This is a genomic window from Ottowia sp., assembly GCF_016703145.1.
Taxonomy (GTDB): domain Bacteria; phylum Pseudomonadota; class Gammaproteobacteria; order Burkholderiales; family Burkholderiaceae_C; genus Ottowia.
The window spans coordinates 55,819-286,504 of the sequence record NZ_JADJCO010000003.1 but is presented as its reverse complement, the minus strand read 5'-3'; the positions used below and the strand labels follow the sequence as shown (position 1 = coordinate 286,504).

Below are 230,686 nucleotides of genomic sequence, written 5' to 3'. Positions count from 1 at the left end.
AACCTCAACCCGATGACGACCAGCTACTTCCTGTCGCGCGACATCGTCACGCCCACCCTGCGCTCCGGCCTGGCGCCGTGGCGTGAGAAGCTGTTCGCCCACATGCACCACAGCGCCACGGCCGCGGCGGAGTTCCTCAACCTGCCCAGCAACGCCGTGGTGGAGCTGGGGTCGAAGGTGGAGATCTGAGCCAAATTCAAAGAAAAATCACTTCCAGCCGGCGTGGATATTGCGCAGACAGCTATAAATTTAATAGCAATCGATCATTCCGCCTCGATCTTGGAAGCCTTCACCACCTCGGCCCAGTTCGCGTAGTCGGCCTTGACCATTGCGCCGAGTTGCGCTGGCGACTGGTAGTCGGCCGTCGCGCCTTGCTCCAGAGCTTTTTGCCTGAACGCCGGATCGTTCACCACCTTCTGGATGTCGCCACTCAGGCGTGCCGCGATCTCCCTGGGCAACGCGGCGGGGGCGAACACGGCGAACCACGAGGTCGGCGTGAGCTTGGGGTAGCCGCCCTGCGCCGTGGTCGGCACGTCCGGCAGGCTGGGCAGGCGCTCATTGCCGGTGACGGCCAGCACGCGCAGCTTGCCGCCCTGGATGTGCGGCATGAAGGGCGGCGCGGTGCCGAAGGTCAGGTCCACCTGGCCGGCCAGCAGATCCTGCAGCGCGGGGCCGGTGCCCTTGTAGGGCACGTGGACCATCTTGATGCCGGCCTGCTGCTCCAGCATGGCGCCGGTGGCATGCTGCAGCGAACCGTTGCCGGACGAGGCGTAGTTGAGCTTGCCCGGGTTGGCCTTGGCATAGGCGACCAGATCGGCCAGCGTCTTGACCGGTAGATCGTGGCGCACCACGATGATCTGCGGCGCCGACAGCACGTTGGCGATGGGCTGGAAGTCGGCCAGCTCCCACTGCTTCTGCCGGGTCAGGTGCGGCGAGATCACATGGAAGCCCGAGTACTGCATCAGCAGCGTGTAGCCGTCGGCCGGCGCGCGCTTGACGATCGACGCCGCGATGGCGCCGTTGCCGCCGGCCTTGTTGTCCACCACCACCGACTGCCCGACCACCGGGCCCAGCGTCTGCGCCAGCATGCGCGCGGCCAGATCGGTGGTGCCGCCCGCGGCGGCGGGCACCACCATGGTGATGGGCCTGCTGGGGTAGCCCTGCGCCACGGCGTGGCCGGCCAGCAGGGCCCCGGCGGCGAGGGCGATGAAATGCTTGCGACGGATGAACATGTTTCTGGGCTCCTTTCGGTCTGGAATTCTTGATGGAGAAGGGTCAAGGCGCCCGTGCCAGCGCGCGCTCGCGGATGATGTCGAAGTCGTCCGGCACCGGGTGCAGGTCCAGCCGGCGGCCGGCCTTGACGATTTGGCTGGGCGTGTCGTGGCCGATCAGCGCGGGCAGGCGGTTCGAGGCCTCGATCAGGCGTGCCAGGTCCACGCCGGTGTCGTAGCCCATAAGAGCCAGCGCGTGCGCGATCTCCTCGCTGCACACATTGCCGGTGGCGCCTGGGGCGTAGGGGCAGCCGCCAATGCCACCGAGCGAGGCATCGAAGCGGTCGGCGCCGGCATCGATCGCCGCCAGCACGTTGGCCAAGCCCATGCCGCGGGTGTTGTGGAAGTGCAGCGTGAGCTCGATGTCGGGCCAGCGCTCGCGGAAAGCGCGCGTCAGCTTCGCCACCTGGGTAGGGTAGGCCATGCCGGTGGTGTCGCACAGCGTCACGGCGTGGGCGCCCAGTTCGCCGACGTAGCGCCCGCACCAGTCAAGCACGGTCTGAAAGGGCACGTCGCCTTCCATCGGACAGCCGAAGCTGCACGACAGCGACACGTTCACCGCCACGCCGGCCTGGCGGGCGATGGCGTTGACCTGCGACAGCGCCGCGAACGATTGGTCGCGCGTCATGCGCAGGTTGGACAGGTTGTGCGACTCGGAGGCCGACATCACCAGATTCATCTCGTCCGCGCGGGCGTCGATGGCGCGCTCGGCGCCGCGCACGTTGGGCACCAGCGCGCTGTAGATCACGCCGGGCGCTCGCTCGATCTCGCGCAGCACGATCTCGCCGTCGGCAAGCTGCGGGATCGCCTTGGGCGAGACGAAGGAGGTCACCTCGATCTTGGCCATGCCGGCCTTCGACAAGGCATCGACCAGCGCGATCTTCTGCGGCGTCGGCACGAACCGCGCCTCCACCTGCAAGCCGTCGCGCGTGCCCACCTCCTGCATGTGGATGCGCCGGCCGGCGCCGTCCCAAGCGCCGTTCGTGGTGCTGCCCGCGTTCATGCCACCACCTTCGTGTCGCGCAGCGCGGCGATGTCCCGCGCGGAAAAGCCGATCTCCGCCAGCACCGCGTCGGTGTCGTCGCCCAGCCTGGGCGCCGAACTGCGCACCGTGCCCGGCGTGCCCATCAGCTTGGGCACCACGCCGGGCACCTCGACCTCATGGCCGTCGCGCGTGGCCTGGCGCAGGATCATGTCGCGCGCGCGGTAATGTGGATCGTCGGCGATGTCCTTGGCGGTGTAGACCCGGCCAGCCGGCACCCGCGCCTCGCCCAGCGCGGCCAGCACCGCGTCGACGGTGCGCGCCTCGGTCCATGCTTCGATGGCGGCGTCCAACTCGGCCGCGCGCGCGGCGCGGCCGGCATTGTTGGTCAGATCCGGGTCACGGCCCAGGTCGTCACGGCCGATGGACTGCATCAGCCGCTTGAAAATCGAATCGCCGTTGCCCGCGATCAGCACATAGCCGTCGCGGCAGCGGTAGGCGTTGGAGGGGGCGATGCCCGGCAGCGCGCTGCCGGCGGCCTCGCGGATCGCGCCGAAGGCGCTGTACTCGGGGATCAGGCTTTCCATCACATTGAACACCGCCTCATGCAGTGCCACGTCGATCACCTGCCCCTGGCCACCGTTCACCTTGCGGTGGTACAGCGCCGTCAGGATGCCGATGGTGCCATGCAGCGCGGCCAGCGTGTCGCCGATGGAGATGCCGCAGCGTACCGGCACGCGGCCGGGTTCGCCGGTCAGGTGGCGCAGCCCGCCCATGGCCTCGCCGATGGCGCCGAAGCCCGGCAGGTCGCGGTAGGGGCCAGTCTGGCCATAGCCCGAGATGCGCAGCATCACCAGGCCCGGGTTGTCCCTGGACAGCGTCTCGTAGTCCATGCCCCAGCCTTCCAGCGTGCCGGGGCGGAAGTTCTCGACCAGCACATCGGCCTCGGCGATCAGCCGGCGAGCGATCGCCTGCCCTTGCGGGTTGCGCAAATCCAGCGCGATGGAGCGCTTGTTGCGCGACTGCACCTGCCACCAGACCGAGGTACCGTCCTGGATCAGGCGCCAGTTGCGCAGCGGGTCGCCCGCGCCGGGCGGCTCGATCTTGATCACGTCGGCGCCGAACTCGCCCAGGGTCTTCCCGCAGAACGGGCCAGCGATCAACTGGCCCATCTCGATCACGCGCACGCCGGCCAGCGCGGCAGCGGTCGTCGTTGGGGTGTTCATGGCTGCTGTGTCTCCGTTGTGGTGTTCGGCCGTCGTCGGGCGGCATGGCCAAGCCAGGGCCGCATCTTCTACCCTGGGGAGGAAGTCGCAAAACGCCTATGCGCGAGGTTGCCATCGCATTTCGGCATGGCTGGCGCTACCATCGGCGGCATGAAGCTCGACCCCGTGTCGCTGCGCCTGTTCGTCGCCGTGGTGGAAACCGGTGCCATCGCCCGCGCGGCCGAGCGCGAGCACATCGCACCCTCGGCCGCCAGCCGGCGCCTGGCCGAGTTGGAGGCGCGCCTGCGCGTACCCCTGTTCGCGCGCAGCAACCGCGGCATCGAGCCCACGCAGGCCGCGTTCGCCCTGCTGCACCTGGCGCGCGGCGTGCTGAACGACCTGGACGGCATCGCAACTCAGATGCACGACTACGGCGCCGGCCTGCGCGGGCTGGTGCGCGTGGCGGCCAACATCTCGGCCATCACTCAGTTCCTGCCGGCCGAGTTGCATGGCTTCATGACCCGCCACCCGCTGATCGACGTGCGCTTGCAGGAGCAGATCAGCAGCGCCGTGGCGCGCTCGGTCGCCGAGAACGCGGCCGACGTCGGCGTTCTGAGCGAGAGCCACTTCGGCGAGCACGGTATGCGCTTGACGCTGCTGCCCTACCGCCAGGACGAGCTGGTGTTGGTGGTGCCCGGGGGCCACGCGCTGGCGCGCCGCCGCAGCGTGCGCCTGGCCGAGGCGCTGGACCACGACCTGATCGGCATGCATCCCGGCAGTGCGATCCACCAGCTGCTGCAGCGCGGCGCCGCCGAAGCCGGCCGGCCGCTGCGCCTGCGCATGCAGGTGACCGGCTACGACGCGCTGTGCCTGATGGTGTCGGCTGGCCTGGGCGTGGGCGTGATGCCTCGCGTCAGCGCGCGGCTGTACGTGCGCGAGCTGGGCGTTCGCGTCGCGACGCTCGACGAGCCCTGGGCCGCGCGCAGGCTCGCGCTGTGCGTGCGCTCCATGGAGGCGCTGCCTGCCGTCGCGCGGCAACTGGTGCAGCATCTGCAGGCCAGCACCGCCGATTCATAAGAAAAGTGGCTTCGGCCCATATGGAATAAGCGCTAGACGCTATTGAAACAGCAGCGAGTACCAGTGCTGGTGCCGGCGGTCGCGCCGGCGCGTTTGTGCAACAGTACGCCCTGATCTCGCATCCGAACGCCATGAACCTGCTCTTCGCCGCCGACTTGCTGGAAGCTTTCAAGACCGCCAAGGACACCACCTTTTCGACCTCGCCCGACATCGTCACGCCCACCCTGCGCTCCGGCCTGGCGCCGTGGCGCGAGAAGCTGTTCGCCCACATGCACCACAGCGCCACGGCCGCGGCGGAGTTCCTCAACCTGCCCAGCAACGCCGTGGTGGAGCTGGGGTCGAAGGTGGAAATCTGATCGACTGGTTTCGAGTGTTTTTGGCCTCTAGCTCTTGATGGATATGCGCTGATAGCTATCAAATTAATAGTTCTGGCAATGCCAGAATCCTCCCCATGCCATTCTTCAAAGACTTGAGCCTCTCGGCCTTCACGGCCGGGTTCGTCGCGGTGCTGGTGGGTTTCACCAGCTCGGTGGCCATCGTGTTCCAGGCCGCGCAGGCCTTTGGCGCCACGCCGGCGCAGATCACCTCGTGGATGTGGGCGCTGGGCCTGGGCATGGGGCTGTGCTCGCTGGTGCCCTCGCTGATCCTGCGCAAGCCCGTGATGGTGGCCTGGTCCACCCCCGGCGCCGCCGTGCTGGCCACGGCGGGCTTGGCGGGCAGCTTCACCATGGGCGAGGCCGTCGGCGCCTTCATGGTCAGCGCCGTGCTCATCACGCTGGCGGGGGTGACGGGCTGGTTCGAGCGGGTGATGAACCGCATCCCCATGGAGATCGCCGCGGCGCTGCTCGCGGGCGTGCTGGCGCGGTTCGGCCTGCAGGCGTTCGCGGCCGCGCAGACGGCGCTGCCGCTGGTGCTGGCCATGCTGGTCGTCTATCTGTTCTCGCGCAAGTTCGCGGCGCGCTATGCCGTGGTCATCACGCTGGCGGTGGCCGTGGCCTTCGTGGCGCTGCAAGGGCGGATGGCCTGGTCGGCCGTGCAACTGGAGCTGGCCCTGCCGGTCTTCACGCCGCCCACGTTCAGCCTGGCGGCCGCCATCAGCCTGGCCATTCCGCTGTTCGTGGTGACCATGGCGTCGCAGAACCTGCCGGGCGTGGCGGTGATCCGCGCCTCGGGCTACGACCTGCCCATCTCCCGCCTCATCACCATGACGGGGTTGGCAACGCTGGTCCTGGCCCCCTTCGGCGCCTTCGCGCTGAACTTCAGCGCCATCACCGCCGCGATATGCATGGGCCCCGAGGCGCACGAGGACCGCCGCCGGCGCTACACGGCGGCGGTGTCGTGCGGTGCGCTGTACGTGGCCATCGGCCTCTTCGGCGCGGTCATCACGGGGCTGCTGACCGCGTTCCCCAAGGAGCTGGTGGTGGCCATCGCCGGGCTGGCCCTGCTGGGCACCATCGGCAACGGGCTGGCGGTCGCCTTGCAGGGCGAAGCGCACCGCGAGGCCGCGCTCATCACCTTCCTGGTCACCTTGAGCGGCGTGGTGATCGCCGGCGTGGGCTCGGCTTTCTGGGGCGTGGTCGCCGGCAGCTTCGCGCTATTTGTGCAACAGTACGCGCGATCTCCTGACCGCAAGACACCATGAAACTGCTCTTCATCGCCGACCCGCTGCACCACTTCAAGATCACCAAGGACACGACCTTCGCCATGATGCGCGAGGCCCAGCGGCGCGGGCATACCCTGGCGGCGGGCGAGCCGCGGCACGTCACCTGGCAGCGCGGCGGCAAGGTCGCGGCGCGGGTGCGGGATATCACGCTCACCGGCCATCCTTCCGATTGGTTCGCCGCGGGCGAGCCCCGCGAAACCGCGCTGGCCGATTTCGACGCCGTGCTCATGCGCAGGACCCGCCGTTCGACAGCGAATACTTCTACGCCACGCACCTGCTGGAGCAGGCCGAGCGCGAGGGCGCGCGGGTTTTCAACAAACCCAGGGCCTTGCGCGATCACCCGGAGAAACTGGCCATCATGGAGTTCCCGCAGTTCATCGGCCCGACCCTGGTCACGCGCGAGGCCGAGGCCGTGCGTGCCTTCCACGCCGAACACGGCGACATCATCCTCAAGCCGCTGGACGGCATGGGCGGCACGGGCATCTTCCGCGTCAAGGCCGACGGGCTGAACCTGGGCAGCATCGTCGAGACGCTCAACCAGGGCGGCGCCACCAGCGTGATGGTGCAGAAGTTCCTGCCCGAGATCGCAGCCGGCGACAAGCGCATCCTCATCATCGGCGGCGAGCCCGTGCCCTTCTGCCTGGCGCGCATCCCGCAGGGCAGCGAGGTGCGCGGTAACCTGGCCGCCGGCGGCAAGGGCGTGGCGCAACCTCTGACTGAAGCCGACCGGGCCACCGCCGCCGCCATCGGCGCCGTGCTCAGCGCCCGCGGGCTGCTGCTGATCGGGCTGGACATCATCGGCACGCGCGTGACCGAGATCAACGTCACCAGCCCCACGTGCTTCCAGGAAATCCGCGACCAGACCGGCTGCGACGTGCCGGCGCTGTTCGTCGATGCGCTGGAGCGGGCGGTGGCGTTGGCATGAATGCGTCGCCAAAGCCCAAGCCGTTCTCGATGATCCGCGAGTTCCATCTCGCGGACTGGTTCACCCTGGCCAACGCCGTGTGCGGCGTCGGCTCGATGTTCGCCATCATCAGCTTCATCCAGACGCAGCAGGTGCGTCACGTGCACTACGCCTGCGCGCTGGTGCTGGCGGCGCTGGTGTTCGACGTGTTCGACGGCCGCGTGGCGCGCTGGCGGCAGAAGTCCTCGCTGCTCGGGCGCGAGCTGGATTCACTGGCCGACGTCATCTCCTTCGGCGTCGCCCCGGCGCTGATCGCCTACGGCTGCGGCATGCAGGGGCTGTGGGACCGCGCGGTGCTGGTTTTCTTCGTCGCCTGCGGGGTGTCGCGGCTGGCGCGCTTCAACGTCACGGCCGATGCGCTCTCGGCCGGCAGCGGCAAGGTCAGCCACTTCGAGGGCACGCCGATCCCGACCTCGATCCTGCTGGTGCTGCTGCTGTGGGCGGCCGCGGCGGTGGGCGCGGTCGGTCCGCAGCTGTGGGGCGGCGCCTGGCGCGTGGGCGGCTTCACGCTGCACCCGCTGGTGCTGCTGTACGCGCTGTCGGGCTCGCTCATGATCAGCCGCATCCGCATCCCGAAACTCTGATGCCCGATTCGCGTCCCGAAGCCGATCCGGCGCCGCTTCCACACCCCGACGACGAACTGGGCGCGCTGGCGCCGTTCCGCCACCGCGTGTTCACCATGCTGTGGAGCACTTGGCTGGTCGCCAACCTGTGCATGTGGATGAACGACGTGGCCTCGGCTTGGCTGATGACCACGCTCACGTCCAAGCCGATCTGGGTGGCCCTGGTGCAGACGGCGGCCACGCTGCCGGTGTTCCTGCTCGGCCTGCCCTCCGGCGCGCTGGCCGACATCCTGGACCGCAAGCGCTTCCTGTTCTTCACCCAGGTCTGGGTGGCGGTGGTGGGCACGCTGCTGTCGCTGGCGATCTTCGCCGGCGTGGTGGGGCCGCCGCTGCTGCTGATGCTGGTGTTCCTCAACGGCGTCGGGCTGGCGCTGCGCTGGCCGGTGTTCGCCGCCATCGTGCCGGAGCTGGTGCCGCGCGCCAAGCTGCCGGCGGCGCTGGCGCTCAACGGCGTGTCGATGAACGCCTCGCGCATCCTCGGCCCGCTGGTGGCCGGCAGCATCATCGCCAGCCTGGGCAGCGCCTGGGTGTTCCTGCTCAACGCCGTGCTCTCCGCCGGCGCGGCGGTGGTCATCACGCGCTGGCGGCGCGAGCCCAAGCCCAACCCGCTGGGCCGCGAGCCGCTGGCCGGCGCCATCCGCGTGGGGCTGCAGTACGTGGCGCAGTCCTACCACCTGAAGGGGGTGCTGCTGCGCATCGCCGTGTTCTTCTTCCACGGCACGGCGATGATGGCGCTGCTGCCGCTGGTGGCGCGCGGCATGGTCGGGGGCGACGCGGGCACCTTCACGCTGTTGCTGGCGGCCATGGGCGCGGGGGCGATCGGCTCGGCCTTCGCGCTGCCGCGCCTGCGCCAGCGCTTCGCGCGCGACCGCCTGGTGCTGCTGGGCACGGGGCTGCAGGCGCTGGCGATGGCCGTGGTGGCGGCCACCTCGCAGGTGTGGGTGGGCGTGCTGGCCATGGTGGTGGGCGGCGGGGCGTGGATCACCACCGCCAACTCGCTCAGCGTGTCGGCGCAGGTGAGCCTGCCCGACTGGGTGCGCGCGCGCGGCATGTCGATGTACCAGATGGCCATCATGGGCGCCACCGCGGCGGGCGCCGCCGCGTGGGGCCAGGTGGCGACCTGGACCACCGTGCCCACGGCCCTGGCGCTGAGCGCCGCCACCGGCATCCTGGTGATGGCGCTGGTGTGCTGGCGCTGGCCCGACCGCGGCATGATCGACGACCCCACGCCCGCCGGCCCGCTGCCGCATCCCACGGCCAACCCGCCGCCGGGAAGCGGCCGCGTGGTGGTGACCATCGAATACCGCATCGACCCGGCCCGCGCGCCGGCCTTCCTGGCGCTGATGGAAGACAGCCGCCGCTCGCGCCTGCGCCAGGGCGCGGTGGACTGGGAACTGCTGACGGACATCAACGACCCGGCGCGCTTCGTCGAGGTGATCGAGGACAGCTCGTGGACCGAGCACCTGCGCCGCTTCGACCGCGCCAGCGCCGCCGACGTGGCGCTGCGCGAGCGCAAGCTGGCCTTCCACGTGGGCGACGATCCGCCCGTCGTGCGCCGCATGCTGCGGCAGTCCACGGTGAAGCGAGCGACTGGCGGCACGTTCCCCATAAACAACAGCAACCATCTTGAATGACTAACTCAAGCTATCCCTGCGATCTCGTTGCGCCAAGGCGACTTGGTGCGAGCGATGGCGTTCAGGATGATCAGCAGTTTGTGCATGCAGGCCACGAGGGCGACCTTCTTGGGTTTGCCCGCCACCAGCAGCTTTGCGTAGAAGGCTTGAGCACTGGATTGAAGCGTGTACCGACGAGCGCGGCCACGTAGAGCACGCGACGCACGTCGGAGCGCCCGCCGAAGATATGACGCTGCCCGCGCAAGGTGCCCGAGTCGCGGTTCATCGGGGCCAAGCCCACCAGCGAGGTGATCTGCCTGCGGTTGAGGTGACCGAGTTCAGGCAGCTGCGCCAGGAGCGTGCTGGCTGTCGTGGGGCCAACGCCTTTGACGGAGGTCAGCAGTTTGGCCAGGTCGGCGTGGTGAGCCCGCACGTGTTCGCGCAGCTGCCCGTCCACGTCGTGGAGCTGGGCGGCGATCGCATCCATGATCGCCAGGATGCTGGCCTTGGCCTTCGGATGGGCCAGCGCCAGGCGCTGGCGCTCGGCCACCAGCATGGCGACCAACTGACGTCGGCGCGTCACCAGCGCGGTGAGTTCGCGCTGCTGCGCATCGAGCAGCGCACGCGGCTCGCGACCCTGCGCGTCCAGCAAGGCGGCGAAGCCGCGCAACACCTGCGCGTCGATGCGATCGGTCTGGCCAGCTTGCCCGTGCAGCGGCGGAAGTCGCGTGCCTGGCGCGGGTTGATGACCGAAACGCGCAGGCCCGCCGCAGCCAGCGCAAGCGCCAGCAGTCGCTCATGGCCGCCCGTGGCCTCCAGCAGGATCAGGCGCGGTGCCAGCGGTACCAGCACCTGGCGCAACTCGGCGTGGCCCGCCTCGTCGTTGCCCAGACTCAAGGTTTGCGCCTCGCCGCTGGCAGCCACCTCGAAGCTGGCCTTGGCGACATCGATACCCACGTAGACAGGTTCACTCATAGCAGTTCTCCGGCTCCCAGCCTTATGAATACGAAATGTGTTCGATCAACCATTCAGGATGCAGCAGAACAAAAGACCACCACCGCGCGCCCTGTGCTGTGGTTCGAGCTCGGGCTCGCAGGAGACCCAGGCTGCGCAATGGCGAGTCAACCCGTTCACTGATCGACGTGCTTGCCTGCACTTCGACCACTGAAGTTTGAATTATTTGAAAGATATAAGGAGACGACCCATGAAGGAAGACACGCTGGCCTTCGCCTCGCGCGACGGCCTCCAGATCCAGACCTGGCGCTGGGCGCCCGAGGGCGCGCCGCGCGCCGTGGTTCAGGTGCAGCATGGCCTGGGCGAGCACGGCGGCCGCTACCGCCGCTTCGCCGAGGCGCTGACCGCCGCGGGCTACCTGGTCTACGCGCCCGACGGCCGCGGTTCGGGCCGCACCGCCGCCGGCCGCTACGGGCATTGGGGGCAAGGTGGCTGGCCGGGCTGGGTCGATGACCTGAATCAGCTCAACCAGCGCATCCGCGCCGACCACCCGGGGGCGCGGCTGGCGATCGTGGGCCACAGCATGGGCTCCTTCGCCACGCAGCAGTACCTGCTGGACCACTCGGCCGACGTGGACGCCGCCGTGCTGATCGGCTCCAGCGAGGTGTCGGGCATCGTGGATGTGCTGACCGCGCCGGGCCCGGTGGACCTGAGCGTGTTCAACCAGGCCTTCGAGCACCGCACGGGCTACGAGTGGCTGAGCCGCGACCCGGCGGAGGTCGACAAGTACTGCGCCGACCCGGCCTGCGGCTTCGTGCCCGAGCCCTTCGAGGGCATCGAGACACTGCGGCGCGCCGCCGACCCCGCGCAGCTGGCGCGGCTCCGCGCCGACCTGCCGATCCTGATCGTCTCGGGCGATGCCGACCCCCTGGCCGGCGGTGGCGCGGCACTGGAGACTGTCGCCCAGCGCTACCGCGACGCCGGCCTGCGCGACGTCGATCTGGCGCTGTACCGCGACGCGCGCCACGAACTGCTGAACGAGACCAACCGCGACGAAGTCACGGCGCGAATCGTCGGCTTCCTGGACCGTACCGTCGGCGCCTGATCCGGGTAAAAACAGCTGCTTTCCCGCGCCGGCATTGCACAGGCAGCTCTATTTATTGTAGCAATCGGGCGCATGCGGCGCGTCCGCCATGGGCGCGCCGTCCACGAACACCTTCAGCTCGCCCGGCGCGAAGGGCGTCCACTGCTCGTCGCAGGTCAACGGCGTGGTGGCCACCACCGCCACGCGGTCGTCGGGCGTGGTGTGCTCGGCGAAGTTGACCGACAGGTCCTCGTCGGCCAGCCGGGCGGTGGCGAAGGGGTGCTGGCGCACCACGTAGCACAGCTTGGTGCTGCCGTGCGCCCACAGCGCCTCGCCGTTGGACAGCAGCATGTTGAAGGTGCCGAAGCGCGCCACGCACGGCACCAGCTCGCGCAGCGTGCGCGTCAGCTCGGCCACGCTGGGCACGCTGGCGTGCGCCTTGGCGATCTCCTGCATCAGCCAGCAGAAGGCGCGCTCGCTGTCGGTGCCGCCGACGGGGCGGAAGTGGCCGTGCAGGTGGGGCGCGTAGTCCTTCAGGTCGCCGTTGTGGGCGAATACCCAGTAGCGGCCCCACAGCTCGCGCACGAAGGGGTGGCAATTCTCCAGCGCCACCTCGCCCACCGTGGCCTTGCGGATGTGGGAGATGACGTTGCGGCTCTTGATCGGGTAGCGCCGGATCAGCTCGGCCACCGGCGAGCCGGCCGCCGCGCCCGAGTCCACGAACAGCCGCGCGCCGCGCCCCTCGAAGAAGGCGATGCCCCAGCCGTCGGCGTGGTGGTCGGTGCGCCCGCCGCGCTGGGCGAAGCCGGCGAAGCTGAAAGTCACGTCCGTCGGCGTGTTGCCGTTCATCCCGAGCAGTTGGCACATGGCGGGAGTATCGCGCGGAGCGAGTGTCAGGAATCTATTTTCTCGGTGCGCCGAGCCGCCGCTCGGCCGCCCGAAGGCGGCGAGCGCCCCCTCGGGGGGCAGCGGACCACGCGCAGCGGGGGAGCGTGGGGGCCCACCTCGAGCCGCCGCACGGCCGCCCGAAGGCGCGAGCGCCCCCTCGGGGGGCAGCGAACCACGCGCAGCGGGGAGCGTGGGGGCCACCGCGAGCCGCAGCCCGGCCGCCCGAAGGCGGCGAGCGCCCCCTCGGGGGGGCAGCGGACCACGCGCAGCGGGGGAGCGTGGGGGCTATTTCCCGAGTCGCGATTCGGTGCCCAGCCCGTGCCGCCAGCATGGCCAGCGCGCAGATGGCCGCCAGCATCAGGAACACCTCGTCGAAGGCCGCCAGCCGCGCCGGGTTGGGCGGCCCGTCGGTGAGCGAGGCGCCGTGCGCGCTCAGGCGCCATTCCAGCGCGATGCCGCACAGGCTGACCCCGGCGGCGCCGCCCAGCGTGCGCACGAAGCTGATGACGCTGGAGCCCTGCGAGATCAGCTCCTGGTGCAGTCCGCGCATGGCGCCCAGGTTGAGCGAGGGCAGGATGAAGCCCAGGCCGATGCGGCCGACGATGGCCCAGCTCGTCAGAAGCCACAGCACGCTGGACGCCAGGCCGATGCTCACTATTCCGGCGAACGACAGCGTCAGCAGCGCCAGCCCCATCGACACCAGCCATTTCGCCGGCATCCGGTCGGCCCAGCGCGACGCCAGCGCGATGGCGCCGCCCAGCGCCAGGCTGGCCGGCAGCAGCACCGTGCCCACGTGCGCCGCCGACAGGCCCAGCCCCATCTGCATGTACACCGGCAGCACGTAGGTGGAGCCGAACAGCGCCGTGCCGTAGATCAGCGCCACCAGGCTGCCCATGGCGAAGGGCCGCCAGGCGAACACGGCCAGGTTCATCAGCGGCGGCTGGCCCGCGCGCTCGCGCCGGCGCTGCCAGGCGATGAAGGCCAGCAGGCAGGCCGCCGCGGCCGCCAGCAGCACCGGCGCCTGCCAGCCCGGCCCGCCGCCGCGCAGCATGACCAGGCCGTTGAGCAGGCAGAGCGTGCCCACCGTGCCCAGGCCCAGGCCGACCCAGTCCAGCGCCGCGTCGCGGCTGGCGTTGGCGCCGCCGGGCGCCGAGGTTGGCACGTAGCGCTGCCCGAGCCACAGCGAGGCGAGGCAGAACGGGATCACCATGTAGAAGATCGAGCGCCAGCCGAACCACTCGACCAGCAGCCCGCCGATGCTGGGCCCCAGTGCCGGCGCCAGCACCACGCCCATGCCGAACACGCCGCTGGCGCGCCCCTGCTCGTGCGGCTGGAAGGCGCGCATGATGATGATGGCGGGGATGGGCTGCACCACGCCGGCGGCCAGCCCCTCGATCACGCGCGCGGCCAGCACCAGCGGAAAGTTCTGCGCCAGCCCGCCCAGCACGCCGCCGGCCATCAGCAGCCACATGCAGCCGGCGTAGGTGGCACGGTAGCCGTAGCGCGCCAGCAGCCAGGGCGTGACCAGCATCGACACCGTCATCGCCACCATGAAGCCGCTGGTGACCCACTGCGCGCGCGCCTGCCCCAGCCCGAACTGGTGCGACAGCCCGGGGATGGCCACGTTGACCACGGTGGACGACATGATCGAGGCGATGGTGCCGACCATCACCGACATCAGCAGCAGCCAGCGGTAGCGCTCGCCGTGGCGCAGGTACAGGGCTTCGGTCGAGCCGGGCGTGGGAGGGGTCGGGGAGGTGGAGGTCATGGCGGCGGCCGGGGGCGAAGCGGCAAGCATAGCGACTGGCGGCCAGGTCCGCCCTGGGATGCAGCGTCAGCGTTCGGCCGCGCGGCGGGCGCAGGCGGCGCAGATGCAGGCGCGGCCGCGCGTCGGGGCGGGCACGGCGTCCAGCAGCGCCGGCGGGAATGACGCCTGCGTGCACCAGCACGGCGGCTGCGGCTGGCCGGTGGCGCGTTCAGTCTCCAGCGCGCAGCGGTTGGGCTGGCCGCACAGCGGGCAGCACGCGGGGTTGGGCGGGGCGGGCCGGAGCGTCATCGGGGGCATTCTTGCATTTCATGATGGAAATGGCCTATAGCCCGTATGGAACAATCGCCAAAAGCTATTGATTCGGTAGCATTCATGGCGCCGGATCGACCGCCGGAAAGCGCACCGTGAAGCATGCCCCCGGCGGCTCGTGGCCGGGGTGGGCGTCGTCCACGCCGACCTCGGCGCCATGCCGGTGGGCGATTTCCTGCACGATCGGCAGGCCCAGCCCGGAGCCGTCCACCTTGGTGCCCAGGACGCGGTAGAAGGGCTGGAACACCCGCGCGCGCTCGGACAAGGGCAGGCCGGGCCCGTTGTCCTCCACCTGCAGCGCCAGCGCCCGGCTGAAGGGGTCGCCGCGCACCCGCACCGTCACCACGCCGGGCCGGCCGGGGCGCGAGGGCGCGTAGTTGAGGGCGTTGTCCACCAGGTTGCGCACCATTTCCTTGATCAGCGTCGGGTTGGCGGGTCGCGTCAGCTCGGGCGCGCCGGGCTCGGGGCCTTCGTAGCCGAGGTCGATGCGGCGCTCCAGCGCGCGCGGTACGGCCTCGCGCACCACTTCCAGGGTGAGCTGCACCAGGTCGCAGGGCTGGCGCGCCATCTGGACGCCGCCGGCCTCGGCCCGCGCCAGCGCCAGCAACTGGTTGACGGTGTGCGTGGCGCGCACGCTGGCCAGGCCGATCTGCTGCAGCGACTGCTTCAGATCCTCGGCGCTGGAGCCCTCGCGCTGCGCCAGGTCGGCCTGCATGCGCAGCCCCGCCAGCGGCGTCTTGAGCTGGTGCGCCGCGTCGGCCAGGAAGCGCTTCTGCATGGCGATGGAGTCCTCCAGCCGCTCCAGCAGGTCGTTGACCGAGGCCACCAGCGGCGCCACCTCCTGCGGCACGGCGTGCTCGTCCAGCGGGCTCAGGTCGTCCGGACGGCGGGCGCGGATGCGCTCTTCCAGTTCCGACAGCGGCTTGATGCCGCGCAGCAGCGCCAGCCACACCAGCAGTACCGCCAGCGGCAGGATGGCGAACTGCGGCAGCATCACGCCCTTGATGATCTCGGCCGCCAGCACGCTGCGCTTCTCGCGCGTCTCGGCCACCTGCACCAGCGCCGGCCGGGGCGCGCCGTCGATGCGCACCCACAGGTGCGCCACGCGCACCGGCAGGCCGCGGAACTCGGCGTCGCGCAATTGCGGCTCGCCGTCGTATGGCGGCTCGCCCTCGGCGTCCGGCGCGGGCAGCTCGCGCTCGCCGGACAAGAACTCGCCACTGGCGCCCAGCACCTGGTAGTACACGTTGTCCGAATCGTCGGCGCGCAGCAGCTCGCTGGCCGGCTGCGGCAGCGAGAAGCGAGCGCGCGGGCCGGGCATCACCTGGATGAACTGCGCCAGCGCCTGCACGTTGTAGACCAGCGCGCGGTCGAACGGCTTGTTGGCCAGGTTCTGCGCCACCAGCCAGGTCAGCGCCAGGCTCAGCGGCCACAGCAGCAGCAGCGGCGTCAGCATCCAGTCCAGGATCTCGCCGAACAGCGAGCGCTGCGTGCGCTGGGGGATCTTGATCAAAATGCTATATTAATAATAGCTAATAGCGTATGATCCGTAAGGGCTGGAGGCATATTCAACCCGGAATCTTCTCCAGACAGTAGCCCAGCCCGCGCACCGTGGCGATGCGGATGGGGCCCTTCTCGATCTTCTTGCGCAGGCGGTGGATGTAGACCTCGATGGCGTTGTTGCTCACCTCCTCGCCCCACTCGCACAGGCGCTCGACGAGCTGATCCTTGCTCACCAGCCGGCCCGAGCGCTGGAGCAGCACCTCCAGCAGGCCCAGCTCGCGCGCCGACAGCTCGACCATCCGGCCGTCGATGCTGGCCACGCGGCCGGTCTGGTCGTATTCCAGCGGGCCGTGCCGGATGGTGCTGCTGGCCGCGCCCATGCCGCGGCGCGTCAGCGCGCGCACGCGCGCCTCCAGCTCGGGCAGCGCGAAGGGCTTGGCCATGTAGTCGTCGGCGCCCAGGTCCAGCCCCTTCACGCGCTCCTCCACGCCGTCGGCGGCGGTGAGGATCAGCACCGGCAGCGTTTGCCCGCGCGCGCGCAGCTTCTTGAGCACCTCCAGGCCGTGCATGCGCGACAGGCCCAGGTCGAGGATCAGCAGGTCGAACTCGGTGTTGGTGCGCAGCGCCGTGTCGGCCTCGGTGCCGCTGGCCACGTGGTCCACCGCAGCGCCGGCGTTGCGTAGGCTGCGCAGGAGGCCGTCGGCCAGCACTTGGTCGTCTTCGGCGATGAGGATGCGCATGGTGTGTCTCCAGCGGCGCTCTGAAGGTGGCGCCTGCGGGAAATTCTAGGCCGGCGCGCCCGATGCGCGCCAGACCGGCCGCCGGCCATGCCAGTCCGGGCAGTGGGATATGTGATGTAATCACATTACAATCACGCGCCATCCCGTTCCGTCCCCCGAGGAGTTGCATGCCCCGCACCCGATCCTTCCTGCGGCGTCCGCGCAGGACAGCCGCCCGCCCGCCCCGTGCCGCGCGCCTGGCGGCCCTCGGCCTGGCGCTGGCCGCCGCCGGCGCCCCCGCGCAGACCGCCAGCGCGCCGCCCGAAGCCGTGCCGGCGGCCGGCACGCCCTTCTTCGCGCCGCGCGTCGGCCTGGTGCTGGACGTGGGCTACGGCTCGCGCGAACTCGCGCTGGGCGACCGCGGCAAGGGCTTTCGCCTCGGCGGGGCCGAGCTGGCGCTCGACACCCCGATCGGCCCCTGGCTGGAAGGGCGCCTGACGGCCGCCGCGCACAGCCACGACAAGAAGGTCGAGAAGCACTTCGAGGAAGCCTGGCTGGGCACCACCGCCCTGCCCGGCGGCCTGCAGGCGCGCGCCGGGCGCTTCCTGTCGCAGGTGGGCTACCTGAACGAGCAGCACCCGCACGCGGACGACTTCGCCAGCCGCCCGCTGCTGCACCGCGCGTTCCTCGGCGGGCACTACTTCGACGACGGCCTGCGGCTGAACTGGACCGCGCCGACCGCGCTGTACTGGCGCACCGGCCTGGAGGTCTTCCGCGGCCGCAAGCTCACCGCCGAGGCTGGGCGTCGGCCGCGCCCGGGCGTGTGGACGCTCAGCACCCGCCTGGGCGGCGACGCGGGCCGCGAGCACAGCTGGCAACTGGGCCTGTCCTACCTGGGCAACCGCCGCGCCGCCTTCATCCCTCACGACGACGAGCATGAGCACGGCCATGAGGAGGGGCACGGCGGCCACGCCCACGGCGCGCAACTGGCCGGCCGCCACCTGTGGGTCATCGACGGCGTGTGGAAGTGGGCGCCCGAGGGCAACAACCGCGACCGGCAGCTGCGCCTGTCGTTCGAACTGGCCCGCCAGACCGGCTTGGGCGAAGGCGCCGCGCAACCGGGCGCCAACCGCTCGGCCTACCTGGCGGCGGTGTGGCGCTTCGGCGGGCAGTGGGAAGTGGGCGCGCGCGCCGACTGGCTGAGCGCCAAACTGCCGCACGGCGATCACTTCCATGCCGGCCGGCTGCGCGAAGTCAGCCTCATGGCCGCATGGAAGCCCTCGCACCAGCAGACCCTGCGCCTGCAAGTCACGCGGCAGGGCCGCGCCCAGGGCTTCGATAACCCCGGCACGGCGGTTTACGTCCAGTACATCCACAGCTTTGGAGCCCATGGTGCGCACTCTTTCTAGATATTCCCGTCTCTTCGCGCTGGCGCTGGCGCTGGCGCTGGCCGCCGCCCTGCCCGCCGCGGCGCGGGCCGAGGCGCTGCAGGTGTTCGCCTGCGAGCCCGAATGGGCCGCCTTGGTCAAGGCCCTGGCCCCCGGCGCGCAGGTGACCGCCGCCACCCACGCCCGGCAGGACCCGCACTACATCGAGGCACGCCCCGCCCTCATCAGCGCGCTGCGCCGCGCCCGGCTCGCGGTGTGCACCGGCGCGTCGCTGGAGGCCGGCTGGCTGCCCATGCTGCAGCAGCGCGCCGGCAACGCCGCCGTGCGCGACGGCCAGCCCGGCATGTTCTACGCGGCCCGGCAGGTCGAGCTGATCGACCAGCGCGACCGCATTGGCTTCAACGAGGGTGACGTCCACCCCGAGGGCAACCCGCACCTGCACCTGGACCCGGACCGCCTGGCCCAGGTGGCGCGGGCGCTGAGCCAGCGGCTGGCGCAGGTGGATCCCGCCGGCGCCGCCGGCTACCAGGAGCGCCACACCGCCTGGCAGGCCGAGTGGGCGCGCCGCGGCGCCGACTGGCGCCAGCGCGCCGCGCCGCTCAAGGGCCAGCGCGTGGTGGCCCAGCACAGCACCTTCGCCTACCTGTGGCGCTGGCTGGGCGTGCGGCAGGTGGCCGACCTGGAGCCCAAGCCTGGCGTGCCGCCCACGCCCGCGCACCTGCAGGCGGTGCTGGCGCAGGTTCTGGCCCAGCCGCCCATCGCCACCGTCCACGCGCTCTACCAGGACGGCCGGCCCAGCGCATGGCTGGCCCAGCAACTGTGCGAGGGCCGCGCGCCCGCGCTGGCGCTGCCCAGCACCGTCACCGACGACGGACCGGCCAGCACGCTGGAGGGCCTGTTCGAGCAGGACATCGCCGCGCTGCTGAAAGCCGCCGCCCCGCGATGAACGACCTGGCACTGCTGCTGCCCCCGCTGGCCGCCGGGCTGCTGGCGCTGGCGAGCCACCTGCCGCTGGGGCGGCAGGTGCTGCGGCGCGGCATCGTCTTCATCGACCTGGCCATCGCCCAGGTGGCCGGCCTGGGCGTGCTGGCGGCGGCCCTGGCGCTGCACGACGCGCCGCCGCTGGCGACAGCCCTGGCGGCGGCCGGGGCCGCCCTGGCCGGCGCCGGCGCCGTGGCCCTGCTGGGACGCTGGTGGCCGGCGCGGCACGAGGCGCTGATCGGCCTGCTGTACGTCGGTGCCGCCTCGCTGGCCGTGCTGCTGGTCAGCCACGACCCGCACGGCGCGCACAAGCTGGCCGCGCTGCTGTCGGGCGACGTGCTGTGGGCCACCTGGCCCGCGCTGCTGCCGCTGCTGGCGGCCACCGTCCTGTTCCTGCTGGCCTGGCGCGCGCGTCCGGCGCTGCTGGAGGGCGCGGCGTTCTACCCTGCCTTCGCGCTGCTGGTGAGCCTGACGCTGCCGCTGCTGGGCCTGTACCTCGTCTTCGCCACCCTCATCGTGCCGGCGCTGGTGGCGGCGCAGGCTTGCGCGCGTGGCCTGCGCGCGGGCGCGGCGGCCGGGCTGGCGGGTTACGTGCTGGGCCTGCTGGCGTCCTGGCGCTGGGATCTGCCCAGCGGTCCGGCCGTGGTGCTGGCGCTGGTCGCTTGCGGCGCGGCGGCGCTGCTCCTGGCGGCGCGCGGGCGGGCGGCGGGGTCGCCGGATAATGGGCCATGACCTCCGACCGATCGGCGCCCGCGCCCACCGTGGCCGTGCAGCGCAAGCTGCGCGCCGCGCGCACCCACTGCGCCACGCGCGGCGCGCAGTTCACCGCCCAGCGCGCCGAGGTGCTGGAATTGCTGCTGCTGCGCGGCGGCCAAGCCAAGGCCTACGATCTGCAGGACGACATGCAGGCGCGCCACGGCCGCATCGCGCCCACCACCGTGTACCGCGCGCTGGAGTTCCTGCAGGCGCACCATCTGGTGCACAAGGTGGACGCGGCCAACACCTTCGTCGTTTGCGACCACGCCGAGCACGACCACCCCGCGCTGCTGCTGATCTGCCCGCGCTGCGGCGCCGTCGAGGAGCGGCACGACACCGGGCCGGCCGAGCCCTTCCTGGCGCATCTGCGCGGCCAGGGCTACGCGCCGCAGGCCATCGAGGTCAAGGCCCTGTGCGCCGGCTGCCGCGCGGGGTGAGTTGCTTTCGATTTACTATCTTATCAATAGCTGTTGACGCAGTATCTGTGCGGTCTGAAGCCCGATTCTTCTTGAAATAGGGGTGGCACAGGGCGGACCCTGATGGAGTCCGATACACGTGGATACGGCGGCGGCGGCCGGCTCCGCTACAACGCGAGAGAGCTCGCGGTCATTCCAGGCCGCGAACCGTCACCCAACCCTCTTCCTGCCTCGCGGAGCGTGCCTCATGAAACACCTGCCGACCCCTATCCGCTGCAGGGCGACCAGGCGCGCGGCATCGCGGGCACCGACGCCGTCAACGGCGTCCTGCGTGCGGGGCAGGTGAGCGCATCCGAGCGCGCGCCGCGCCGGGCACGTCGAGCAGGCCGCGCGCTGCCGCCAGCAGGCGCGCCAGCGCGCCGGCGCCGCGTGGGAGGCCTTCGGCCAGGCGGATCGCTGATCTCCCTGCGATCAGGGCGCATCCGCATCCATTCCCGGGGCGGCAGACCTTAAAATAAGCGCCGTCACGCGGGGCGAGTTGCTTCAGCAGCCGTCAGACCGCCGTGATCCACCTGAGGGAGTGAGCATGGGGACGAGGAATCGATGGGCGATGCTGGTCTGCATCGTCGGCCTGCACGCCACGGCGTTGGCGGCGCCTTTCACCAACGGCAGTTTCGAGGGCGGCACCTGGGATACCGCGGCGGCGGCGGCGTCGGGCACGGATGGCGGGTACGGCGACTGGCTCAACGTCAACGCGGGTGTGCCGGCCAGCGTCGGCCTGGTGGCCGGCTGGGCGCCGGTGGCGGGCCAGGACTTCAGTTGGCATGTGCTGCCAGACACCTTGACGGCGGACGGCGGCACCCGGGTCGTCGATCTCAACGGCGACGTGCCCGGCGGCATCGAGCAAACCTTCGACACCGTGGCGGGCCGCACCTACCGGGTGGACTTCGCGGCGTCGCGGCACTTCTTGTCGGAGGATGCCATGACCTTCACGGCGACGGCGCTGGAAGGCGGCGGCGGGGCCGATCTCAACAGCCTGGGCGTCACCGTGCCGGACACGGTGGGCACCAGCACCGCGCTGTCCACGCATTGGCAGGACGAAAGCTTCACCTTCGTCGCCAGCGGCGCATCGACCACGCTGCGCTTCGTTTCCTCCAGTGCAACGGACGGGCTGGGCCCCATGATCGACAACGTGCGCGTGACCGACGTCACGCCGGTGGTGGCCGCTCCCGCCCCGGTTCCCGCGCTGGGCCTGTGGGGCCTGCTGGGCTTGTCGGGGCTGTTGGGCGGGCTGGCGCTGCGGCGTTCTCGCCGCGCCTGAGGCGCTTCGCTTCAGGGCGGCCCCTGGCCGTCCGCGTACACCTCCAGCCCCAGCGCCACCACCGTCGCCACCTCGACGCACACGGCGGCGCGGAACTCGTCCTCGGCCTGCGCCACGGCGGCCCGGAAGGCCGCCAGCCAGTCCAGCCCCGTGGGCGTGAACACGATGCGCCGCGCGCGGGCGTCGCGCGGGTCGGCTTGGCGCGCGACCAGGCCCCAGGCCGCGCACTGGTCCACCAGGTCGCCCATGGCCTGCTTGGTCATCCCGGCCCATTGCGCCAGCTCGGTCAGGCGCGCGCCCTCCAGCGGCAGGTGGCGGGTGATGTGGACGTGCGCGGCGCCCACCTTGTCGCGCGCCGCCAGGTGGGCCAGCGCCAGCGGCGCGTGCTCGCTGGCGGCCATGAGCTGCAGCACGCGCTCGTCGAAGTGCCGCAGCGCATGGCCCAGCAGGCGACCCAGGTGCGTCTGGCGCCAGCGGTCGTCAGGGGTGTCATCCACCATCAGATCGTAAGGCAAACTGACTTAAAAATCAGTTTACGCCAATAAATGGATTGATATACAGTCCTGTTCAGGCATCCAGATTTCCGTTGCCGCATCCGGCAACCCATTGACTCATAAGGAGAATTTCCATGGACATGGCCGTCAAGAACAAAGCCGACCAAGGCGAGAAGGCCAAGGCCCTGCAGGCCGCGCTGGCGCAGATCGAGAAGCAGTTCGGCAAGGGCACCATCATGCGCCTGGGCGAGGGCGAGGCCATCGCGGACATCCAGGTCGTCTCCACCGGCTCGCTGGGCCTGGACATCGCCCTCGGCGTGGGCGGCCTGCCGCGCGGCCGGGTGGTCGAGATCTACGGCCCCGAATCGTCGGGCAAGACCACGCTCACGCTGCAGGTCATCGCCGAGATGCAGAAGCAGGGCGGCACCTGCGCCTTCATCGACGCCGAGCACGCGCTGGACACCGGCTACGCCGAAAAGCTGGGCGTGAACCTGCACGACATGCTCATCAGCCAGCCCGACACCGGCGAGCAGGCGCTGGAGATCGTCGATTCGCTGGTGCGCTCGGGTGCGGTGGACCTGGTGGTGATCGACTCGGTCGCCGCGCTCACGCCCAAGGCCGAGATCGAGGGCGAGATGGGCGACAGCCTGCCCGGCCTGCAGGCGCGCCTGATGAGCCAGGCGCTGCGCAAGCTCACCGCCACCATCAAGAAGACCAACTGCATGGTCATCTTCATCAACCAGATCCGCATGAAGATCGGCGTCATGTTCGGCAGCCCCGAGACCACCACCGGCGGCAACGCGCTGAAGTTCTACGCCTCGGTGCGGCTGGACATCCGGCGCATCGGCACCATCAAGAAGGGCGACGTGGCCATCGGCAACGAGACCAAGGTGAAGGTGGTCAAGAACAAGGTCAGCCCGCCCTTCAAGACGGCCGAGTTCGACATCCTCTTCGGCGAGGGCATCTCGCGCGAGGGCGAGATCATCGACATGGGCGTGGCCGCCCGCATCGTCGAGAAGAGCGGCGCCTGGTATGCCTACGGCGGCGAGAAGATCGGCCAGGGCCGCGACAACGCGCGCGAGTTCCTGCGCGAGAACCCCGACCTGGCGCGCGAGATCGAGAACAAGGTGCGCGACTCGCTGGGCATCGCCGCGCTGCCGCCGGCCATGGCGGCGCCCGCAGCCGGGGACGGCGAGGCGGGGTGAGCGGTGGCCGGGCGGCAATATTTTGATGAAATATGCCAACATCTCGCATGGAATATGCGTCATAAACTATTGAATTAGTAGCATTTTGGGGTGAAGCCGTGGCCACCCAGCCCCTGTCATTGAAGGGCCGCGCGCTGCGTCATCTGGCGGCGCGGGAGCACTCGCGCGCCGAACTGCTGGCCAAGCTCGCGCCCCATGTGATCCCGCCCGACGACGACGCCACGCTGGCGCGTGTGCTGGACGAGCTGACCGCCAAGGGCTTCATCAGCGAGGCGCGCGTGGCGCAATCCGTGCTGCACCGCCGCGCCGGCCGCCTGGGCGCGGCGCGCGTGCTGCAGGAGCTGCGCGCCAAGGGCCTGTCCGGCGAGGTGCTGGAAGACGCCGCCGAGCAGTTGCGCGGTACCGAGCTGGCGCGCGCGCGCGAAGTCTGGCGCCGCAAGTTCGGCGTGCCGCCGCAGGAGGCCGCCGAACGCGCGCGCCAGATGCGCTTTCTGGCCGGGCGCGGGTTCTCGGGCGACGTGGTGCGGCGCGTGGTGAGCGGCGCGGACGACGGGATCGACTGAAGCGGCTACACGCCCAGCATCAGCCGCAGGTTCTGCACCGCGGCGCCGCTGGCGCCCTTGCCCAGGTTGTCCAGGCGCGCCACGGCCACGGCGTGGCCGGCGTCCTCGTTGCCGAAGACGCGGATTTCCAGCCGGTTGGTGTCCTTCAGCGCCACCGCGTCCAGCTTGCCCGACTCGGGTGCGTCCTCCACCGTCACCCATTCGGCGCCGGCGTAGTGGGCGCGGTACGCCTGCAGCAGCCGATCCAGCGTGGGGCGGCCCGGCAGGGTGTCCAGGTGCAGCGGCAGCTCGACCAGCATGCCCTGGTCGAAGTTGCCCACGGCCGGGATGAAGATGGGGCGGCGCGCGAGGCGGGCGTACTTCATGATCTCCGGCAGGTGCTTGTGCTTGAGCCCCAGCGCGTACAGCTCGTAGGGCGGCGCGCCGCCGGCCTCGTAGGCTTCGATCATCTGCCGCCCGCCGCCCGTGTAGCCGCTCACCGAGGGCAGCGCCAGCGGGTGGTCGGGCGGCAGCACGCCGGCATCGACCAGCGGGCGCAGCAGCGCGATGGCGCCGGTGGCGTAGCAGCCGGGGTTGGATACGCGCTCGGCCTGCTGCACGGCGGCGCGCTGGCCGGGGCACAGCTCGGGAAAGCCGAAGGTCCAGCCCTCGGCCACGCGGTGGGCGGTGCTGGCGTCGATGATGCGGGGCCGGCGGCCGTGCAACTGGTCGATCATGGCCACGGACTCGCGCGCCGCGTCGTCGTGCAGGCACAGGATGACCAGGTCGACGCCGGCCATGATCTCGCGCTTGGCCTCGGGGTCCTTGCGGCGCGCCGGATCGATGCTGACCAGTTCGACGCCGGCCATATTCTGGAGCCGGTCGCGGATCTGCAGGCCGGTGGTGCCGGCCTCGCCGTCGATGAAGATTTGGGCCATGGCGGTGGTGTTTCTCGAAGGGTTTCCAGGGGCTGCTGGTCAGGCCGGCGGGGCCCCGATGCGCCGCATCTGGTGCATCGCAGCATGATACATTCGTGACCCGCTATGCGGGCCAAGCGGGTGCCGGCCACCGCGGCCGGGCTTGCCCGCCCATTCCTATTCCACTCCAGAGGGGCCTCATGAAAATCCACGAGTACCAGGGCAAGGAGATCCTGCGTCAATTCGGCGTGCCCGTCCCGCGCGGCATTCCGGCGTTCACCGTTCAAGAAGCCGTCGAGGCGGCGCAAAAACTCGGCGGCCCCGTGTGGGTGGTCAAGGCCCAGATCCACGCCGGCGGCCGCGGCAAGGGCGGCGGCGTCAAGGTGGCCAAGAGCGTCGAGCAGGTCAGGGAACTGGCCGGCCAGATCCTGGGCATGCGGCTGGTCACCCACCAGACCGGTCCCGAAGGCCAGAAAGTCCGGCGTCTGTACATCGAGGACGGCGCCGACATCCAGAAAGAGTACTACCTCTCCCTCGTGACCGACCGCGCCACGCAGAAGGTGGCCTTCATCGCCTCCAGCGAAGGCGGCATGGACATCGAGGAAGTGGCCCACAGCACGCCCGAGAAGATCGTCAAGGTCTTCGTCGACCCGCTGCAGGGCATGACGACCGCCGAAGGGCAGGAACTGGCCCAGGGCGTGGGCATGCCCGCCGACTCGGTGGCGCAGTTCATCGACGTGTGCCGCAAGCTCTACAAGTGCTACATGGACACCGACGCCTCGCTGGTCGAGATCAACCCCCTCAACCGCGACGGCAAGGGCAACATCATTGCCCTGGACGCCAAGTTCAACTTCGACAGCAACGCGCTGTTCCGCCACCCCGACATCGTGGCCCTGCGCGACCTGGACGAGGAAGACCCGGCCGAGGTCGAGGCCAGCAAGTTCGACCTGGCCTACATCAGCCTGGACGGCAACATCGGCTGCCTGGTCAACGGCGCCGGCCTGGCCATGGCCACCATGGACACCATCAAGCTGTTCGGCGCCGAGCCGGCCAACTTCCTCGACGTGGGCGGCGGCGCCACCCCCGAGAAGGTGACCGAGGCCTTCAAGATCATGCTCAAGAACCCGAAGGTCAAGGCCATCCTGGTCAACATCTTCGGCGGCATCATGAAGTGCGACACCATCGCCACCGGCGTCATCACCGCCAGCCGCGCGGTCGATCTGAAGGTGCCGCTGGTGGTGCGCATGAAGGGCACCAACGAGGAGCTGGGCAAGAAGATGCTGGCCGAGTCGGGCCTGCCCATCATCAGCGCCGACACCATGGCCGAGGCGGCGCAAAAAGTCGTCGCCGCCGTCAAGTAAGGAGCCCTTCCATGTCCATCTACATCAACAAAGACACCAAGGTCATCACCCAGGGCATCACGGGCAAGACGGGCCAGTTCCACACCGAGAAGTGCCAGGAATACGCCAACGGCAAGCACTGCTTCGTGGCCGGCGTGAACCCCAAGAAGGCCGGCGAGAAGATCTTCGACATCCCCATCTTCGCCAGCGTCAAGGAAGCCGCCCAGAACACCGGCGCCACCGTCAGCGTGATCTACGTGCCGCCCGCCGGCGCCGCCGCCGCCATCTGGGAAGCCGTCGAGGCCGACTTGGACCTGGCCATCTGCATCACCGAGGGCATCCCCGTGCGCGACATGCTCGAAGTGCGCAACAAGATGCGGGCCAAGGAAGCCGCCGGCGGCAAGAAGACGCTGCTGCTGGGCCCCAACTGCCCCGGCCTGATCACCCCCGACGAGATCAAGATCGGCATCATGCCCGGCCACATCCACAAGAAGGGCCGCATCGGCGTGGTCAGCCGCTCCGGCACGCTGACCTATGAAGCCGTGGCGCAGCTCACCGAGCTGGGCATCGGCCAGTCCACCGCCGTGGGCATCGGCGGCGACCCGATCAACGGCCTGAAGCACATCGACGTGATGAAGGCCTTCAATGACGATCCCGATACCGACGCCGTCATCATGATCGGGGAGATCGGCGGTCCGGACGAGGCCGACGCCGCCCGCTGGTGCAAGGCCCATATGAGAAAGCCCATCGTCGGCTTCATCGCCGGCGTCACCGCCCCGCCCGGCAAGCGCATGGGCCACGCCGGTGCGCTGATCAGCGGCGGCGCCGACACGGCCGATGCCAAGCTGGCCATCATGGAGGAGTGCGGCTTCACCGTCACGCGCAATCCGTCCGAGATGGGCAAGCTGCTCAAGGGCCTGCTGTAGGCCGACGGCGCCCCGCACGCCGCGCGGCGCCGCATTTGCTCAGCCGGACCCCTTGCGCGGGTGATCCGGCTGTATTATTTGCGGCGCTCCCCAATCGCTAGAAAAAGAGACGAACGTGGAAGAACTCCTCACAGCCCATTTTTGGGTGGCCGTCGGCCAGATCATCATGATCGACATCCTGCTCGGCGGCGACAACGCGGTGGTGATCGCGCTGGCCTGCCGGCGGCTGCCGCCGGCGCAGCGCACCAAGGGCATCATCTGGGGCACGGTGGGCGCCATCATCCTGCGGGTGATCCTGATCGCCTTTGCTCTTGCGCTGCTGCAGGTTCCGTATCTCAAGCTCGTCGGCGCGCTGCTGCTGATCTGGATCGGCGTCAAGCTGATCGCGCCCGAGGACGAGGGCGGGCATGGCGACATCCAGTCCAGCGACAGGCTTTGGGCCGCGGTCAAGACCGTCATCGTCGCCGACCTGGTGATGAGCGTGGACAACGTCATCGCCATCGCCGGGGCCGCGCAGGGCGCGGGCGAGCAGCACCAGATGGCGCTGGTGATCTTCGGCCTGCTGGTCAGCATCCCGATCATCGTCTGGGGCAGCCAGCTGGTGCTCAAGCTGATGGACCGCTTCCCGATCATCATCACCGCCGGCGGCATGCTGCTGGGCTGGATCGCCGGCACCATGGCCCACTCCGATCCGGCGCTGGTGCCTTACCTCCCGCAGGACAAGGGGTGGCACTACGCCCTGGGCATTGCCGGCGCGTTGCTGGTGCTGGCCATCGGCAAGGTGGTCCAGAACCGGCGTTCGCCGCCCCCTGCCAGCGCGGCGTGACTTGGCGCCGGGCCCGCCGCCCATGCAATTGGAGCACTGCGCGCTGACCGACGTCGGGCGCCTGCGGGCCAACAACGAGGATGACGTCAGGGTTGATGCCGTCCATGGCGTGGCCGTACTGGCCGATGGCATGGGGGGCTGCAACGCCGGCGAGGTGGCCAACGCGCTGGCGGTGGACCTGATCGCGGGCGATGGAGATCTGCGTGGACAACGCCAACCGCGCCATCTTCGAGGCCGCCAACACCCACGAAGCCTACGCCGGCATGGGCATCACCCCGGTGACGGGCCACGTGGGCGATTAGCGTGGCCTGATCACGCCGCAGGAGGCCGCGCTTTCCGGCTTCGCAGCTTGGTGACGCGCGCCCTGTGCGTGGAAGACACGGTGCTGCTGGACATGCAGTCGGCGATATCCTCCGGCTGTGTTCCGAAGGCCTGACCGACATGGTGCCCGACGAGGACATCGGCGCGGTGCTGGCGGGCGCCGCGCCGCCGCAGGCCAAGGGCCAGCGGTTGATCGACCTGGCCAACGCCCATGGCGGGCGCGACAACGTATCGGTGGTGCTCATGCGTGGCGGCGAAACGTCAAAAAAGTCCGGGGTCATGGCGAAATCGTGGACAAAATAAGCACGGGATGCGCCGCTGACGCGTTATCTTCCGGGGCCTCATCCAGAACTACAAGCCAGCGCACCAGCAGAGTCAGGGAGCTCGTGCGTGCCCAAGTTGATCGTCTCGATCGAATTCACGGATCGCTAGCTCTCCGGCGGCGGCCGGCACGCTGACCCCCGCTTTTAGCGCCGCAACCATGTCCTGGCTCGCAGCCCTCCGGCGCCACCGCTTGCGTGTGCTGGCCACGGCCGCGCTGTCGCTACTGGCGATGCTTCACGCCGCCGGGGCGTGGAGCCTGCCCGCGCTGCACCGCCTGGACGAAGCGCTGTACGACCTGCGCCTGCGCCTGACCATGCCGCGCACGCTGGACGAACGCGTCGTGATCATCGACATCGACGAACGCAGCCTGTCCCAGCTGGGCCAGTGGCCCTGGAACCGCCAGCGCGTGGCCGCCCTGGTGCGCGAGCTGACCGAGCGCCAGCAGGTGGCTGTGCTGGGCCTGGACACGGTCTTCGCCGAGCCGGACCGCAGCTCCGGGCTCCAGCAACTGCGGCACCTGGCGCGCACCGAGCTGAAGGACGACCCCGAACTCGGCCGCTGGCTGGAGCGCCACGGCGGCGCGCTGGATGAAGACAGCGCCCTGGCCCGTGCTGTGTCGCAGCGCCCGGTGGTGCTGGGCTACTACTTCACCGGCGACCGGCAGGGGCGGCGCTCCGGCGTGCTGCCGCCGCCGGCAGCGGGCCTGGAGCCTCCCCCCGGCATGCTGCACTGGGATGGCTATGGCGCCACCATCGCTCCGCTCGCGGCGGCAGCCGGCGCTGGCTTCATCAACGCGCTGATCGACCCCGACGGACGCGTGCGCGCGGTGCCCTTGCTGGCCGCGTTCGATGACGGCCTCTACGAGTCGCTCGCCCTGGCCATGCTGCGTCAGGGCCTGGGCCGCTCGCCGCTGCAGCTGCAGCTTCAGCAACCGGATGGCCAATCGTCCGGCGCCTTGAGCGCGGTGACGGTGGCGGACGGTTCGCGCCGGCTGAGCATTCCCGTGGACGCCCGGGGTACCGCCCTGGTGCCTTACCGGGGGCCGGGCGGGCCGCGGGGCGGCTCGTTCCGCTACATCCCGGCGGTGGACGTGCTGCAGGGCCAGCTTCCCCCCGGCAGCCTGAAAGGCCGCTACGCGCTGCTGGGCTTCACGGCCCCTGGGCTCATGGATTTGCGCGCCACGCCGATCGGCGAAACCTATCCCGGCGTCGAGGTGCATGCCAACCTCATCTCCGGCATGCTGGATGGGCGCGTGCTCAGCCGGCCGCACGACAGCTCCGGCCACGAAGCCCTGCTGCTGCTGGCCTTGGGCACGCTGCTCACCCTCGTGCTGCCGCTGCGGCGCCTGGGCGGTGCGCTGGCGCTGGGGCTGGCGCTGGCCGCCGCCCTGGCCGCGCTCGACGCCGGGCTGTATTTCGGCGCCGGCCTGATGCTGCCGCTGGCGACGGCGCTGGTGCTCACCGCGTCGGCGTTGGTCGTCAACCTGGCGCTGGGCTACTTCATTGAAAACCGCGCCAGGCGTGAACTGGCCCAGCAGTTCGCCACCTACGTTCCGCCCGAGCTTGTGCGCCAGATGCTGCGCCACCCCGAGCGCTATGGCATGCAGGCGCGCGCGCAGGAACTCACCGTGATGTTTTGCGACCTGCGCGGCTTCACCGGCCTGTCGGAAACCATGGAACCGCTGGCGCTGCAGGCCCTGCTGGGCGACGTGCTCAGCCGCCTTAGCCACGTCATCCGCGCGCACCAGGGCACCATCGACAAGTACATGGGCGACTGCATCATGGCCTTCTGGGGTGCGCCCGTGGCCACCGGCGAACACGCCCGCCGCGCCGTCGATGCCGCGCTGGCCATGAGCGACGCCCTGCGCGCCTTCAACCTCGAGCGCGCAGCCACCGGGCAGGCGCCGGTGGCCGCCGGCATCGGCCTCAACACCGGGCTCATGTCCGTCGGCAACATGGGCTCCGACCTGCGGCGCGCCTACACCGTCATCGGCGACGCCGTCAACCTGGCTTCCCGGCTGGAGGGCCTGTCCAGCGTCTACGGCGTCGATCTCGTCGCCAGCGATGCCACCAGGGCACAGGCCGCGCCGGCAGGCCACGTCTGGCAGGAACTCGACCGCGTGCGCGTCAAGGGCAGACAACAGGCGGTTACCATCCACACCGTGCGCGCATCCGCTGGCGGACTCACGTTCGTGCTGAAGGCCGAACTGGATCTCTGGCAGCAGGCGCTGGTTGACTGGCGCGGGGGAGTTCCTTCGCTGCCGTGCAAAAGTTCACGACTTGCACCAGCAAAATGCCAACTTTGCCCTTTACCAACTGTATGGCGAGAGGGTAGCCTTCTGCCTCGCATCGCCACCCGGCCTCGACTGGGACGCCACGGCGGTGTTCGACGCCAAGTAGCGCAAGATGTAAGGCAAAGAGGGCTTCACTCATGAAGGTGCGCGTACTGGGCTGTTCCGGCGCCATCGCCCGCGACTGCAGAACCACTGCGTTCCTGATCGATCAGGACACGCTGATCGACGCCGGCACCGGCGTCGGCGACCTCACGCGCGAGGAGATGCTGCGCATCGACGACGTGTTTCTCACCCACGCGCACCTCGACCACATCGCCTGCCTGCCGCTGATGGTGGACACCATCGCCTCGGGCCGCGCCGGCCGGCCCCTGCGCGTGCACGCGCTGCCCCATACCCTCGCCGCGCTGCGCCAGCACGTCTTCAATGACCTCATCTGGCCAGACTTCACTCGCCTGCCCTGTCCCGATGCCCCGCTGCTCACCTTCCACCCCATTGACATCGGCGCCACCCGCCAGGTGCACGGCCGTGACATCGAGGTGCTGCCTGCCATCCACACCGTGCCCGCCGTCGGCTACGCCGTGCGCGAGGCGCGCCATCAGGCGCCTTGGTGGATCTTCAGCGGCGACACCGAGCGCAACCCCGACTTCTGGCGCCGCGTCAACCAGCTCGACGTCGGCGTCCTCGTCATCGAGACCGCCTTCAGCAACCGCGAGAGCGAACTGGCCCGCCTGGCCCTGCACCTGTCCCCCGCCGCCCTTGCGGACGAACTGGCGCACATCGACTCCGCCCGTCGCTATCCCATCTTCATCACCCACACCAAGCCTGCCGAGACCGAGGCCATCATGCGGGAGATCGGGCAGCTCGACCACGCGCACGACATCCGCTGGCTGAGTGCTGGGCATGTGTTCGAGTTGTAGCGCGGTGCTTCAATCCCCGTCCGACTGACCTACCCTCTCGGCGTGCGCGTGGAGGGCTGGCACCTCAAACCCCACATCATGACCACGGCTCGCACGTTGCTCGGCAGGTCTGCCAGGCAGGCCAGCGCGCCGCACGGCCTTGCGCCAAGTTCCAGCGCTACGGACTGCGTTGGGGGGCGGTGCTGACCATGCTCGACTGGAAGTGGGCGCCTCAGCTAATTGCCGCTACTCTGCGGCCAGCTCGAGCGCCACTTGTCCCACGAAACCATCTACACCGCCATCCACGCGCAGCCACGGTGAGCTGCGCCGCCAACTCATCGCCTGCGTGCGCCAGGGCCGCGGCACGCGCTGCCGGCCAAGATGTAGGACGTCGCGGCGACCTCGGCGTTGGCGGGCGTCATATCCAAGCTCAATTCGATTGCTGGGTCGATGCCTGACCTATGACCAAGGGAAGGAGATGAGCAACCACCGGTAACTGGCGCTGAACACGGGCGTGGAGGCCTATTTCTGCGATCCGCACAGCCCTGGCAGCGCGGTACCTGCGCGAACACCAACGAGAGCAAATGAGCGTTCTGATCGAACAAGAAAGGCGATGCGCTATCAAGCCATCGCCCTTCCTCGTGCATGCCGAAGTTCGGGGGCTTCGGAGTGATTTTCAGCAGTTCGAACTACTTAGTTGCCGCGGCAGGAGGCAGGTAGATATTTTATATCCATCGGATCCGTGGCACCAGGACCACACACCCATTTGAAAATAGTTGCGCCCACATCGGTGTTGGCAAGCGCTGTGGTGTCATTCGCATAGGGCGTGAGCAAAATGGATTTTCCCGCCGCAGCCTTCAAATCAGGTGCGTTCGCAGCGGCGCGCGTCCTAACCGTCACTTTGCCATCGTTCGCCGTTGTGACGTTGAGAACGTATTTGGTAGGGGCGCTGGAATCCGCACCAGCCGCATCACCAGCCTCACAGCCCCATTTGTTGGCATCTGGCAGGGTGGTGCCCTTGACACTTTGAACAGTTTCAGTGACGCTGGTACGGCACTGCGAAGCGGCCAGGATCACTTCAGACACCTTGGCGCGAATCGCGTAATCTTGATAAGCTGGCAGCGCTACTGCAGCCAAGATACCGATGATCGCCACGACGATCATCAGTTCGATCAGTGTAAAACCTTTTTGAATCGCTTCCATTTCTCAATTCCTTCCATGAAGAGTGAGCAGTTCAGACTCGGAGATTTTGCCTGCGTTTCTGGTGCGTCGCCGCACGCCCAGTCTGCTAGCAGGCCGCATGCCAGTCGGCGATACAGGTTCCATGGCAGCAAAAGCGTGAAAAATTGCACACACCCAGAACAGCAAGTGACAATTTGCGTCAGCCGGAATCGGGCAGAGGTGGCGACAAAATGTGTCAAATTTGATGCAAAGACGGCGTTTTGACAAAAATTCTCGCGAGCGGCATGATGGCAATTGAAGGTCTCGACCAGCCGCAGTGCGAGGTAGAGATATAGCACAGCCTTATCCAACAGACTTCTCGAACAGGCACTCACATCGCCCGGGGTATCGCTCGACGAGGCGAATCAGCACGCGGCTTGAGCGCTTGGTGATGAGCAGGTAGCAGGTGTTCACGCAGCGCCATCAATTCCTTGGCCGTGATTTCCGGCGCCAAGTCCATTTCTACCTCATGCGTGTATAAGCTTTGCTGGTCAGCGCGCGCATTCGACACGGCATTGAAACCATCGGCAATTTTTGAAAACAGATTCCACATTTTCCTTCGGCGAAAGAGGCAATTGGGTGGAGGAGAATTTCCCTGCTCATTCTCTCCATGCATGCCGCACGCTTGCCAGTGAGGCCGTCTCAAACCGCGCTCAGCAAAAACCGCACACCGCCGATCATCACCGCGTTGCCATCGCAGCGGCAGCCGCCCGACAGCGCGGCCGATTGGATGGTGCCCATATCCACGACCTCCAGATCGATCTCGGCCAGCCCTTCGCCACGGCCATCCCGCGGCGGGATGAAGCGCAGCACGGCGTTGTCCACGTCCACGCGCCAGTTCCCCGGGCCGTCGCCGTGGACGGGCCGGTCCAGAATCTCGCCCCAGCGCCGCGCGAGCCGTTCGGGGTCGTCGCTCTGCAGCGCCGCTCCGGCTACACGCTTCACGCGCGCCGTGCTCACGTGGTCCTGCCAGTGCGACCCCGCCGGCGCATAGGGGCCGTGCGGGTCGGCGCCGCCGCGCATGGTGTTGATCTCCAGCAGCGCGCCGCCGACGTCGCGCGGGTGCAGTTGCAGGCCCGCGTAGTCGCCGTGGGCGAGGTCCGCCGCGATGCGCACGCCCGCACCGGCGACGCGGGTGCGCCAACGCGACAGCTCGTCGGTGTCGAGGATCACCATGTAGCCCCCGTCGCCGGCCCGGCGTTCCAGGCGGCGGCCTGCGGCGGTGCCCTCGGTCAGAGGAGCCACGACTTCCAGAAAGCCCGTGCCGATGGGCAGTACAGCGTTGCGGAGGCCGAAGTGCCCGACCAGTGGGTCGCGGTGGCAGACCTGCAGGGCGAACACGGCCGCCAGGTCGTCCACGACCGGCTCCAGGTCACGGGCGACGAGGCAGAGTTGGCGCAGGCGAAGGAACATGCGTGTTTTCTTCGGGTGCATTCAGTTTGGCATGCGGCGGTTTCGGCATCACGGGCACTGGCGGCCTCCATTCAGTTGTGAAGCGCGGGTAAAGCCTGTCCTCCGCGCCGCCGCTGCGTTCGTTGGGGGCAGGTGCGCGCCGGTAAAGAGTCCATCCGCCGTGGCGCGCACAGAAAGCCAGGTCCCTATGAACCCCATGAACATTCTCGCTGCTGTCACGCCCCGCGCCCTGGGGCTCGCCATGCTCGCGCTGGCGGCCCCAGGGGTTTTTGCGCAATCGATGGTGAATGCCCGGGTGCTCTCGGCCATGCCGGTCCATGAGGCCGTGCCGGTGGGCGGCTGCGCGCCGGGCACGGGGGCGGCGCCTTCAGGCGTGGGGACGGCCGTGGGCGCGCTGGTGGGCGGGCTGATCGGTAGCCAGCTCGGCAAGGGCAGCGGCCACATCGCGGGTGCCATCCTGGGCACGGTGGGCGGTGCGGCGCTGGGCAACACGGCCGAGGCGCAGCAGCGCTACTACGGCGGCGGCTGCGCCACCCAGTACCAGAACCGCGTGACCGGCTACGACGTGGCCTACGAATGGGGCGGCCGGCAGTACCACACCCGCATGGCGTACAACCCCGGCCCGTGGCTGCAGGTGCCGGCGCCCGCCGACTACCACGGCGAGCCGGGGCCTGACGCGTATGGAATGGACGGCGGCTACGGCGCCACGCCGTACCCGCAGGTGCAGGCCTACCCCGTGACGCCGCCGCCGAGGGCGGGCTACCCGCTGCCGGCCTATCCCGCTGCGGGCGAGTCGTCGGGCGTGGTGACGGCGCCGCCCGGTGCGGTGTATGGCGGGACGTATCCGTATCCGTACCCGCAGCCGGCGTACCCCGCGCCGGGCTACCCGCAGGCGTATCCGCAAGGCTATCCCCCGCCGGTCCACGCGCGCCCGGCGCCGGTCTACGTGACGCCGGTGGGCATCAGCCTGTCGGTCGGCGGCGGGTTCGGCCATCACGGCCGGGGTGGCTGGAGCGTGGGTGTCGGCAGCGGGTGGTGACGGCTGCTCGAATAGCTTCTGTTTTGATAGCTGTTCAAGCAATACGGGCGCTGGCTGAGGCCTGATTCAGCTTCAAATCTCCTGCAGGCGCCGCCGCAGCCGCGCGACTTCTTCCATCAGGTCGGTGGCCAGTGCGGCCAGTTGCGGGTCGGCGTCGTAGATGTGCTCCAGCTGCGCGATGCGGCGCGCGCGCACCAGCGCGGCGCCCGTGAAGCGCCACTCGGTGGCGGCCTGTCCGCGCTGCGGCTGCAGCACGCCGGCTTCCACGTGTGTCAGCACCCACTCGGTGGTGACGCGGCTGCCGCGCGCCAACTCGTGCAGGCTGAGGGCGTCGTCGTCGAGCAGTTCCACCAGTTCGGCGGGGATGGTGATGGGCGTCGGGGCCATGGTCGAAGCTCTCCTTGCTGTCAGGCGCGGCGCGGGTCGAAGCCGGGGTAGGCGGCGGCCAGCGCGCTCCAGGCCGCCTTCTGCGCGTCGGTGACGGCGCCGGGCACGGCGATGTCCAGCGCCAGGTACAGGTCCCCCGGCGCGCTGGCCGACGGGATGCCGCGCCCCTTCAGGCGCAGCTTGCGCCCGCCGCCGGAGCCGGCGGGCACCGTCACCTCGACCTCGCCGCCGTCGGGGGTGGTCACGGGAACGCCGGCGCCCAGGGCCGCCTCCCACGGCGTCACGCGCAGGCGCTGGGTGACGTCGCGGCCGTCGATCTGCCACCGAGGATCGGGGCGGAAACGCACCTCCAGCAGCAGGTCGCCGGCCGGACCGCCGCCCGCGCCGGGGCTGCCCTGGCCGGCCAAGCGGATCAACTGGCCTTCCTTCACGCCCCGCGGAATCTTGACCTGCAGCGTGCGCTCCTCGGGCACCACGCGCCCGCCCTCGTCCAGCCGCGCGCCGCGCAGGGTGATGTGGCGCTCGGCGCCCTTGTAGGCGTCGATCAGCTCCAGCTCGATGCGGGCGTGGTGATCTTCGCCGCGCATCTGCGCCTGCGCGCCGCCGCCTGCGGCGTGGGTGCGGCGGCCGGCCTGCGCGCGGCCAAACATCTGCTCGAAGAACTCGCTGAAGTCGCCGCTGTCGCCGCCGAACTGAGCGCGGAAGGCGTCGGCGTCCCCGTGGCCGGCGCCGTCCGAGAACTCATAGCCCGTGTTCCAGCCCGGCGGCGGGCGCACGTCGTCGCCCGAGCGCGCGCCGCGCGCCCAGGCCTGCGCGCCCACGGTGTCGTAGGCGGCGCGCTTCTCGGCATCGCCCAGCACGGCGTAGGCCTCGTTGACCTCGGCCATGCGCTGGTCGGCTTCCGGCTCCTTGCTCACGTCGGGGTGGTAGCGGCGCGCGAGCTTGCGGTACGCCTTCTTCACGTCGTCCTGGCTGGCCGACTTGTCAACGCCGAGGATCTGGTAGTAGTCCTTGAATTCCATGGAGGAGTTGCCTTCCTGGCGCCAAAGTCACACCCTGCGTGCGCGGCGCCGCTGTTCCCAGGATGGGGCCGCCGCGCCCGATTTGCAACCGGCCACGTCAGCCTTTCGGTGCCGCCGGCCGGCGGTTGACCAGCACGATGCCCGCCGCCACCAGTGCCAGCGCCGCCACCAGGCCGGGGGTGACGGGCTCTTTCAGCCACAGCGCGCCAGCGGCCAGCGCGAAGATCGGCGTGAGGAAGACGAAGGCCGCCACCTTGGTCGCCGGGTAGCGCACCACCAGCCACGTCCACGCCAGGTAGCTGGCGAAGGCGCCGACCACCGTTTGCAGCGCCACCGAGGTGGCGGCGAAGGCGCTCCAGTGCCCGTCCCAGCGCTCGCCCAGCGCCAGCGACAGCAGCGGCAGCGCCACGGCGCTCACCGCCACCGAATAGAACAGCGCCTTCTCGGCGGACACGCGCGCCAGGGCGGTGGCGCGGATGACCACCGTGGTCAGGCCCCACAGCAGGCCGGCGACCAGCCCCAGCAGGTCGCCCTGCCACGAGGCGCCGGCGCCCGGGTGGGTGAAGCCCTCGCGCAGCGTGAACACCACCGCCGCGAAGGCGCAGGCCAGCCCGCCCCACTGCACCGAGCGCAGCCGCTCGACGGGCACGAACAGCGGCAGCAGCAGCGCCACCCAGAACGGCGAGGTGTACAAAAAGACCGTCAGCCGCGACGCCGTGGTGCGCTGCAGCCCCAGGTAGATGGCGGCGAACTCCGTCGCGAACAGCGCGCCGGCCAGCAAGCCCGAGCTCAGCGAGCCATCGCGTTCGAACAGCGCCACCCCGCGCCAGCGGCACCACAGCCACAGCAGCGCGACCGCGCCGGCAAAGCGCACGCCGGCCTGGAACACCGGCGGCAGTTCGGGCAGCGTGGCCTTGACCAGCACCTGCTGCACGCCCCAGAACAGGCAGCACGCCAGCAGCAGCGCCACGGCGCGGCCGTCCAGGTGGTCCTTGCGCGCCGGCGGATTCAATGCCGCCGCCTCACTGCGCGTCCCGCGACCCGCAGCGCACGAAGCCGAACGAATCCGAAGGCCGCGGAGCAGGCCAGGCCAGCGACCGCCGTGGCCGGGCTTGGCCTGGCCAGTGGCGGTGCCCCCTTGCGCAGGGAGGAGGAACAACGCGCAGCGTGTGGAGCCTGGGGGTGGTCACAGCTCATGTTCGGTGTAGAAGCGCCCGCCGTGGAACAGCAGCGGCGCCGCGCCGCGCTGGTGGTCGCAGTGCTCCACCTGGCCGACGAAGATCACGTGGTCGCCCTCGGCGTAGCGGCTCTTGTTGAAGCACTCGAAGTGCGCCACCGCGCCCTCGATCAGCGGCGCGCCGGCCACGCCGGGGCGCCAGGCCACGCCGTCCCAGCGGTCGCCCGCCGGCGCGGCGAAGCGCAGCGCCAGCTCCTGCTGCCCGGCGCCCAGCACGTTGATGGCGTAGTGCGTGCCGGCGCGGAACGCCGGCATCGACAGCGAGCGGGTGCTCAGGCTCCACAGCACCAGCGGCGGATCGAGCGAGACCGAGTTGAAGGAGTTGGCCGTCAGCCCCATCAGCTCGCCCCCGGCGGTGCGCAGGGTAATGATGGTCACGCCGGTGGCGAACATGCCCAACGCGGCACGGAACTCGGTGGGCGAAAACGGGGCGGTCTGGCGGGGCAGGGTCATGGGGCGCGGCCATGATAGCAAGCAGGCCCCGCCCCGCCCCCGCGCGGGCGTACCATGGGCGCATGCCGCCGCTGCCCACCTTCACCACGCTCGGCCACGGGCCGGTGGTGCTGATGCTGCACGGCTCGGGCGGCGGCTTCCGCTCCTTCGCGCCGCAGGTCGAGACCCTGGCCAGCCTGGGCTTTCGCGCCGTGGCCTGGGACATGCCGGGCTACGGGCACAGCGCGCCGGTCGAGCCCTACGGCTTCAAGGGGCTGGCCGAGCGCTGCGTGGCGCTGATCGAGGCGCTGGCGCCGCCCGGCGGCCAGGTGGCATTGGTCGGGCAGGGCATGGGCGGCATGGTGGCGCAGGAAGTGGCTCTGCGCCGCCCCGACCTGGTGCGCCAACTGGTGCTGGCCGCCACCGCGGCGGCGGTGGCCGAGGGCGACGCCTACGACCGCCACGCCGCCCGGTGCCTGAACTGGCTGCAGGCCGGTCCGGACCTGGAGGCGATCGCGCAGACCCTGCTGCCGCGCCTGGTCGGCCCCGGCGCGCTGCCGGAAGGGGTGCGGCTGGCCACGTTCTGCCAGGCCCGGGTGCACGCCGCCACCTGGCGCCGCGCGCTGGCGGCCCTGCGCGGCTTCGACCGCCGCGCCGCGCTGGGCCACATCCACGCCCCGACGCTGCTGGTGGCGGGCGCGCACGACCGCGTCACGCCGCCGGCCACCCTGCGCGTGATGGCCGACGCCATCGGCGGCAGCCGCTGTGTGGCGCTGCATGGCGCGGGCCACTTGCCGCACCTGGAGCAGCCGGAGGATTTCGACGCGCTACTGCTGGACTTCCTGCGGCACGCCCAGCCGGCGCCGTTGCATTGAGGCGGTGGGTTGAGAATGCTATTTGATTGATAGCTTCCAACGCAGGTTGGACGCTGGCTGAGGCCGGATTTGGCTTGAAATCTCGCCCCTGGCCCGGCCGGCCCCCGGCCGGGGGCGCTAAGGAGGTTCAGCGGATCAGCATCACCGGCACGGTGCAGTGGGCCAGCACCTTGGTGGCGACCGAGCCCATCACCAGGTTGGTCAGCGAGCCGTGGCCGTGCGAGCCCATCACCACCAGGTCGAACCTGCCGGCCTCGGCGAACTTGGCGATGGTCTCGCCGGCGGGGCCGATCTTCGAGGCGGTCTTGAGCCTGACGTCGTGGCGCAGGAGGAACTTGCTCACCGGGTCCAGCACCTTGGCCGCTTCTTCGGCGTAGTAGGCGTCCACCGTCTCCTTGCCGAGGGCGGAGCGGGCGCGCGGCGGCAGGGCGCCGTGCACGGTGAGGGCGGTGAACTCGTTGTGGCCGGCCAGGATCTCCAGGTGGGTGGCCAGGTAGGCCAGCATCTTCTTGGTGTAGCGGCTGCCGTCGACGGCCAGAAGGATCTTCATGGGGCTTCCTCGCAAAAGGTCGGGTTGAGCGCCGACTGTATCGCTCCGACGCGGGGGGCGCGCGTGACGTGCGTCAAATTTCCAGCGCCAGCGCCGGCACGAAAGCGGCCTGCTCGCCCTTGCGGGCGTAGCCCAGCGGGTTGGCGACCACGCGGCAGCGGCCGGCGCGGTAGTCGATGGCGCAGTGCAGGTGCCCGTGCAGCCACAGGTCGGCTTGCGGCAGCAGCTCGTCCAGCGCGTTGCAGAAGCCCGCCGTGCCGGGCGTGAGGCCGTAGCGCGGGTCGGCGCTGCGCAGGCTGGGCGCGAAGTGGGTGACGACGACGGTGCGGCCGTCGAAGGGCTCGGCCAGCGCGGCGCGCAGCCAGTCCTGGCAGGCCAGCGCCTGCTCGCGCACCTGCTCGGCCAGCCAGGGCTGGCCGCCGCGCGTGGTGGCGGCCTGGCGCAGGTAGTGGTTGGCGGCGCGGAAGGCCTTGCCGCGCGCCGCCAACTGATCGCCCAGCGTGGCCGTGGGGCCGCGCGGGACCAGGGCGTCGAAGTCGCTCCACAGCGTGGTGCCGATCAGGCGCACGCCCTGCATCACCAGGGTCTCGCGCTCCAGCCAGACGATGCCCAGCCGGTCGCAGGTGGCGCGCAGGCGCGCGTGCGTGGCGTCGAAGTCGAGGCTGTCGTATTCGTGGTTGCCGGGCACGTAGACCACCGGCACGGGCCAGCCGGCCTGGGTGGGCAGGGGCGAGAAGCGCGCCAGCCCGAAGTCGGCGTCGCCCAGCGCCGGCAGCCGGGAGCCGCGCTGGTACGAGCCGATGTCGCCCGCCAGCACCAGCAGGTCGGCGCCGGGCGCGGGCTGGGGGACGAAGCCGGGGTTCTGTTCCAGGTGCAGGTCGGACAGGAGCTGGATGTTCATGGGACGCGGGGCAAGAGCCGGGGCGCCAGTTTGTCACGCTGGCGCCGTGGGCTGGCTCGATTGGAGTGCAGACTCTAGGGGTAAACCCTATGTTTGATCTAGAATGTCGTCATCGGCCTTGCGCCATTTCAAGAGGGCGCCGACCCGGCAACGGCGGCGCGATGCACATGATGAATCTGTTGACGATCTACCTGTCGGTCTTCGCGCGCGAGTGCGCCGACGTGGCCAGGCAGCGCGTGAGCGTGGCCTCCAGCCTGATGGAGCGTGCCGACGCCTGCGCCGGGCGCGACCCCACGCGCGCCGCCGACCTGCGCAGCGCCGCCATGGCCTACCTGGGCGTGGTGCGCTGAGCCCGATAAGCTGAGAATACTCCTGTTTTAATAGCTATAAGAGAAATCCCCATGCGGGCTTGAGGCCAAAATGGCATAAAAAGACGGCTCCGCGCAACGCGGAGCCGTTTTTGCGTTTCGAGCACGGCGAAACCGGCACGGGGCCGGTGCGGCGTCAGGCCGTGGCCGCCAGGCGCTGCTCCATGGCCGACTTGGTGTCGGCCAACCGCCGCGGCAGGCCGTGGGCGAGCTGGGTGAACAGCTCCTCGTGCAGCTTGAACTCCTGCGCCCACGCGTCCTTGTCCACGCTGGTGACGGTGGTGAACTGCTCGGGCGTGAAAGCCAGGCCGGTCCAGTTGATCTCGCCATATTGCGGCGTGACGCCGAACATGGTCTGCTGGCCGGCGACGCGGTTCTCGGCGCGGTCGATGATCCACTTGAGCACGCGCATGTTCTCGCCGTAGCCGGGCCAGACGAACTTGCCACCCTCGTCCTTGCGGAACCAGTTGACGCAGTAGATGCGCGGCAGCTTGGCGCCCGCGTCCTTCAGCCGGTCGCCCAGCGCCAGCCAGTGGCCGAAGTAGTCGGCCATGTTGTAGCCGCAGAAGGGCAGCATGGCGAAGGGGTCGCGCCGCACCACGCCCTGCTGGCCGAAGGCGGCGGCGGTGGTTTCGCTGCCCATGGTGGCGGCCATGTAGACGCCCTCGGTCCAGTCGCGCGCCTCGGTCACCAGCGGCACCGTGGTGGAGCGGCGGCCGCCGAAGATGAAGGCGTCGATCGGCACACCCGCCGGGTCGTCCCAGGCCGGGTCGAGCGCCGGGTTGTTGGTGGCGGCGACGGTGAAGCGCGCGTTGGGGTGCGCGGCCTTGCGGCCGGCCTTGGCGTCCTCGGGCGTCCAGTCCTGGCCCTGCCAGTCGATCAGGTGCGCGGGCAGGCCGCCGGTGTCCTTCTCGATGCCTTCCCACCACACGTCGCCGTCGTCGGTGAGGGCGACGTTGGTGAAGATCACGTTCTCATGCAGGCTGGCCATGCAGTTGGGGTTGGTCAGCGTGTTGGTGCCGGGCGCGACGCCGAAGTAGCCCGCCTCGGGGTTGATGGCGTACAGCCGGCCGTCGGCGCCGGGCTTGATCCAGGCAATGTCGTCGCCGATGGTGGTGACCTGCCAGCCGTCGAAGCATGCCGGTGGCACCAGCATGGAGAAGTTGGTCTTGCCGCAGGCGCTGGGGAAGGCGGCGGCGACGTGGTACTTCTTGCCTTCGGGTGAAGTGACGCCCAGGATCAGCATGTGCTCGGCCAGCCAGCCCTGGTCCTGCCCCATGCGCGAGGCGATGCGCAGGGCGAAGCACTTCTTGCCCAGCAGGGCGTTGCCGCCGTAGCCGGAGCCGTAGGACCAGATCTCGCGCGTCTCGGGGTAGTGGACGATGTACTTGACGCCGGGGTTGCAGGGCCAGCTCGTGGCGTCCTTCTGGCCGGGCTGCAGCGGCGCGCCCACCGTGTGCACGCAGGGCACGAACTCGCCGTTCTCTCCCAGCACCTCGATGGCGCCCTGGCCCATGCGGGTCATCAGCTTCATGTTGACGGCCACGTAGGCGCTGTCGGACAGCTCCACCCCGATGTGGGCGATGGGGCTGCCCAGCGGGCCCATGCTGAAGGGGATGACGTACATGGTGCGCCCGCGCATGCAGCCGTCGAACAGCGGCTCCAGCTTGGCGCGCATCTCGGCCGGTGGCGTCCAGTTGTTGGTGGGGCCGGCGTCTTCCTGGCGCTCGGAGCAGATGAAGGTGCGGTCCTCCACGCGCGCCACGTCCGACGGGTCGGAGCAGGCCAGGAACGAGCCCGGGCGCCGGGCCGGGTTGAGCTTCTTGAAGGTGCCGGCATCGACGAGCTGCTGGCACAGCCGGTCGTACTCGGCCGCGCTGCCGTCGCACCAGTGCACGTGGTCGGGCTTGCACAGGGCCACCATGTCGCCGACCCAGGCGATCAGCCGGGCGTTCTTGACGTAGTCGGGCGTGTTCAGATCCTGGATCTGCCCGGGGGTGAGGGGTGCGTTCATCGAAAAGCTCCTAGTTTGAAAATCGTCTTTCCGAAGGCGGCACCGGCCTTGGGAAAGAGGACTTCGCGTCGGGCCCGTTCGATCGGCGCGGCCAGGGCGTCGCCAGGGAGGCGGCCGGCCGGCCGCCGGTGCCTGGCGGAACGGCTGTTTTGCTATTTATTTGGTAGCTTTTGGCGTAGACGGGATGCGGGCCGCGTCCGGATTTCGCTTGAAAACCGCGGCCTTCAGGCCAGGTTCACGGCGATGAAGGCCAGCAGGAAGATCATGATGGCCCCGGCCACCGGGATGACCACGGGGATGTGCTTGGTCACGGCTTCGACCGGGTCTTCGGGCAGGTGGTCGTCGTGGGCGGGCGCGGACATGGCAGGGACCTCTCGGAACGGTTTCTTGGACGGATGAAGGGCTAATTTTACCGGCTGGGCGGCGGGTCACAGCAGGGCATAGGTGGTGCTGGCGCGGCACACGCTCTTGCCGTTCTGGGCGCCGCGCAGCTCGATCTCGCCGAAGGCCAGGCTCTTGCCGGCGCGTAGCACCCGGGCGTCCACCAGCGCGTCCTGGCCGGCGAGCGGGCGCAGGAAGCTGGTGCTGAGCTGCACCGTGGTGCAAGGACGGAACTGGCCGAAGTGCCGCATCAGCGCCAGCACCATGGCGGTGTCCGCGGCGGCCATCATGGCCTGGCCGCACAGCACGCCGCCTTCGCGCACCAGGGCGGGCGTGAGCGGCAGGCGCAGCAGGGCGCTGCCGGGGCCGGCGTCTTCCACGCGCAGGCCCAGTGCCTGCACCCAGGGGGCGAACAGCCCGGCCAGCGCCGCTTGCAGGGCGGCGGCATCCGGGGCGGCGGGCGCGGCCATCAGGGCTGATCGTCGGCGGAAGGCGGCGTGCCGGACGCGGGCGGCGCGCCGCAGTTCGCGCCCTTGTCGCGGCACAGGCAGTCGGCCCAGCGCGAGGCCAGGCGGCCAGCCGCCTCGCGCCCGCCCAGGCCAAAGGCCAGCGCCACGGCGACGGCCACGGCGCCCAGGGTCAGCCCGAAGGCCAGGTTGACGATGTCGTCGGCGATGCCCATGGCGCGCAGGCCCATGGCCAGCACGATGCCCAGGATGGCGAAGCGCGCCACCTTGGCCAGCACGGTGCTGCTGCCGCTGGCGCGGGCGATGGCCTCGTGCGCCACGTTGGCCAGCATGAAGCCGATGATCAGGATGGCCGAGCCCAGCAGCACGTCGCCGGCGAACTCGACGAAGGTGCCGATCATGTCGCTGAAGCGGTGGAAGCCGAGCTGGTTGCCCGCCTCGACGGTGGCGAACAGCATGGCGAACAGCAGCGCGATGCGGCCGACCAGGGTGGATGGCGCCACCGTGCGGAAGGCCTCCTGCATGCCCAGCTTGGCCGGCACCGTGTCCAGCCCCACGTTGGCCAGCAGGCTGGCCAGCAGGCGCGAGGCGAAGGTGGCGACCATCCAGGTCACCACCAGGATCAGGCCGGCGGCGACGATGCGCGGCACCGCCTCCAGCAGCATCGCCAGCATGTCGGTGGCGGGCTGCGAGATGGCGGCGATCTTGAGCGCGTCCAGCGCCGCGATCAGCGCCGGCACGAACACCACGATGAACACCAGCAGGCCCGCCAGGCTGGAGATCTGCACCGTGTCGGCCAGGCCCGCCTTGTGGCCCACCTGGTCGGCGCCGGCCGAGCGCAGCAGATTGGTCGTCAGGTTGCGCAGCACCGTGGCCACGATCCAGCCCACGCCGCCGATCACCAGCGCCGCCACCGCGTTGGGCAGGATGTCCAGCGCCTTGGTGGTCATCTCGCGCAGCGGCGACAGCAGCCCCTCCATCTGCAGCGCGCCCAGTACCGCCGGCACGAACAGCAGGATCACCAGCCAGAACAGCGCGTTGGACAGGCTGTCGCTGATGGGCGACATGTTGGCGTGCTCCGACAGCTTCTCGTCCAGCGTGGTGCGGTCCAGCAGCTTCTGCGTCAGGCCCCGCACCAGGGTGGCCGCCAGCCAGGCCAGCAGCGCCAGCAGCAGCGCGCCCAGCAGGCGCGGGGCGTATTCGAAGAGCTGGGTGGTCAGCGCGGCGAAGGAGCCCGACACCATGGACAGGTTCAGCGCGTTGAACATCGCCGCCAGGGTGAGCAGCAGCACGATCCAGAACAGCGCCAGCCCCACCACGCCCTCGATGTCCGCCTTCTGCCCCGTGGCGCCGGAGAAGCGCTCATTGAGCCGCAGCGCCCCCAGGCCCTTGCGCGCGCCGGCCTTGACCAGCGCGGCCACGAACCAGCCCACGATGAAGATCGCCAGCGCGCCCAGCACCTGGGGGATGTGGGTGCCCAGGGAACCCTGCAGTGAATCCCATAGCGTGGTCAAGCCATTCATCTTTAGTCACTCCTCGCACAAAAATCAACAAGTCCAGCCGATGATCGCCCGTGAGCCCGTCCGAGTCAACCGCCGGACCGTCATCCGCGTTGACGGCATTTTCGCGTCGGAGCGTGCATTTTGGGCATGGCGCGCCCCGGCCGCGGGCCGGCGCCCGGCGAAGTGGTCTTCCCCCGCCGCGGCGCTTGCGTTATGGTGAAACGCGTGGTGCCCGCTGGGCGCCCGCGCTTTGTACAGGAGGCTGGCATGGTGAAGCGGTCGATTCAGGTGCATGACAAGGCGGGCTTGCTGGCCTCGCCGGGGCTGGCCGGCGCGCCCGTGCTGGACCTGATGTGCTCGCACTTCGTGCTGACCCTGGCCGCGCAGCAGGGCAGCAAGTTCAACGTGCGGCGCGACATCAACGGCCTGATGGCCCTGGCCGGGCGCCACCTGATCTGGCCCGAGCCGGTGCTGCTGCGCCTGCGCGAGTTCCTGGCCCGCCGCTGCAAGGACAACGAGTTCTGGCGCGGCCACGAGCAGTTGCCCCCCGCCGAGTTCCTGGAGCGCCACGGCGTCTGGCGCGGCCCCTACGAGGAAGGCACGCTGTTCTTCTACCTGGACGAGTACGCCAAGGACGCGCCCAAGGACCTGCTGGCGCTGCTGGCCAGCACCGGCCAGTGGCTGCGGCTGGCGCTCAAGAAGCAGTCCACGCTGGTCGAGAAGAACATCGACGCGCTGGCCAACCTGCTGCAGCTCAACAAGGCCGAGCGCGCGCTGCTGCTCTACGGCACCCTGGCGCGCTACCAGCGCGATCTGCGCAGCCTGCTGGTGGAGTTCAAGGTCAACAACGCGCCCGAGGCCCATGCCGCCATCGCCGACTTGGCCGGCGTGACCGCCGCCGAGGTGGGCGAGGCGCTGCGCGCCGGCGGCCGGCTCGAGCGCATCGGCCTGGTCGAGAACCTGATCTCCGAGCACAGCATCACCGACCTGGCCGACCTGATGAAAGTCAGCGAGAAGCTGCCGCCCGTGCTGATGCGCGAGTACCGCGACCGCGCCGAGCTGATGGCCGTGTTCACCCGTCCCGCCGCCAAGAGCGATCTCCAGGCCGAGGACTTCGCCTTCGTCGGCGACGACGTACAGGTGCTGATCCAGTTGCTGCGCCGGGCGCAGGCCACGCAGGCCGTGGGCGTCAACGTGCTGCTCTACGGCCCGCCCGGCACCGGCAAGACCGAACTGGCCAAGGTGGTGGCGCGCCAGGCCGGGCTGGCCCTGTTCGAGGTCGAGTACGCCGACCGCGACGGCAACAGCCTCTCGGGCCGCGACCGCTACCGCTCGCTGCAGATCGCGCAGGTGTTCCTCAAGGGCTCGCAGGAGGCGGCGCTGCTGTTCGACGAGGTGGAGGACGTGTTCCCGCCCCTCAGCATGGACGCCGCCGGCCTGATGGCGCGCCAGGAGCAGATGCTGCCGGCCGCCGCCGGCCACAGCGTCAGCGGCAAGGCCTGGGTCAACCAGATCCTGGAGAGCAACCCCGTGCCCACCCTCTGGGTCACCAACCGCATCGAGCAGATCGACCCAGCCTTCCGCCGCCGCTTCGCCTACCACCTGGAGCTGACCTCGCCCCCGCCCGGCGCGCGCGAGCAACTGGTGCGCCGCGCCCTGGACGGCGTGGCCGTGAGCGACCCCTTCGTCGCCAAGCTGACCGAGCGCAAGGGCCTGACGCCGGCGCAGATCCGCACCGCCGTGCGCTTCGCCGGCCTGGCGCACCCGGACGACGCGCCCGGCGGCGAAGCCTTCGAGGCGCTGATCGAGCGCCAGTTGAAGAACTCCGACGCCGCCCTCGGCCGCAAGCCCGACAGCGCCGCCCAGGGCCGGCGCCCGGTCACCACCTACGACCTGGACATGCTCAACGTCGAAAGCCGCTTCGAGATCCCGCGCATCGTCGAGGCTTTGAAGGCGCGCGGCCACGGCGCCCTGTGCTTCTACGGCGCGCCCGGCACCGGCAAGACCGCGCTGGGCGAGTACATCGCCGCGCAGATGGGCCAGCCGCTCATCGTCAAGCAGGCCAGCGACCTGGTGAGCAAGTTCGTCGGCGAGACCGAGCAGAACATGGCCGCCATGTTCAAGGAAGCCGCCGCCGAGAAGGCCGTGCTGCTGCTGGACGAGGCCGACAGCTTTTTGCTGGACCGCCGCGGCGCCCAGCGCAGCTACGAGGTGACCGAGGTCAACGAGATGCTGCAGCAGATGGAGCGCCACCACGGCGTCTTCATCTGCACCACCAACCTGCTCGACCGCATCGACCAGGCGGCGCTGCGGCGCTTCACCTTCAAGATCAAATTCAAGCCGCTCACCGCCGCGCAGCGCGAGAAGATGTTCGTCACCGAGGCCCTGGGCGGCGACGCCGCGCGGCTGACCGATGACGCGCGCCGCCGGCTGGCCCGGCTGGAACAGCTCTGCCCCGGCGACTTCGCCGCCGTGAAGCGCCAGTGCGACATCCTGGCGGCCGAGTTCTCGGTGGAAGAATTCCTGGAGCAGCTCGAAGCCGAGCACCGCATCAAGCCCGAGGTGCGCGAGCAGCGCTCGATGGGCTTCGTGCCGTGACCCTGGCCAGCCAAGGATGCACTTCACGATTCGCGCGCCGCGTGCATCTGCGGACTCGGGCGGTCTGCGGCGTTGAAAATGCTCGCAATAGCTGTGGCTATTGCTGCGCTTTTCGCCTTGCATCCCATCCCGATCCGCAGCGCCCGCTTTCCGCTCGACTCGTGAAGAGCATCCCTAACGGCTTTTTTGCAGCGGAAGGTACAAGGTGAGCGGCTGGCCTGCAAAGGCCCTGAACCCGTGGTGCTGGTAGAAGGCTTTGGCGACGTCGTTCTTGGCATCGACGAGCAGCGCAGAGGCGGCCACCTGTTCGCTGGCCTTCAGGCCGCGGTCCACCGCGCAGCCCAGCAGAAGCCGCCCCAACCCCAGGCCGCGCTGGTCGCCGCGGCAGGCCAGGCGTCCCATGCGAAAGCAGGGCACGGGGTAGCGCGGCAGCTTCTTGCGGTCGGCCTCGCCCAGGCCCGCGGCATCGACTTCAGCGGCACTGAGGGTGTAGTAACCCAGGATGCGGGACGGCTCGCCCGGCGGCGTGAGCACGAACACCGACGTGATGCCGCGCCTGCGGTGCTGGTCGGCGTAGCGCTGCAGGTCGTCATTGAGTTCAGGAACCCCGCAGTCGAACCCGGCCCGGTCGTGCAGCGTGGGGTCGAGCGGCGCTTCCTCGCACTCAAACACGCCGAACCTGCTGTCGGGCCTGCGCCAGGGCTTTTTGCAGGGCGGCGTTGGGGCTGAATGCCGTGTCCAGCGCGGCCGTGAAGGCGGCGAAATCGCGCTGCGACAGCGTGATGCGGGATTCGCGCTCCAGCAACTGCTGCGCCTTTTCCTTGGCCGCCGCGCGCACGAACCCGGCCATGGTCGTGCCCATGAGGGCGGCGGCCTTGGCGATGACGTCCTTTTCCTCGGCGTCCATCTTGAGATCGAAACGGGCGGTGGTGGTCATGCGGGTTCCTGTCTGAATACGGAATTTTACCGTATCAAAGCGCCGATATGGCAACGGCGCTCACTGCCGCACTTTCGCTCGATCACCGCCACGCGCACCGGGTCGGGCACCGCCTCGCCCGGTGCCACGGTGGCGCTGTTGTCGTGCACCTGCACCTGCGCCAGGTGCGGCAGCAGCGCGATCAGGTTGGCGACGGCGGCGGGCCAGCGCGCGCGGATCGTGGCCTCCGGGATGTCGTGCCCGCCCCGGGCCACCCGGGCGCGCACGCGCGCGATGTGCAACTCGGGCGAGGCCAGGCCGCAGAACCACACCAGCACGTCGTGCGTGCGCGCGGCGGCCACCAGCCTGGCGGGCACGGTGCGGCCGCCCAGCGTGTCTCGAAGGCGTGGCTGCGGCCCCGCGCCAGCGCGTCATCGAGCCGGCGCATGCCCTCCGCCCAGGCGGCGGCGTTGGCGGCGGCCGGGTCCCCAAGCCGGTGGCGGCGCGCGGCTCACGCGCGAAGCTGTCGGGGTTGAACCAGGCCAGGCCGGCGCGCGTGAGCAGGTGGCCGCCGACGGAGCTTTTGCCGGCGTCGTTGACGCTGGCCAGCACGCAGAGAACAGGGCGGGTGGGGCGGGTGCTCATTTCAAGCGAAATCGGTTTGTGGCCGGCGTTCGGGGTGCATTGGAGGCTATTAAATTAATAGCTGTCGACATAGTATTCACGCTGGCTCAATGCCTATTTGACCTGAAAAATCCATCGCCGTCGTGCCCCCTGCCGGGCAGGGTGAGCGGATCTGAATCCGACCCATTTCTCCCACTTCCTGACCGCCGGACACCGCCCCGTGCTGCCAGTCCATGCAGCCCGGCGATGCGCCATGGCGAGGCCGAGATCACGGCGGCGATGAGCGATTCGCAGCCCTGCATGGCCATTGCATATCACTGGATAGCGTGAGCGCGTGACGAAAACAACGCATCGAATGATCCTGCATCAAGAAAATGCCGCGCCGTCATGTCTCACCGCGCTCCCGAATAATTAAGTCAAAAGCACACAGTTTCTTAAAAACCGAACGCCGAGATCGCGCGGCGTACGCAAGGGCCGCGCTGATCTTGGGGGCCGTGGCCGGCGACGTGAACGCCCGGGCCACGCACTTCTCCACCCTCTGGCGACCGCCTTCGCCGACACGCTGGGGAGCACGACCCCATCGGCATGGAAGCGGTGCCACCGGGCATGGCAACGGCAGGCCGCGTGAACCCGTGCAAACGTCACGCTCGGCGGCCATTGGTCCACGGCTCCTGTTGCCATGTGTTTCGAATCCATGATAATGCCGTGAATTTTGACAATCTTCTTGTAATAATGACCGCGAAAAGGGGATAACTGTGTTTTTATTCAGTAAGTTTGATAAAATCGGCCATCGGCCATCGGCCATCGGCCATCGGCCATCGGCCATCGGCCATCGGCCATCGGCCATCGGCCATCGGCCATCGGCCATCTAAGTCCTAGTCCCAGGCTCCGCGCCAGTCTCGCTCTCCTGCTCGGCGCCTTGCTGGGCACCGCCCCCGCCTTCGCGGGGGTCATCCAGTTCAACTACGGCATGCTGGCCTCGGGCTCGGCGCCCTTCAGCGGCGTCCCCTTCGTGGCGGGCCAAGACCCTGGCGAGGGCGATCAGTACGTCCGCACCTTCGATACCGTCGATTACCGCGTTGGCTATTCGCTCGCGCCCGCGGCGGCCAACCGGGTGCTCACGGTGTCGATGGGCACCGCCACCTTGCCGGGCGGCTACGCCGGACCGGCCCTGACGCCGGCCCAGATCGCGTTCTTCCGCGTCACCGATCTGCCGGTCGACGCCAACGGCTGCAAGAACATCAGCGCCACGCCCGTGCCGGCGCCCACCCCAGGCACCACGCCCACGCAGTCCGGCATCACCGCCGACGGCCAGACCATCGTCTGCGTGCAGCCCGACTCGGGCAGCGCCAGCACGCTCAGCTTCCGCGCCACCGTGGGCGGCGCGGTGCCGGGCGGCACCACCATCGCGCCGCCCACCATCACGCTGTGGTCCGCCCGGGAATGCGCCGCAGTCCAGCCCCACGGTGCTGACCGACGCCAACGCCCAGCCGCCGCGGTACGGTAGTCCCACACTCACCGTGTCGGCCGCGCCGCGCTGGGTGGTGGACAAGCGGCCTTCCCCGATAGGCGCCCGCTTCATTCCCGGCTCAGGCCCGAACCAGGAGGATGGCTACGTCGTCGGCTTTGCCATCGGGGTCAAGGCGGTCGGCTCGCGCAAGGGCCTGGAGCCGTTGCAACCGGACTGGAGTTTCGACGACGACTTCAGCAACGGTACCAGCTACCCCGGCTCCCAACTGGTGACCTGGAACATCGTCAACGACTACGCCACCATCCGCATGGCGGCGGGCACCGAGCCGACCCAGCAGAATGCCTGCGGCGACGTTCGCAGTCAGTTCAGCGCTGGCGACGCCCCATTCGACTGGAACTATTCTTTGACGAACGACCTGGGCGCCACGGCCAGCACGTCGGGCGTCACCGTGGCGCGCGGCGGTGTGTGCACCGTCGACAGCGGCAGCGTGAACAACACCGCCAAGACCGCCAGCTTCAACGTCACCAACACCAATTTCTCGCTCGCCCACTTTCCCACGCGGAGCGGCAGCGGCGGCGCGATCCTGGTCACCAGCGACCTGGACGCCGCCTCCAACGAATGGTGGGTGGCCAACAAGACCGTGCTGGTGTGGATCCCGTTGGACGGCCTCACGCCCGGCCAGGCTTACGAAGTCGACAACAAGGCCACCTTGAAAGGCAAGACTTTGACCGGGCAGGACTACACCAGCCCGCAAGCCGAGGCCAAGGCGCGGCTTGATCACCAGGTTGCTGGCGGCTTCCGCAAGATCTACACGACCTTGGACACCTGGAGTGCCAATGCCTTGACCGGCGCCAACATCGACATCCTGCCGCGAGATCCCAACATGACGAGCGACACATTCGTCAACCAGGCAGCGCCAGGCCAGATGTTGGCCGCGCGGCTTCACATGAGAGCGAATGCAGCAGGTTTCGACGCGGGCTATGCGTGCGAGAAGATCGACAACGCCCGCCTGAGCTTTGCCGACCTGCGCACGATTGCGACGGCCTCCGCGAGCTATCGAAAGGATGCGGGCACAGGCATCCTGACAAGAACCCTCGCAGGGGATCCCGCTTTCACCCTGAATTGGCAGTTGGGCGTGGGCGGCACGGGCACGACGAACAACGGCTGGGACAGCCACAGCAGCGTCACCGGTGAGTACGAAATCACGGGTGTGGGCAATCCGCTTCAGTCGGGGGCCAACGCTGGCACCCAGGCCACTGCCGGGTGCGCCGATGGCGATGCCACGTGGTTTGACTCCATCGCCGCGCTGGAAGCCGCGGGCCATACCCTGGCCGACGTGACGCGCGTGCGCGGCAGCTACGACGAATTTCCCGCCAGCACCCAGTTGCTCTTGTACTTTCCCCTGCAGGTCAGAAGCAACTACCGCCACGACACGACCGACCTGGTGCGGCAAAACTCCAACGCCAACCCACCCATCACCACGGTGACGCATGCGGTCGGCGATGACACACTGGAGTCGATCAGCCCCAACCAGGCGTTCTGGCAGGGTGAAACCGGCGTCGGCGACCCGCTCCGCTCTTCCGACGCGCTGCGCATCACCCGCACCGAGTACGTGGGCATCACCAAGACCGCGCTGGCCCCCTACCAGCCCGGCGGCCCGGTCAGCCGCGCCTCGGCCGTCACCTACCGCCTGGTGGTCAACGCGACCAGCAGCACCGACGCGCATCCGGCCGACATCGTCGTCTGGGACGTGCTGCCCCAGCACGTGGCGTACCGGCCCGGCAGCTCCAGCTTCGGCGGCACGCCGATCGCCGACCCGGTGTGCGCGGCGCCCGGCGTGACGCCCAGCGGCCCGTTCGCCTCCGGCTCGGTGGCCCCGGGCTTCCAGGCGTGCAGGTGGACGCTTGCAAACCGCACCTTCGTCAAGGCGCCCATCGGCGACGCCAGCGGCGACCAGCCGCCGCTGCAGTTCACGGCCGTGGTCTCGCCCACGGCGCCGACCAATATCACCCTGCTCAACACCTCGGTGGCCGACTCGCCATTGAACCGGCGCCTCGACGCCATCTACAACGGGGCTACCCAAGGCTTTCAATGCGCGCCGCGTCCCGGCCTCGGTGCGGGGTCGGGCAGCTCGTGCAGCATCGGCAACTACAGCCTGCGCATCTCCAGCGATTCAGGCCTGGTGATCGACAAAGCCGTGAGCGCGGGCGCGGTGCCGGCCAACACGGGCTTCGAGTACGTGCTCAGCTACACGGCCGTGGGCAACCCGCTGAACGACGTGCGCCTGCTCGACGTGCTGCCTTACGCCAGCGGCGATGCGCGCGGCAGCGCTTACGCGGGCACCTTGCGCCTGGCTGGCCCCATCGCCGCGCCCGTGGCTGAACCTGGCGCCGTGGCGGATGCCGCCATGGCGGTGCGCTACACCAGCAATGCGCCGGGCGACATCCACCGCGATCCTTACCACGCCGGGCACAACCTGGTGGGCACGGGCACCAACTCTGCCCTCGGCACCAACTGGTGTACCTCGGCGCAGTTCGGGGAGGCCAACTGTCCGGTCGATGCGGGCGCGGCCACCGCCATCCTGGCGCGGCCCCTGGGCAGCGCCCAGATGCCGGCCGGGGGCAGCTATCGCCTGCACGTGCCGGTGCTGGCGGCGGGCAATGCCCAGGGCAACGTGTACTGGAACGACTTCATCGCCGATTCGTCCAGCCTGCAGGCGCGCCGGCCCAGCTCGAACCTGGTGCAAACGCGCGTGGTGATGCCCGACCTGGTGCTGGGCAAGACGGCCGCGCCGGGGGAGCTGAAGCACGGGGAGACGGCGGTGTTCACCATCCGCGTGGCCAACAACACGGGTGAGGACATGGGTGCCATCCTGGCCAACCCCGCGCCGACCATCGTGATGACCGATCCGATGCCGGCTGGCCTGCTGGCGCAACTGCCGGCGACGGGCACCGACTGGAACTGCGGCGCCTCGACGCCGGCCGAGGTGCGCTGCCAGTACACCGGCGCGCTGCCGATCCTGCCGGGCGCCCAAGTGGGGGGCGACATCACCGTCACCGCCCTGGCCACGCCCGCGGCCGCCACTGGCGTGCGGCTGGACAACTGCGCCGGCGTGGGTCTGTCGGGACAGGCCGAGGCGAGCACCGGCAACAACGGCGGCTGCGCGGGGGTGACGGTGAGCGCGGTGGAGGGGCTGGCGGTGTCGGGCCGGGTGTATGAGGAGAAGAGCGGCAACACGACCGATGATGGCAACGCCACCGACCCCGGCATCGCGGGCACGAGCGTGCGGCTGGTGTGCACCAACCCTGCGTTCGACCAGAGCACCACCACGGACGCCGAGGGCGGCTACAGCTTCACCGGGCTGCAGTCGGGCGCGCAATGCACGCTGACGGAGACGCAGCCCAGCGGCTACACCAACGCCTACAACACGCCGGGGGTGGGCGGCACCGGCCAGACGGGGGACAGCGGCACGGGCGACAGCACCATCACCCTGACGATGGGGACGGTGGATTCCACCGGCAACAACTTCGCCGAGAAGCGCACGGCTGCGGCGCCGACGCCGGTGCCGGTGATGGGCTGGCCGGGGCTGGCGCTGCTGGCGCTGCTGCTGGGCGGCCTGGGCCTGAGCCGCCGCAGGGCGGGCTGAGCACTGGCGGCCTTTGAGGCCGCTTGCTGACACGAGAAGGAGCGCATTTAGCGCTCCTTTTTCATGGTTTGCCGGATCGCGAATGCCTGCCGTGAGGCCCATCGGGCGCGCATTCGCCTGGATCGAGTGGGGGGCCTGAAGGCATCCCGGTTGGGCGTAGGATGGGCGCCCCCTTACCCAACCGGGACCCTCAAGGAATGGCATGCAGATTTTCGTCAAGACACTGACCGGCAATACCATTGCGCTCGAAGTCGAGTCGAGCGACACGATTGAGAACGTCAAGCAGAAAATCCAGGACCAACTGAATATCCCGCCCGATCAGCAACGGCTGATCTTCGCCGGCAAGCTACTGGAAGACGGCCGCACGCTCGCGGACTACAACATCCAGAAGGAATCCACGCTGCACCTGGTTCTGCGCCAGCAGCCCCGGATCGCGGCCGTGCCCACGCTGTCACCGATCGGCCGGGGTGCCATGGCCCTCGCGCTGGGCCTGGGTGCCGTGCTGCGCCGCCGTCGACGCTTGTCCCGCGCCATCGCGCCAGGTCATTGACCCTAGAAACGGCAGTTGACCGCTTGTCACCCTCGGGAAAGCCGCGTGAGCATTGACCTCGACGGCTTCGATGACCTTCACCTTTCGGGTGAGAGCGCTACGCACCCGCCAGCACCGCGCTCGCCGCGCCATGCGGCGTTGCTCCTCCTTGCGGGGAAATGGGGGGAAATGGGGTCAGATTAAAATTTTCACCCGGCATGCCGCGCCAGCAGCGCACCCACGGCGGGCTTGGCGCAGCGCTGCAGCGTCTGCAGCAGCGCATGCGAGGGCTCGGCCACGCGCCAGCGCGTGCGCAGGTCGTGCTGCATGCGGGCCAGCAGCGCGGCGGCCATCTCGGCGTCGGCCAGCGCCCGGTGCGCCTGGCCCGTGCGGGGCAGGCGGTGGTAGTCCACCAGCGTGCCCAGCTTGTGGCTGGGCGCCTGCGGGTACAGGCGGCGCGACAGCAGCACCGTGCAGGCGAAGGGCTGCGGCGCGGCCAGCCCGGCGCGGGCCAGCTCGGCCTGCCAGAACTTGCTGTCGAACGCGGCGTTGTGCGCCACCATGGGCGCATCGCCCACGAAGCGCGCCGCGTCCCGCATCACCCCGACCGCCTCGGGCGCGGCGCTCACCATGGCGTTGGTGATGCCGGTGAGCTGGGTGATGAAGGGTGGAATCCACGCGCCGGTCTTCATGAGGCTCTGGAACCGGTCCACCACCTGGCCGCGCTCCAGCAGCACGATGGCCACCTCGGTCGCCCGCGCGCCCTGGCCGGGCGAGATGCCGGTGGTCTCGAAGTCGATGACGGCGATGGGGGGCATGCGGCGGTGGCGTCCAGTGTGAGCCCGGAGCTACCCTGCGTCAGCCCAGTTCTCCAACGCCAACGCGTCGATGCGCTGGAACTCACGCAGGTTGTTGGTCACCAGCACGCAGCTCAAGGCCAGCGCATGGCAGGCGATCCACAAGTCGTTGCCGCCGATGGGCGTGCCGGCTTCCTTCAGGCGCGTGGCGTGGCGGGCGTAATGCGCGCACAGCGCAGCGTCTGCCTGGTAGCGCACGGGCACCTGCCGCACCAGCGCGGCAAGCTGGCGCCGCACCTCTTCAGGGCGGGTGCTGCGCTCGGCGCCCTTGAGCAGTTCCGCGTAGGTGATGAACGACATGCACAGGCTGTCATCGGGCGCCAGGCGGTCCACGCGCTCGGCCACGCTGGCGGGGCGGTGCTTGATCAGGTAGATCAAGGTGTTGGTGTCCAGCATGTAGATCACAGCGGCTCGCGCTCCTGCGGCGCGTCGGGGTCGCGGCGGTCTGCCTCCAGTGCCTGCACGAAATCGGCATCGAACCCGGCCAGCGCCTGCAGCAGGTTGTCGCCCCGGCTGCCGATGGCGTTCAGCGGGTGCAGCACCAGATCGCCGTCGGCGTTGCGGCTGATCTCCACCTGCTTGCAGTCCAGACGGAATTCCTGCGGGATGCGCACGGCCTGGCTGTTGCCGTTCATGAACACCCGGGTGCTGGTGGCGTGCAGGCGGGTGGACGCATGCGGTGTGGACATCATGACGGCCTCAATTGTGTGCACTTTGATGTGTGTATTCTAATCGAGTCGCCGCTGCGGGTGAAGCGCGTTGCATTGAGGAAGCGCGGAGGGGGCCAGGTTTTGCCGCTTGCCTACACCGCCGTCGGTCAAGGGGCGTCTGCCGTGGCGGCCAGCGGTGCCGTCAAGGGTGGTCCGGGCTGCCGGGCGCGGAAACCCCCGCGCATGGTCCGCACCCAACGCCCGCGCGTTCCAGCTCCGTTTGCGTGGCGGCGCGGGCCCGCGGGTCGTCCAGCAGCTCATGGAACTGCCAGTAGATGAGCAGGGCGGTGCCCGCATCGCATTCGGGGTGGCGCAGCACGGCGCGCAGCGGCCCGAAGCCGTCATCGGCGTTGTAGCGGTGGCTGAAGTGGTCGAGTTCGCCAGCGGTGACGAACCGTGCGATGGGGGCGCCGGCCGCGTCGTGTTCGCTGGCCAGGGTCGCCTCGCGCCCCTATCGGCACACCCGCACCACCTCCGCGCCATAACGCTCCAGCTTGGTCGCGCCGATGCCGCTGATGCCCTCCAGCTCGTGCAGCGCGCGGGGGGCGCGCGCGGCGATGGCGGCCAGGGTGGCGTCGTGGAAGATCACGTAGGCGGGCAGGTTGTGCTCGCGCGCGACTTCGGCGCGCCAGGCTTTCAGCGCGGCGAAGCGGGCCTGCGCGGCGGCGTCCAGGTCGGCGGCGGCGGGCGGCGGCGCGGCGGCGCGGGCCTTGCGCTGGCGCTCGCGCGGCGCGGATGCAGGGCTGGAGGCGGTGGTCGCGCGCAGGCGCACGGGCTGCTCGCCCTTCAGGATGGGGCGCGCGGCGTCTTCCAGGCGCAGGGTGTTGAAGCGCTCGGCATCAACGCTGACGGCGCTCAGCGCGATCAACTGGCGCAGCACGCCGCGCAACTGCGCCTCGCTGAATTCGGCGCCCAGGCCGAAGGTGCTGACGCGCTCGTGGCCGAATTGCTTGACCTTGTCGGTCGCCTTGCCGCGCACGATGTCCATCAGGTGCCCGGCGCCAAAGCCGATGCCGCTCATCTGCTGCACGCGGTAGATGGTGGACAGCAGCTTGCGCGCGCAGTCGGTGGCGTCCCACACCTCGGGCGGCCGCAGGCAGTTGTCGCAGTTGCCGCAGCCGTGGGTGCTGTAGCGGGAATATGAGTCAGATTGGCCTTCAGCCAGCGTGGAATCTAAGCCATCAGCTCTTGAATCAATAGCATTCAACTGCTCGCCGAAGTAGCCCAGCAGCCGCGCGCGCCGGCAGTCGGTGGCCTCGGCCAGGGCCAGCAGCGCGTCCAGCTTGCCGCGCATGACCTGCTTGAAGTCCTCGCCGGCCGGGCTCTCGTCGATCATGCGGCGCTGGTTGACCACGTCCTGCAGGCCGTAGGCCATCCAGGCGTCGGCGGGCGCGCCGTCGCGGCCGGCGCGGCCGGTCTCCTGGTAGTAGCCCTCGATGTTCTTGGGCATGTCCACGTGGGCGACGAAGCGCACATCGGGCTTGTCGATGCCCATGCCGAAGGCGATGGTGGCGCACATCACCACGCCCTCCTGGCGCAAAAAGCGGTCCTGGTTCTGCTGCCGCACCTCGGCGGGCAGGCCAGCGTGGTAGGGCAGGGCGTCCAGGCCGTGCTCGCACAGCGTCTGCGCCAGTTCCTCGACGCGCTTGCGCGACTGGCAGTAGACGACGCCGGCCTCGCCCGCGTGCTCGCGCTCGATGAACTGCAGCAGCTGGCGCGTGGGGTCCTTCTTCTCGACGATCGCGTAGCGGATGTTGGGCCGGTCGAAGCTGCTGACGAACCGCGCCGCGTCTTGCAGTTGCAGCCGCTCGACGATGTCGGCGCGCGTGGTGGCGTCGGCGGTGGCGGTGAGGGCGATGCGCGGCACGCCGGGCCAGCGCTCGTGCAGCACGGTGAGCTGGCGGTATTCGGGGCGGAAGTCGTGGCCCCACTGGCTCACGCAGTGCGCCTCGTCGATGGCGAACAGGCTCAGGTGGCCGTGCGCGTGCAGCGTGTCCAGCAGGCCCAGGAAGCGCGGCGTGGCCACGCGCTCGGGCGCGGCGTACAGCAGCGTGATCTGGCCGGCCAGCAGGCGGCGCTCGATGTCCTCGGCCTGCGTCCAGTCCAGCGTGGAGTTGAGAAACGCCGCCGGCACGCCCAGCTCGTGCAGCGCACCCACCTGGTCGTGCATCAGCGCGATGAGCGGCGACACCACGATGGCCACGCCCCGGCCCGCCGCGTGGCGCACGATGGCCGGCACCTGGTAGCACAGGCTCTTGCCGCCGCCGGTGGGCATCAGCACCAACGCGTCGCCGCCGCCGATCACGTGTTCGACGATGGCCTCCTGCGGGCCGCGGAACTGTGGGTAGCCGAAGACGTCGTGCAGGACGGAAAGCGCGGAAGACACGGGCGGAAACTCTTCTTTTGATAGCTGTTCGCGATTTGCTGGCGCTGGCTGGATGCCGATTTGGCTCTGAATGGACGGCGAGCGGGGGGTGGCGACCGGCGTCAAGCGCCTATTGTGCGTCGCAGCGGGTGCCGGCGTACTAGCCTCGTCCAACGATTTGCGAATCCTATCGATCGGTCCAGCGATTGAATTGGACTTGAATCGCCGCCCCGCCCAAGATCGCGCCCAGGCCCTGCGCATGGGGCCTGCCATTCCACAGCACAGGAGACGAACCATGAAGACCATCCTCCGCGCCGCGCTCGCCGCGTGCGCCCTGGCCACCGGCGCCACGGCGGCGCTGGCGCAGCCGGCCTACCCCGGTGGCCCCGTCACCCTCGTCGTGCCCTTCGCGGCGGGCAGCGGCACCGATTCGGTGGCGCGCGCCGTGGCCTCGGGGCTGGCCGCGCGGCTCAAGCAGCCGGTGATCGTGGACAACAAGCCGGGCGCCAACGCCCAGGTGGCCGCGCAGTTCGTCGCCAAGGCCAAGCCCGACGGCTACACGCTGTTCATGACGACCAACACCTCGCACTCGGCCAACCCCGCGCTGTACAAGAGCCTGAAGTACGACCCGATCAAGGACTTCACGCCCGTGGCGCGCGTGGGCGAGCTGCCGTTCGCGCTGGCCGTGCATCCCTCGCTGCCCGCCAGGACGCTGGCCGAGTTGCTCGACTACGCGCGCGCCAATCCCGGCAAGCTGAGCTACGCCACGCCCAACAGCACCTCGCTGGTGGCGATGGAGAGCATCAAGCACATCGCCAAGGTGGACATCGTCGGCATTCCCTACAAGTCGAGCCCGCAGGCCATGACCGACCTCGTGGGCGGCCAGGTGCAGGTGTACGTGGCCGACCTGGGTTCGGGCATGGGCATGCTCAAGACCGACAAGGTGCGCACGCTGGGCATCACCACCGCCCAGCCCACGGCGTTGCTGCCGGGCGCGCCGCCCATCGGCCAGACGGTGAAGGGGTTCGACCTGACGTCGTGGAACGGCATCTTCGGCCCCGCCGGCCTGCCGCCCGCCGTGGTGCAGCGCCTGAACACCGAGCTGCAGGCCGTGCTGGCCGACAAGGACCTGCAGGACAAGCTGGCGCAGATCGGCTTCCAGGTCTGGCCCAGCAAGACCCCCGAGGAGTTCGCGCAATACGTGGCCGGCCAGCTCACGCACTGGCGCACGCTGATCCAGCAGGCCGGCATCCAGCCCGAGTGACAGCCATGAATACCGCTCCCGCCGGCCCCCTCGCGGGCGTGCGCATCCTCGACCTCACCACGGTCATCCTCGGGCCGTTCGCCACGCAGATCCTGGCGCAGCTCGGCGCCGAGGTCATCAAGGTGGAGACGCCCGAGGGCGACAACATGCGCCACGTGGGCCCCATGCGCCACGCGGGCATGGGCCACATCTTCTTGCACGCCAACGCGGGCAAGCAGAGCATCGTGCTCGACCTCAAGCACCCCGACGGGCGCGAGGCGGCGCTCAAACTCGCCGAGGGCTGCGACGTGCTCATCAGCAACGTGCGCCCGCAGGCCATGGCGCGGCTGGGGCTGGACTACGAAGCCGTGCGCGCGCGCAACCCGCGCCTCATCCACGTGAGCTGCTGCGGCTTTGACCAGGAGGGCCCCGACGCCGCGCGCCCCGCCTACGACGACCTGATCCAGGGCGCCACCGGCATCCCCTGGCTGATGCAGCAGTACGGCGCGCCCGAGCCCGCCTACGCGCCCACCACGCTGTCGGACCGCGTGACGGGCCTGCACGCCGTGTACGCCGTCACCGCCGCGCTCTACGCCCGCGAGAAAACGGGCCAGGGCCAGGCCATCGTGGTGCCCATGTTCGAGGCCATGGCGCAGTTCGTGCTGGGCGACCACATGGCGGGCCTGACCTTCGAGCCGCCGCTGGGCGAGCCCGGCTACGCGCGCCTGCTGACCACGCACCGCAAGCCCTATGCCACGGCGGACGGCATGCTGTGCGTGCTGATCTACAACGACAAGCACTGGCGCAGCTTCTTCGCCGCCATCGGCGAAAGCGAGGGCCTGGCGCGCGACGAGCGCTTCGCCACGCACGGCGCGCGCGCCGCCCACATCGACGCCGTGTATGCCGAGGTGGCGCGCATCCTGCGCACGCGCACCACGGCCGAGTGGCAGGCGCTGCTGGATGCGGCCGACGTGCCCCACATGCCGATGAACTCGCCCGCCGAGCTGCTGGCCAACCCGCAGTTGCGCGCCACCGGCTTCGTGAGCGACACCGTGCACCCCACCGAGGGGCCGATGCACGCCCTGGCCCACCCCACGCGCTGGAGTGCCACGCCGCCCGCGCGCGAACCGGCACACGCCCCGCGCCTGGGCCAGCACACGCGCGCGCTGCTGGCCCAGGCCGGCTATTCCCACGAACAGATCGACGCGCTGCTGGCCAGCGGCGCCTGCCTTGCTCCAGATTCAACCGGAGAACCCACATGACCACTCCCTCCCGCTACCTGGTGCGCGCCGCCAACGTGCCCAGCTACCAGCCCGCCAACCACCACCACACGCACAACCAGCGCCTGATCGGACCCGAGACCGTGGGGGCGCAACACATGGAGGTGCTGCTGGGCACGCTGCACAAGGGCGGCGGCGCGCTGCCGCACGCCCACCCCGGCATCGAGCAGGCCTGCTACCTGCTGGAAGGCACGGCCCGCGCCGAGGTGGCGGGCGAGGCCTTCGACATGGTGCCCGGCGACATGTGCTTCTTCCCGGCCGAGCAGATGCACGTCTTCACCGTCACCAGCGACACGCCCGTCAAGCTGCTGGTGATCTACAGCCCGCCCTACGGCGAATCCCCCGACAAAGTGATCCGGCCATGAACTTCGCCCCCACCCCCGAGCAGGAGCAGATCAAGGCCGCCATCGAGCGCGTCTGCGCGCCGTTCGACGCCGACTACTGGCTCACGAAAGACCGCGAGGGCGGCTTTCCGCATGACTTCCACCAGGCGCTGGCCGAATCGGGCTGGCTCGGCATCGCCATGCCCGAGGCCTACGGCGGCGCCGGCCTGGGCATCAGCGAGGCCGCGCTGATGATGCACACCATCTCGGCCACCGGCGCCGGCCTGTCGGGCGCGTCGGCCGTGCACATGAACATCTTCGGCCTGCACCCGGTGGTGGTGTTCGGCACCGACGCGCAGAAGGCGCGTTGGCTGCCGCCGCTGATCCAGGGCCGGGACAAGGCCTGCTTCGGCGTGACCGAGCCCAACGCGGGCCTCAACACCCTCAAGCTGCAAACCCGCGCGGTACGTGATGGGGACCATTACGTGGTGCACGGCCAGAAGGTCTTCATCTCCACCGCGCAGGTGGCCAACAAGATCCTGCTGCTCACGCGCACCAAGCCCGTGGAGGAATGCAAGGGCACCGAGGGCCTGACGCTGTTCTACACCGACATGGACCGCGGCAGGATCGAGGTGCACGAGATCGAGAAGCTGGGCCGCAAGTGCGTGGATACCAACCAGCTCTTCATCGACGGCCTGCGCATCCCCGTGGAAGACCGCGTGGGCGAGGAAGGCAAGGGCTTCAGCTACATCCTGCACGGCATGAACCCCGAGCGCATCCTGATCGCCGCCGAGGCCGTGGGCCTGGGCCGCGCGGCCCTGGCGCGCGCGGCGGGCTATGCGGCCGAGCGCGAGGTGTTCGCCCGCCCCATCGGCCAGAACCAGGGCATCCAGCACCCGCTGGCCGAGGCGTGGATGGACCTGGAGGCCGCGCACCTCATGGTGCAGAAGGCCGCGTGGCTCTACGACCAGCACCTGCCCTGCGCGGCCGAGGCCAACGCGGCCAAGTTCCTGGGGGCCGAGGCCGGCTACCGCGCCTGCGAGCGCGCCATCTTCACCCACGGCGGCATGGGCTACGCCAAGGAATACCACGTGGAACGCTACCTGCGCGAATCGTGGATCCCGCGCCTGGCGCCAGTGAGCCCGCAGCTCATCCTGTGCTTCATCGCCGAGAAGGTGCTGGGCCTGCCCAAGTCCTATTGACCGGGGCGCTGGGGCATCATGGCCCCATGAAACTGCACCTGCTGCGCTACTTCGCCGTGCTGGCCGAGGAGCTGCACTTCGGCCGCGCGGCCGAGCGCCTGTCCATCACGCAGCCGCCGCTGTCGTCGGGCATCAAGGCGCTGGAGGCGGAGCTGGGCGTCAAGCTGTTCGAGCGCACCAGCAAGCACGTGGCCCTGACCCCGGCTGGCCACGCCTACCTGGCCGAAGTGCGCGTGGTGCTCGACCGCGTCGCGCGCGCGGGCGAGACGGCGCGCGCCGTGGCCGAGGGGCTGCGGGGGCGGCTGGACATCGGCTTCACCGGCTCCATGGTCTACCGCGACATGCCGCGCATCGTGCGCGCCTTCGGCGAACGCGCGCCGGGCATCGAGGTGCATCTTTGCGAAATGTCCTCCAGCGAGCAGATTGAGGCGCTGCTGCACCGCCAGTTGCACGCCGGCTTCGCCAACGTGAGCGCGGTGCCGCCGCGCCTGCGGCAGTTGCCGCTGGCGGCCGACCATTTCGTCTGCTGTCTGCCCGACGACCACCCGCTGGCGCGCGCGCGCGCCGTGCCGCTGCCCGCGCTCGCGCAGGAGAGCTTCGTGATGTTCGCGCGCGACGTGGCGCCGGCCAACCACGACAACGTGATCGCGCTGTTCCACCGCGCCGGCATCCACCCGCACACGCGCCACGCGGCGCGCCAATGGCTCACGGTGGTGTCGCTGGTGGCGCTGCGCATGGGCGTGGCGCTGGTGCCCGCGTCGCTGGCGCAGGCCGCGGTGCAGGGCGTGCGCTTCGTGCCCATCGCCGGGCTGCGCCACCCCACCGTGGGCGTGCTGGCGTGGCACGAGGAAGCGGATGTGCCGGCGCTGCGGGTCTTTCTCGCCTGCGCGGCCGGCGCGGAGCGGACGTCCTTTCTACAATCGGCGCCATGAGCCTCCCCTCCTACACCCGCGCCCGCGAGCTGCCGGCCCTGCTGGCCGGACGCATCGTCATCCTCGACGGCGCCATGGGCACCATGATCCAGCGCTTCAGGCTGACCGAGGCGCAGTACCGGGGCGAGCGCTTCGCCGACTTCCACCGCGACGTCAAGGGCAACAACGAACTGCTCAGCCTGACGCGGCCCGACGTCATCGCCGACATCCACGAGAAGTACCTGGCGGCCGGCGCCGACCTCATCGAGACCAACACCTTCGGCGCCACCACCGTCGCCCAGGCCGACTACGACATGGCCCCCCTGGCGCGCGAGATGAACGTCGCCTCCGCCCGGCTGGCGCGCGCGGCCTGCGACAAGTTCAGCACGCCCGGCAAGCCGCGCTTCGTCGCCGGCGCGCTCGGCCCCACGCCCAAGACCGCCAGCATCAGCCCGGACGTCAACGACCCCGGCGCGCGCAACGTCGATTTCGAGACCCTGCGCGCCGCCTATCTGGAGCAAGTGGAGGGCCTGGTCGAGGGCGGCGCCGACGTGCTGCTGGTCGAGACCATCTTCGACACCCTCAACGCCAAGGCCGCGCTGTTCGCCATCGACGAGTTCTTTGAAAGCAGCGGCGAGCGCCTGCCCCTGCTCATCAGCGGCACCGTCACCGACGCCTCGGGCCGCGTGCTCTCGGGCCAGACCGTCACCGCCTTCTGGTACAGCGTGCGCCATGCGCAGCCGCTGGCCATCGGCCTGAACTGCGCCCTGGGCGCCGCGCTGATGCGCCCCTACATCCAGGAGCTGAACCGGGTGGCGCCCGACACCTTCATCAGCTGCTACCCCAACGCCGGCCTGCCCAACCCGATGAGCGACACCGGCTTCGACGAGACGCCCGAGGTCACCAGCCGCCTGATCCACGAGTTCGCCGCCGAGGGGCTGGTCAACATCGTCGGCGGCTGCTGCGGCACCACGCCCGACCACATCGGCGCCATCGCCCGCGCCGTCGGGCCGCTGAAGACGCGCGGCGTGCAGCCGGCGGGGTTCTACAAAGAGGCGGCCTGAAGCGGCCGCCGCGCTGCCGTTACTTCACGGCAACGTAGATGAATCCGTCCGTCCTGGCGTTGTTCAAGGCGAGCACCAGCAGACGGCGCTGGGCGGTGTCGTAGTACGCGACGCCTCGGGCCGTGGTGCCATGGCCCAGCGCGCAACCGTTGCCCTGGAAGGTGACCGAGACGTCGAAGACGTTCTTGCCCGTGGCGCGCGGCCGCGCCGTGCCGGCCGCGCTGCAGCCTTGCGATGCCGGCATCGTGATCACGCCCGCGGCCGAGACGGTGATTGAAACGGCCTGCGGTGCCGTCAGACCGGTGACGGCCTCGCCTGTGAAGCTGCCGGCCAAGTTCGTCGCCGATGCCGGCTGGTCATAGGCAGCGTTGTAGCTGCCTGTGAAGGTGGCACCGGCCGAAAGCTGCACGTTGATGCTGCTGCGGGCAGTGAAGCTGCCCGTGTAGCTGCCAGGCTGCACGGTTCGTGACAGCAGGTTGAAGTCCACGCCCGAGCCGGACAACTGGTTGCCGCGGGCCGTGGTGTCGCCGAACAGGGCGCCCACGATGTAGCCGCCGGAGGCGTAGACGCCCCAGGTTTCGCCGTTTTCCAGCACCGTCAGTGCGACGTCCACGCCAGTGGAGGCGCGGCCTTCCCAGAGCCCTTCCGGTGTGGGTGCAAGCGCAGGCGCAGGCGCAGGCGCAGGCGCAGGCGCAGGCGTCGGAGCCGGTGCTGGCCCCGGGGCGGGAGAAGGTGCAGGGGTTGGCGCTGGTGCGGGCGCAGGCGCATCGCCACCGTCGCCGCCGCACGCGGTCACCAGCGCACACAGCAACCCGATGGTTGCAAGTTTCTTGTTCATGGATTCCTCACTCGTTGTGGTTGATTCTGGTCTGGCATGAGCCGCGCGCATCGTATCGGGGTACTGTAATAAGTCGTAAATGGACTGTGGCGGATTGGAATTGAGTATCGCCGGGTGCCCGTCACCGTCCACCACCCGCGCTACCACGCCCTCCGGTCGGCGATGGTGGCCTGGCGCAAGGCGGTGGGCTTGTCGCAGGTGCAACTGGCTCAGCAACTGGAGGTGGGCCAGTCCTACGTCTCCAAGATCGAACGCGGCGAAGCCTACGTCGATGTCATGCTCTTCATCGACTGGTGCCGCGCCTGCGGCATCGAGCCGGGCACGGCGCTGGACCGGATGCTGGCGGCGCAGCCGGGATCGGTGCGATAGCGTCAGGCGGGCGCCGGCCGCCAGGCCACCGCACCAACCCACGGCGCCGGCAGCGCCACGCGCCGCGCCATGCATCCGTCCAGCCGCGACTGCAGCGCGGGCGACCATTCCTGCAGCGGCTCGCCCAGGCATTTCAGCCGCGCTTCGTGTTGGGTCCAAGCGGTCATGAATGCTATTGATTGTGTAGCTTCCAGCGCTTTATCCACAACGGATTCAGCCTGATTTGGCCATGAATCCGGCCCCAGGTAGAGGGCGGCGACGCGCCGCCATTCGTCCGGGTCGCCGGCCGGCCCGGCGCTCACCGCCTGCACGTCCACGCCCACGGCGCCGCCGCCGCACCAGGTCAGCAGCGAGCAGCCCGCTTCGTGGCTGATGGACAGTTGCAGCCTGGCCAGGCGCGCGTCCGGGGTGCCGTCGCTGCGGCGTACCCGCGGGGACTGGCCGCGCTGGTCGGTGATGGTCAGTTGCGCGGGGCGGAGGCACAGGGCGGCGGCGAGCAGCGCGCGCAAAGCAGCGCGGGCCTGTGCCCGCGCGGCCTGTCGCAAGGAGCCTGGCGCGGCGCCGGCAGGGGCGGTGCGCAGCGCCCACACCTGCGGCGCACCCGGCGCCGCGTCACCGACGAAATGGCAGCGCTGGGCGGCCAGTGCAGGGTGGACGGCGCAAGGCGCTTGCCACGAAGGCCCGGCACGCGTGCCTCCCAAAGGTTCAAGAGGCCGCGGAGCAAGCCCCACCAGTGCACTCCTGGCCGGGGTCTCCCCGGCCAGCGGGTGCGCCCCCTGGGGGGGAGGCGCAACATCGCGCAGCGAGGGGAGCCACGGGGGGGTCATGTTCTCCAGGGCGCCGCCGGCAGGCCGTGCCAGCGCGTGCCGGCGGGAATGGCCTCGCCCTTCATCACCAGGGTGAGCGGCCCCAGCTGCGCGCCGTCGCCGACCTGCGCGCCGTACAGCACGGTGCAGCGCGCGCCCAGGGTGACGCGGCTGCCGATGCGCACGTGGTCGATCTTCATCACGCGGTCCTCGAACAGGTGCGTCTGCGGGCAGCACAGCGCGTTCAGCTCGCTGTGGGCGCCGATGTGCACGCAGTCGAACTCGGTGATGTCGGTGGTGTCCAGGTACACGCCGCGCCCGATGCGCGCGCCCAGCAGGCCCAGCGCCGGCGGCAGCCAGGGCGTGCCGCGCAGGTAGCGCAGGAACCAGGGCACGGCGATGCCCTCGTACAGGTTGGTGGCGGCCTCGGACAGCCACACGAAGGGCGTCCACATGGGCACGGCGCGCCGGCCGTAGCGGCGCACGGCCAGCCACTTGAACAGCGCCACGCAGGCGAAGGCGGCCAGGCCGAACAGCACGCCGCCGGCGGCCAGGTCCAGCGCCACCGCGCCCCAGCGCCCGGCCTCGGCCAGGGGCATGGCGTCCAGCACCAGGGCGTAGCCGGCGGCGATGACCAGCGCGTGCGGCGCGGTGATGCGCAGCGCCTCGACCGCGCCGCGCGCCAGCTTGCGCCAGCGCGAGGGGGCGAAGGTCAGGTGCTCCGGGAAGCCCGACACCACCTCGCGCGCCGGCAGGTGCAGCGGCGGCGAGCCCAGCCAGGTGTCGCCTTCTTTCATCGCCGGGCCGTCCCAAGATGAAAGAAGCCCCCCTGGGGGGCAGCGGACCTCGCGAAGCGGGGAAGCGTGGGGGCCAACTTTCATCGCCGGGCCGTCCCAAGATGAAAGAAGCCCCCCTGGGGGGCAGCGGACCTCGCGAAGCGGGGAAGCGTGGGGGCCAACTTTCATCGCCGCCTGGCGCGGCACGGCGCTCATGACGCCGATGAGCACGTTCTCGGGCACGGTGGTGCCGTCGGGCACGTAGGCGCCGTTGCCGATGAAGCCGCGGCGCGACACCACCGTGGGCTGGACGGTCATCCAGCCGCCGTCGATGTGCTCGTCGCCCAGCATCACGGCGTCGGCGATGAAGCACTCGTCGCCCAGGGTCAGCATGTCGGGCACCACGCCGAGGGCGGTGGACAGCTCGGTCTCCCGGCCCACCTTGGCGCCCAGCAGCCGGTACCAGGCGGCGGAGTAGACCGTGGCGTACACGCCGTGCAGCACGGCCAGGCTGGACTCCTGGATCTGGTTGACCAGCCACTTGGCCAGGTAGCGGCCGCTGTGCACCGGCCAGGCGCCGGCCCGCATGCGCGGCAGGAAGACCCAGCGGATCAGCGCCGCCACCAGCGCCGTGCACAGGATGAACACGGCGCTGGCCGGCAGCGCCAGCACGAAGAACTTGAGCAGCCGCAGCCCGAACGCCTGCCAGTCGGTGAGGGTGCCCGCGTCCTGCAGCGGCCGGACGGCGATGGCGTCCACGTCCAGCGCGTCGATCAGCAGGAAGGCGGGAAACACCGGCATGAAGAACAGCACCGCCACGCCGAAGGCGCCCAGCACGAAGAACGCCGCCTCCCACGCCCGCCGCGCGCGGCCCGCCGCCGGGCGCGGCGGCAGGCTGGCGGGATCGAAGTCGCCGCGCGCGCGCGCCGGCGAGCCGTGCCAGGCCTGGCGCGGCGGGATGCGCTGGCCGGCGCCCAGGGCCGACTGACCGTCGAGGTGGCCGTGCTCGCCGATGGCGGTGTCGCCCTCCAGCACCACGTAGGAGCCGATGCAGGCCTCGGCGCCGATGTCGATGCGTCCCAGGTGCGGCAGGCCGCCTTCGACGCGGGCGTTCTCCAGGTTCACGGCGTTGCCGATGCTGGTGCCGGGGCCGATCGACACCAGATCGGGCACGCGCACGGTGGCCGAGCCCAGGGTGACCTCGGCGTCCACGCGCGCGCCCAGCGCGCGCAGCCACAGCGCGTACAGCGGCGAGCCGTTGATCATGTAGGTGGGCACGGCCTCGGTCAGCCGGTCGGCCAGCCACCAGCGGTAGTAGGTGCGGCCCCACAGCGGGTAGCGGCCGGGTTTCAGCCGCCCGGCGATGAGCCACTTGCCGGCCCAGGCGAGGGTGAACTCGGCCACCGTCGTGGCCAGGAAGGCGAGCAGCGACAGGGCGATGGCCCGCGGCACCGAGTCGTCCGCGTCGCCGGTGTGGAAGTGGTAAGTGAAGAAGGGCGCCAGCCACTGCGCCATCTTCAGCAGCACCAGCGGCGGGATCGCCAGCGCCTGCGCGACACCGCAGCGCCAGCGCCGCCATGCGCCGTGCAGCACGAAGGGCCGCGCGGCCGCGCCGGCGCCGGGGGCCCGCATGCCCGCCCGCAGCGCCTCGGCGATGCGGCCGACCTGGCGGTTCTGGTAGACGTCGGCCACGGTGGCCTGGGCGAAGCGCGCATCCTGCCGCAGGGCCGAGGTCAGGCGCGCGGCGAGCAGCGAATGCCCGCCCAGGTCGCTGAAGAAGTCCAGCGCGCGCCGGACGGGCTGGCCGGGGAACAGCTTGTGCAGCGCGGCGAACAGCGCTTCCTCGGCCGGCGTGTCGGGCTTGTCGCCGCCTTCGGCCGGCGCGGCGGCGGCCAGCGGCAGGCTCTTGAGCGCCTTGCGGTCGATCTTGCCGCTGGGCAGGCGCGGCATGGCGGGCAGCGGTTCGAAGCGCGCAGGGACCATGTAGGGCGGCAGCTTGTCCGCCAGGCCGCTTCGCAGCACGGCGGTGGAAAGCCGGTCGGCGGTGGGCACGTAGAAGGCCACCAACTGGTCGATGTCCTCGTCCTTGCGCAGCAGCACGGCCGTGGTGCCCACGCCGGGCCGCGCGGCCAGCACGGCCTCGATTTCGCCCAGCTCGACGCGAAAGCCGCGGATCTTCACCTGGTCGTCCACGCGGCCCAGGCACTGCATGCGCGGCGTGCCGTCGGGCGCCGTCTCCACGCGCGCCAGGTCGCCGGTGCGGTACAGGCGCGCTTCGTGCGCGTTGCGCGCCCACGGGTTGGGCAGGAACTTCTCGGCCGTCAGCTCGGGCCGGCCCAGGTAGCCGGCGGCCACGCCGGGGCCGGTGATGCACAGCTCGCCCGTCGCGCCGAAGGGCAGGAGCCTGAGCGGCGGCGGCTCGCCAGCGTGGAGGCGGTCGGAGTCGATCGCCTCGATGACCAGCAGGCCGTAGTTGGGCAGCGCCTCGCCGATGGTCACCGGCTCGCCGGCGCGCAACTCGGCCAGGCTGGCCGACACCGTGGCCTCGGTCGGGCCGTAGGTGTTGAAAAGCCGACGGCCCGGCGCCCAGCGGTCCACCAGGGCCTGCGGGCACATCTCGCCGCCCAGGTTGATCAGGCGCAGGCCGGGCACGTCCTGCGCGAACAGCGCCAGCAGCGTGGGCACGGCGTGCAGCACGGTCACGCCGTGCTCGGTCAGCGCGCGCGGCAGCGCCTCGGGGTCGCCGGCCAGCGCCTTGGGCGCGATCCACAGCGTGGCGCCCACCAGGTAGCTGATCCAGATCTCCTCGAAGCTCATGTCGAAGGCGGCCGAGAAGCCCTGGTACACGCGGTCGTCCTCGCGCACGCCCAGGCGCGCGTTCTCGCTGCGCAGGAAGTGGCAGATGCCGGCCTGCGTGACGGCGATGCCCTTGGGCTTGCCGGTGGAGCCGCTGGTGTAGATGACGTAGGCCGCGTGCGTGGGCAGTGCGCCTTCGCGGCGGCGCAGCGGCGTGCCGGCGGGCACGGGGGCGAGCAGTTCGCTGGCAGCCAGGATTGGGGTTGAAATACCTTCCAGCCAATGTGGATATTGCGCTGGATGCTCATCAATCAATAGCAACCGAGCGCCCGCGTCCTCCAGGCAGACGGCGACGCGCTCGGCGGGCACGTCGGCGTCGAAGGGCAGCCACGCCGCACCGGCCTTGGCGATGGCGAGCTGCAGCGCGAGCAGGTCGATGCCGCGCGCCAGCCACAGGCCCACCCGGTCGCCGGCGCGCACGCCGGCCTCGATCAGGCGGTGCGCCGCGCGGTCGGCGGCGGCGTCCAGCTCGGCGTAGGACAGGCGCCGCTCGCCGAAGATCAGCGCCGTCCTGCCGGGCACGCGCGCGGCGGTGGCCTCGAACAGGTCGGCCAGGGTTTCGTCGCGCAGCAGGTCGGGGCGGTCGGGGCCGTGCAGGAGGGAGGGTCGGGGCGGGTGCATGGGAAGCGGGAGCGCGGCGGGAAAGCCGGCGGGCAATGCCTGTTAACGGCGCAGACGCCTTGCGCGCCGACCGGTGCCGGCAGAATGGGCCACCATGCTCGAATTCGCCGCCATCCAGCAAGCCGCCGAGCGCCTTCGCGGGCAGGTGCTGGAGACGCCCTGCCTCGAATCGCGCACGCTGTCGCGGATCACTGGCGCCGAGCTGGTGCTGAAGTTCGAGAACCTGCAGTTCACCGCCTCGTTCAAGGAGCGCGGCGCCTGCAACAAGCTGGCGCAACTCACGCCGGCCGAGCGCGCGCGCGGCGTGATCGCCATGAGCGCCGGCAACCACGCCCAGGGCGTGGCCTACCACGCGCAGCGGCTGGGGCTGCGCGCGGTGATCGTGATGCCGCGCTTCACGCCCGGCGTGAAGGTGGAGCGCACGCGCGGCTTCGGCGCCGAGGTGGTGCTGGAGGGCGACACGCTGGAGGCCGCGCGCGCCCACGCCCTGGCGCTGGCCGAGGCGCAGGGGCTGCTGTTCGTCCACCCCTACGACGACGAGGCCATCATGGCCGGCCAGGGCACGCTGGCGCTGGAGATGCTGCGCGCCCAGCCGGGACTGGAGGTGCTGGTGGTGCCGGTGGGCGGCGGCGGGCTGATCGCCGGCGTGGCGACGGCGGCCAAGGCCCTCCAGCCGGGCATCGAGGTCATCGGCGTGCAGACCCGCCGCTTCCCGGCCATGGTCAACCTGGTGCAGGGCGCCCGGCACCCGCAGGGCGCCAGCACCATCGCCGAGGGCATCGCCGTGGGCGCGCCGGGCGCCTTGTGCGCCGAGGTCGTCCGCCAGAGGGTGGACGACCTGCTGTTGGTGGACGAGGGCGACATCGAGCAGGCCATCGTGCTGCTGCTGGAGGTCGAGAAGACCCTGGTCGAGGGCGCCGGCGCGGCGGCGCTGGCGGCGTTGCTGCGGCACCCGCGGCGCTTTGCCGGCAAGAAGGTGGGCCTGGTGCTGTCGGGCGGCAACATCGACCCGCAGTTGCTGGCGCAGATCATCGGCCGGGGGCTGGTGCGCTCGGGCCGGCTGGCGCGCATCGTGGTCAGCGCGCGCGACGTGCCGGGCTCGCTGGCGCGCATCACCGCCCTGGTGGCCGAGGCCGGCGCCAATGTGGACGAGGTGCACCACCAGCGCGCCTTCACCCTGCTGGCGGCGCAGAACGTGGAGGTCGAGATGGTGCTGCAGACGCGCGGCCACGAGCACGTGGCCGAGCTGATCGAACGGCTGCGCGCGGCGGGGCTGGACGTGCGGCTGGTGCATTGACCCCCGCCCGGCGCGGCGCGGGCGGCGCTGCGTAAAATCGCCCGTTCGGCAGCCAAGGAGCGTTGCAGCGGGCCCCCATCCACAGCGGTTTCGGGCGGCTCGTCAGGCTTGGCCGCCATCCCACGGACCTGAAACGACGCTCACCTGCACAAGCCCCCAGGTGAGACCATGAACCGCCCCGCGACCCCCGTTCCCCCCATGAAGCTCGCCGGCCTGGAGCCGGTGACCCTCGGCGAGGGCACGCTGTTCGTCAACATCGGCGAGCGCACCAACGTCACCGGCTCCAAGGCGTTCGCGCGCATGATCCTGAACGGCCAGTTCGAAGAGGCGCTGTCGGTGGCGCGCCAGCAGGTGGAGAACGGCGCGCAGGTGGTGGACGTGAACATGGACGAGGCCATGCTGGACAGCCAGGCCGCCATGGTGAAGTTCCTCAACCTGATGGCCAGCGAGCCCGACATCGCCCGCGTGCCGGTGATGGTGGACAGCTCCAAGTGGAGCGTGATCGAGGCCGGCCTGCGCTGCCTGCAGGGCAAGGGCATCGTCAACTCCATCTCGATGAAAGAAGGGGTGGAGGAGTTCAAGCGCCAGGCGCGGCTGGTGCGCCGCTACGGCGCCGCCGCGGTGGTGATGGCCTTCGACGAGCAGGGGCAGGCCGACACCTTCGCGCGCAAGACCGAGATCTGCCAGCGCGCCTACCGCATCCTGGTGGACGAGGTGGGCTTTCCGCCCGAGGACATCATCTTCGACCCCAACATCTTCGCCGTGGCCACGGGCATCGAGGAGCACGGCAACTACGCGGTGGAGTTCATCGAGGCCACGCGCTGGATCAAGCAGCACCTGCCGGGCGCCAAGGTGTCGGGCGGCGTCAGCAACGTGTCTTTCAGCTTCCGCGGCAACGACCCGGTGCGCGAGGCGATCCACACCGTGTTCCTCTACCACGCCATCCAGGCCGGCATGGACATGGGCATCGTCAACGCCGGCATGGTCGGCGTGTACGACGATCTGGAGCCCGAGCTGCGCGAGCGCGTGGAGGACGTGGTGCTCAACCGCCGCCCCGACGCCGCCGAGCGCCTGCTGGAGATCGCCGAGGCGGCCAAGGGCGCCGCCAAGGACGACAGCAAGCGGCTGGAGTGGCGCGGCGGCAGCGTGGGCGAGCGCCTGAGCCACGCGCTGGTGCACGGCATCACCGACTTCGTGGTCGAGGACACCGAGGAGGCCTACCAGGCCATCATCGCCGCCGGCGGCCGCCCGCTGGGCGTGATCGAAGGGCCGCTGATGGACGGCATGAACGTGGTGGGCGACCTGTTCGGCGCCGGCAAGATGTTTTTGCCGCAGGTGGTCAAGTCGGCGCGCGTGATGAAGCAGGCCGTGGCCCACCTGCTGCCCTACATCGAGGCCGAGAAGCTGCGCGACGAGGCGGCCGGGCGCGACGTGCGCAGCAAGGGCAAGATCGTCATCGCCACCGTCAAGGGCGACGTGCACGACATCGGCAAGAACATCGTCACCGTCGTCCTGCAGTGCAACAACTTCGAGGTGGTCAACATGGGCGTGATGGTGCCGTGCCACGAGATCCTGGCCAAGGCCAAGGTCGAGGGCGCCGACATCGTCGGCCTGTCGGGCCTCATCACCCCCAGCCTGGAGGAAATGCAGTACGTGGCCGGCGAGATGCAGAAGGACGAGCACTTCCGCATCCGCAAGATCCCGCTGCTGATCGGCGGCGCCACCACCAGCCGCGTGCACACGGCCGTCAAGATCGCGCCGCACTACGAGGGGCCGGTCGTGTACGTGCCCGATGCCTCCCGCAGCGTGGGCGTGGCGCAGAACCTGCTGGGCGAGCAGGCCGAGCAGTTCCTGGCCGACACCCGCGCCGACTATGAGAAGGTGCGCCAGCTGCACGCCAGCAAGAAGCAGCAGCCGCTGTGGCCCATCGGCAAGGCGCGCGCCAACAAGACCCGCATCGACTGGGCGGGCTACCAGCCGCCCGTGCCCAAGTTCATCGGCCGGCGCGTCATCCAGCGCATCGACCTGGCCGAGCTGGTGCCCTTCATCGACTGGACGCCCTTCTTCCAGACCTGGGACTTGGCCGGCAAGTACCCCGCCATCCTGACCGACGAGGTGGTGGGCGAGGAGGCGACGCGCGCGTTCGCCGACGCGCAGGCCATGCTCAAGAAGATCGTCGAAGGCCGCTGGCTCACCGCCCACGCCGTGGTCGGCTTCTGGCCCGCCCACGCCGTGCGCGATGACGACATCGCGCTGTACGCCGACGAGGCGCGGCAAGACGTCGTGCTGACCTGGCACGGCCTGCGCCAGCAGGCCGAGAAGCAGGAGGACGCCGAGGGCCGGGTGCGCCCCAGCCGCTGCCTGGCCGACTTCATCGCGCCGCGCGGCGCCACGCGGGATGCTGCAGAATCAATAGCTGATGGCGCAATACCCACGCTGGCTGACGGCCTGAATGGTTCAAAACCCGACTACATCGGCGCCTTCGCCGTCACCGCCGGCCTGGGCGTGGAAGAGAAGGTGGCGCGGTTCATGGCCGCGCACGACGACTACAGCGCCATCACCCTCAAGGCCCTGGCCGACCGCCTGGCCGAGGCCGGCGCCGAGTGGCTGCACCGGCGCGTGCGCACCGACTGGTGGGGCTACGCCGCCGACGAGGCGCTGGGCAACGACGAACTGATCGCCGAGAAGTACCAAGGCATCCGCCCCGCGCCCGGCTACCCCGCCTGCCCCGACCACCGCGTCAAGCGGCCGCTGTTCGACCTGCTGGGCGCGCACGACATCGGCATGTCCGTCACCGAGAGCCTCGCCATGGTGCCCGCCGCCAGCGTCAGCGGCTTCTACTTCAGCCACCCCGACAGCACCTACTTCAACGTCGGCCGCATCGACCAGGACCAGGCCATCGACATGGCCAAGCGCAGCGGCGCCGAGCTGAGCGAGGTGGAGCGAGCGCTGGCGCCGAATCTGGGGCTGTAGAGGCCGTTGCGCCAAAGGCCGAAAACCGGATACACGCGGTTTCTCGCTGGGGTAGGACTTCTCGCCGAGATCTATTCCGGTTCACGCGAGGCAACCGTGGCCTCCGTCTCCTTCATCGCGCCATGGTGGGTCTTTCTCTTGCCTGTTCGTCATGGCGGCGGGCGGCGATACAGCAGCACGCCCTGAGGACGCTTGTTGAGATACTTCACGGTGCCCGGGTGGAAGAGGGTGACACCTGTCCAGCCGTCGGCGCCGCGCTCGAACACCGCCAGGGCAGCGGTGTCCTTATCGTTCACCTCGAAGCGCCTATCCCCGCTCACATGGGGCAATCGGCGCACAGGGCCACGGTCAGGTACTGCTCATGGGCCTATCCCCGGTCACGCGGGGTAACCCGCAACGTGGACGACTGGCGCGTGGGAGCGCGGCTGTACAAGCGCGAGCCATGAAAAAGGCCAGCACGTTGCGCCATGCTGGCCGCCGGGGCAACCTGGAGCCAGGTCCGGGGCTACAGCGTGGCCGCGGGCCTATCCCCGCTCACGCGGGGCAACCGAAGTGCGCCGAGGCCCAGGCGCTACGCAAGGGGGCCTATCCCCGCTCACGCGGGGCAACCGCTTCGGTCCCCAGTCCGAGCCGGCGCCGCTGGGGCCTATCCCCGCTCACGCGGGGCAACCAGGTTGGCGCCCGCGAGGTAGGCGTCCGCGAGGGGCCTATCCCCGCTCACGCGGGGCAACCGGCAGCGCCTGCGGCGGTTCGGCCTGGAGCGGGGGCCTATCCCCGCTCACGCGGGGCAACCCGGGCCAAGCTGCGCCGGCTGGGCGGCTCTAAGGGCCTATCCCCGCTCACGCGGGGCAACCTTCTTCGGCACGACCGAAGGTGCGCAGGCGTGGGGCCTATCCCCGCTCACGCGGGGCAACCGACCTGCCCACGCGCCAGGAGCAGGCACTGCTGGGCCTATCCCCGCTCACGCGGGGCAACCACGCGCGCATACCTCTGTTTCTCGCGCGCCTTGGGCCTATCCCCGCTCACGCGGGGCAACCGCTGGTGGAGAGGTTGTCCAAGCCGCCGGTGAGGGCCTATCCCCGCTCACGCGGGGCAACCCGCTCGTCGTGCTCATCGTGTCTGTGCTCATCGGGCCTATCCCCGCTCACGCGGGGCAACCCTGTTCCTGGCGCGTAGGCAGGTCGCCGCCCACGGCCTATCCCCGCTCACGCGGGGCAACCTCCACCAGTTTATGCGCCGCGTCCTGCGTCAGGGGCCTATCCCCGCTCACGCGGGGCAACCTTCGTGCCGTGGAGCGAGCACAACACCGAAGCGGGCCTATCCCCGCTCACGCGGGGCAACCCCTCCTCCCCGAAGCCGAGGTCGCCGTGCCAGGGGCCTATCCCCGCTCACGCGGGGCAACCACCGCAGGCATTCGGCTTGGCCTACGCTGGTGGGGCCTATCCCCGCTCACGCGGGGCAACCCTTCGCGTCGTTCAGCCGCAGCATGAATTCGCGGGCCTATCCCCGCCCACGCGGGGCAACCGGCGGTCCAGCCATGGGCCAGTAGCGCGTCATGGGCCTATCCCCGCTCACGCGGGGCAACCCGCCACCAGGGCGACCAGAATCCAGCGGGCCAGGGCCTATCCCCGCTCACGCGGGGCAACCCGGCCTGGTTGAGCCCGGCGGCGGACATGGCGGGGCCTATCCCCGCTCACGCGGGGCAACCGCAGTGCCCAGCCCGTTCCACGCCAAGAACTTGGGCCTATCCCCGCTCACGCGGGGCAACCCGACCCGTCTACCTGGTCTACCTCAACGACGAGGGCCTATCCCCGCTCACGCGGGGCAACCATCTGCGCCAGCGGGCCGGCGTATTCAATCCAGGGCCTATCCCCGCTCACGCGGGGCAACCGACACGGAGATTCGTGGCGCCAATGGCTCGCTGGGCCTATCCCCGCTCACGCGGGGCAACCGGTTCGCGGGGTACGGTAACGCTGCTCTCCATGGGCCTATCCCCGCTCACGCGGGGCAACCTCCTTTTGCCGCGGTTCCCATGCCGCGCCCCAGGGCCTATCCCCGCTCACGCGGGGCAACCACCTTGTTGGTGTCAGAGCTGCGGTACAGGTGGGGCCTATCCCCGCTCACGCGGGGCAACCTTCAGCTCGACCCACACCGTGCGGCCCTTTGGGGGCCTATCCCCGCTCACGCGGGGCAACCAAAAGAAAAGCCACCCGAAGGTGGCCTTGAAAGGGCCTATCCCCGCTCACGCGGGGCAACCTGCGGCGGCACCCGGCTCATGTCTGGCGCGATGGGCCTATCCCCGCTCACGCGGGGCAACCCCTGTCGATAGTCATCCGTCCGCCCTGGCGACGGGCCTATCCCCGCTCACGCGGGGCAACCGCCTGGACCTGCAACTTCTACCTCGGCTTCCAGGGCCTATCCCCGCTCACGCGGGGCAACCCCGCTTGCTGCGCGCCGGGCTGATCGACGAAGGGGCCTATCCCCGCTCACGCGGGGCAACCACAGCAACCCCAAGTCCTGGCAGGCCTGTGCTGGGCCTATCCCCGCTCACGCGGGGCAACCGGCTCGGTCCATGAGAGGTCTTCCGGCCGGATGGGCCTATCCCCGCTCACGCGGGGCAACCTCCATGTCTTTGAGGTCAGGGCGGAAGGTCGAGGGCCTATCCCCGCTCACGCGGGGCAACCGAAATCGGCCGCCGCATCGTCACCGCCCCTCGGGGCCTATCCCCGCTCACGCGGGGCAACCCCGATCCGCTGGCGCAGATGTTCTGCTTTTCGGGGCCTATCCCCGCTCACGCGGGGCAACCTCGAGGCGGCGGGCGCGCACGAGAAGGGAAAAGGGCCTATCCCCGCTCACGCGGGGCAACCGCCCGCCGCCGACGCGCATGCCGCCGGCAACAGGGCCTATCCCCGCTCACGCGGGGCAACCGCTTTCTCCTTGTCGCTGTAGCCTTGCCAGGTGGGCCTATCCCCGCTCACGCGGGGCAACCTAGACCTGCGCGCCGTTGCGGTACAGCTTTGCGGGCCTATCCCCGCTCACGCGGGGCAACCAGGCCGGCCGCATCGGCCTGCCAGGCGGAAAGGGGCCTATCCCCGCTCACGCGGGGCAACCACCGACAAGCGAGACATCATGGCCGTCGTCGCCGGCCTATCCCCGCTCACGCGGGGCAACCCTTCTCGCGGATCGCCCCAAGACGCTCGACCAGGGCCTATCCCCGCTCACGCGGGGCAACCAATTTCCCCGTTTCAATCGCACTCGTCGATCAGGGCCTATCCCCGCTCACGCGGGGCAACCGTCGTGGCGCTCGGCTGATGAGCGGCTTCCTTGGGCCTATCCCCGCTCACGCGGGGCAACCGGCTTCAGCGTCGCCGGCCCGTCGAACATCCGGGGCCTATCCCCGCTCACGCGGGGCAACCTGTCGCTGAACCAGGGCGGCGCGCTCTTGCACGGGCCTATCCCCGCTCACGCGGGGCAACCGTGGCCGCGTCGTAGCACAAGTCGGCTGCCTGGGGCCTATCCCCGCTCACGCGGGGCAACCCGCGCAAAAAGCCGCTTTGCGTTCGGGTGTTAGGGCCTATCCCCGCTCACGCGGGGCAACCTCTTGCATGCAACTCCAAGCCACGCAACAGAAAACAAGAAAACTGATCCGAAATTTTAAAGAGCGTTTCCAGACTCAGACGGCGCACCCCGCCGGACCAGCCACATGCCATCGGCCTCGAACAATTCCCGTGGCGGATTGCCCAGATTGGCGAGGCCCACGCCGCCCACGGCGTTCAGGTCGCGCCAAACCATTACCAGGCTGCCCCGGCTTTCGTGGCGATACCAATCGCTCATCACGTCCCAGACGCGCGTGCGCACACCAGGGTTCATGCGGGGCGAAACGAAAACGTTGGGCGCCACCTCCAACATCACCGACGACAAGAACCCATGAAATCGGTCGGCCACATCACGAATCACGATCATCACCAGTGCCATTTCCCACCTCGTCCATGCGCAAGACCTGCTTGATGCGGTCGATCATCGCGCCAATGACCTGCTGCTTGCGGAATACCGCCGCCGCCTCGCGCCGCACCAGCCGGTCGATGGTGTCGTCCACCTGCTCGGTGCGCCTGGCTGCGGTGAAGGCGATCTGCAATGTCACCGTGTCGCGAAAAAGATCTGCGATGTCCAGCACGAAGGACTGCCCCGAGTCTTCGTGAATGAACCCCAGCGGCGGCAACGCCGCCAGCGATTGCACCGCAATGGCCGCAGCCGCTTGCACGGCTGTGGCCGCATGATTGATGGCCTGGTTGGGTAGGTCAGTGGCGTTCGGGTTCGCACGGTCGTAGATGCGTCCTTTCCACTGAATGCCGTGCTTCTCGGCCATCAACTTATAGAAGTTCTTGACGCGTGATCCTTCGATGCCGCGCAACGTGTCCAAGTCGCGATGCGGCAGGATTTCGCCCAGGCGCAGCGCGTACATATGCCGGGCCACGCTGATGCGACGGCGCGGATTGCCCCACAGCTCAGCCTGGCGTCGCGCCACGTCGGATCGATCGGGCAAAAGCGGCGGCGCGGTGTAGCTGCGCACGCCGTCCTCGCCCACTGCCGCCAGCAGCGTGCCGTGGCGTGCCAGCAGGCGAAGTGCATCGTGTGTCACGCTGCTGCCCGGCCCCAGGAGGATCATCGACACTGCCTGGTGCGGAATCTGGTCCATGGCAGGCGTCAGGCTATCCCGGCCGCGCATGAAGTGGAGGCAGCCGTCAATCACGCACAGTTCGCCGCGTGACAGCCACAATAAGCCGTGGCGGTCCACGTGCGGGATGCGCGCGGTTTCCAGCCCCAGCCGGCCTTTGAGCATGAGGGGCCTTTCAGCTCGCCCGGCTCGGCAGCAGCATGCCGAAGCCAAAGGCACGATGCCGCCCAATGCCCCGCGCCAGCAAGTGGGCAAACGACACGGGGTCCACTACGCGCAGATGGCCCTTGAGCAGCGCGTCTGGTCCGTCGCTCACGCGGCCACGTCGGGCTTCGCCACCTGCGGCCTGGGTGCGCCGTACCACCTGCTGGCGTTGATAGCCGACCAGGTGCACGTCGTTCAGCAGGTCGACAGCCCCCTGCCAGGCTTCGCGCGCAGCGCCTTCGCGCGGCGCCAGGTGCTCGCGCAGCCACTGCACGTACACCGCCTCGCGCTGTAGGCGCGCGCCCTGCGCCCGTTCCACGGCATGCAGGAAAGCATCGCGCTCGCCCTTGGCGGCACGCACCGTGGGACGCAGCCGCACTTCGAAGCCCAGCACCTGACCTTGCGGCCACTGCGTGGGAAAGGGCCGCAGGTGGTAGCCGTCGTGCTGCCCGTTCGCACCCAAGCCCAGGGTTCGCGCGACCACCGGATCGGCCAACGCTACCTGCGTGCGCATCGCGTTGGCATCCATTGCGGTGTAGGCCAGCAGGCCCTGGCGCTCGTCCAGATAGCGGAAGGGCTGGGGCGCAGTGTCGCCGAAGGCTGCGCGCAGCAAGCCGTGCAAGGCATCGCCCAGGTCCGAGGGTTGGCGTTCGTGCCGCGCGTGGTGGCGCGCCACCCAGGCGGCCAGCAGACGCGCATCGGGCTGCGTGTGCAGCAGATGCAGGGACGGTCCGCTCATGCTGTCTCCCCCGCCGGCAGCAGCCCTTCACGCACGGGCCGCCAGCCGCCGTGCAGGCCGCTGGTCCAATTGCGCTCGTCGCACAGATCGCTGCGGCGATCAAGCGGCAGGCTGCCCTGGCCGTCCGGCCACTGCGCACGCCAGCCCGCCGGCCTGCCCGATGGGGCCGGCAGCTGCTGCGTCCAGGCCTGCAGCGCGCCCAGCACATGCTCGGCCTCCTGCCAGCCGGCCACCAGGCGCCCGGTCGGCAGGCAAGGCTTGCGGCCGATGAACAGCGGGCGCGCCGGCCGGTCCAGCGCCGCGGCGACGTGCTCCAGCGTCGGCGCTTCGTCGGCCGGCTCCAGATGCAGTGCGACCCAGGCCGTGAGTTCCGCGTGATAGTGCCGGTAGCGCAGGTGCGGCCCGGCATAGGAGCCGGCACCGCCACGCCGCTCTTCCGGTTGGCCCCAGGTGGTCCAGCCTTTGTCGGCGGCGCCCAGTTCGGCCGTCTGGAAGTCCACGAGCCGCTGCGCTTGCGCCGTGCCGCCACGCAAGGCCATGGGCTCCAGCACCGTGCCCATGCGCAGGCGCTGCTGCAAGCGGTTGTGCAGCACATCCTGCCCACGGTCCCAGCCCAGCGCGTTGGCGATCAGCCCGGTCAGCATCGACAGCGCCGGGAAGTCGCGGATGACGCCCTGGTTGTCGATGGTCTCGCCCCCGAAGGCGATCAGCGGCGATGCCAGGCGCAACACCAGATGGCGCGCCACGTTCAGGCCTCCGCGCGCGTCACGGCGGACTGCGCCCACTCGGCCAGCGCCATCAAAGGCAGCCGCTCGGCACCCGGCACCTGCACGTCGTCCACGGCCAGGTAACGGCGCGACAGCGGCGCGCCATAGGCAGCGTCCATCTGCGCGATCTCGTCGGCCAGGCGCTGCACGGCGGCCTTGCGCAAGCTCGGTTGGTCGGACGGCAGCGCATTCTGGAACGCGCCCGCCAGGCTGCGGGGCTGCCAGTCACCGGCCTCCACCAGCATGAACTTGGCCCATGCAAAGGGCGCCGTGGAGCCACGCTTGGCACCGGGGCTCACGGTGGCCACCAAGTGCAGCAGGTGCTGCACCACGCGGCCGGCCAGGGCGCGCTGCTCCGGTGTGGCCTTGCTCCAGTCCTGGATGGCCACCCCTTCGAGGTTGGCCACGAGCTGCGGCACGTCGACAACCACGTAGCCGTAGTACAGGCCGCTGGCCAGTTCGGTGTCGAAGATGCCAGCGGAGCCGGTCTCGCCCGCTTCCTGGAGAAGATCGTCCACCACGGTGAAGTAGTCATTCTCCACCTGAGCTTCGTGCACGGTGAAAGCATGGGCCACATAGACCGAGGCGTCGCGGCTGGCCAGCACGTCGGAGGTGACCATGCGGCCGAACAGCGCGGCCTCCAGACCGCTTCCGAGGCGCAAGGCTTCTATGTTCTTTTTTTCCTTCTTGAGGAAGTCCGCGATCGCTGCCTTGAGCGCCTTCTCTTCGCCGTGTTCGGCAGCCAGCGCGGCGCAGCGCTGCACCAGGTACGCGATCTCGGCATGGCCCAGCAGCACGGCTTGGCCGGTCTCCAGCGCGTCCTTGCCCTTGAGGTCCTTGGCCTTGTCGACCAGACCCGCCGCGCGCAGGCCTTCCACGGCCAACTGCGCCAGCGGTTCGGCCACGCCAGCCGCGACCAGCTTGTCGCGGATCAGGCGCGGCGTCTCGCGCGAACGCACGGCCATCGGCACGTCCAGCCGGCTCAGCGCGAAGGCATCGTCGGCCACGCGCCAGTGGCGCTTGAGGCATTGCGAGGAGATGCGCGTGCGCACCTTGTCGCCGTACGGCAGGCGCTTGGCCAAGCCGGCGTCGTCGCGGTTGAGCAGCGCCGCGGGGTAGTTGTGCAGCGTGTGGATCTGCAGGAAGCGGGGCAATGTCATGGTTTCTCCTGGATATGCTGGGTTGTCTTCAAGCCTTGGTCGCCATGGCCGAGAAGTAGGAGCCGGCGATGCGCATGCGCAGTTGCTCGGCACGCTGGATGTCGTCGTGCGCGCGGCTGTCTTCCTTGAGCACGAGTTCGCCGAGTTCGAACCAGTTGGGCTGCACGCCCTTGGAAGCCAGCAGCCGCAGCACGCGCGGCAGCAGTTGCCGGAACGCCTCGCCCCGGGCCGTCAACAACTTTGTGACGCGCGATTCGGCCACGCCGGCCAGGGCCAGTTGCCGGCCGAGCCGGCCGGCGCCGTCGTGCCCCGCCAGCGCCATGCCGTGGGCGATGAGCGCCCAGCGCGGCCAGGTTTCGGGACGCCAGGTCTCGGGCTGCAAGCCGGCCGTCAGCAGCGCACGCGAGAGCGCCGCGATCTCGTGCGGGCGCAACGCATCGGGGTCCATGCGCGCCAGCGCCGCGCGGTCGCCCGGGCCGGCGTTGCGCACATGCGCGGCCAATGCACCATGGGGGCTGCCGGGCGCAGGCGCGGTGTCGGTCGCGTCGGCCGTTGCAGGGGAATCGACGGTGGGCTCAGGCATGGTGGTGTCCTTGCGGTTCGGTCGCCGCGTCGCGGCGTTGTTGGGCGTGGTGGTGCGCCAGGTCCTTCAGCACGGCGTCCTTCGGGTTGCGCCAACCACCATGGAAGCGGCTCAGCGCCGCAGCGCGGGCCTTGTAGCGCTGCATGGCACTGCGCGGGCCGGCCTCGAAGGCCTGGGTCAGCACGCGTTCGGCGCGCTCCACCAGCCCTTCCATCCATTGCATGCGCAGCGCATGGCGTTCTGCATCCTCTGCTTCAGCTTCCAGCGCCAGGTCGTCGAAGAAGCGTGCGTCCTCGCCCTGCTCGAAGGGGCGCTCGAAGCGGCCCGCCTTGTCGCTAATGCTGCCGTTGCGCTCGTCGCCATCGCCATTGGCGAACAGCAGCACCAGCGCGCTCCACAGCAGCTTGCGCAGGGCCGCGATGGCGGCGATGCGTTGCGTGGCCATCTCGGCCACGGCCACGCGCTGCAGCCCAGCGAGGCGGCTGCGCAGCTTGGGCGAGATGGGAACGCGCCGCTCGTGGTAGCCCTCCGTCTTGCCCTGGCCGCGCACGGCGGCCTGCGCGATGAGCTGCAGGCTGGCGTCGCGCGGCCAGCCATCCAGGCGCCAGGCCGCGCCCTGGGTGAAGCGCCCGCCGGTGAGCAACTCGGCCATGAGCTTGTATTCGAAGCCCGCGCCCGAGACCGTGAGCGCCTTATCGTCGGCCGCATCGACGGGCGTCCACGGATCGCCCGTAATGCCATTGCGGTCCTTGGCGGCGATGCGCGCCGCCTTGCTGCCCGTGACGCGCGCCATCAGCCGCTCACCGTCGGCGGCCAGGCGTACCCGCCGGCAGATCTCGATGTACAGCGGGTCGAGCGACGCCATGCCCAGCGACTCGGTGCCCGCCCAGGGCAGCAGCCACAGCAAGGCGTGGCCGTCGTCGTCGGCGTAACCCTGCTGGTCGGCGATGGCGTTGCGCTGTGCCAGCAGCGTCTGCACGTCCGCGATCCAGCGTGCGCCCCAGGCGCCCAGCGGCGCCACGCCCACACCAGGGCGGCTGGCGAAGCCGCCGTTCATGCGGGAGACGCCGTAGTTGCCGGCGCCCAGGAACCCCTCCTGCGTCTGCAGGCTGACCAGCGCGAACAACCAGTCGTCCGGCTCGGCGCGGTAGGCGCGGGCGGCCTTGAGGTCGTGGTTCTTGGACGTGATCAGCATGTCCAGTTCGTCGGCCGCGCGCAGCACGTTCTTCCAGTCGTCTACACGCTCACCCGGCACGGGCGGCTGCAACAGCGCCGGTCGCTCGGGCGGGGCGACCAGGCACCACGCAGCGCCATCGGCGTCGTCCGGCGTCAGCGCCAGCAGGGCGGCGCGCCAGTCGGACGCTTCGGTCCAGGGCTCGTCCTGGCCAGCTCGGTGCAAGGCGATGGCGGCCAACTGCGCGAGGAAGGCGTGCCACGGATGGCGTTGGTGCGGGCGCAAGGCGGGGAAATCGCGCACCTTGTTAGCCACCATGGCAGCCAACAGTTCGGACAGGCTGCTGCGGTACAGCTCACCGTGCGCCACGCAGCGCCATCGAATCAACGGCTCGTCCAGCAGGTTGAAGTGCAGCATGGCAGGCAAAGAAGTGGATGGCATGGTCGTTCTGTGGCTTGGCAGAGCCGAACTGTATCAAATATTTACAAATAACTTCTTGTTATCTGTTATAAATTTTTCTCTGATATCTTTCCCTGCCCCGCGCGAGTGGGGATAGACCGAGATAACAAGAGGCATTCACTCGGATATTTGCCCCGCGCAAGCGGGGATTGAGAGATATGCCTTCACGTTGGCACGACCTCCAACCCGAGCCGGGTGTAGCGGTACTGCGCCGCACCCAGTTCGAACGTGAAGCCAGCGGCATCGGGCAGGGGCTGCACGTTCCTCGCCTCGGCGTCGGGTGCCAGGCCATGTGGCAGCAGGTGGTGCCGGATGGCCAGTTGCTCCACCAGCCTGCCGAAGGGGCCTTGCGGCGGTGGATCGAAGACCACGAGCCGGTCGGCCGCGCCCAGCCGGCTGCCGATGCGGCCTTTGTCGTCGCCGAATTGCGCTTCGTCGAAAGGCTTGTCGAAGGGCAGCGCGTGATAGGTGGCAAACACCTTGCGGGCGCTGACCGCCCCTTCGTAATCGGTGCCGAAACGCACCCAGGCTGCGCCCAGCTCGTGTGCGATGGCATCCAACGCCTCGGGGTGCGTAGCCTGCTCCACCAGCATGCGGTTGTCCGTCGGAATGCGGCGCGTGGGCTGGGCCGCGATCAGACGCCGCGTGGCTTCGAGCACGCGCAGATCCACATAGACGCCGGCCATGGGCTCGCGCTGGATGCGGATCGGACCCAGGCCATGGCGTTGGCGCTGGAGCAGCGGCGCCAAATCATGCGCAGGCGGCGTGAGCACCCAGGCACGAGCCTCCTCAAAACCGAGCGGGCGACAGTCGTCCGGCGATTCGGCGTTTGGCCGTGCATGGCGATGCAAGCGGCCCAGGCGCTGCAGCAGCACATCCATCGGGCACAGGTCGGTGATCAGGAGGTCGGCATCGATGTCCAGGCTTTGCTCCAGCGTTTGCGTGCCGATGACGACGAGGCCACCACGCGGAGCGCGGTGCTTGCCGATCTGGGCCTGCACCTCGGCGTCGAGCATGGGCCGGTCTTGCCGACTGAAGCGGCTGTGATGCAGTGTGCTGATGCCGCCCACCTTGAACAGGCAATCCAAGCCTTGCGCATCGGCCAGTGCCTCTACGGCCTGCAAGGTAGCGATGGCGGCCGGCACGGTGTTGCGCACCACCAGCACGCGGGCGCCGGCCGCAGCAGCCCGCACGGCGAGCTCGGCGATACGCTCGGGTTCGTCGATGATGTCCAGCGCCTGCCAATGCACGGTCTTGTGACGAGGGTTGCCCTGTACCGGCAACAAAGTCGGCCCATCGCTTGCCCGATGGCCAATGGCCGGATAGGGCATTGCCTGTGCCGCAGCCAAGACCGGCACCCCATCGGCGCGCCGGCCACCAATGGCCAGATAGCGCGTGCGTGCCACTGCGCCCAGCGTGGCCGACAGCAGTAGTGCCTGGCCACCGCAGGCCACGTGCGCACGCAGCAGGTGTTCCGACAAACGGGTCATGTAGGCGTCGGACGCATGCACCTCATCCACCACCAGCAGGCTGCGCGACAACATGGCTTGGCGCAGGTGTGCGTGCTTGATCTGCAAGGCGCCCAGCAGGGCCTGGTCTACCGTGCCCACCGCGATGGTGGCAGCAAGATAGCGTTTGGGCGACTCGGCCGCCCAGCGGCGCTCGGCCGCATCGTCGCCCGGTTCGTCATGCCACAGCACTTGAAAGCCCGGCAGTGGCTCATAGCCATGGCCATCGGCGGCGGTGTAACCTGGCAGCGCGCGGACCACCACGGGTGCGACATCAGCCGGCCACACGCGTTGCACGAATGCCTGCACCCGCTCGTACAACTGCGTGGCGGCTACGCGCGTGGGTAGTGCGAAGTACAACGCATCAACCTGACCGGTGCGCCACAAATGTAGAAAGCGCCACAGCGCGGCCTCGGTCTTGCCGCTGCCGGTTTCGGCCTCCAATACCACGATGGGACCCAGACCGTCGTCGGCCATCGCAGCCTGGATCGGGCGCGGCGATGGCACGCCGAAGGCCTGCGCGAAATCGCACGCCGTCGTTGTCCGGCGCACCGCTGCGTCACCGACATCCAGCCCCACCGCACGCACGGCATGCCGCGCGCGCTGCGGTGCGGTGGTGGCGCGATCCTCGCCTGGTTGGGTGTAGGGGAAGAAGCCCTGGCGTGTGTCCGACCCGAGCCAGTCGGCCAATTGCACCAGGCCGGCGAACAGGTGCGCGAACGCCGACGCGTTGGGTAGTTCAGCCGCGCTGTCCGTGAAGGCCAGCGGGTAAAGCGTCTGGATGCGATACCCCATCTCGGCGACCGCATCGGCCGAGTCGTAGACCAGCGTCGCACCATCGAGTACAGGCTGCCAAATTGCTTCGCTCGCCTCCGCGGCAACCGGGCGCCCGTGGTGGCTGATGCTGGCATGCAGGAGGGGTAAGACTGCCTCACCCCAGTTGTTCATGCGCTCGATCGGCAAGCCAGCCAGGATGCGACGCGCCCCATGCAGGCGGCCACTGAACAACGCCCAACCTGGCGGACCATGGCCACATTCCGACACAAGCCAGTGGAGAGGCCGCTCGGCGCGCTCGCGCCAGAAGCGCACCTGGAAGCCAGCATTGGCCTTTCCGATATCGTGCAAAAAGGTCAGCGCGGCCAAGCGCGCGCGGTCAACGTCGGTCAAGGGCCGTCCGGCTGCCTGGTTCAGCGCGCGCTGAATGGCTGGTAACAGCAGCAAGGCCTCCAGCACCGCAGCCACGTCGATCATGTGGTCCAGCAATGGATGGGTGAGAACGCGCCCCCCAGGTAGACGATTTAATTTGCCCCACGCCTTCCACTTCTCTATTTGCATCGCAATTGCCCACGAGAACTTCGGTGTAACTCGCATGAAGATATAAATTCAAATTGTATCTTTCGATGGATCGTTTGCATGCATCGCTGCATCGCTATGTTTGAGCGATTCCTTCAACCGCTATTGGTCTCGAGTGCTGGCATGACAACGTTTGCGGGTGCAGATCATCCTAAGATGGCCATTTTTTCCCGCATCCTTGCAGCGCGGCTTCGCATACGTAGGCAATCAACTGATGAGCGGTTCCCTTTTCGACTACATCGTCGTCGGCGCCGGCACCGCCGGTTGCCTGCTGGCCAACCGCCTGTCGCGCGACGCGGGCAAGCGCGTGCTGCTGATCGAGGCCGGCCGCCAGGACGACTACCACTGGATCCACATTCCCGTCGGCTACCTGTACTGCATCGGCAATCCCCGCACCGACTGGCTCTACCAGACCGAGCCGGCCGCCGGCCTGAACGGGCGCCAACTGCGTTATCCGCGCGGCAAGGTGCTGGGTGGCTGCAGCAGCATCAACGGCATGATCTACATGCGTGGCCAGTCGCGCGATTACGACCAGTGGGCCGAGCTGACGGGCGAGGACGAGTGGCGCTGGGCGCAGTGCCTGCCCGACTTCATGGCGCATGAAAATCACTATCGATTAGATAGCGATCAACGAAACACCGGTGCGGGTAACAGGCCGATTTCATCTGAAATCGCCAGCCACCACGGCCACGGCGGCGAGTGGCGCGTGGAGCGCCAGCGCCTGCGCTGGGACGTGCTGGACGCCTTCGCCGCCGCTGCGGCGCAGGCGGGCGTTCCGGCCAGCGACGACTTCAACCGCGGCAACAACGAGGGCGTGGGCTATTTCGAGGTCAACCAGAAGGCCGGTTGGCGCTGGAACGCGGCCAAGGCCTTCCTGCGTCCCACCTGCCTGGGCCGGCCCAACTTCGAGCTGTGGACCACGTCGCAGGTCGCGCGCCTGCTGATCGAGCGCGATGCCACGGGCCCGCGCTGCGCCGGCGCGCAGGTGTGGAGGGGCGGCGAGCTGGTGCCCGCGCGCCTGGCGCCGGGCGGCGAGCTGGTGCTCAGCGCCGGCAGCATCGGCTCGCCGCAGATCCTGCAGCTGTCGGGCATCGGGCCGGCCGATCTGCTGCGCCGGCACGGCATCGATGTCGTGGCCGACCTGCCCGGCGTCGGCGCCAACCTGCAGGACCACCTGCAGATCCGCAGCGTCTACAAGGTGCGCGGCGCGCGCACGCTCAACCAGTTGGCCAGCACGCCCTGGGGCAAGGCGGCGATCGGGCTCGAATACCTGCTGCGCCGCACCGGCCCCATGAGCATGGCGCCCAGCCAGCTCGGCGCCTTCACCCGCTCGTCGCCCGAGCGCATCTGGCCCAACATCCAGTACCACGTGCAGCCCCTCAGCCTGGACGCCTTCGGCGAGCCGCTGCACCGCTTCCCGGCCATCACCGCCAGCGTGTGCAACCTCAACCCCACCAGCCGGGGCACCGTGCACATCCGGAGCGCGCGCTTCGAGGACGCGCCGGCCATCGCGCCCAACTACCTCGCCACCGACGAGGACCGCCAGGTGGCCGCCGACAGCCTGCGCGTCACCCGCCGCATCATGGCGCAGCCGGCCATGGCGCCCTTCGCGCCGGAGGAATTCAAGCCCGGCGCGCAATACCAGAGCGACGAGGACCTGGCGCGCCTGGCCGGCGACATCGCCAGCACCATCTTCCACCCCGTTGGCACCACCCGGATGGGGCGCGACGGCGACCCCATGGCGGCGTTGACGCCGCGCCTGCAGGTGCGCGACGGCCGGGGCGGCACCATCGCCGGGCTGCGCGTGGTCGATGCCGGCGCCATGCCCGTCATCACCAGCGGCAACACCAACAGCCCGACGCTGATGATCGCGGAGAAGGCCGCGCGCTGGATCGCGGCCGGCCGCTGATTGCCGTCACAATAGCCGCTTTGCCCACCCTTCCCGGCCCTCGGCCGCCGCTGGCGGCCACGGGCCAGCGCTTTTTTCACCCATGTCCACCATCCTGCAATCCCTGCCCGCCGGCCAGAAGGTCGGCATCGCCTTCTCCGGCGGCCTGGACACCAGCGCCGCGCTGCTCTGGATGCGCCAGAAGGGCGCCGTGCCCTACGCCTACACCGCCAACCTGGGCCAGCCCGACGAGTCGGACTACGAGGCCATCCCGCGCAAGGCGCGTGAGTACGGCGCCGAGGTCGCCCGCCTGGTCGATTGCCGCACCCAGTTGGCGCACGAGGGCATCGCCGCGCTGCAGTGCGGCGCCTTCCACATCCACACCGGCGGCATCACCTACTTCAATACCACGCCGCTGGGGCGGGCCGTGACCGGCACCATGCTGGTCAACGCGATGAAGGAAGATGACGTCAACATCTGGGGCGATGGCAGCACGTTCAAGGGCAATGACATCGAGCGCTTTTACCGCTACGGCCTGCTGGCCAACCCGTCGCTGAAGATCTACAAGCCCTGGCTGGACCAGGCCTTCATCGACGAGCTGGGCGGCCGCAAGGAGATGTCCGAATTCATGCAGAAGGCGGGCTTTGACTACAAGATGTCCGCTGAAAAGGCCTATTCGACCGATTCCAACATGCTGGGCGCGACCCACGAGGCGAAGGACCTGGAATCGCTGTCCAGCGGCATCCGCATCGTGAACCCGATCATGGGCGTGGCCTTCTGGAAGCCCGGGGTCGACGTGCAGGCCGAGGAAGTGCGCGTGCGCTTCGAGGAAGGTCAGCCGGTGGCGCTGAACGGCCGCGAGATCGGCGACCCGGTGGAGCTGTTCCTGGAGGCCAACCGCATCGGCGGCCGCCACGGCCTGGGCATGTGCGACCAGATCGAGAACCGCATCATCGAGGCCAAGAGCCGCGGCATCTACGAGGCGCCCGGCATGGCGCTGCTGCACATCGCCTACGAGCGGCTGGTGACCGGCATCCACAACGAGGACACCATCGAGCAGTACCGCATCAACGGCCTGCGCCTGGGCCGCCTGCTGTACCAAGGCCGCTGGTTCGACCCCCAGGCCCTGATGCTGCGCGAGACCGCCCAGCGCTGGGTGGCGCGCGCCGTCACCGGCGAGGTGACGCTGGAGCTGCGCCGGGGCAACGACTACAGCCTGCTCGACACCGAGTCGCCCAACTTGACCTACGCGCCGGAGCGCCTGTCCATGGAAAAGGTGGAGAACGCCCCCTTCTCCCCGCTGGACCGCATCGGCCAGCTCACCATGCGCAACCTCGACATCACCGACACGCGCGGCAAGCTGGCGGTGTACGCCGAGGCGGGCCTGCTCAAGCTGGGGCAGGGTTCGATCCTGCCGCAGCTCGGGCACGAGCGCGCGGGCGAGTGAATGGGTATCCAGCGGTGGCTGGTGCGGTTCATGGTGCGGTGCACCATTTTTGTTCGGGGAACCCCCGATGACGGGCGGGGGCACGGTGGTTACAGTAGCCCCCGTCAGCGCTGCGGGTCGATCCCTGCGGCGCCCGAAGGGCCGAGGAGACATCACGGACCACCGACGACCTACACAACCACAACAAAAATCCCCAATAAAGCAATTTCAACGTTCCATGACCCAATGGATTGCAGGGCGCCTTACCAGGCGCCCTTTTTCTTTGCCTGGCGTTGGTGAGGTTTCAGGCATCGAATTGGCTTCAAGCCGGCATCTGGATTGCGCCATTAGCTATCATTAACGTAGCTATCTCATGCCTGCCTGCCGCCTTTCCCCATGGACCTGCTGATCGTCTCGCTGGCCTCGCTGCTGGCCGGGCTGGTGGATTCGATCGTCGGCGGCGGCGGGCTGATCCTGGTGCCGGCGCTGTTCGCCACCTTTCCCGGCGCGGCGCCGGCCACGCTGCTGGGCACCAACAAGAGCGCCTCGGTCTGGGGCACGGCCATGGCCACCGTGCAGTACGGCCGGCGCGTGCGCATGCGCTGGGCGGTGGTGTTGCCGGCGGCGTTGGCGGCGCTGGCGGGCTCGTTCGCCGGCGCCTGGGTGGTCACGCGCATCGACCCGGGCTTCCTGCGCCGCCTGCTGCCCTTCGTCCTGCTGGCGGTGCTGCTCTACACGCTGGCGCGCAAGGACCTGGGCCGCACGCACGCGCCGCGCCACGCGGGCGCGCGCGAGACGTGGCTGGCCTGCGCGATCGGCCTGGTGATCGGCGCGTACGACGGCTTCTTCGGCCCCGGCACGGGCAGCTTCTTCATCTTCCTGTTCGTGCGCCTGCTGGGCTACGACTTCCTCAACGCCTCGGCCGCCGCCAAGCTGCTGAACGTGGCCACCAACGTGGCGGCGATCGCGCTGTTCGCGGCCAAGGGCCACGTGTGGTGGCACGTCGGCCTGGTGATGGCGGTCGCCAACGTGGCGGGCAGCCTGGTCGGCACGCGGCTGGCGCTCCGGCACGGCGCTGGCTTCGTGCGCGGGGTGTTCATCGTGGTGGTGGGCGCGCTGATCCTGAAGACGGGCTACGACGCGTTCCTGAGATAGCCGGGCTGTCTCGAAGATCGCTATTTTTGTAATAGCGCACAGCGAAACAGGGGTGCGGGCCGAAGGCCCATTTGGTGCTGAATCCGGCCTATCCGGCCCGCACCGGCACGCGCGGCGCCAGCGCGCACATCAGCTCGTAGCCCACGGTGCCGGCGGCGTGCGCCACCTCGTCGATGGGCAGCACGGCGCCGCCGCCGGCCACGCCCCACAGCGTGGCCTCGCTGCCCGGCCGCGCCTGCGGCACGGGGTCGAGATCGACCGCGATCATGTCCATGCTCACGCGTCCCAGGGTGCGCGTGCGCACGCCATCGACGAGCACCGGCGTGCCGGTGGGCGCGTGGCGCGGGTAGCCGTCGGCGTAGCCACAGGCGGCGACGCCCACGCGCATCGGGCGCTCGGCGGTGAATGTGGAGCCATAACCGATGCTGGCCCCCGCCGGTAGGGCGCTGACAGCGATCAGTTTTGCAGCCAGCGTCATGGCTGGGCGCAGATCCCACTGCGCCGCGTCGTGCAGCGGATGGTCGGGCGAGCCGCCGTAGGCCGCGATGCCGGGGCGTACCCAGTCGCCGCGCACCTCGGCCTGCTGGCCGTGGCGCAGCGTGGCGGCGCTGTTGCACACGCTGCGCTCGCCGGCCAGGCCCTCGGTGGCGCGCTGGAAGGCGGCCCACTGCGCGCCGATGCCCTGGTCGCCGTCGGCGTCGCTGAAGTGGGTCATCAGCGAGATCTCGTCCACCTGCGGCAGCGCCTGCAGGCGCGTGTAGGCGGCGCGGTAGCGCCTGGGCGCGAAGCCCAGGCGGTTCATGCCCGAGTTCATCTTCAGGAACACGCGGTGCGGCGCCTGCGTCTTGTGCATGGCCAGCCAGTCGATCTGCTCGTCGCAGTGCACGGTGTGCCACAGGCCCAGGCGCGAGCACAGCTCCAGGTCGCGCGGTTCGAACACGCCCTCCAGCAGCAGGATGGGGCCGCGCCAGCCGAGAGCGCGCACGCGCTCGGCCTCGTGCAGGTCCAGCAGCGCGAAGCCGTCGGCGCCGCGCAGGCCCTCGAATGCGCGCTCGATGCCGTGGCCGTAGGCGTTGGCCTTGACCACCGCCCACAGCCGCGCCCCCGGGGCGGCGGCGCGCAGGCGCCCCAGGTTGTGGCGCAGCGCGGCGGTGTGGATGGTGGCCTGGATGGGGCGCGGCATGGGGCGTGGCAAGCGGATGTGCCCTGGATTCTGGCACCGCGCACCTGTGGCAAACCCGCGAAGGGGCGCCGGGGCCTGCGTGCTATAACCCCGCCACCCTCAGGACTGCGGTTTGCCCCACCTCCCAGTTTTCTTCCATGGTGCTCCCACGCGCCAGCGACTCATGACTTCCCGGCCATGCCGTCGTCCATTCGTGGCGCATCGCGTCACCGGCGGCGCATGAATCCCAGGAGCCCGAAGGCCGCGGAGCAGGGCGCCATGGCCGGGCTTGGCCCGGCCACTGGCGCCGTCCCGCCGAGGGGAAGGCGCGCAGCGCCTCGGGGGAGGCCTTGAAACGCGGCTTCTACACCATCATGGCCGCGCAGTTCTTCAGCTCGCTGGCCGACAACGCGCTGTTCGTCGCGGCGGTGGAGTTGCTGCGCACCGGCGGCGGGGGCGAGTGGCAGCGCGCCGCGCTGGTGCCCATGTTCGCGCTGTTCTACGTGGTGCTGGCGCCGTGGGTGGGGGCCTTCGCCGACGCGCGGCCCAAGGGGCAGGTCATGTTCATGAGCAACGCGATCAAGATCGCGGGCTGCCTGATGATGCTGTTCGGCAGCCACCCGCTGCTGGCCTACGCCGTGGTGGGGCTGGGCGCGGCGGCCTATTCGCCGGCCAAGTACGGCATCCTGACCGAGCTGCTGCCGCCTTCGCAGCTGGTCAAGGCCAACGGCTGGATCGAGGGGCTGACCATCGGCTCCATCATCCTCGGCGTGCTGCTGGGCGGGCAGCTGGTGGGGCCGCGGCTGTCGGGCTGGCTGCTGGGGTTCGACCTGCCGGGCATCGACACCCCCATCGACACGCCGCCCGAGGCCGCCATCGCCAGCCTGGTGCTGGTGTACGCCGTGGCGGCCGTGTTCAACCTGCGCATCCCGCACACCGGGGTGGAGATGCGGCCGCTGCCGGCCAACAAGCTGTCGCTGCTGGCCGACTTCCGGCGCTGCAATTCGCGCCTGTGGCGCGACCGGCTGGGCCAGATCTCGCTGGCCACCACCACGCTGTTCTGGGGCGTGTCGGGCAACATGCGCTACATCGTGCTGGCCTGGGCGGCGGTGGCGCTGGGCTACGGCACGACGCAGGCGGCCGGCCTGGTCGGCGTGGTGGCGATCGGCACCGCCGTCGGGGCGGTGGCGGCGTCGATGCGCGTGCGGCTGGATCGCGCCACCGCCGTCATGCCGCTGGGCATGCTGATGGGCGCGCTGGTGATCTGCATGGTCTTCGTGCAGCACCTGTGGGTGGCGGTGCCGTTCCTGATCTTCCTGGGTGCGTTGGGCGGCTACATCGTGGTGCCCATGAACGCGCTGCTGCAGCACCGGGGCCACAACCTGATGGGCGCGGGCCGCTCCATCGCGGTGCAGAACTTCAACGAACAGGCGGCCATCCTGGGCATGGGCGTGCTCTACAGCGCCTCCGCCGGCGCCGGCATGCCGGCCTTCAGTGCCATCGCGCTGTTCGGCGCCGTGGTGGTGGTGGTGATGGTGCTGATCGAGCTCTGGCACCGCCACAACCAGCGCCACCACACCGCCGAGGTGGAGCACCTGCTGGAGATCGCGCGCAGCGATCGCCTGCACGGTTAGGCGTGGCCCCCGCCGCCTCGCCGGCGCTGCCCGCGCTGGCCCTGCTGTTCAACGCCGGGGTCTGGGGCCTGTCGTGGATCGCCTTCAAGGCCCTGCACCAGCTCGGCGTGCACCCGCTGTGGAGCACGGCGCTGGTCTACGCCGGCGCGCTGGCGGCGCTGCTGGCCTGGCGCCCGGGCGGCCTGCTGGAGCTGGGCCGCCACCCCAAGCTGCTGGCGCTGGCCGCCGCGGCGGGGCTGACCAACGTCGGCTTCAACTGGGCCGTCACCGTGGGCGACGTGGTGCGCGTCACGCTGCTGTTCTACCTGATGCCGGTGTGGTCCATCGGCCTGGCCTGGGTGCTGCTGGGCGAGCGGCCCTCGCGGGCAGCCCTGCTGCGCCTGGCGCTGGCCCTGGGCGGCGTGCTGCTGGTGCTGCACCGGCCCGGTTCGCCCTGGCCGCTGCCGCAGGGCGCGGCCGACGCGCTGGCGCTGATGGGCGGCTTTTGCTTCGCGCTGACCAACGCGCTGCTGCGGCGCTGGCGCGACACGCCGCACGAGGGCCGCGCCGTCGCCATGTTCGCGGGCGGCCTGGCGATGGCCGCGCTGCTGGCGCTGGCCGGCGGCGCGGGCCCGCTGCCGGCGCCGCGCTGGGACTGGCTGCCCTGGGCGCTGGGCCTGTCCGCGGCCTTCCTCGGCGGCAACCTGGCGCTGCAGTACGGCGCCGCGCGGCTGAGGGCGCAAGTGACGGCGCTGATCATGCTGTCCGAGGTGCTGATCGCCAGCGTCTCCGCCATCGTGCTCGGCGCCGCGCAGCCCACGCCGGCGGTGTGGGCCGGCGGCGCGCTGATCGTGCTGGCCGCCGCGCTGGCGGTGCGGCCGGGGCGCGGCGGTTGACCGCGTGCGCGGCAATGCCGATGATGGTCAAATCACCTTGTTTCCAACCGGAGTCCCGCCATGGCCGCCCAAGAACCCGTCGATCTGAAGCTCGAGACCCTGGAGGGCAAGACCGTGCCGTGGTCGAAGTACCGCCACAAGGTGCGCCTGATCGTCAACACCGCCAGCGCCTGCGGCTTCACGCCGCAACTGGGCGGGCTGCAGAAGCTGCACGAGGAGTACGGCCCGAAGGGGCTGGTGGTGCTGGCCTTTCCATGCAACCAGTTCGGGTTCCAGGAGTCGGGCAACGCCGAGCAGATCGGCGCGTTCTGCGAGCGCAACTACGGCGTCACCTTCCCGGTCATGGCCAAGACCGAGGTCAACGGCCCGCAGGCGCACCCGTTGTTCGCGTGGCTGAAGGCCGAGGCGCCGGGCCTGCTGGGCTCGTCGATCAAGTGGAACTTCACCAAGTTCCTGATCGGCCGCGACGACCAGGTGATCCGCCGCTACGCGCCCAACGTGCGGCCCGAGTCGATCGCGGCGGACATCGAGGCGGCGCTGGCCGCCTGAACTGGATTTCAAGCTTTTCAGGGCGCCAACCCGCGCCAGTATTGCGTCGATAGCTATCTATTCGATAGCTATCGAAAGCCTCAGGCGCCCGCCTTCACCTTCTGCCGCCAGGCGTGCAGCAGCGGCTCGGTGTAGCCGCTGGGCTGCTCGATGCCCTTGAACACCAGGTCGCACGCGGCCTGGTAGGCGGCCGACTGGGCGAGGTTGCCGCGCAGCGGACGGTACAGCGGATCGCCGGCGTTCTGCTGGTCCACCAGCGCGGCCATGCGCTCGAAGGTGGCGCGCACCTGGCCCTCGGTGACCACGCCGTGGCGCAGCCAGTTGGCGATGTGCTGGCTGCTGATGCGCAGCGTGGCGCGGTCTTCCATCAGGCCCACGCCGTGGATGTCGGGCACCTTGGAGCAGCCCACGCCCTGGTCCACCCAGCGCACCACGTAGCCCAGGATGCCCTGGACGTTGTTGTCCAGCTCCTGCTGGCGCTCGGCGGCGGTCCACTTCGCCTCGGGCACCACCGGGATGGCCAGCAGGCTGGCCAGCAGCTCGTCGCGCAGCGCGCCCGCGTCGGACGCGGCCAGCTCGGCCTCCATCGCCTTCTGCACGTCGCTCACCAGCACCTGGTGGTAGTGCATGGCGTGCAGCGTGGCGCCGGTGGGGCTGGGCACCCAGGCGGTGTTGGCGCCGGCCTTGGGGTGGCCGATCTTCTGCTTCAGCATCTCGGCCATCAGGTCGGGCATGGCCCACATGCCCTTGCCGATCTGGGCCTTGCCGCGCAGGCCGCAGGCCAGGCCCACCAGCACGTTGCTGCGCTCGTAGGCCTGGATCCAGGCGCTGGTCTTCATGTCGCCCTTGCGGTAGACGGGGCCGGCCTGCATGCAGGTGTGCATCTCGTCGCCGGTGCGGTCCAGGAAGCCGGTGTTGATGAAGGCCACGCGCGACTTGGCGGCGTGGAGGCAGGCCTTCAGGTTGACGCTGGTGCGACGCTCCTCGTCCATGATGCCCAGCTTGACGGTGCTGTCCTTCAGGCCCAGCAGTTGCTCGACGCGGCCGAACAGCTCGCTGGCAAAGGCCACCTCGGCCGGGCCGTGCATCTTGGGCTTGACGATGTACACGCTGCCGGTGCGCGAGTTGCGGATGCCGTTCTGGCCCTTGCCCCGCAGGTCGTGCAGGGCGATGGCGGTGGTCACCACCGCGTCCATGATGCCCTCGGGGATTTCCTTCATGCTGCCGTCGGCGGCCTTGTACAGGATGGCCGGGTTGGTCATCAGGTGGCCGACGTTGCGCACGAACATGAGCGAGCGGCCGTGCAGCTTGACGCTGCCCTTGCCGGCGGGCTTGGTGTAGACGCGGTCCGGGTTCAGGCCGCGGGTGAAAGTCTGGCCGCCCTTGTCGAACGACTCGGTCAGCGTGCCGCGCAGGATGCCCAGCCAGTTGCGGTAGCCCAGCACCTTGTCCTCGGCGTCCACGGCGGCCACCGAATCCTCCAGGTCGAGGATGGTGGAGACGGCCGATTCCACCACCAGATCGGCCACGCCGGCCGGGTCGGTGCTGCCGATGGGCGATTGGGGGTCGATGCGGATGTCCAGGTGCAGGCCGTTGTGCACCAGCAGGATGGACGAGGGCGTCTTGGCCTCGCCCTGGTAGCCGACGAACTGGCTGGCGTCCTGCAGCTTGGTGCGCTTGCCGTCCTGGAGCTTGACCACCAGCTCGCCGTCCTTCACGCGGTAGCCGACGGCATCGACGTGCGAGCCCTTCTTCAGCGGCGCGGTGCGGTCCAGCACATGGCGCGCCCACTCGATCACCTTGGCGCCGCGCCGGGCGTTGTAGCCGTTGCCGCGTTCGAGGCCCTTGGTTTCGGGGATCACGTCGGTGCCGTACAGGGCGTCGTACAGGCTGCCCCAGCGGGCGTTGGCGGCGTTGAGCGCGTAGCGGGCGTTGAGGATCGGCACCACCAGCTGCGGCCCGGCCTGCACGGCCAGCTCGGCATCGACCTTGGTGGTGGTCACCTTCACCTTGGCGGGCACCGGCGCCAGGTAGCCGATGCCTTCGAGGAAGGCGCGGTAGGCACGCATGTCCTGGATCGGGCCGGGGTTGGCCGCGTGCCAGGTGTCCAACTCGGCCTGCAGGCGGTCGCGCTCGGCCAGCAGGGCGATGTTCTTGGGCGCCAGGTCGGTGACGATGGAGGAGAAGCCCTTCCAGAAGCCGTCGGGCGCCACGCCCACGTCCGGCAGCACTTCGCGGTTGATGAAGTCGTAGAGCTCGGTGGCGACCTGCAGGTCGCCGGCTTTGGTGCGTTCGGTCATGGGCAAGGGCCTTTCGGGTCGGATGGAAAAATGGCGCGGACGCTCGGCGGCCACGGTCGGAACCACTGTATTCGAATTGTTTTGGGCAAAAAAGACGCTGGCGATCTCAGAACAATTGACTATTTTGCAAAGGTCGAAGAACCCGGTGGCTGCGGAGCAAGCCATGTCGGCGACCGCCGTAGCATCTGGGCGTGACTGGTGTGGGCCGAGGTGCCGGCGGCAGGAAGAGGCCTGGACGGCGGATGATCACAGCGGGCGGGGCGCGGGTACGGGGCTGCCGATAATTCACGCCATGGACAAGCTCAAGGCCTTCGAGACCTTCGCCTCGGTGGCCGCGCGCGGCTCGCTCAGCGCCGCGGCCCGCGCCGAGGGCGTGGCGCCGGCGGTCATCGGCCGGCGGCTGGACGCGCTGGAGGAACACCTGGGCGTCAAGCTGCTGGTGCGCACCACGCGCCGCTTGGCGCTGACGCACGAGGGCACGGCCTTCCTGGACGACTGCCAGCGCATCCTGGCCGAGGTGTCGGGCGCCGAGGCCAGCGTCTCGGCCGGCGGCGTGCAGGCCAGCGGGCACCTGCGCGTCACCGCGCCGGCGGGCTTCGGCCGTCGGCATGTGGCGCCGCTGGTGCCGGTGTTCCACGCCGGCCACCCGCGCCTGCGCATCTCGCTCAACCTGTCCGATCGCGTGATCGACCTGGCGGCCGAGGGCTACGACTGCGCGGTGCGCGTGGGCGACCTGCCGGATTCGTCGCTGGTCAGCATCCGCCTGGCCGACAACCGCCGCTTGGCGGTGGCCGCGCCAGGCTACCTGCGCCGGCGCGGCGTGCCGCGCCACCCACGCGAGCTGGCGCAGCACGACTGCCTGGCGCTGTCCAGCGACGCGTCGCAGACGCGCGGCTGGGCTTTCGCGCTGGACGGGCAGGTCACTCATCTGCGGCCGGGCGGGCCGCTGGACTGCTCCGACGGCCAGGTGCTGCACGACTGGTGCCTGGCGGGCCACGGCATCGCCTGGCGCTCGACCTGGGAGGTCGAGTCCGAGATCGCCGCCGGCCTGCTGGTGCCGGTGCTGGAGGCGTACGCCGCGCCGCCCAACGGCATCTACGCCCTGCTGCCGCACGCCCCGCGGCACCTGCCGCTGCGGGTGCGGCTGTGGGTGGACTTCCTGAAGGAGCGCTACGCCAATCCCCGGTTCTGGGGGGTGCCACCGGCGCTTTAACATCGGGCCATGCTCGAACCCTGGCTCGCTTTCTTTCACCTCGGCGCGGTGCTCGCTTGGGTCGTCTTCGCCTCCAGCCAGGCGGCGCTGTGCCGGGGCGACTGGCTCAACGCGGCGGTGGTGCGGCGGCTGGCGCGGCTCGACACCATTCTGTGGGTGGCCACGGCCGCCGTGCTGCTGACCGGGCTGGCGCGCATCCACTGGGGCGCCAAGGGTGCGGCGTGGTACTGGACGAACCCGCTGCTGCACCTGAAGCTGACCCTGTTCGCCGTCACGGCGCTGCTGCAACTCGGCCCGGCGCGGCGGTACCGGCAATGGGCGGCGCGGCTGGCGGGCGGGGGCGGCCTGCCGGGCGAGGGCGAAGTGCGCGGCGCGCGGCGGCTGGTGATGATCGAGACGCACCTGGTGGCGCTGGTTCCGCTGGCGGCGGTGTTCCTGGCGCGCGGGTTCGGGTCGTGAGACTCCCGCATACTATGATTTATATAGCTGTTGGCGAAATATGGGTGCGGGCTACAGGTCGATTTGACGTCGAATCGGGGTGTCGGCCCGGCCGGCCGGGTGCGCGCTCTTAGAATCCCTCGATGCCCTCCGTGAAACAGCAATTGCTCGCCGCGCTGGCGGCCGAGCTGGACAGACTCTCGCCCGGCGCCGGCGAGAAGGCGGCTTTCGAGTCGCCCAAGCAGGCGGCGCACGGCGATCTCGCCTGCACCGCCGCGATGCAGCTCGCCAAGCCGCTCAAGGCCAACCCGCGCCAGCTCGCCCAGCAGCTCCAGGCCGCGCTGGCGGCCACGCCGGCCTTCGGCCAGTGGGTCCAGGCCATCGAGATCGCCGGCCCGGGCTTCCTGAACATCCGCCTGCACCCCGCCGCCAAGCAGCAGGTGGTGCGCGAGGTGCTGTCGCAGCGCGAGCGCTACGGCATGCAGCCGGCGCGCGGCGAGAAGATCCTGGTCGAATTCGTCAGCGCCAACCCCACCGGCCCGCTGCACGTCGGCCACGGCCGCCAGGCGGCGCTGGGCGACGCCATCTGCCACCTGTTCGCCACGCAGGGCTGGCGGGTGCACCGCGAGTTCTATTACAACGACGCCGGCGTGCAGATCGACACGCTGGCCCGCTCGGTGCAACTGCGCGCCCAGGGGTTCAAGCCGGGCGACGCCGAATGGCCCGAGGCGGCCTACAACGGCGACTACATCCAGGACATCGCGGACGACTTCCTGGCCAGGAAGTCCGTGCGCGCCGACGACCGCGAGTTCAGCGCCAGCGGCGACGCGGACGACCTGGCCGGCATCCGCCAGTTCGCCGTCGCCTACCTGCGCCGCGAGCAGGACAAGGACCTGCAGGCCTTCAACCTCCGCTTCGACCAGTATTACCTGGAGTCGAGCCTGTATACCAGCGGCCGCGTCGAGGCAACGGTGCAGCGCCTCGTTGCCCACGGCAAGACCTACGAGCACGACGGCGCCCTGTGGCTGCGCACCACCGGCTACGGCGACGACAAGGACCGCGTCATGCGCAAGAGCGACGGCGGCTACACCTACTTCGTGCCCGACGTGGCCTACCACATCACCAAGTGGGAGCGGGGTTTCCACAAGGCCGTCAACATCCAGGGCACCGACCACCACGGCACCATCGCCCGCGTGCGCGCCGGCCTGCGGGCGGCCGAGGTCGGCATCCCGGCCGGCTACCCCGACTACGTGCTGCACACCATGGTGCGCGTGGTGCGCGGCGGCCAGGAGGTCAAGATCAGCAAGCGCGCCGGCAGCTACGTCACCCTGCGCGACCTGATCGAGTGGACCAGCCAGGACGCGGTGCGCTTCTTCCTGCTCTCGCGCAAGCCCGACACCGAATACACCTTCGACGTCGACCTGGCGGTGCAGAAAAACAACGACAACCCGGTCTACTACGTGCAGTACGCGCACGCCCGCATCCGATCGGTGCTCGAAGCCTGGGGCGGCGACGCCGCGGCGCTGGCCGGCGCCGACCTGGCGCCGCTGGACACCCCCGCCGCCCAGGCGCTGATGCTGCAACTGGCCCGCTACCCCGACATGCTGGCCGCCGCCGCGCAGGACTTCGCGCCGCACGACGTCACCTTCTACCTGCGCGAGCTGGCCGCCAGCTACCACAGTTACTACGACGCCGAGCGCATCCTGGTGGACGACGAAACGGTCAGGACCGCGCGCCTGGCCCTCGTCGCCGCGACGGCGCGCGTATTGCACAATGGCCTGTCGGTGCTCGGCGTGTCGGCGCCGGCGAGGATGTGAAGCATTACCCCAACATGATGAAGACCAAGCAACGCGGCGGCACCTTCCTGGGCATCATCCTGGGTGTGATGGTCGGCCTGGCGGCGGCGCTGGGCGTGGCCATCTACGTCGCCAAGGTGCCCGTGCCCTTCGTCAACAAGAACACCTCGCGCACCAGCGGCCAGGACGCCGCCGAGGCCGAGAAGAACCGCGACTGGGACCCCAACGCCCCCCTGCGCGCCCGCAACGGCGCCAAGCCCGCCACCACGGGCACGGTCAGCGGCAGCGTGGCGCCCGCGCCCGCCCCGGCACCCATTCCGCCACCCATCCTGGCGCCGGCCGAGGTCGCCCGCCCCGCACCCCGGCCCGCGCCCGTGCCGGCCCCGGCCGAGGTCCGGCCCGCCGAGCCGCGCACCGCCCGCGCCTCCGCCCCGGCCCCCGCCGCGCGTGCGCCCTCCGCCGATCCGCTGGGTGACCTGGCGGCGGCGCGCGCCGGCCTGCCCGCGCCGGCCACGGCCGACCCCTTCACCTATTTCGTGCAGGCCGGTGCCTTCCGCACCCCGGACGACGCCGAGGCCCAGCGCGCGCGCCTGTCCTTGATGGGCGTGGAGGCGCGCGTGACCGAGCGCGAGCAGGCCGGCCGTACCGTGTACCGCGTGCGCGTGGGCCCGTTCCAGAACAAGGACGCCGCCGACCGCGTCAAGGGCCGGCTGGACGGCAGCGGCTTCGACGCCGCGCTGGTGCGCGTGCAGCGCTGAAAAGCCGTGAACCAACCCGCCGCGCTCGCTCGTCTCGCCCCCAGCTTCTGACGCGCCGGGGAACTTGCCCGCGCCCCCCGGCTCCATACGCCACCGCTTTCTCGGAGAAACAGCACATGAAACGACGCGAATTCACCCTGGGCGCCGCCGCCGCAGCCCTGCCCGGCCTGCTGAGCCAGCCGGCCCACGCCCAGTCGGGCAAGGGCTACACCGAGCTGGGCCGGCGTGCCCCGGTGGAGGCGCCGCCCGGACAGGTGGAGGTGGTGGAGTTCTTCTCCTACGGCTGCGTGCACTGCAAGAACTTCGAGCCCATGTTCGGCGCCTGGAAGAAGGCCGCGCCCAAGGACGTGAAGGTGCGCCTGGTGCACGTGGGCTTCCAGAGCAGCTTCGAGCCGCTGCAGCGCATCTACTACGCGCTGGAGGCGACGGGCCAGGTCGAGGCGCTGCACGCCAAGGTGTTCGAGGCGCTGCAGACCGAGCGCAAGCGCCTGGACAAGCCCGAGGTGCTGTTCCCCTGGGTGGCGGAGCAGGGTGGAGACCGCGCCAAGTTCGAAGCCGCCTACAAGTCCTTCGGCGTGGCCACCCAGCTGCGCCGCGCCGTCGAGCTGCAGGAGGCGTACAAGGTCGAGGGCACGCCGGCCCTGGGCATCGGCGGACGCTACTACACCGACGGCTCCATGGCCGGCGGCTTCGAGCGCATGATCCAGATCGCCAACACCCTGATCGCGCAGGAGCGCAAAAAAGGCTGACCCCAGGCTGCGCGGACTGCGTTCCGCTCCGCCTCCCCCTGCCAGGGGGCACCGCCAACGGCCGGGCCAAGTCCGTCCGTGGCGGCCCGGGATGGCCTGCTCCGCGGCCTCCAGGTTCTCGTGGGGCGCTGCCTGGCTTGCCGATGGCTCTTTCACAGCCCGCCTTGGCGGGCTTTTTCAATTGCCGGCCCCGTGGGCGCCTTACAATCGATCCGTACTGCAAAGCAAAAAACGTGCCTTTCATGGATCCACTTGCCCAGCCCCTTTTCCGCCGCCTGCTGGCGGGCCTGTTCGTGCTGCTGGCGGCGGCGCCCGCGCTGGCCGAGCGCGCGGACCGCGACAAGCCGATGAACATCGAATCCGACACCCTGCGCTACGAGGAGCAGAAGCAGCTCTCCACCTTCACCGGCCGCGTGGTGGTGACCAAGGGCACCATCGTGATGCGCGGCGCGCGGTTGGAGGTGCGCCAGGACGCCGCCGGTAACCAGAACGGCACCATGTTCGCCGAACCCGGCGGGCGCGCCTTCTTCCGCCAGAAGCGCGAGGGCCTGAACGAATACATCGAGGGCGAGGGCGAGACCATCGAATACGACGGCAAGGCCGACAGCGTGCGCTTCGTGCGCCGCGCCGAGATGCGCCGCCTGGCCGGCGCCACGCTGCAGGACGAGGTGATGGGCAGCGTCATCGTCTACAACAACACCACCGAGGTCTACACCGTGGACGGCGCGCCGCGCTCGGCCGGCGCCCCGTCGTCGGCGCCGGGCGGCCGGGTGCGCGCGGTGCTGGCACCGCGCGGCCAGGGCGGCGCCGCGGCGCCAGCGGCGGGCGAATCGGCCCCCGCGCCGGCCGTGCCGCTGCGCCCCTCGACCACGCTGCCCGCGCCGGGGCCGGCCCAGTGAGTGCGCCGGTCGGCTCCATGAGCGCGCCGGCCACCGAGGCGCTGGTGGCCGGCCGGGACGGCGGCAGCCGCACGGGCAGCCGGATGGAGGTGCGCGGCCTGCGCAAGAACTACGGCGCGCGGCGCGTGGTGCACGAGGTGTCGCTGGACGTGAACAGCGGCGAGGTGGTGGGCCTGCTGGGCCCCAACGGCGCGGGCAAGACCACGTCGTTCTACATGATCGTCGGCCTGGTGCGCGCCGACGCCGGCACCATCGCCATCGACGGCCAGCCGGTCGAGCACATGCCCATCCACCGCCGCTCGCGCCTGGGCCTGTCGTACCTGCCGCAGGAGGCGTCGATCTTCCGCAAGCTCACGGTGGCCGAGAACGTGCGCGCCGTGCTGGAGCTGCAGCGCGATGCCGACGGCCGGCCGCTGGCCAGGGCCGAGATCGAGCGCCGCCTGACCGAGCTGCTGGAGCAACTGCACGTCCAGGACCTGCGCGACTCGCCCGCGCCCGCGCTGTCGGGCGGCGAGCGTCGGCGCGTGGAGATCGCGCGCGCGCTGGCCACGCAGCCGCGCTTCATCCTGCTGGATGAGCCCTTCGCCGGCATCGACCCCATCGCGGTGATCGAGATCCAGCGCATCATCGCCTTCCTGAAGGCGCGCGGCATCGGCGTGCTCATCACCGACCACAACGTGCGCGAGACGCTGGGCATCTGCGACCACGCCGTCATCATCAGCGAAGGCCGCGTGCTGGCCGCCGGCACGCCGCAGGACATCGTGGCCAATCCCGACGTGCGCCGGGTCTACCTCGGCGAGCATTTCCGCCTGTGAAACCCGGCCTGTCGCTGCGCGTCTCGCAGCACCTCGCCCTCACGCCGCAGCTGCAGCAGTCGATCCGCCTGCTGCAACTCTCGACGCTGGAGCTGGCCAGCGAAGTCGAGCAAATGCTCGACGACAACCCCTTCCTTGAGCGCGAGGACGAGCACGCGCCGCGCGAGGACTTCGGCCTGGCGCGCGCCGACGAGCGCGTCAGCGAAGGTGACCGCATCCACGAGAACGCTACTGAATCAGGAGCGGATGGCATGGATTCCATCCCGGCCAGCGATGGTTTTGATGCAGAAGCTGGCTTCGCGGAAGGCTGGGACGGCGACGGCGGCGTGGAGATGGTCCCCGACGATGGCGAATGGGGCGGCGAGGCGCCCGCGCGCACCGCGCAGCGCGACGACGGCGACGAACTCGACCCCGGCGAGCGCGGCCGCGCCCACGAGTCGCTCACCGAGCACCTGCACCGGCAGGCGCTCGCGCTGCGCCTGTCGCCCGAGGACTCGGCGGCGCTGCGCTTCCTGATCGAATCGCTCAACGACGACGGCTACCTGGAGGACTCGCTCGCCCAACTGGCCGCCACCCTGACCGACGAGGGCGACGACCTGGATGCGCTGGAGGAGCTGGTGCACCGCTTCAGCTTCGCGCTCAAGCTGCTGCAGTCGCTGGAGCCGGCCGGCGTCGGCGCGCGCGGCCTGGCCGAATGCCTGACGCTGCAACTGAAAGCGCGGCGGGCCGAGCGCGGCGTGGCCGAGGACGAGCAGGCGCGCCTGGCCACCGCCCTGAAGATCTGCGCCCAGCACGGCGTCCTGGAGCTGCTGGCCAAGCGCGACGCGCGGCGGCTGGCGCAGCTCGCGGGCGAAAGCGAGGAGGCCGTGCGCGCCGCCCTGCCTGTCATCGCGCGGCTGGAGCCCAAGCCCGGCCGCCGTTTTGCCGACGTGGAGCGCAACGCCATCGTGCCCGACGTCGTCGTCACCGCGCGCGGTGCCGGTGCGCAACTGCGCCTGCGCGTGCAGCTCAACCCCGACGTCATGCCGCGCCTGCGCGTGCACGACGTGTACGCCAGCGCCCTGCGCGGCGGCCGGGGCGGCGAGCACCACCAGGCCCTGGCCCAGCGGCTGCAGGAAGCGCGCTGGTTCATCCGCAACATCCAGCAGCGCTTCGACACCATCCTGCGCGTCTCGCGCGCCATCGTCGAGCGCCAGCGCAGCTTCTTCATCCACGGCGAGCTGGCCATGCGCCCCATGGTGCAGCGCGAACTGGCCGACGAGCTGGGCGTGCACGAATCCACCATCTCGCGCGTGACCACCGCCAAGTACATGGCCACGCCATGCGGCACCTTCGAGCTGAAGTATTTCTTCGGCTCCGCGCTCGGCACCGAGGCCGGCGGCAACGCCTCCAGCACGGCCGTGCGCGCGCTCATCAAGCAGTTGATCGCGGCCGAGGACGCCGCCAAGCCCCTGTCGGACGGCCAGTTGTCCGAGCTGCTCAAGGCCCAGGGCATCGACTGCGCGCGCCGCACCGTCGCCAAATACCGCGAAGGGCTGCGCATCCCGATCGCCAGCCTGCGCAAATCGGTGGCCTGACCCGCTTCAAGAACCCATGACCCCGCTGACCCTGTTCCTGCCCTGCGCCGCCGGCGTCGAGGATTTCCTGGCCGACGAGGTGCACGGCCTCACCGGCCTGGCCGGCCAGGACCTGCTCACCCTGCGCGGCGGCGTGCGCGTGCGCGGCGACTGGGCGCTGGCGCTGCGGCTGAACCTGGCCAGCCGCCTGGCCCAGCGCGTGCTGATCGAGCTGGCGCACGCGCCCTGCCAGAGCGAGCACGATCTGTACGCCCTGGCCGCCGGCGTGCCGTGGGAGGACTGGTTCACCCCGCGCCACACCTTCCGCGTCGACCTGACGGCGCAGGCCAGCCCCTTGCAAAGCCTCAACTTCGCCACCCTGCGCGTCAAGGACGCGGTGGCCGACCGCTTCCGCCAGCAGGCCGGCGGCGTGCGCCCCAGCATCGACACCCAGCGCCCCGACGTGCGCGTGCAGGCGCACCTGAGCTCCACCCACGCCACGCTCTACATCGACACCAGCGGCGAGCCGCTGTTCAAGCGCGGCTGGCGCCAGGACAAGGGCGACGCGCCGCTGAAGGAAACCCTGGCCGCCGCCATGCTGGCCGCCAGCGGCTGGTGGCGCCCGGCCACGCGCGAGGTCTCGCCGCTGCCGCTGTACGACCCCTGCTGCGGCTCCGGCACCATCGTCATCGAGGCGGCGCAGATCGCCCTGGGCCTGCCCGCCGGCGGGCAGCGGCGCTTCGCCGTCGAGCGGCTGAGGCCGTTCGACGCGGCGGAATGGGTTGCTATAAAAAAAGAAGCTACCGGTTCAATTCCCACAAAGGTTGAAGGCCAATTTGGTTCTGAAACCGCTGCGGTCCGCATCTTCGGCAGCGACGTCGCCCACCGCATGGTCGATTTCGCCCAGCGCAACGCCGAGCGCGCCGGCGTCGCCGCCGCCGTGCAACTGCGCGGCGGCGACGCGCTGCAGCGCTTGCCGCCCGCCGGCCAGCCCGGCGTGCTGCTGATGAATCCGCCCTACGGCGAGCGCATCGCCGCCGCCGGGGTGGCCGGGCACAAGGCGCGCGGCGGGCGCGAGGCGTTCCAGCGCGATGCCGGCGACGCGCCGGCCGATTTCAACGCCGGCGACGAGTTCTTCCAGCGTCTGGCCGCGCACTGGAAGACCCACTACGCCGGCTGGACCGCCTGGCTGCTCACGCCCGACCTGAAGCTGCCCGGTCGCCTGCGCCTGAAGGAATCGCGCCGCGTTCCGCTGTGGAACGGGCCGATCGAGTGCCGGATGTTCCGCTTCGACCTCACCGCGCGGCGGCCGGCGGAGTCGCCGCAGTGAGGCAGGGCGGCGCGCGCCGCCGGCAACGCACGAAATCCATGATGCGGCGTCGCCCCCTTTGAGGGGGGAGGCGCAACATCGCGGAGCGAGTGGAGCCTGGGGGCGGGTCACAAGCTCCCCATGAACGCCCGCGCCACCGCCGGCCGCGTGAGCGGCACCGCGGCCAGTTCCGCCATGTTCACCAGCTGAAGCGCCAGCACCGGCGGGGCGGTGATGCCCAGGCCCGCCGCCACCATCGCGCCGCATGCGGCCACGCTGGGGTACTCCAGCACCGGTCGCATCGGCGCGCGCAGGCGAAGGAACGCCGCGTCCGTGATCGGCCGGATGCTGCCGTGCGGCGCGCTCACGATGCAGGGGCGCGTGCTGAAGATCGACCAGGGCGCCGCGCCGCGGCGGCCAGCGGGTCGTCACGGCGGCACACCAGCACGAACGGGTCGTCGCGCAGGCGGCGGTACTGCAGGCGCTGGTGCGGCGCGGGGCGCACGCTGAGGCCGAAGTCCGCGCGGCCTTCCTCCACCATCGCCAGCAGCGCGTCGGCCGGCGCCTCGACCAGCGAGAACGTCACCCGCGGGTGCGCGCGCGAGAACGCGGCGATGGCCTAGACTGGGCGCCAGAACCAGGAGACAGACCCAATGGATGACATGGTCAACGTGCCGTACAAGAGCAACCCGCTGTCCATCGCCGACCTGATCGGCGGGCAGGTGGATTTCATGTTCGCCGACGCCTCGTCGTCGGAGGCGGTCAAGGCCTTCCAGGCCGCCGAGTCCCGGAAATGGGGCCAGGTGATCCGGGCCGCCGGCATCCAGCCTGAGTGAGCGCGAGGATGGCGATGTCCGCGACCGATCCCTCCGCCTTCTCCGGCCCCCTGCATGGCGTGCGGGTGCTGGACCTGACCACGGTCTTCATGGGCCCGTCCGCGACGCAGCTGCTGGGCGACCTGGGCGCCGACGTGATCAAGATCGAGTCGCCGGGGGGCGACTCCACGCGCTCGATCGGCCCGTGCGGCGACCTCGGGCTGGGGCCGCTGTTCCTGGGCTTGAACCGCAACAAGCGCAGCGTGGTGCTGGACCTCAAGAACCCGCAAGGCGTCGAGGCGCTGCTGCGGCTGGCGCGGGACGCCGACGTCTTCGCCACCAACGTGCGGCCGGCGGCGATGCAGCGGCTGGGGCTGGGTTACGAGCAGCTCGCGGCGGTGAACCCGCGCCTGGTCCACGCCAGCATGGTCGGCTTCTCGCAGCGCGGGCCCTACGCGGCCAAGGCGGCCTTCGACGACATGATCCAGGCGGCCACGGGCCTCGCGGCGGCCGTCGGCCAGGGCGCGGGCGGCGAGCCGCGCTACCTGCCCCTCACCATCGCCGACCGCTCGGTGGGGCTGTACGCCTTCGGCGTGATCTGCGCGGCGCTGCACGCGCGCCACCAGACCGGGCGGGGCCAGAGCATCGACATCCCGATGTTCGAGACCATGATTCCCTACGTGCTGGGCGACCACCTCTATGGCCGCACCTTCGTGCCGGGCCAGGGCGACTTCGGCTACCCGCGCCTGATGAGCCCCAACCGCCGGCCCTACAAGACCCGGGACGGCTACGTCTGCTGCCTGATCTACACCGACCGGCACTGGGAGATCTTCCTGAACGCGGTCGGCAAGGGCGAGCTGCTGCGCACCGATCCCCGGTTCAAGGACATCGGCGCCCGGACCCGGGCCATCGACGCGCTGTACCAACTGGTGGCCGACGAACTGGCGCAGCGCAGCACCGCCGAATGGCGGCAACTGCTGCCCGAGTCGGACATCCCGATCTTCCCCATGCACACCTTCGAAACGCTGCTGCAGGACGAGCACCTGGCCGCGACCGGCTTCTTCCAGCAGACCGAGCACCCGGTGGTCGGCACCATCGTGGAGACCGCGGTGCCCAGCGAATGGTCCGGCACGCCGCCGAACCGGCGCACGCCCGTGCCCGTGCTCGGCCAGCACACCGCCGAGGTGCTGCGGGAAGCCGGCTACGCCGACGCCGAGATCGACGCCCTGATCGCCGCCGGCGCCGCGCGCGGCGCGAACCCCCTCCAGGAGAACAACGCATGAATGCCCCAACCCCACCCGAGCTGGACGTGCGCCAGCAGGACGGCGTGCTCTGGCTCACCCTCTGCCGCGAATCGCGGCGCAACGCCCTCAGCCCCGGCGTGCTGGCCGGGCTGACCGAGGCGCTGACCCGCGCCCGCGGTGACCGCGGACTGCGCGCCATCGTGCTCACCGGCGCGGGCGACAAGGCCTTCTGCGCCGGCGCCGACCTGCAGACCGGCCAGTCCTTCAAGTTCGACTACTCGGAACCGCGGCAGGGCTTCGCTGACCTCTTTCGCGCGGCGCGCGCCACGCACGTGCCGCTGCTCGCGCGCGTCAACGGCGTGTGCATGGCCGGCGGCATGGGCCTGCTGGCCATGTGCGACCTGGCGGTGGCCGCGCCGCACGCCCGCTTCGGCTTGCCGGAGGTCAAGATCGGCGTGTTCCCGGCCCAGGTGCTCAGCGTGCTGCAAGGGCTGGTGGGCCGGCGCATGCTGACCGAGCTGTGCATCACCGGCGAGCCCATCGACGCGGGCGAGGCGCTGGCCTGCGGCCTGGTCAACCGCGTCAGCGCGGACCTGGACGCCGGCGTGCAGGCGCTGCTGGCGCGCCTGCTCGACAAGTCGCCCGCCGCCATCCGGCGCGGGCTGTACCTGATGAAGCACGTCGAGGGCATGCCCTTCGAGCAGTCCATGGCCTTCACCGAGAGCCAGATCGGCCTGTTCGCGTTGACCGAGGACGCGGCCGAGGGTCAGTCGGCCTTCCGCGAGAAGCGCCCACCCACCTGGAGCGGACGATGAGCGAGGCCGACCCCAAGATCGTCCGCATCGGCGGCGCCTCCGGCTTCTGGGGCGACTCCAGCGTCGGCGCGCCGCAACTGGTGGCCAGCGGCCGGATCGACTACCTGGTGTTCGACTACCTGGCCGAACTCACCATGTCCATCCTGGCGGCGGCGCGGCTCAAGAAGCCCGAGCTGGGCTATGCCACCGACTTCGTGTCCGTGTCGATGAAGGCGGTGCTCAAGGACGTGGTGGCCCAGGGCATCCGCGTGGTCAGCAACGCCGGCGGCGTCAACCCGCGGGGCTGCGCCGACGCGCTGCGCGCGCTGGCGGCCGAGCTGGGCGTGCCCGTGAGGATCGCCGTCGTCACGGGCGACGACGTGATGCCGCAACTGCCCGCGCTGCGCCAGGCCGATCCGCCCGTGGCCGAACTGCAGAGTGGCGCGCCGCTGCCCGCCAAGATGCTCACGGCCAACGCCTACCTGGGCGCGCAGCCCGTCAAGGCGGCGCTGGACGCGGGCGCGCAGATCGTCATCACCGGCCGCTGCGTCGATTCGGCCGTGACGCTGGGCATCCTGATGCACGAGTTCGGCTGGACGGCGCTCGACTTCGACCGGCTGGCCGGCGGCAGCCTGGCGGGCCACATCATCGAGTGCGGCTGCCAGGCCACCGGCGGGCTGCACACCGACTGGCAGGACGTGCCCGACTGGGCGCACATCGGCTACCCCATCGTCGAGTGCGCGCCGGACGGCAGCTTCACCGTCGCCAAGCCCGAGGGCACGGGCGGCCTGGTGGCGCCGCAGGTGGTGGCCGAGCAGATGCTATACGAGATCGGCGACCCCGCCGCCTACCTGCTGCCGGACGTGGTGTGCGACTTCACGCAGGTGCGCATGGCGCCCGCCGGGCCGCAGCGCGTGCGCGTGCATGGCGCGCGCGGCCGCGCGCCGACAGCGACGTACAAGGTCTGCGCCACCTGGCTGGACGGCTTCAGGACCTCGGCGCAGCTCACCATCGTGGGCTTCGACGCGGCGGCCAAGGCGCGCCGCACCGGCGAGGCCATCCTGGCGCGCGTGGGCGAGCTGCTGGCGCGCCAGGGCCTGGCGCCGCTCAGCCGCACGAATCTCGAAGTGCTGGGCGCCGAGAGCTGCTACGGTCCGCACGCCCGGGCGGCCGGCGCGCGCGAGGCGGTGCTGCGCCTGACGGCCTGCCACCCCGACAAGGCCGCGCTGGAGCTGCTGGCGCGCGAGATCGCGCCGGCCGGCACGTCCTGGGCGCCCGGCACCACGGGGGCGGGCGGGCGCGCGGGCGTGTCGCCGCTGATCCGGCAGTACGCCTTCCTGCTGGACAAGGCGCGTGTGGCGCCGGCCGTGGCGCTCGACGGCGCACCGGTTTCTGTGCCAAATGTGCCTGCAGCCAGCGCCGATAAATCGCAGATAGCTATTAAAAACGTAGCAATCGACGCGCCCGAGCCGGCACCACCCGCCACCGGCGCCGAAGTCATCGACGTGCCCTTGATCCGCCTGGCCTGGGCGCGCTCCGGCGACAAGGGCGACACCTCCAACATCGGCGTGATCGCGCGCCGGCCCGAGTGGCTGCCGCTGCTGCGCGCGCAGCTCACGCCCGAGCGCGTGGCCGCGCACCTCGCGCACCTGGTCGAAGGCCCGGTCACGCGCCACGACGTGCCGGGCATCCACGCCTTCAACTTCGTGTGCGAGCGGGCGCTGGGCGGCGGCGGCATGGCTTCGCTGCGCAACGACGCGCTGGGCAAGGGCATGGGCCAGATCCTGCTGGCGCTGCCGGTGCGGGTGCCCGCCGCGTGGTTTCCCGAATCTGCACCATCCTGAAGGAGCGTTCTCATGCATTCCCCTCGTTCCTGGCGCCTGTCGCGCCGCGCGGCCCTGGCCACCCTGGCCGCGATGGCGGCGGCGCCCGCCGCCGTGGCCCAATCGGGCGCCCACCGGCCCATCCGGCTGGTGGTGGGCTTCGGTCCGGGCAGCATCAACGACCTGACGGCGCGCGAGCTGGCCCGCTACATGGCCGAATCGCTGGGCCAGCCGGTCATCGTCGAGAACCGGCCCGGCGCCGGCGGGTCGCTGGGCACCGACCTGGTGGCCAAGTCGCCGCCGGACGGCCTGACCATCGGCCTGGGCACCAGCTCGCAACTGGTGATGAACGTCGCGCTGTACCGGAACCTGCCTTTCGACGTGGAGCGCGACCTGCGCCTGATCGGCCTGGTGAGCCGCGGGCCGATGGTGCTGGCCAGCAAGGCGAACGGCCCCGGGACGTTGCGCGCGCTGATCGCGCAGGCCAAGGCGCAGCCGGGGCAGGTGAGCTACGGCTCGGCCGGCACCGGCTCCATCAGCCACATCGTTGGCGAGGCCTTCGCCCGCGTGGCGGGCGTGAAGCTCAACCACATCCCCTACAAGGGCAACGGGCCGGCCATGGCGGACCTGTCGGGCGGCCACGTGGACCTGGTGTTCGACGGCATCAGCACCTCGCGGCCGATGGCGCAGCAGGGGCGCGTGCGCATCCTGGCCTACGGGGGCCGGCAGCGCAGCCCGGCCATCCCGCGGGTGCCCACCTTCGCCGAACAGGGCCTGGCCGGCTACGACGCCTATTCGTGGAACTGCCTCTTCGTGCCCGCCGGGACGCTCGATGCCGAGGTCGCGCGGCTGAACCAGGCGCTCAACGCGGCCCTGGCGCTGCCGGCCATGAAGGACAAGCTGGCGCAGGGCGGGGTCGAGAACCTGGGGCCGTCCACGCCGCGGCAGGCCGACGACTTCGGGCGCGCCGAGCGTGCGCGCTGGGTGCCCTTCGTGCGCAGCCTGAAACTCGACGTCGGGTGAGGCCACGTGACCGGTCCGCGCCCCGCCGACGTGGTGATCGACACCAACTGCGTGCTCGATCTGTGGCTGTTCGACGACCCGGCGATGGACACGCTGAAGCAGGCGATCCACGCCGGCGCGGTGCGCTGGATCGCCGCGCCGGCCATGCGCGACGAATTGGCGCGGGTGCTCACCTACCCGCTCGTCGCGGCGCGACTGGCGCGCCGCTGGCGCACGGCGGACGAGGTGCTGGCGGCTTTCGACCGATGGGTCCATCCGCGCGCGCCCGCCGGCGCCGCGCCGGTGCGCTGCCGCGATCCCGACGACCAGATGTTCATCGACCTGGCGGTGGCCGAGGGCGCGGCGCTGTTCAGCAAGGACAAGGAGGTCATCGCCCTGGCGCGCCGGCTGGCGCCGCTGGGCGTGGCGGTGGCGGAGCGCGCTTCTGTGATTCTTGAATGAAAACGGGCGAAAGCCCGCGTGGATATTGCGCAGAAAGCTATTGATTCAATAGCGTCCGGAGTTCAGAGCGACTTCTTCAGCAGGTGCCCGATCTCACCCACGATGCCGCGGCGGAACAGCAGCACGCAGACGACGAAGATCACGCCCTGCACCACCGACACCCAGGCGCCCAGCTCGGCCAGGTAGTTCTGCATGGCCACGATCACGGCGGCGCCCACCATCGGCCCGAAGAGGGTGCCCAGGCCGCCCACCAGCGTCATCAGCACCACCTCGCCCGACATGCTCCAGTGCACGTCGGTCAGCGAGGCGAGCTGGAACACGATGGCCTTGGTGGCGCCCGCCATCCCGGCCAGCGCGGCCGAGAGCACGAAGGCGCGGTGCTTGAACTTGTCGGCGTCGTAGCCCAGCGAGATGGCGCGCGGCTCGTTCTCGCGGATCGCCTGCAGCACCTGGCCGAAGGGCGAATGCACGATGCGGTAGATCAGCCCGAAGCCGCCGAGGAACACCGCCAGCACGAAGCCGTACATGGCCACCGGATTCGACAGGTCGATCATGCCCAGCAGCCTGCCGCGCGGCACGGCCTGGATGCCGTCCTCGCCGCCGGTGAAGGGCGCCTGCAGGCTGAGGAAGAACACCATCTGCGCCAGCGCCAGCGTGATCATGGCGAAATAGATGCCCTGGCGGCGGATGGCCAGCAGCCCCGTCACCCAGCCCAGCGCCGCGGCGCACAGCGTGGCCAGCCCGACGGCCAGCTCCGGCGTCAGGCCCCACACCTTGGCGGCGTGAGCGGCGACGTAGCCGGCGCCGCCCAGGAACATGGCGTGGCCGAACGACAGCAGCCCGCCGAAGCCCAGCAGCAGGTTGAAGGCGCAGGCGAACAGCGCGAAGCACATCACCTTCATCATGAACACCGGGTACACGCCCAGCAGCGGGGCGAGCACGAAGATGGCGGCCATGGCGACGAAGGCCGCGAGGTGCGTGCGCGCCGCGCCGGCGGAGGCCGGGGCGGGAGCGTGAGTGGGGGCGTTCGAACCGGTGGCCATGGCTTACTTCTGGGTGCCGAACAGGCCGGCCGGGCGGATCAGCAGCACGATGGTCATGATGATGAAGATGACGGTGGTCGAGGCCTCGGGGTAGAACACCTTGGTCAGTCCCTCGACCAGCCCCAGGCCGAAGCCGGTGACGATGGCGCCCATGATCGAGCCCATGCCGCCGATCACGACGACGGCGAACACCACGATGATGAGGTCGGCCCCCATCTGCGGGCTGACCTGGTAGATCGGCGCGGCCATCACGCCGGCCAGCGCGGCCAACGCCACGCCGAAGCCATAGGTCAGCGTGATCATGCGCGGCACGTTGATGCCGAAGGCCTGCACCAGCTGCGGGTTCTCGGTGGCGGCGCGCAGGTAGCCGCCCAGCTTGGTGCGCTCGATCACGAACCAGGTCGCCAGGCAGATGATCAGCGATGCGCCGATGATCCAGGCGCGGTAGTTGGGCAGGAACATGAAGCCCAGGTTCTGCCCGCCCGTCAGTTGTTCGGGCATGGTGTAGGGCAGGCCGCTGGAGCCGTATTCCTTGCGGAAGAAGCCCTGGATGATGAGCGCCAGGCCGAAGGTGAGCAGCAGGCCGTACAGGTGGTCCAGCTTGTACAGGCGCGCGAGCATCGTGCGTTCGATGACGACGCCCATGGCGCCGACCGCCAGCGGCACGATCAGCAGCGCCCACCAGTAGTTCAGCCCCAGCTTGTTGAGCAGCAGGTAGGCGCCGAAGGCACCCAGCATGTACTGGGCGCCGTGGGCGAAGTTGATGATGTTGAGCAGGCCGAAGATGACGGCCAGCCCGAGCGAGAGCAGGGCGTAGAACGAGCCGTTGATCAGGCCGATGAGCAACTGCCCCATCATGGCCTGGACCGGGATGCCGAAGATGTCCATGGCGTGCCTGTGCTCCGCTGCCTCGCGCGCCGGCGCTTATTTCTTGGCCACCAGCGGGCATTCGCCCTGGTCGATGGGGCGGAAGGCCTGGTCGGCGGGGATCGTTGCCCGCAACTTGTAGTAGTCGTAGGGGCCTTTCGACTCGGCGGGCTTCTTCACCTCGAACAGATAGGCCGGGTGGATCTTGCGGCCGTCGGCGCGGATCACGCCCTTGCCGAACAGCGGGTCGTCGGTGGGCAGCTCCTTCATCTTCACCACCGTCTTCGTGCCGTCGTCGGTCTTGCCGGCGTCGATGGCCTTCAGGTAGTGCAGCACGGAGGCGTAGACGCCGGCCTGCACCATCGTCGGGTACTTGCCGCCGTTGGCGGCGGCGAAGCGCTTGGACCAGGCGCGCGTTTGGTCGTTGAGGTCCCAGTAGAAGGTCTCGGTCAGGATCAGGCCCTGCGCCGTCTGCAGGCCCAGGCCGTGCACGTCGGCGAGGAACACCAGCAGGCCGGCCAGGTTCTGCCCGCCCTTGGTGATGCCGAACTCGGCCGCCTGCTTGATCGAGTTGATGGTGTCGCCGCCGGCGTTGGCCAGGCCGATGATCTTGGCCTTGGACGACTGCGCCTGCAGCAGGAAGGACGAGAAATCCTGCGTGGCCAGCGGCACCTTGACGCTGCCCAGCACCTTGCCGCCGCCCTTGGTGACGACGGCCGAGGTGTCGCGTTCCAGCGCGTGGCCGAAGGCGTAGTCGGCGGTCAGGAAGAACCAGGTGTTGCCGCCCGTCTTGACGATGGCGCTGCCGGTGCCGTTGGCCAGCATCCAGGTGTCGTAGGTCCAGTGCACGGTGTTGGGCGAGCAGAGCTTGCCCGTGAGGTCGGACGAGGCGGCGCCGGAGTTGAGCAACAGCTTGCCCTTCTCGCGCGCCACTTCATGCACGGCCAGGGCGACCGACGAGGTGGGCACGTCGGCGATGGCGTCGACGCGCTCGCTGTCGAACCATTTGCGGGCGATGCTGGCGCCCACGTCGGCCTTGTTCTGGTGGTCGGCGGCCACCACTTCGACCTTCAGGCTGGACTTGGTGGCTTTCAGGTAGTCGTCCACGGCCATCTTGGCCGCCGTCGCCGAGCCCGGGCCGGCCAGGTCGGCGTAGAGGCCGGACATGTCGGTCAGCACCCCGATCTTCACCACGTTGTCGGAGATCTGGGCCTGGGCCAGGCCGGCGGTGGCCAGGCCGATGCCGGCGATCAGCGAGCACAGAAGTTTGCGTTTCATGGGACCTCTCCTTGGGTAGTGGACTGACGAAAATGACGAGGCACGGCGCGCCTAGACGCCCAGGTATTCATGCAGCATGTGCATGTTGTCCTGCAGCTCGGCGGCGGTGAATTCCTTCACGATGAGGCCGCGCTCCATGATGTAGAAGCGGTCGGCCAGCGGCGCCGCGAAGCGGAAGTTCTGCTCCACCATCAGCACCGTGAAGCCGCGCACGCGCAACTGCTGGATCATGCGCGCCAGCGCCTGCACGATGACCGGCGCCAGGCCTTCTGAAATCTCGTCGAGCAGCAGCACCTTGGCGCCGGTGCGCAGGATGCGCGCCACCGCCAGCATCTGCTGCTCGCCCCCCGACAGCCGCCCGCCCGGGCTGGTGCGGCGCGCCTTCAGGTTGGGGAACATCTCGTAGATCTCGTCGATGCCCATGCCGCCCTCGGCCACCTTGGGCGGCAGCATCAGGTTCTCCTGGCAGTTCAGGCTGGCCATGATGCCGCGTTCTTCGGGGCAGTAGCCGACGCCCAGGCGGGCGATGTGGTGCGGCGCCATCCTCACCGTCTCGGCGCCCCGCACCTGGATCGAGCCCGTGCGCTTGCCCACCAGGCCCATGAGGGCGCGCAGCGTCGTCGTGCGGCCCGCGCCGTTGCGGCCCAGCAGGGTCACCACCTCGCCGGGGCGCACGTCGATGCTGACGCCGTGCAGGATGTGCGACTCGCCGTACCAGGCGTGCACGTCCTTGAGGCGGATGGCGAAGGCGGAGGCGTCGCTCATGGTGCTTCTCAGCCGTGCGCGCCCTGGAGGGCCGCGTCGGTGCTGCCCATGTAGGCCTCCAGCACTTGCGGATTGCGCGAGACCTCGGCGTAGGCGCCTTCGGCGATGACCTGCCCGAACTGCAGCACGGTGATGGTGTCGGCGATGCTGCCCACGACGCCCATGTTGTGCTCCACCATCAGCACGGTGCGGTTGGCGGCCACCTTCTTGATCAGCCGCGTCACCATGTCCACGTCCTCGTGGCCCATGCCCTGTGTCGGCTCGTCCAGCAGCATCAGCTTGGGGTCCATGGCCAGCGTGGTGGCGATCTCCAGCGCGCGCTTGCGGCCGTAGGGCAGCTCGATGGCGGGCAGGTGCGAGAACTCGCGCAGGCCAACCGTGTCGAGCAGTTCCAGGCAGCGGCCGTCCAACTGGTCGAGCGTGCGCTCGGACTTCCAGAAATTGAACGCCGTGCCCAGCGTCTGCTGCAGCGCCACGCGCACGTTCTCCAGCACGCTCATGTGCGGAAAGATGGACGAGATCTGGAACGACCGCACCACGCCGCGCCGCGCGATCTGCGCCGGTTTTTCGCGCGTGATGTCGTTGCCCTCCAGCAGGATCTGGCCGCGCGTCGGCTCCAGGAACTTGGTCAGCAGGTTGAAGCAGGTGGTCTTGCCGGCGCCGTTGGGGCCGATGAGGGCGTGGATGGTGCCGCGGCGAATCTTGAGGTTGACATCGTTGACCGCCACGAAGCCCTTGAACTCCTTCACGAGCCCCCGTGTTTCCAGAATGATGTCCGAACTCATGCGAACGGCTGACGCCTCTGTGACAACAAAAACGAGCGAATTATGGCTGCGTGACGGCGCCGAATCGGTAGGGGTTTTCACCCGACGCGAGGCCAGCGCCTGGCGCTCCGAAGAAAAAGCTCAACCCGTCCGTTGGCCGTCCACCGCGTCGGAGGCGCGCCAGCTTTCCGGCACCTGCGTGGGCGATGCGGGCGCCGCCGCGGGCGAGTAGGCCTGCTCGGGCACCAGGTGCGCGACGGGTTCCGGCTCCGGCGGTGGCGCGTCGCGCAACTGGTGCGCCACCTCGTTCGCCGACTCCCCCGCGCCGGAGCCGTCCGCGCCGCCTTGCTCGGGCACCTGCGGGGCGAAGCTGTGCGCGCTGGCCAGCGGCCAGAACAGGCGAAAGACGGTCGGCAGCTCGGCCACGTCGCCCAGCAGCGCGCCGCGCCGCATCGACGGCAGCAGCACCGACAACTGGCGCACCTGCGTGTCGTCGATGCGGCGTACCACGTGGTGCGAGGTCACCTGGTCGGTGTGCGTCAGGCCGGCGGCCTGCAGCAGCTCTTTCAGCGCGTGCAGCGTGTTGGCGTGGAACTGCGCCACGCGCGGCGCCTTGTCGGCCACCACCAGCGCGCGCTGGCGCACCGGGTCCTGCGTGGTCACGCCGGTGGGGCAGTGGCCGGTGTGGCAGGTCTGCGCCTGCAGGCAGCCCACGGCCATCATGAAGCCGCGCCCGGAGTTGCACCAGTCGGCGCCCAGCGCCAGCACGCGCGCGATGTCGAACGAGGTGATGACCTTGCCCGCGCAGCCGATCTTGATGCGCTCGCGCAGGTTCACGCCGCGCAGCGTGTTGTGCACCAGGCGCAGGCCCTCCTGCAGCGGCGTGCCGACGTGGTCGGTGAACTCCACCGGCGCCGCGCCAGTGCCGCCCTCGGCGCCGTCCACCACGATGAAGTCTGGCGTGATGTCGGTCTCCAGCATGGCCTTGACGATGCCGAACCATTCCCACGGGTGGCCGATGCACAGCTTGAAGCCGGTCGGTTTGCCGCCCGACAGCTCGCGCAGTTGCGCCACGAAGCGCATCAGCTCGACCGGCGTGGAGAACGCGCTGTGCGCCGACGGCGAGATGCACGACACGCCCACCGGCACACCGCGCGCGGCGGCGATCTCGGGCGTGACCTTGGCGCCCGGCAGCACGCCGCCGTGGCCCGGCTTGGCGCCCTGGCTCAGCTTGATCTCGATCATCTTCACCTGCGGGTCGCGCGCCTGCTCGGCGAAGCGCTCGGGGTTGAAGCCGCCACCTTCGTTGCGGCAGCCGAAGTAGCCCGAGCCGATCTCCCAGATCAAATCGCCCCCGTGCTCGCGGTGGTAGCGGCTGATCGAGCCCTCGCCCGTGTCGTGCGCGAAGCCGCCCAGTTTGGCGCCTTGGTTCAGCGCCAGGATGGCGTTGGCCGACAGCGCGCCGAAGCTCATGGCCGAGATGTTGAACACGCTGGCGCTGTAGGGCTGCGTGCAGGGCGACGCGCCGGGCAGCGGCGTGCCGGGGCGCCCGCCGATCCAGATGCGGAAGTCGTGCGACTCGATCCGGGTGGGGTGCAGCGAATGGTTGATCCATTCGTAGCCCTCGGCCCCCACGTCCAGCTGGGTGCCGAAGGGGCGGTTGTCCGGCATGCCCTTGGCGCGCTGGTACACCACCGAGCGCTGCGCGCGCGAGAAGGGCTGCGCCTCCATGTCGCCCTCGATGAAGTACTGGCGGATCTCCGGCCGCACGAACTCCTGCGCGAAGCGCAGGTGCCCGAGGATCGGGTAGTTGCGCAGGATGGCGTGGCGCGTCTGCCGCAGGTCGTGGATGCCCACCACCACCAGCGCGCCGAACAGCAGCAGCCACGGCAGGCCACGCCCGAAGGCGATCATCGAGAACAGGCTCAGCACCAGCGCCAGCACGCAGAAGGCCAGCGTGCTGTAGCGGACGGTATTGCTCAGGGTGATTTGCGGCGTGGACATGGCGAGAGGTCTCCTGGTGTTGTTTTATCGGTGCCGGCGTGCGTCCATCTTAGTGACCGGCGGCGTCAAGCCGTTCAGGGCGGGGCATCGAGCAGCGCCAGCAGCCGGCCCAGCGCATGCGCCACGGTCCGCGCACGCACGGCGGCGCGGTCGCCGTCGAAGCGGCGGCATTCGCTCAGGGTGCGGCCGTCGACCCGCCAGCCGAACCACACCGTGCCCACGGGCTTGCCGGGGCTGCCGCCCGCCGGGCCGGCCACGCCGGTGACGGCCACGGCGGCCTGGGCGCGCGCATGGGCGAGGGCGCCCTCGGCCATCGCCCGGGCCACGGGTTCGCTGACGGCGCCGTGCGCGGCGATCAGCGCGGCCGGCACGCCCAGCAGCTCGGTCTTGGCGGCGTTGCTGTAGGTGACGAAGCCGCGCTCGAACCAGTCCGACGAGCCGGCCAGGTCGGTGCAGGCGCCGGCGATCAAGCCGCCGGTGCAGCTCTCGGCCGTCGCCATCATCTGGCCGCGCTGCTTCAGCACCGAGGCCAACTTCTGAACGATTTCGGGCGTTTGCCCGCATGGATCATGCGCCGAAAGCTCATTATTTTGTAGCATGATTGGCTCAGATGTGGTGCCAGACCGCGATCACCAGCAGCGCGCACCCTGCCGCCACCAGATCGTCCAGCAAGATGCCGAAGCCGCCGCGCCAGCCGCGCGCGCCGTGCAGCAAGCGGTCGGCCCAGCCCACCGGGCCGGGCTTGGCGGCGTCGAAGTACCGGAACAACAGGAAGGCGGCCAACTGCGCCCAGAAGCCCGCCGGCATCAGCAGCCACAGCACCAGCCAGAAGGCGACGATCTCGTCGGCCACGATGGCGCCGGGGTCGGCCATGCGCAGGTGGTCGGCGGTGACGGTGCAGGCCCACCACGACACCGGCAGCGCGGCGGCCAGCAGCCAGCCTTGCTGCGCGGGCGTGAGCCACAGGCCCAGCACCACCCAGGCCAGCCAGGCCCACAGCGTGCCGCTGGTGCCGGGCGCCACCGGCGACAGGCCGGAACCGAAGCCCAGGGCCACCCAGTGCGCCGGGTGCGCGCGCATGAAGCGGGCGCTGGGGCGCACGGCGCCTGCGGGTGGCGGGCCGGCCCGGCCCGACAGCGGCGTCAGCGGCACGGCCCCGGCGGGCGCCGGCGCGGGAGCGGCTTCCTCGATGCGCCGCGCCTGCACGTCGGTCGCGTCCTCGCGCGGTCGGCCTGAAAGGCTCATGGCCGCTCGAACAGCCGCGTGTCCTGCGGCCAGGTGATGAGGTGCTCGGCGCTGAAGCGCTGGCTGGCGCCGGCGGTCAGCGGCTGTTCCCACAGCACGGTGCCGGGCTGGTCGTTCCAGGCGCGGCTGGCGGGCTCGGGCTGGTAGCGCGATTCGACGCGCACGTCCTGGTGCTCGGACACCGGCGCGGCGTCCAGCAGCTGCAGCGCGATGGTGTCGCGGTGGCGGTTCTCGGCGGTGTACAGGCGCGTCACGCGGCGTTCGTGCCGGCTGGCGATGAAGCCGCCCGTGCCTTCGGTGCGCGCGGGCTGCTCCACGCGCACCGTGACCAGTTCGTCGCGCCCGAAGGCCAGGCCCTGGCGCGCCAAGGCGGCGGGGTCGAGCCGGCCGCTGCCCACGTAGGCGCCGTCGCGCACCAGGTTGACCGGGCCAGCGGGCCACACGCCGGGCGGGGCGGCGATGGCGGCGATGAGGTAGGCGCTGGCGTCCAGCGCGGGCGTGGCGCGCGCCAGCAGCCGCGCGTCGGCGGTGTGCTCGCCCAGCGACAGCGTGACGCGCTGGCCGCTGGAGGGCACGCCGATGCGCCGCGGCACCACGAATTCGGTGGCGAAGGACTTGTCGAACACGCCAACGTCGAAGCTGGGCGGCGGCTCGGCCTCGGCCCCGCCCGCCGCGTCGGCGATGCGGGCGCGCAGCGCGGGCGCCGCCAGCGCACGCATCTGTTCCGGCGCGGCCGGCGGCTCGATGCCCACGCGCCATGGCCGGGGCATCGGCCCCTGCGTGGCGGCGCCGGGCTGGCCGGTGGACAGCACCAGTTGCACGCTGTCCCAGTCCTCGCCCGTGTTCTGCGCCACCAGCGCCTGGCGCTCCAGCCGCACCCGGCGGGCCTCGGTGTCCAGCGTGGCGCGGTAGCCGGGCTGCCAGCCGGGGCCGCGCACTTGGTAGCTCAGGCGCAGTTCGCCGCCCTGCGGCGCGGCCAGGGTGACCTGCACGGTGCTGGCGCGCGCGTCGGGCGTGCCGGCGCGGTCGCGCTCGGCCAGCAGGGGAGCCAGTTCGCGCTGCAGCGCTTCCTGCGCGCGCTGGATCTGGTGCTGGCGGTTGGCGCCCGCCTGCGCGCCCTGGCGCAGCGCCTGCGCGGTGGCGCCGATCTGCGCCGCCGACGCGGGGCCGGCGCCCGCGCCCGCGGCGGCGTTGCCGAAGCTCTTGAGGTAGCCGGCGGCCACCTGGAGACCGTCGCTCTCGGCCTGCAGCGCGGCGATCTGGTCCTCCAGCGCGTGCACGCGATCGTGCAGCGGACTGCGGCAGGCCTCGCCCAGCAGCGCGCGCGGCTGCTGGCGCACGGCCAGCTCGCCGATGCGCACGCCGGCGCCGCCGCTGGCCTGCAGGCTGGCCGCGTCCAGCCCGGCGGGCAGACAGGCGAAGACGGCCTGGCGCGCGCCGGGCGCCAGGTGCAGCACCCGCTCCACCGTGGCGCTGCCGGGGTAGACGGTGACACGGCTGATGCGGCTGGCGTCGGCGGCGTGCGCGCCGGTGCACAGGGCGAGGGCGAGGCTCAGGACGAGGCCGGCGTGGCGGGACATGGCGCTGCTTTCCATCGGGACGGGTGGCGACAATGCTAGCAGCAGCGCCTGCGGGCCGGTTTTCAAGAGAAATCCGGCCCGATCCCGCACGCAGATTGAGCGGGCAGCTATCAAATTTGAATGTTGAGCGTTTTGCGTGAACAGCCTGCGCTGGACGCTCAACGCCCGACGCCGAGGGCGCCGGCGGCGATTCAGCCGGGCGGCGCCCAGGCCGCCCCGTCGGCGAACAGCGCCTCGATGGTGGCCTTGTCCAGCCCGGCCTCGGCCAGCAGGGCACGGGTGTCGGCGCCACGGCGCGGCGGCGCGGCGAGCAGGCCGGTCAGCGGCTCGGACGAGCTGAAGCCGATGCCCGGCACCGGCACGCGGCGCGGGCCGTCGGGCAGCGGCAGCTCGACCTGGGGCCATCCGGCCGGCGATTCGGCCACGGCTTCGGCCGCCGCCGCCGCCGCGCTGCGCACACCCGTGGCCGGCACGCCGTGGGCGGCCAGGCGCGCTTCCCAGTCGGCCACCGTCGCCTGGCCGAAGGCCTCGCCCAGCAACCGCTGGGCGGTCACCACGTCGGCCTGTCCGGCGGCGGCTTCGATGTGCTGGCGCGTGGCCTCGTCCACGCCGGCCTCGGCCAGCGCCCGCTGCAGGCCCACGGCCTGGTCGGGCGCGTTGCACACCAGGGCCAGATGGCCGTCGCTGGCGGCGAAGGTGCCCGACAGCGCGCTGCCGGAGAACGCCGTCGAGGCGGTGCGCGGCGGCGTGATGCCGCTGACCATCTGCGGCGCGAACACCGGGCCCAGCAGGGTCAGCGCGGCGCCGTTCATGGTCACCTGCAGCCATTCGCCGCGCGCGCGCGCCGCGCCTGGCGTTCGCGGCGCAGCAGCGCCGCCAGCACCGCCTGCGCGGCCTGCATGCCGACGGCGTAGTCGATCACCGGAAAGCCCACGCGCTGCGGCGTGCCGTCGGTGTTGGCGTTGGCGGCCATGAAGCCGCTGCTGGCCTGCACCACGTGGTCGTAGGCGCGCCGGTTCGAGTCCGGCCCGAAGCCGGTGATGGAGCACACCACTAGGCGCGGGTGGCGCACGATGAGTTCGGCCGGGTCGAAGCCGAGCTTGGCCAGCTTGCCGGGGCGGAAGTTCTCCAGCAGCACGTCGGCCGAGGCGATCAGCGCGGCCAGCGCCTGGCGGGCGCGCGGATCACGGGCGTTGATCGCCAGCGAGCGCTTGCCGGCGCCCTGCACCACGAAGGCCTCGCCCAGCCCCAGGGCGGCCAGCCCGGGGTCGGCCGCCTTGGCGCGGATCATGTCGTCGGCGTCGGCGCGCTCGACGCGAATCACCTCGGCGCCCAGCAAGCCGAGCTGGTAGCCCGAGAAGGGGCCGGCGAGCACGTGCGTCCAGTCGATCACGCGCAGGCCGGCCAGCGGGCCGGCGGCGTTATTCGGGCTTGACATCGGCGTCCTTCACGTAGCGGCTCCAGCGCGTCACCTCGCCATCGACGAAGCGCTTGGTGGCGGCGACGTCGAAGTCCAGCAGGCTCGATCCGCTTTGCGCGCGCAGCTCGACCGCCGCGGGCGACTGGTTGGCGCGGCGGATGAATCCGTTGAGTTTCTCGACCACGGGTGCCGGCGTGCCGGCGGGCGCGAACACGGCGGTCCAGCCGGTGAACACGAAGTCGGCGACCCCCTGCTCGCCGAAGGTGGCCACGTTCGGCGCGGCCGTGGCGCGCTTTTCGGTGGCCAGGGCCAGGGTGCGCACCTTCTTGCCATCGACCAGCGTCTGCGCGGCCGAGGCGTCCGAGAACGCATACGTCAACTGGCCGCCAGCCAGGTCGGTCAGCGACTGCGGGTTGGATTTGTAGGGCGCGTTCACGGCGTCGATGCCGGCGCGCTTCTTGAGCACGGCGCACGCCACCTGGGTCACGGTGTTGCCGCTGCCGCAACTGAACTTGCCGGGGGTCTTCTTGGCCGCCGCCACCAGGTCCGCGAGGTTGTTCCAGGGGGAATTGGCGGGCACGTACAGGCCGATCGGGCTGGAGCCCATGCCGGCCACCGTCACGAACGACTCCGGCTTGTAGCCCAGCTTGCTCGGGAAGAAAGCGTAGTTGACGGCGTTGGTGGTGCCGCTGCCGACCAGCAGCGTGTGGCCGTCCGGCGCCGCCTTGGCGACGGCCTGCGCGCCGATGGCGCCGTTGGCGCCGGGCTTGTTGTCGACGATCACCGCCACGCCGAGGTGGGTGGCCAGTTCCTTGGCGAGGATGCGGGTGCCCAGGTCGGTGCCGCTGCCGGGGCCGAAGGGCACCACCAGCGTGATGGTCTTGCTCGGCCAGGCGTCCTGCGCCTGCGCGGCCGTGCCGAGTGCCAGGGCGGCCACGGCGCAGGCGGCGGCCCGTGCCAGGGGCGAAATGCTTGTCATGTCTGTCTCCTTGGGGATGATGGCGATGCGCGCGAATCTAGTCCGGAGCGCGGAAACGTGCCATAAAAACGTGTGGGTAAACTTTTCCGGATTGGAAAACCATGAATCTGAACGATCTGCACATCGCCGTGGTCGTCGCCGACGTGGGCAGCCTCACGGCCGCGTCGGTCCAGCTGGGCTTCGCGCCGCCCACGCTGAGCAAGGCCATCGCCCGGCTGGAGCGGGCCAGCAAGGTCAAGCTCTTCGAGCACGCAGGGCGCGGCATGCGGCCCACCGCCTACGGCCGCGCTTTCCTGGAGCGGGCGCGCCACATCGACCTGGCGGCCGGCGACCTGCATGCCGCGCTGCGCGACCTGCGCCAGGGCCGCAGCGGCGTGCTGCGCTGGGGCCTGGGGATGGGGGTGCCGGACCGCTGGGTGCTGCCGCTGGCCGCCCGGCAGACCGAGCGCGGCGTGCGCTGGATGCTCAGCGGCGGCATGACCGACAGCCTGATGCGCGGCGTGGCGGCGGGCGAGCTGGAGTTCGCGCTGCTCGGGCTGCCGGCGCCGCCGGCGCGGCCCCTGGTGTGGGAGCCGCTGTGCGACGACCCGATGGTGCCCATCGCGCCCCGCGGCCACGCGCTGCTGAAGGGCGGCCGGCGGCCAAGCTGGGCGCAACTGGCGCGGGCGCGCTGGGTCGTCCCGGCGCCCGGCACGGCCACCTTCGCCGAGTTCCAGCGCAACTTCGCGGCGCATGGCCTGGAGGCGCCGCCGCCCTGGGTGGCTTCGTCCTACTCCAACCGCGAGCTGGGGCTGGGTCTGGCGCTGGATGCCGTGGTGCTGGTGCCGCGCTCCGCCGCCGGACTGCCGGAGGTGCAACGTGATTTCGGCCTGCTGGTGCCGCCGGGCGGCTGGTCGTCCGACCGGCGCCTGGCGCTGGTGCGCCGCGCCGACGCCTACCTCAGCCCGGCGGCCGAGAGCGCCATCGCGCAGTTGCACGACATCGCGCGCGCCGAGCCGCCGATCGTTCAGGCGAAGTGATCGAACGAGCGGAAGTCGCCCTCGACCGCGCGCCCCGCGCCGTCGATCAGGCGCAAGCCGGGCGCGGCCTCGATGCGGCCGATGCGGGTGACGCGCGTGGCGGCCTGCGCGCCGGCGTGTTCGACGGCGGCGCGGGCGGCGGGCGGGGCGGTGAAAGCCAGCTCGTAGTCGTCGCCGCCGGCCAGGGTGAGGGTCAGCGCGGTTTTCGTGTCAAAAACGGCTGAAGCCAGTGTGGTATCTTCACCGACAGCTATCAATAGAGAAGCAATCGAGGTGTCGATGGTGGCGCCGGCGCGGCTGGCGGCGAGCACGTGGCCGACGTCGCCCAGCAGCCCGTCGCTGAGATCGATGGCGCTGCTGGCGATGCCGCGCAGCGCCAGGCCGAGGGCGACGCGCGGGGTGGGCCGCTCCAGCCGCTGGCGCGCGGCGGCCAGCATGCCGGGAGGCAGGGTGCGGAGGCCCTGCAGGGCCTCCAGCGCCAGGCGCGCGCCCCCCAGCGTGCCGCTGACCCACAGGTCGTCGCCGGCGCGGGCGCCGTCGCGGCGCAGCGCCTGGGCCGCCGGCACCTGGCCGAGGATGGTGATGCAGAGGTTGAGCGGGCCGGCGGTGGTGTCGCCGCCGATCAGTGGGCAGCGGTGCGCGGCGGCGAGCTGCAGCAGGCCGTCGCTGAAGGCCTGCAGCCACGCGGCGTCGGCGGCGCGCGCGGGCGGCAGGGCCAGTGCCAGGGTGAAGGCGAGCGGCTCCGCGCCCATGGCGGCCAGGTCGCTCAGGTTGACGGCCAGGGCCTTGTGGCCGAGCGCGGCGGGATCGACATCGGCGAAGAAGTGGCGGCCCTCGACCAGCATGTCGCTGCTGACGGCCAGTTGCTGGCCGGGCGCGGGCTGGATCAGGGCGCAGTCGTCGCCGATGCCGAGTGCTACGCTATCAGTAGCTGTTGGTGCAATGCTGTAGCGGGTTGCAGCGGATTTTCGCTTGAAGAACCGCTCGATCAGGTCGAACTCGCCCATGGCCGTTGCCGAAGGCCGCGCGGCGTCAGCGGCCGCCGCCCAGCTCGATGGCGCGCTCGCGCACCAGGGCCACGCCGTCGGCCAGGCGCCGCACGCGGCCGGCGCGGCGCGCGGCGGCCTTGAGGAAGGCCATCATCAGCGGGCCGCTGTCGAGCACGTCCTCGGTGGCGCCGTCGCCATTGAGGTGGAACTCGGGGTGCCACTGCACGCCCATGACGAAGGGGTGGCCGGTGTGGCGGATGCCCTCGGGCACGCGGTCGATGGGGCTGCGCGCCTCGATGACCAGGCCCTGGCCGAGTTCGTCCACGCACTGGTGGTGGATGCTGGTGACACGCTGCGGCGCGTAGCCGTAGATGTCGGACAGGCGCGAGCCGGGCACGAAGTGCAGTTCGTGGATCAGGCGGTCGTAGCGGTCGAGGTCCTGGTGCGCGATGGCGCCGGGCCACTGGCTGGGGATGTCCTGCACCAGGGTGCCGCCGAAGTACACGTTGAGCAACTGCGCGCCGCGGCAGATGCCGAGCACGGGCTTGCCGGCGTCGATGAAGCCGCGCAGCAACTCCAGCTCGTACTCGTCGCGGATGGGGTCGCTGTCGGTGTGTTCGCGCCAGGGCTTGGCGCCGTAGGTGCTGGCGCAGATGTCGCTGCCACCCTGCAGCACCAGGCCGTCCAGGTTGTCCACGATGTCGTTCAGGGGCGGGCGGCGGCGGATGGTGACCACGCGCTTGTCGATGAAGGGGATCATCAGCGCGGCGACGCCGTGGGACATGATCCACTGCGCCATGTTGCTTTCAAGGAACTGCAGGCGCTTGAGGGGCAGTCCCAGGCCCGGCGGGGGCTGGTGCAGGAGGCGGGCGGAGATGCCGATGCGCAGGCTCATGGACGAAGGGACGCGAAAAGGGCGTGGAAGCTGATTCTGACGCGTCCGCGCCGGTTCGGGTTCCTTCCAATGTGTGAAAGTTCACGCGCCGCGAAACCGCAGGCTGGCCTGGCGGATCACCTCGCTCAGCAGGTCTTCCTCCTGCTGGCGCTCGCGCAGCCAGCGGGCGTCGTTGCGGTTGTCCTGCACCTCGGCGCGCAGCAGGGCGATGGCGTCGCCGGCCTGGCAGGCGTCGGCGAAGGGCGCCAGCCGGTCCATGGTGGCCAGCAGGTGCTCGCGCAGCGGCAGGTGTTCGCCGCCGGCGGGCTGCACGTACACGGCGTCCAGCCCGAAGCGGCAGGCCTGGAAGCGGTTGTAGCCATAGACGAGGTAGTCGTCCTCCACCGGGGCGAAGGGGCGCTCGGCCTGGAACCAGGCCGCCAGGCTCTGCACGTAGCCGGCCAGGGCGGCGGCGCGCTCGATGGTCAGCGGGGTGTCGAACACGCGCACCTCGATGGTGCCGTACTCGGGCTTGGGGCGGATGTCCCAGTAGAAGTCCTTCATGCTCTTGACGACGCCGGTGCGCGTCATCTTGTCGAAGTAGGCCTCGAACTCGGACCAGTTCACCACGCAGGGCGCGCGGCCCGACAGCGGGAAGGCGAACACCGAGTTGAGCCGTGCCGAGTCGAAGGCCGTGTCGTGCCCCTGCACGTAGGGGCTGGAGGCCGCCAGCGCGATGAAGTGCGGGATGTAGCGCGACATGCAATGCAGCGTGTAGAGCGCGGTGTCGGCGTCCGGGCAGCCCACGTGCACGTGCTGGCCGAAGATGGTGAACTGCTTGCTCAGGTAGCCGTAGAGCTGCGACAGCTGCTGGAAGCGCGGCTTGTCGTAGATGCGCTGCTGGTGCCACTGCTGGAACGGGTGCGTGCCGCCGCCGACCACGGCGATGTTCAGCTTGTCGGCGCACTTGACCAGCGCGTCGCGGATCTGCCCCAGTTGCCCCCGGGCCTCGCTCCAGGTGCGGCACACGTCGGTGGAGATCTCGATCATGCCCGCCGTCATCTCCGGCACCACCGAGCCTGGCAGCGCGTGGCCGGCCATCAGGCGCAGCATGTTGTCGGCGTAGTGCGTCAGGTCGTAGTCGACGGTGTTGACCAGTTGCAGCTCCAGCTCCACGCCGAGCGTGAGCGGATCGGACTTGCCGAAGGCTTCCAGCGTCATGGGCGCGTCTCCCCGTCGTCGGCGGCGGCGGGCGCCACCAGGCCGGCGCGGCGCCACGGCCGGCCGGCCTCGCCCGCGCGGTACAGCGCCACGCTGACCAGCACGGCGCCGGCCAGCTCGGTGACCAGGATCACGGGCAGGGCGATCGCCGCCACCTGCGAGCCCACGCTGTGCGAGGCGACCACGAACTGCGAGGTGAGCAGCAGCGCCACCGAGGACATCGGCACCATCGCCGCGCCGACCCACAGCGTCTGGCGCAGCGACATGCCGCTGCCCGCGCTGGTGGCCAGCAAGCTGGCCACCTTGGCGGCCGCGCGCGCCAGGATCAGCGCCAGCCCCGCCCAGGTGATGGCGCCGCCCCAGTCGCCCTGCACCGCCATCGACGACACCAGCACGAACATCAGGATGGTGAGCATCGACGCCGCCGTGCCCAACTGGCGCGGCCACACCCAGGGCCGGGGGTGCGCCTGCTTGAGCGCCAGGCCGCCCAGCATGGCCGCCAGCGGCGCCGAACCGCCCAGCGGCGCGGCGACGGCGGCGCAGGCGGCGATCAGCGCCAGGATCACGATGGCGGTGTCCCGGCTGGTGGGGCGCAGCACGCGCAGCGCGCCAGCCAGCAGCGCAGCCAGCAGCGCGCCGCCCAGCGCCGACACGCCCAGCACCGTGGCCGAGAAGGCGATCGACGCCAGCATCGTGTCCTCGCCGCGGTCGATGGTGCGCAGCATGGCCGTGCCCAGGGTCAGCGCGTACAGCGTGTTCAGCGTCGCCAGGGCGACGGCGCGGTCGGTCACCGGCCCGCTGGCGCGCAGGTCCAGCACCACGCGCATCAGCACCGCCGGCGACGCCGCCACGGCGATGATCGCCAGCGCGCGCACCACCTTCACGTCCAGCCCCAGCGCGCGCAGCACCACGAAGGCGGCGATGAAGGTGAGCAGCGACTCGGCCACGCTCTGCAGCAGCACCATCGGGTTGTGGCGGAACCAGCGCAGCGACAGGCGCGCGCCGGCCTCGAACAGCACCACGGCGATGCCCAGCTCCAGCAGGAACAGGCCCACCCCGTGCAGCGGCCAGGCGGCGCCGGCCAGCCCGGTCAGCCCGGCCAGGGCGCCCACCAGGGCGTAGCCCACGATCTTGGGCAGCCTGGCGAAGCGCTGCACCAGGTGGCCGGCCAGCGCGGCCAGTGCCAGCAGCAAGGCCCACTCGAAGGCGATCAGGCCGGCCGAGATGTGGGTTCCGTCGGCCCATGGGGCCGTCCATCGTTCAGTCAAAAGGCGGTTTCCTTTGCTTGGGCCGGCGCGATCGGGCGAGGAAGCCCGGGTGCGCCGGCCGAGGGGGCACGGCCCGCGGTCAGTGGATGCCGCGGCGCAGGCTCCCAGGTCAGGGAGGGCCCATGCTAACCCGATCGGCGGCCCCGGCTTGCCCGCGCACGCGCACGGGCAGCACGAAGGACAGTGGCTGGCGCAGCAGGCGCCGGCCCAGGGCGGTGTACAGGCGCCGCCGGTCCACGCCGGTGACGTTGTGTGCCGCCAGCGCCAGCCGGAACGCCAGGTAGAAGCTGCAGGCCAGGTTCATCAGCCCCGTGATGGCGATGCCCGCGGCGGCCCACCACAGCGCCGGGCTGTGCAGCACCTGGGCGCCCAGCTGGTGGCTGGCGGCGGCCACCTGCCCGGCCACCAGGGTGACGTGGCGCACCTCGAACGGCAGGCCGAAGAAGCCCAGCACCGGCGGCACCAGCCCCAGCATCAGGCCGAGCGAGATGTTGGCCGTCCAGCTGGAGACGTGCTGGCGCCAGTAGGCACCCCAGCGCCGCGCGCGCTCGGGGCCCAGGCGGCGGGTGAAGCGCGGGTGGTGCGCGATCACCGAGTCGAGCCGGTGGAAGACGAACCAGTTCTCCACCCAGCCCGCGATCACGCTGGAGGCGAACAGCAGCCCGCCCGTGGCGGCGGCGAACAGCGCCGTGGGGCCGAGCAGATGGTGCTCGGCCAGCAGGTGCTGCGCGTGGCGGCGGTCCACCAGCGGGCCCCAGCCCAGCGCGTCGATCACCGCCGCCAGCGCGACCACCCCCGGGATCACGACCCCCACGTTGCCCGTGATGGCGGCGAACTGCGAGCGCAGCAGGTACACCACCTCGGTGACGAAGTGCTCCTCCGCGCCGGGCGAATCGATGCCCTTGAGCCTGGCCGCCATGGCCGGCGCCGTCATGGCCGGCTGCTTGGTGGCCACCGTCCAGTGCAGCAGCATGATGACGACGAAGGACGCGGCGTAGTTCAGCCCCGCCGCCAGCCCGCCCCAGAAGGCCGACAGCCCCAGCGCCACGATCAGCAGCTTGGTGCAGGTGGTGACGGCCAGCACCGCGCCGCCGCCCGAGGCCGCGCCCAGCATGTGCAGGTATTCGCGGCCGTCGCGGGTGATGTAGTGCTCGCCCGTCTCGGCGTTGCGCTCGGTCACCTTGGCCGCCAGCAGCTCGGTGCTGGACGCCAGCAGCGCCCGCACGCTGCGGCTGTCGCGGCCCACGCGCACCAGGTGCGACAGCAGTTGCGCCGTGGCCTGCGCCGGCGCGTCGGTCTCCAGGCACAGCAGCAGCGCCTTCACGCGCAGGATGCGCTGGCGCAACTGCCGCAGCTGGAACTCGATGTGCACCGAGATGCCGTGTTCCTGCAGGTGCGCGTACACGGTGGAGGCGGCGGCGCGGCAGGCGTCGAGCTGCTCGCGCAGATGGCCCAGCGCCACCAGCGCCGGCGCGCTCTGGCGCCCCTGGGTCAGGACGGCCTGGCGCAAGGCCTCGAACACGATCGGCAGGTCGACGAAGGGGCGCTGGCGCTGCGTCTCGGCCGCCATGCGGGTGCGCACGTCTGGCGACTGGCCCACGGCGCTGATCTGGCTGATGGCGTAGGCCAGCGCGTCCAGCAGCGTGCGCAGCGCGTAGGCTGGCGCGCCGGCGGGCGACCCGGTGGACGATTCGGTGCCGAACAGCACCCGCCGCAGCCGCTCCAGCGTGGCGGGGTCCAGCGCGCGCAGCCAGCGGGCATCGAACTCGCCCGGCAGCAGCAGGGGGAACAGCTCGCCCAGGTCGGTGGTCTCCGGCGTCGGCAGCAGCACCTTGCGCCACACGCGGCCCGTCAGCTCGCTCACGAAGGCGTTGCGCGGCGCGAAGCCCAGGTCGGCCAGCAGCGGCGTGGCATCCACCGTGGTCAGGAACTCGGCCCACCAGCGGTGCCACTGCCGCAGCCACTCGGGCCGCACCTCGGCCGCGTCCAGCAGCACGCGCACGCGCGCCACCGCCGCCTCCGGGTCGATGCCCTCGCCGCGCACCCAGTCCAGCAGCCGCATCAGCCACAGATGGCGCTCGGCCAGCGGCGCCTCGGGGTCGAGCGTGCGCAGCAGGTCGATCAGCGCGAGCTGAGAAGTGGCCATGACGCGGGGCCGGTCAGAAGCTGTGAATGAATTCGCCGCGTCCGAGCAGACCGCGCAGGGGTGCGCCATCAAGGCGCAAAGCGCAGACGCAGCTTGAGCCACGGCGAGCATTTGCAACGCCGAGGGCGTGCGCCTGGGCGGGATGAGCGGGCGTGGTGGGTTCGTTCACGGCTTCTTTAGTGCAGCACGCGCGCGCTGCCGCCGCCCGCGCCGCCGGCGTCGAGCACGAACAGGGGGATCGCCACCTCGAAGCGCTCGCCGTCCTCCGCCACGCAGAAGTAGCTGCCGTGCATGGTGCCACTGGGCGTGCGCAGGCGGCAGCCGCTGGTGTACCGGAACGCCTCGCCGGGTTTCAGCAGCGGCTGCTGGCCGACCACGCCCAGGCCCTTGACTTCCTCGGTGCGGCCGCGCGCGTCGTTGATGACCCAGTGGCGCGAGATCAGCTGCGCGGCCACCTCGCCCGTGTTGTGCACGGTGATGGTGTAGGCGAAGCCGTACAGCTCCTGCGCCGGCTCGGACTGCTCGGGCAGGAACGCGGGCTCGACCTCGACGGTGAACTGGTACTTGGGCATGAGGCGATGGTACCTGGGTGCGCCGGCCGGCACGGGTGCAGGGCGGAATCCATGCCATTCTGGCTCTTGGCCAGCGTGGATACTGGATTTATTGCTATCAAATTCTATTAGATCGGCCACCAACAAAGGACGTTGCCGGCGCCCTGCCCGCCGCCACAGCCCACGCCACTGTCGCGGTTCGTGCCGCCGGTGAGGCACACGATGGACGTGCGAGCCATCGCGGATCAGCACATCGCATGGCGATTCATGAAGAACTTGCTTAAGATATTAATTATTACTTATTAAGTATTAATATACATAGAACTTAAGTATTGTAATTGTCGCATGCCTGGAAATCCATCATTCATCTTGTTTCAATAGTTTAAATTTAAATAATACTAAAATATTAGTATTTTCCCGGCGAGCCGAGATCACGATCCCGAGGTCGGAATCCAGGTCCGGCGCGTGGATCGCCGGTAGACATCGCTCCGGCGCGACCTGGCGCCACGCCACGGGCCTGCATCCCCGCCAGGTGGAATTCCCTCATTTCCCCCTTGTTCTCCCCAGAACATCAGGCGGTGCGCCTCACCACGGGCGCTACCCCACCGCCTGGCGGCAGGGCTCTGCCTTCTCCACGCCACGATCCCGAAAACCCAAGTCCTGCCGGCGTTCAGCTTTGTCGAGTGCGAGTATTAAAGTGGTACTTGATACTCAAGCATCAAACTGATACAAACAACCGCGCATTCAGGCGGACACGAGTTTGTGCGGCAATGCGCCGAGAGAGGCGTGGAGCCGGTGGGGGTCGATTGAATGAACACCCAAGGGAGATACATCATGAATATGAGTACATGGAAGAAACGGCTCGGGCGGGCCGCCAGCGCGTGGCTGGGGGCGGGGGGCTTGGCGCTGGGCGCCATGGCGCTGCCGTCGCTGGCGCAGGCACAGGTCACGGAAGCGTTGGACAACACACAATGCGCCGCCGAGCGCTTCGCTGACGCGCTGAATTGCACGGCCAACGATTTCGTCTCCGTGATCACGATCGATACGTCGGGCGAGGTTCCCGCCTGCGACGCTGGCGGCACGGTCACGGTCAACATGAAAGTGCCGCTCCAGTCGGGCTCCGCGACTCGCTACAACGGTGGCATTTTCTTCGGAACAAAGAACCAAACCAACCTCAAGGTGCCTGGCGGTGGCGTCGGCGCGGGGGCGAATTCGTGCGCGTCGGCGGCGTTTCCCACCACGCCCTCGCCATTCTTCAAACCTGGCGGCGCGCCCGCCGGCGCCCAATGCGGCGATTTCGCGGCCAACGGCAGCGTGACATGGACGGTGGAGTCTGTCACCGTGTCGTGCAGCGCCAATGCCGCGGGGCAACTGGTGGTGCCATGGCTCCTGTCCTACGACAACAACAGCAGCGCAAGCAGCAACACCTGCTCTTCCCCCACCCTGGTGCCGGGTACCAAGTCCAAATGCCAGACCGGCAATGCCATCGTGAACGGAGTCCAGGTGATGGGTTGGGTGGACGTCACCAAGACCACCACACCCGCCGGCGCGCCCAACGATACCTTCACCTTCAACGTGACGGGCACCGGCGCAAACCCGTCGCCGACGTTCACCCTGCAAAACGGCCAGACCCAGCGCGTCCAAATTCCCCTCGGGGGCAGCAACCCGCTGGTCATTTCGGAAAGCCTGGCTGACGGGTGGGAGTCGAATGCCGTCATCACCTGCACGGCGCCCGGCGGCGGCTCGACGACCGGCTACGTGACGGTGGACAACACCGCGCGCAGCATCACGGCCAATCTCACCAACGGCAACCCCAGCGCCGCTTGCACCATCACCAACACGAGGAAGCCCACGGCCACGCTGACGCTGCAGAAGCAGATGGGCAATCCGGCCGGCCCGTCGACGGCCAATAGCTTCACGCTGACGGCCAGCGGCCCGACGCCGCTGTCGGGCGCGGGCGGCGTGGCCGCCACGACGGTGGACGTGGGCCAGTACATGCTGAGCGAAACCGGCCCGGCCGGCTACAACGCCAGCGCCTGGAGCTGCTCCGGCGGCACGCTCGCCGGCAGCCAGTTGACGCTCGCCAATAACCAGAACGTCATCTGCACCATCACCAACACGCACCGCGAGGCGGACCTGCGGATCACCAAGACGCCCCCGTCCGGCCAGGCGGTTCCGGGCCAGCAGGTGACGTGGACCATCGTGGCGACGAACGCCGGCCCCGACCCTGTCGTCGGCGCGACGATTTCCGACACCCTGCCCCCGGGCATCGCCAGCGCGACCTGGACGGCCGTGGGCGCCGGCGGCGCCAGCGGCTTCGCCGCCAACGGCAGCGGCAGCATCAGCGCCACGGTGGACATGCCGGTGGGCAGCACCATCACCTACACGGTGTTGGCGAACGTCAGTGCCAGCGCCACCGGCAATCTGGTGAACACGGCGACGATCGGGTCGCCAGGCGATCCGGCCGACCCGAACCTGAGCAACAACAGCGCCACCAGCACCCTGACGCTGGCGCCGTCGGCGGACGTGCAGATCACCAAGTTGCTGGCATCCAGCAACCCGGCGGTGCCTGGCCAGAGCGTGAGCTGGAGCATCACGGTGAAGAACAACGGCCCGTCCGACGCGGTCAACGTCACCACCGCCGACGCCGTGCCCGGCTCGGTCACCGGCCTGTCGCTGGGCGGCGCCAATGCCGGCTCGTGCTCGATCGCCAGTCAGACCGTGAATTGCAACTTCGGCACGCTGGCGCCCAACGCCACCCGCACTTACACCATCAGCGGCACGCTGGGCGACAACGCGACCGGCAGCCTTGTCAACACCGCGACGACGACGACGACCACGCCTGATCCCGACCTGGGCAACAACAGCTCGACATCGACCACGCCGATCGCGCAGTCGAGCCTGACGGTGAGCAAGAGCAACGACACCAGCACGGTGCTGGCGGGCGGCACCACCACCTACACGGTGACCATCCACAACTCGGGCGACGCACCGGCCACCGGCGTGAACTGGACCGACAGCCTGGCGACCGGGCTGTCGATCACAGCCATCACCAAGGTCAACCCGGCCGACATCGGCAGTTGCACCATCGCCGGCTGCACGGGCGTCACGGTGCCCGCGAACGGCAGCGTGCGCTTCACGGTGAACGCCAACGTGACCGGCGAGGCCGGCACCGATGCGGTGAACACGGCCAGCGTGACCAGCGGTGGCGGCTGCACCGTGGGCACCCCCTGCACCTCCACCGACACCGACACCATCGTGGCGCCCAAAGTGACCGTGGCCAAGTCCACACCGGCGATCGCCAGCGTCAACACGCCGCCCAGCGGCAACCAGTACACGGCGACGTACACGGTGACGGTGTCGAACAGCACGGGCACGGCCGATGGCACCTACACCCTGAGCGACACGCCGGCCTTCTCGCCGAACGTCACGCTGAACGCCTGGGCCGTGGTGACCAGCGGCGGCACGGTCAATGGCGCGCTGAACCCCAACAGCCCCTCCGGCCAGATCAGCGCGACGGACGTCGCGATCCCGGTGGGCGCGACGCACACCTACACCGTGACGATCACCTTCACCACCAGCGCGGCGGCCACCAACCTGACGTGCACCGGGGAACCGCGCAACGGCGCGTTCAACACCGCGTCGATCACCGGCAGCGCCAGCGCCAGCGCGAGTGGCTGCGGCCCCGTGCCGGCGGCGCTGAACCTGACGCTGGGCAAGACCGCCAGCGTGGCGCAGGCCGCCAACGGCGACAGCTTCACCTACACGCTCACGGCCAGCAACAGCGGCCCGGTGGCGACCACCAACCCGACCACGGTGGTGGACGTCATCCCGGTGGGCATTGAAGTGCAGTCGATCACAAACGGCTCGGGCTTCACCTGCGCAGCCAGCGCGGGGCCGCCGCTGACAGGTGATGGCAGTACCACGACGGTTTCCTGCACCTCCACCGCGGGCGTGGCGGCCGGGGCGACGGGCGTTCCCGTGGCCACGCTGACGGTGAAGAAGACCAACACGTCCAACATCACCAACACGGCCACCGCCACGGCGGGCGACCCGCGCTGCACGGGAGAACAGAACCCGTGCAAGGCCTCGGTGGAGGTGACCGACAACAGCAAGCCCAACCTGACGGTGCTCAAGGGCGCGCCAGTGATCGCCAGTGTCAACACGCCGCCCAGCGGCAACCAGTACACGGCGACGTACACGGTGACGGTGCGCAACAACGGCACCGCCGACGGCACCTACACCCTGACCGACACCCCCGCGTTTCCGGCCACGGGCATCACGCTGAATGGCTGGGCCGTGGCGGTGGTCGGCAACGCCGACCCCGACAGCGTCGGGACGGCCGTTGACCCGGCGTCAGGGAACGGCAACGTCAGCCAGGTCAGCGCGAGCAATCTCACGCTCAAGCCGGGTAAAACGCACACCTACACCGTGGCGATCACCTTCACCACCAGCGCGGCGGCGGCCGACCTGAGCTGCACCGACCCAGCGACGCCGAACAACGGCGCGTTCAACACCGCCACCATCACGGGCAATCTCACCGGCACCACGCCCCCAGGCAGCAGCGCGGCCACCGCCTGCGGCGACTTGCCGACGGCGCTGAACCTGACGCTGAAAAAGGAGGCCAGCGTGGCGCAGGCCGCCAAGGGCGACAGCTTCACGTACACGCTCAAGGCCAGCAACAGCGGCCCGGCGGCCACCACCGACCCGACCACGGTGGTGGACACCATCCCGGTGGGCGTGAAGGTGACGGCGATCGACAACGGCTCGGGCTTCACCTGCACGCCCAGCCCGGCGCTGCCGCTGACGGGTGACGGCAGCACCACGACGGTGAGCTGCACTTCCGCCACGGGCGTGGCGGCGGGCGCGGCGGACGTCACGGTGGCCACCCTGACGGTGACGAAGACCAACACCGCCGACGTCGTCAACAACGTCAAGGCGACGGCGGGCGACCCGCGCTGCACTGGGGAGGAGAACCCGTGCACGGCCACGGTCACGGTGACCGACAACACGGCGGCGCCGGCGGTGACTCCGGTTCCCACACTGACCCAGTGGGCCTTGATGCTGCTGACCGCGTTGCTGGCGGCGCTCACCTGGCTGATCCGCCGCAACAGTCTGCGGGGTCCCGACTGATCCCATGGGTGACGTCGGTCACTCAGTGAGGGCCTGCCTGAAGGGGCAGGCCTTTTTTTCTGATTCCTCCGGCCGGGCACGCGGGGTAGCGCCAGCGGGCCAGCCTCTGGTGGCGGCGGTAACGGCAACGAGGCCAGCAACGGCAACGGCCAAGGCAATGGGAGCGGAAGCGCCAACGGCCAGGGCAAAGGCCGAGGAACCTGAAGCGCCAGCGGCGCCACGCCCGCCAGCGGCGGCCGCCTGCGCGACAATCGCGCGCCATGAGCACCACCTACCGCATCGCGCCCTCCATCCTCTCGGCTGACTTCGCCCGCCTGGGCGAGGAGGTGCGGAACGTCATCGCCGCCGGCGCCGACTGGATTCACTTCGACGTGATGGACAACCATTACGTGCCCAACCTCACCTTCGGCCCCATGATCTGCCAGGCCATCCAGCCGCACGCCCGCACGCCCGACGGCCGCCCCGTGCCGCTGGACGTGCACATGATGGTGCAGCCGGTGGACGCGCTGGCGCAGGCCTTCGCCCAGGCCGGCGCCGACCTGATCAGCTTCCACCCCGACGCCAGCCCGCACGCGCACCGCAGCGTGCAGGCCATCAAGGCGGCGGGCTGCCAGGCCGGGCTGGTGTTCAACCCGGCCGCGCCGCTGGATGTGCTCGACTGGCTGATCGACGACATCGACCTGATCCTGATCATGAGCGTCAACCCCGGCTTTGGCGGCCAGTCCTTCATCGACGGCGCGCTGCGCAAGATCGAGGCGGCACGCCGGCGCATCGACGCCTCGGGCCGTGACATCCGCCTGGAGGTGGACGGCGGTATCAAGGCGGCCAACATCCGCCGCGTGGCCGACGCCGGGGCCGACACCTTCGTCGCCGGCAGCGCCATCTTCGGTCAGCCCGACTACGCGGCGGTGATTGGCGAGATGCGCCGGGAACTACAAAAATAATAGCTGTCGGCGCAATATCGGCACTGGCTACAGCCTGATTTCATCAGAAAATAACCGTGTCGATCCCCAAGTTTGGCCAGCCCATCGCTGCCTGCATCCTCGATCTCGACGGCACCATGGTCGATACGCTGGGCGACTTCGAGGCCGCGCTCGGCGCCATGCTGCGCGCGCTCGGCCGTCCGCCGCTGGCGCGGGACGCCATCGCGCGCATGGTGGGCAAGGGCTCCGAGCACCTGATAAAATCGGCCCTGGCCGGCGTCCATGCTGTGCCAACCGCTATAGAAAACGAAGTCGGCGACGACCTGCTGCGCACCGCCTGGCAGCACTACCAGGCCGCCTACCGGCGCATCAACGGCCAGCACAGCCGCGTCTACCCCGGCGTGCTGGAGGGCCTGCGGGCGCTGCGGGCGCGTGGCCTGCCGCTGGCCTGCCTGACCAACAAGCCGCTCGCGTTCGCCCGGCCGCTGCTGGCCGCCAAGGGGCTGGACGGCTTCTTCGGCCCCGTGTTCGGCGGCGACAGCTTCGCGCGCAAGAAACCCGACCCGCTGCCGCTGCGCGAAACCTGCCGCGCCCTGGGCGTGGCGCCCGCGCAGGCGCTGATGATCGGCGACTCCAGCAACGACGCCGCCGCCGCCCGCGCCGCCGGCTGCCCGGTGGCGCTGATGCGCTACGGCTACAACCACGGCCGGCCGGTGGACGAGGTGGACGCCGACGGCCATTTCGACAGCCTGGCCGAATTGGCGGCAGGCCTGCCCGCCGCGCGGCACAATGGCATGGCAAAGGAAGCCATGCCCCGATGACCAGCGGCCACGACCTGCTCCACCGCGCCATCGCCAACCCCGAGGTGCTGCACTGGCACACCTGGGCCGCGCTGGCGCCGGGCCCCGCGCTCGTCGTGCTGGGCGCCGTGCACGGCAACGAGGTGTGCGGCCCGCAGGCCATCGCGCGCGCCGCCGACGACCTGGTGCACGGCCGCCTGGCGCTCACGCGCGGGCGTCTGACCCTGGTGCCGGTCGCCAATCCGCTCGCCTTCCGGCAGAACACGCGCGGCGGCGAGCGCAACCTGAACCGCCGCTTCGTCCCGCGCCCCGAGCCGCGGGACTACGAGGACCGCGTCACGCGCCAGTTCGCGCCGCTGCTGGCGGCGCACGACGCGCTGCTGGATCTGCACTCCTTCCACACGCCGGGCGAGCCCTTCGCCATGGTCGGCCCGCGCGACAACGCCGGCCCGCGCGAGCCCTTCGCCCGCGCCGCCGAGGAGATGGCGCTGGCGCGCGCCTTGGGCGCGCGGCAGGTGGTGCAGGGCTGGCTGGAGGTCTACGACCGCGCCGCCCGCGCCCGCGGCGAGCCGCCGGGCGACGACGGCATCGGCACCAACGAGTACATGCGCAGCCAGGGCGGCTACGCCGTCACCATCGAATGCGGCCAGCACGAGGACCCCGAGGCGGTCGAGGTCGCCGGGCGCGCGCTGCTGGGTGCGCTGGCGCATCTGGGGATGGCGCACGTGCCGGCGCCGCCGCGTTTCACCGGCCCGGCGGCACGGCTCACCGGCGTGGTGCTGCGCGCGTCGCCCGGCGACCGGCTGGCGCGCGACTGGCACAGCTTCGACACCGTGCAGGCCGGCGACGTGATCGCCTGGCGGGCCGACGGCCAGCCCCTGAGGGTGGCCGAGGACGGCTGCGTGCTGTTTCCGTACCCCCAGGCGGAGGTGGGGCAGGAGTGGTTCTACGTCGCTGTGCCCGACAGCGCGTGAGCGCTGGGCGCCCTCGCGGCGGCGGCGGCGCCCGCGAGGACGGCTGAGCCCGCGAGCGCGGCGACGTATTCCTCGGCCACCACCTCGAAGCGCAGCGGCACGCAGCGGCCGAAGCTCATGGCGATGGGCACGTCGGCCGCGTCGCAGCCGCGCGCCATCGCCACGCGGCCGATGCGCGGGGTGTTGTGGCGCGCGTCGAAGGTGTGCCAGCGGCCGTCCAGCCAGACCTCGAACCAGGCCGAGAAGTCCATCGGGGACGGCACGGGCGCGATGCCGATGTCGCCCAGGTAGCCAGTCACGTAGCGGGCCGGCATGTTCAGGCAGCGGCACAGCGTCAGCGCCAGGTGCGCGAAGTCGCGGCACACGCCCACGCCTTCGCGCCAGGCGTCCAGCGCGGTGCGGTTGGCGCGCGCCTGCGCGTAGTCGAAGCGCAGGTGGCCGTGCACGTAGTCGCAGACGGCCTGCACACGTGCCCAGCCGGCTGGCACATGGCCGAAGCGCTGCCAGGCGAGGCTCATCAGTTCGCTGTCCACCTCGCCATAGCGGCTGGGCAGCAGGAAGCCCAGCGTTTGCGTGGGCAACTCGCCCAGGGGCGATGCCTGCGCGCTGGCCCAGACCGGATCGGGCAGCCCGCTGTCGCGCACCACGGCGTGGCTGCGCAGGCGCAGGCGCGCCACGCCCGCCGGCACCTCCAGGCGCGTCTTGATGTTGTCGAATTCGTCGCGGAAGGTGCGTGGCACCAGCGGCGGCTCCACGACCAGCTTCTCGGACCGCAGCAGGTCCTGCGCGCGCGAGGGGTGCACGCTGAGCGCGGCGATCAGGGTGGTGGGGCTGTCCAGCGCCCATTCGATGTCGTGGCCAATACGGATGAGCATGCGGGCTCCTCGGAGTGGGGCGGCGCCCCGGAAACAGCGGTTCTGCGAGGAGAAACCCGTTCCAGGCCACCGATAGCGCTATTGCAGCGCGCGCACGGCTGGCGGCGTGCAAGACAAGGGCTCGCGCGGCTGTCGGCCAGGGGCCATGAACGCGTAAGGGGGCGTCCGCCCCACCCCGGCGGTCCGGCCGCATTTGCTACACTCCACGCCATGTTCGCTTCCCGCAACCTCGCATTGCCGCTGGGCCCCGCCGCCCAGGGGGCCTGGCCCTGGCGCAAGCCTGCGCGCTGACTTGTGAGACCAGCGCCCGCAAGGGGCGCGAAGCGCGGCCGAAGCGATACGCACGCCGCACCCCGGAAGCATGAACGGCAGGGCACGCTGCCACCGAGCGACGGAGGCTCGACTCCCGTGATCACCGAACTCGAATTCAAAAGCCTGGCCGGCCAGGGCTACAACCGCATTCCCCTCATGATCGAGGCGTTCGCCGACCTGGAGACGCCGCTGTCGCTGTACCTCAAGCTGGCGGCCACGCAGGGCGGGGGCAGGTACAGCTTCCTGTTCGAATCCGTCATCGGCGGCGAGCGTTTCGGCCGCTACAGCTTCATCGGCCTGCCGGCGCGCACCATCGTGCGGGCCAGCGGCTTCGGCGACGCCGCGCGCACCGAGGTGGTGACCGACGGCCGCGTGGCCGAGACACTCGATGGAAACCCACTGGATGCCGTCGAGGCCTACCAGAAGCGTTTCAAGGTCGCGCTGCGCCCCGGCTTGCCGCGCTTTTGCGGCGGCCTGGCGGGCTACTTCGGCTACGACGTGGTGCGCTACATCGAGAAGAAGCTGGAGGAGACCTGCCCGCCCGACACCCTGGGCACGCCGGACATCCTGCTGATGCACTGCGAGGAGCTGGCCGTCATCGACAACCTGTCCGGCAAGCTGTACCTCATCGTCTACGCCGACCCGGCGCAGCCCGAGGCCTACACCGCCGCCAAGCGGCGCCTGAAGACCCTGCGCGAGCAGTTGCGCTATTCGGTCAGCGCGCCGCAGGTGAAGGCTTCGCAGGGCCACCCGGCCGAGCGCGGTTTTGCCAAGGCCGACTACCTGGCCGCCGTGCAGCGCGCCAAGGACCTGATCGCCGCCGGCGACTTCATGCAGGTGCAGGTGGGCCAGCGCATCAGCAAGCGCTACACCGAATCGCCCCTGTCGCTGTACCGCGCGGTGCGCTCGCTCAACCCGTCGCCGTACATGATCTATTTCGATTTCGGTGACTTCCACGTGGTCAGCGCCAGCCCCGAGATCCTGGTGCGGCAGGAGCACACGCCCGAGGGCGCCAAGGTCACCATTCGTCCGCTGGCCGGCACCCGTCCGCGCGGCGCCACGCCCGAGGCCGACAAGGCCACCGAGCAGGAGCTGATCAACGACCCGAAAGAGCGCGCCGAGCACGTGATGCTGATCGACCTGGCGCGCAATGACATCGGCCGCATCGCCCGGACCGGCAGCGTGAAGGTGACCGAAGCCTTCGCCGTGGAGCGCTACAGCCACGTCATGCACATCGTCAGCAACGTCGAGGGGCTGCTCAAGGACGGCGTGACCGGCATGGACGTGCTCAAGGCCACCTTCCCCGCCGGCACGCTGAGCGGCGCGCCCAAGGTGCACGCCATGGAGCTGATCGACCAGCTGGAGCCCGTCAAGCGCGGCATCTACGGCGGCGCCTGCGGCTACATCAGCTACGCCGGCGACATGGACCTGGCCATCGCCATCCGCACCGCCATCGTCAAGGACCAGACCCTGCACGTGCAGGCCGCCGCCGGCGTGGTGGCCGACAGCGTGCCCGAGATGGAATGGCGCGAGACCGAGCACAAGGCGCGCGCCCTGCTGCGCGCCAGCGAGCTGGTCGAGGAGGGACTGGAATGAGCGCCACGACCGCCCCCATCCAACACTGCGACAGCATGGCCGACGTGCGCCGCCACATCGACGCGCTGGACGCGCGCATCGTGCCGCTGCTGGCCGAGCGCGGCGCCTACGTGGCGCAGGCCGCGCGCATCAAGCAGCGCGCCACCGAAGTGCACGACCAGCCGCGCATCGACGCCATCATCGATCGCGTCAAGGCCATGGCGCGGGCCCACGGCGCGCCCGAGGCCGTGATCGAGGCCACCTATCGCGCCATGATCGACGCCTTCATCGCCTTCGAACACGGCGAGTTCGCGCGCCTGCATCCGGGAGAGCCGTCATGAACGTGCTGATGATCGACAACTACGACAGCTTCACCTACAATATCGTGCAGTACTTCGGCGAACTGGGCGCCGAGGTGACCACGCTGCGCAACGACGAGGTGACGCTGGAGGAGCTGGAGGCCCGGTTCCAGGCCGGCGCCTTAGAGCGCCTGTGCATCTCGCCCGGCCCGTGCTCGCCGGCCGAGGCGGGCGTGTCGGTGGCGGCGATCCGGCACTTCGCCGGCAAGCTGCCCATCCTGGGCGTGTGTCTGGGGCACCAAGCCATCGGCGCGGCCTTCGGCGGCCGGATCGTGCGCGCGCGCGAGCTGATGCACGGCAAGACCAGCCTCATCACCACCACGCGGCAGGGCGTGTTCGCCGGACTGCCGGAACGGTTCACCGTCAACCGCTACCACTCGCTGGCCATCGAGCGCGACGCCTGTCCCGACGCGCTGGCGGTGACGGCCTGGACCGAGGACGGCGAGATCATGGGCGTGCGCCACCGCGAACTGGCCATCGAGGGCGTGCAGTTCCATCCCGAGTCGGTCCTGACCGAGCACGGCCACGCGCTGCTGCGCAACTTCCTGGAGCAGCGCGGCTGAATCCGCCATGGGCATCGACCGCCTGCCGCTGTCCATCGCCGCCGGGCTGCTGCCGGCGTGGTCGGATACTATTAAATTAATAGCTATTGGCGCATATCGGACGCTGGCTTCAGGCCAAAATGACCTGAAAATGGCGTGCCGCCGGGGCTTCCTGGCGAACGCGCTCGACCCCAGGCTGGCGCTGAGCAAGCCGCCTTCACGTTAACCCGGCATCGGAGGGAGCCGCCATGTCCATCACCCCGCAAGAAGCGCTGCAGCGCACCATCGAGCACCGCGAGATCTTTCACGACGAGATGCTGCACCTGATGCGCCTGATCATGCGCGGCGAGATGTCGCCGGTGATGATCGCGGCCATCACCACCGGACTGCGCGTGAAGAAGGAAACCATCGGCGAGATCACCGCCGCCGCGCAGGTGATGCGCGAGCTGTCCACCAAGGTCCACGTGGCCGACAAGACCCACCTGGTGGACGTGGTGGGCACCGGCGGCGACGGCTCGCACACCTTCAACATCAGCACCTGCGCCATGTTCGTCGCCGCGGCGGCCGGCGCGCGCGTGGCCAAGCACGGCGGGCGCAGCGTGTCCAGCAAGTCGGGTAGCGCCGACGTGCTGGAGGCGCTGGGCGTGCGGCTCGACCTGGCGCCCGAGCAGATCGCGCAGAGCATCGCCGAGACGGGCGTGGGCTTCATGTTCGCGCCCAACCACCACCCGGCCATGAAGAACGTGGCGCCGGTGCGCAAGGAGATGGGCGTCAAGACTTTCTTCAACATCCTGGGGCCGCTGACCAACCCGGCCGGCGCGCCCAACATCGTGATGGGCGTGTTCCACCCCGACCTGGTTGGCATCCAGGTGCGCGCGCTGCAGCGCCTGGGCGCCGAGCACGCCGTGGTCGTCTACGGCCGCGACGGCATGGACGAGGTGAGCCTGGGCGCCGCCACGCTGGTGGGCGAGTTGAAGGGCGGCGAGATCAGCGAGTACGAGATCCACCCCGAGGACTTCGGCCTGGCCATGGTGAGCAACCGCGGCCTGCGGGTGGAGACGCCCCAGCAGTCGCTGGCCATGCTGCGGGGCGTGCTGGACAACCAGCCTGGCCCGGCCAAGGACATCGTGGCGCTGAACGCCGGCGTGGCGCTGTACGCGGCGGGCGTGGCCCCGACCATGAAGGCGGGCATCGACCGCGCGCGTGAGGCCATCGAGTCCGGCGCCGCCAAGGCCAAGTTGGCGCAGGTGCTGGCGTTCGCGCCATCGTTGTGAGAGAGGCATCCATGTCGGACATCCTGGACAAGATCGTCGCCGTCAAGCGCGAGGAAGTCGCCGCGGCGCTGAAGAACAAGCCCCTGGCCGCCATGCGTGCCGACGCCGAGAGCCGCGTGCTCACGCGCGACTTCGTCGGCGCGCTGCGCGAACGCATCGCCGGGGGGCAGGCGGCGGTGATCGCCGAAGTCAAGAAGGCCAGCCCGAGCAAGGGCGTGATCCGCGCCGACTTCATGCCTGCCGACATCGCGCAAAGCTACGCGCAGGGCGACGGCACGGTGAGCGCGGCCTGCCTGTCGGTGCTGACCGACCGGCAGTTCTTCCAGGGCAGCGTCGATTACCTGAAACAGGCGCGCGCCAGTTGCACGCTGCCCGTGCTGCGCAAGGACTTCATGATCGACCCCTACCAGGTGTACGAGGCGCGCGCCATCGGCGCCGACTGCATCCTGCTGATCGCCGCCTGCCTGGACGACGCGCGGATGGCCGAACTGGAGGCGGTCGCGCACAGCCTGGACATGGCCGTGCTGGTCGAGGTGCACGACCGCGCCGAGCTGCAGCGCGCGCTCAGGCTGAAGACGCCGCTGGTCGGCATCAACAACCGCAACCTGCGCACCTTCGAGGTCTCGCTGGACACCACCCTGGACCTGCTGACCGACATGCCCGAAGGCCGCCTGCTGGTGACCGAAAGCGGTATCGCCACGCGGGCGGACGTGCAGCGCTTGCGCGACGCCGGCGTGCACGCCTTCCTGGTCGGTGAAACCTTCATGCGCGCGCCCGAGCCGGGCGAGGCGCTGGCCGGGCTGTTCCGCTGATTGCTATATTTTAAATAGCTATTGGCACATATCGGACGCGGGCTGGAGGGCGATTTGATACAGAATCACCTGTTCGAAGCAGCGACTTCGCCCGCCGCCGAGGCGCCCGCGCCGTGGCCGCTCGATCCCGCGCGGCTGGCGGATGGGTGGCGTCCGCTGGTGCAGGCCTTTGACCAGAGCGATACCGGGCGGCGGCTGGTGGCGGTCCTCCATGCGAGGCGGGGTGTCGGCGCCACCGTGTACCCGCAGCGGCCGCTGCGCGCGCTGGAGCTGACGCCGCCCGAGGCAGTCCGCGTGGTGATCCTGGGCCAGGACCCATACCACGGGCCGGGGCAGGCCAACGGCTTGGCCTTCGCCGTCGCGCCCGGGGTCAAGCCGCCGCCCAGCCTGCGCAACATCTTCAAGGAGCTGGCGCGCGAGTTTGGCCGCGCGCCGCAGCCCGAGGGCCTGCTCGACCATTGGGCGCGCCAGGGTGTCCTGCTGCTGAACACCAGCCTGACGGTGGAAGACGGCCAGGCTGGCAGCCATGCCGACATCGGCTGGCAGGCGCTGACCGGCCGAATTTTCGACCATCTCGTCGAAAGTGAGCGTCCGCTTGCATTTCTGCTGTGGGGCGCCCATGCACAGGCGATGCGGCGTTCCGGCGCCGCGCGGCATCTGTGGCTGTGCGCCAACCACCCGTCGCCCCTGTCCGCGCTGCGGCCTCCGGCACCCTTCATCGGCTGCGGGCACTTCCGGCGCGCCAACGAATTCCTGCGGGCGCAGGGCGCTCCGCCCATCGATTGGCTGGGCGAGCGCTGCTGACGCAACCTCGTCGCTTGCCGCGCGCGATCAATTGGTGGCATAATCTGCGGTTTCCTGCCGGAGAGGTGGCCGAGTGGTTAATGGCAGCAGACTGTAAATCTGCCCTCTTACGAGTACGCTGGTTCGAATCCAGCCCTCTCCACCAGCGCGGGAGTAGTTCAATGGTAGAACCTTAGCCTTCCAAGCTAATGACGCGGGTTCGATTCCCGTCTCCCGCTCCAGTCGATCGCGCGGCAGGTGATGGATCAAGTTTTCGCCCTTGTGGCTCAGTGGCAGAGCACTCCCTTGGTAAGGGAGAGGTCGCGGGTCCGATTCCCGCCAAGGGCACCAGACATGCGGTGCGCGCCCCGCGAGGGCGCGTCGCCGCTTATCCAGTGTGTTGAGTTGATTTTTTCGGAGTCGAAGAAATGGCAAAAGAGAAATTCGAGCGTACGAAGCCGCACGTGAACGTTGGGACCATTGGCCACGTGGACCACGGCAAGACCACCCTGACGGCGGCCATCACCACGGTGCTGAGCAAGAAGTTTGGCGGCCAGGCCAAGGCCTACGACCAGATCGACGCCGCCCCTGAGGAAAAGGCGCGCGGCATCACCATCAACACCGCCCACGTCGAATACGAAACCGCCAACCGGCACTACGCCCACGTCGACTGCCCCGGCCACGCCGACTACGTCAAGAACATGATCACCGGCGCCGCCCAGATGGACGGTGCCATCCTGGTGTGCTCCGCCGCCGACGGCCCCATGCCCCAGACCCGCGAGCACATCCTGCTCTCGCGCCAGGTCGGCGTGCCCTACATCATCGTCTTCCTCAACAAGGCCGACATGGTCGACGACGAAGAGCTGCTCGAACTCGTCGAAATGGAAGTGCGCGAGCTCCTCTCCAAATACGAATTCCCCGGCGACGACACCCCCATCATCAAGGGCTCGGCCAAGCTGGCGCTGGAAGGCGACACCGGCGAACTCGGCGAACAAGCCATCATGAAGCTCGCCGACGCCCTCGACAGCTACATCCCCACGCCCGAGCGCGCGGTGGACGGTGCCTTCCTCATGCCCGTCGAAGACGTCTTCTCCATCTCCGGGCGCGGCACCGTCGTCACCGGCCGCATCGAGCGCGGCGTCGTCAAGGTCGGCGAGGAAATCGAAATCGTCGGCATCCGCGCCACGCAGAAAACCACCTGCACCGGCGTCGAGATGTTCAGGAAGCTGCTCGACCAAGGCCAGGCAGGCGACAACGTCGGCATCCTGCTGCGCGGCACCAAGCGCGAAGACGTCGAGCGCGGCCAGGTGCTGTGCAAGCCCGGCTCCATCAAGCCGCACACCCACTTCACCGGCGAGGTGTACGTGCTCTCCAAGGACGAAGGCGGCCGCCACACCCCCTTCTTCAACAACTACCGTCCGCAGTTCTACTTTCGCACCACCGACGTGACCGGCTCCATCGAACTGCCCGAAGGCAAGGAAATGGTCATGCCCGGCGACAACGTGAGCATCACCGTCAAGCTGATCGCGCCGATCGCCATGGAAGAAGGCCTGCGCTTCGCCATCCGCGAGGGCGGACGCACCGTGGGCGCGGGTGTGGTGGCCAAGATCATCGAGTGATCGCTGATCGCAAGGGATTGGCTTTAGGGGTATAGCTCAATTGGCAGAGCGTCGGTCTCCAAAACCGAAGGTTGTAGGTTCGATTCCTACTGCCCCTGCCACCTGAGGTGGCGCGAATCCTTTCGAAAAGCCCGCCAAAGCCTTGGCGGGCTTATGTGTCTAGAGGTTTGGCGTTCGAGGTCCCGTGACTTCGCGCCCCGTGAACTGAAATCAGCCCAACATGGCAAGCACTCAAGTTGAGACCGTGAGCACCGGCGCCGACAAGGCGCGGTTGGTCGTCGCCGGCCTGCTGGTCATTGGCGCGCTGGCGGCGTTCTACCTGTTGTCCGGCCAGGGGGCCGTGGCGCAGTGGGGCGGCCTGGTGGCGGGCCTCGCGCTGGCGGTGATCACGTTCTTCACGTCGGAGTCGGGCAAGCGCCTGATCGCTTTTGGCCGCGATTCGTGGCGCGAAGTGCAGAAGGTCGTCTGGCCGACGCGCAAGGAAACGTTGCAGACCACCGCCTTCGTGTTCGCCTTCGCGGTGTTGATGGCGCTGTTCTTGTGGTTGACCGACAAGACGCTGGAATGGGCGCTGTACGACCTGGTTCTGGGCTGGAGAAGGTGATGAGCGACGCTGTGAACGAGATCCAATCCGGCGCATCGTCGTCCAACCCGGACCTGAAATGGTATGTGGTCCACGCCTATTCGGGCATGGAAAAGGCCGTCGAGCGCAACATCCTGGAGCGCATCAACCGCGCCGGCATGCAGTCCAAGTTCGGCCGCATCCTGGTGCCGACGGAAGAAGTGGTCGAGATCAAGAACGGCCAGAAGCGCACCACCGAGCGCAAGTTCTTTCCCGGCTACGTGCTGGTCGAGATGGTGATGGACGACGAGTCCTGGCATCTGGTCAAGCACACCAACAAGGTGACCGGCTTCGTGGGCGGCGCCAAGAACCGGCCGGCCCCCATCTCGGAAGACGACGTGATGAAGATCGTCAACCAGATGCAGGAGGGCACGGACAAGCCGCGCCACAAGGTCGAGTTCGAGGTGGGCGAGTACGTGCGGGTCAAGGAAGGGCCGTTCACCGATTTCAACGGCACCGTCGAGGAAGTCAACTACGACAAGAGCAAGGTGCGCGTGTCGGTCACGATCTTCGGCCGGGCCACGCCGGTGGAACTGGAGTTCGGCCAGGTCGAGAAGGCCTGAGCTATCGTTTTAGTAGCCGCTGGCGTATGCAGACTCAGCGCCAGCGGTGTTTTTGATCAGAGTCGACCAACCCCGGGGAGCGTGAGTTTCACGCGTCTGTACCCGCAAGGAGCAAAGCATGGCGAAGAAAATCGTCGGCTTCATCAAGCTGCAAGTGCCGGCTGGTAAAGCCAATCCCAGCCCCCCCATCGGCCCTGCCCTGGGCCAGCGCGGCTTGAACATCATGGAGTTCTGCAAGGCGTTCAACGCGCAGACCCAGGGCGTCGAGCCCGGTCTGCCGTTGCCGGTGTTGATCACCGCCTTCGCGGACAAGAGCTTCACCTTCATCATCAAGACGCCGCCGGCGGCGACGCTGATCAAGAAGGCCATCAAGCTGGACAAGGGCTCCGCCAAGCCCAACACCGACAAGGTCGGCAAGATCACGCGGGCGCAGCTCGAGGAAATCGCCAAGACCAAGCTGAAGGACATGACGGCAGCCGACCTGGACGCCGCCGTGCGCACGATTGCCGGCTCGGCCCGTTCGATGGGCGTGACTGTGGAGGGTGTGTAAATGGCCAAGCTGACCAAGAAAGCCAAAGCCCAGCAGGGCAAGGTCGAGACGACCAAACTGTATCCCTTGGGCGAAGCCCTGGCGCTCGTGAAGGAGCATGCCACGGCCAAGTTCGATGAATCCATCGACGTGGCGGTGCAACTCGGCATCGATGCCAAGAAGTCCGACCAGGTGGTGCGTGGCGCCGTGGTGCTGCCCAACGGCACCGGCAAGACCAAGCGCGTGGCCGTGTTCGCCCAGGGTGCCAAGGCCGATGAGGCCAAGGCCGCCGGCGCCGACATCGTCGGCATGGACGACCTGGCCGCCGAGGTGAAGGCGGGCAACATGCCCTTCGACGTGGTGATCGCCGCGCCCGATGCGATGCGCGTGGTCGGTACGCTGGGCCAGATTCTCGGCCCGCGCGGCCTGATGCCGAACCCGAAGGTCGGCACCGTGACGCCTGATGTGGCCACGGCGGTGAAGAACGCCAAGGCCGGCCAGGTGCAGTTCCGCGTCGACAAGGCCGGCATCATCCACGGCACCATCGGCCGCCGCTCGTTCGACGCCGACAAGCTGCAGGGCAACCTGGCCGCGCTGATCGACGCGTTGAACAAGGCCAAGCCGGCCACCAGCAAGGGCGTGTACCTGCGCAAGGTGGCGGTGTCGAGCACGATGGGCGTGGGCGTTCGCGTGGACACGCAGACCATCAGCGCTTGACAGGAAATTCGGGTGCGGTCCGCAAGGGCGGTGCCCGGTGTGTGGTGGGCTGCGGCGGTCGCAAGAGCGCTGCAGGCCATCCAAGACCGTTGGTGCATGGCGCCAGTCATGCTTAATTGCTCCTGATTCAGGAGCTGCCAGCGCAGATGGCGAGCCCGCTGTGAAGGTTTTGTCCTGAAACAGTAGGTCGCTGCAAAGAGACGCGCCAAAGCGGCCGGTCCGAGTCGGTCCGGCCCGCGAGGCGCATTTGAAGGAGTAGACCTTGAGTCTGAATCGCAGTGAGAAAGAAGCGGTCATTTCCGAAGTGACCAGCCTCGCCGCTCAAGCTCAAACGCTCGTGATGGCGGAATACCGCGGCATCACGGTCGCTGACATGACCAAACTGCGCACCGATGCGCGCAGCAAGGGCGTGGCCTTGAGTGTGTTGAAGAACACGCTGGCCCGCCGTGCTGTCGTCGGGAGCAGCTTCGAGGTGGTGTCCGACCAGATGACCGGCCCGCTGATCTATGGGTTCTCCGAGGACGCCGTGGCCGCCGCGAAAGTGGTGGCCGATTTCGCGAAGACCAACGACAAGATGGTGATCCGCGGCGGTGTCTACGGTGGCAAGCCCCTGGATGCGAACGGCGTGAAGGAGTTGGCCAGCATTCCCACCAAGGAAGTGTTGCTGGCGCAACTGTGCGGCTTGCTGATGTCGCCGATCTCCCGCACCGCCATGGTGCTGGGCGCGCTGGCGGCCAAAAAAGGCGAAGGCGAACCTGCCGCGGCCTGATGGCGCGGCGACCCACAACCCTGAACTGTTTTAGGAAACAACATGGCATTCGATAAAGACGCATTTCTGACCGCACTCGACGGCATGACGGTCATGGAGCTCAACGATCTGGTGAAAGCCATCGAAGAGAAATTCGGCGTGAGCGCCGCCGCCATGGCCGCCCCGGCCGCTGGTGGTGGCGGTGCCGCCGCCGCAGTCGAAGAGCAGACCGAGTTCAACGTCGTGCTGCTCGAAACCGGCGCCAACAAGGTGTCGGTCATCAAGGCCGTGCGCGAGCTCACCGGCCTGGGCCTCAAGGAAGCCAAGGATCTGGTGGACGGCGCGCCCAAGAACGTCAAGGAAGGCATCGCCAAGGCCGATGCCGAGGCCGCCAAGAAGAAGCTGGAAGAAGCCGGCGCCAAGGCCGAACTCAAGTAAATCGGCCCGGGCCGCTCGCGGCGGCCCGCATCCGGTTTGCTCCCAGGCTGGTTTTTCGGGCCAGCCTTTTGCGCTTTCAGGGCGCACCTGAAAGCTCCGCCCCGGCGAAGCTTTCAAGTGTCTTCTGAATCCGACTGCAGCAAGACCTCTTGGTCCGGGCCGCGTGCAATGCGCGGCCGTCCGCCATCGGCTGGTAGTGGCCAGCCACCAAGCTTCGTCGCGGCGCCCCGAGCTGCGCGCCCGATGCCCTAGTCGCCAGATGTCCAGGACCTCAACGTCAACGCCCGGAGATTTCATGGCCTACACCTTCACCGAACGCAAGCGCATCCGCAAGAACTTCGGCAACCGCGATAGCGTGCTCGAAGTACCCTACCTGCTGCAGATGCAGAAAGACGCCTACACCGCGTTCCTGCAGGCGGACACCCCACCCAAGAAACGCACCCACGAAGGGCTGCAGGCGGCGTTCGAGTCGGCGTTTCCGATCGTGTCCCACAACGGCTTCGTCGAGATGAAGTTCGTCGAGTACACACTCGCCAAGCCGGCCTTCGACGTGCGCGAGTGCCAGACCCGCGGCCTGACCTTCGCGTCCGCCGTGCGCGCGCGCGTGCAGCTCATCATCTACGACCGCGAGTCCTCCACGTCGCAGTCCAAGGTGGTCAAGGAGGTGAAGGAGCAGGAGGTCTACATGGGCGAGGTGCCGCTCATGACCGACAAGGGCTCGTTCATCGTCAACGGCACCGAGCGCGTCATCGTCAGCCAGCTACACCGTTCGCCTGGTGTGTTCTTCGAGCACGACAAGGGCAAGACGCACAGCTCGGGCAAGCTGCTGTTCTCGGCGCGCATCATTCCTTACCGTGGTTCGTGGCTGGACTTCGAGTTCGACCCGAAGGACGTCCTGTTCTTCCGCGTCGATCGCCGCCGCAAGATGCCGGTGACGATTCTGCTCAAGGCCATCGGCCTGAACCCCGAGCAGATCCTGGCGAATTTCTTCGTCAACGACAACTTCCGCCTGATGGACAGCGGCGCCCAGATGGAGTTCGTGGCCGACCGCCTGAAGGGCGAGGTGGCGCGTTTCGATATCACCGACAAGGCCGGCAAGGTGGTGGTGGCCAAGGACAAGCGCATCACCGCGCGCCACACCCGCGAACTGGAGCAGTCGGAGACCACGCACATCAGCGTTCCGGAAGACTTCCTCGTGGGCCGCGTGGTGGCCAGGAATGTGATCGACCCCGACACGGGCGAGATCCTGGCCAAGGCCAACGACGAGCTGACCGAGGCGCTGCTCAAGAAGCTGCGCGAGGCTGGCGTGCAGGAACTCCAGTGCATCTACACCAATGAACTGGACCAGGGTGCTTACATCAGCCAGACCCTGCGCGCGGATGAGACCGTGGACGAATTCGCCGCGCGCGTGGCCATCTACCGCATGATGCGCCCCGGCGAGCCGCCGACCGAGGACGCGGTGCAGGCTCTGTTCCAGCGCCTGTTCTATAACCCGGACACCTACGACCTGTCGCGCGTCGGCCGCATGAAGTTCAACGCCAAGGTGGGCCGCGAGGAATCCACGGGGCCGATGGTGCTGACCAACGAGGACATCCTGGCCGTGGTCAAGATCCTGGTCGAGCTGCGCAATGGCCGGGGCGAGGTGGACGACATCGACCACCTGGGCAACCGCCGCGTGCGCTGCGTGGGCGAGCTGGCCGAGAACCAGTACCGCACCGGCTTGGCACGTATCGAGAAGGCCGTGAAGGAGCGTCTGGGCCAGGCGGAGCAAGAGCCGCTGATGCCGCACGACCTGATCAACAGCAAGCCGATCTCGGCGGCGCTGAAGGAGTTCTTCGGTGCCTCGCAGCTGTCGCAGTTCATGGACCAGACCAACCCGCTGGCCGAGATCACGCACAAGCGTCGCGTTTCGGCCCTGGGCCCGGGTGGCCTGACGCGCGAGCGCGCCGGCTTCGAGGTGCGCGATGTGCACGTCACGCACTACGGCCGCGTGTGCCCGATCGAAACGCCCGAAGGCCCGAACATCGGCCTGATCAATTCGCTGGCCCTGTACGCCCGACTGAACGAGTACGGCTTCATCGAGACGCCGTACCGCCGCGTGGTGGACGGCAAGGTGACGATGGACATCGACTATCTGTCGGCCATCGAGGAGGGTAAGTACGTCATCGCCCAGGCCAACGCGGCGCTGGACAAGGACGGTCGCCTGACGGGTGACCTGGTGTCGGCGCGGGAAAAAGGCGACTCGATCCTGGTTGGTGCCGAGCGCATCCAGTACATGGACGTGTCGCCGGCGCAGATCGTGTCGGTGGCGGCTTCGCTGGTGCCGTTCCTGGAACACGATGACGCGAACCGCGCGCTGATGGGCGCCAACATGTCGCGCCAGGCCGTGCCCGTGCTGCGCCCGGAAAAGCCGCTCGTGGGAACCGGCATCGAGCGCGTGGCGGCCATCGATTCCGGCACCGTGGTGACCGCCAAACGCGGCGGCGTGGTGGACTATGTCGATGCCACGCGCATCGTCATCCGCGTCAACGACGCCGAGGCCGTGGCGGGTGAAGTGGGTGTGGACATCTACAACCTGATCAAGTATCAGCGCTCGAACCAGAACACCAATATCCATCAGCGCCCCATCGTCAAGCGTGGCGACAAGCTGGCCAAGGGCGACGTGATCGCCGATGGCGCATCGACCGATTTGGGCGAGATCGCGATCGGCCAGAACATGCTGATCGCCTTCATGCCCTGGAACGGCTACAACTTCGAGGATTCGATCCTGATCTCGGAACGCGTGGTGGCCGATGACCGCTACACCAGCATCCACATCGAGGAACTGGTGGTGATGGCGCGCGACACCAAGCTGGGCGCCGAGGAGATCACGCGCGACATTCCCAACCTGTCGGAGCAGCAGCTCAACCGCCTGGACGAGTCCGGCATCATCTACGTGGGCGCCGAGGTGCAGCCTGGAGACACCCTGGTGGGCAAGGTCACGCCCAAGGGCGAGACCACGCTGACGCCGGAGGAGAAACTGCTGCGCGCCATCTTCGGCGAGAAGGCCAGCGATGTGAAAGACACGTCGTTGCGCGTCGATCAGGGCTCGTCGGGTACCGTGATCGATGTGCAGGTGTTCACGCGCGAAGGCATTCAGCGCGACAAGCGTGCGCAGCAGATCATCGACGATGAACTCAAGCGCTACCGCCTGGACTTGAACGACCAATTGCGCATCGTCGAGGCCGATGCCTTCGATCGCATCGAGAAGCTGCTGACGGCCAAGGCCGTCAATGGCGGCCCGAACCGCATCGCGAAGGGCGCGAAGATCGACAAGGCTTATCTCGCGTCGGTGGACAAGTACCACTGGTTCGACATCCGCCCGGCGGAAGACGAGGTGGCCGCGCAGCTGGAGAGCATCAAGGCCTCGATCGAGCAGCAGCGTCACAGCTTCGACCTGGCGTTCGAGGAGAAGCGCAAGAAGCTGACCCAGGGCGACGAGTTGCCCGCAGGCGTGCTCAAGATGGTCAAGGTCTACTTGGCCGTCAAGCGCCGCCTGCAGCCCGGCGACAAGATGGCTGGCCGCCATGGCAACAAGGGTGTGGTGTCGAAGATCGTGCCCGTCGAGGACATGCCCTACATGGCGGACGGTACGCCGGCAGACATCGTGCTCAATCCGCTGGGCGTGCCTTCGCGCATGAACGTGGGCCAAGTGCTCGAGGTGCACCTGGGCTGGGCGGGCAAGGGCATCGGCCAGCGCATCAATGAAATGCTGCAGGTCGAGGAGCGGACAGCCAAGCTGCGCAAGTTCCTGGAGGAGCTGTACAACAGCAGCGGCCGCAAGGAGGATCTGACCAAGATCTCGGATGAGCAGTTGCTGGAGATGGCGGGCAACCTGACGAGCGGCGTGCCGTTCGCCACGCCGGTGTTCGACGGGGCGTCGGAAGAAGAGATCCGGGCCATGCTCAAGCTGGCCTATCCGGAGGAAGTGGTCAAGATCAAGGGCTTGACCGAGACGCGAACGCAGGCCTATCTGCATGACGGACGGACCGGCGAAGCCTTCGAGCGTCCGACGACCATCGGCTACATGCACTTTCTGAAGCTGCACCACCTGGTGGACGACAAGATGCATGCACGCTCCACCGGCCCCTACTCGCTGGTGACGCAGCAGCCTCTGGGCGGCAAGGCGCAGTTCGGCGGCCAACGCTTCGGCGAGATGGAAGTGTGGGCGCTGGAAGCCTACGGCGCGTCCTATACGTTGCAGGAGATGCTGACCGTGAAGTCCGACGACGTGCAAGGGCGCACCAAGGTGTACGAGAGCATCGTCAAGGGCGAGCACTCCATCGAAGCGGGCATGCCGGAATCGTTCAACGTGCTGGTCAAGGAAATCCGCTCGCTCGGTTTGGACATCGAGCTTGAGCGCTCTTAATTTGATAGGGAAAGAGTTCTATGAAATCGCTACTCGACCTGTTCAAGCAATTCACGCCGGACGAGCATTTCGATGCCATCCGCATCGGTCTGGCATCGCCCGAGAAGATCCGTTCCTGGTCTTTCGGCGAGGTGAAGAAGCCGGAAACCATCAACTACCGCACGTTCAAGCCCGAGCGTGACGGGTTGTTCTGCGCCAAGATCTTCGGTCCCATCAAGGACTACGAATGCCTGTGCGGCAAGTACAAGCGCCTGAAGCACCGCGGCGTCATCTGCGAGAAGTGCGGCGTCGAAGTCACGCAGACCAAGGTGCGCCGCGAGCGCATGGGCCACATCGACCTGGCCGCGCCTTGCGCGCACATCTGGTTCCTCAAATCCCTGCCGTCGCGCTTGGGCCTGGTGCTGGACATGACGCTGCGCGACATCGAGCGCGTGCTGTACTTCGAGGCCTACGTGGTGACCGATCCAGGCATGACGCCGCTGAAGAAATTCAGCATCATGAGCGAGGACGACTACGATGCCAAGCGCAAGGAATATGGCGATGAGTTCGTCGCGCGCATGGGCGCCGAAGGCATCAAGGAACTGCTCCAGAACATCGATCTCGACATCGAGATCGAGAGGCTGCGCGGCGATTTGACCGGGTCGGAAGTCAAGGTAAAAAAGAATGCCAAGCGCCTGAAAGTGCTCGAAGCCTTCAGGAAATCCGGCATCAAGCCCGAGTGGATGGTGCTCGACGTGCTGCCCGTGTTGCCACCGGACCTGCGTCCGCTGGTTCCGCTGGACGGCGGCCGCTTCGCGACCTCCGACCTCAACGACCTGTATCGCCGCGTCATCAACCGCAACTCGCGCCTGCGTCGCCTGCTGGAGCTGAAGGCGCCGGAGATCATCGCGCGCAACGAAAAGCGGATGTTGCAGGAAGCGGTCGATTCACTGCTCGATAACGGCCGCCGTGGCAAGGCGATGACGGGCGCCAACAAGCGTGCGCTGAAGTCGCTGGCCGACATGATCAAGGGCAAGAGTGGGCGCTTCCGCCAGAACCTGCTGGGCAAGCGCGTCGATTACTCCGGCCGTTCCGTCATCACCGTGGGTCCCACCCTCAAGCTGCACCAGTGCGGTCTGCCGAAGCTGATGGCGCTGGAACTGTTCAAGCCTTTCATCTTCGCCCGCCTGGAAGCCATGGGGATCGCCACGACGATCAAGGCAGCCAAGAAAGAGGTGGAAGCCGGTACGCCCGTGGTGTGGGATATCCTGGAAGAGGTCATCACCGAACATCCGGTGCTGCTCAACCGCGCGCCCACGCTGCACCGCCTGGGCATCCAGGCTTTCGAGCCGATCCTGATCGAGGGCAAGGCGATCCAGCTGCACCCGTTGGTGTGCGCGGCCTTCAACGCCGACTTCGACGGCGACCAAATGGCCGTGCACGTGCCGCTGTCGGTGGAAGCGCAGATGGAAGCCCGCACGCTGATGCTGGCTTCCAACAACGTGCTCTTTCCGGCCTCGGGCGAGCCCTCCATCGTGCCTTCGCAGGACGTGGTGCTGGGCCTGTACTACACCACGCGAGAGCGCATCAACGGCAAGGGCGAAGGCCTGATCTTTTCCGACATCGGAGAGGTGCAGCGCGCCTTGGACGCCGCTGTGGTGGAACTCACGGCGAAGATCAGCGTGCGCCTGACCGAATGGAACAAGGACAAGGTCACCGGCGAGTTGACGTCTTCGACGAGCTTGGTCGATACCACTGTCGGCCGCGCGCTGCTGTCCGAAATCCTTCCCAAGGGCCTGCCGTTCTCGCTGATGAACAAGGCGCTCAAGAAAAAGGAAATCTCGCGCCTGATCAACGCTTCGTTCCGCAAGTGCGGCCTGAAGGAAACCGTGGTGTTCGCAGACAAACTGCTGCAAAACGGTTTCCGGTTGGCCACGCGTGCGGGCATCTCGATCGCCATTGACGACATGCTGGTGCCCAAGGAAAAGCACAGCATCATCGAGCGCGCTGAGAAAGAGGTGAAGGAGATCGAGCAGCAGTATGTCTCGGGCCTTGTTACCGCGGGCGAGCGCTACAACAAAGTGGTGGACATCTGGGGCAAGGCTGGCGACGAGGTTTCCAAGGTGATGATGGCTCAACTGGCCAAGCAGAAGACCACCGATCGCCATGGGCGGGAAGTCGATCAAGAGTCGTTCAACTCCATTTACATGATGGCCGATTCGGGGGCGCGCGGCTCGGCGGCACAAATCCGCCAGTTGGCTGGTATGCGCGGCTTGATGGCCAAGCCGGATGGCTCCATCATCGAAACGCCGATCACGGCCAATTTCCGTGAAGGCTTGAACGTTTTGCAGTACTTCATTTCGACTCACGGCGCACGCAAGGGCCTGGCCGACACAGCGCTGAAGACCGCGAACTCGGGTTACCTGACGCGCCGCCTGGTGGACGTGACGCAGGATCTGGTGGTGACCGAAGACGATTGCGGCACCAGCGATGGATCATTGATGCGTGCGATCGTCGAAGGCGGTGAAGTGATCGAGTCGCTGCGCGAACGCATCCTAGGTCGAACCGCAGCGGAAGATCTGGTGGCTCCCGAAACGCAGGAAGTCGTGGTCAAGGCCGGCCAGATGCTGGACGAGGACGCCATTGATGAGCTCGAGAACGCGGGCATCGACGAGGTGCGCGTGCGCACGGCGCTGACCTGCGAGACCAGGTTCGGCATCTGCGCCCGATGCTACGGCCGGGATCTGGGCCGTGGCGGGCTGGTGAACATGGGCGAGGCCGTCGGGGTGATCGCGGCGCAGTCGATCGGCGAGCCCGGCACGCAGTTGACGATGCGCACGTTCCACATCGGCGGCGCAGCCTCGCGTGCGGCGGTGGCGTCCAGCGTCGAGGCCAAGTCCAACGGTGTCATCGGTTTCAATGCGACCATGCGCTATGTGACCAATAGCAAGGGCGAGTTGGTCGTGATTTCTCGTTCGGGTGAAATCGTGGTGCATGACGAGCATGGCCGGGAGCGCGAGCGTCACAAGGTGCCTTATGGCGCGACGCTGACAGTGAAATCCGACCAGCCGATCAAGGCGGGCACGATTCTGGCCAACTGGGACCCGCTGACCCGCCCGATCATCACGGAATTCGCGGGTTGCGTGAAGTTCGAGAACGTGGAGGAAGGCCTCACGGTGGCCAAGCAGGTGGACGAGGTCACGGGCCTGTCCACCCTGGTGGTGATCGACCCCAAACGCCGGGGCTCGGCCAAGATCGTGCGGCCGCAGGTCAAGCTCGTCGACGCCAACGGCAACGAGGTGAAGATTCCCGGCACCGATCACTCGGTGACCATCGGCTTCCAGGTCGGCGCACTGATCCAGGTGCGCGACGGCCAGGACGTGGGCCCCGGCGAGGTGCTGGCACGGATTCCGGTCGAAGGTCAGAAGACGCGCGACATCACGGGCGGTCTGCCGCGCGTGGCCGAACTGTTCGAGGCCCGCTCGCCCAAGGACAAGGGCGTGCTGGCTGAACTGACCGGGACCGTCTCGTTCGGCAAGGAGACCAAGGGCAAGATTCGCCTGCAGATCACCGACCCGGACGGCAAGGTATGGGAAGAACTGATTCCCAAGGAGAAGAACATCCTCGTGCACGAAGGCCAGGTGGTGAACAAGGGCGAAAGCATCGTCGATGGACCTGCTGATCCGCAGGACATCCTGCGTCTGCTGGGCATCGAAGAGCTGTCCCGCTACATCGTCGATGAGGTGCAGGACGTTTACCGCCTGCAAGGCGTGAAGATCAACGACAAGCACATCGAGGTGATCGTTCGCCAGATGCTGCGCCGCGTCGTGGTCGACAACCCGGGCGATTCCAGCTACATCGCCGGTGAGCAGGTCGAGCGCAGCGAGATGCTGGACACCCACGATGCCCTGCGTGCCGAGGGCAAGGTGCCCGCAACCTACAACAACCTGCTCCTCGGCATCACCAAGGCCTCGCTGTCCACGGATTCGTTCATTTCCGCGGCATCCTTCCAGGAAACCACCCGCGTGCTGACCGAGGCGGCGATCATGGGCAAGCGCGACGAACTGCGCGGGCTGAAGGAAAACGTGATCGTCGGTCGTTTGATTCCGGCCGGAACCGGTTTGGCCTACCATCAGGCGCGCAAGGTCAAGGATCAGATGGACGAAGCCGAGCGTCGTGCCATTGCCGAGGCCGAAGCGGCCGAACTGGCGGGCGTGGCCGAGGGTGTCGAGGCTGGCGATGTCGCGGGCGCCGACCACGGAGCCGCAGCGGACTGATCGCTGCTCGTGCCATGAAGGCGCCCTGCACTTGCTAGGAAAGCGGTGAGGGCGCCTTTTCTACGCCCGGCCACTCCAAAAAAAGTGTTCCCTCGGCGGGTCGTGCAGTAAGCGAAGCAGCCGAGCGTGGCGATATTTCTGGTGATCCCGTCTATGCTGAGTTTATCGCTATTGGTTTTTCTGGCTGCGGCGTTGCTGTTTTTCTGGGCGGTGGGCGCCCACAATCGCTTGGTGCGCTTGCACGCGGCGGTCGGCAAGGCCTTTGCTGCGCTGGACCAGTTGCTGGTGCGCCAGTTGGTGTGGGTGCAGAGTTGCCTGCCGGAATCCATGCGAGGTGGTCCGCAGACCACGCCCGGTGAATTGCAGGACGAGGTGATGGCTTCCTGGGCGCGCCTCAGTGCGGCCAGCGAGCAGTTTGCGCTTGCCTTGGCACAAGCACGCACGCAACCAGTCGATGGCGCTGCCATGGACAGTTTGGTGCTGGCCCAAGACGCACTCGACACTGCCTGGCAAAGTGCCATGCGAGACGCTGTACCACCAGATACCCATCCCTCGGCAGAACGTTTGCAGGCCAAGTGGATGCAGTTGCTGCACCAGACGCTTCCCTTGAACACTGCCTTCAATGAGGCCGTGGAAATCTACAACGCGGCCATTGCCCAGTTTCCAGCCTGGTTGCTGGCGAAGATGTTTGGTTTTCGCATGGCCGGATCACTCAACCGCTGGAGCAAGGATCGTTGAGTCGTGAAATCAGATCATTTGCACGTACCCGTTGATGCGCAGACAGCACCGCCCCTGTGGCGCCTGCTTCTACCTGTGGCCTGGATGATCCAAGGGGTGCGTGGCGGACGATCAATGACTTCGTTGCTCGAGACCGTGGTACCCGATCTGCGCGCTGGGGTCCAGGCGTTGTCGTTTCATGCACTGCGGCGGCTGGGGTTGGCCGAGGCCGTGCGGGATCGGGTGGTGCAGCGCCGCCCATCCCCGGCCGCTGACGCCTTGTTGTGTACTTCCTTGGCGCTCATGGCGTCTGATGGCGGAACGCTGTACCCCGCTTTCACCTTGGTCGATCAGACGGTAGAAGCGGCCAAACGCCATGCCAGTCTGCGCTCATCCGCGGCATTTCTGAATGCCTGCCTGCGCCGCTTTCTGCGCGAGCGAGAGGAACTGCTGGGGCCGCTCTTGAGCAATACCGTGGCGCGATGGAATCATCCGAACTGGTGGGTGGAGCGCCTGCAGCGCGATCATCCAGCGCACTGGAGATCGATCCTGGGGATAGCACAGAGCCCAGCTCCGATGGTGTTGCGCGTCAATACACGCCGCATTTCAGTACAAGCGTTTTGCGACCGGTTGGCCAGTGCAGGTATCCCTGCCCAGGTGATCGATGGGGCCGCTGTCCAACTCGATCGGTCACGACCGGTGCGCGACATCCCTGGCCACGCCGCAGGATGGGTTTCGGTGCAATCGGCTGCGGCCCAGCGCGCCGCGCCGTTGCTGCTCTCTGGAATGGATGTGACGACGCCGAGAGTGCTGGATGCCTGCGCCGCGCCAGGCGGAAAAACGGCGCATCTGCTCGAGCATTGCCCCGAAGCAAGAGTGACGGCGATCGATGTGGATGCCGAGCGCAGCAGGCGTGTCGTCGACAACCTGTCTCGTCTGGGCCTGGACGCCGATGTCCTCGTGGCGAACGCAGCCCATGTCGAGAGTTGGTGGAATGGTGAGCCCTTTGACGCCATCCTGCTGGACGCGCCATGCAGCGCGTCAGGCATCGTGCGCCGCCATCCGGATGTGCGCTGGCTGCGGCGTGAATCGGATATCGCGCAACTCGCTGCTCAGCAGGATCGGCTGCTGGCTGCGTTGTGGCCGTTGGTCGTGCCAGGGGGACGGCTGCTTTTCTGTACCTGCTCCGTTTTCAGGCAAGAGGGGGCGGAACGCATCGCGGCGTTCCTTGCGCGCAACACCGATGCGGTGCCGCTGGGTGCGCCAGGGCATCTGTTGCCCTTGGCTGATGGCGAAACGTGCCCGGTTGGAGACAATGGAAATCGTGACGAAGACGGTTTCTTCTATGCGCTGCTGCAAAAGCGTCCACGCTAGCCGCCGGCTTAGGTGGGCTATCCTGGCGTGGATGTTGGGCGCCGCTATCGCCGCGCGCGCTGATGCAAGGGCGGATTTGACGACGCTGCGCGTCGAGCGTACTGACGAAGGACTGTTTCTTTCGGCCCAGGTGCGCTTCGATCTGACCTCAGCGGTGCAGGATGCGCTCCTCAAGGGCATTCCCGTCCATTTCGTCGCCGACGTCAGCGTGATGCGTGAGCGCTGGTACTGGTATGACCAAGAGGTGGCATCGGCCCAGCGCTACATGCGCGTGGCCTACCAGCCGCTCACGCGGCGCTGGCGATTGAATACCTCCGCCGAGCCGCTGGTGAATGCGGGTCTGGGTGTGAGCCTGACGCAGCACTACGACTCCCTTGCTGAAACCATGGCGGCCGTGCAGCGCCTTCAACGCTGGAAGATTGCCAATCCTTCGGAGCTGGAAAGCGGAGGGCGGCAGATGCTGAATTTCAGATTTCGCCTGGATTCCACGCAACTGCCGCGCACGTTTCAGATCGGCGCCGTTGGGCAGTCCGATTGGCATCTTTCAGTGGAGCGACGCATCGATCTGACCCAGGAGGCCAGTCGGTGACCGAGCCAAGCCGCGTTGATGGGGCAGAGTATCCGCAGCGCAGGAGGCTGGCGCGATGGGCCTTGCGGCTGTCGGTCGCCGCAATGGTCGGCATTGGCTTGGTGCTCATCTTTCTGCTCGCGCAGGCCACCAACAATCGACTGCTCTATGAGCACTACTACGCGCGCCTGTTTGTCATCAACGTCGTGGTGGCGGTGGTCTTGGCCCTGGTCATCCTTTGGGGCATCTATCGCCTGTTGTCGCGATTGCGAAGAGGCAAGTTCGGCAGCAGGCTGTTAATCAAGCTGGCGGCCATCTTCGGCTTGGTCGGCGTGTTGCCTGGACTGTTGATCTACGTGGTGTCCTACCAGTTCGTGTCGCGCTCCATCGAGTCTTGGTTTGATGTCAAAGTCGAGGGCGCACTCGATTCGGGTTTGACACTGGCGCGAACCTCCTTGGAAACGCAGGCGCGTGAATTTGGTAGCCAGTTGCGCATGGCATCGGCGCAGCTGGCGGACACGCCCGACGCGCTCGCGGCGTTGTCCTTGGAACGTTTACGTGCCCAGGTCGGTGCCACCGATGCAAGCCTTTGGACCAGTTCAGGCCGGTTGATTGCCAGTACCGGTCAATCCCGCTTCGAGCTTGCCCCTGATCGACCGACCGCTCAGTTGCTGCGCAATGTCCGCATCCAGGGCGTGGTGACGCAGATCGAGGGCATTGATGACATTTCGTCTTCGACAGCGGGAACGCGCGCGCCGGCGGCGCACATCCGCGCGCTGGCGGCCGTCAGTGGCCGATCGATCGGTTTGTTGGACGAGCAGCGCCTGGTATTGGCCGTGCAACCTTTGCCGACAGCGCTGGTGGCGCACGCGTTGGCTGTGCAGGATGCCAACCGGGAGTACCAAGAGCGTGCCTTGAGTCGGGCTGGCTTGCGCCGCATGTACATCGGGACATTAACATTGAGCCTGTTCCTGGCTGTGTTCGGTGCTGTCCTGCTGGCCGTCGTGCTGGGCAAGCAGTTGGCCACGCCGCTGCTCATGCTGGCCGATGGCGTACGCCAGGTCGCTGCAGGGGACCTGCGGCCCAAAGTCGTGTTGCCCGGACGTGACGAACTGGTGGGGCTCACGCGCTCGTTCGCCGACATGACCCAGCAGCTGGCCGATGCCCGTGCTGCCGTCGATTCGAGCATGCGTGAAGTCGATGCCGCGCGTGCCAACCTGCAGACCATCCTGGACAACCTGACCGCAGGCGTGATCGTGCTGGACCGCCGGGGCATCATCCAATCATCCAACCCGGGAGCCACCCGCATCCTGCGTTCGCCGCTGGCGGCCAGCACGGGCCGGCCGCTGGCGGCGCTGTCAGGACTCGAGGCCTTTGCCAGCGATGTGCAGCGCCAGTTCGCCGAGTTCGAAGGTGAGCGCGCGGAACACGGACTGGACCACTGGCAGGAGTCGTTCGAGCTCTACGGCAATGCCGGCGGATCGAATACCGACACCGTCTCCGTGGTCGCCAGAGGGGCCGGGCTGCCCGGGGGATTGCGCTTGCTGGTCTTCGATGACATTTCGGAGATCGTGTCAGCTCAGCGCGCACAGGCCTGGGGTGAAGTGGCGCGGCGCTTGGCGCACGAAATCAAGAATCCGCTGACACCGATCCAGCTCTCCGCCGAGAGGCTGGAGCACAAGCTGGCCGACAAACTGCCGGACCAGGATCGAGCGATGCTGGTCAAATCCGTGCGGACCATCGTCGATCAAGTGGACGCCATGAAGCGCCTGGTCAACGAATTTCGTGACTATGCGCGCCTGCCTGCAGCCCAACTGAAATCGCTCGACCTCAACGAACTCATCAGTGAGGTATTGCATCTGTATGGGGCGACCGGCGACCGCGTGACGCAGGACGGATCGGTGCCGCTGCGCTTCGAGCGCGACAGCACTTGTCCGTCCATCCTGGGTGACGCCCAGCAGTTGCGACAGGTGATCCACAACCTGGTGCAGAACGCGCTCGATGCGTCGGGTGCCGCCGAGATGCCGGGTTCTGGGCCCAGCAGCGGTGCTTGCGGTGTCAGCGGAGTCGTCATTCGCACGCAGTGGCTGGAGACTTCGCATCGCGTACGCATGAGCGTGATCGATCATGGACATGGGTTTCCGGATGCCATTCTCAAGCGAGCCTTCGAACCCTATGTCACTACCAAGGCCAAGGGAACAGGACTGGGGCTGGCTGTCGTCAAGAAGATCGCGGAAGAACACGCCGCGCGCATCGATGTATCCAATCGCATCAGCGATGGGCGAATTGCCGGTGCGCAAGTATCGTTATCATTCGAGCCAGCGCCCGGCCGTGGTCGATGATCGACGGGCCCGCATCAAGAAAAGGAAACTCACTCCAACATGGCCAACATTCTGGTGGTTGACGACGAGTTGGGCATCCGGGATCTCCTGTCGGAGATCCTGAATGACGAAGGCCATGCCGTCGAACTTGCCGAGAACGCTGCCCAGGCGCGCGCCGCGCGCCAGCGGGCGCGGCCTGATCTGGTGCTGCTCGATATCTGGATGCCGGACACCGATGGCGTGACGTTGCTGAAGGAGTGGCGAGGCACCGGCCAATTGACCATGCCAGTCATCATGATGAGTGGCCACGCCACCATCGATACCGCTGTCGAAGCCACGCGCATTGGTGCGTATTCCTTTCTGGAAAAACCCATCACCCTGCAGAAGTTGCTGAAAGCCGTGGAGCAGGCCATTGCGCGGGACATGACTGCGGCGCGCCGGCCAGTGGCCGAAGCGATAGACCCCGGTGATCTGACCGTCTCCGCAGCTGACCTGACGGTGGAAGCCGCCATGACAGGGGGGCAGTCCCTTCCCGCCACCGTCGACCTGACGCCACAGGGGCAACGGATTTTCGAGCTCGACAGACCCCTGCGTGACGCACGGGACGCGTTCGAAAAAGCCTACTTCGAGTTCCATCTCGCCAAAGAGGGCGGTTCCATGACGCGCGTGGCCGAGAAGACCGGGTTGGAGCGCACGCACCTCTACCGCAAGCTCAAGCAACTGGGCGTCGATCTGTCTCGCGGGCGCCGGAGCGGAGCCGTCGCGACCTGAGAAAACGCTGGGAGCATTGCTATAATAAGCAGCTTGTTGGCCCGGTAGCTCAGTTGGTAGAGCAGCGGATTGAAAATCCGCGTGTCGATGGTTCGATTCCGTCCCAGGCCACCATCCCTTCTACGCCTAGTCCCAATACTGTTCAGATACGCAGTACTGGCGTGGGCTGATGTCGCTGGTGGAGCAACGCGCCGCGATGGCGGACGGTGAAGCTGCTCATCTTGCGCTTGACTCCGCGCGGGTTGAGGCGTCCGCGGCTACTAACGCAGCGACCACGGGCAATCTCGGCCAGCAGGGACTCACGCCAGCTTTCGAGGCGCTCAGGGGGGAACAGCCGCTGCTTGCGGCATCTTGCGTTTGATCACGCGCGCCGCGTGGCTGAAGCTCAGGCGATCCGGGTCGAGTGCGCGCTGCCAAGCCGCTTGTGCCATGAGTTGGCGGATGGCGAAGTGCGCCAGCAGCAGCCCCCACGGTTCCTGCTTCACCAGATCGGGCGTCTTGCTGCGCAGCACGGTGCTGCTGGCGCGCAGGTGCGTCTTGAACTCATCGAACACACCCTCGATCTCCCAGCGCTCGTGGTACAGCGCCGCCAATTCTTGGCCGGGCGCCTGCTCGGGGTCGAGCAAAGTGGTCACCAGGCGGTAGCTGTCCTTTGTGGGGACGGCCAAGTCGCGCAGCGTGTACTCGATGACGCGCACCGTGCGGCCATGCCGCCGGGCGCTGTCTTCACTGTCGAAGACGGTGCTCAGGTACGAGCCATCGGGCAGGACCTGCTGCGCCGCCAGCTTGATGTTGGAACTCACGCGCCACAGCAGCGTGGCGCCGCTGTCGCAAGCGAGCGCCCAGAGCTTGAAGCTGTAGAAGCCCCGGTCGGCCATTACCAACATGTCCTTGCGCAGCCAGCCCGGCAGCAGTTCCGTGGCCATCGCCTTCTCGCTGCGTGCGTACGCGGCGATGCCGGCGGCCACGATGGCGTGCGTGCCGCACTCGACCAGGCCGAGCAGGCGCGCCTGCGGGAAGGCGCTCTGGCCGCGTACGGCTGTGGGGTAGCCGATTGCGCTGACTGCCTCGCCCTGTCTCGGCCAGCACCTCGTCGATCAGAGGCCTCGAACACACGCTTGCCAGTACACCTGTGCTGATCAGGTGGGCGACATCGACCTGGTGCGGCAGTACCTTGCGCGTTCTTGCCATCGGCTCCGTCCTCCATGGATTGGATGGAGCCGAATTATGCTGGCCATTTGTCTATCTGAACAGTATTGCGTCCTAGGAGCGTGGGCGGCAGAAGTTTGCCGCCCCCGCGTAATTGATCGAATTGCGGCGCGGAGCGCCGATTCGCGCGAGTGCACCCGTCGATGCGGTGATCTTGAGCGTCATAGGCACCACCGTGCCACTCTGAGGCACTGCGCTTGGGTCGGATCGACTCATCGCGCTTGCCTCATGCCACCTGCATGGCAGCCATGCGCCGCAGATTCAGCGCCAGGCACACAAGCTTGAACTCGGCTTGCACGCGATGCAGTCCTCGCAGGCTGAACTGACGAAACCCCAGCACGCTCTTGATCCAGCCGTTGGGCGGCTCGGCGATCCACTTGCGTCTGCGGTAGGCCGCACGGCCCTGGTCGGTTTGCAGCCTGGTGGCCATCGCCACCGTGTACGGATGGGTGTTGGGATCGATCTGCGCGTGCTGCTTGCCTTCGCGACCCAGTGCCACCACCACCTCGATGGGCAGGCTCGCCAGCCGCTTGAAGTTGTCTTCGCTGCGATAGCCCGCATCGGCCAGGCCTTGCCGTGGGAGCTCACCGGTGTTGGCCTGTACCGCCTGCAGCATCGGCACCAACTGGTGCGTGTCGGCCGCGTTGTTGCTCAGCTCGGCGGCCACGATGATGTGCGCCGTGTCGTCCACCGCCGTCTGCGCGTTGTAGCTGGCATCGAAGCCACCACCGGCGCGCTTCATGATGCGGCTGTCGGGGTCGGTGAAGTTGTCCTGTGCCTTCGCCTCGGGCACGCCGAACTCGCGCTTGTAGCGCCCGCCCTTGGGGTTGCCTCTGTCGTCGCGGGGCTTGCGATCATCGTCTTGGCTACGGCCGCGCTCGATGTCGGCATCGCGTTGGCGCTGCTCCAGGCGCTCGCGGGCGGCGGTGATGGCCTTCAGGCGGGCCTCGCGTCGTTCGATCTCGGCCGGGATGTCCAACTCGGGCTCGTCAGCCCCTGCGGCGTCGATGGTCTTGGCACGCTCGAGCAAGGCGTCGATCCGTGCCTTGAGTTCGGTCTCGGCCTGCTGCATGCGCTCGTGGCTCATGGCATTGTGGCGACTGGCGTTGGCCTTGATCTTGGTGCCGTCGATGGCCACTGTGCCCAACTTGAGCAGCCCCATCTCACGGGCCAGCTTGACCACCTGCACGAACAAGTCCGACAACTCCTTCAAGTGCAGCGCACGGAAGTCCCGGATGGTGCGGTGCCTGGGGAAGTTGCCCGCGCCCAGCATCCGAAACGCCAGGTCCTCGTGCAGCCGGCGCTCGATCTTGCGCGAGCTGAACACGCCCGTGGCGTAGCCGTAGACCAGCACCTTGACCATCATGGCCGGGTGAAAGGGCTGGTTGCGCGCGCCGCCTCCGGCGTAGCGGGCATAGAACGCCTGGAGGTCCAGCGCGTCGACCGTGTCGCTGATGAAGTACGCCAGATGCCCTTGGGGCAGCCAGTCCTGAAGCGACGCAGGCAGCAGCATCTCCTGCTGCGGTTCGTAGGGGCGGTAGCTGATGGCCATGCTCGTTCAACGTTCAAGCAGCGCTCGGGTTGGCAGGGACTTCCCTTCTGCCGACCACGCTCCTAGGTGCGCTCGCGGTAGCCGTTGCGGCTGTTGAGGCGTTCGGTAGGATTCTTCTGGTCGTAGGCGGCGCCGCAGCGGCCTTCGACATCGAACTCTAGCAGGCGCTGGGCCATGAATTGCACCATCTGGCGCAGGACGTCGACATCGGCTCCCTTCTCGGCGAGCTCGGCTAATGCCATAGTGGCGGTGGTCATTGTGATTTCCTTTATGGACAGGTTTGGTGGGTCGCACCTCAAACCTTATCCGGACTCACGATGACCTCCCCCGAACAGGAGAGCGGCCGCTGCGCGGCAAGGCGCTTCGGGCTACGCCCTACGCGCCTTGCCGCGCAGCGAGTGAAAGAAGACTTACACCACTTGCTGGGACTTCAACCTTTTCCATCGCGCCCATTCCATCAAGCAAGGAGCAACACATGCAGCGTGATCCCGAAGCGTTCGAGCAATTTCTGAGCAGCCTGCGCAGCTACGTGCGCGAGCGGCTGGTGCCGAACGAGGTACGCGTGGCCGAGGCCGACGAGGTGCCCGCCGATCTGGTGGCCGACATGGCGGCGCAGGGCCTGTTCGGCTATTCGATCCCCGAGGCCTATGGCGGCGCAGGAATGACCACCGAAGAACTGGTGCTGGCGGCCATGGAGCTGTCGCAATGCTCAGTGGCATTCCGGGCCCGTGTCGGCACCAACACCGGCATCGGCTCCGAGGCCCTGGTAGCCGATGGCACCGAAGAACAGAAGCGGCGCTACCTGCCCAGGCTCGCCAGCGGCGAACTGACCGGTGCGTTTGCGCTGACCGAGCCCGAAGCCGGTTCGGACGCGGCGTCGCTGCGCACCTCGGCGCGGCGCGACGGCGACCACTACGTGCTCGACGGCACCAAGTGCTTCATCACCAACGCACCGATCGCGGGCCTGTTCACGGTGATGGCGCGCACCGACCCCGACGACCTGTCGGCGCGCGGCGTCACGGCCTTTTTGGTGGAGCGCGGCATGCCCGGGCTCAGCACCGGCCCGGCCTACCGGAAGATGGGCCAGGCCGGCTCGCCGGTGTCCGAGGTGCACATGGCCGACTGCATCGTGCCGGCGGAGAACGTCATCGGCGGCCGCGAAGGCCAGGGCTTCAAGACGGCGATGAAGGTGTTGAACAAGCAACGCATCCATCTGGCGGCCTTGTGCATCGGGCCGGCGATCCGCATGCTGGAGGACGCCGTGACTTTTGTGGCCACACGCAAGCAGTTCGGCCAGACGCTCTCGAGCTTCCAGCTGATCCAGGCCTTGATCGCCGACAGCCAGACCGAGATCCACGCGGCCCGGGCGCTGGTGCTGGACACCGCGCGCAAGCGCGACGAGGGGATCGACGTGACGATGGAGGCGTCGATGTGCAAGTACTTCGCGTCCGAGATGTGCGGCCGGGTGGCCGACCGCAGCGTGCAGATGCTGGGCGGCTACGGCTACATCGCCGATCACGGCATGGAGCGCTTCTACCGCGACGTGCGGCTGTTCCGGCTCTACGAAGGCACGAGCCAGATTCACCAGCTCAATATCGCGAAGCGCACGCTGGCGCGGGCTGGGTACGGCGTTTGACACGCCGGAATGTTCGGCGACAGCGACCGACTTCCGGCTCTGCGCGAAGCGGTTCGGCGCTCCGAAGGCGCTCGTTCGGGCAGTTGCAGCAGGTGCAGGCGATGGTGGCGGACTCACGACCTGTGCGCCGCACGCCTGATGACATGGCACGCGGCCGCGAAGCTCGATGCCCACGAAAGCATCAAGCATGAATCGGCCATGGTCAAGGTGTTCGTGTCGGAAGCGGTGGGTTGGCGCGTCGGCGCCCCGCCGATCCGTTGCGCAGGCCGCTGATCAAGGGCCTGGTCCTCCGCAGCGGCCCTGCGGCGCCGGCGGACCAAGCCGGGCTCCTCTGGGCGGCCTCGGGATACAGGCTCAACATCATGCGGTGATACGCCCATGCCACCGCTGGGAAGTTGCGCCCATGCGGCGAATGGCAGCTGAAACGCAGGACGCGTTACTTCTTCGGCTCGACGATCGGGAACATCTGCTCGAAGGTGTCGAGCATGCCGAGCAGTTCGCCGATCTTGGCGCGGTCGCCTTCGAGCTTGATCTGACCGGACTGGATCGCCTCGGGGAAGGTGGTCTGGCGCAAGGTGATGGCGTCCAGCGTGGCGCGGCTCAGGGTGAGCGTGGCGTCGGCGTTGCGCGCCTGGCCAGGGGCGTGGGTCAGGGCCGAGTTCTCCAGCGTCAGCGCAAGCTGTTGCTTCGAATCGGTGAAGTTCCAGTTGATCACCACCTTCTTGCCCTCGGCCTTGGCCGCGTTCAGGCGCACGGCCATGTAGTCGAAGTACAGCTCGTTGCTCGTCGCCTTGAGCGTGTCGGGGTTGCTGCTGCTGCGCGCGGGGATTTTCGGCACGCCGCCGCGCAGCTCCATCGCGCCGGCCAGGTAGGCGTTGCGCCAGGTGGCGGCCTCCGACTGGTAGCCCAGCTGCTCCAGCGCGTCGGCGCCCAGCTCGCGCGCGGCGCTGTTGGCCGGATCGGCAAAGACCAGCTGGTTCATCGCGCTGGCCACCCATCGGTACTCGCCCTTCTTGAAGTCTTCGCGGGCGCGGGCCAGCACGGCGTCGGCGCCGCCCATGTACTCGACCGTCTTCTTCGCGTAGGGCACGGGCGGCAGCGGGTCCAGGTTGGCCGGGTTGGCGTCGTACCAGCCCAGGTACTTCTGGTAGACCGCCTTGGCGTTGTGGCGCAGGGTGCCGTAGTAGCCGCGTGCCGACCATTCGCGCTCCAGGCTGGCGGGCATGCGCAGTTGCTCGGCGATGTCCTGCGGGCCCAGGCCGTGGTTGAGCAGGCGCAGCGTCTGGTCGTTGATGAACTTGTACATGTCGCGCTGCTTGGCCAGCAGATCGACGACGCGCTCGCGCCCCGTCACCGGCCAATGGTGCTGCGTGATCATCATGTCGCTCTTGTCGCCGAAGTCCAGGCGCGCCTGGTCGATGTATTTGGCCCACAGGTTGCCGTCGCGCACCTCGGCGCCGCGGATGGTGTAGAGGTTGTGCATGGTGTGCGCCACGTCCTCGGCCATGTTGAGCACGCGCTGCTGCGGCAGGTGGATCAGCATCTCCGACGGCGCCTCCGAGCTCGGCACCAGCCGGAACACGAAGGGCACGCCGTCGATGGTGCGCTCTTCGGTGGTCTTCTCGATGGTGCTGGTGGGCGCGATCAGCGTGGTGGTGCCGCCCGCCAGCCGCTTGCCCAGGCCGCCATCGACCTGGCCGCGCGGGCCCGAGGGCAGCAGCACGCCGAACTGGTAGTGCGCGCGCCGGCTCATGGCGGTGCCGGCCAGGATGTTCTCGGCCACGGCCGCCTCCATGAAGCCCGAAGGCGCGATCACCTGCACCTTGCCGGCCGCGACATCGGCCTCGCTGATCACGCCCTTGACGCCGCCGAAGTGGTCAGAGTGACTGTGGGTGTAGATGACGGCGCCCACCGGCTTCTTCGGCCGGTGCTGGTAGTACAGATCGAGCGCGGCGCGGGAGGTCTCAACGGCCAGCAGTGGGTCGATCAGGATCAGGCTGTTGTCGCCTTCGATGATGGTCATGTTCGCCAGGTCGAAGCCGCGCACCTGGTAGACGCGGTCGGTCACCTTGAAGAGGCCGTGGATGAGGTTGAGCTGCGCCTGGCGCCACAGGCTCGGGTTGACGCTGTCGATCGGCGTGTCGGCTTTCAGGAAGTCGTAGGGCTTGAGGTTCCAGGCCGGGCGCGTGCTGGGGCCGGGCACCAGCGCATCGGGCACCGTGCCGACGAAGCCGCGCATCGCGTCCTCGAAATCCTGGCGATCGGCGAAGGGCAGCGACTTCACCATTTCGGCATTGGCTTTCAGCGTGGCGGGCTCGGGCGCCTTGGGCGCGGTTTGCGCCAAGGCTGGTGCAGCGGCCAGTATGCAGGCTCCGGCGACGAGGGCGAGGCGGAAGGGGGAAGAACGGGTCATGGTTGTCTCTTTGTGATGGGGGAACGGAAGAAGGGTCGATTCTCTGGAGTATCCAAATCATTGGCAAATGCACTGCTTGTGCGGTGGCATCCGGCCATCATGGCTCCACGATGTTGAACAGGGGATTGAAGCTGTCCAGCCCGCCCAGGAACGCGCTGACGCGGCTGACGTCACCTTGCACTCGCACGTCTCCTTGTTGGATTGCCTGAGGAAAGCCGGACAGCGCCTTCAGCAGCCCTGCACGGTTGGTGCGCAGCACGGCATCGGCATGCGGCCCGTGCGAGCCGGGGCGGTGCGTCAGCGCGCCGTTGCCCAGCGTCAGCTTGTGGGTGGTGTTGTCGTCTTCCATCACCCAGTCGAAGCGCAGCGTCTGGTCGCCCACCTTGTCGCCCACCACGCGGATGGCCAGGAAGTCGAACAGCAGCGGCATGGGCAGTTGCGCCACCACGGAGGGGCTGATCGTGTTGCCATCCTGCGGGCGTTGCTTGATGCCGTGCCGCAATTCGCGCGCCCCATAGAGGTAGGCGTTGCGCCAGGTGCCCGATTCGCTCTGGTAGCCCAGTTGCTCGAAGGCGTCGGCGCACAGTTCGCGGGCCTGGGTGTTGGCGGGGTCGGCAAAGACGGCCTGGTTCATGATCTGCGCCACCCAGCGGAATTCGCCGCGCTCGAAGTCGGCCTTGGCCCGCTCGATGGCTTTGTCCGTGCCGATGTACTCCATGTACTTCTTCGACATCTCGGCGGGCGGCAGCGGGTTCAGGTGGATGGGGTTGCCGTCGTAGGGGCCCATGTAGAAGGTGTAGATGGCCTCCACGTTGTGGACGATGGCGCCGTAGTAGCCGCGCGTGTGCCATTTTTTCGCCAGCGTGCTCGGCATCATCAGTTGCTCGGCGATCTCGCGCGACGTGAGGCCGTGGCTCATCAGGCGCAGCGTCTGGTCGTGCAGGTAGCGGTACATGTCGCGGTGCTCGCTCAGGTACTGCACCACGTTCTCGGTGCCCCAGCAAGGCCAGTGGTGCTGGGCAAAGCAGACGTCGGCCTGGCCCGCGAACATGTCCACGCTTTCATCCATGTAGCTGGCCCAGGCCAGCGCGTCGCGCACCTTGGCGCCCCGGATGGGGCACAGGTTGTGCATGGTATGGCCGGCGTTTTCGGCCATGTTCAGCGCGCGCATCTGCGGAAAGTAGAAGTTCATCTCCGCGGGCGCTTCGGTGCCGGGCGTCATCTGGAAGATGATTTCGACGCCGTCGATGACGCGCTTTTCACCGGTTTCATAGATCAACTGCGTGGGCGGGACGAGGCCCGAGGTGCCACGCCCCATGCCCTTGCCCAGGCCGCTGTCGACGTGCGAGCGCTCGCCCGGCTCCAGGTAGGTGCCGAACTGGAACTCGGCGCGGCGGCGCGACGGCACGCCTGCCAGCAGCGCCTCCGACATGACTTCTTCCATGAAGCCGTCGGGCGCGATGATTTGCACGCGGCCCGCGTCGACGTCCTGGGGGTTGGCGACACCCCGGGCGCCGCCGTAGTGGTCGCGGTGGCTGTGGCTGTACATCACCGCATGGACGGGGCGCTGGCCGCGGTGCTGCCAGTACAGCTCGAGCGCGGCCTTGGCGGATTCCTCGAAAGTCAGTGGATCGATGACGATCAGGCCGGTGTCGCCTTCGATGAAGGTGATGTTCGCCAGGTCGAAGCCGCGCACCTGGTAGATGCGCTCGCACACCTTGAACAGGCCGTGCACCGCGTTCAGGCGGCCCATGCGCCACAGGCTGGCGTTGACGGTGAGCGGCGCTTCTTCCTTGCCCAGGAAGTCGTACTCCTCCATGCTCCAGACCACGCGTCCATTTGCGTCCTTGATGGTCGCGTTCTCCAGCGTGCCGACAAAGCCGCGCCGGACGTCGTCGAAATCACGGGTGTCCGCGAAGTTCAAGGTGCCGGCCAGCGCACGGTTCTTTTGTACCGTCGTGGAATGCGCGGCCTTGCGGCCGCTGGGATCTTGGTCTTGGGGGGTGATTGTCATGAATGTTGTCTCCGGTCAATTCTCGAATGTCTTCAATCCGCCGTGGCGCCGCTTTGCTTCACCAGGCGCGCCCAGGTCACCATGTCGGCGCGCCATTCCTTGTCGAAGCCGGCGCGCGTGATGGGGTCGGCCTCCATCCCCAGCTCCTTGATGCGCGCGGTCACCTCGGGCTTGCGCAGCGCGCGCTCGGCGGCCTGAGCGATCTTTTGCGCCTCGGCCTCGGGCAAGCGCCCGGGGGCGAACAGGCCGAACCAGATTTCGGTGTCGAAAGCGATTCCGGCTTCTTTCAATGTGGGTACCTGCGGCAGCACGGACGACCGCTTGCGCCCCGTCACGGCCAGCACCTTGATCTTGCCCGCGCGCACCTGCGCCAGGGCGCCCGCCACATCCACCATGCCCACCTGGATCTGCCCGCCGATCAGGTCCTGCAGCAGCGGGGCCACACCCTTGTAGGGCACGTGCTCCATCTTGACGCCGGTGGACGCACGGATGCCTTCGGCGGCCAGATGGCCGCCCGAGCCGTTGCCCCACGACCCGTACATCACCGGCTCGCCCGTGCGCTTGGCCAGCGCCACCATCTCGGCCGCCGTGTTGGCCGGGTACTTGGGGTTGGCCACCAGAAGGTTGCCGCCATGGCAGATGCGGGCCAGGGCGGTGAAATCCTTCTCGGTGTTGTACCGCAGACCCTTGAGCAGCGCCGGGGCAATGGCCATGTTGCCCGTGACGCCCAGCAGCAGCGTGCGCCCATCCGGCGCGGCGCGTGCGACCTGGGCCGTGCCGATGGTGCCAGTGGCGCCGGCCACGTTGTCCACGATCACCGTGGTGCCCAGTTCCTTGCCCAGTCCCTGGGCCAGCAGGCGGCCCATCACGTCGGTGCCGCCTCCGGCGGGGAAGGGCACGATCAGGCGGATGGGTTGGTCAGCCGCGCGGGCCAATTGCCACGGAGCGGCGGCCAGCAAGGCCGCGCCCGCGAGCACGCTGCGGCGCGATGTGTGAGTGTTGTGTTGCATATTGCTTGTCTCCATTGGTGAAAAAGCCTATCGATTCTCAGCCAACCGCCGCACACCTCGTCGCCCTGCACGCCGCGCTGCGCCAGCGGCGCACGGGAAGCGGGGACGGCAGGCCCGGCGCACACAGGAAGCCCTGAGACTGATGGCATTCCAGCGCTTCCGGAGCGGCGCGCTGCTCTTCCGTCTCTACCTCTTCGGCCGGCAGGCTCAAATAAAGTCGGTCGCCAGCTCGCAGCGCTGCACCAGTTCCACCAACCGAGGGCCGATGGAGGCGAGCAGTTCTTTGGGCCGCGTTCGCGTGGGGGAGATGGAGCAGTTGAGGATCAGCGACCGTGTGCCGTGGCGGATGCGCGAGCACAGCCCCACGCCGTATTCGCCGTAGCACGCATCGCCGTAGTTCACGGCGAAACCCAGGCGAGCCTGGGTCTCCAGCGATTCCGCGATGCCCGGCGCACAGCGCGCCATCTCGTCGGGACGCGCGGTTGCCATCTGCCGCAGCACCTCGGCGCGTTCATCGGGGCTGAGCGTGTACAGCCAGGCGCGGCCCAGGTCGCAGCGACCAGATCGGCGATCACCATGAAGGTGGCCTCATCGACACGGCCCAAGCCAGGCAGGACAGCAGCATCCCGATGCTTCATGTTCAGCAGTTGGCTTTGCAGCCCGATGACTGCCGGGCTGGACGCTGGAACGCCAAGTTGGGGCCGCCAGGCGCCACAGCGGCGGCAGCGAACCATAAACGTCTGTATTGTTCGTGGCTTCGCACTGCGCTCGCGCTTGGCTTGCGAACTCGCGTAGAGTTTTCCAGAAAGGAAGAACGAAAACATGCCCCTCGACTTCCGCCGCTCCTGGATGGACGAAGAGTTGGAACTGTTCCGCGACAACGTGGTGCGCTTCCTCGAAGCCGAGATGCTTCCGCACGACGAGGCGGCGCGCAAGAGCGGCAACGTCGGCCACGCCCTGTGGCGCAAGGCCGGCGAACTGGGCCTGCTGTGCGTGGACATTCCCGAGGCCTACGGCGGCGGGGGCGGCGACTTCCGCCACGAAGCAGTGATCCACGAAGAGATGGCGCGCCGCGCGCTCAGCGGCATGAGTGTGGGCGTGCATTCCATCGTGGCGCACTACTTCCTGAACCACGGCACCGAAGAACAGAAGCGCAAGTACCTCCCGCGGCTCGCGCGCGGCGAACTCGTGGGCGCCATCGCCATGACCGAGCCGGGCGCCGGCTCCGACCTGCAGGGCGTGCGCGCGCGCGCCGAGAAGAACGCGGGCGGCTACGCCATCCACGGCTCCAAGACCTTCATCTCCAACGGCTACCTGGCCGGCGTGGTGCTGGTGGTGGCCAAGACCGACCTCACGAAGGGCGCCAAGGGCACGTCGATCCTGATCGTCGAGACCGAAGGCCGCGAGGGCTACCGCGTGGGCCGCGTGCTCGACAAGATCGGCCTGAAGGCGCAGGACACCGCCGAACTGTTCTTCGACGGCGTGCAGGTGCCGGCCGATGCGCTGCTGGGCGGCCAGGAAGGGCAGGGCTTCTTCCAGCTCATGGGCGATCTGCCCTACGAGCGCCTGATCATCGGCGTGAGCGCGCTGGCCGCGATGGAAGGCGCCTACGCCGCCACGCTGGACTACGTGCGCGAGCGCAAGGCCTTCGGCCAGCCGATCGCCGAGTTCCAGAACACCAAGTTCAAGCTGGCCGAGATCGCCACGCAAATCAAGGTGGGCCGTGCCTTCATCGACCGCTGCGTCGAGGACCTGGTGGCCGGCCGGCTGGACACCGCCACGGCCTCGATGGCCAAGCTGTGGGGCACCGACACGCAAGGGCGGGTGGTCGACGAGTGCCTGCAATTGTTCGGCGGCTACGGCTACATGAACGAATACCTGGTGGCGCGCATGTACACCGACGCACGCATCCAGCGCATCTTCGGTGGCACCAACGAGATCATGAAAGAGGTCATCTCGCGCGCGCTGTGACGCTGCCTCCAGGGGCGCGCCAGCGCCGCACCGGCTTCCCGTTTCCCCCACTCCTCCAAGGATCACCCGACATGCAACTCAATTCCAGCATTGCCGCCGTCGTCACGGGCGGCGCCTCGGGCCTGGGCGCCGCCACCGCGCGCCGCCTGGCCGGCCACGGCGTGAAGGTGGCGCTGTTCGACCTCAATCCTGAATTGGGCGAAGCCCTGGCCCGTGAGATCGGCGGCGTGTTCTGCCGGGTCGACGTCACCTCCGAGGATCAGGTCGATGCCGCATTCGCCAAGGCGCGCGCCGCGCACGGGCAGGAGCGCGTGCTGGTCAACTGCGCGGGCACCGGCAGCGCCGTCAAGACCGCCAGCCGCGACAAGGCCACGGGCGAGATCCGGCACCACCCGCTGGCCAACTTCGAGCAGATCATCCAGATCAACCTGATCGGCAGCTTCCGCTGCATCGCCAAGTCGGCTGCCGGCATGCTGGCGCTCGACGCGCTGAAGGACGGCGAGCGCGGCGCCATCGTCAACACCGCCTCGGTGGCGGCACAGGACGGGCAGATGGGCCAAGTGGCCTACAGCGCCTCCAAGGCCGGTGTCGCCGGCATGACGCTGCCGATCGCGCGCGACCTCATGGCCGAAGGCATCCGCGTCAACACCATCCTGCCCGGCATCTTCGGCACGCCGCTGCTGCAGAGCCTGCCCGACAACGTCAAGCAGGCCCTGGCCGCCTCGGTGCCCTTTCCCAAGCGCCTGGGCGACCCGGACGAGTACGCGCAACTGGCCGAGACGATGATCACCAACGGCTACTTCAACGGCGAGTGCGTGCGCCTCGACGGTGCGATCCGCATGGCGCCGCGCTGAGCCGCGCGCCTGAACGAACAACGCCCCGATCGAATTCCATGGAGTCCTTCATGTCCGAAGCCTATATCGTCGCCGCCGCCCGCACCGCCGGCGGCCGCCGCCATGGCCGCCTGTCCGGCTGGCACCCCGCCGACCTCGCCGCGCAGGTGCTCGACGCCCTCGTGGCGCGCACCGGCGCCGACCCCGCGCTGGTCGAGGACGTCATCATGGGCTGCGTCGGCCAGGTCGGCGAGCAGGCCATGAACATCGCGCGCAACGCGGTCCTGGCCTCGACGCTGCCCGAATCGGTGCCCGCCACCTCCATCGACCGCCAGTGCGGCTCCTCGCAGCAGGCGCTGCACTTCGCGGCGCAGGCCGTGATGTCGGGCACCATGGACGTGGTGATCGCCGCCGGCGTCGAGAGCATGACGCGCGTGCCCATGGGCACCCCGATCGTGCTGCCCTTCAAGAACGGCCTGGGCACTTACATGAGCCCGGCCATGCAGCAGCGCTATCCCGGCATCGAGTTCAGCCAGTTCACCGGCGCCGAGATGATGGCGAAGAAGTACGGGCTCGAAAAAGCCCAGCTTGACGCCTATGCGCTGGGCAGCCACCAGCGCGCGATCGCCGCCACCCTGGCCGGCCTGTTCGATGCGGAGATCGTGCCCGTGCGTGCACGCATGAACGACGGCACCGAACCCGGCGACCTGCACACGCGCGACGAAGGCATCCGCTACGACGCCACGCTGGAGAGCATCGCCGGTGTCAAGCTCATCGCCGAGGGCGGGCGCTGCACGGCGGCCACCGCCAGCCAGATCTGCGACGGCGCGGCCGGCCTGATGGTGGTCAGCGAGCGTGGCCTGAAGACGCTGGGCGTGAAGCCGCTGGCGCGCATCCACCACATGAGCGTGCTGGGGCACGATCCGGTGATCATGCTCGAAGCACCGCTGCCGGCCACGCAGCGCGCGCTGCAGAAAGCCGGCATGAAGATCGAGGACATCGACCTGTACGAGGTCAACGAAGCCTTCGCGCCCGTGCCGCTGGCCTGGCTGCAGGCGCTGGGCGCCGACCCCGATCGCTTGAACGTCAACGGCGGCGCCATCGCGCTGGGCCATCCGCTGGGCGGCTCCGGCGCCAAGCTGATGACCACGCTGGTCCATGCGCTGGGCCAGCGCGGCAAGCGCTACGGCCTGCAGACCATGTGCGAGGGCGGCGGCATGGCCAACGTCACGATCATCGAACGGATTTGAGCGTTGCGCGCATGAGTCCGGGCGGGGGGGGCCGGGCCGCCAGCGCTTCCTCGGCGGGCAGCATGCGGCGCGCGGCGCGCCGCCCGGATTCAGGGAACCATGGGATGGACGCTGGCTTTGCCCTGCTGGCCGCGCGTGGCGGAGCCTTTCCCTAGAATCTTCGCTCCCTTCCCATCCCCCTTCCCCATGACCCGAGGCCTCATCCGCATTCGCGGCGCGCGCCAGCACAACCTGAAGAATCTGGACCTCGACATCCGCACTGGCGAGCTGACGGTGGTGACAGGGCCCAGCGGCTCGGGCAAGTCGAGCCTGGTGTTCGACACGCTGTACGCCGAGGGGCAGCGGCGCTACGTGGAGACCTTCAGCGCCTACGCGCGGCAGTTCCTCGACCGCATGGACAAGCCGGCGGTGGACAAGGTCGAGGGCGTGCCGCCGGCCATCGCCATCGACCAGACCAACCCGGTGCGCAGCTCGCGCTCCACCGTGGGCACGATGACGGAGCTGAACGACCACCTGAAGCTGCTGTTCGCCCGCGCGGGCCGGTTGTTCGACCGCCGGACCGCGCAGCCGGTGCGGCACGACACGCCCGAGAGCATCTTTGCCGAGCTTGTCGACCGCGCCCGCCAGATGGAGGATCCGCGCCTCGCGGTCACCTTTCCGGTCGAGCTGCCCGGCAGCACCACGGCCGACGAGGTGGCCCAGTGGCTGTCGGTCAGCGGCTTCACGCGCGTGCAGGCCGAGCGCGAGGCGGCGGGCCGGAAGCTGCTGGACGTGGTGGCCGACCGCTTCAGGATGAGCGGCGCCGAGAAGGCGCGCGTGATCGAGGCCATCGAGGTGGCGCTGCACCGCGGCGCCGGGCGACTCAACGTGTACGTGCTCGGCGACGTGGAGGCGGACAACGCGGTCTGGCGCTTCTCCACCGGCCTGCACTGCCCCGACAGCGACCTGCGCTACCGCGAGCCGATGCCGTCCATGTTCTCCTTCAACTCGGCCGTGGGCGCGTGCGAGACCTGCCGCGGCTTCGGGCGCGTGATCGGGGTGGACTGGGGGCTGGTGATCCCCGACGAGCGGCTCACGCTGCGCGCGGGCGCCGTCAAGCCGATCCAGACCCCCGCCTGGCGCGAGTGCCAGGACGACCTGATGCGCCATGCCGAGGGCGCCGGCATCCCGCGCGACACGCCCTGGGGCAAGCTCACGCCCGAGCAGCGCCACTGGGTCATCGAGGGCGCGCCGGGCTACAAGGAGGGCAACTGGAGCAAGCAGTGGTACGGCATCCGGCGCTTCTTCAAGTACCTGGAGAGCAAGGCGTACAAGATGCACATCCGCGTGCTGCTGTCCAAATACCGCAGCTACACCGAGTGCCCCGACTGCGGCGGCGCGCGGCTGAAGACCGAGTCGCTGCTGTGGCGCGTGGGCAGCCAGGACGACGCCGACGCGGTGCTCGACCCCGCGCGCCGCTTCATGCCCCGGGGCGTGGACTGGACGCGCGCGCAGCTCGAAGCCCTGCCCGGCCTCAGCCTGCACGACCTGATGCTGCTGCCCATCGAGCGGCTGCGGCGCTTCTTCGGCAGGATGGCGCAACCTGCCACGGATGCTCCTGAATCAGTAGCTGTTGGCGAATATTCCACGCCGGCTGGAGCCGATTTTGACTTGAAATCCCCGCCAGCGGCCAGGCCGACCGCCACGCACGACGGCGCCGACGCCAAGGCCCTGGCGCTCATCCTCGACGAGATCACCACGCGCCTGCGCTACCTGTGCGATGTCGGCATCGGCTACCTCACGCTCGACCGGCAAAGCCGCACCCTGTCCGGCGGCGAGGTCCAGCGCATCAACCTGACCACGGCGCTGGGCACCTCCTCGTCAACACCCCTGTTCGTGCTCGACGAGCCCAGCATCGGCCTGCACCCGCGCGACATGGACCGCATCACCGAGGCCATGCAGCGCCTCAAGCGCGCCGGCAACACGCTGGTCGTGGTGGAGCACGACCCCGCCGTCATGCTGGCGGCCGACCGCGTGCTCGACTTCGGTCCCGGCCCCGGTGCGGCGGGTGGGCGCATCGTCTTCGACGGCACGCCCGATGAGCTGCGCCAGGCCGACACGCTGACCGGCGCCTACCTCAGCGGACGCCGCACCATCGGCCTGGGCCTGGCGCGGCCGGTGACCGACGGCACGCCGCGCCTCGTCCTGGAGGGCGCGCGCCAGCACAACCTGAAGGACGTGTCGGTCGAATTCCCGCTGCAGCGCCTCGTCACTGTCACCGGCGTGTCCGGCTCGGGCAAGTCCACGCTGATCCAGGACGTGCTGGCGCCCGCCCTCAAGCGCCACTTCGGCCAGGCCACCGAGCCGCCCGGCGCGCACGACCGGCTGCTGGGCGCCGAGCAGCTCGGCGGCGTGGTCTTCGTCGACCAGTCGCCCATCGGCAAGACCGCGCGTTCCAACCCCGTCAGCTACGTCGGCGCATGGGACGCCATCCGCGCCCTGTTCGCCGCCGCGCCGCTGGCCGCGCAGCGCGGCTACACGGCGTCCAAGTTCAGCTTCAACTCGGGCGACGGGCGCTGCCCCACCTGCGGCGGCTCGGGCTTCGAGCACGTGGAGATGCAGTTCCTCAGCGACATCTACCTGCGCTGCCCCGACTGCGACGGCCGGCGCTACCGGCCCGAGATCCTCGAAGTCACCATCGAGCGCCCAACCCAAAAATTGGGGTCAGAGTCCCATTTGCAGCACGCGGTGGACGCATTGGCCAGCCTCGAATCCGGCAAATTCGAATCTGACCCCAATTCAAGATCGCGGCACCTGAACGTGGCCGACGTGCTGGACCTCACCGTGGCCGAGGCCGTCCAGCTCTTCGGCGGGCCGGCGCAGGGCCGCTCCCAAGCCGGCTCAGCCCACTCGGGGGGCAGCGACCCGCGCAGCGGCGGAGCGTGGGGGTCCTCCAATCGCGAGGTGGTCCGTGCCCTGCAGCCCATCGTGGACGTGGGGCTCGACTACGTGAAGCTCGGCCAGCCCGTGCCCACGCTGAGCGGCGGCGAGGCGCAGCGCCTGAAGCTGGCGGGCTTCCTGGCCGATGCCGCGCGCGGGCCGCCAGCCAGCCCGCCGCGCGCAAGGGCACGCTGTTCCTGTTCGACGAGCCCACCACCGGCCTGCACTTCGACGACATTGCCAAGCTGATGCGCGCCTTCCGCAAGCTGCTTCATGCCGGCCACTCGCTCGTCGTCATCGAGCACAACCTGGACGTGATCGCGGCCTCCGACTGGCTGATCGACCTGGGCCCCGAAGGCGGTGACGCCGGCGGCCGCGTCGTCGCCGAAGGTGCGCCGGCCGACATGGCGCGGCATCTCGCCTCGCACACCGGCGCCGCGCTGCGCGCCTACGGCCAGACCCTCGGCCGGCCCGGCGAGGGTGCCGTGCGCGACGTGGAGGTGCTATATAAATATGAGCTGCCAGCGAAAGAGGGGAGCGGGCTTGAGGCCGAAATTGTTCAAAACCAGTCCAACGACATCGAGATCCTGAACGCGCGCGAGCACAACCTCAAGAACCTCAGCGTGCACATCCCGCGCGGCAAGTTCAACGTCATCACCGGCGTCAGCGGCTCGGGCAAGTCCACGCTGGCGTTCGACATCCTGTTCAACGAAGGGCAGCGCCGCTACCTCGAAAGCCTGAACGCCTACGCGCGCAGCATCGTGCAGCCGGCCGGCCGGCCCGAGGTGGACGCGGTGTACGGCATCCCGCCCACCGTGGCCATCGAGCAGCGCCTGTCGCGCGGCGGCCGCAAGAGCACCGTGGGCACCACCACCGAGGTGTGGCACTTCCTGCGCCTGCTGTTCGTCAAGCTGGGCGTGCAGCACTGCGTGCACGACGGCGCCGCCGTGCAGCCGCAGACGCCCGAGCGCATCGCCGCGCAGATCCTCACGCGCTACCGCGACCAGACCATCGGCCTGCTGGCGCCGCTGGTGGTGGGCCGCAAGGGCGTGTACACCGAGTTGGCCGACTGGGCGCGCCCGCGCGGCTTCACGCACCTGCGGGTGGACGGCGAGTTCCTGCCCACCACGGGCTTCCCGCGCATCGACCGCTTCAGGGAGCACACCATCGAGCTGCCGGTGATGAGCCTGCCCGCCACCCCCGGCAACGAGGCGCAGTTGCGCGAGTCGCTGGCCCGCGCGCTGGAGCACGGCAAGGGCGTGGTGCACGTGCTGAGCGACCTGGCCGGCCTGCGCGCGGCGATGATGGCAGGCTCCCCGACGGCGGGCATCGGCCGCGTCGAGGTGTTCTCCACCAAGCGCGCCTGCCCGGTCTGCGCCACCAGCTACGCCGAACTCGACCCGCGCCTGTTCTCGTACAACAGCAAGCATGGCTGGTGCCCCGACTGCGTGGGCACCGGCGTCCGGCTGACGGCGGCGCAGCGCAAGGCGCTGGACGACTCGGTGCTGGCCAGCGACCAGAAGGGCCGCGAGCAGACCTTCGCCGAACCCGAGGTGGAGGACGTGGGCGGCGCCGCCTGCCCCGCCTGCGACGGCACGCGGCTGAACGCGACGGCGCAGGCCGTGCGGCTGGAGGGCGCGGGCATCGACGGCGCGGGCCTCCAGGGCGGGGTGGGCATCGCCCAGCTCGCCCGCCTGAGCGTCGCCGACCTGCGCCGCTGGTTCGACGGCCTCCCGCTGCAGGGGCGCGACGCCGACATCGCGCGCGACCTGCTGCCCGAGATCAGGAGCCGCCTCGAATTTCTCGAACAGGTCGGCCTGGGCTACCTCACGCTCGACCGCGGCGCGCCCACCCCTCAGCGGCGGTGAGGCGCAGCGCATCCGGCTGGCGGCGCAACTGGGCAGCAACCTGCAGGGCGTGTGCTACGTGCTGGACGAGCCCACCATCGGCCTGCACGCGCGCGACAACCAGATCCTGCTGGACGCGCTGCACAGCCTCAGCAGCAAGGGCAACACCCTGGTCGTGGTCGAGCACGACGAGGACACCATCCGCCGCGCCGACCACCTCATCGACATCGGCCCCGGCGCCGGCGTGCGCGGCGGCCGGCTGGTGGCCGAAGGCCGTGCCGCCGACCTGGAGGCCGCGCCCGATTCGGCGACCGGCCGCTACCTGCGCCACGCCATGCGCCACCCGCTGCACGCGCGCCGGCCGGTGGTGCAGGACAGCGCGTGGCTGGCGCTGAAAGGCGCCTACCTGCACAACCTGAAAAATGTCGATGTGAACGTGCCGCTCAAGCGCCTTGTGGCGGTCACGGGTGTTTCCGGCTCCGGCAAATCCACGCTGGCGCGCGACGTGCTGCTGGCCAGCGTGCAGCGCTTCGTGCGCCACGATTTCAAAGCAAAAAAGGCTTCTAGCGCCGACGCAGAAATCGCGAGCAGCTATGAAATCAATAGTCATGGATTGGTCGGCTGCACCGCCCTGGCCGGCTTCGGCCAGATCGACCGCGTGCTGGAGGTGGACCAGACGCCCATCGGCAAGACGCCGCGCTCCTGCCCCGCCACCTACATCGGCTTCTGGGACACGGTGCGCCGGCTGTTCGCCGACACGCTGGAGGCCAAGGCGCGCGGCTACGGCCCCGGGCGCTTCAGCTTCAACACCGGCGAAGGCCGCTGCCCGGCCTGCGAGGGGCAGGGCGTGCGCACCATCGAGATGAGCTTTTTGCCCGACGTGAAGGTGCCCTGCGAGGTCTGCCACGGCGCGCGCTTCAACCCCGAGACGCTGGCCGTCACCTGGCGCGGCAAGAACATCGGCGACGTGCTGCGCATGGAGGTGGACGAGGCGGTCGAATTCTTCGCCAGCATGCCCGCCATCAGCCACCCGCTGCAACTGCTGAAGGACGTCGGCCTGGGCTACCTCACGCTCGGCCAGCCCAGCCCCACGCTGTCCGGCGGCGAGGCGCAGCGCATCAAGCTGGTCACCGAGCTGAGCAAGGTCAGGGACGACGTGGGACGACGTGGCCAGAAAGCGCCGCACACCCTGTACGTGCTGGACGAGCCTACCGTCGGCCTGCACATGCAGGACGTGGAAAAACTCATCCACGTGCTGCACCGCCTGGTGAACGGCGGCCACAGCGTGGTGGTGATCGAGCACGACCTGGACCTGATCGCCGACGCCGACTGGATCATCGACCTCGGCCCCGAGGGCGGCGACGGCGGTGGCCGGCTGGTGGCCGCCGGCACGCCCGAGGACGTGGTGCGCGCCGGCACGCACACCGGCCAGGCGCTCGGCAAGGTGCTGGCGCGCGGATAGGAGCAGGTTCCACCGGGGTACGCGGTGGGCGCGGCTCTTCCCGCACCGCGGAATATCCCGATGGCACGGCGCGGGTGGGTGGGGTTCAATGCGCTCTACACCACAAGCGGAGACCGCCATGCAACGACGTCATTTCACCCGCCTGGCCACCGCCGGCGCGGCCTGCCTGGCCATCGCCGCTCCCGTGCTGGCGCAGCAGAAATTTCCCATCAAGCCCATCAAGATGATCATCGCCTTCCCCGCCGGCGGGCCGACCGACATCACCTGCGCGCGCTGGCCGACAAGCGCCTGCGCGACGCCTTCAAGCACGCGATGGAACAGCCGGCCTACGTGGACGCGCTCAAGCGCTACGACATGGTGCCGATCTACATGGACTCGGCGCAGTACCGCAAGTTCGCCGAGGAGACCTTCGTGCGCGAGAAGGCCCTGATCGAGAAAATGGGGTTGGCCAAGGCGAAGTGACGGTGGTGATCGCGCCGTCGGTGGTCAGTCCTCGATATCGGTGAGGACGCCAACGATGTGGATGTGCGCAGCAAGGGTCAATTCTCGCGACGAAGCGCTGATCCGGGAGTACATCAAGAACCAGGAAAAAGGGGGCGAGTGCCTCGAATGCCCCTGCCTTTGCCGGGGGATGGTTACCGCTTGGCCAACTCGATGATGGCGCGGTAGAACTTGTCCGAACCTTCCTGCGGGTTGTTGGGCCTGAGTTCCATGCGCTTGATCGAATTGTCCTGGGCATGCTTGAACTTGTCGGGGATCACGGAAAAATAGAAGGGACTGATGAAGCGCGCGCCGCCGTCGTAATGCGATTGCATGGCCGCCAGATGCGCTCCGTCACGCTTCCATTGCTGGGGATTGAACTCCGGCACGCCATAGTCGCTGATCTTGCGGCGCGCCAGGAAGGCGCGCATCCATGCGCTGTCGGTGGCCCCGCCATACATGTTCAGGCCCTGCTTCCAGGGTGCGCTGCCCTCCAGCGTCCGGCCAGCCGCGAAGAGCTGCGGGTTCCATGAGGAGTTGACGTCCGGCACGATCTGGTGCGAGTACAGCTTGCCCGCCGGCAGGCCGGCCTTGAGAGCGCGCGCATGGAAGTCCTTCAGAAAATCGTACACCTGTGATTCCCGGTACAGGTTCCAGTCGCGGGCCAGCGGGTTGTAGTACACATCCTGCAACTGCTGCGGCATGTCGAGCCAATAGCGCACGCCGGACAGGTGCTTGGCGTCCTTGAGCCCGGGCAGCGCCATGGCGGGGGCCGCCGCCACGCGCGACTGGTCGCGCGGCACCACGACGAACTCCACCTCGCCCACCTTGTGGCGCTCGCCGCCCGACTCGGCGACGACCTGGGCCACGTGGCGGCCCGGCGGCATCGCGCTGTGGTCGAGGTCGTGGCGAAAGCCGGTGTTGGGCGTGGTGATGGAAGGTTCGGCGCGGTACACGTCGAGCCGATTCAGTCCCCGTGGGACAGGGCCCACCAACTTGCCGTTGACGTACAGGTCCAACCGTCCGACAGCGTGGCCAGGGTCCCACAACCAGCCGGCGATCGGCAGCGTGCCGCCGGCAAAGGCGTCGTAGTGTTCACCGTACGACGTGAGCCGCTCCTTGCGGATGTCCTTGGCCGGCACCGGCACGGCGTCGAACGTGGGGTAGTCGAAGCCGTTGCGCGCGTTGAACTGCGCGATGCCGCCGTACTTGTCACGCAACCACTGGCGAAATCCAGCCACCGAATGGGGGCTGTAGTCGGTCACCTCAATGCCCTGGTAGGCGCCCGTGCCGTTCTCGAAATCGGGAAACATGTGGTGCAGCTCGCCCGCCAGCGTGTAGGCCACGATGCGGTCTTGCACGGCCTTGGGCAGGGCCTTCATCCGCTGGGCCACGTAGTCCAGCGCCTCGAACCGGAATTTGTTCACCGGGATCGCCGGGTCCGTGGACAGGGTGTAGGGAATGATGGGGTAGTCGAAGTAGCCCAGCTCCAGCGGCTTGCCGTCGCGCAACTGCAACAGGTTGCGCGGGTCCTGGCGCAGCGCCTTCGCCAGTGGGTTGATGCTGTCGAAGTGGTCCGCCGCGAAATACACCACCACGGGCCGCTGCACCTGGCTGATCACGTTGACGAAGTCGTCCACGCGCGCCGGATCGATGGTCCAGCCGTCCTGGACGGTGTGCCGGTAGAGGGCCAGCAGTTGCAGGGTGGCCAGAAAGCCGACCTGCACGTCGCCCTTGGGGCCGCCAGGCTCCAGGGTGTCGAGCAGGCGCGTGACGGCGGCGGCGCCGGTGAGCTTGCGCTGGCGGCAATAGGCGTAGGCGGCGTCGATGTCCTTCACGCTGGGGTCTGCCACGGCTTCGTCGCAGAGGTACATGCCCTCGAGATTGGGGGCGATGATCAGCGGGGCGCGCTGGCGCTGCGCCGGCTGGGCGTGCGCCAGCACCGCCGCCAGCGAGAGGTCGGCCAATGCGGCGGCTCGCAGGGAAAACCAGTTCATGGTCATGTCGTGCTGTCTTTCTTGTGCCGCGCCGGCGCCAGGCCTGGCGGTCCGGCATCTTCTCAGGGCGGGGAGTTTCGTCGAAGTTTCGTCCTCGGCACGGCGATGCCGGCCTTGAACACGAAATGCTTGTCGAGATGGTATTTGGTGACGTAGCCGATGACCAAACCGATTACGCCGCCCAAGTAGCGCATCCGCGCCGTGCCAAAGGCCAGCCAGAACCCGTACTCGAAGCCCCAGAAGATCGCCGTGGTGGCCACCCCCATCGAGGTGTAGAGCACGAAGGTTTTGCCGTTGTGGACCGCGCTTTGCGGGGTGAAGCAAAAGATGAAGCGCTTGTCGAGAATGTACTTGATCACCAAGCCCGTGGCGGTCCCTGCGACGATGGACAGGAGGATGCCGGAAGGCCAGAGCCACACCACCACATCCTGCGTGCCGATGTTCACCGCAATGGCCACGATACAGAAGAGCGCATAAAGCAGGGTGGTGCGCATGGGCGCGGCTAGGCCTATATGTTGAGCTTGTGAAGCACGGCTCGCGGCAGGCCGCGGATGATCAGCATGATCAAGGCCCATTTGCCCGGCGCATAGACCACGGGGCGCCCTGCCGCGATGGCCTTGACGATCTCCCGCGCGACTGCCTCGGCGCTGGCCAGCTTCGCGCCTTCCTGCTTGAGATGGGCCGTCATCGGCGTGTCCGTGGGGCCGGGTTTGGCCAACGTCACCTTGATGCGGGTGCCCGCCAGGCGATGCTGCAGGCCTTGGGCGTACCGCTCCACCAGCCCCCTTGGCTGCGCCATAGACGTAGTTGGACTTGCGGCCGCGATCGCCTGCCACGGAGCCAATGAGGCACAGATGGCCTCGATCGGCGCCCTGCATCACTCCGATGAAGGCTTCGGCGAACAGTGCGGGCGACAGGCCATTGGTCACCAGCGCATCCTTGGTGGCGCACAGATCGTCTTGGCAGTCCTGCTGGCGCGGCAGCGAGCCGTGCGCGATCAGAACGATGTCGATCGGTCCTCCGTTCGCGGCATCGCGAGCCAGCGCGGCGATGGCATCCGCGTCATCGAAACCCATGGCGACGGTGCCGGCGGTATTGTCCACGCCGCGGGCGCGCAGGTCGGCCGCCAAGGGCTCGGAACGCCCTGCATCGCGGCTGACGAGCAGAAAGTCGCAGCCGCCTTCCTGCGCCCAAAGGCGGCTGCACTGGTGAGCAATGGCGGAGGTCGCGCCGATGACGACGATTCTTTTTCGGGTGTTCATGCCATATGTATGGGGAGGCGGTCAACTGCCCATCAGGCGGCGCGACATGGCCGAGCTGATGCCGGGGTCGCGGTAAGGCAGCAACTGTGCCCACTGGGGATAGCCGGATTGGAACAAATGGGCCGGCATGCGCGCATCCTTGGCCGGGTAGATACGCCCGCCCGCCGCGCCGACGATGTCGTCCAGCGCGTCGAAAAGGCGCAAAGTCTTCTCCTCCTTGTTGGGAAAGTCGAGTGCCAGCGTGATGCCAGGCCGGGCAAAACTCAGCAGGCCGGGCGACGGTCGGTGGCCAAACGTCTTGAGCACGGCCAGAAAGGAGCCTTGCCCGCTGCTGGCGATGCGCGCCAGCATGGCCTCGATGGCCTGCGCGCCGTCCTCGAAAGGTACAGCGCATTGGTATTGGTAGAAGCCGCGCGGCCCGTACATGCGGTTCCAGTGCGCGATGCCATCGAGCGGGTAGAAGAACGGCAGGTAGTGACTGCTGGCCTTGCCGCCGCGCAGACGGTGCAAATGGTAGTAAAGCGTGTTGAAGGGACGCAGGCTCGCCCTGTTGACCAGCGACAGCGGTGGCGTGACGGGCATGGCGAGGCGCCGCCGCCGGGGGGGCGCGGCGGGAGCACCCGGCGCTGCGTTTCCGTGGTTGGCCCGCATGAAGATGCCGCGCCCCCGCTTGTCGAGGCAATCGATCCATGCGACGGTGTATTCCCAGCCGGCCTCCGAATCGGCCGCCAGCTCGTGGAAGCGGGCGAGGTGATCGAAGGCAATGGTTTCCGTCGCCAGCCAGGGGCCAGCCACCCGGCGCAACTGAAGGGTGGCCTGCGTGACCAGGCCCGTCAGGCCCAGGCCGCCCACCGTGGCGCGGAACCAGTCGTCCTGGTGCTCAGGTCCGCAAACGATGGTGCTGCCATCGGTGCGCCATAGCGTCAGGCCGCGCACGTGGTCGCCAAACGAGCCCGCCCTGTGGTGGTTCTTGCCGTGCACGTCGTTGGCGATGGCGCCGCCCACGGTCACGAACTGGGTGCCGGGGGTGACGGGCAGCATCCAGCCGCGCGGCGCCATCAGCCGCTGGATGTCGCCCAGCAGTGCGCCAGCCTGGCAGGTGAGCAGGCCCCCTTCGGTGTCGAAGTGCAGCCAATGGTCCATCGCGCGCGTCATCCACAGCAGGCCACCGGGGTTGAGGCACACGTCCCCATAGCTGCGTCCCATGCCATGGGGCAGGGCGCTTGGGCTGCCATCGAGCGCGGGCAACCCCGCCGCTGCCGTGCCGTCGAGCGCCAGCGTTTGGTGAGGCTCGGCGCTCAAGCGACCCCATGAGCTGACGCGCGTCACCACGGCAAGCCGAACGTGCCCAGTGCCAGCGAAGCGGCGAAAGCCGCCCGCAGCACAGGCTCGTCTTGTCCTTGATCGCGAAGAACACCGGATCGTCGTGCATCTCGCCCCGGTGGGCCTGCAGCCACATCCAGCTGATCCAGTACACCAGCACGGCCACCGTCAGCAGAATGGCCTCTGGGAACCGATACAGGGCCTGCACCGTGTCGCCATGCAAATACAAGGCGAGCACCACCGCCGAAGCGTAGCCGGCGGCCACGCCCAGGGCCATCATCAGTCCGGCATCCCGCGTCGTGTATCCGCGCCCGTGCACCACGGCGGGTTCGCCATGACGGGCGAGCACCAGCAACTCGGTGTAGCGCTTGAGAAACGAGAGCGAAAGAAACACGAACCCCGACACGGCAAGCAGCCAGTCCGAAGGCGTCAACCCCGTGGCGCTGGCGCCCGCGACGATGCGCAGGACATATAAGCTGGCCAGGGTCATGCAGTCGAGCAGCGCGAGGCGCTTGAGACGCAGTGAGTACCCGCACGTCAGCACCAGGTACACGGCCAGCCAACCCAGGAAAGCCGGTCCCACGGCCAGCGCCAGCGCCAGGCTGGCCAATGACAACAGCGGCGCCAGCAGCACGCCCCACGTCACCGGAATGCGTCCGCTGGCAAAGGGGCGCAGGCGCTTGCGCGGATGCCGGCGGTCGCTTTCCAGGTCCAGCAGGTCGTTGCCGATGTACACCGCCGAGGCGCACAGGCTGAAGGCAAGAGCCGCCAGCAGCACAGTTCCCAGCGCGTCCGCGTGGCCGAGCTGGTGCGCCGCCAGCAAAGGCACGAACAACAGCAGATTCTTCAGCCATTGATGCAGGCGCAGCATTCCTGCGATGTCACGCCCGTCCACGGCACGCGCGGAGTCGGCCCCTGCCACATTGCCGCCGCGCTGAGCCGCCTTCAGCACCGATGGTGGTGCATTGACGACGATGGCATGGCGGGCCTCCCGCCAGACCGGCACGTCATCGTGAGAATTGCCGACATAGTCGAACCCTCCAGGGCCATGGTGCTCCACCAGACAGGCCGCCTTCTTGTCCGCGGCCAGGTTGGTCTGGCCGTTGCTGGCCAGCACCTTGCTGAAGATCCCCAGATGCTGCGCGATCGCCTGCGCCACCCGTTCGTCCGCTGCCGTGCACAGTACCAATTCCCGCCCTGCTTCATGCTCGGCAACCAGCCATTCCAGCAAGGCCTGGTTGTACGGCAGCGTGCTGGCGTCCAGCCCGACGCGGCGCGCCAGTTGCTGCTTGAGGTGGGCCTTGCCGCGCAGCAGCCAGGCCGGCAGGCACAGCGCCTGCATCGGGTGTTTTCTGACCAAGGCCAGCGCCAGTTCGTGCAGGGTATCGGTGCGAACCAGGGTGCCGTCCAGATCGACGACCAGCGGGCGGGGTGCGGCTTGCGCCATGTCAAGGGGAGTGTGAGGAAAGTGTTCGCGGCCAGGGGGCATGCATGTCAGATTATCCAGGCCCGATGATCATTGACGCTGCTCCCAGATTTCTGTGTCTATTCTATAGGACTCGAATCGTCGTATTTGATATTCACCTCCGCACGCTTGCTTCAACCCGTCTGACAGCTCGCTGAGCGTGTGAATTCGTATGAACGCAAATCGCGGACGTCCGCGCACCGCTTCGCAGACCTGGGTGAGCTGACCAAGACCATGATAGGGCTGGCGAATCAGCTTCTTGGGAGTTTTGCGTTTCAAGTAGTATTCGTGTCCGCTCGGGTTGAGCATGAAGCTGGTCAGTACCACATCGCCATCGCTCAGATGGTCGAATGCGATGGACGCGGCAGCCCTGTAATCGGATCGTTGAATGGACTGGTAGTATTCAAGACGTGGCCACTGCGTCAAGGTGCCAGCTATCAAGAATAGCCAACCCAGCCAGTGCATATTTTTCCAGATTCGCGAGATGGCAATGGCAATCAGCACATGAATGATTGGTAACAGGAAAAGATAGTGCCGCAAATGAAAGATTCCACTTTCTTTCATGATCAAGGTCACGGCCATGAAATACGAAGCGGCCAGCAGGAATAGCGCCAGCGTGGCATTCATCCATTTTTCGCGAGGTACAGCCGCGGCGTCGGAGGATTCTGCTTGGCCGCGCAAGCGCGGATGCATGGTGAACAGGACCGCGGTGATGAGTGCCATGATGACGACGGCCGTCGTGGGCCAGCCCAGCGCATCACGGCCAATGCCTCGTAATCCGACCCAGAAGGCCTCGCCGTAGCCGAGCTTGACCCAGCCGAAGTAGCCCTGCGATGCCAGCAGGAAGGAGTGGTAGCTCAGCGCCAGCCAAGCCAGCAGCGCCAGCGGTACCAAGGACATGCGCAGCAGGGCAGGCCAGTCCCTGCGGCGCCAGGCTTCAGCCGAGTAGGCGGCCAGAATCAGAGCAGACAACACCGTCAGGTTGTAGTGCGTCATGGCGGCCGCGACCAGAAGCCCTGTCTCTGGCCAGCCGGGCAGGGGGGCCTGACGCCAGCCTCGCAGTGCCCGTTCGAGGAACAGGACCGCCATCATGCCTGCAAGGGCTGCCCCCAGACTGTAGGCACGTGCTTCCCGCGCATAGAACGTCATGAATCCAGAGGCCGCGCACATGGCCAGGGTGGACAGATAGACCATGCCCAATGTCGTGCCTCGATGCTTGCAGGCACGCCACCCTAGCCATGCGAGAAAGACCAGGGCAGCAATGGCACTCACTGCCCTGATGCTGGTTTCGCCATCACCCAGAAAGACGACGGAGACCTTGCTCAGCAGCTCATAAAAAGGAGGGGACTGATCCGCGGCCTTGATGGTCCAGAACGACTCGTCGGAACCCACCTCACGCAGATTGATGCGCTCGAAGAATGGAACGCCATGCCGCGGGAGCAGTGTGCGATTCAGGGTGATATCGGCGGAAAAAAGCTCGTCTTCCCAGAGCGATTGATCTCCGAGGCCGTGCAACCGCGGCAGTGAAGCCACCAGCAGGATCAGCAGGATCAAGGCGCTCCATGGCCAGAGGGGACGCCGTGTCTTGGGCATCTCTTGCATGATGTGGGCTGACTGAGCGGCGACGCTAGGAGAGACCTGTCAGGGCTGCGCAGCCCTGGTGCTTGGCAACGGTGATGGGGCCCGCTTTTGCGGTTGCCTGGACGTAACCAAAGAAAGCCGTACTTGCTTGCGACGATGAGCCGCTGCCGAGCACGAAGGGGCGTTCGAGCAACGCATGACCCACGATCCGGTTGTCTTGCATGAGGCGAACGAAGCGGTGTGCCTGGTCCATCGGCTCGGAGGTGATCCAGCCCTCCACACGCCAGGAATCCGGGTTTTGCTCGACAGGCTGATGGTGGGTGATCTTGCCGTCGCAGGGCGGGTGTGGCGTGGTGGGAGCATCCGAGCCGATGAGAGAGTAGGGTGGATACCCGAAAATACCCAGTCCATCGTCGAGGAAGCGCCGCGCCAGGACGGGGCCGCGCACGGCGTTGTAGTACACCAGCGACGTCAAGGATTTGTCCGGAATGTCCAATGCCATCGCCAAGGCAGCCCATTCCTTCGATTTGCGTGCCCAAGCGGTTGTCTTGTCCTGGCAGGCGCGGATCTGGTAGTTCAGCAGGAGTCCCGCAGCCACGAAAACCGGCAGCGCGAACGCCCAACGCGCCCATGGCGGATGAGCGGCCGATGCGCGTACGCCAGCAACAGCAAGGAGCGAGCCATCCAGCAACGTGGACGTGGCGTAGCGCGAAGCGAATGCTTCCGGGAGACCGATATGGGCGCGGATTCAGCGCAGCAGCTAAATTGGATGCGCAGACATGGACCAGAAAGAACGCGATTGCCACCAACATCGGATCGCTGGCCGTCGCAGCCGCACGGACCGAGCAATGGTTCCGATCACGCCGATGGCCGACGTCATGACGAAAAAAACACCTGTCCCGACGGCCAGATTCACGCTGCCGGTCAGGTGAAAGAAAGGGTGCGCCAAAGTAGGACGAACAAGGGTGGATGACGTCGACAGGGCGCTCAGAAGCCAATATGTGAGTGGACTGCGCGCCCAATGCGGGCTCGTGTAGCCATGGAAATATGCCCAGATAGCCAGCGCTGGAAACGAAGCCTGTGGTAGGATTTGTCGTGCCGGCAACCGGTACAGCAGCAGGGGCCCCTGGAAGCCAGCATCGGGAGAGTAGCCACCCCGTTGGCCATGGTCGCTATCGAAGAAGCCGCCGACCAGCGCGGCCTTGAAAACTCCACCTGACCGGTTTGCCTGTACCGTACCATCAGTAAAACGCCAGCGGCGGCAGAAAGGTGCGCCAGGTAGAGTCTGGCTTGCAACCTCCATCGCAGTTTTCCTGCTGCATCCATGAAAAGCCGCGCCCGCGATGAACGGCGTCAGGGCCTGGGGAGACCGCGCCTTCTTGCGCCATCCGGAGCGGCGGCTATCAGCTGAGGAGAACACACCGCCTGATCGCAGACAGCAACGCACCACGTTCATGGCCAGCAGAAACTTGGTCGCCGAAGAAGTGAAATTCCACCCAGAACAGGATGCGCGAGGCAAAAGCGGTGTTCGTTGCCTTACTCACCATGGCGCCCAGCATTCGGCTGGCAATCCTGACCTTAGAACCAGCCCGCCCTTCCCAGCCGTCCATTGCGGTACGCCGGTATGGAAATGGGCCAGTAACGATCCGCGCACCGCAAAACATTGCGCTGAAGAACAGCAGTCTCGCCGCGGCCAGCGTCAGCCGTCGTCGCGCCAGTTGGTGACCAGAGCGGTGTCTCGGTCGTCATGGCGGCCGTTGCGGATCAGCGTCAGGCGACGTGAATCACGCTAGGCATTCAGGGTGAGACTGCTGGAAACTGCTGTTCACCGCATCGAGATCGCCCCGCCAGCGGCTCCGTGGGCACACTGCTCATCGTGGTGCAGAAAGGCGATGAGACTGCTGGATGCCGATCAGCAACAGCGCCGCCAGCATCACCGTGCCGCTGGGCAGGCTGCCCAGTGGCCGCGCTGTGCGCCCACTGCCGCGCCAAACACCGGGCTCGCCGTACTCAGCAGCGCGAACAGGCTGTAGAGGCTGCCCAGATTGAAATCGCGCACCAGGTACACGTCGGTGCTGGCGGCGGAAGAAGCGCTGCACGTGGCGAGCATGAACTCCGGCGGCACGCGCGGACCTTCAGGTTCGACTCCTCGTCGGCGTACACCGCGTCCATCAGCGTCGTGCACCACAACGCGGATGATGCTCAGGTGTTGGGGCATATAGCTCTCGAAGAAGTAGCGGCGCTCCGGTTTGTCCGGCAGCGACTCGCACCTTCCGCCGTGGATAGCGGTGTAGCCGTTGGTCGGAGTCCGCGTATTCAATGATGGCGGTGCTGAACTGGTGATGAAGGATAGCGCCGCATTGCCGAACGAACGGATCGGCGGCATGCCTTTGAGCGACTCGGAGCGGAAACGGCGGTTGCGCCTGGTGTAGTCGGCCTTGCAGCGGACGATATGGCGCGCACGAAGTGGGGATCAGCGCCGGGTTCATCCGTCCGTCGCCGTCGATCTTGACCACGATGTCCATGTCGTCGGCCAGCGCCGCCTGGTAGGCCGTGACTGCAGCACCGCCCCCGCCATGGTTTCTTGGGGTGGTAGAGCACGCGCACGCGCTCATCGTGGTTGTACTCTTCGATGAACACCCCACTGCCATCAGGGCAGGCGTCGTCCACCGCGTAGATCCGCTCGACTGCCGGGCCCGATGGCGGCGATCCCGCCCAGCACGTGCCGGTAACCGCACTTCCAGCAGGATGGCGACGGCGGTGCGCATGGCCATCCCGTCGTGGTCGAGGCCGGTGTGACGTAGACCATGATCGGCGCGCCGCCAGCCAGCCGCCGACCCAGCGGCTCGCCGAGGAAGGCCCAAACCAGTGTCGGCACGATCAAAAGAGGCTAAGCCCGCCGAAGGGTAAGCCAAATGCAGCGGCGCGTGACGGAGGATCAGACCCAGCCGAGGGTGGCTGACGCCGTAGAAGCACGAGCAGGGGCGATCAATATTCCAACCGTTATGCAGCAGAACGGTGACAACACGTCGGAGGCATCGCTTGCGCGTAGCACCTGGAACATCAGTTGCCCGGTACTTGATGGCCCAGCACACACACGAGCGTTAGGGTAATGACGAGACTAGACATTGGACGATGAAGGATCCAGATGCGGCGAATATTGGAAGCTTAACTTCAAGGTGCGACGAAAACGCCAACAAACCGCGGTGTTCCCCGCGATCCGAGGCGTGAAGACGGCAAAAGTTGGAAAACCAAAATATCGGCGCAAACGAGAGCATGCCACAGGACGGTCGCGGCACCGCCGTAATACGTCCGCCTGCCAACATCATCGGTATCAGGCCGGCCCACGGTAATGGACAGTATCGCACGATATTTGAACGTGACATCCAGCCAATCCACCTGCCAACGGTGAATGACATAATGACGAAACCGGATTCAGAATTTGAGTAAGGTCTGGGGCAGGATGTGCTCCGCGTTTATTGACCCTGCGAATCCGCCGTCCGCTAGACGCAGAATAAAGAAAATGTTGATGCGGCTCGCTGCAAACATAGAAATTGTGCCAAAGATTATGTAAGAAATTCGCGCAAAAATAGTGTTTTTGGCGATCACTTGGACAAACCTAACAATGCCAAAGGCGCGAGAAAAAAAATGAAGCGGATCCCAATAGTAGTGGTCATGAAATTGAAGAATTTTCTCTAGACTGTTGCCCGATGACGTCAACAGGTGAACGGTTTGCTGCTGTTTAACTCTGGGCTCACCGCGCTCACAGGCCCATGGTCAGCGTTCCAGAAATCCGACGGTTTCGTATAGTGCCAATGGAAAGATGGAGCCAATTGGATTGCGTTTGCTTGAATTCAAAGTGTGCGAATGCTGCCAATACGCACCACGGCACGATGACTGCAACAAGTCGCCACCGATGCACCCGGGGCAGTGCAATCACGAGCAAGAATGGCAATGACATTCAGAATTCCATTGGGGCGAGAGAAAAGTGCGAATGGCGTGTGGTTGTCAGCATCCAGCATGCGGTCATAGCCAACGCGATAGCGTAAATACCGTCAGAATACAGGCTGCTCGCATAGTACAGCACGCTGGGTGCCAGTGCCACCCCCAGCAGGCCGTAAAAAAAGCTCTTGTAAAGCCGATTTGTCCACATCCAACTCAAGATGCGGGTGCACACCAGTGTGCAAATCAACAGTTGACAAAGCGATCCAGGATTTCTGTAAGCGCCAAGGACCATAGAGCGCGGGTTAAAGACATGCTGGAAATGGCGGCTTGTTTGATTAAGTCGGGGTGGATTAGACTTCGAGAATGATCGCCAAACTGTCTTGGCCCAGGATTCCAGAGCCAGCATGCTACCAACCATAGGCTATAGATCAGTGCAAGTGCACAGAACAGCAAGCCGGGTGGTAGGCGTGAATCGCGGTGTTGAGCGGTGTTCATCGCTTCCGGGGTTTGAGTTTCAGCGCCTGCTTTTCAATGCGGTGCCATTAGGCGTAGGCCAGTACCAACCAGATTCCTGTCGAAATAGCCAACGTGCCAACAAAGCCCAGGTGCGTGACGAAAGAAGGATCACAGTCTGCTGAACTGGAAACGCAATCAGGTAGGTGCCATATGACGGGTCGCCCCAGCGTCCGGCGCGCCTGTACCAGGTGGCACGCGTTCCGACGTGAACCAGCACGAGCAGCAGGACAGCGATCAGTACGGCGGTGTAGTGCCAGCCAGCCGACCAGTTGAAAACCGCCCCGATGCTTGGCTGATATCAAAACGCCAGGCGTCGCTCCCAGTGGAAGCAGGTGGAGCAAAAAGGGCTGATCCAGCGAGGGAAAATGCGCTCGGCTCACTGCCGTAAGTGAACAGTTCCGGAGACGTCGGCGCTGGTTTTGGACAAGAACCAGATTGCATATAAGCGCCACGAAGCATAGCCACATGAATCGCACACGCATCACGCTGAGCAAGCCGGCCAGCGCCATGACCACGTAAGCAGCGAACTTCCAAGGGGATCGTCCACAACGAGCCATTGACGCCACGTGCATAAGGGTTTTCCTCAAACACTCCCGGCAACACGAAGTGAACCTGCATGGCGAGCGTGCCGGAAATGGGCGGCAGTGGCCCCGTCGGAAGTCGAAATAGTAACCATACTAATGGCAGCGTGGTCACATCGACGCCAGAACGTAGGCGGTACAGATGACCACGACCATGAGAGCCGGCCAGATTCTCTCAGGAACCGACGCAGGCTAAAAGCGCAAAACGATTGGATCGTTGTACCAAGCTGCTTGTCACCAGATATCCGCTGATGACAAAAATACGATGACTGCCGCTCCGCCCCAGCTATACAGACCAGGGCAGGGGTTCGGCCTGACTCGTCAGTGCGAAGTGGTGGCTGTAGAGCACCGTCAACGCTGCCATCATGCGGATCGCATCGAAGTTGTTGCCATGCTGCCGATCGAGAGGAGCCGCATTCGCCATGTTCAGCTAGCTTGCAATTCCATCGCATGCTCGCGCAACTGGGTGGAAATGTGGATTTTCGGGAAGCGCTCTTGCGCCAGGCGCACGTCATGCGGAGAGGCTGGTGCGGGAAAGATTAGGCCAAGGCGTTGGCGCCGTCGCGGGCCATGCGTCCGGGTAGGCGTTCTCAGGGCGCTCAGCTCGTCGGGCGTGTCGGCACTGATCAGCGCGCCGGTGTAGCAGCCTCACTCAGACCGCGTCGCAGTCGTATTCGGTCTGCAGGCGTTGTTGCACTGCCTTCAACTGCGGGTGGTCTACGGCGCCCAGCAGCATGTTGCCGCCGGCGTCGGGCTTGAAGACCTGAATCGCACCTTCTTCGCCCGGATTGCGTCAGACCTTGCTGCGGCTGGCCGGGGTGCCTAGGGTTCTTCAGCACCACGGTCATGAACATCTCGGGCGCAAGAAAGGCAGCCCTGTGTGGATTCGCAGGCTGGCCCCGTCAGTGATAATTGTCACCCAGCTCCACGCCGCCGTGGGTGGTAAAGCCGATGATGTCGCCGGCGTAGGCTTCATCGACGGCTTCGCGGCGCTCGCTCAAAAGTGACGACGCTGGTGGGGCGCAGTTCTTTGCCGGTGCGTTGCACGCATCTTCGCCTGCCCGGTGTGTTTGCCACGCTACGCGCACGAAGGCGATGCGGTCGCGGTGGTTGGCGTCCATGTTGGCTCTGCACTTTAGCCACGCCGGCAAAGTCCGGGTCTTCGGGCCGCACGGTGCCTTCCTCGCGTTGGCGGTTGACTTCCGGGTCAGGCCGCGCCTGGGCCGAGCGCAGGGGCGACATCTCCACCAGTGCGTCCAGCACTTCCATCACGCCGAAGTTGTTTACGCCCGAGCCGAAGAACGCGGGCGTTTAGCCTGGCGGCCAGAACGCGTCGTGGCTCCAATTGGTGGCCTGTAGTTCTCATGCTTTCCATTGCCGTGGTCGAAGTCGGCGCCGAAGCATTGCTTGCGGGGCTAGCGGTCTCGAGCAAGCGGGATGTTCTCGAACTCTTGCGCGCGGCGCTTGTCGTTGCCGGCCTCGAACACCGTCATGGTTTGCGTGCGCAAGTCGATGGTCGCCGCAAAGGGTTTCGCGCCTGGCCCACGAGTCAGGTCATGGGGCAACGCAGGGCATTCCCAGCTACGCGCTCCACCTCGTCGAGAATGTCGGCGGCTCGCGTACTTCGCGGTCCATCTTGTTCACGAAGGTGATGATGGAGTGTATCGCGCTGGCGGCAGAACTCGATCAGGCGGCAGGTTTGCGTCTTCTACACCGTTGGTGCGTCAATCACCATCAGGGCCCTATCCACGGCCGTGAGCACGCGCTATGGGTGTCTTCGGGAAGTCTTTGTGGCCGGGCGTGTCAAGCGGGTTAATCACGTGCTCGCGGTAACACGTCTGCATCACGCTCGAGGCCACCGAGATGCCGCGTTGCTTTCGATCTCATCCAGTCGCTGGTGGCGTGGCGGCTATTGCTTTGCGGCCTGGCTGCGCGTGCAGTCTGAATACGCCGGAGAACAGCAGCGGTTTTTCAGTCAGCGTGGTTTTGCCGGCGTCAGGGTGGGGAGATGATAGCAAACGTCCTTCGCCTGACTTCATCAGTGAACCAGAGCGTTAGCCATTGATCACTTTCTTGTCCTATGTACACAAATATACGCGTTTTAAAGCCACAGCTCCTCTGAGGCGAGTTTGCATAATAACCTAAGAACGGCCAGACATCAAACCTAAAACTCGTACAATAAACCTAAGTGTCGCAAGGCAGGAATTCCTAAAAATGGCAACGCCCGCAGACAAGCTCGCCCAATCCTCGCCGTGACTCTTCCAGGGCTGAAAGGCAGTCGCCATTCGGGCGTCCGACCTTACGCGTGTCCATCGTGAGCGCCTGCTCAAGAATGGCTTTATCCGTGGCAAGTGATGAAGGGCTGGTACATCGGTCAGCCCGACGGCCAGACAGGAGAGCACGGACTGGTATGCCTCGTTCTGGCCCTTCTGTACGGCGTATCTGACGGAGCGATTCGGAGAGGACTGGTGTCTCGGGGCGAAGTATTCCATTGCTCTGCATACCGGTAACTGGAACGTCCCCCGTCAGCTTCTCTCATGCGCGGCACACCGGTGGCAACAAAGCCAACCGGCCTACTGCACGACACGTCGATGTCGACCTGCGCCTTGAAGTACCTGATCACCAAATTATCCAGGTTAATGGACGGCCTGCGCCTCATGCGCTTGCCCGCGGCACTCGTTGCGCCTGCGCGCCCGGACACTTCGCGGCACACGCGGTCGAGATGCAGGCACTCGCCATGATTGCCGATGTGTTGATTTATTTCCAAAGCTGGGCCATTTCGGGACGCATTCACGTTGAAATCTGAGCCACGTTGCCGCTCTATCCTGCTGATTTTTTCAGCACGGGGAGCAGGAGGATCAACGAGCACATTGAGTAAGTTACGCCGCCTCGTGCTGAGGCAGGACATGTCGGTGCGCGCGAGGCCAGCAGGCGCCTGGGCATCTTCGAAACACAGCCACCAAGTGGCTCAAGGACGGGGAGATGGCCGAACCCAGATACCCGCAGCGGGTGTCGGGCCCCAGCATCCTGGATCCGTACAAGGACCAGTTGAGCCAATGATCAAGGCCGATAGCCATCGCAGCAAACGCGATCGGCGCGGGATCAAGGCGATGTTTGAAGCTCTGCGGGCGCAGGGCTACAGCGGCAGCCGAGGGCCGGTCTACGCCTTTGCCCAGCGCTGGCAGCAAGAGCAAGGGCAACGCTGCGCGTGGTGCGGGGTTCGTGCCGCTGAGCTTCGGGTTGGGCGAGGCGTTCCAGTTCGACTGGAGCTGCGAGTACCTCTTCATCGGCGGGTTGCGCCGCCGCCTGAGGTGGCACACCAAGCTGGCGTCCAGCCGCGCCTTCTGCCTGGTGGCGTACTACAGCCAGGCGCACGAGATGCTGTTCGACGCGCACGCACGGGCGTTCGCCCTCTTCGGTGGTGTGCCCCGGCGGGGCATCTACGACAACATGAAGACCGCAGTGGACAAGGTCGGCCAAGGCAAGCAACGCAGCGTCAATGCGCGCTTCGAAGCGATGACCGGACACTACCTGTTCAGGCCGGAGTTCTGCAACCGTGCCGCCGGCTGGGAGAAGGGAGTCGTAGAGAAGAATGTTCAGGACCGGCGCAAGGACATCTGGCGCGAGGCCAACGAGCGGCGCTGGGGATCGCTTGGCGAGCTTCAACGGACTGGCTGGAGCAGGCCTGTGTGAAGGTCTGGGCTGAGATGAGTCACCCGAATGGACGCAGCTCATGGTGGGCGATGTCTGCCAGGACGAACGTGTTCGCCTCATGCCCAACCCCGTGCGTTTGATGGCTACGTGGAGCAGCCGGTGCGAGTCTCTGCGACCGCACTCATCCACTTCCAGCGCAACCGCTACAGCGTGCCGTGGTGAATGGATTCATGCGGTGGTCAGTCTGCGGGCCTACGCGGATGGCCTGCTGGTGGTCGGGCCCGATGGGCGACAGGTGCGCCTGGCGCGCAGCTTCGAACGTGATCAGACGCTCTACGACTGGATGCATTACATCGCGCTCATCGAGCGAAAGCCCGGCGCGCTGCGCAACGGCGCGCCCTTCAAGACCATGCCCGAACCCCTGCAGGAACTGCAGCGCCAGTTGCTGCGCCACAGCGGTGGCGACAGGGTGATGGCGCAGGTGCTCGCGGGTGTGAGCCTGCAAGGGCTGGAGGCTGTGCTGGTGGCGGTGGAGCTGGCCCTGCAGTCTGGGCGGGTGAGTGCCGAGCACGTGCTCAATGTGCTCTCGCGCCTGAAGGAACAGCGCTTGCCCGAGTCGCCAGCGGCCACCCGGTTGACGCTCAATACACCTCCACTGGCCAACCTGCAACGCTATGACGCACTGCTCAACGTCCAGCCTCATGAGGCGTCACCGGAGTCCGACCATGCATGACGTCATTGATGCGCCTTCTCAAGGCGCTGGGCCTTCACGGCATGGCCAAAACCTGGCCTGGAGAGCAGGGCACCGCCGCATGAAGTCGCTTGATCATGAGGCCGTGTTGCACCAGCTCATCAAGGCCGAGACCGGCTCAAGCGAGGTGCGCTCCATGGCCTACCAGATGCGCGCTGGCGCGGTTCCCATCGCACCGCGATCTCGCCGGCTTTGACTTCGCCCACACGCAACTCGATGAAGCGCTGGTGCGCCAGCCGCACACCCTTCGCTTCGTGGAGTCAGCCCACAACGTGGTGCTGGTCGGTGGCCCCGGCAGGAAGACCCACCTGGCCACGAGTCTGGGGATCGAGGCGATCCGCATGCAGTACGTGGCAAGCGGTGCGTTTCTCCTCCACAAGTAGAGCTGGTCAATGCTCTGGAGCTTGAGGAGCAGATAACAAAGGCCGGTCAGTTGTCACACCGCCTGATGTAGTCGATCTGGTGATCCTGGATGAATCAGCTACTTGCCGTTCACGCAGTCGGGTGGCGCAATGCTGGTCCACCTGCTCTCCAAACTCTACGAGCGAACGAGCGTGGTGATCACCACCAACCTCACCTTCTCCGGAATGGAGCAGCGTCTTTGTCGATGCCAAGATGACCACGGCCTTGCTCGACCATCCACGCACCACTGCACATCGTGGAGACGGGCAACGAGAGCTGGCGATTCAACCATTCCAGTGCCGCTGGCGCGGCACCGCCAGAACACCGCCGCAAGCTCAGCAAGGAGATCGAGTCAGCAGACCCGATGACTTATCCGCAATCGAGTAAACGTGAATCCATCAACCCCGGTGGCTCAAGCTTCGACGTGATCACTGGCTCCGATTGTTGATGAATCAACAGCGTGCGGCCGAACGTCCACCTGAAAGTGCTTTCCAGCGACCGCGATCTGCTCACACATCGAGACGAAGCGGTTCTCCAAGACCCATTTCCGGAAGACCTTGCAGTTGTCGATTGGAATGCTGGCGTGGCTGGAAAGCCGTTTGTAGTGCTCTGCCTCAAAGCGAGCGCACAACCAATCCGTCATGTGCCAAGCAGTCATTGCGGCGTTCAACGCCAAGTACGAGCGCTCAATCCCCGAGTCGTGGAGGCTCACTGCACGCATGCGGTCCCACTCCCACTCCAGCTTGCGGAAAAGATCGAGTACATCAACGACTTCGAAGGTCTTTCCGGACGGTGGCGGCGCCATGAAGTTGCTCCTGAAGTGGAGCGCCAAGTATGACTCGGACAGCGCGGCTTGGGCTGCTGCCGGTTCCGTGGACACCGACCTAAGCTTTGTGGACTTACGGCATAAACCAGTCCAAGTTTCTGCCGCACCCCAAGCTGAATCGACCCCCAGAAGTTGGACAAACTTCAGGGTTTCATGAAGAAGTACAAAACTGAGTTCAAGCTTGAGGTCGTTCAGCAAATCGAACCGAGGTCCGCCCAGAGCAGCGGCACGCTCGAAACAGTCCAGGGCCCTGGCCTGCTCCATGCCTAGATTGATAGTTGTTTTAACAAGTGGACCTTCTCAGAAGGCCCAGCACTGCAGAATCCAGGCAGCCGGCGCTGGTTGCGCCCAAATTCACTACTTAAATCGTAATCAGCGGTTGTGCGCAGATTTTCGGCAATTTTTAAGGAAATGCATTCCAACTATGTCGAAGCCTGCTTTTGACTGTTCAAAGTTGCGCGCGTAGATCGTTGATAGAACAGATAGGACGCACGCAATAACTACAGATCCCTACACTGTATGGGGGATGGCTAGGAGTGGCGCCGATGCTCGCCCAAGTCGTTCCATACGTCCTGGCGGTGCAGCAGCCCGTCTTGCACCTCGAACCGGTCGATGAACCGGATGCCGGCAAAGGCCTGCCCGTCCGGCCATTCACCAGACAAGGTGCCGTGGCAATGCACCACGCTGGTGGTGCCGCTCCAGGCCTCGTCGAAGGTCTCAAAGGTCTTGCCCACCGAGCGGTAACGCTGACGCCCCCAGTCCACCAGCTGCTGCAGGGTGGTGAACCGCACGCCGCCGGGGAACTGCATCTGGAAGCCTGGCGCGAGAAACGCCTGGGCGCGGTCCAGTTCGCGCGCCTGCATGGCCGCCAGGAAGGCCTTCACCACCTCGGTGGCCACCGGGTGGGCGTGGTTGCCGGCGACGAACACCCGGGCGTCGCGCTGGTAGGTTGCGGCCTCGTTGATGAAAGTGGTGATGCCCGCCGGGGGCGCGGCGATCACCGACGCCACCGCGTGCGACACGCGCGCCACGAGCCGCTCTCGCACCTCGGGGCTGTAACCGGGCAACAGGGTGATCTGGGTCACGGGCATGGGGGTCTCTTCAGGGTTGACGGTCGGCATCGTAGCGGGCGCCCTGCTCCAGCAGCGCCGGCGTGCCGATCAGGGCGTTGAGCTGGTCGAAGTCGAGCATGTCCGCCTGCCAGGGGGCGGTGGTCTGGTGGGCCTTGAGACTGGCGAAATAGCCCTGCAAGGTGCGCGCGATGGCGCGCACCGTGCCGCCAGGAAAGATGACGATGCGGTAGCCCAGGCGCCCCAGCTCGTCGGCCGGCGTCACCGGCGTCTTGCCGCCTTCGACCATGTTGGCCAGCAGCGCAATGCGCCCGGCGAAGCGGGCCGCAGCATCGGCCAGCTGCGCCGGGCTGCGCAGGGCTTCGATGAACAGCGCATCCACCCCGCAGGCCAGGTAGGCCTCGGCCCGTTCCATGGTGCGGTCCCAGCCTTCGATGGCCAGGGCGTCGGTGCGCGCCATCACCAGGGTGTCGGCACTGTGGCGAGCGTCCAGCGCCGCCTTGAGCTTGCCGACCATCTCGGCCTGTGGCACTACCGTCTTGCCGTCCAGGTGGCCGCAACGCTTGGGAAAGCCCTGGTCCTCCAGCTGCACCATCGCCGCGCCCGCGCGCTCGAAACCGCGCACGGTGCGCTGCACGTTCAGCGCGTTGCCAAAACCCGTGTCCGCGTCCACGATGACCGGGCAGTCCACCCGCTCGGTGATGCGCGCGAGCGCGTCCTGCACCTCGCTGAAGGTGGTCAGGCCAATGTCGGAGCGGCCCAGGCGCGTGTAGGCCAGCGAAGCACCCGAGAGGTACAGCCCCTCGAACCCTGCCTGCTGCGCCAGCAAGGCGCTGAACGCATCGAACACACCCGGGCACAACAAGGGCGTGGGCGCCTGCAGGCGCTGACGCAGCGAAGGGGTGCTCATCGGGAGGTCTCCGGTTGCAGCTGGCGGGCCAGGCTGTCGGCCGCGATGAAGCCACCGGCCACCGCGCTGAGCAGGCCATTGCCCGAGAGGTAGCCACTGACATCGTGGCCCGACACGCCTCGCGCCGCACCGCCGGCGGCCCACAGGTTGGGCAGCGGCTGCCCGGTCCCGTCGAGCACCCGGCATTGCGCGTCCACGTCCAGCCCGCCCTGGGTGTGGAACAGGGCACCGGTCACCCGCACCGCGTGGAACGGCGCCTGGAGCGCGCGCTTGAAGCAGCGACCAAAGGAATTGGGGGTGTCCGGTGCCACCGCGGCCAGCGTGGCCTGCAGCGTGGACGGGTCGCAGCCGATCAGCGCAGCCAGCGCATCTACATCGGCACAGGTGCGCACGGCACCGGCCTGTTGCGCCTGGACAAAGTCCGGAAAACCCTGCGCCAGCGCCAGCACCGGGTCGTCGAACACGTTCCAGGCCTGTCCGCCGGGCTGCGCCACGACGTGCAGCGCTGCTTCGGAATAGCCCTGCGATTCGTCATGAAAGCGTTCTCCCCGGGCGTTGATCTGCACGCCGCCTTCGACCATCAGGGCCCAGGTGATCAGCACGGCGTGCGGCACCGCCCACGAACCGTGCCCCTGGTAGGCCCGCAGGTCGGCCAGGCGCGCGCCCAGGGCTTCGCCCCAGCGCACCGCCGTGCCGTCGTTGCCCGGGTGCCCGGCAAAGGTGGCGGCCACCATCTCGGGCACGAAGCGTTGCAACAGATCCGGCGCGCCGCCATAGCCGTTGCAGGCCAGCAGCAGCGCGTCGCAGGCCACCGCCTCCAGGCTGCCGTCGGGCCGCTGCAGCCGCACGCCCAACACGCGCTGCGCCTCGTCCACCACGAGCTCGCTGGCGCGGGCCTGGGTCAGCAACGGGATCCCGCAGCGCTGCTGCGCCTGCGCCAGCGCCTGGACGAGGGCCTCGCCGGTGCGCTCGCGCAAGGTGTGCATGCGGTGGCGCGTGTGGCCGGGGTACAGGAAGCCGTCGAGCACTTCCCATTGCAGGCCGTGGCGGTCGGCCAGGAAATCCAGCGCCGGCGCGATGGCTTCGGTGTAGGCCTGCACCAGGTGCGGCGCCGCTGTGCCGTGGGCCTTGTGCTGGATGTCCTGGGCAAAGCGCCCGGGCGAATCGTCCACCCCCAGCGCCCGCTGCACCCGGGTGCCTGCGGCGGGGATGAAGCCGGACGACAGGCTGGTCGACCCCGCCGGACGTTCGTCGCGTTCGGCCACCACGCACTCGATGCCCCGGTCCGCCAGCCGCAGCGCCGCGGTCAGGCCGCAAGCCCCGGCCCCGAGCACCAGCACCGCAACCTGCACCGGCGCGGTGAAGCCCGGCTCCACCACCACGCGGGTCGGCGCCGTCATGCCAGCCCCTCTTGCACGAAGGTGGCGGCGTCCACCACCCGGGCCACGCTGGCCATGTCGCTGAGCGCGGTGGCGTGGGCGTCGGCCTTGAATGCGGCGCAGCCGTCGGCGATCACCCAGGTGTCGTAGTCCCGCATGTGGGCGTCGCGCACGGAGCTGGCCACGCCGCCGTTGGTGACGATGCCGCACACCGCCACGCGGCCCACGCCGGCCTTGCGCAGCAGCCAGTCGAGCTGGGTGTTGAAGAAGGCCGAATAGGCGACCTTCTGCACGCACACATCGATCACCGGCTGCAACTCGTCCACACACGCCTGGCCGCGGCTGCCGGGGGCAAAGTCGCCCCGGCGCAGGAAGGGTCGCAGCCGCTGCAGGTGGGGCGAGATCATGGGTTCGCCGCTGGCGTCGGGCCACAGCGTGAACTGGCTGGCCACCACCATGCCCCCGGCGGCCTTGACCGCCCGCGCCACCGGCAGCACCCGTGCGGGAAGGCGCAGCGCCTCTGGGTTGGCGCAGCCACCCCGGGCGTACGCCCCGTCGCTGGCGAGGAAATCGTTCTGCAGGTCGATGATGACAAGAGCCGTTTTCATAGCGGGCGCAGGATGAGGTTGCCAAGCCGGTCGACACTGGCTTCAAAGCCGGGGTCCAGCCAGACGGTGGTGTCGGCCTGCTCGAAGATGGCCGGACCCGTGATGCGGTGCCCCACGGGCAACCGCAGCCGGTCATAGCGCAGGGCCTGCACCCACTGGCCTTTGACGTACACCGGCTGTTCGCCCAAGGGTTCGGTGCGGCCCTCCCCCTGGGGGGCGAGCAGCGTCAGGTCGAACTTGGGCCGCACGCCCACCAGGGCGTAGCGCAGGTTCATGACCCGGATCGGGATGCCGTCGAGCACGCGGCCGAACTCGGCGCGGTAGGTGGCCTCGAACGCGGCCTGCGTCGCAGCGGCGTCCAGCGCCTGCGCCTGCAGCGGCACGGCCACGGTGTGGGTCTGGCCCTGGTAGAGCATGTCCAGCGCGATCTCTTCGCGCACGCCCTCGAAACGCACGCCGGCGGAATCCAGCCGCTGGCGGCAGCGGCCGGCCAGGTCGCTGCGCAGCGCACGCAGCTGCGCGAAGTCCAGCGCCGCCAGGGGCTGGTTCAGCGTCTGCACCGCATCGTGGCGCATGTCGGCCATGACGCAACCCAGGGCCGAGGTCACGCCCGGGTAGCGCGGCACGATGCCGGTGGCGACGCCAACCTCACGCATCATGTCGCACACGTGCAGGCCGCCACCACCGCCGAACGGCATGTAGGCGAACTGCCGCGGATCGTGGCCTTTTTCGATCGAGACCAGCCGCATCGCACCGGCCATCTTGGCGTTGGCCACCGTGAGGATGGCCTCGGCCGCCTGCAGCACATCCATGCCCAGCGGCTCGGCCACGAAGCGACGGATGGCTTCGCGGGCCTTCTGCACATCCAGCGCGCCGAGCAAACCGCCGCCCAGCGGCCGTTCGGCGGCGATGCGGCCCAGCAGCACGTTGGCATCGGTGACGGTCGGGCGCTGATTGCCGCGTCCGTAGCAGGCCGGTCCCGGCACGCTGCCGGCCGACTCGGGGCCCACCTGCAGCATGCCCCCCACGTCCACGCTGGCGATGGAGCCGCCGCCGGCGCCGATGGTCTCGATCTGGATCATGGGCGAGCGCACCACCATGCCGAAGGCGATGCTGGTCTGCGCCGCCAGCGCGGCCCGCCCGCCGGCGATCAGGGAAACGTCGAACGAGGTGCCGCCGATGTCGCCGGTGATCACGTCCGGATAGCCAGCCGCCGTGGCCATGGCCGCGCAGGCGATCACACCGGCTGCGGGGCCCGACAGCGCGGTTTTCACCGGCAGCTCGCAAGCGGTCTGGCGCGACATCACGCCCCCGTTGCTCTGCACAATCAGCAACTCGCCGTCAAAGCCATGGTCGCGCAGATCGCCGTCCAGGCGTTCCAGGTAGCGGCCCACCACCGGCTGCAGGGCCGCGTTCAGGCTGGCCGTGGAGGCACGCTCGAACTCGCGGATCTCGGGCAGCACCTCGGCTGCGGACGTGACGTGCGCGTTCGGCCAGACCGCACGCACCGCTGCCACCGCCGCCCGCTCGTTGGCGGGATTGGCATAGGTGTTGATGAAGAACACGCAGACGGCTTCACACCCCTGCGTCAGCAGCGCGGCCGCGGCCTTGCGCACCTGCTCCAGGTCCACCGGCGTGTGCACGCTGCCGTCGGCCAGCACACGTTCGTCCACCTCCAGCCGTGCATCGCGCGGGATCAGCGGGTCAAAGCCGCCCCGCAAGCCCCAGGTCTGGGGCCGGTCGCGGCGGCGCATCTCCAGCACGTCGCGAAAACCGCGGGTGGTGATCAGCCCCGTGCGGGCAACCTTGCGCTCCAGCAGCGCGTTGGTGCCCACCGTGGTGCCGTGAATGATGGTGGCGAGGCTGGAAGCGTCCGACGCGTTGGCGCCGTCGGCGGCCAGCACGCGGGCAATGCCGTTCATGAAGCCCACCGACTCTTCGCCCCGCGTGGACGGCACCTTGACGATGTCGACCCGCGAGCTGGTTTCGTCAAGCACGAAAAGGTCAGTGAAGGTGCCACCGACGTCCACGCCTACCACGCGGCGGGCGCCCTGGTTGTCCGGGGCCTGGCTCATGACAGCTCCCCGCCCAAACGGCTCACGTAGCCCTGGGCCACATCGGCCTCGCGCGCCTGCGCCGGCCTGGCCGACGGCGGTCCGTAGCCGCCGCCGCCCGGGGTCTCCAAACGCACGCGGTCGCCGCGCTGCAGCTGGATGCCCAGCATCTTCGACGCCATGGGCGGGCGGTGCCACTGCCCTGCGCTGTGGAAGCTGAACACGTTGACAGCAGCGGGCTGGCCGCCTGCAATGCCCTTGGGCGCGGCGCGCCCGCGCTCACCGAAGATGAAACCCTGCGCCGACTGCTCCAGCAGCTCGATCTCGTAGATTGCACCCAGGCCACCGCGGTGCTCGCCGTCGCCACCCGAATCGGGCCGCAGCGACCATTGCGTGAAGCGCACCGGGTACGCGGCCTCCAGGATCTCCAGCGGCGGGATGGTCGCGGTGGAGATGGGCGCGTTGCCGTGGTTCAGGCCGTCACCGCCCGCATGGGCACCGTGGCCGCCGCCGAAGAAGCTGAACATGACCCAGCGCTGCCCCTGGCGCGCCGCGTCGCTGCGGTGGCCGGCGATGGACAGCGCGTTGATGGTGCCGTAGGCCTGGGCTACCGAGCGCCGGGGATCGGCCAGCGCGGCCGCGCTGAACACCACGTCGATCATGCGCAGGATGGTTTCGGTGTAGCCCCCCACCGGTCGCGGGCGCTGGGCGGTGATGACCAGCCCCTCGGGCATCACGAAGTCGACCGCATCGAGCACGCCCGCATTGGCCGGCACGTCCGGGAACAGGTGCTTGAGCGCCACGTAGCAGGCGGCCACGGCGGTCGCGCGGGAGATGTTGACTGGCCCCGCACACTGGGGCGAGCTGCGCGAGAAGTCGAGCGTGAGCCGCTCGCCGGCCACCGTCATGTCCAGCGCGATGGTCAGCGGCACATCGGTCACGCCGTCGTTGTCCAGCGTGTCCTCGAAGGCGTAGGCGCCATCGGGCAGGGACGCGATCTCGGCCCTCATCAGCCGGCGCGCACGCTCGCGCAGCGCCTGCAGGGCCTGCAGCACCAGGGGTTCGCCGTAGGCGTCCAGCAGGTCGGCCAGGCGGCGCTCGCCCAGTTCCAGGGCGGCCAGCTGGCCGTTGAGGTCGCCCCACAGGCTGTCGGGCAGGCGGGTGTTGGCCATCAGGATGGCGAGCACGTCCGGGTTGAGCTGGCCGCCCTGCACGATGCGTACCGGCGGGATCTGCACCGCCTCCTGCCAGCATTCGGTGGCCGCCGGGTTGTAGTTGCCGGGCACGGCGCCGCCCACGTCGTGCCAGTGTGCGGCCGACGCGATAAAGCACACCAGCTGGCCGTCGCGGAAGATGGGGCGCACCAGCTTGAAGTCGTTGGCGTGGGTTCCGCCCTCGTACGGGTCGTTGAACAGCCAGGTGTCGCCGGGCTGCATGCCACCGTGGCGCCCGGCGGCGCGGATGGCGGCGCGCACCGCGAAGGCCATGGCGCCCACAAACACCGGCAGGCCGGACTTGCCCTGCACCAGCGTGTCGCCGCTGCGCGCGTCGTACAGCCCGTGGCAGGCGTCGTGGGCCTCGGCGATGATGGGGTTGAAGGCGCTGCGGTACAGGGTCGCGTCCATCTCGTCGGCGATCTGCTCCAGGCGCCCCTTGAGCACCGCAAGGGTGACGGGATCGATCGGGACAACAGCGGTCATGGGGTTCCTCGGGCAAGTCGTTGTTTCAGCTCGTTGAGCAGGCCGCCGCAGCGCACCCGCTCCACAAGAAAAGGCGGCACGGGGTCGCAGGTCAGGCGCTCGCCACCGGCGCGCAGCAGGCCCGCGGCCAGCGGGTCGGCGTGGTCCAGGCCCACCCGTTCGCCCTCCTCCAGCCGCTCGGCCTGGGCGCAGGTCAGCAGCAGCAGGCCGACGTTGAAAGCGTTACGGAAAAACAGGCCGCTGTAGCTGGGCGCCACCACCGCCTGCACCCCCAGCGCGACCAGCACCGCCGCGGCCTGTTCGCGCGAGGAGCCGATACCGAAATTGGGCCCGGCCACCAGCAGGTCGCCGGGGCGCACGCCGCCGGCGAAATCCGGCCGCAGCGATTCGAGACAGTGGCGGGCGATCACGTCCATGCCGTGTTTCATGGCGTGGCCCGGGGCCAGCGCATCGGTGTCGACATCGGCGCCCAGGCGCCAGACGCGGTGCAGGGGTGCGCTCATGCCAGCACCTCGCGGGGGTCGGTGATGCAGCCCCGCAGGGCCGACGCGGCCACGGTGTAGGGCGAGGCCAGAAACACCTCGGCCTCGGCCGAGCCCATGCGCCCCTTGAAGTTGCGCGCCGTGGTGGCGATCACGCGTGTCGCCCCTTGCACCGCCTGGCCGTAGCCGGCGCAGGCGCCGCAGGCGCTGGGCAGGAACTCGGCGCCGCACTGGCGTAAGGCGTCGGCAATGCCTTCGCGTTCGGCTCGCTGCTGGTCGTGCACGCTGGCAGGCGCCACCAGCAGGCGCACGCCGGGGGCCACACGGCGCCCGCGCAGCACCCGGGCTGCGGCCCGAAGGTCTTCCAGCTTGGCCCCGGTGCAGGCGCCGATGTAGGCCAGCTGCACCGCCTCGCCCGCGGTGTGGCCCACCGGTTGGCTGTTGGCCGGGCTGTGCGGCGAGGCCACCATGGGCGGCAGGCTTGCCGCATCGAACGCGTGTTCAGTCACGGCGGCGCCTTCATCGGTCTGCCACTGCGCCAGGTCGGCCGCGGCCATGCCCTGCTTGACACCGGCCTCGTGCAGCCAGGCGGCGGTGGTGGCATCGGGCGCGATCAGCCCGGCCTGCGCCCCGAGCTCGGCGCTCATGTTGGACAGCGTCATGCGCTCGGCCATGCCCAGGCCCCGCACCGTGCTGCCGGCGAATTCCACCGCCTGGTAGCCGCCGCCGTTCATGCCGAAGCGGCCGATCATGTGCAGCATCATGTCCTTGGCGCAGACGCCATCGGCCAGCGCACCTTCCCAGCGCATGCGCAGGGTGTGGGGCACGCGCAGCCAGATCTCGCCGGTGACCACCACCCCCAGCATTTCGGTGCTTCCGATGCCGAACATGTAGCAGCCGAACGCGCCGCCGGTGGGCGAATGCGAATCGCCACCGACGCAGAAAAGCCCCGGCCGCAGGTGGCCTTTTTGCGGCAGCACCACGTGGCAGATGCCCTGGCTGTCGTGCACGTGCGGCAGCGCCTGGTCGCGCGCCCAGTCGCGGGCGATGCGCACGATGCGCCGCGCGTCTTCGTCGGCTTCGGGCACAAAGTGGTCCATCACCAGTACCACCCGGGATTTGTCCCAGATCGGCGCACCGAGCTCTTCGAGCATGGGCTTGAGCCGCCGCGGGCCCGAAGAGTCGTGGAACATGGCCAGGTCGACCCGGCAGTTGACGATGTCGCCTTCGCGCACCACCGGGACGCCGGCGGCGCGGGCGATCAGTTTCTGGGCCAGGGTCTGTGGCGTTGGTGCCGTGGCGTCGGGTGTGCGCATGGTCACAGCCCCAGGTAGGCCTTGCGCAGCTCGTCGGAGCCCATGAGTTCGCCGGGCAATCCGCTGAAGCGCAGGGCGCCGTTTTCCATCACGTACACCCGGTCGGCCAGCTCCAGCGATTGCGCCACGTTCTGCTCCACCAGCAGGATCGACAGGCCCTCGGCGTTCAGGCGCCGGATGAGCGCGAACATCTCCTCCACCAGCAGCGGCGACAGGCCGAACGAGGGCTCGTCGAGGATCAGCAGCTTGGGCTCGGCCATCAGCCCACGGCCGATGGCCAGCATCTGCTGCTCGCCGCCGCTCATGGTGCCGGCCAGCTGCGCCGTGCGTTCCTTCAGGCGCGGGAATATCGCAAACACCCGCTCCAGATTGGCGGCCCGCTGGCCGCGGGCCCGCGTGAACGACCCCAGTTCCAGGTTCTCCAGCACGCTCAGGTTGGGGAATATCTTGCGGCCCTCGGGCACCTGGATCAGACCGGCTGTGACCACCGTACGGTAGTGGGCGCCGGACAGGTCGGCTCCGTTGAACTGCACACGCCCCGCCCAGGCGGGGTTGATGCCACAGAGGGTGTTGTTGAAGGTGGTCTTGCCCGCACCGTTGCTGCCCAGCAGCGCCACGGTTTCGCCACGACGCACGCTCAGATCGATGCCGCGCAGCACCTCGGTGCGGCCGTAACCGCCGGTGAGCCCGTGCACATCGAGCAAGGGGGTGGTCGGATCAGTCATGGGGGCCTCCGGCGGCGCGCAAACGGGCAGCGGTGCCCACCCCCAGGTAGGCCTCGATGACCCGGTCGTTGCGGGTCACGGCCTGGGGCGTGCCCTGGGCGATCAGTTCGCCCTGGGCCAGCACCCAGACGTGTTCTGCCAGGTTCATCACGGCCTGCATCACGTGCTCGATCATCAGCACCGTCACGCCGCCGTCGGCAATGGAGCGGACCACCGGGATCATGTCGCCGATTTCCTGCGGGTTCAGGCCAGCGAGCACCTCGTCCAGCAGCAGCAGGCGCGGCTCGGTGGCCAGGGCGCGGGCCAGCTCCAGGCGCTTGCGGCCCGCCACGGTGAGGTCGGACGCTGGCTTGTCCAGCTGCGGCCCCAGGCCGACCCGGTGGGCCACCGCCTCGGCCTGCGCCAGCGCGTCGGCACGTTGGTGGTGGCGCAGGTGCGCCCCCACCGCGATGTTCTCGCGCACCGTCTGCGCGGCAAACGGTTGCACGATCTGGAAGGTGCGGGCCATGCCCAGCCGGGCGTTGAGGTGCGGGGCCTGCCCCGTGATGTCCTGACCCGCCAGTTCGATCTGGCCCTCGTCGGCGGCGATGAAGCCCGACATGAGGGCAAAAAGGGTGGTTTTCCCAGCCCCGTTCGGTCCGATCAGGGCGGTGAGCGAGCCCTCTGGCACGTCGAGCGACACCCGGCTGACGGCCTTGAGACCGCCGAAGGTCTTGGACACACCGGCCACGCGCAGCAGTGTTTCAGCCACGGTCTTGCCCTTTCCAGAGGCGGGTCACGGACTGCCCGATACCGGCGATACCGCGGGGAAAGAACATCACGATCAGCACCAGCACGCTGCCGTAGATCACCATGTTGATGCCCGGGAACTCGCCGAAAAGGTTGCGCGTGAGGTCGGCCAGCAGGTGCAGGGCGAACGCGCCGAGCAAGGGCCCCCACAGCGTGCCGATGCCGCCCACGATCGCCGCCACCAGCGCCTCCACCGAGGTGTGCGATCCGAAGGCGATGGCGGGGTCGATGTACTGGAACACCTGCACGTAGAACGCGCCGGCCAGCCCCATGAAACCGCCCGACAGCGCGATCGCACCCAGCTTGACACGGAAGGGGTCCACGCCAATGGCACGGGCCGCGTCCTCGTTGTCGCGCACGGCTTGCAGGTAGGCCCCGAAGCGCGAATGCTGCAGCCAGCGGGTGACCAGCAAGGCCACCACCACCAGCACCAGCATCAGGTAAAGGTAACCCGCGCGGGACCCGAATTGCAGGTTGGCCGCCGACTCCCTGAGCGGGATCATGAGCCCCACGCCGGCACCGGTGAACGGCACCGACAGGGCCAGGATGCGGCAGACCTCGGCGAACGCCAGCGTGACCAGCGCGAAGTAGGACCCTTTGAGTCCGTAGCGGAAACTCAACGCCCCAACGAGCACGCCGACCATGGCACCGGTCAGCCCGGCGAGCACAAGGGCCACCCAGGGGTTCAGGCCGCCTTGCAGCTGGCCGATGGCCTGCACATAGGCGCCGAAGCCGAAAAACAGGGCGTGCCCGAACGAGAACTGGCCGCCAAACCCGCCGAGCAGGTTCCAGGCCTGTGCCAACAGGCTGGCGTACAGCGCCATCATGACGAAGTTCAGCAAGGCACCGGAGTCGGTGACCAGGGGCACCGCGGCCATGGCGAGCGCAAACAGCGCGATGTGGAGCAGCGATTTCATGCCTTGGCTCCAAACAAGCCCTGGGGCCGGAACAGCAGCACCCCGATGAAGATGAGGAAGATGCCGATCTGGCCGAGCGATTCGCCCAGGAAGAGGCCACCCAGCGACTCGACCACACCGATCACCAGCCCGCCCAGCAGGGCGCCGCCAAAGCTGCCCATTCCGCCAAAGACCACGATGGTGAAGGCCACCAGCACGAACCCGTTGCCCACCTGCGGGTTGACGTAATAGGCCGGGAGCAGGAAGCAGGCCGCAGCCCCCAGGCAGGCCAGCCCGATGCCGAAGCTCATGGCGTAGATGTGGTCCACGTCGATGCCCATGAGCCGGGCGCCCTGCTTCTCTTTGGACACAGCCCGGATCGCCCGGCCCAGATCGGTCCGGTTGATCATGAACAGCAGCAGCGCAGACACCACCAGCGCACCCCCGAATGCGATGAGTTTGGGCAGCGCAATGAAGGCCGGGCCGATCTGGACGGTGCTCAGGGTGTAGGCCGTGTCGATGGTCCGGGTGTCCGACTGGAAAGCCAGCAGCGCGAGGTTCTCCATCACGATGGAAATGCCCAGCGTGACCAGCAGGATGTTCTCGTCCTTGCCATGGCTGGCGCGGTTGATCACGACGCGCTGCAGCACATAGCCCAGCACAAACATGCCGGCCACCATCACCGGCAGGGCCATGTAGGGATCGATACCCAGGTGCTGCTTGAGCAGGTACACGCCGTACAGCGCCATCATCAACGACGCCCCGTGGGCGAAGTTGATGATGTGCAACACGCCGTAGATCAGCGTCAGCCCCAGGGCAATGAGGGCGTACACCGCCCCGGTGGTCATTCCGTTGAGCACGGACGGGACCACGATCGCGAGATCGAACATGGTGGAAAACCCGGGCGGTGGGGATCAGGCCTTGAGCGGGAACAGCGGCTCGGCCTGGCGGTAGTCGCGCGGAATGATGACCTTGATGTCCTTGTCCAGCACCTGGGTCATCAGGGGTCGCCCGCCGGTGTTCTGGCCGTCGACGAACTGGGTCGGGCCGTACGGCATGAAGTGGTTGGAGAAGGTGCTTTTCTCCAGCGCCGCGATGATGGCCGCGCGGTCGGTGGACCTGGCACGCTCCAGGGCATCGGCCAGCAGCATCATGGCCGTGTAGGTCATGAACAGCTCATAGCTGAAGAACAGCTTCTGCGCTTCGGCGCGCTTCTTGAGCGCCTGGGCCCGCGGGTCCTTGGGGTTGAACCAGTGGTTGCAGTCGATGATGCCGTTCGGCGGCGTCGGGGAACTCCTTGACGAACTTGTAGCTCGACGCCGCGCCGCCGAGCACCGAATAGATCGCCTTCGGCACTACCTTTTGCTGCTGCATCGTGCGCACCAGCAGCGCGTACTCGTTGTAGTAGTTGGCCGGGATCAGGATGTCGGGGTTGACCGCCTTCATGCGCAGCACGATGTTGTTGAAGTCGCGCGTGGGGTTGGCGTGCTTGATGACCTCCTTCACCTCGAAGCCGAAGCCCGGCAGCTCGCGCGCCAGCAGGTTGGCGGTGCCGGTGCCGAACAGCGACTCTTCGTGGATGATCATCACCGTTCTGGCCGGGCTTTTCGCGATTGCGTTGAGCACCTTCAGATTGACCATCGCAAGGTCGGCCACGGCCTTGTAGCCCGGGCCGAACCGGAAGGTGTTCTTCAGGCCGCGCTGCACGATCTGGTCGGCCACCCCCACATCCACGATGTGCGGCAGGTTGTACTTTGCCGCGGCCTGGGTGGTCGCCAGACAGATGGTCGAGGCAAAGGCCCCGACCACCGCGCTGACGCCCGCCTCGTTGAGTTTTTCCACTTCAGCCGCGCCGGCCTGCGGCTGGGACTGCGCGTCGGCCAGCAGCGCCTCGATCCTGGCGCCTCCCAGCGACTTGATGCCCCCGGCCTTGTTGATGTCCTCGATGGCCATCAGCGCTCCCGCCCGGCACTGCTGGCCGGAATACGCCAGCGCGCCGGTGACCGGGTGCAACACCCCGACCTTCACGGGCGCGGGCTGCGCGCCCGCCACCAGCGGGAATGCCAGCGTCGACGCGGCGGCTGCGGATTGGACGACAAATTCACGACGGTTACTCATGGCAATCTCCTGAACAGAAAAAGGCCGTCCGACGCATCACGCGTGGCGGGTGGAACACACCAGCGCGCAACGCGCTGGCAACAAAACCCATCAGTGGGCCCCTTGCAGGTGGCCCACTGGCGGATGCGATCACCGACTCGCTGGCGCATTCAATGGAACTGCGCCGACAACTCGCTGCTGACCCACACGCGCGCATCGATATCGCCCACGCGGGACAGCTTCATCTCATATTCGTAACGATCGGGCCGGTACAGCCCGTGCAGCCACTGGATCGGCCGGTCTTCCGAATCGAACACCAGGCGGCGCACCGCCAACAGCGCCGACCCCACCGGCACTTCCAGCAGCTTGGCCGTGCTGGCATCGGCCAGGCGGGCCGAAATGTGCTGCTCCGCACGCCCCAGGTTCACACCGCTTTTCTCCAGCAGCACCAGGATGGGTTCGCGCGCCAGCTCGGCACGCCCGAAATGCGAGGTGAGCCGCGCCGGCACGTAAGTGGTGATGTGGGACACCGGCCCGTTGCGCGTGCTGCGCACGCGGACTGCCTTTTGCACGGCATCACCCACGGGGATGTCCAGGGCCTGGGCGACCGCCTGCGAGGCCTGTATCTGCGATAGATCCACCACCTTGATGCGGGTGCCCATGCTGATACTCACCAGGTTGTCGAGCAGACCCGTGCGTCCGCTGCGTCGCGCGCCTGCGTCGGCGACCGCGGGGCTGGACAGCGCCGCCGGCTTGACGACCGTGCCGCGGCCCCGCTGCCGGGTGATCAGGCCCTCGGACGACAACAGCTCCAGGGCCTTGCGAACCGTGACACGGGCCACGCCGAACTGCTGCACAAGGCTGATCTCGCCGGGCATTCCCTGCGCGAACTTGCCCTCCAGCAAACCCTCCTTGAGCACCAGGTAGATCTGGTGGTACTTGGGAAGGGGCATGTCCGCTTGCATGCAGGGATATTGAATGAAGTCCTATTGTTCTGTCAATAGGACTTTTCATGTCTGCACGCCCCCCGGTTGCGATTCGATGCCGCGACGACCACGCAGATGCCCGCTCAGGGGAGAGAGCAACAACTACGAATCCTCACACTGGCAGCGCCGCTCTTCAGACCCCTGTTGGCCCCCGCCGCACGCCAGAAACCCTGGGCCGCCGGCGTACCCGCCGCCGCGTCGCGGTACAGCCGCAGCTCCAGCGGCACCTGCCAGGCGGGCGCCCCCGCCAGCACCAGCCGGCCCGCGTCCAGGTCGTCCTGCACCAGCGTGGCGGGCAACCAGGCCACACCGCGACCATCCACCGCCATGGTCTTGAGTACCGTCGCCAGATGGGCCGTGACCACGGGTCGCGCACCCAGGGCCTGCAGCGCGGCGCCGTGCACGGCTTGCACCACGCGGCCTATGCCGGATTCAGCGCTGTAGGCCAGCAGCGGAACGCCGCCTGCGGCTTTGCCGTCCAGCTTGTGCAGCGGCTTGCCCCCGCGCGCCGGTGCAGTTACGGGCAACAGCGCATCCTGGCCCACCCGCAACCACGGGAAACCCGCCGCATCCAGGGCGCCGGGCGCGGCTGCGTGCGCATGGCACAGCAAAAACTGCACGCGGCCTTGTTGCAACAGGGCCTCGCACTGCTGCAGCACATCAGACACCAGCCGCACCGGGCCCAGCGTGGTGTGGGTCTCCAGCCCGCGCAGCCAGCCGGGCAGGAAGGTGAACGACAGCGCATGGGTGGCGGCCAGGCGCAGCGTGGCCGACGTGGATTCGGCCAGCGCCTGCGCGTCAGCGGGCAGGCGGGCGGTGCGCGCCAGCAACTCGTGCGCCACGCCCAGAAACCATTCGCCGGTGGCCGTCAGCCGCGCGGGTTGCGAGCTGCGGTCAAACAACGCCACGCCCAGCCAGTCCTCCAGCGCGCGGATGCGCCGGCTGAATGCGGGCTGCGTCATGTGGCGCGCATCGGCCGCGCGAGAGAAATTGCCTGTCTCGGCCAGAGCCAGGAAGTCATGGAGCCAGGACAGGTTCATGGTTGGTGTAATGCGCGGTTATTCCAGGGCATCAAAGCAGAGAAAACGGGCATTGGCGCCAATGGCGCAACCCCGCCATCATCGCACCCTGACCCTTTGGAGCCCACCCATGAAAATCGTTGAAATCCGCGAAAAGACCTGCCCTATCAGTTCCCCCATCCGCAACGCCTACATCGACTTCAGCAAGATGACGCTGAGCCTGGTGGCCGTGGTGACCGACGTGGTGCGCAACGGCAAGCCGGTGATCGGCTACGGCTTCAACTCCAACGGCCGCTACGGCCAGGGCATGCTGATGCGCGAGCGATTCATCCCCCGCATCCTGGAAGCCGAACCAGACAGCCTGCTGGATGAGTCAGGCCACAACATCGACCCGCACAAGGTCTGGGCCACGATGTTCACCAACGAAAAGCCCGGCGGCCACGGTGAACGGTCCGTCGCCATTGGCACCATCGACATGGCCATCTGGGACGCTGTGGCCAAGATCGAAGGCAAGCCCCTGTTCCAGCTGCTGGCCGACCGCTATGGCAACGGCACGGCCAACCGCCGGGTGTTCGTTTACGCAGCCGGCGGCTACTACTACCCGGGCAAGGACGACGCCAAGCTCAAGGACGAGATGCGCAGCTACCTGGACCGCGGCTACAACGTGGTCAAGATGAAGATCGGAGGCGCGAGCCTGGGCGACGACCTGCGCCGCATTGATTCGGTGCTGTCCATCCTGCAGGACGGCCAGCGCCTGGCGGTGGACGCCAACGGCCGCTTCGACCTGGACACCGCCATTGCCTATGCCAAGGCGCTGTCGCCATACAACCTGTTCTGGTACGAAGAAGCCGGCGACCCGCTGGACTACGAGCTGCAGGCCACATTGCGCAACTACTACGCCAACCCCATGGCCACGGGCGAAAACCTGTTCTCGATGCAGGACGCGCGCAACCTCATCCGCCACGGCGGCATGCGCGCTGACCGCGACTGGTTGCAGTTTGACTGCGCCCTGAGCTACGGCCTGGTGGAATACCTGCGCACGCTGGACATGCTGCGCCAGCACGGCTGGTCGCCCAGCCGCTGCATCCCGCACGGCGGCCACCAGATGTCGCTGGCCATTGCGGCCGGCCTGGGCCTGGGCGGCAACGAGTCCTACCCCGACCTGTTCCAGCCCTTCGGCGGCTTCCCCGACGGCGTGAAGGTGGACGGCGGCCATGTGATGCTGCCCGAGCTGCCGGGCATCGGCTTTGAAGGCAAGGCCGACCTGCACCGCGAGATGAGCGCGCTGGCGTCGTAGTCGGCGATTCGGGGGGCGCCAAAAGAGGGGGCGCGGTAGACTTTGCGGTCGCATCCCGCAACACCCCTCGAAACCCCGGAAGCACTCTCCATGGCCGCAGAAGCAGGCACCGAACTCGTCAAGGTCGTCGTCCTGCTGGCCGCGGGCGTCATTGCGGTGCCGCTGTTCAAGCGGCTGGGGCTGGGCTCGGTGCTGGGTTACCTGGCCGCGGGCCTGGCCATCGGGCCCTTTGGCCTGGCCTTTTTCAGCGAGGCGCAGACCATCCTGCATGTGGCCGAGCTGGGCGTGGTGATGTTCCTGTTTGTCATCGGGCTGGAGATGCAGCCCACCAAGCTGTGGTCCATGCGCCGCCAGATCTTTGGCCTGGGGCTTATGCAAGTGGCGGTGTGCACGGCGCTGCTTTCGGGCCTGGGCATGCTGGGCGGCCTGTCGGGCAAGGTGGCGTTCATTGCGGCGGCGGGTTTTGTGCTGTCGTCCACCGCCATCGTCATGCAGCTGCTGGATGAGCGCGGCGACACCTCCACCCCGCGCGGCCAGCGCATCGTGTCCATCCTGCTGCTGGAAGACCTGGCCATCGTGCCGCTGCTGGCCATTGTGGCCTTCATGGCGCCCGCGCCGGCCGAGGCAGAGGTCTCGCGCTGGGTCACGGTGGGCGTGGCCGTGGCGGCCGTGGTGGGGCTGATTGGCGTCAGCCGCTGGCTGCTGAACCCGTTGTTCCGCGTGCTGGCGCATGCCAATGCGCGCGAGGTCATGACGGCCGCCGCACTGCTGGTGGTGCTGGGTGCCGCCCTGGCCATGCAGTGGGGCGGGCTGTCCATGGCCATGGGCGCGTTTGCAGCCGGCGTGATGCTGTCCGAGTCCACTTTTCGCCACCAGCTGGAGGCGGATATCGAGCCGTTTCGCGGCATTCTGCTGGGCCTGTTCTTCATGAGCGTGGGCATGTCGCTGGACATCAAGCTGGTGCTAGCCGACTGGAAGCTGCTGCTGGGCGCCGTGTTGGCGTACATGGCGCTCAAAAGCGCGGGCATCTACGCAGTGGCGCGTGCCACCAAAGCCAGCCACGCCGACGCATTGCAACGTGCTGCGCTGATGGCGCAGGGCGGCGAATTTGCCTTTGTGCTGTATTCCGCGGCCACTACAGCGGGCATCGTGGAAGGCAACGTGAATGCGCTGCTGACGGCAGCCATCATCCTGTCCATGGCGCTCACCCCGCTGGCCGTGCTGTCGCTGCGCTGGGTCATGCCGGCGCCGCCCCCGCCCAGCATGGACGGGATAGAGGACGTGATGGCGGGCGACGCGCAGTCGGGCAGCGTGCTGGTGATCGGCTTCGGCCGATTCGGCCAGATCGCCAGCCAGGCGCTGCTGGCGCGCGGCATTGATGTGGTGATCATTGAAAACGACACCGACATGATCCGCGCTGCGGCGCAGTTCGGCTTCAAGGTGTTTTACGGCGATGGCACGCGGCTGGACGTGTTGCACGCCAGCGGCGCCAGCCACGCCAAGGCCATTTTGGTGTGCGTGGACCAAAAGGAAGTCACCAGCAAAATTGTCGGCCTGCTCAAACATGAATGCCCGCTGACGCCGGTGCTGGCGCGCGCCTACGACCGCCAGCATGCCATCGAGCTGATCCGCCACGGCGTGGACTACCAGATACGCGAGACGTTTGAATCCGCCCTGGCCTTTGGCGCCCAGGCGCTGCGTGTGTTTGGCGTGCAGGAGGTTGACATCACCGAAGTGGCCGAAGACATCCGCCGCCGCGACGCGCAGCGGCTGCAGCTGCAGATGGCTGGCACGCCGGTCAGTGGTGTTGACCTGATGCACGGCCAGCGCTGGCAGCCCACGCCGCTGACCCAGCCGCAGCGCGAGGGCCGCGCGCTGAACGAAGAGGCGGCGGATGCGATGGAGCAGGCAGCCGAGCCTGTGTCGCCCGTTTCGCCGTCATAGACAACGCACTGCGCGGAGCTATCATCCGCAAACCTTTCTACCAGCCGGAGGATTCGCCATGGGCCTGATGGACTTCATCAAGAAACAGTTCATTGACATCATCCAGTGGACCGAGGAGGGCGACGGCACGCTGGCCTGGCGCTTCCCCATGCGCGACATGGAAATCCAGTACGGCGCGTCGCTGACGGTGCGTGAATCACAAATGGCGGTGTTTGTGAACGAGGGCAAGGTGGCCGATGTGTTTGGCCCCGGCATGTACAAGCTCACGACGCAGACCATTCCGGTGCTGACCTACCTGAAGAACTGGGACAAGCTGTTTGAGTCCCCGTTCAAGAGCGAGGTGTATTTCTTCAGCACGCGCCAGCAGGTGGACCAGAAATGGGGCACCTCGCAGCCCGTGACCATCCGCGACAAGGATTTTGGCGCCGTGCGCCTGCGCGCATTTGGCAATTACAGCTTTCGCATCGCCGACCCCAAGCTGTTCCACACCGAAATTTCGGGCACGCGTGAAAGTTATGGCACGCAAGATCTGGACGGCCAGCTGCGCGGGTTGGTGCTGCAGCATCTGTCTGACGCCATCGCGCAAAGCGGCATCCCTTTCCTGGACCTGGCTGCCAACCAGATCGAGTTTGCCAAGGCGCTGAGTACGGAGCTGACTCCGGCGTTTGCGGCCATCGGCCTCAAGTTGGAAGGCATGACGGTGCAGAACGTGTCGCTGCCCGAAGAGCTGCAGAAGATCCTGGACCAGAAGATCGGCATGGGCATGGTCGGCAACGACATGGGCAAGTTCATGCAGTACCAGACGGCGCAGGCCATCCCGAAATTTGCCGAAGGCGGTGGCGGCAGTGGCATTGCCGGCGACGCCATGGGCCTGGGTGCCGGTCTGGCGCTGGGCCAGGTGCTGGCGCAGAACCTGCAGCAGGGCCTGCAGGGTGGTGCTAATGCTGCTGCAGCCGCAGCTGGCGCGGCCATCAAGCCCGAGGACATCATGGCCACCCTGGAAAAGCTGGGCGAGCTCAAGGCCAAGGGCATCCTGACGGACGAAGAGTTCAGCGCCAAGAAGGCCGAGCTGCTGAAGAAGCTGGTGTAGCAAAGAAGGCGGGTCATCCCGGACTTGATCCGGGATCCATGTTGGCGCGCCAACGTCTGGATTGCGGGTCAAGCCCGCAATGACCACGCTCCCCATGGCCACTCCACCTACCCCCCTTCGCGCCTACCGCGCACCCTGCCCTGGCTGCGGCGCGCCGGTTGAATTCCGCAGCGCGCAGTCCACCCACGCGGTGTGCGGTTATTGCCGCAGCACCGTGGTGCGCAGTGGCGACGTGCTCACGCGCGTGGGCAAGATGGCCGAGCTGTTTGACGACCACAGCCCGTTGCAGCTGCAGGCCAGCGGCCACTGGCAGGGCCGTGCCTTCACGCTGGTGGGCCGGCTGCAATACAAGTCGCCCGCAGGCACCTGGACCGAGTGGGAGGCGCTGCTGGACGATGGCAGCATGGCGACGCTGGCCGAAGACAACGGCGCGTATGTATTCAGCGTGCCGGCAAAAATGCAGCGCGAGCTGCCCCTGGCCGACAAATTCCGCGTGGGGGCCATCACGGCGGTCGCCGGCAAGCCGTTCAGCATCGCCAGCAACGACCAGGCCGCGCTGGTGGCCGCACAAGGCGAGCTGCCGCACCTGCCGCCGCTGGGCCAGCCGTTTGCATTTGTGGAGCTGCGCAGCGCCGAGGGCGAGGTACTCAGCATCGACTACAGCGCGCAGCCGCCCTCGGTGTCGCGCGGTCGGGCGGTGCTGCTGGAGGAGCTCAAGCTCAGCGGCTTGCGCGACGAGATGGTCAAGCAGGAGCGCGGCCGCCAGTTCGACTGCCCCAACTGCGGCGCGGCGGTAGAGGTGACGCTGGCCAACAGCAAGGCCATCACCTGCCGTTCGTGCAACAGCCTGATCGATCTGAGCTCGGGTGTGGGCGCACAACTGAGCCACGCCATCCAGCACGAGCCCGTGCAGCCGATCATCCCGCTGGGCAGCACGGGGCTGCTGCAGGGCGTGCAGTGGCAGGTGGTGGGCTTTCAGCACCGGCTGGGCCATGACCCGCAGGAAGAAGACGCAGAGCACTTTGGCTGGGACGAGTATTTGCTGTACCACCCCAAGCGCGGCTTCAGCTTCCTGGTGGACAGCGAAGAGGGCTGGAGCATGGTCAAGCCCACCACGGGCGCGCCGCAGCTGTCGCGCAACGCGCAGACCGCCAGCTACCTGGGCAGCAGCTACCAGCTGGCGTACAGCTACGAGGCCGAGACGACCTATGTGGCGGGCGAGTTTTACTGGCAGGTCGCGCGAGGGCAAAAGACCTTCAACCGCGACTTCGCCAAAGGCAAAGCCCTGCTGTCCATGGAGCAGACGCCGGCCGAGATCACCTGGTCCAGCGGCAGCCGCATGGAGGCCGACGCTGTCATCAAGGCCTTTGGCCTGCAGGGCAAGGAAGACCTGCTCAAGCGCACCGACGCTGCGCCCGTCAGCGCATCATCGGGCGTGGGCTGCATGTCGGTGATCGTCATGTTTGTCATCCTTGTCATCTTCCTGGCGTTGCTGCGCGGGTGCATGCAGTCATGTGACCCGCAGCGCGAGAACTGCAGCAGCTCGGGCAGCACCTGGCGCTCGGGCGGCGGCTCGTACGGCGGGTATTCCAGTGGCGGCAGCCACAAGTAGCAACAGGTTCATGGTCATGTATCTAACCGGAGGTCGTCATGGGTTTTGAATGGCTGAAAGCAGGGGCCTTCTTCGGCTCCATCGTGTATGCGCTGGTCGGCGTGGTGGTGTTCTGGCTGAGTTTCGTCGTCATCGACAAGATCACGCCCTACAACCTGTGGGAAGAGATCGTGGAGAAACAGAACGTTGCGTTGGGCATCGTTGTGGGCTCGATGAGCCTGGGCATTTCGATCATCGTGGCTGCGGCAGTGCACGGCTGATGTTCTGGCTTGTGTTCTGCCGCGCTGGTTGCACTGCGCGGCAAAGGCGTGCGCGGACCCCCGTCAACGCTTCACTAAAGCGGTCGCCTGCGGCGACTGCCCTGCGCTGCTCGGTCAATCGGCCCACCGCAGAACTCGCTACGCGCTGCGCGCTGCGCTCGGACAGCCGCGGTGAGTCAGTCAACGAGCGCGCTAAAGCGCGTGGCCGCATGCCCTGCGCTGCTCGGCGCTTTAGAGGCGCATTGCCGGGTGTCCGCGCACGCCTTTGCAGAGGCAGACTTGGCGCACCCCCCGCCCCCACCGCCTGACGCCCAAAAACGTGAGCGAAAACCCCCCGCCCAGTAGAGGTAGCCCTGCTGGCCAGCGTCTTCGTAGTAGCCGCCTGCGGACTCGTCTACGAGCTGGCAGCAGCAGCACTGGCCTCCTACGTGCTGGGCGATTCGGTGCTGCAGTTCTCCACCATCATTGGTGCGTACCTGTTTGCCATGGGCGTGGGCTCATACCTGTCACGTTTCTTTGACCGGCAACTGCCCGCGCACTTCCTGCGCATTGAATTGCTGGTGGCGCTGATCGGCGGCGCGCTGCCAGCC

General features: G+C 68.5%; 185 protein-coding genes, 5 tRNA genes, 16 pseudogenes, 1 CRISPR repeat array and 1 riboswitch (2 of these 208 running past the window's edge). Of the genes and pseudogenes, 107 read left to right on the top strand and 99 right to left on the bottom strand.

The annotated features are described in order from the left end of the window. Positions 1-189, top strand: the final stretch of a protein-coding gene (locus IPG65_RS05030; RefSeq protein WP_293188167.1) for a potassium transporter Kup. The gene continues 1,683 nt to the left of window position 1, outside the view; only the last 189 of its 1,872 coding nucleotides appear in the window; its start codon lies off the left edge, out of view; the stop codon is at positions 187-189. 74 nt (positions 190-263) lie between these two features. On the opposite strand, the gene IPG65_RS05025 is transcribed toward IPG65_RS05030, so the two are convergent. From IPG65_RS05025 to IPG65_RS05015, 3 genes are read right to left on the bottom strand one after another with little or no spacing between them, the layout of a single operon-like run. Then, complete coding sequence (locus tag IPG65_RS05025) at positions 264-1,232, bottom strand: tripartite tricarboxylate transporter substrate binding protein (RefSeq protein WP_293188166.1); 969 nt, start codon at positions 1,230-1,232, stop codon at positions 264-266. Between the two features lie 43 nt (positions 1,233-1,275). After that, positions 1,276-2,274: a hydroxymethylglutaryl-CoA lyase gene (locus tag IPG65_RS05020; RefSeq protein ID WP_293188165.1), complete on the bottom strand. Its 999-nt coding sequence runs from the start codon at positions 2,272-2,274 to the stop codon at positions 1,276-1,278. Further along, on the bottom strand, positions 2,271-3,479 hold the full coding sequence (locus IPG65_RS05015; RefSeq protein ID WP_293188164.1) for a CoA transferase: 1,209 nt from the start codon (positions 3,477-3,479) through the stop codon (positions 2,271-2,273). Before IPG65_RS05015 ends, IPG65_RS05020 begins: the two co-directional genes overlap by 4 nt. 150 nt (positions 3,480-3,629) lie before the next feature. Here IPG65_RS05015 and IPG65_RS05010 point away from each other — a divergent pair, with 150 nt between their 5' ends. The 6 genes and pseudogenes from IPG65_RS05010 to IPG65_RS04985 all read left to right on the top strand — a co-directional run bounded on the left by IPG65_RS05010 (position 3,630) and on the right by IPG65_RS04985 (position 9,419). Further along, positions 3,630-4,535, top strand: coding sequence for a LysR family transcriptional regulator (locus tag IPG65_RS05010; RefSeq protein WP_293188163.1), 906 nt, complete (start codon positions 3,630-3,632; stop codon positions 4,533-4,535). A gap of 131 nt (positions 4,536-4,666) precedes the next feature. Then, positions 4,667-4,891, top strand: a complete 225-nt coding sequence (locus IPG65_RS05005) for a hypothetical protein (protein WP_293188162.1) — start codon at positions 4,667-4,669, stop codon at positions 4,889-4,891. A gap of 95 nt (positions 4,892-4,986) precedes the next feature. Further along, on the top strand, positions 4,987-6,177 hold the full coding sequence (locus IPG65_RS05000; protein WP_293188161.1) for a benzoate/H(+) symporter BenE family transporter: 1,191 nt from the start codon (positions 4,987-4,989) through the stop codon (positions 6,175-6,177). Continuing rightward, positions 6,174-7,123, top strand: a pseudogene (gshB, locus tag IPG65_RS04995) (glutathione synthase). The gene IPG65_RS05000 and the pseudogene gshB overlap by 4 nt, the downstream one beginning before the upstream one ends. Further along, entirely contained in the window at positions 7,120-7,746 is a 627-nt protein-coding gene (gene pssA, locus IPG65_RS04990) for a CDP-diacylglycerol--serine O-phosphatidyltransferase (RefSeq protein WP_293188160.1), read from the top strand. The pseudogene gshB and the gene pssA overlap by 4 nt, the downstream one beginning before the upstream one ends. Beyond that, the gene (locus IPG65_RS04985; protein WP_293188159.1) at positions 7,746-9,419 is read left to right on the top strand and encodes an MFS transporter; all 1,674 of its coding nucleotides are present in this window, start codon (positions 7,746-7,748) and stop codon (positions 9,417-9,419) included. The genes pssA and IPG65_RS04985 overlap by 1 nt, the downstream gene beginning before the upstream one ends. 5 nt (positions 9,420-9,424) lie before the next feature. Here IPG65_RS04985 and IPG65_RS04980 read toward each other — a convergent pair. Next, positions 9,425-10,373 (bottom strand): annotated as a pseudogene (locus IPG65_RS04980) (transposase). A gap of 229 nt (positions 10,374-10,602) precedes the next feature. On the opposite strand from IPG65_RS04980, the gene IPG65_RS04975 reads away from it, so the two are divergent. Continuing rightward, on the top strand, positions 10,603-11,457 hold the full coding sequence (locus IPG65_RS04975; protein WP_293188158.1) for an alpha/beta hydrolase: 855 nt from the start codon (positions 10,603-10,605) through the stop codon (positions 11,455-11,457). Between the two features lie 48 nt (positions 11,458-11,505). Here the strand turns inward: IPG65_RS04975 and IPG65_RS04970 are convergent, their stop codons facing one another. From IPG65_RS04970 to IPG65_RS04950, 5 genes and pseudogenes are all read right to left on the bottom strand, one after another. Then, a complete protein-coding gene (locus IPG65_RS04970) occupies positions 11,506-12,303 on the bottom strand; it encodes a class II glutamine amidotransferase (RefSeq protein WP_293188157.1) in 798 nt (265 codons plus the stop codon). A gap of 340 nt (positions 12,304-12,643) precedes the next feature. Continuing rightward, positions 12,644-14,092: pseudogene (locus IPG65_RS04965) on the bottom strand (MFS transporter); the annotation flags it as partial. A gap of 66 nt (positions 14,093-14,158) precedes the next feature. Next, positions 14,159-14,380: a cysteine-rich CWC family protein gene (locus tag IPG65_RS04960; protein ID WP_293188155.1), complete on the bottom strand. Its 222-nt coding sequence runs from the start codon at positions 14,378-14,380 to the stop codon at positions 14,159-14,161. Positions 14,381-14,462: 82 nt separating this feature from the next. Continuing rightward, on the bottom strand, positions 14,463-15,911 hold the full coding sequence (locus IPG65_RS04955) for a sensor histidine kinase (RefSeq protein ID WP_293189948.1): 1,449 nt from the start codon (positions 15,909-15,911) through the stop codon (positions 14,463-14,465). Between the two features lie 58 nt (positions 15,912-15,969). Continuing rightward, positions 15,970-16,644, bottom strand: coding sequence for a response regulator transcription factor (locus IPG65_RS04950; RefSeq protein ID WP_293188154.1), 675 nt, complete (start codon positions 16,642-16,644; stop codon positions 15,970-15,972). Positions 16,645-16,811: 167 nt separating this feature from the next. Between IPG65_RS04950 and IPG65_RS04945 the strand changes: the two genes are divergently transcribed. From IPG65_RS04945 to IPG65_RS04925, 5 genes are all read left to right on the top strand, one after another. Next, positions 16,812-18,032, top strand: a complete 1,221-nt coding sequence (locus tag IPG65_RS04945; protein ID WP_293188153.1) for a hypothetical protein — start codon at positions 16,812-16,814, stop codon at positions 18,030-18,032. Continuing rightward, positions 18,013-18,957, top strand: a complete 945-nt coding sequence (locus IPG65_RS04940; protein WP_293188152.1) for a zinc ABC transporter substrate-binding protein — start codon at positions 18,013-18,015, stop codon at positions 18,955-18,957. Before IPG65_RS04945 ends, IPG65_RS04940 begins: the two co-directional genes overlap by 20 nt. Next, positions 18,954-19,724 (top strand): metal ABC transporter permease, encoded by a 771-nt coding sequence (locus IPG65_RS04935; RefSeq protein ID WP_293188151.1) that lies wholly within the window; start codon positions 18,954-18,956, stop codon positions 19,722-19,724. The genes IPG65_RS04940 and IPG65_RS04935 overlap by 4 nt, the downstream gene beginning before the upstream one ends. Further along, a complete protein-coding gene (locus tag IPG65_RS04930) occupies positions 19,721-20,185 on the top strand; it encodes a transcriptional repressor (protein ID WP_293188150.1) in 465 nt (154 codons plus the stop codon). The genes IPG65_RS04935 and IPG65_RS04930 overlap by 4 nt, the downstream gene beginning before the upstream one ends. 565 nt (positions 20,186-20,750) lie before the next feature. After that, on the top strand, positions 20,751-21,485 hold the full coding sequence (locus tag IPG65_RS04925) for an IPTL-CTERM sorting domain-containing protein (protein ID WP_293188149.1): 735 nt from the start codon (positions 20,751-20,753) through the stop codon (positions 21,483-21,485). Between the two features lie 11 nt (positions 21,486-21,496). On the opposite strand, the gene IPG65_RS04920 is transcribed toward IPG65_RS04925, so the two are convergent. Continuing rightward, a complete protein-coding gene (locus tag IPG65_RS04920; protein ID WP_293188148.1) occupies positions 21,497-21,982 on the bottom strand; it encodes a MarR family transcriptional regulator in 486 nt (161 codons plus the stop codon). A 131-nt stretch (positions 21,983-22,113) separates the two neighbouring features. On the opposite strand from IPG65_RS04920, the gene recA reads away from it, so the two are divergent. Together recA and recX are read left to right on the top strand one after the other, a co-directional pair. Continuing rightward, positions 22,114-23,184 carry a recombinase RecA gene (gene recA / locus IPG65_RS04915; protein WP_293188147.1) on the top strand — a complete coding sequence of 357 codons (1,071 nt, stop codon included), beginning with the start codon at positions 22,114-22,116 and terminating at the stop codon, positions 23,182-23,184. A gap of 98 nt (positions 23,185-23,282) precedes the next feature. Beyond that, entirely contained in the window at positions 23,283-23,747 is a 465-nt protein-coding gene (gene recX, locus IPG65_RS04910) for a recombination regulator RecX (protein WP_293188146.1), read from the top strand. 5 nt (positions 23,748-23,752) lie between these two features. Here recX and argC read toward each other — a convergent pair whose 3' ends face one another. Further along, complete coding sequence (gene argC, locus IPG65_RS04905) at positions 23,753-24,664, bottom strand: N-acetyl-gamma-glutamyl-phosphate reductase (protein ID WP_293188145.1); 912 nt, start codon at positions 24,662-24,664, stop codon at positions 23,753-23,755. A 179-nt stretch (positions 24,665-24,843) separates the two neighbouring features. Here argC and sucC point away from each other — a divergent pair, with 179 nt between their 5' ends. From sucC to IPG65_RS04875, 6 genes and pseudogenes are all read left to right on the top strand, one after another. After that, a complete protein-coding gene (gene sucC / locus IPG65_RS04900) occupies positions 24,844-26,004 on the top strand; it encodes an ADP-forming succinate--CoA ligase subunit beta (protein WP_293188144.1) in 1,161 nt (386 codons plus the stop codon). A gap of 11 nt (positions 26,005-26,015) precedes the next feature. Continuing rightward, positions 26,016-26,909, top strand: coding sequence for a succinate--CoA ligase subunit alpha (gene sucD / locus IPG65_RS04895; RefSeq protein WP_293188143.1), 894 nt, complete (start codon positions 26,016-26,018; stop codon positions 26,907-26,909). 115 nt (positions 26,910-27,024) lie between these two features. Continuing rightward, complete coding sequence (locus IPG65_RS04890) at positions 27,025-27,735, top strand: TerC family protein (protein ID WP_293188142.1); 711 nt, start codon at positions 27,025-27,027, stop codon at positions 27,733-27,735. A 22-nt stretch (positions 27,736-27,757) separates the two neighbouring features. Further along, positions 27,758-28,359 (top strand): annotated as a pseudogene (locus tag IPG65_RS04885) (protein phosphatase). Positions 28,360-28,537: 178 nt separating this feature from the next. After that, entirely contained in the window at positions 28,538-30,814 is a 2,277-nt protein-coding gene (locus tag IPG65_RS04880) for a CHASE2 domain-containing protein (RefSeq protein ID WP_293188141.1), read from the top strand. Beyond that, positions 30,811-31,590 (top strand): 3',5'-cyclic-nucleotide phosphodiesterase, encoded by a 780-nt coding sequence (locus IPG65_RS04875; protein ID WP_293188140.1) that lies wholly within the window; start codon positions 30,811-30,813, stop codon positions 31,588-31,590. The genes IPG65_RS04880 and IPG65_RS04875 overlap by 4 nt, the downstream gene beginning before the upstream one ends. A gap of 672 nt (positions 31,591-32,262) precedes the next feature. Here the strand turns inward: IPG65_RS04875 and IPG65_RS04870 are convergent. The 3 genes from IPG65_RS04870 to IPG65_RS04860 all read right to left on the bottom strand — a co-directional run bounded on the left by IPG65_RS04870 (position 32,263) and on the right by IPG65_RS04860 (position 34,203). Further along, positions 32,263-32,772, bottom strand: coding sequence for a pilin (locus IPG65_RS04870; RefSeq protein ID WP_293188139.1), 510 nt, complete (start codon positions 32,770-32,772; stop codon positions 32,263-32,265). Between the two features lie 349 nt (positions 32,773-33,121). Next, entirely contained in the window at positions 33,122-33,343 is a 222-nt protein-coding gene (locus tag IPG65_RS04865) for a hypothetical protein (RefSeq protein ID WP_293188138.1), read from the bottom strand. 89 nt (positions 33,344-33,432) lie between these two features. Further along, entirely contained in the window at positions 33,433-34,203 is a 771-nt protein-coding gene (locus IPG65_RS04860) for a VOC family protein (protein WP_293188137.1), read from the bottom strand. 196 nt (positions 34,204-34,399) lie between these two features. On the opposite strand from IPG65_RS04860, the gene IPG65_RS04855 reads away from it, so the two are divergent. After that, complete coding sequence (locus IPG65_RS04855; protein WP_293188136.1) at positions 34,400-35,242, top strand: glycine zipper 2TM domain-containing protein; 843 nt, start codon at positions 34,400-34,402, stop codon at positions 35,240-35,242. A 72-nt stretch (positions 35,243-35,314) separates the two neighbouring features. Here the strand turns inward: IPG65_RS04855 and IPG65_RS04850 are convergent, their stop codons facing one another. From IPG65_RS04850 to IPG65_RS04835, 4 genes are all read right to left on the bottom strand, one after another. After that, positions 35,315-35,629, bottom strand: a complete 315-nt coding sequence (locus IPG65_RS04850) for a chaperone modulator CbpM (RefSeq protein WP_293188135.1) — start codon at positions 35,627-35,629, stop codon at positions 35,315-35,317. 20 nt (positions 35,630-35,649) lie between these two features. Then, positions 35,650-36,651 (bottom strand): DnaJ C-terminal domain-containing protein, encoded by a 1,002-nt coding sequence (locus IPG65_RS04845; protein WP_293188134.1) that lies wholly within the window; start codon positions 36,649-36,651, stop codon positions 35,650-35,652. 97 nt (positions 36,652-36,748) lie between these two features. Beyond that, positions 36,749-37,663, bottom strand: coding sequence for a DMT family transporter (locus tag IPG65_RS04840; protein WP_293188133.1), 915 nt, complete (start codon positions 37,661-37,663; stop codon positions 36,749-36,751). Positions 37,664-37,837: 174 nt separating this feature from the next. Next, positions 37,838-38,341 carry a flavin reductase family protein gene (locus IPG65_RS04835; protein ID WP_293188132.1) on the bottom strand — a complete coding sequence of 168 codons (504 nt, stop codon included), beginning with the start codon at positions 38,339-38,341 and terminating at the stop codon, positions 37,838-37,840. Positions 38,342-38,403: 62 nt separating this feature from the next. Here IPG65_RS04835 and IPG65_RS04830 point away from each other — a divergent pair, with 62 nt between their 5' ends. After that, positions 38,404-39,195: an alpha/beta fold hydrolase gene (locus tag IPG65_RS04830; protein ID WP_293188131.1), complete on the top strand. Its 792-nt coding sequence runs from the start codon at positions 38,404-38,406 to the stop codon at positions 39,193-39,195. Between the two features lie 127 nt (positions 39,196-39,322). Here the strand turns inward: IPG65_RS04830 and IPG65_RS04825 are convergent, their stop codons facing one another. Together IPG65_RS04825 and IPG65_RS04820 are read right to left on the bottom strand one after the other, a co-directional pair. Next, the gene (locus IPG65_RS04825; protein WP_293188130.1) at positions 39,323-39,745 is read right to left on the bottom strand and encodes a universal stress protein; all 423 of its coding nucleotides are present in this window, start codon (positions 39,743-39,745) and stop codon (positions 39,323-39,325) included. Positions 39,746-39,818: 73 nt separating this feature from the next. Beyond that, entirely contained in the window at positions 39,819-40,646 is an 828-nt protein-coding gene (locus IPG65_RS04820; protein ID WP_293188129.1) for a metallophosphoesterase, read from the bottom strand. Between the two features lie 167 nt (positions 40,647-40,813). On the opposite strand from IPG65_RS04820, the gene IPG65_RS04815 reads away from it, so the two are divergent. Then, on the top strand, positions 40,814-40,996 hold the full coding sequence (locus tag IPG65_RS04815) for a hypothetical protein (RefSeq protein WP_293188128.1): 183 nt from the start codon (positions 40,814-40,816) through the stop codon (positions 40,994-40,996). Between the two features lie 154 nt (positions 40,997-41,150). Here IPG65_RS04815 and IPG65_RS04810 read toward each other — a convergent pair whose 3' ends face one another. The 4 genes from IPG65_RS04810 to IPG65_RS04795 form a co-directional block, all read right to left on the bottom strand. Next, positions 41,151-43,028: a phosphoenolpyruvate carboxykinase (GTP) gene (locus IPG65_RS04810; protein WP_293188127.1), complete on the bottom strand. Its 1,878-nt coding sequence runs from the start codon at positions 43,026-43,028 to the stop codon at positions 41,151-41,153. A 224-nt stretch (positions 43,029-43,252) separates the two neighbouring features. Continuing rightward, positions 43,253-43,390 carry a hypothetical protein gene (locus IPG65_RS04805; protein WP_293188126.1) on the bottom strand — a complete coding sequence of 46 codons (138 nt, stop codon included), beginning with the start codon at positions 43,388-43,390 and terminating at the stop codon, positions 43,253-43,255. A 66-nt stretch (positions 43,391-43,456) separates the two neighbouring features. Next, positions 43,457-43,879 carry a PaaI family thioesterase gene (locus IPG65_RS04800; RefSeq protein WP_293188125.1) on the bottom strand — a complete coding sequence of 141 codons (423 nt, stop codon included), beginning with the start codon at positions 43,877-43,879 and terminating at the stop codon, positions 43,457-43,459. After that, on the bottom strand, positions 43,879-45,399 hold the full coding sequence (locus IPG65_RS04795; protein WP_293188124.1) for a mechanosensitive ion channel: 1,521 nt from the start codon (positions 45,397-45,399) through the stop codon (positions 43,879-43,881). The genes IPG65_RS04800 and IPG65_RS04795 overlap by 1 nt, the downstream gene beginning before the upstream one ends. A 246-nt stretch (positions 45,400-45,645) precedes the next feature. Between IPG65_RS04795 and IPG65_RS04790 the strand changes: the two genes are divergently transcribed. Then, on the top strand, positions 45,646-47,976 hold the full coding sequence (locus IPG65_RS04790) for an AAA family ATPase (protein WP_293188123.1): 2,331 nt from the start codon (positions 45,646-45,648) through the stop codon (positions 47,974-47,976). A gap of 174 nt (positions 47,977-48,150) precedes the next feature. On the opposite strand, the gene IPG65_RS04785 is transcribed toward IPG65_RS04790, so the two are convergent. The 3 genes from IPG65_RS04785 to IPG65_RS04775 are packed head-to-tail and all read right to left on the bottom strand — an operon-like array spanning position 48,151 to position 49,269. After that, positions 48,151-48,648, bottom strand: coding sequence for a GNAT family N-acetyltransferase (locus IPG65_RS04785; RefSeq protein ID WP_293188122.1), 498 nt, complete (start codon positions 48,646-48,648; stop codon positions 48,151-48,153). Continuing rightward, positions 48,641-48,913 (bottom strand): DUF1778 domain-containing protein, encoded by a 273-nt coding sequence (locus tag IPG65_RS04780; protein ID WP_293188121.1) that lies wholly within the window; start codon positions 48,911-48,913, stop codon positions 48,641-48,643. Before IPG65_RS04780 ends, IPG65_RS04785 begins: the two co-directional genes overlap by 8 nt. Positions 48,914-48,939: 26 nt before the next feature. Further along, positions 48,940-49,269 carry a hypothetical protein gene (locus IPG65_RS04775; RefSeq protein WP_293188120.1) on the bottom strand — a complete coding sequence of 110 codons (330 nt, stop codon included), beginning with the start codon at positions 49,267-49,269 and terminating at the stop codon, positions 48,940-48,942. Between the two features lie 1,166 nt (positions 49,270-50,435). Between IPG65_RS04775 and IPG65_RS04770 the strand changes: the two genes are divergently transcribed. The 3 genes from IPG65_RS04770 to IPG65_RS04760 all read left to right on the top strand — a co-directional run bounded on the left by IPG65_RS04770 (position 50,436) and on the right by IPG65_RS04760 (position 55,183). Beyond that, positions 50,436-51,023, top strand: coding sequence for a hypothetical protein (locus IPG65_RS04770; protein ID WP_293188119.1), 588 nt, complete (start codon positions 50,436-50,438; stop codon positions 51,021-51,023). Beyond that, positions 50,983-54,633 (top strand): SdrD B-like domain-containing protein, encoded by a 3,651-nt coding sequence (locus IPG65_RS04765; RefSeq protein WP_293188118.1) that lies wholly within the window; start codon positions 50,983-50,985, stop codon positions 54,631-54,633. The genes IPG65_RS04770 and IPG65_RS04765 overlap by 41 nt, the downstream gene beginning before the upstream one ends. A gap of 202 nt (positions 54,634-54,835) precedes the next feature. Further along, entirely contained in the window at positions 54,836-55,183 is a 348-nt protein-coding gene (locus tag IPG65_RS04760; RefSeq protein ID WP_293188117.1) for an IPTL-CTERM sorting domain-containing protein, read from the top strand. A 188-nt stretch (positions 55,184-55,371) separates the two neighbouring features. Here IPG65_RS04760 and IPG65_RS04755 read toward each other — a convergent pair whose 3' ends face one another. The 5 genes from IPG65_RS04755 to IPG65_RS04740 form a co-directional block, all read right to left on the bottom strand. Then, on the bottom strand, positions 55,372-55,980 hold the full coding sequence (locus IPG65_RS04755; protein ID WP_293188116.1) for a 3'-5' exonuclease: 609 nt from the start codon (positions 55,978-55,980) through the stop codon (positions 55,372-55,374). A 30-nt stretch (positions 55,981-56,010) separates the two neighbouring features. Next, the gene (locus IPG65_RS04750; RefSeq protein ID WP_293189946.1) at positions 56,011-56,415 is read right to left on the bottom strand and encodes a type II toxin-antitoxin system VapC family toxin; all 405 of its coding nucleotides are present in this window, start codon (positions 56,413-56,415) and stop codon (positions 56,011-56,013) included. Positions 56,416-56,420: 5 nt separating this feature from the next. Further along, complete coding sequence (locus IPG65_RS04745; protein ID WP_293188115.1) at positions 56,421-56,711, bottom strand: AbrB/MazE/SpoVT family DNA-binding domain-containing protein; 291 nt, start codon at positions 56,709-56,711, stop codon at positions 56,421-56,423. 160 nt (positions 56,712-56,871) lie between these two features. Continuing rightward, the gene (locus IPG65_RS19300) at positions 56,872-57,132 is read right to left on the bottom strand and encodes a DUF4274 domain-containing protein (protein WP_366820517.1); all 261 of its coding nucleotides are present in this window, start codon (positions 57,130-57,132) and stop codon (positions 56,872-56,874) included. A gap of 48 nt (positions 57,133-57,180) precedes the next feature. Next, positions 57,181-59,115, bottom strand: coding sequence for a RecQ family ATP-dependent DNA helicase (locus tag IPG65_RS04740; protein ID WP_293188114.1), 1,935 nt, complete (start codon positions 59,113-59,115; stop codon positions 57,181-57,183). A gap of 274 nt (positions 59,116-59,389) precedes the next feature. Between IPG65_RS04740 and IPG65_RS04735 the strand changes: the two genes are divergently transcribed. The 6 genes from IPG65_RS04735 to IPG65_RS04710 are packed head-to-tail and all read left to right on the top strand — an operon-like array spanning position 59,390 to position 65,117. Continuing rightward, entirely contained in the window at positions 59,390-60,358 is a 969-nt protein-coding gene (locus IPG65_RS04735) for a tripartite tricarboxylate transporter substrate binding protein (RefSeq protein WP_293188113.1), read from the top strand. Between the two features lie 5 nt (positions 60,359-60,363). Further along, positions 60,364-61,599 carry a CoA transferase gene (locus tag IPG65_RS04730; protein ID WP_293188112.1) on the top strand — a complete coding sequence of 412 codons (1,236 nt, stop codon included), beginning with the start codon at positions 60,364-60,366 and terminating at the stop codon, positions 61,597-61,599. Further along, the gene (locus IPG65_RS04725; RefSeq protein WP_293188111.1) at positions 61,596-61,982 is read left to right on the top strand and encodes a cupin domain-containing protein; all 387 of its coding nucleotides are present in this window, start codon (positions 61,596-61,598) and stop codon (positions 61,980-61,982) included. Before IPG65_RS04730 ends, IPG65_RS04725 begins: the two co-directional genes overlap by 4 nt. Beyond that, complete coding sequence (locus IPG65_RS04720) at positions 61,979-63,142, top strand: acyl-CoA dehydrogenase family protein (protein ID WP_293188110.1); 1,164 nt, start codon at positions 61,979-61,981, stop codon at positions 63,140-63,142. Before IPG65_RS04725 ends, IPG65_RS04720 begins: the two co-directional genes overlap by 4 nt. A gap of 26 nt (positions 63,143-63,168) precedes the next feature. Further along, positions 63,169-64,074 carry a LysR family transcriptional regulator gene (locus tag IPG65_RS04715; RefSeq protein ID WP_293188109.1) on the top strand — a complete coding sequence of 302 codons (906 nt, stop codon included), beginning with the start codon at positions 63,169-63,171 and terminating at the stop codon, positions 64,072-64,074. After that, entirely contained in the window at positions 64,071-65,117 is a 1,047-nt protein-coding gene (locus IPG65_RS04710; RefSeq protein ID WP_293188108.1) for a homocysteine S-methyltransferase family protein, read from the top strand. The genes IPG65_RS04715 and IPG65_RS04710 overlap by 4 nt, the downstream gene beginning before the upstream one ends. A 19-nt stretch (positions 65,118-65,136) precedes the next feature. Here the strand turns inward: IPG65_RS04710 and IPG65_RS04705 are convergent, their stop codons facing one another. Continuing rightward, complete coding sequence (locus IPG65_RS04705) at positions 65,137-65,730, bottom strand: hypothetical protein (protein WP_293188107.1); 594 nt, start codon at positions 65,728-65,730, stop codon at positions 65,137-65,139. Positions 65,731-66,069: 339 nt separating this feature from the next. On the opposite strand from IPG65_RS04705, the gene IPG65_RS04700 reads away from it, so the two are divergent. Further along, positions 66,070-66,324, top strand: coding sequence for a helix-turn-helix transcriptional regulator (locus IPG65_RS04700; RefSeq protein WP_293188106.1), 255 nt, complete (start codon positions 66,070-66,072; stop codon positions 66,322-66,324). A gap of 2 nt (positions 66,325-66,326) precedes the next feature. Here IPG65_RS04700 and IPG65_RS04695 read toward each other — a convergent pair whose 3' ends face one another. Next, positions 66,327-66,833, bottom strand: coding sequence for a hypothetical protein (locus IPG65_RS04695; RefSeq protein ID WP_293188105.1), 507 nt, complete (start codon positions 66,831-66,833; stop codon positions 66,327-66,329). 314 nt (positions 66,834-67,147) lie between these two features. Further along, complete coding sequence (locus IPG65_RS04690) at positions 67,148-71,383, bottom strand: Pls/PosA family non-ribosomal peptide synthetase (protein WP_293188104.1); 4,236 nt, start codon at positions 71,381-71,383, stop codon at positions 67,148-67,150. A 94-nt stretch (positions 71,384-71,477) separates the two neighbouring features. Here IPG65_RS04690 and IPG65_RS04685 point away from each other — a divergent pair, with 94 nt between their 5' ends. Further along, positions 71,478-72,680, top strand: a complete 1,203-nt coding sequence (locus tag IPG65_RS04685) for a threonine ammonia-lyase (protein ID WP_293188103.1) — start codon at positions 71,478-71,480, stop codon at positions 72,678-72,680. A 48-nt stretch (positions 72,681-72,728) separates the two neighbouring features. Continuing rightward, positions 72,729-72,829: riboswitch (S-adenosyl-L-homocysteine riboswitch) on the top strand. A 49-nt stretch (positions 72,830-72,878) separates the two neighbouring features. Beyond that, positions 72,879-75,653, top strand: coding sequence for a methionine synthase (gene metH, locus IPG65_RS04680; protein WP_293189945.1), 2,775 nt, complete (start codon positions 72,879-72,881; stop codon positions 75,651-75,653). A gap of 149 nt (positions 75,654-75,802) precedes the next feature. Here the strand turns inward: metH and IPG65_RS04675 are convergent, their stop codons facing one another. The 9 genes from IPG65_RS04675 to cas3 form a co-directional block, all read right to left on the bottom strand. Further along, the gene (locus IPG65_RS04675; RefSeq protein ID WP_293188102.1) at positions 75,803-75,949 is read right to left on the bottom strand and encodes a PBECR2 nuclease fold domain-containing protein; all 147 of its coding nucleotides are present in this window, start codon (positions 75,947-75,949) and stop codon (positions 75,803-75,805) included. Between the two features lie 163 nt (positions 75,950-76,112). Continuing rightward, a CRISPR array of direct repeats spans positions 76,113-79,252; the repeat unit is 29 nt; unit sequence GGGCCTATCCCCGCTCACGCGGGGCAACC. Between the two features lie 55 nt (positions 79,253-79,307). Further along, positions 79,308-79,628, bottom strand: coding sequence for a type I-E CRISPR-associated endoribonuclease Cas2e (gene cas2e, locus IPG65_RS04670; protein ID WP_293188101.1), 321 nt, complete (start codon positions 79,626-79,628; stop codon positions 79,308-79,310). Then, positions 79,600-80,493: a type I-E CRISPR-associated endonuclease Cas1e gene (cas1e, locus tag IPG65_RS04665; protein WP_293188100.1), complete on the bottom strand. Its 894-nt coding sequence runs from the start codon at positions 80,491-80,493 to the stop codon at positions 79,600-79,602. The genes cas2e and cas1e overlap by 29 nt, the downstream gene beginning before the upstream one ends. A 10-nt stretch (positions 80,494-80,503) precedes the next feature. Further along, positions 80,504-81,271: a type I-E CRISPR-associated protein Cas6/Cse3/CasE gene (locus IPG65_RS04660; RefSeq protein WP_293188099.1), complete on the bottom strand. Its 768-nt coding sequence runs from the start codon at positions 81,269-81,271 to the stop codon at positions 80,504-80,506. Next, positions 81,268-82,017: a type I-E CRISPR-associated protein Cas5/CasD gene (gene cas5e / locus IPG65_RS04655; protein ID WP_293188098.1), complete on the bottom strand. Its 750-nt coding sequence runs from the start codon at positions 82,015-82,017 to the stop codon at positions 81,268-81,270. Before cas5e ends, IPG65_RS04660 begins: the two co-directional genes overlap by 4 nt. A gap of 2 nt (positions 82,018-82,019) precedes the next feature. Continuing rightward, positions 82,020-83,198 carry a type I-E CRISPR-associated protein Cas7/Cse4/CasC gene (gene cas7e, locus IPG65_RS04650; RefSeq protein ID WP_293188097.1) on the bottom strand — a complete coding sequence of 393 codons (1,179 nt, stop codon included), beginning with the start codon at positions 83,196-83,198 and terminating at the stop codon, positions 82,020-82,022. 28 nt (positions 83,199-83,226) lie between these two features. Continuing rightward, positions 83,227-83,781 carry a type I-E CRISPR-associated protein Cse2/CasB gene (casB, locus tag IPG65_RS04645; protein ID WP_293188096.1) on the bottom strand — a complete coding sequence of 185 codons (555 nt, stop codon included), beginning with the start codon at positions 83,779-83,781 and terminating at the stop codon, positions 83,227-83,229. Continuing rightward, positions 83,774-85,396: a type I-E CRISPR-associated protein Cse1/CasA gene (locus tag IPG65_RS04640; RefSeq protein WP_293188095.1), complete on the bottom strand. Its 1,623-nt coding sequence runs from the start codon at positions 85,394-85,396 to the stop codon at positions 83,774-83,776. Before IPG65_RS04640 ends, casB begins: the two co-directional genes overlap by 8 nt. Before the next feature lie 182 nt (positions 85,397-85,578). Further along, positions 85,579-88,257 carry a CRISPR-associated helicase Cas3' gene (gene cas3 / locus IPG65_RS04635; protein WP_293189944.1) on the bottom strand — a complete coding sequence of 893 codons (2,679 nt, stop codon included), beginning with the start codon at positions 88,255-88,257 and terminating at the stop codon, positions 85,579-85,581. A 232-nt stretch (positions 88,258-88,489) separates the two neighbouring features. Here cas3 and IPG65_RS04630 point away from each other — a divergent pair, with 232 nt between their 5' ends. The 3 genes from IPG65_RS04630 to IPG65_RS04620 all read left to right on the top strand — a co-directional run bounded on the left by IPG65_RS04630 (position 88,490) and on the right by IPG65_RS04620 (position 92,744). After that, positions 88,490-90,184, top strand: a complete 1,695-nt coding sequence (locus tag IPG65_RS04630) for a GMC family oxidoreductase N-terminal domain-containing protein (protein WP_293188094.1) — start codon at positions 88,490-88,492, stop codon at positions 90,182-90,184. An 82-nt stretch (positions 90,185-90,266) separates the two neighbouring features. Next, entirely contained in the window at positions 90,267-91,610 is a 1,344-nt protein-coding gene (gene argG, locus IPG65_RS04625) for an argininosuccinate synthase (RefSeq protein ID WP_293188093.1), read from the top strand. Between the two features lie 375 nt (positions 91,611-91,985). After that, positions 91,986-92,744, top strand: a complete 759-nt coding sequence (locus tag IPG65_RS04620) for a TSUP family transporter (RefSeq protein ID WP_293188092.1) — start codon at positions 91,986-91,988, stop codon at positions 92,742-92,744. Positions 92,745-92,832: 88 nt separating this feature from the next. Here IPG65_RS04620 and alr read toward each other — a convergent pair whose 3' ends face one another. Continuing rightward, a complete protein-coding gene (gene alr / locus IPG65_RS04615) occupies positions 92,833-93,927 on the bottom strand; it encodes an alanine racemase (RefSeq protein ID WP_293188091.1) in 1,095 nt (364 codons plus the stop codon). Between the two features lie 329 nt (positions 93,928-94,256). On the opposite strand from alr, the gene lplT reads away from it, so the two are divergent. The 3 genes from lplT to IPG65_RS04600 are packed head-to-tail and all read left to right on the top strand — an operon-like array spanning position 94,257 to position 96,964. Further along, positions 94,257-95,540: a lysophospholipid transporter LplT gene (gene lplT / locus IPG65_RS04610; RefSeq protein ID WP_293188090.1), complete on the top strand. Its 1,284-nt coding sequence runs from the start codon at positions 94,257-94,259 to the stop codon at positions 95,538-95,540. Between the two features lie 2 nt (positions 95,541-95,542). Further along, positions 95,543-96,415 (top strand): DMT family transporter, encoded by an 873-nt coding sequence (locus IPG65_RS04605; protein ID WP_293188089.1) that lies wholly within the window; start codon positions 95,543-95,545, stop codon positions 96,413-96,415. Between the two features lie 60 nt (positions 96,416-96,475). Next, positions 96,476-96,964 carry a glutathione peroxidase gene (locus IPG65_RS04600; RefSeq protein WP_293188088.1) on the top strand — a complete coding sequence of 163 codons (489 nt, stop codon included), beginning with the start codon at positions 96,476-96,478 and terminating at the stop codon, positions 96,962-96,964. Positions 96,965-97,044: 80 nt separating this feature from the next. On the opposite strand, the gene IPG65_RS04595 is transcribed toward IPG65_RS04600, so the two are convergent. Beyond that, positions 97,045-99,264 (bottom strand): malate synthase G, encoded by a 2,220-nt coding sequence (locus IPG65_RS04595; RefSeq protein ID WP_293188087.1) that lies wholly within the window; start codon positions 99,262-99,264, stop codon positions 97,045-97,047. Between the two features lie 292 nt (positions 99,265-99,556). Here IPG65_RS04595 and IPG65_RS04590 point away from each other — a divergent pair, with 292 nt between their 5' ends. The 9 genes from IPG65_RS04590 to IPG65_RS04550 all read left to right on the top strand — a co-directional run bounded on the left by IPG65_RS04590 (position 99,557) and on the right by IPG65_RS04550 (position 108,818). Beyond that, entirely contained in the window at positions 99,557-100,477 is a 921-nt protein-coding gene (locus tag IPG65_RS04590; protein WP_293188086.1) for a LysR family transcriptional regulator, read from the top strand. A gap of 9 nt (positions 100,478-100,486) precedes the next feature. Beyond that, positions 100,487-100,936 (top strand): DUF2214 family protein, encoded by a 450-nt coding sequence (locus IPG65_RS04585; protein WP_293188085.1) that lies wholly within the window; start codon positions 100,487-100,489, stop codon positions 100,934-100,936. Between the two features lie 122 nt (positions 100,937-101,058). Further along, positions 101,059-102,732 (top strand): arginine--tRNA ligase, encoded by a 1,674-nt coding sequence (argS, locus tag IPG65_RS04580; RefSeq protein ID WP_293188084.1) that lies wholly within the window; start codon positions 101,059-101,061, stop codon positions 102,730-102,732. Between the two features lie 14 nt (positions 102,733-102,746). After that, on the top strand, positions 102,747-103,469 hold the full coding sequence (locus IPG65_RS04575) for an SPOR domain-containing protein (RefSeq protein WP_293188083.1): 723 nt from the start codon (positions 102,747-102,749) through the stop codon (positions 103,467-103,469). A 116-nt stretch (positions 103,470-103,585) separates the two neighbouring features. Then, the gene (locus IPG65_RS04570; RefSeq protein WP_293188082.1) at positions 103,586-104,218 is read left to right on the top strand and encodes a thiol:disulfide interchange protein DsbA/DsbL; all 633 of its coding nucleotides are present in this window, start codon (positions 103,586-103,588) and stop codon (positions 104,216-104,218) included. A 242-nt stretch (positions 104,219-104,460) separates the two neighbouring features. Further along, positions 104,461-105,117 (top strand): lipopolysaccharide transport periplasmic protein LptA, encoded by a 657-nt coding sequence (gene lptA / locus IPG65_RS04565; protein WP_293188081.1) that lies wholly within the window; start codon positions 104,461-104,463, stop codon positions 105,115-105,117. A 17-nt stretch (positions 105,118-105,134) separates the two neighbouring features. Beyond that, positions 105,135-105,932, top strand: a complete 798-nt coding sequence (lptB, locus tag IPG65_RS04560; protein WP_293188080.1) for an LPS export ABC transporter ATP-binding protein — start codon at positions 105,135-105,137, stop codon at positions 105,930-105,932. Further along, positions 105,929-107,509: an RNA polymerase factor sigma-54 gene (rpoN, locus tag IPG65_RS04555; protein WP_293188079.1), complete on the top strand. Its 1,581-nt coding sequence runs from the start codon at positions 105,929-105,931 to the stop codon at positions 107,507-107,509. The genes lptB and rpoN overlap by 4 nt, the downstream gene beginning before the upstream one ends. Before the next feature lie 16 nt (positions 107,510-107,525). Further along, positions 107,526-108,818 carry a THUMP domain-containing protein gene (locus tag IPG65_RS04550; protein WP_293188078.1) on the top strand — a complete coding sequence of 431 codons (1,293 nt, stop codon included), beginning with the start codon at positions 107,526-107,528 and terminating at the stop codon, positions 108,816-108,818. Positions 108,819-108,925: 107 nt separating this feature from the next. On the opposite strand, the pseudogene IPG65_RS04545 reads toward IPG65_RS04550, so the two are convergent. Further along, positions 108,926-109,383, bottom strand: a pseudogene (locus IPG65_RS04545) (LysR substrate-binding domain-containing protein). 73 nt (positions 109,384-109,456) lie between these two features. Here IPG65_RS04545 and IPG65_RS04540 point away from each other — a divergent pair. The 6 genes and pseudogenes from IPG65_RS04540 to IPG65_RS04515 all read left to right on the top strand — a co-directional run. Beyond that, positions 109,457-109,633: pseudogene (locus tag IPG65_RS04540) on the top strand (tripartite tricarboxylate transporter substrate binding protein); the annotation flags it as partial. A 14-nt stretch (positions 109,634-109,647) separates the two neighbouring features. Then, positions 109,648-110,895 (top strand): CoA transferase, encoded by a 1,248-nt coding sequence (locus IPG65_RS04535; protein ID WP_293188077.1) that lies wholly within the window; start codon positions 109,648-109,650, stop codon positions 110,893-110,895. After that, positions 110,892-111,671: an enoyl-CoA hydratase/isomerase family protein gene (locus IPG65_RS04530; protein WP_293188076.1), complete on the top strand. Its 780-nt coding sequence runs from the start codon at positions 110,892-110,894 to the stop codon at positions 111,669-111,671. Before IPG65_RS04535 ends, IPG65_RS04530 begins: the two co-directional genes overlap by 4 nt. Then, positions 111,668-113,494, top strand: a complete 1,827-nt coding sequence (locus tag IPG65_RS04525) for an acyclic terpene utilization AtuA family protein (protein WP_293188075.1) — start codon at positions 111,668-111,670, stop codon at positions 113,492-113,494. The genes IPG65_RS04530 and IPG65_RS04525 overlap by 4 nt, the downstream gene beginning before the upstream one ends. 12 nt (positions 113,495-113,506) lie before the next feature. Continuing rightward, complete coding sequence (locus tag IPG65_RS04520) at positions 113,507-114,496, top strand: tripartite tricarboxylate transporter substrate binding protein (RefSeq protein ID WP_293188074.1); 990 nt, start codon at positions 113,507-113,509, stop codon at positions 114,494-114,496. Between the two features lie 6 nt (positions 114,497-114,502). Then, on the top strand, positions 114,503-114,937 hold the full coding sequence (locus tag IPG65_RS04515) for a putative toxin-antitoxin system toxin component, PIN family (protein ID WP_293188073.1): 435 nt from the start codon (positions 114,503-114,505) through the stop codon (positions 114,935-114,937). A gap of 62 nt (positions 114,938-114,999) precedes the next feature. Here the strand turns inward: IPG65_RS04515 and IPG65_RS04510 are convergent, their stop codons facing one another. The 12 genes from IPG65_RS04510 to IPG65_RS04455 all read right to left on the bottom strand — a co-directional run bounded on the left by IPG65_RS04510 (position 115,000) and on the right by IPG65_RS04455 (position 126,882). Then, positions 115,000-115,980, bottom strand: coding sequence for a branched-chain amino acid ABC transporter permease (locus IPG65_RS04510; RefSeq protein ID WP_293188072.1), 981 nt, complete (start codon positions 115,978-115,980; stop codon positions 115,000-115,002). A 3-nt stretch (positions 115,981-115,983) separates the two neighbouring features. Next, entirely contained in the window at positions 115,984-116,868 is an 885-nt protein-coding gene (locus IPG65_RS04505; RefSeq protein WP_293188071.1) for a branched-chain amino acid ABC transporter permease, read from the bottom strand. A 36-nt stretch (positions 116,869-116,904) separates the two neighbouring features. Then, complete coding sequence (locus IPG65_RS04500; protein WP_293188070.1) at positions 116,905-118,125, bottom strand: ABC transporter substrate-binding protein; 1,221 nt, start codon at positions 118,123-118,125, stop codon at positions 116,905-116,907. A 51-nt stretch (positions 118,126-118,176) separates the two neighbouring features. After that, the gene (locus IPG65_RS04495) at positions 118,177-118,890 is read right to left on the bottom strand and encodes an ABC transporter ATP-binding protein (protein ID WP_293188069.1); all 714 of its coding nucleotides are present in this window, start codon (positions 118,888-118,890) and stop codon (positions 118,177-118,179) included. Positions 118,891-118,898: 8 nt separating this feature from the next. After that, positions 118,899-119,675, bottom strand: coding sequence for an ABC transporter ATP-binding protein (locus tag IPG65_RS04490; protein WP_293188068.1), 777 nt, complete (start codon positions 119,673-119,675; stop codon positions 118,899-118,901). A 120-nt stretch (positions 119,676-119,795) separates the two neighbouring features. Then, entirely contained in the window at positions 119,796-121,658 is a 1,863-nt protein-coding gene (locus IPG65_RS04485; RefSeq protein WP_293188067.1) for an FMN-binding glutamate synthase family protein, read from the bottom strand. 74 nt (positions 121,659-121,732) lie between these two features. Beyond that, positions 121,733-122,161, bottom strand: a complete 429-nt coding sequence (locus IPG65_RS04480) for a CinA family protein (RefSeq protein ID WP_293189942.1) — start codon at positions 122,159-122,161, stop codon at positions 121,733-121,735. 103 nt (positions 122,162-122,264) lie between these two features. Next, positions 122,265-122,738, bottom strand: coding sequence for a phosphatidylglycerophosphatase A (locus IPG65_RS04475; RefSeq protein ID WP_293189940.1), 474 nt, complete (start codon positions 122,736-122,738; stop codon positions 122,265-122,267). A 161-nt stretch (positions 122,739-122,899) separates the two neighbouring features. Next, the gene (locus IPG65_RS04470; protein WP_293188066.1) at positions 122,900-124,483 is read right to left on the bottom strand and encodes a DUF4139 domain-containing protein; all 1,584 of its coding nucleotides are present in this window, start codon (positions 124,481-124,483) and stop codon (positions 122,900-122,902) included. 191 nt (positions 124,484-124,674) lie between these two features. Continuing rightward, positions 124,675-125,295, bottom strand: a complete 621-nt coding sequence (locus IPG65_RS04465) for a CoA transferase (protein ID WP_293188065.1) — start codon at positions 125,293-125,295, stop codon at positions 124,675-124,677. A gap of 2 nt (positions 125,296-125,297) precedes the next feature. After that, positions 125,298-125,921: a CoA transferase gene (locus tag IPG65_RS04460; RefSeq protein WP_293188064.1), complete on the bottom strand. Its 624-nt coding sequence runs from the start codon at positions 125,919-125,921 to the stop codon at positions 125,298-125,300. Next, a complete protein-coding gene (locus tag IPG65_RS04455) occupies positions 125,905-126,882 on the bottom strand; it encodes a tripartite tricarboxylate transporter substrate binding protein (protein WP_293188063.1) in 978 nt (325 codons plus the stop codon). Before IPG65_RS04455 ends, IPG65_RS04460 begins: the two co-directional genes overlap by 17 nt. 101 nt (positions 126,883-126,983) lie before the next feature. Here IPG65_RS04455 and IPG65_RS04450 point away from each other — a divergent pair, with 101 nt between their 5' ends. Continuing rightward, positions 126,984-127,901, top strand: a complete 918-nt coding sequence (locus IPG65_RS04450) for a LysR family transcriptional regulator (RefSeq protein WP_293188062.1) — start codon at positions 126,984-126,986, stop codon at positions 127,899-127,901. Here the strand turns inward: IPG65_RS04450 and thiL are convergent. The 6 genes from thiL to apaG all read right to left on the bottom strand — a co-directional run bounded on the left by thiL (position 127,889) and on the right by apaG (position 134,971). Then, a complete protein-coding gene (gene thiL / locus IPG65_RS04445; RefSeq protein ID WP_293188061.1) occupies positions 127,889-128,908 on the bottom strand; it encodes a thiamine-phosphate kinase in 1,020 nt (339 codons plus the stop codon). The two genes, IPG65_RS04450 and thiL, sit on opposite strands and share 13 nt — an antisense overlap. A gap of 25 nt (positions 128,909-128,933) precedes the next feature. After that, entirely contained in the window at positions 128,934-129,785 is an 852-nt protein-coding gene (locus IPG65_RS04440) for a gamma-glutamyl-gamma-aminobutyrate hydrolase family protein (RefSeq protein ID WP_293188060.1), read from the bottom strand. Between the two features lie 81 nt (positions 129,786-129,866). After that, a complete protein-coding gene (locus IPG65_RS04435) occupies positions 129,867-130,985 on the bottom strand; it encodes a YbdK family carboxylate-amine ligase (RefSeq protein ID WP_293188059.1) in 1,119 nt (372 codons plus the stop codon). Then, positions 130,982-132,253, bottom strand: coding sequence for a cation:proton antiporter (locus tag IPG65_RS04430; RefSeq protein WP_293188058.1), 1,272 nt, complete (start codon positions 132,251-132,253; stop codon positions 130,982-130,984). Before IPG65_RS04430 ends, IPG65_RS04435 begins: the two co-directional genes overlap by 4 nt. Before the next feature lie 109 nt (positions 132,254-132,362). After that, complete coding sequence (locus tag IPG65_RS04425) at positions 132,363-134,399, bottom strand: site-specific recombinase (RefSeq protein WP_293188057.1); 2,037 nt, start codon at positions 134,397-134,399, stop codon at positions 132,363-132,365. Positions 134,400-134,575: 176 nt separating this feature from the next. Next, entirely contained in the window at positions 134,576-134,971 is a 396-nt protein-coding gene (apaG, locus tag IPG65_RS04420) for a Co2+/Mg2+ efflux protein ApaG (RefSeq protein WP_293188056.1), read from the bottom strand. Positions 134,972-135,784: 813 nt separating this feature from the next. Here apaG and IPG65_RS04415 point away from each other — a divergent pair. The 4 genes from IPG65_RS04415 to IPG65_RS04400 all read left to right on the top strand — a co-directional run bounded on the left by IPG65_RS04415 (position 135,785) and on the right by IPG65_RS04400 (position 142,780). Further along, entirely contained in the window at positions 135,785-140,083 is a 4,299-nt protein-coding gene (locus tag IPG65_RS04415; protein ID WP_293188055.1) for a hypothetical protein, read from the top strand. A gap of 260 nt (positions 140,084-140,343) precedes the next feature. Next, on the top strand, positions 140,344-141,027 hold the full coding sequence (gene rpe / locus IPG65_RS04410; RefSeq protein ID WP_293188054.1) for a ribulose-phosphate 3-epimerase: 684 nt from the start codon (positions 140,344-140,346) through the stop codon (positions 141,025-141,027). Between the two features lie 56 nt (positions 141,028-141,083). Next, positions 141,084-141,827, top strand: a complete 744-nt coding sequence (gene gph / locus IPG65_RS04405) for a phosphoglycolate phosphatase (RefSeq protein WP_293188053.1) — start codon at positions 141,084-141,086, stop codon at positions 141,825-141,827. Then, positions 141,824-142,780: a succinylglutamate desuccinylase/aspartoacylase family protein gene (locus tag IPG65_RS04400; RefSeq protein WP_293188052.1), complete on the top strand. Its 957-nt coding sequence runs from the start codon at positions 141,824-141,826 to the stop codon at positions 142,778-142,780. Before gph ends, IPG65_RS04400 begins: the two co-directional genes overlap by 4 nt. On the opposite strand, the gene IPG65_RS04395 is transcribed toward IPG65_RS04400, so the two are convergent. Beyond that, entirely contained in the window at positions 142,753-143,655 is a 903-nt protein-coding gene (locus IPG65_RS04395; protein ID WP_293188051.1) for a transglutaminase family protein, read from the bottom strand. The genes IPG65_RS04400 and IPG65_RS04395 overlap by 28 nt on opposite strands. 408 nt (positions 143,656-144,063) lie before the next feature. Here IPG65_RS04395 and trpE point away from each other — a divergent pair, with 408 nt between their 5' ends. The 26 genes from trpE to IPG65_RS04265 all read left to right on the top strand — a co-directional run bounded on the left by trpE (position 144,064) and on the right by IPG65_RS04265 (position 169,077). Continuing rightward, a complete protein-coding gene (gene trpE, locus IPG65_RS04390; RefSeq protein ID WP_293188050.1) occupies positions 144,064-145,563 on the top strand; it encodes an anthranilate synthase component I in 1,500 nt (499 codons plus the stop codon). Next, complete coding sequence (locus IPG65_RS04385) at positions 145,560-145,883, top strand: chorismate mutase (protein WP_293188049.1); 324 nt, start codon at positions 145,560-145,562, stop codon at positions 145,881-145,883. Before trpE ends, IPG65_RS04385 begins: the two co-directional genes overlap by 4 nt. Then, a complete protein-coding gene (locus IPG65_RS04380; RefSeq protein ID WP_293188048.1) occupies positions 145,880-146,464 on the top strand; it encodes an aminodeoxychorismate/anthranilate synthase component II in 585 nt (194 codons plus the stop codon). Before IPG65_RS04385 ends, IPG65_RS04380 begins: the two co-directional genes overlap by 4 nt. Before the next feature lie 7 nt (positions 146,465-146,471). Beyond that, a complete protein-coding gene (locus IPG65_RS04375) occupies positions 146,472-146,669 on the top strand; it encodes a hypothetical protein (RefSeq protein ID WP_293188047.1) in 198 nt (65 codons plus the stop codon). A gap of 22 nt (positions 146,670-146,691) precedes the next feature. Beyond that, a complete protein-coding gene (trpD, locus tag IPG65_RS04370; protein WP_293188046.1) occupies positions 146,692-147,717 on the top strand; it encodes an anthranilate phosphoribosyltransferase in 1,026 nt (341 codons plus the stop codon). 11 nt (positions 147,718-147,728) lie between these two features. After that, on the top strand, positions 147,729-148,529 hold the full coding sequence (gene trpC, locus IPG65_RS04365) for an indole-3-glycerol phosphate synthase TrpC (RefSeq protein ID WP_293188045.1): 801 nt from the start codon (positions 147,729-147,731) through the stop codon (positions 148,527-148,529). Positions 148,530-148,664: 135 nt separating this feature from the next. After that, a complete protein-coding gene (locus tag IPG65_RS04360) occupies positions 148,665-149,333 on the top strand; it encodes a uracil-DNA glycosylase (RefSeq protein WP_293189938.1) in 669 nt (222 codons plus the stop codon). A gap of 59 nt (positions 149,334-149,392) precedes the next feature. Continuing rightward, positions 149,393-149,478, top strand: a tRNA-Tyr gene (locus IPG65_RS04355). A gap of 2 nt (positions 149,479-149,480) precedes the next feature. Beyond that, positions 149,481-149,554 (top strand) — tRNA-Gly (locus IPG65_RS04350). Positions 149,555-149,588: 34 nt separating this feature from the next. Next, positions 149,589-149,663: transfer RNA gene (locus IPG65_RS04345), tRNA-Thr, on the top strand. Between the two features lie 77 nt (positions 149,664-149,740). Then, positions 149,741-150,931 (top strand): elongation factor Tu, encoded by a 1,191-nt coding sequence (gene tuf, locus IPG65_RS04340; protein WP_293188044.1) that lies wholly within the window; start codon positions 149,741-149,743, stop codon positions 150,929-150,931. 25 nt (positions 150,932-150,956) lie between these two features. After that, a tRNA-Trp gene (locus IPG65_RS04335) sits at positions 150,957-151,032 on the top strand. Between the two features lie 119 nt (positions 151,033-151,151). Then, positions 151,152-151,535 carry a preprotein translocase subunit SecE gene (secE, locus tag IPG65_RS04330; RefSeq protein WP_293188043.1) on the top strand — a complete coding sequence of 128 codons (384 nt, stop codon included), beginning with the start codon at positions 151,152-151,154 and terminating at the stop codon, positions 151,533-151,535. Beyond that, a complete protein-coding gene (gene nusG, locus IPG65_RS04325) occupies positions 151,535-152,116 on the top strand; it encodes a transcription termination/antitermination protein NusG (protein ID WP_293188042.1) in 582 nt (193 codons plus the stop codon). Before secE ends, nusG begins: the two co-directional genes overlap by 1 nt. 118 nt (positions 152,117-152,234) lie before the next feature. Beyond that, entirely contained in the window at positions 152,235-152,666 is a 432-nt protein-coding gene (rplK, locus tag IPG65_RS04320) for a 50S ribosomal protein L11 (protein ID WP_293188041.1), read from the top strand. Further along, positions 152,667-153,362, top strand: a complete 696-nt coding sequence (rplA, locus tag IPG65_RS04315) for a 50S ribosomal protein L1 (RefSeq protein WP_293188040.1) — start codon at positions 152,667-152,669, stop codon at positions 153,360-153,362. Positions 153,363-153,624: 262 nt separating this feature from the next. Next, positions 153,625-154,131, top strand: a complete 507-nt coding sequence (gene rplJ, locus IPG65_RS04310; protein WP_293188039.1) for a 50S ribosomal protein L10 — start codon at positions 153,625-153,627, stop codon at positions 154,129-154,131. A gap of 42 nt (positions 154,132-154,173) precedes the next feature. Further along, positions 154,174-154,548 carry a 50S ribosomal protein L7/L12 gene (rplL, locus tag IPG65_RS04305; protein ID WP_293188038.1) on the top strand — a complete coding sequence of 125 codons (375 nt, stop codon included), beginning with the start codon at positions 154,174-154,176 and terminating at the stop codon, positions 154,546-154,548. A gap of 259 nt (positions 154,549-154,807) precedes the next feature. Next, positions 154,808-158,956: a DNA-directed RNA polymerase subunit beta gene (rpoB, locus tag IPG65_RS04300; protein WP_293188037.1), complete on the top strand. Its 4,149-nt coding sequence runs from the start codon at positions 154,808-154,810 to the stop codon at positions 158,954-158,956. 20 nt (positions 158,957-158,976) lie between these two features. Next, positions 158,977-163,212 carry a DNA-directed RNA polymerase subunit beta' gene (gene rpoC, locus IPG65_RS04295; RefSeq protein ID WP_293188036.1) on the top strand — a complete coding sequence of 1,412 codons (4,236 nt, stop codon included), beginning with the start codon at positions 158,977-158,979 and terminating at the stop codon, positions 163,210-163,212. Between the two features lie 126 nt (positions 163,213-163,338). Next, positions 163,339-163,950, top strand: coding sequence for a hypothetical protein (locus tag IPG65_RS04290; protein WP_293188035.1), 612 nt, complete (start codon positions 163,339-163,341; stop codon positions 163,948-163,950). Between the two features lie 114 nt (positions 163,951-164,064). Then, entirely contained in the window at positions 164,065-165,303 is a 1,239-nt protein-coding gene (rsmB, locus tag IPG65_RS04285) for a 16S rRNA (cytosine(967)-C(5))-methyltransferase RsmB (RefSeq protein ID WP_293188034.1), read from the top strand. Continuing rightward, positions 165,245-165,892 (top strand): DUF4390 domain-containing protein, encoded by a 648-nt coding sequence (locus IPG65_RS04280; RefSeq protein WP_293188033.1) that lies wholly within the window; start codon positions 165,245-165,247, stop codon positions 165,890-165,892. The genes rsmB and IPG65_RS04280 overlap by 59 nt, the downstream gene beginning before the upstream one ends. Then, the gene (locus IPG65_RS04275; RefSeq protein WP_293188032.1) at positions 165,889-168,213 is read left to right on the top strand and encodes an ATP-binding protein; all 2,325 of its coding nucleotides are present in this window, start codon (positions 165,889-165,891) and stop codon (positions 168,211-168,213) included. The genes IPG65_RS04280 and IPG65_RS04275 overlap by 4 nt, the downstream gene beginning before the upstream one ends. A gap of 39 nt (positions 168,214-168,252) precedes the next feature. Then, a complete protein-coding gene (locus IPG65_RS04270; protein WP_293188031.1) occupies positions 168,253-168,963 on the top strand; it encodes a response regulator in 711 nt (236 codons plus the stop codon). 38 nt (positions 168,964-169,001) lie between these two features. After that, positions 169,002-169,077: transfer RNA gene (locus IPG65_RS04265), tRNA-Phe, on the top strand. A gap of 206 nt (positions 169,078-169,283) precedes the next feature. On the opposite strand, the pseudogene IPG65_RS04260 reads toward IPG65_RS04265, so the two are convergent. From IPG65_RS04260 to IPG65_RS04250, 3 genes and pseudogenes are all read right to left on the bottom strand, one after another. Further along, positions 169,284-170,154 (bottom strand): annotated as a pseudogene (locus IPG65_RS04260) (IS4 family transposase). 244 nt (positions 170,155-170,398) lie between these two features. After that, entirely contained in the window at positions 170,399-171,724 is a 1,326-nt protein-coding gene (locus IPG65_RS04255) for an IS1182 family transposase (RefSeq protein ID WP_293188030.1), read from the bottom strand. Between the two features lie 68 nt (positions 171,725-171,792). Continuing rightward, positions 171,793-171,981, bottom strand: a pseudogene (locus tag IPG65_RS04250) (transposase); the annotation flags it as partial. Positions 171,982-172,199: 218 nt separating this feature from the next. Here IPG65_RS04250 and IPG65_RS04245 point away from each other — a divergent pair. Beyond that, positions 172,200-173,360 carry an acyl-CoA dehydrogenase family protein gene (locus tag IPG65_RS04245; protein ID WP_293188029.1) on the top strand — a complete coding sequence of 387 codons (1,161 nt, stop codon included), beginning with the start codon at positions 172,200-172,202 and terminating at the stop codon, positions 173,358-173,360. A 56-nt stretch (positions 173,361-173,416) separates the two neighbouring features. After that, positions 173,417-173,591, top strand: a pseudogene (locus tag IPG65_RS04240) (acyl-CoA dehydrogenase family protein); the annotation flags it as partial. Positions 173,592-173,796: 205 nt separating this feature from the next. On the opposite strand, the gene IPG65_RS04235 reads toward IPG65_RS04240, so the two are convergent. The 4 genes from IPG65_RS04235 to IPG65_RS04220 form a co-directional block, all read right to left on the bottom strand. Beyond that, positions 173,797-175,773, bottom strand: coding sequence for an alkyl sulfatase dimerization domain-containing protein (locus IPG65_RS04235; RefSeq protein ID WP_293188028.1), 1,977 nt, complete (start codon positions 175,771-175,773; stop codon positions 173,797-173,799). 97 nt (positions 175,774-175,870) lie between these two features. Then, a complete protein-coding gene (locus tag IPG65_RS04230) occupies positions 175,871-177,787 on the bottom strand; it encodes an alkyl sulfatase dimerization domain-containing protein (RefSeq protein WP_293188027.1) in 1,917 nt (638 codons plus the stop codon). A gap of 32 nt (positions 177,788-177,819) precedes the next feature. Continuing rightward, entirely contained in the window at positions 177,820-178,797 is a 978-nt protein-coding gene (locus tag IPG65_RS04225) for a tripartite tricarboxylate transporter substrate binding protein (protein ID WP_293188026.1), read from the bottom strand. A gap of 207 nt (positions 178,798-179,004) precedes the next feature. Beyond that, entirely contained in the window at positions 179,005-179,286 is a 282-nt protein-coding gene (locus IPG65_RS04220; protein WP_293188025.1) for a hypothetical protein, read from the bottom strand. A 333-nt stretch (positions 179,287-179,619) separates the two neighbouring features. On the opposite strand from IPG65_RS04220, the gene IPG65_RS04215 reads away from it, so the two are divergent. The 4 genes and pseudogenes from IPG65_RS04215 to IPG65_RS04200 all read left to right on the top strand — a co-directional run bounded on the left by IPG65_RS04215 (position 179,620) and on the right by IPG65_RS04200 (position 189,079). Next, a complete protein-coding gene (locus IPG65_RS04215) occupies positions 179,620-180,768 on the top strand; it encodes an acyl-CoA dehydrogenase family protein (RefSeq protein ID WP_293188024.1) in 1,149 nt (382 codons plus the stop codon). Positions 180,769-180,839: 71 nt separating this feature from the next. Further along, positions 180,840-181,622 (top strand): SDR family NAD(P)-dependent oxidoreductase, encoded by a 783-nt coding sequence (locus IPG65_RS04210; RefSeq protein ID WP_293188023.1) that lies wholly within the window; start codon positions 180,840-180,842, stop codon positions 181,620-181,622. 50 nt (positions 181,623-181,672) lie between these two features. Continuing rightward, a complete protein-coding gene (locus IPG65_RS04205) occupies positions 181,673-182,851 on the top strand; it encodes an acetyl-CoA C-acetyltransferase (protein ID WP_293188022.1) in 1,179 nt (392 codons plus the stop codon). Between the two features lie 186 nt (positions 182,852-183,037). Further along, a pseudogene (locus IPG65_RS04200) lies at positions 183,038-189,079 on the top strand (excinuclease ABC subunit A). A gap of 129 nt (positions 189,080-189,208) precedes the next feature. Here the strand turns inward: IPG65_RS04200 and IPG65_RS04195 are convergent. Beyond that, complete coding sequence (locus IPG65_RS04195; RefSeq protein WP_293190099.1) at positions 189,209-189,388, bottom strand: hypothetical protein; 180 nt, start codon at positions 189,386-189,388, stop codon at positions 189,209-189,211. Between IPG65_RS04195 and IPG65_RS04190 the strand changes: the two are divergent. Next, positions 189,362-189,541, top strand: a pseudogene (locus IPG65_RS04190) (tripartite tricarboxylate transporter substrate-binding protein); the annotation flags it as partial. The gene IPG65_RS04195 and the pseudogene IPG65_RS04190 sit on opposite strands and share 27 nt — an antisense overlap. 173 nt (positions 189,542-189,714) lie before the next feature. Here IPG65_RS04190 and IPG65_RS04185 read toward each other — a convergent pair. The 6 genes and pseudogenes from IPG65_RS04185 to IPG65_RS04160 form a co-directional block, all read right to left on the bottom strand. Beyond that, complete coding sequence (locus IPG65_RS04185) at positions 189,715-191,556, bottom strand: hypothetical protein (RefSeq protein WP_293188021.1); 1,842 nt, start codon at positions 191,554-191,556, stop codon at positions 189,715-189,717. A gap of 62 nt (positions 191,557-191,618) precedes the next feature. After that, positions 191,619-192,818: a GtrA family protein gene (locus IPG65_RS04180; protein ID WP_293188020.1), complete on the bottom strand. Its 1,200-nt coding sequence runs from the start codon at positions 192,816-192,818 to the stop codon at positions 191,619-191,621. Between the two features lie 21 nt (positions 192,819-192,839). Further along, positions 192,840-194,024, bottom strand: coding sequence for an FAD-binding oxidoreductase (locus tag IPG65_RS04175; RefSeq protein WP_293188019.1), 1,185 nt, complete (start codon positions 194,022-194,024; stop codon positions 192,840-192,842). 223 nt (positions 194,025-194,247) lie between these two features. After that, positions 194,248-195,588, bottom strand: a pseudogene (locus tag IPG65_RS04170) (UbiA family prenyltransferase); the annotation flags it as partial. Between the two features lie 69 nt (positions 195,589-195,657). Next, entirely contained in the window at positions 195,658-197,160 is a 1,503-nt protein-coding gene (locus IPG65_RS04165) for a hypothetical protein (RefSeq protein ID WP_293188018.1), read from the bottom strand. 73 nt (positions 197,161-197,233) lie between these two features. Beyond that, on the bottom strand, positions 197,234-197,878 hold the full coding sequence (locus tag IPG65_RS04160; protein ID WP_293188017.1) for a hypothetical protein: 645 nt from the start codon (positions 197,876-197,878) through the stop codon (positions 197,234-197,236). An 88-nt stretch (positions 197,879-197,966) separates the two neighbouring features. Here IPG65_RS04160 and IPG65_RS04155 point away from each other — a divergent pair, with 88 nt between their 5' ends. Beyond that, a complete protein-coding gene (locus tag IPG65_RS04155; RefSeq protein ID WP_293188016.1) occupies positions 197,967-198,119 on the top strand; it encodes a hypothetical protein in 153 nt (50 codons plus the stop codon). 471 nt (positions 198,120-198,590) lie between these two features. Here IPG65_RS04155 and IPG65_RS04150 read toward each other — a convergent pair whose 3' ends face one another. The 3 genes and pseudogenes from IPG65_RS04150 to IPG65_RS04140 all read right to left on the bottom strand — a co-directional run bounded on the left by IPG65_RS04150 (position 198,591) and on the right by IPG65_RS04140 (position 204,317). Then, positions 198,591-198,797 (bottom strand): hypothetical protein, encoded by a 207-nt coding sequence (locus IPG65_RS04150; protein ID WP_293188015.1) that lies wholly within the window; start codon positions 198,795-198,797, stop codon positions 198,591-198,593. 323 nt (positions 198,798-199,120) lie between these two features. Next, complete coding sequence (locus tag IPG65_RS04145; protein WP_293188014.1) at positions 199,121-199,573, bottom strand: hypothetical protein; 453 nt, start codon at positions 199,571-199,573, stop codon at positions 199,121-199,123. A gap of 3,082 nt (positions 199,574-202,655) precedes the next feature. After that, a pseudogene (locus IPG65_RS04140) lies at positions 202,656-204,317 on the bottom strand (peptide chain release factor 3). 403 nt (positions 204,318-204,720) lie between these two features. Here IPG65_RS04140 and IPG65_RS04135 point away from each other — a divergent pair. The 4 genes and pseudogenes from IPG65_RS04135 (at position 204,721) to IPG65_RS04120 (ending at position 207,404) form a co-directional block, all read left to right on the top strand. After that, the gene (locus tag IPG65_RS04135; RefSeq protein ID WP_293188013.1) at positions 204,721-205,035 is read left to right on the top strand and encodes a hypothetical protein; all 315 of its coding nucleotides are present in this window, start codon (positions 204,721-204,723) and stop codon (positions 205,033-205,035) included. A gap of 100 nt (positions 205,036-205,135) precedes the next feature. Next, positions 205,136-206,616 (top strand): annotated as a pseudogene (gene istA / locus IPG65_RS04130) (IS21 family transposase). Further along, positions 206,609-206,830: a hypothetical protein gene (locus tag IPG65_RS04125; RefSeq protein ID WP_293190097.1), complete on the top strand. Its 222-nt coding sequence runs from the start codon at positions 206,609-206,611 to the stop codon at positions 206,828-206,830. Before istA ends, IPG65_RS04125 begins: the two are co-directional and overlap by 8 nt. Then, a pseudogene (locus IPG65_RS04120) lies at positions 206,790-207,404 on the top strand (ATP-binding protein). The gene IPG65_RS04125 and the pseudogene IPG65_RS04120 overlap by 41 nt, the downstream one beginning before the upstream one ends. A gap of 44 nt (positions 207,405-207,448) precedes the next feature. On the opposite strand, the gene IPG65_RS04115 reads toward IPG65_RS04120, so the two are convergent. The 16 genes and pseudogenes from IPG65_RS04115 to IPG65_RS04040 all read right to left on the bottom strand — a co-directional run bounded on the left by IPG65_RS04115 (position 207,449) and on the right by IPG65_RS04040 (position 223,914). Then, positions 207,449-208,126 (bottom strand): hypothetical protein, encoded by a 678-nt coding sequence (locus IPG65_RS04115; RefSeq protein ID WP_293188012.1) that lies wholly within the window; start codon positions 208,124-208,126, stop codon positions 207,449-207,451. Between the two features lie 266 nt (positions 208,127-208,392). Next, positions 208,393-208,953 (bottom strand): nuclear transport factor 2 family protein, encoded by a 561-nt coding sequence (locus IPG65_RS04110; protein ID WP_293188011.1) that lies wholly within the window; start codon positions 208,951-208,953, stop codon positions 208,393-208,395. A gap of 10 nt (positions 208,954-208,963) precedes the next feature. Continuing rightward, positions 208,964-209,842, bottom strand: coding sequence for an isocitrate lyase/PEP mutase family protein (locus tag IPG65_RS04105; RefSeq protein WP_293188010.1), 879 nt, complete (start codon positions 209,840-209,842; stop codon positions 208,964-208,966). Beyond that, the gene (locus IPG65_RS04100) at positions 209,839-211,242 is read right to left on the bottom strand and encodes an FAD-dependent oxidoreductase (protein WP_293188009.1); all 1,404 of its coding nucleotides are present in this window, start codon (positions 211,240-211,242) and stop codon (positions 209,839-209,841) included. The genes IPG65_RS04105 and IPG65_RS04100 overlap by 4 nt, the downstream gene beginning before the upstream one ends. Continuing rightward, a complete protein-coding gene (locus tag IPG65_RS04095) occupies positions 211,239-211,829 on the bottom strand; it encodes a cysteine hydrolase (RefSeq protein ID WP_293188008.1) in 591 nt (196 codons plus the stop codon). Before IPG65_RS04095 ends, IPG65_RS04100 begins: the two co-directional genes overlap by 4 nt. Beyond that, the gene (locus IPG65_RS04090; protein ID WP_293188007.1) at positions 211,826-213,904 is read right to left on the bottom strand and encodes a hydantoinase/oxoprolinase family protein; all 2,079 of its coding nucleotides are present in this window, start codon (positions 213,902-213,904) and stop codon (positions 211,826-211,828) included. Before IPG65_RS04090 ends, IPG65_RS04095 begins: the two co-directional genes overlap by 4 nt. After that, positions 213,901-215,583, bottom strand: a complete 1,683-nt coding sequence (locus IPG65_RS04085) for a hydantoinase B/oxoprolinase family protein (RefSeq protein ID WP_293188006.1) — start codon at positions 215,581-215,583, stop codon at positions 213,901-213,903. Before IPG65_RS04085 ends, IPG65_RS04090 begins: the two co-directional genes overlap by 4 nt. Next, positions 215,580-216,086 (bottom strand): 3-isopropylmalate dehydratase, encoded by a 507-nt coding sequence (locus tag IPG65_RS04080; protein WP_293188005.1) that lies wholly within the window; start codon positions 216,084-216,086, stop codon positions 215,580-215,582. Before IPG65_RS04080 ends, IPG65_RS04085 begins: the two co-directional genes overlap by 4 nt. Further along, complete coding sequence (locus IPG65_RS04075) at positions 216,083-217,381, bottom strand: 3-isopropylmalate dehydratase large subunit (protein WP_293188004.1); 1,299 nt, start codon at positions 217,379-217,381, stop codon at positions 216,083-216,085. The genes IPG65_RS04080 and IPG65_RS04075 overlap by 4 nt, the downstream gene beginning before the upstream one ends. 2 nt (positions 217,382-217,383) lie before the next feature. Beyond that, the gene (locus IPG65_RS04070) at positions 217,384-218,106 is read right to left on the bottom strand and encodes an ABC transporter ATP-binding protein (protein ID WP_293188003.1); all 723 of its coding nucleotides are present in this window, start codon (positions 218,104-218,106) and stop codon (positions 217,384-217,386) included. After that, the gene (locus IPG65_RS04065; RefSeq protein WP_293188002.1) at positions 218,099-218,857 is read right to left on the bottom strand and encodes an ABC transporter ATP-binding protein; all 759 of its coding nucleotides are present in this window, start codon (positions 218,855-218,857) and stop codon (positions 218,099-218,101) included. The genes IPG65_RS04070 and IPG65_RS04065 overlap by 8 nt, the downstream gene beginning before the upstream one ends. After that, positions 218,850-219,812, bottom strand: coding sequence for a branched-chain amino acid ABC transporter permease (locus IPG65_RS04060; protein ID WP_293188001.1), 963 nt, complete (start codon positions 219,810-219,812; stop codon positions 218,850-218,852). Before IPG65_RS04060 ends, IPG65_RS04065 begins: the two co-directional genes overlap by 8 nt. Beyond that, positions 219,809-220,681, bottom strand: coding sequence for a branched-chain amino acid ABC transporter permease (locus tag IPG65_RS04055; RefSeq protein ID WP_293188000.1), 873 nt, complete (start codon positions 220,679-220,681; stop codon positions 219,809-219,811). The genes IPG65_RS04060 and IPG65_RS04055 overlap by 4 nt, the downstream gene beginning before the upstream one ends. A gap of 24 nt (positions 220,682-220,705) precedes the next feature. Further along, positions 220,706-221,909: pseudogene (locus IPG65_RS04050) on the bottom strand (ABC transporter substrate-binding protein). Between the two features lie 149 nt (positions 221,910-222,058). Further along, complete coding sequence (locus tag IPG65_RS04045; protein WP_293187999.1) at positions 222,059-222,853, bottom strand: GntR family transcriptional regulator; 795 nt, start codon at positions 222,851-222,853, stop codon at positions 222,059-222,061. A 104-nt stretch (positions 222,854-222,957) separates the two neighbouring features. Beyond that, positions 222,958-223,914, bottom strand: coding sequence for a LysR family transcriptional regulator (locus IPG65_RS04040; protein ID WP_293187998.1), 957 nt, complete (start codon positions 223,912-223,914; stop codon positions 222,958-222,960). A gap of 109 nt (positions 223,915-224,023) precedes the next feature. On the opposite strand from IPG65_RS04040, the gene IPG65_RS04035 reads away from it, so the two are divergent. The 6 genes from IPG65_RS04035 to IPG65_RS04010 form a co-directional block, all read left to right on the top strand. After that, positions 224,024-225,190, top strand: coding sequence for a mandelate racemase/muconate lactonizing enzyme family protein (locus IPG65_RS04035; RefSeq protein ID WP_293187997.1), 1,167 nt, complete (start codon positions 224,024-224,026; stop codon positions 225,188-225,190). A gap of 90 nt (positions 225,191-225,280) precedes the next feature. Further along, positions 225,281-227,134 (top strand): monovalent cation:proton antiporter-2 (CPA2) family protein, encoded by a 1,854-nt coding sequence (locus IPG65_RS04030; RefSeq protein ID WP_293187996.1) that lies wholly within the window; start codon positions 225,281-225,283, stop codon positions 227,132-227,134. Between the two features lie 58 nt (positions 227,135-227,192). Continuing rightward, positions 227,193-228,224, top strand: coding sequence for an SPFH domain-containing protein (locus IPG65_RS04025; RefSeq protein ID WP_293187995.1), 1,032 nt, complete (start codon positions 227,193-227,195; stop codon positions 228,222-228,224). A 94-nt stretch (positions 228,225-228,318) separates the two neighbouring features. Beyond that, entirely contained in the window at positions 228,319-229,836 is a 1,518-nt protein-coding gene (locus IPG65_RS04020) for a DUF4178 domain-containing protein (protein WP_293189936.1), read from the top strand. Between the two features lie 38 nt (positions 229,837-229,874). Continuing rightward, the gene (locus IPG65_RS04015; RefSeq protein ID WP_293187994.1) at positions 229,875-230,096 is read left to right on the top strand and encodes a DUF350 domain-containing protein; all 222 of its coding nucleotides are present in this window, start codon (positions 229,875-229,877) and stop codon (positions 230,094-230,096) included. A gap of 353 nt (positions 230,097-230,449) precedes the next feature. Continuing rightward, a protein-coding gene (locus tag IPG65_RS04010) for a polyamine aminopropyltransferase (protein WP_293189934.1) crosses the window boundary here: on the top strand, positions 230,450-230,686 show its 5' end (the start). 1,251 nt of this gene lie beyond the right edge of the window; the window shows 237 of its 1,488 coding nt (coding positions 1-237); its start codon is at positions 230,450-230,452; its stop codon lies beyond the right edge, outside the window.

What these genes read in the sequence shown, in the direction of transcription:
- IPG65_RS05025 (WP_293188166.1), bottom strand. Translation starts at nt 1,232, where the DNA reads ATGTTCATCCGTCGCAAGCATTTCATCGCCCTCGCCGCCGGGGCCCTG.
- IPG65_RS05020 (WP_293188165.1), bottom strand. Translation starts at nt 2,274, where the DNA reads ATGAACGCGGGCAGCACCACGAACGGCGCTTGGGACGGCGCCGGCCGG.
- IPG65_RS05015 (WP_293188164.1), bottom strand. Translation starts at nt 3,479, where the DNA reads ATGAACACCCCAACGACGACCGCTGCCGCGCTGGCCGGCGTGCGCGTG.
- IPG65_RS05010 (WP_293188163.1), top strand. Translation starts at nt 3,630, where the DNA reads ATGAAGCTCGACCCCGTGTCGCTGCGCCTGTTCGTCGCCGTGGTGGAA.
- IPG65_RS05005 (WP_293188162.1), top strand. Translation starts at nt 4,667, where the DNA reads ATGAACCTGCTCTTCGCCGCCGACTTGCTGGAAGCTTTCAAGACCGCC.
- IPG65_RS05000 (WP_293188161.1), top strand. Translation starts at nt 4,987, where the DNA reads ATGCCATTCTTCAAAGACTTGAGCCTCTCGGCCTTCACGGCCGGGTTC.
- pssA (WP_293188160.1), top strand. Translation starts at nt 7,120, where the DNA reads ATGAATGCGTCGCCAAAGCCCAAGCCGTTCTCGATGATCCGCGAGTTC.
- IPG65_RS04985 (WP_293188159.1), top strand. Translation starts at nt 7,746, where the DNA reads ATGCCCGATTCGCGTCCCGAAGCCGATCCGGCGCCGCTTCCACACCCC.
- IPG65_RS04975 (WP_293188158.1), top strand. Translation starts at nt 10,603, where the DNA reads ATGAAGGAAGACACGCTGGCCTTCGCCTCGCGCGACGGCCTCCAGATC.
- IPG65_RS04970 (WP_293188157.1), bottom strand. Translation starts at nt 12,303, where the DNA reads ATGTGCCAACTGCTCGGGATGAACGGCAACACGCCGACGGACGTGACT.
- IPG65_RS04960 (WP_293188155.1), bottom strand. Translation starts at nt 14,380, where the DNA reads ATGACGCTCCGGCCCGCCCCGCCCAACCCCGCGTGCTGCCCGCTGTGC.
- IPG65_RS04950 (WP_293188154.1), bottom strand. Translation starts at nt 16,644, where the DNA reads ATGCGCATCCTCATCGCCGAAGACGACCAAGTGCTGGCCGACGGCCTC.
- IPG65_RS04945 (WP_293188153.1), top strand. Translation starts at nt 16,812, where the DNA reads ATGCCCCGCACCCGATCCTTCCTGCGGCGTCCGCGCAGGACAGCCGCC.
- IPG65_RS04940 (WP_293188152.1), top strand. Translation starts at nt 18,013, where the DNA reads ATGGTGCGCACTCTTTCTAGATATTCCCGTCTCTTCGCGCTGGCGCTG.
- IPG65_RS04935 (WP_293188151.1), top strand. Translation starts at nt 18,954, where the DNA reads ATGAACGACCTGGCACTGCTGCTGCCCCCGCTGGCCGCCGGGCTGCTG.
- IPG65_RS04930 (WP_293188150.1), top strand. Translation starts at nt 19,721, where the DNA reads ATGACCTCCGACCGATCGGCGCCCGCGCCCACCGTGGCCGTGCAGCGC.
- IPG65_RS04925 (WP_293188149.1), top strand. Translation starts at nt 20,751, where the DNA reads ATGGGGACGAGGAATCGATGGGCGATGCTGGTCTGCATCGTCGGCCTG.
- recA (WP_293188147.1), top strand. Translation starts at nt 22,114, where the DNA reads ATGGACATGGCCGTCAAGAACAAAGCCGACCAAGGCGAGAAGGCCAAG.
- argC (WP_293188145.1), bottom strand. Translation starts at nt 24,664, where the DNA reads ATGGCCCAAATCTTCATCGACGGCGAGGCCGGCACCACCGGCCTGCAG.
- sucC (WP_293188144.1), top strand. Translation starts at nt 24,844, where the DNA reads ATGAAAATCCACGAGTACCAGGGCAAGGAGATCCTGCGTCAATTCGGC.
- sucD (WP_293188143.1), top strand. Translation starts at nt 26,016, where the DNA reads ATGTCCATCTACATCAACAAAGACACCAAGGTCATCACCCAGGGCATC.
- IPG65_RS04880 (WP_293188141.1), top strand. Translation starts at nt 28,538, where the DNA reads ATGTCCTGGCTCGCAGCCCTCCGGCGCCACCGCTTGCGTGTGCTGGCC.
- IPG65_RS04875 (WP_293188140.1), top strand. Translation starts at nt 30,811, where the DNA reads ATGAAGGTGCGCGTACTGGGCTGTTCCGGCGCCATCGCCCGCGACTGC.
- IPG65_RS04870 (WP_293188139.1), bottom strand. Translation starts at nt 32,772, where the DNA reads ATGGAAGCGATTCAAAAAGGTTTTACACTGATCGAACTGATGATCGTC.
- IPG65_RS04865 (WP_293188138.1), bottom strand. Translation starts at nt 33,343, where the DNA reads ATGTGGAATCTGTTTTCAAAAATTGCCGATGGTTTCAATGCCGTGTCG.
- IPG65_RS04860 (WP_293188137.1), bottom strand. Translation starts at nt 34,203, where the DNA reads ATGTTCCTTCGCCTGCGCCAACTCTGCCTCGTCGCCCGTGACCTGGAG.
- IPG65_RS04855 (WP_293188136.1), top strand. Translation starts at nt 34,400, where the DNA reads ATGAACATTCTCGCTGCTGTCACGCCCCGCGCCCTGGGGCTCGCCATG.
- IPG65_RS04850 (WP_293188135.1), bottom strand. Translation starts at nt 35,629, where the DNA reads ATGGCCCCGACGCCCATCACCATCCCCGCCGAACTGGTGGAACTGCTC.
- IPG65_RS04845 (WP_293188134.1), bottom strand. Translation starts at nt 36,651, where the DNA reads ATGGAATTCAAGGACTACTACCAGATCCTCGGCGTTGACAAGTCGGCC.
- IPG65_RS04835 (WP_293188132.1), bottom strand. Translation starts at nt 38,341, where the DNA reads ATGACCCTGCCCCGCCAGACCGCCCCGTTTTCGCCCACCGAGTTCCGT.
- IPG65_RS04830 (WP_293188131.1), top strand. Translation starts at nt 38,404, where the DNA reads ATGCCGCCGCTGCCCACCTTCACCACGCTCGGCCACGGGCCGGTGGTG.
- IPG65_RS04825 (WP_293188130.1), bottom strand. Translation starts at nt 39,745, where the DNA reads ATGAAGATCCTTCTGGCCGTCGACGGCAGCCGCTACACCAAGAAGATG.
- IPG65_RS04820 (WP_293188129.1), bottom strand. Translation starts at nt 40,646, where the DNA reads ATGAACATCCAGCTCCTGTCCGACCTGCACCTGGAACAGAACCCCGGC.
- IPG65_RS04815 (WP_293188128.1), top strand. Translation starts at nt 40,814, where the DNA reads ATGATGAATCTGTTGACGATCTACCTGTCGGTCTTCGCGCGCGAGTGC.
- IPG65_RS04810 (WP_293188127.1), bottom strand. Translation starts at nt 43,028, where the DNA reads ATGAACGCACCCCTCACCCCCGGGCAGATCCAGGATCTGAACACGCCC.
- IPG65_RS04805 (WP_293188126.1), bottom strand. Translation starts at nt 43,390, where the DNA reads ATGTCCGCGCCCGCCCACGACGACCACCTGCCCGAAGACCCGGTCGAA.
- IPG65_RS04800 (WP_293188125.1), bottom strand. Translation starts at nt 43,879, where the DNA reads ATGGCCGCGCCCGCCGCCCCGGATGCCGCCGCCCTGCAAGCGGCGCTG.
- IPG65_RS04795 (WP_293188124.1), bottom strand. Translation starts at nt 45,399, where the DNA reads ATGAATGGCTTGACCACGCTATGGGATTCACTGCAGGGTTCCCTGGGC.
- IPG65_RS04790 (WP_293188123.1), top strand. Translation starts at nt 45,646, where the DNA reads ATGGTGAAGCGGTCGATTCAGGTGCATGACAAGGCGGGCTTGCTGGCC.
- IPG65_RS04780 (WP_293188121.1), bottom strand. Translation starts at nt 48,913, where the DNA reads ATGACCACCACCGCCCGTTTCGATCTCAAGATGGACGCCGAGGAAAAG.
- IPG65_RS04760 (WP_293188117.1), top strand. Translation starts at nt 54,836, where the DNA reads ATGCAGATTTTCGTCAAGACACTGACCGGCAATACCATTGCGCTCGAA.
- IPG65_RS04755 (WP_293188116.1), bottom strand. Translation starts at nt 55,980, where the DNA reads ATGCCCCCCATCGCCGTCATCGACTTCGAGACCACCGGCATCTCGCCC.
- IPG65_RS04750 (WP_293189946.1), bottom strand. Translation starts at nt 56,415, where the DNA reads ATGCTGGACACCAACACCTTGATCTACCTGATCAAGCACCGCCCCGCC.
- IPG65_RS04745 (WP_293188115.1), bottom strand. Translation starts at nt 56,711, where the DNA reads ATGATGTCCACACCGCATGCGTCCACCCGCCTGCACGCCACCAGCACC.
- IPG65_RS04735 (WP_293188113.1), top strand. Translation starts at nt 59,390, where the DNA reads ATGAAGACCATCCTCCGCGCCGCGCTCGCCGCGTGCGCCCTGGCCACC.
- IPG65_RS04730 (WP_293188112.1), top strand. Translation starts at nt 60,364, where the DNA reads ATGAATACCGCTCCCGCCGGCCCCCTCGCGGGCGTGCGCATCCTCGAC.
- IPG65_RS04725 (WP_293188111.1), top strand. Translation starts at nt 61,596, where the DNA reads ATGACCACTCCCTCCCGCTACCTGGTGCGCGCCGCCAACGTGCCCAGC.
- IPG65_RS04720 (WP_293188110.1), top strand. Translation starts at nt 61,979, where the DNA reads ATGAACTTCGCCCCCACCCCCGAGCAGGAGCAGATCAAGGCCGCCATC.
- IPG65_RS04715 (WP_293188109.1), top strand. Translation starts at nt 63,169, where the DNA reads ATGAAACTGCACCTGCTGCGCTACTTCGCCGTGCTGGCCGAGGAGCTG.
- IPG65_RS04710 (WP_293188108.1), top strand. Translation starts at nt 64,071, where the DNA reads ATGAGCCTCCCCTCCTACACCCGCGCCCGCGAGCTGCCGGCCCTGCTG.
- IPG65_RS04690 (WP_293188104.1), bottom strand. Translation starts at nt 71,383, where the DNA reads ATGCACCCGCCCCGACCCTCCCTCCTGCACGGCCCCGACCGCCCCGAC.
- IPG65_RS04685 (WP_293188103.1), top strand. Translation starts at nt 71,478, where the DNA reads ATGCTCGAATTCGCCGCCATCCAGCAAGCCGCCGAGCGCCTTCGCGGG.
- metH (WP_293189945.1), top strand. Translation starts at nt 72,879, where the DNA reads ATGAAGCTCGCCGGCCTGGAGCCGGTGACCCTCGGCGAGGGCACGCTG.
- cas2e (WP_293188101.1), bottom strand. Translation starts at nt 79,628, where the DNA reads ATGGCACTGGTGATGATCGTGATTCGTGATGTGGCCGACCGATTTCAT.
- cas1e (WP_293188100.1), bottom strand. Translation starts at nt 80,493, where the DNA reads ATGCTCAAAGGCCGGCTGGGGCTGGAAACCGCGCGCATCCCGCACGTG.
- IPG65_RS04660 (WP_293188099.1), bottom strand. Translation starts at nt 81,271, where the DNA reads ATGAGCGGACCGTCCCTGCATCTGCTGCACACGCAGCCCGATGCGCGT.
- cas7e (WP_293188097.1), bottom strand. Translation starts at nt 83,198, where the DNA reads ATGACATTGCCCCGCTTCCTGCAGATCCACACGCTGCACAACTACCCC.
- casB (WP_293188096.1), bottom strand. Translation starts at nt 83,781, where the DNA reads ATGCCTGAGCCCACCGTCGATTCCCCTGCAACGGCCGACGCGACCGAC.
- IPG65_RS04640 (WP_293188095.1), bottom strand. Translation starts at nt 85,396, where the DNA reads ATGCCATCCACTTCTTTGCCTGCCATGCTGCACTTCAACCTGCTGGAC.
- cas3 (WP_293189944.1), bottom strand. Translation starts at nt 88,257, where the DNA reads ATGCAAATAGAGAAGTGGAAGGCGTGGGGCAAATTAAATCGTCTACCT.
- IPG65_RS04630 (WP_293188094.1), top strand. Translation starts at nt 88,490, where the DNA reads ATGAGCGGTTCCCTTTTCGACTACATCGTCGTCGGCGCCGGCACCGCC.
- argG (WP_293188093.1), top strand. Translation starts at nt 90,267, where the DNA reads ATGTCCACCATCCTGCAATCCCTGCCCGCCGGCCAGAAGGTCGGCATC.
- IPG65_RS04620 (WP_293188092.1), top strand. Translation starts at nt 91,986, where the DNA reads ATGGACCTGCTGATCGTCTCGCTGGCCTCGCTGCTGGCCGGGCTGGTG.
- alr (WP_293188091.1), bottom strand. Translation starts at nt 93,927, where the DNA reads ATGCCGCGCCCCATCCAGGCCACCATCCACACCGCCGCGCTGCGCCAC.
- IPG65_RS04600 (WP_293188088.1), top strand. Translation starts at nt 96,476, where the DNA reads ATGGCCGCCCAAGAACCCGTCGATCTGAAGCTCGAGACCCTGGAGGGC.
- IPG65_RS04595 (WP_293188087.1), bottom strand. Translation starts at nt 99,264, where the DNA reads ATGACCGAACGCACCAAAGCCGGCGACCTGCAGGTCGCCACCGAGCTC.
- IPG65_RS04590 (WP_293188086.1), top strand. Translation starts at nt 99,557, where the DNA reads ATGGACAAGCTCAAGGCCTTCGAGACCTTCGCCTCGGTGGCCGCGCGC.
- IPG65_RS04585 (WP_293188085.1), top strand. Translation starts at nt 100,487, where the DNA reads ATGCTCGAACCCTGGCTCGCTTTCTTTCACCTCGGCGCGGTGCTCGCT.
- argS (WP_293188084.1), top strand. Translation starts at nt 101,059, where the DNA reads ATGCCCTCCGTGAAACAGCAATTGCTCGCCGCGCTGGCGGCCGAGCTG.
- IPG65_RS04575 (WP_293188083.1), top strand. Translation starts at nt 102,747, where the DNA reads ATGATGAAGACCAAGCAACGCGGCGGCACCTTCCTGGGCATCATCCTG.
- IPG65_RS04570 (WP_293188082.1), top strand. Translation starts at nt 103,586, where the DNA reads ATGAAACGACGCGAATTCACCCTGGGCGCCGCCGCCGCAGCCCTGCCC.
- lptA (WP_293188081.1), top strand. Translation starts at nt 104,461, where the DNA reads ATGGATCCACTTGCCCAGCCCCTTTTCCGCCGCCTGCTGGCGGGCCTG.
- lptB (WP_293188080.1), top strand. Translation starts at nt 105,135, where the DNA reads ATGAGCGCGCCGGCCACCGAGGCGCTGGTGGCCGGCCGGGACGGCGGC.
- IPG65_RS04550 (WP_293188078.1), top strand. Translation starts at nt 107,526, where the DNA reads ATGACCCCGCTGACCCTGTTCCTGCCCTGCGCCGCCGGCGTCGAGGAT.
- IPG65_RS04535 (WP_293188077.1), top strand. Translation starts at nt 109,648, where the DNA reads ATGTCCGCGACCGATCCCTCCGCCTTCTCCGGCCCCCTGCATGGCGTG.
- IPG65_RS04530 (WP_293188076.1), top strand. Translation starts at nt 110,892, where the DNA reads ATGAATGCCCCAACCCCACCCGAGCTGGACGTGCGCCAGCAGGACGGC.
- IPG65_RS04525 (WP_293188075.1), top strand. Translation starts at nt 111,668, where the DNA reads ATGAGCGAGGCCGACCCCAAGATCGTCCGCATCGGCGGCGCCTCCGGC.
- IPG65_RS04520 (WP_293188074.1), top strand. Translation starts at nt 113,507, where the DNA reads ATGCATTCCCCTCGTTCCTGGCGCCTGTCGCGCCGCGCGGCCCTGGCC.
- IPG65_RS04510 (WP_293188072.1), bottom strand. Translation starts at nt 115,980, where the DNA reads ATGGCCACCGGTTCGAACGCCCCCACTCACGCTCCCGCCCCGGCCTCC.
- IPG65_RS04505 (WP_293188071.1), bottom strand. Translation starts at nt 116,868, where the DNA reads ATGGACATCTTCGGCATCCCGGTCCAGGCCATGATGGGGCAGTTGCTC.
- IPG65_RS04500 (WP_293188070.1), bottom strand. Translation starts at nt 118,125, where the DNA reads ATGAAACGCAAACTTCTGTGCTCGCTGATCGCCGGCATCGGCCTGGCC.
- IPG65_RS04495 (WP_293188069.1), bottom strand. Translation starts at nt 118,890, where the DNA reads ATGAGCGACGCCTCCGCCTTCGCCATCCGCCTCAAGGACGTGCACGCC.
- IPG65_RS04490 (WP_293188068.1), bottom strand. Translation starts at nt 119,675, where the DNA reads ATGAGTTCGGACATCATTCTGGAAACACGGGGGCTCGTGAAGGAGTTC.
- IPG65_RS04485 (WP_293188067.1), bottom strand. Translation starts at nt 121,658, where the DNA reads ATGTCCACGCCGCAAATCACCCTGAGCAATACCGTCCGCTACAGCACG.
- IPG65_RS04480 (WP_293189942.1), bottom strand. Translation starts at nt 122,161, where the DNA reads ATGATGGCGACGGCCGAGAGCTGCACCGGCGGCTTGATCGCCGGCGCC.
- IPG65_RS04475 (WP_293189940.1), bottom strand. Translation starts at nt 122,738, where the DNA reads ATGCGCGCGCACCCGGCGCACTGGGTGGCCCTGGGCTTCGGTTCCGGC.
- IPG65_RS04470 (WP_293188066.1), bottom strand. Translation starts at nt 124,483, where the DNA reads ATGTCCCGCCACGCCGGCCTCGTCCTGAGCCTCGCCCTCGCCCTGTGC.
- IPG65_RS04465 (WP_293188065.1), bottom strand. Translation starts at nt 125,295, where the DNA reads ATGAACGGCGCCGCGCTGACCCTGCTGGGCCCGGTGTTCGCGCCGCAG.
- IPG65_RS04460 (WP_293188064.1), bottom strand. Translation starts at nt 125,921, where the DNA reads ATGTCAAGCCCGAATAACGCCGCCGGCCCGCTGGCCGGCCTGCGCGTG.
- IPG65_RS04455 (WP_293188063.1), bottom strand. Translation starts at nt 126,882, where the DNA reads ATGACAAGCATTTCGCCCCTGGCACGGGCCGCCGCCTGCGCCGTGGCC.
- IPG65_RS04450 (WP_293188062.1), top strand. Translation starts at nt 126,984, where the DNA reads ATGAATCTGAACGATCTGCACATCGCCGTGGTCGTCGCCGACGTGGGC.
- thiL (WP_293188061.1), bottom strand. Translation starts at nt 128,908, where the DNA reads ATGGGCGAGTTCGACCTGATCGAGCGGTTCTTCAAGCGAAAATCCGCT.
- IPG65_RS04440 (WP_293188060.1), bottom strand. Translation starts at nt 129,785, where the DNA reads ATGAGCCTGCGCATCGGCATCTCCGCCCGCCTCCTGCACCAGCCCCCG.
- IPG65_RS04435 (WP_293188059.1), bottom strand. Translation starts at nt 130,985, where the DNA reads ATGACGCTGGAAGCCTTCGGCAAGTCCGATCCGCTCACGCTCGGCGTG.
- IPG65_RS04425 (WP_293188057.1), bottom strand. Translation starts at nt 134,399, where the DNA reads ATGGCCACTTCTCAGCTCGCGCTGATCGACCTGCTGCGCACGCTCGAC.
- apaG (WP_293188056.1), bottom strand. Translation starts at nt 134,971, where the DNA reads ATGCCCAAGTACCAGTTCACCGTCGAGGTCGAGCCCGCGTTCCTGCCC.
- IPG65_RS04415 (WP_293188055.1), top strand. Translation starts at nt 135,785, where the DNA reads ATGAATATGAGTACATGGAAGAAACGGCTCGGGCGGGCCGCCAGCGCG.
- rpe (WP_293188054.1), top strand. Translation starts at nt 140,344, where the DNA reads ATGAGCACCACCTACCGCATCGCGCCCTCCATCCTCTCGGCTGACTTC.
- IPG65_RS04400 (WP_293188052.1), top strand. Translation starts at nt 141,824, where the DNA reads ATGACCAGCGGCCACGACCTGCTCCACCGCGCCATCGCCAACCCCGAG.
- IPG65_RS04395 (WP_293188051.1), bottom strand. Translation starts at nt 143,655, where the DNA reads ATGCTCATCCGTATTGGCCACGACATCGAATGGGCGCTGGACAGCCCC.
- IPG65_RS04385 (WP_293188049.1), top strand. Translation starts at nt 145,560, where the DNA reads ATGAGCGCCACGACCGCCCCCATCCAACACTGCGACAGCATGGCCGAC.
- IPG65_RS04380 (WP_293188048.1), top strand. Translation starts at nt 145,880, where the DNA reads ATGAACGTGCTGATGATCGACAACTACGACAGCTTCACCTACAATATC.
- IPG65_RS04375 (WP_293188047.1), top strand. Translation starts at nt 146,472, where the DNA reads ATGGGCATCGACCGCCTGCCGCTGTCCATCGCCGCCGGGCTGCTGCCG.
- trpD (WP_293188046.1), top strand. Translation starts at nt 146,692, where the DNA reads ATGTCCATCACCCCGCAAGAAGCGCTGCAGCGCACCATCGAGCACCGC.
- trpC (WP_293188045.1), top strand. Translation starts at nt 147,729, where the DNA reads ATGTCGGACATCCTGGACAAGATCGTCGCCGTCAAGCGCGAGGAAGTC.
- tuf (WP_293188044.1), top strand. Translation starts at nt 149,741, where the DNA reads ATGGCAAAAGAGAAATTCGAGCGTACGAAGCCGCACGTGAACGTTGGG.
- secE (WP_293188043.1), top strand. Translation starts at nt 151,152, where the DNA reads ATGGCAAGCACTCAAGTTGAGACCGTGAGCACCGGCGCCGACAAGGCG.
- nusG (WP_293188042.1), top strand. Translation starts at nt 151,535, where the DNA reads ATGAGCGACGCTGTGAACGAGATCCAATCCGGCGCATCGTCGTCCAAC.
- rplK (WP_293188041.1), top strand. Translation starts at nt 152,235, where the DNA reads ATGGCGAAGAAAATCGTCGGCTTCATCAAGCTGCAAGTGCCGGCTGGT.
- rplA (WP_293188040.1), top strand. Translation starts at nt 152,667, where the DNA reads ATGGCCAAGCTGACCAAGAAAGCCAAAGCCCAGCAGGGCAAGGTCGAG.
- rplL (WP_293188038.1), top strand. Translation starts at nt 154,174, where the DNA reads ATGGCATTCGATAAAGACGCATTTCTGACCGCACTCGACGGCATGACG.
- rpoB (WP_293188037.1), top strand. Translation starts at nt 154,808, where the DNA reads ATGTCCAGGACCTCAACGTCAACGCCCGGAGATTTCATGGCCTACACC.
- rpoC (WP_293188036.1), top strand. Translation starts at nt 158,977, where the DNA reads ATGAAATCGCTACTCGACCTGTTCAAGCAATTCACGCCGGACGAGCAT.
- rsmB (WP_293188034.1), top strand. Translation starts at nt 164,065, where the DNA reads ATGACTTCGTTGCTCGAGACCGTGGTACCCGATCTGCGCGCTGGGGTC.
- IPG65_RS04280 (WP_293188033.1), top strand. Translation starts at nt 165,245, where the DNA reads ATGGAAATCGTGACGAAGACGGTTTCTTCTATGCGCTGCTGCAAAAGC.
- IPG65_RS04270 (WP_293188031.1), top strand. Translation starts at nt 168,253, where the DNA reads ATGGCCAACATTCTGGTGGTTGACGACGAGTTGGGCATCCGGGATCTC.
- IPG65_RS04255 (WP_293188030.1), bottom strand. Translation starts at nt 171,724, where the DNA reads ATGGCCATCAGCTACCGCCCCTACGAACCGCAGCAGGAGATGCTGCTG.
- IPG65_RS04245 (WP_293188029.1), top strand. Translation starts at nt 172,200, where the DNA reads ATGCAGCGTGATCCCGAAGCGTTCGAGCAATTTCTGAGCAGCCTGCGC.
- IPG65_RS04235 (WP_293188028.1), bottom strand. Translation starts at nt 175,773, where the DNA reads ATGACCCGTTCTTCCCCCTTCCGCCTCGCCCTCGTCGCCGGAGCCTGC.
- IPG65_RS04230 (WP_293188027.1), bottom strand. Translation starts at nt 177,787, where the DNA reads ATGACAATCACCCCCCAAGACCAAGATCCCAGCGGCCGCAAGGCCGCG.
- IPG65_RS04225 (WP_293188026.1), bottom strand. Translation starts at nt 178,797, where the DNA reads ATGCAACACAACACTCACACATCGCGCCGCAGCGTGCTCGCGGGCGCG.
- IPG65_RS04220 (WP_293188025.1), bottom strand. Translation starts at nt 179,286, where the DNA reads ATGGCAACCGCGCGTCCCGACGAGATGGCGCGCTGTGCGCCGGGCATC.
- IPG65_RS04215 (WP_293188024.1), top strand. Translation starts at nt 179,620, where the DNA reads ATGCCCCTCGACTTCCGCCGCTCCTGGATGGACGAAGAGTTGGAACTG.
- IPG65_RS04210 (WP_293188023.1), top strand. Translation starts at nt 180,840, where the DNA reads ATGCAACTCAATTCCAGCATTGCCGCCGTCGTCACGGGCGGCGCCTCG.
- IPG65_RS04205 (WP_293188022.1), top strand. Translation starts at nt 181,673, where the DNA reads ATGTCCGAAGCCTATATCGTCGCCGCCGCCCGCACCGCCGGCGGCCGC.
- IPG65_RS04185 (WP_293188021.1), bottom strand. Translation starts at nt 191,556, where the DNA reads ATGAACTGGTTTTCCCTGCGAGCCGCCGCATTGGCCGACCTCTCGCTG.
- IPG65_RS04180 (WP_293188020.1), bottom strand. Translation starts at nt 192,818, where the DNA reads ATGAACACCCGAAAAAGAATCGTCGTCATCGGCGCGACCTCCGCCATT.
- IPG65_RS04175 (WP_293188019.1), bottom strand. Translation starts at nt 194,024, where the DNA reads ATGGGACGCAGCTATGGGGACGTGTGCCTCAACCCCGGTGGCCTGCTG.
- IPG65_RS04155 (WP_293188016.1), top strand. Translation starts at nt 197,967, where the DNA reads ATGGACCAGAAAGAACGCGATTGCCACCAACATCGGATCGCTGGCCGT.
- IPG65_RS04150 (WP_293188015.1), bottom strand. Translation starts at nt 198,797, where the DNA reads ATGGACGGCTGGGAAGGGCGGGCTGGTTCTAAGGTCAGGATTGCCAGC.
- IPG65_RS04145 (WP_293188014.1), bottom strand. Translation starts at nt 199,573, where the DNA reads ATGCCGCCGATCCGTTCGTTCGGCAATGCGGCGCTATCCTTCATCACC.
- IPG65_RS04125 (WP_293190097.1), top strand. Translation starts at nt 206,609, where the DNA reads ATGCATGACGTCATTGATGCGCCTTCTCAAGGCGCTGGGCCTTCACGG.
- IPG65_RS04115 (WP_293188012.1), bottom strand. Translation starts at nt 208,126, where the DNA reads ATGGAGCAGGCCAGGGCCCTGGACTGTTTCGAGCGTGCCGCTGCTCTG.
- IPG65_RS04110 (WP_293188011.1), bottom strand. Translation starts at nt 208,953, where the DNA reads ATGCCCGTGACCCAGATCACCCTGTTGCCCGGTTACAGCCCCGAGGTG.
- IPG65_RS04105 (WP_293188010.1), bottom strand. Translation starts at nt 209,842, where the DNA reads ATGAGCACCCCTTCGCTGCGTCAGCGCCTGCAGGCGCCCACGCCCTTG.
- IPG65_RS04100 (WP_293188009.1), bottom strand. Translation starts at nt 211,242, where the DNA reads ATGACGGCGCCGACCCGCGTGGTGGTGGAGCCGGGCTTCACCGCGCCG.
- IPG65_RS04095 (WP_293188008.1), bottom strand. Translation starts at nt 211,829, where the DNA reads ATGAAAACGGCTCTTGTCATCATCGACCTGCAGAACGATTTCCTCGCC.
- IPG65_RS04090 (WP_293188007.1), bottom strand. Translation starts at nt 213,904, where the DNA reads ATGAGCCAGGCCCCGGACAACCAGGGCGCCCGCCGCGTGGTAGGCGTG.
- IPG65_RS04085 (WP_293188006.1), bottom strand. Translation starts at nt 215,583, where the DNA reads ATGACCGCTGTTGTCCCGATCGATCCCGTCACCCTTGCGGTGCTCAAG.
- IPG65_RS04080 (WP_293188005.1), bottom strand. Translation starts at nt 216,086, where the DNA reads ATGAGCGCACCCCTGCACCGCGTCTGGCGCCTGGGCGCCGATGTCGAC.
- IPG65_RS04075 (WP_293188004.1), bottom strand. Translation starts at nt 217,381, where the DNA reads ATGCGCACACCCGACGCCACGGCACCAACGCCACAGACCCTGGCCCAG.
- IPG65_RS04070 (WP_293188003.1), bottom strand. Translation starts at nt 218,106, where the DNA reads ATGACTGATCCGACCACCCCCTTGCTCGATGTGCACGGGCTCACCGGC.
- IPG65_RS04060 (WP_293188001.1), bottom strand. Translation starts at nt 219,812, where the DNA reads ATGAAATCGCTGCTCCACATCGCGCTGTTTGCGCTCGCCATGGCCGCG.
- IPG65_RS04055 (WP_293188000.1), bottom strand. Translation starts at nt 220,681, where the DNA reads ATGTTCGATCTCGCGATCGTGGTCCCGTCCGTGCTCAACGGAATGACC.
- IPG65_RS04045 (WP_293187999.1), bottom strand. Translation starts at nt 222,853, where the DNA reads ATGCAAGCGGACATGCCCCTTCCCAAGTACCACCAGATCTACCTGGTG.
- IPG65_RS04040 (WP_293187998.1), bottom strand. Translation starts at nt 223,914, where the DNA reads ATGAACCTGTCCTGGCTCCATGACTTCCTGGCTCTGGCCGAGACAGGC.
- IPG65_RS04035 (WP_293187997.1), top strand. Translation starts at nt 224,024, where the DNA reads ATGAAAATCGTTGAAATCCGCGAAAAGACCTGCCCTATCAGTTCCCCC.
- IPG65_RS04030 (WP_293187996.1), top strand. Translation starts at nt 225,281, where the DNA reads ATGGCCGCAGAAGCAGGCACCGAACTCGTCAAGGTCGTCGTCCTGCTG.
- IPG65_RS04025 (WP_293187995.1), top strand. Translation starts at nt 227,193, where the DNA reads ATGGGCCTGATGGACTTCATCAAGAAACAGTTCATTGACATCATCCAG.
- IPG65_RS04020 (WP_293189936.1), top strand. Translation starts at nt 228,319, where the DNA reads ATGGCCACTCCACCTACCCCCCTTCGCGCCTACCGCGCACCCTGCCCT.
- IPG65_RS04015 (WP_293187994.1), top strand. Translation starts at nt 229,875, where the DNA reads ATGGGTTTTGAATGGCTGAAAGCAGGGGCCTTCTTCGGCTCCATCGTG.